The 227564-nt window shown below is 70.3% G+C and carries 208 protein-coding genes, 1 tRNA gene, 8 pseudogenes and 1 riboswitch (1 of these 218 cut by a window edge); of the genes and pseudogenes, 122 read left to right on the top strand and 95 right to left on the bottom strand.

Translation table 11 applies throughout. The annotated features are described in order from the left end of the window. Positions 1-1360, top strand: the 3' portion of a protein-coding gene (locus O7601_RS01610) for an alpha-amylase family protein (protein ID WP_281564536.1). The gene continues 293 nt to the left of window position 1, outside the view; 1360 of the gene's 1653 nt are visible here — the last part of the coding sequence; its start codon lies off the left edge, out of view; it ends in the stop codon at positions 1358-1360. A gap of 127 nt (positions 1361-1487) precedes the next feature. After that, positions 1488-2246, top strand: coding sequence for a 3-oxoacyl-ACP reductase FabG (gene fabG, locus O7601_RS01605; protein ID WP_281564535.1), 759 nt, complete (start codon positions 1488-1490; stop codon positions 2244-2246). 40 nt (positions 2247-2286) lie between these two features. On the opposite strand, the gene O7601_RS01600 is transcribed toward fabG, so the two are convergent. Together O7601_RS01600 and O7601_RS01595 are read right to left on the bottom strand one after the other, a co-directional pair. Further along, positions 2287-2715 carry a hypothetical protein gene (locus tag O7601_RS01600; protein ID WP_281564534.1) on the bottom strand — a complete coding sequence of 143 codons (429 nt, stop codon included), beginning with the start codon at positions 2713-2715 and terminating at the stop codon, positions 2287-2289. Then, positions 2708-3106 carry a hypothetical protein gene (locus O7601_RS01595; RefSeq protein WP_281564533.1) on the bottom strand — a complete coding sequence of 133 codons (399 nt, stop codon included), beginning with the start codon at positions 3104-3106 and terminating at the stop codon, positions 2708-2710. Before O7601_RS01595 ends, O7601_RS01600 begins: the two co-directional genes overlap by 8 nt. Before the next feature lie 262 nt (positions 3107-3368). Here O7601_RS01595 and O7601_RS01590 point away from each other — a divergent pair, with 262 nt between their 5' ends. Beyond that, positions 3369-4271, top strand: coding sequence for a Gfo/Idh/MocA family oxidoreductase (locus tag O7601_RS01590; protein ID WP_281564532.1), 903 nt, complete (start codon positions 3369-3371; stop codon positions 4269-4271). Positions 4272-4599: 328 nt separating this feature from the next. After that, complete coding sequence (gene erm, locus O7601_RS01585) at positions 4600-5397, top strand: ErmE/ErmH/ErmO/ErmR family 23S rRNA (adenine(2058)-N(6))-methyltransferase (protein WP_281564531.1); 798 nt, start codon at positions 4600-4602, stop codon at positions 5395-5397. 5 nt (positions 5398-5402) lie between these two features. On the opposite strand, the gene O7601_RS01580 is transcribed toward erm, so the two are convergent. Next, positions 5403-5594, bottom strand: coding sequence for a DUF2795 domain-containing protein (locus O7601_RS01580; protein ID WP_093405351.1), 192 nt, complete (start codon positions 5592-5594; stop codon positions 5403-5405). A gap of 85 nt (positions 5595-5679) precedes the next feature. Between O7601_RS01580 and O7601_RS01575 the strand changes: the two genes are divergently transcribed. Beyond that, the gene (locus O7601_RS01575) at positions 5680-6936 is read left to right on the top strand and encodes an erythromycin esterase family protein (RefSeq protein ID WP_281564530.1); all 1257 of its coding nucleotides are present in this window, start codon (positions 5680-5682) and stop codon (positions 6934-6936) included. 59 nt (positions 6937-6995) lie between these two features. On the opposite strand, the gene O7601_RS01570 is transcribed toward O7601_RS01575, so the two are convergent. Together O7601_RS01570 and O7601_RS01565 are read right to left on the bottom strand one after the other, a co-directional pair. Then, complete coding sequence (locus tag O7601_RS01570; RefSeq protein WP_281564529.1) at positions 6996-9248, bottom strand: MMPL family transporter; 2253 nt, start codon at positions 9246-9248, stop codon at positions 6996-6998. A gap of 36 nt (positions 9249-9284) precedes the next feature. Continuing rightward, positions 9285-9836 (bottom strand): TetR/AcrR family transcriptional regulator, encoded by a 552-nt coding sequence (locus O7601_RS01565; protein ID WP_281564528.1) that lies wholly within the window; start codon positions 9834-9836, stop codon positions 9285-9287. A gap of 125 nt (positions 9837-9961) precedes the next feature. Here O7601_RS01565 and O7601_RS01560 point away from each other — a divergent pair, with 125 nt between their 5' ends. Together O7601_RS01560 and O7601_RS01555 are read left to right on the top strand one after the other, a co-directional pair. After that, the gene (locus O7601_RS01560; protein ID WP_281564527.1) at positions 9962-10768 is read left to right on the top strand and encodes an isocitrate lyase/phosphoenolpyruvate mutase family protein; all 807 of its coding nucleotides are present in this window, start codon (positions 9962-9964) and stop codon (positions 10766-10768) included. A 91-nt stretch (positions 10769-10859) separates the two neighbouring features. Beyond that, positions 10860-11822, top strand: coding sequence for an ATP-dependent DNA ligase (locus O7601_RS01555; RefSeq protein WP_281564526.1), 963 nt, complete (start codon positions 10860-10862; stop codon positions 11820-11822). A gap of 186 nt (positions 11823-12008) precedes the next feature. On the opposite strand, the gene O7601_RS01550 is transcribed toward O7601_RS01555, so the two are convergent. From O7601_RS01550 to O7601_RS01535, 4 genes are all read right to left on the bottom strand, one after another. Continuing rightward, a tRNA-Arg gene (locus tag O7601_RS01550) sits at positions 12009-12083 on the bottom strand. A 59-nt stretch (positions 12084-12142) separates the two neighbouring features. Next, positions 12143-12835 (bottom strand): winged helix-turn-helix domain-containing protein, encoded by a 693-nt coding sequence (locus O7601_RS01545; protein ID WP_281564525.1) that lies wholly within the window; start codon positions 12833-12835, stop codon positions 12143-12145. Between the two features lie 170 nt (positions 12836-13005). Next, positions 13006-13659, bottom strand: a complete 654-nt coding sequence (locus O7601_RS01540; RefSeq protein WP_281564524.1) for a DUF305 domain-containing protein — start codon at positions 13657-13659, stop codon at positions 13006-13008. A gap of 1 nt (position 13660) precedes the next feature. Beyond that, a complete protein-coding gene (locus O7601_RS01535; RefSeq protein WP_281564523.1) occupies positions 13661-14479 on the bottom strand; it encodes a DUF3105 domain-containing protein in 819 nt (272 codons plus the stop codon). A gap of 99 nt (positions 14480-14578) precedes the next feature. Here O7601_RS01535 and argS point away from each other — a divergent pair, with 99 nt between their 5' ends. From argS to thrC, 4 genes are read left to right on the top strand one after another with little or no spacing between them, the layout of a single operon-like run. Further along, the gene (gene argS, locus O7601_RS01530) at positions 14579-16243 is read left to right on the top strand and encodes an arginine--tRNA ligase (protein ID WP_281564522.1); all 1665 of its coding nucleotides are present in this window, start codon (positions 14579-14581) and stop codon (positions 16241-16243) included. Between the two features lie 58 nt (positions 16244-16301). Continuing rightward, entirely contained in the window at positions 16302-17687 is a 1386-nt protein-coding gene (gene lysA, locus O7601_RS01525; RefSeq protein WP_281564521.1) for a diaminopimelate decarboxylase, read from the top strand. Then, complete coding sequence (locus tag O7601_RS01520) at positions 17684-19006, top strand: homoserine dehydrogenase (RefSeq protein ID WP_281564520.1); 1323 nt, start codon at positions 17684-17686, stop codon at positions 19004-19006. Before lysA ends, O7601_RS01520 begins: the two co-directional genes overlap by 4 nt. A 35-nt stretch (positions 19007-19041) precedes the next feature. Continuing rightward, a complete protein-coding gene (gene thrC / locus O7601_RS01515) occupies positions 19042-20091 on the top strand; it encodes a threonine synthase (RefSeq protein ID WP_281564519.1) in 1050 nt (349 codons plus the stop codon). Positions 20092-20244: 153 nt separating this feature from the next. Here thrC and O7601_RS01510 read toward each other — a convergent pair whose 3' ends face one another. Beyond that, on the bottom strand, positions 20245-20811 hold the full coding sequence (locus O7601_RS01510; RefSeq protein WP_281564518.1) for a TetR/AcrR family transcriptional regulator: 567 nt from the start codon (positions 20809-20811) through the stop codon (positions 20245-20247). A 72-nt stretch (positions 20812-20883) separates the two neighbouring features. On the opposite strand from O7601_RS01510, the gene O7601_RS01505 reads away from it, so the two are divergent. The 7 genes and pseudogenes from O7601_RS01505 to prfA all read left to right on the top strand — a co-directional run bounded on the left by O7601_RS01505 (position 20884) and on the right by prfA (position 32415). Continuing rightward, complete coding sequence (locus O7601_RS01505) at positions 20884-22764, top strand: ABC transporter ATP-binding protein (RefSeq protein WP_281564517.1); 1881 nt, start codon at positions 20884-20886, stop codon at positions 22762-22764. Positions 22765-22772: 8 nt separating this feature from the next. After that, positions 22773-26019 (top strand): annotated as a pseudogene (locus O7601_RS01500) (efflux RND transporter permease subunit). Between the two features lie 88 nt (positions 26020-26107). Beyond that, positions 26108-27346: an MFS transporter gene (locus tag O7601_RS01495; protein WP_281564516.1), complete on the top strand. Its 1239-nt coding sequence runs from the start codon at positions 26108-26110 to the stop codon at positions 27344-27346. A 48-nt stretch (positions 27347-27394) separates the two neighbouring features. Beyond that, positions 27395-28339: a homoserine kinase gene (thrB, locus tag O7601_RS01490; RefSeq protein WP_281564515.1), complete on the top strand. Its 945-nt coding sequence runs from the start codon at positions 27395-27397 to the stop codon at positions 28337-28339. Between the two features lie 297 nt (positions 28340-28636). Further along, positions 28637-30664 (top strand): transcription termination factor Rho, encoded by a 2028-nt coding sequence (gene rho / locus O7601_RS01485; protein WP_281564514.1) that lies wholly within the window; start codon positions 28637-28639, stop codon positions 30662-30664. A 299-nt stretch (positions 30665-30963) separates the two neighbouring features. Continuing rightward, complete coding sequence (gene rpmE, locus O7601_RS01480; protein ID WP_093405395.1) at positions 30964-31188, top strand: 50S ribosomal protein L31; 225 nt, start codon at positions 30964-30966, stop codon at positions 31186-31188. Between the two features lie 138 nt (positions 31189-31326). Further along, on the top strand, positions 31327-32415 hold the full coding sequence (gene prfA / locus O7601_RS01475; RefSeq protein WP_281564513.1) for a peptide chain release factor 1: 1089 nt from the start codon (positions 31327-31329) through the stop codon (positions 32413-32415). 3 nt (positions 32416-32418) lie between these two features. Here the strand turns inward: prfA and O7601_RS01470 are convergent, their stop codons facing one another. After that, positions 32419-33969, bottom strand: a complete 1551-nt coding sequence (locus O7601_RS01470; protein ID WP_281564512.1) for a GGDEF domain-containing protein — start codon at positions 33967-33969, stop codon at positions 32419-32421. A gap of 70 nt (positions 33970-34039) precedes the next feature. Between O7601_RS01470 and prmC the strand changes: the two genes are divergently transcribed. The 4 genes from prmC to O7601_RS01450 all read left to right on the top strand — a co-directional run bounded on the left by prmC (position 34040) and on the right by O7601_RS01450 (position 38471). Beyond that, a complete protein-coding gene (gene prmC / locus O7601_RS01465; protein ID WP_281564511.1) occupies positions 34040-35005 on the top strand; it encodes a peptide chain release factor N(5)-glutamine methyltransferase in 966 nt (321 codons plus the stop codon). Next, positions 35005-35649 carry an L-threonylcarbamoyladenylate synthase gene (locus O7601_RS01460; protein WP_281566755.1) on the top strand — a complete coding sequence of 215 codons (645 nt, stop codon included), beginning with the start codon at positions 35005-35007 and terminating at the stop codon, positions 35647-35649. Before prmC ends, O7601_RS01460 begins: the two co-directional genes overlap by 1 nt. Continuing rightward, entirely contained in the window at positions 35650-36261 is a 612-nt protein-coding gene (locus tag O7601_RS01455; RefSeq protein ID WP_281564510.1) for a phosphotyrosine protein phosphatase, read from the top strand. Between the two features lie 95 nt (positions 36262-36356). After that, a complete protein-coding gene (locus tag O7601_RS01450; RefSeq protein WP_281564509.1) occupies positions 36357-38471 on the top strand; it encodes a transglycosylase domain-containing protein in 2115 nt (704 codons plus the stop codon). A gap of 5 nt (positions 38472-38476) precedes the next feature. On the opposite strand, the gene O7601_RS01445 is transcribed toward O7601_RS01450, so the two are convergent. Further along, on the bottom strand, positions 38477-39970 hold the full coding sequence (locus O7601_RS01445) for an SDR family oxidoreductase (RefSeq protein ID WP_281564508.1): 1494 nt from the start codon (positions 39968-39970) through the stop codon (positions 38477-38479). Between the two features lie 34 nt (positions 39971-40004). Here O7601_RS01445 and glyA point away from each other — a divergent pair, with 34 nt between their 5' ends. The 14 genes from glyA (at position 40005) to O7601_RS01375 (ending at position 52339) form a co-directional block, all read left to right on the top strand. Then, complete coding sequence (gene glyA / locus O7601_RS01440; protein WP_281564507.1) at positions 40005-41291, top strand: serine hydroxymethyltransferase; 1287 nt, start codon at positions 40005-40007, stop codon at positions 41289-41291. Next, entirely contained in the window at positions 41288-41761 is a 474-nt protein-coding gene (locus tag O7601_RS01435) for a hypothetical protein (protein ID WP_281564506.1), read from the top strand. The genes glyA and O7601_RS01435 overlap by 4 nt, the downstream gene beginning before the upstream one ends. 165 nt (positions 41762-41926) lie before the next feature. Further along, positions 41927-42148, top strand: a complete 222-nt coding sequence (locus tag O7601_RS01430; RefSeq protein ID WP_093405421.1) for a hypothetical protein — start codon at positions 41927-41929, stop codon at positions 42146-42148. Continuing rightward, positions 42149-42970 (top strand): F0F1 ATP synthase subunit A, encoded by an 822-nt coding sequence (gene atpB / locus O7601_RS01425; RefSeq protein WP_281564505.1) that lies wholly within the window; start codon positions 42149-42151, stop codon positions 42968-42970. 95 nt (positions 42971-43065) lie between these two features. Further along, entirely contained in the window at positions 43066-43287 is a 222-nt protein-coding gene (atpE, locus tag O7601_RS01420; RefSeq protein ID WP_013735640.1) for an ATP synthase F0 subunit C, read from the top strand. Between the two features lie 29 nt (positions 43288-43316). Further along, on the top strand, positions 43317-43847 hold the full coding sequence (locus tag O7601_RS01415) for a F0F1 ATP synthase subunit B (RefSeq protein WP_099850104.1): 531 nt from the start codon (positions 43317-43319) through the stop codon (positions 43845-43847). Beyond that, positions 43847-44668, top strand: a complete 822-nt coding sequence (locus O7601_RS01410; protein ID WP_281564504.1) for a F0F1 ATP synthase subunit delta — start codon at positions 43847-43849, stop codon at positions 44666-44668. The genes O7601_RS01415 and O7601_RS01410 overlap by 1 nt, the downstream gene beginning before the upstream one ends. A gap of 91 nt (positions 44669-44759) precedes the next feature. Then, positions 44760-46406, top strand: a complete 1647-nt coding sequence (gene atpA, locus O7601_RS01405; protein ID WP_281564503.1) for a F0F1 ATP synthase subunit alpha — start codon at positions 44760-44762, stop codon at positions 46404-46406. 9 nt (positions 46407-46415) lie between these two features. Further along, positions 46416-47345, top strand: coding sequence for a F0F1 ATP synthase subunit gamma (locus O7601_RS01400; RefSeq protein WP_281564502.1), 930 nt, complete (start codon positions 46416-46418; stop codon positions 47343-47345). Next, positions 47342-48799, top strand: a complete 1458-nt coding sequence (atpD, locus tag O7601_RS01395; protein ID WP_269738055.1) for a F0F1 ATP synthase subunit beta — start codon at positions 47342-47344, stop codon at positions 48797-48799. The genes O7601_RS01400 and atpD overlap by 4 nt, the downstream gene beginning before the upstream one ends. A 306-nt stretch (positions 48800-49105) precedes the next feature. Then, positions 49106-50254: an LCP family protein gene (locus tag O7601_RS01390; protein ID WP_281564501.1), complete on the top strand. Its 1149-nt coding sequence runs from the start codon at positions 49106-49108 to the stop codon at positions 50252-50254. Positions 50255-50343: 89 nt separating this feature from the next. Beyond that, a complete protein-coding gene (locus tag O7601_RS01385; RefSeq protein WP_281564500.1) occupies positions 50344-50628 on the top strand; it encodes a F0F1 ATP synthase subunit epsilon in 285 nt (94 codons plus the stop codon). 12 nt (positions 50629-50640) lie between these two features. Next, a complete protein-coding gene (locus O7601_RS01380) occupies positions 50641-51096 on the top strand; it encodes a DUF2550 domain-containing protein (RefSeq protein WP_093405446.1) in 456 nt (151 codons plus the stop codon). A 655-nt stretch (positions 51097-51751) separates the two neighbouring features. After that, positions 51752-52339, top strand: coding sequence for a hypothetical protein (locus O7601_RS01375; RefSeq protein ID WP_281564499.1), 588 nt, complete (start codon positions 51752-51754; stop codon positions 52337-52339). 320 nt (positions 52340-52659) lie between these two features. Here the strand turns inward: O7601_RS01375 and O7601_RS01370 are convergent, their stop codons facing one another. Together O7601_RS01370 and O7601_RS01365 are read right to left on the bottom strand one after the other, a co-directional pair. Then, entirely contained in the window at positions 52660-53055 is a 396-nt protein-coding gene (locus O7601_RS01370) for a VOC family protein (protein WP_281564498.1), read from the bottom strand. Next, complete coding sequence (locus O7601_RS01365; protein ID WP_281564497.1) at positions 53052-53624, bottom strand: cob(I)yrinic acid a,c-diamide adenosyltransferase; 573 nt, start codon at positions 53622-53624, stop codon at positions 53052-53054. The genes O7601_RS01370 and O7601_RS01365 overlap by 4 nt, the downstream gene beginning before the upstream one ends. Here O7601_RS01365 and murA point away from each other — a divergent pair. After that, positions 53623-55065 (top strand): UDP-N-acetylglucosamine 1-carboxyvinyltransferase, encoded by a 1443-nt coding sequence (gene murA / locus O7601_RS01360; RefSeq protein WP_281564496.1) that lies wholly within the window; start codon positions 53623-53625, stop codon positions 55063-55065. The two genes, O7601_RS01365 and murA, sit on opposite strands and share 2 nt — an antisense overlap. A gap of 73 nt (positions 55066-55138) precedes the next feature. Further along, positions 55139-55987 carry a 3-hydroxyacyl-CoA dehydrogenase family protein gene (locus O7601_RS01355; protein WP_281564495.1) on the top strand — a complete coding sequence of 283 codons (849 nt, stop codon included), beginning with the start codon at positions 55139-55141 and terminating at the stop codon, positions 55985-55987. A gap of 41 nt (positions 55988-56028) precedes the next feature. Here O7601_RS01355 and O7601_RS01350 read toward each other — a convergent pair whose 3' ends face one another. Both O7601_RS01350 and O7601_RS01345 read right to left on the bottom strand, forming a co-directional pair. Next, entirely contained in the window at positions 56029-56877 is an 849-nt protein-coding gene (locus O7601_RS01350) for an ABC transporter permease (RefSeq protein WP_281564494.1), read from the bottom strand. Beyond that, positions 56874-57722, bottom strand: coding sequence for an ABC transporter ATP-binding protein (locus tag O7601_RS01345; protein WP_281564493.1), 849 nt, complete (start codon positions 57720-57722; stop codon positions 56874-56876). The genes O7601_RS01350 and O7601_RS01345 overlap by 4 nt, the downstream gene beginning before the upstream one ends. Positions 57723-57829: 107 nt before the next feature. Between O7601_RS01345 and O7601_RS01340 the strand changes: the two genes are divergently transcribed. After that, the gene (locus O7601_RS01340; RefSeq protein ID WP_281564492.1) at positions 57830-59833 is read left to right on the top strand and encodes a protein meaA; all 2004 of its coding nucleotides are present in this window, start codon (positions 57830-57832) and stop codon (positions 59831-59833) included. Positions 59834-59876: 43 nt separating this feature from the next. On the opposite strand, the gene O7601_RS01335 is transcribed toward O7601_RS01340, so the two are convergent. Both O7601_RS01335 and O7601_RS01330 read right to left on the bottom strand, forming a co-directional pair. Further along, positions 59877-60176, bottom strand: coding sequence for a DUF1540 domain-containing protein (locus O7601_RS01335; protein WP_210830096.1), 300 nt, complete (start codon positions 60174-60176; stop codon positions 59877-59879). Positions 60177-60260: 84 nt separating this feature from the next. After that, positions 60261-60881: a DUF4126 domain-containing protein gene (locus tag O7601_RS01330; protein WP_281564491.1), complete on the bottom strand. Its 621-nt coding sequence runs from the start codon at positions 60879-60881 to the stop codon at positions 60261-60263. 71 nt (positions 60882-60952) lie between these two features. Between O7601_RS01330 and nucS the strand changes: the two genes are divergently transcribed. Continuing rightward, on the top strand, positions 60953-61612 hold the full coding sequence (nucS, locus tag O7601_RS01325) for an endonuclease NucS (RefSeq protein WP_281564490.1): 660 nt from the start codon (positions 60953-60955) through the stop codon (positions 61610-61612). A 12-nt stretch (positions 61613-61624) separates the two neighbouring features. On the opposite strand, the gene O7601_RS01320 is transcribed toward nucS, so the two are convergent. Next, complete coding sequence (locus O7601_RS01320) at positions 61625-63121, bottom strand: aldehyde dehydrogenase family protein (RefSeq protein WP_281564489.1); 1497 nt, start codon at positions 63119-63121, stop codon at positions 61625-61627. A gap of 251 nt (positions 63122-63372) precedes the next feature. Between O7601_RS01320 and O7601_RS01315 the strand changes: the two genes are divergently transcribed. From O7601_RS01315 to O7601_RS01295, 5 genes are all read left to right on the top strand, one after another. Continuing rightward, positions 63373-63837 (top strand): FHA domain-containing protein, encoded by a 465-nt coding sequence (locus O7601_RS01315; protein ID WP_281564488.1) that lies wholly within the window; start codon positions 63373-63375, stop codon positions 63835-63837. A 121-nt stretch (positions 63838-63958) separates the two neighbouring features. Further along, entirely contained in the window at positions 63959-65014 is a 1056-nt protein-coding gene (locus tag O7601_RS01310) for an alpha/beta hydrolase (protein ID WP_281564487.1), read from the top strand. Between the two features lie 204 nt (positions 65015-65218). After that, the gene (locus O7601_RS01305; protein WP_281564486.1) at positions 65219-67003 is read left to right on the top strand and encodes a 3-hydroxybutyryl-CoA dehydrogenase; all 1785 of its coding nucleotides are present in this window, start codon (positions 65219-65221) and stop codon (positions 67001-67003) included. A gap of 35 nt (positions 67004-67038) precedes the next feature. Further along, on the top strand, positions 67039-67365 hold the full coding sequence (locus O7601_RS01300) for a hypothetical protein (protein ID WP_281564485.1): 327 nt from the start codon (positions 67039-67041) through the stop codon (positions 67363-67365). A gap of 112 nt (positions 67366-67477) precedes the next feature. Further along, positions 67478-68287, top strand: coding sequence for an alpha/beta hydrolase (locus O7601_RS01295; RefSeq protein WP_281564484.1), 810 nt, complete (start codon positions 67478-67480; stop codon positions 68285-68287). Positions 68288-68416: 129 nt separating this feature from the next. On the opposite strand, the gene O7601_RS01290 is transcribed toward O7601_RS01295, so the two are convergent. The 6 genes from O7601_RS01290 to mce all read right to left on the bottom strand — a co-directional run bounded on the left by O7601_RS01290 (position 68417) and on the right by mce (position 75811). Next, positions 68417-68599 carry a DUF397 domain-containing protein gene (locus O7601_RS01290; protein ID WP_281564483.1) on the bottom strand — a complete coding sequence of 61 codons (183 nt, stop codon included), beginning with the start codon at positions 68597-68599 and terminating at the stop codon, positions 68417-68419. After that, positions 68590-69390, bottom strand: coding sequence for a helix-turn-helix transcriptional regulator (locus tag O7601_RS01285; RefSeq protein WP_281564482.1), 801 nt, complete (start codon positions 69388-69390; stop codon positions 68590-68592). Before O7601_RS01285 ends, O7601_RS01290 begins: the two co-directional genes overlap by 10 nt. Positions 69391-69731: 341 nt before the next feature. Then, positions 69732-71981, bottom strand: a complete 2250-nt coding sequence (locus O7601_RS01280) for a hypothetical protein (RefSeq protein WP_281564481.1) — start codon at positions 71979-71981, stop codon at positions 69732-69734. 186 nt (positions 71982-72167) lie between these two features. Continuing rightward, positions 72168-73436: a DivIVA domain-containing protein gene (locus tag O7601_RS01275; RefSeq protein ID WP_281564480.1), complete on the bottom strand. Its 1269-nt coding sequence runs from the start codon at positions 73434-73436 to the stop codon at positions 72168-72170. 290 nt (positions 73437-73726) lie between these two features. Continuing rightward, positions 73727-75082 carry a crotonyl-CoA carboxylase/reductase gene (gene ccrA / locus O7601_RS01270; RefSeq protein ID WP_281566754.1) on the bottom strand — a complete coding sequence of 452 codons (1356 nt, stop codon included), beginning with the start codon at positions 75080-75082 and terminating at the stop codon, positions 73727-73729. Positions 75083-75337: 255 nt separating this feature from the next. Further along, the gene (mce, locus tag O7601_RS01265; RefSeq protein ID WP_281564479.1) at positions 75338-75811 is read right to left on the bottom strand and encodes a methylmalonyl-CoA epimerase; all 474 of its coding nucleotides are present in this window, start codon (positions 75809-75811) and stop codon (positions 75338-75340) included. Between the two features lie 61 nt (positions 75812-75872). Here mce and O7601_RS01260 point away from each other — a divergent pair, with 61 nt between their 5' ends. The 6 genes from O7601_RS01260 (at position 75873) to O7601_RS01235 (ending at position 82922) form a co-directional block, all read left to right on the top strand. Continuing rightward, positions 75873-77072, top strand: coding sequence for an acetyl-CoA C-acetyltransferase (locus O7601_RS01260; protein ID WP_281564478.1), 1200 nt, complete (start codon positions 75873-75875; stop codon positions 77070-77072). Then, positions 77069-78073, top strand: a complete 1005-nt coding sequence (gene meaB, locus O7601_RS01255) for a methylmalonyl Co-A mutase-associated GTPase MeaB (RefSeq protein ID WP_281564477.1) — start codon at positions 77069-77071, stop codon at positions 78071-78073. Before O7601_RS01260 ends, meaB begins: the two co-directional genes overlap by 4 nt. A 97-nt stretch (positions 78074-78170) precedes the next feature. Beyond that, a complete protein-coding gene (locus O7601_RS01250; RefSeq protein WP_281564476.1) occupies positions 78171-78563 on the top strand; it encodes an Asp23/Gls24 family envelope stress response protein in 393 nt (130 codons plus the stop codon). Between the two features lie 104 nt (positions 78564-78667). Next, positions 78668-80356, top strand: a complete 1689-nt coding sequence (locus tag O7601_RS01245) for a methylmalonyl-CoA mutase family protein (RefSeq protein WP_281564475.1) — start codon at positions 78668-78670, stop codon at positions 80354-80356. A 99-nt stretch (positions 80357-80455) separates the two neighbouring features. After that, positions 80456-81367, top strand: a complete 912-nt coding sequence (locus tag O7601_RS01240; protein ID WP_281564474.1) for a tetratricopeptide repeat protein — start codon at positions 80456-80458, stop codon at positions 81365-81367. Positions 81368-81599: 232 nt separating this feature from the next. After that, the gene (locus O7601_RS01235) at positions 81600-82922 is read left to right on the top strand and encodes an arginase family protein (protein WP_348650225.1); all 1323 of its coding nucleotides are present in this window, start codon (positions 81600-81602) and stop codon (positions 82920-82922) included. Positions 82923-83070: 148 nt separating this feature from the next. Here O7601_RS01235 and O7601_RS01230 read toward each other — a convergent pair whose 3' ends face one another. Further along, entirely contained in the window at positions 83071-85026 is a 1956-nt protein-coding gene (locus O7601_RS01230) for a penicillin-binding transpeptidase domain-containing protein (RefSeq protein WP_281564473.1), read from the bottom strand. Positions 85027-85312: 286 nt separating this feature from the next. On the opposite strand from O7601_RS01230, the gene O7601_RS01225 reads away from it, so the two are divergent. Next, complete coding sequence (locus O7601_RS01225; protein ID WP_281564472.1) at positions 85313-90367, top strand: NAD-glutamate dehydrogenase; 5055 nt, start codon at positions 85313-85315, stop codon at positions 90365-90367. Positions 90368-90491: 124 nt separating this feature from the next. On the opposite strand, the gene O7601_RS01220 is transcribed toward O7601_RS01225, so the two are convergent. Continuing rightward, positions 90492-91190 (bottom strand): class F sortase, encoded by a 699-nt coding sequence (locus O7601_RS01220; protein WP_281564471.1) that lies wholly within the window; start codon positions 91188-91190, stop codon positions 90492-90494. Continuing rightward, positions 91174-92166, bottom strand: a complete 993-nt coding sequence (locus O7601_RS01215) for a hypothetical protein (RefSeq protein ID WP_281564470.1) — start codon at positions 92164-92166, stop codon at positions 91174-91176. The genes O7601_RS01220 and O7601_RS01215 overlap by 17 nt, the downstream gene beginning before the upstream one ends. Before the next feature lie 532 nt (positions 92167-92698). Here O7601_RS01215 and O7601_RS01210 point away from each other — a divergent pair. Further along, the gene (locus O7601_RS01210; RefSeq protein WP_281564469.1) at positions 92699-94504 is read left to right on the top strand and encodes a glycoside hydrolase family 6 protein; all 1806 of its coding nucleotides are present in this window, start codon (positions 92699-92701) and stop codon (positions 94502-94504) included. Positions 94505-94704: 200 nt separating this feature from the next. Here the strand turns inward: O7601_RS01210 and O7601_RS01205 are convergent, their stop codons facing one another. From O7601_RS01205 to O7601_RS01195, 3 genes are all read right to left on the bottom strand, one after another. Then, positions 94705-95085 (bottom strand): hypothetical protein, encoded by a 381-nt coding sequence (locus O7601_RS01205; protein ID WP_281564468.1) that lies wholly within the window; start codon positions 95083-95085, stop codon positions 94705-94707. 154 nt (positions 95086-95239) lie between these two features. Beyond that, a complete protein-coding gene (locus tag O7601_RS01200; protein ID WP_281564467.1) occupies positions 95240-96181 on the bottom strand; it encodes a hypothetical protein in 942 nt (313 codons plus the stop codon). 10 nt (positions 96182-96191) lie between these two features. After that, positions 96192-96788, bottom strand: coding sequence for a hypothetical protein (locus O7601_RS01195; RefSeq protein WP_281564466.1), 597 nt, complete (start codon positions 96786-96788; stop codon positions 96192-96194). 297 nt (positions 96789-97085) lie between these two features. Here O7601_RS01195 and O7601_RS01190 point away from each other — a divergent pair. The 7 genes and pseudogenes from O7601_RS01190 to O7601_RS01160 form a co-directional block, all read left to right on the top strand. Continuing rightward, positions 97086-99659 (top strand): annotated as a pseudogene (locus tag O7601_RS01190) (nitrate- and nitrite sensing domain-containing protein); the annotation flags it as partial. Between the two features lie 263 nt (positions 99660-99922). Then, positions 99923-100342: a roadblock/LC7 domain-containing protein gene (locus tag O7601_RS01185; RefSeq protein ID WP_170863617.1), complete on the top strand. Its 420-nt coding sequence runs from the start codon at positions 99923-99925 to the stop codon at positions 100340-100342. After that, a complete protein-coding gene (locus O7601_RS01180) occupies positions 100332-100721 on the top strand; it encodes a DUF742 domain-containing protein (RefSeq protein WP_281564465.1) in 390 nt (129 codons plus the stop codon). The genes O7601_RS01185 and O7601_RS01180 overlap by 11 nt, the downstream gene beginning before the upstream one ends. Continuing rightward, a complete protein-coding gene (locus tag O7601_RS01175) occupies positions 100702-101304 on the top strand; it encodes an ATP/GTP-binding protein (RefSeq protein WP_281564464.1) in 603 nt (200 codons plus the stop codon). The genes O7601_RS01180 and O7601_RS01175 overlap by 20 nt, the downstream gene beginning before the upstream one ends. Positions 101305-101434: 130 nt before the next feature. Continuing rightward, positions 101435-102469, top strand: coding sequence for a lactonase family protein (locus O7601_RS01170; protein WP_281566753.1), 1035 nt, complete (start codon positions 101435-101437; stop codon positions 102467-102469). Positions 102470-102614: 145 nt separating this feature from the next. Next, the gene (locus O7601_RS01165; RefSeq protein WP_281564463.1) at positions 102615-104378 is read left to right on the top strand and encodes a substrate-binding domain-containing protein; all 1764 of its coding nucleotides are present in this window, start codon (positions 102615-102617) and stop codon (positions 104376-104378) included. A gap of 206 nt (positions 104379-104584) precedes the next feature. Further along, positions 104585-106069: a sugar transferase gene (locus tag O7601_RS01160; RefSeq protein WP_281564462.1), complete on the top strand. Its 1485-nt coding sequence runs from the start codon at positions 104585-104587 to the stop codon at positions 106067-106069. Positions 106070-106087: 18 nt separating this feature from the next. On the opposite strand, the gene O7601_RS01155 is transcribed toward O7601_RS01160, so the two are convergent. Next, entirely contained in the window at positions 106088-107212 is a 1125-nt protein-coding gene (locus tag O7601_RS01155) for a PP2C family protein-serine/threonine phosphatase (protein ID WP_281564461.1), read from the bottom strand. 92 nt (positions 107213-107304) lie between these two features. Between O7601_RS01155 and O7601_RS01150 the strand changes: the two genes are divergently transcribed. Further along, positions 107305-107856 (top strand): MarR family transcriptional regulator, encoded by a 552-nt coding sequence (locus O7601_RS01150; RefSeq protein ID WP_281564460.1) that lies wholly within the window; start codon positions 107305-107307, stop codon positions 107854-107856. A 101-nt stretch (positions 107857-107957) separates the two neighbouring features. On the opposite strand, the gene O7601_RS01145 is transcribed toward O7601_RS01150, so the two are convergent. Beyond that, positions 107958-109637 (bottom strand): PP2C family protein-serine/threonine phosphatase, encoded by a 1680-nt coding sequence (locus O7601_RS01145; RefSeq protein ID WP_281564459.1) that lies wholly within the window; start codon positions 109635-109637, stop codon positions 107958-107960. A gap of 126 nt (positions 109638-109763) precedes the next feature. After that, positions 109764-110996 (bottom strand): ROK family protein, encoded by a 1233-nt coding sequence (locus tag O7601_RS01140; RefSeq protein WP_281564458.1) that lies wholly within the window; start codon positions 110994-110996, stop codon positions 109764-109766. A gap of 76 nt (positions 110997-111072) precedes the next feature. Between O7601_RS01140 and xylA the strand changes: the two genes are divergently transcribed. The 3 genes from xylA to O7601_RS01125 all read left to right on the top strand — a co-directional run bounded on the left by xylA (position 111073) and on the right by O7601_RS01125 (position 115341). Then, complete coding sequence (gene xylA, locus O7601_RS01135) at positions 111073-112260, top strand: xylose isomerase (protein WP_281564457.1); 1188 nt, start codon at positions 111073-111075, stop codon at positions 112258-112260. 10 nt (positions 112261-112270) lie between these two features. Further along, positions 112271-113728: a xylulokinase gene (gene xylB / locus O7601_RS01130; RefSeq protein WP_281564456.1), complete on the top strand. Its 1458-nt coding sequence runs from the start codon at positions 112271-112273 to the stop codon at positions 113726-113728. A gap of 131 nt (positions 113729-113859) precedes the next feature. Next, positions 113860-115341, top strand: coding sequence for an MFS transporter (locus O7601_RS01125; protein ID WP_281564455.1), 1482 nt, complete (start codon positions 113860-113862; stop codon positions 115339-115341). On the opposite strand, the gene O7601_RS01120 is transcribed toward O7601_RS01125, so the two are convergent. From O7601_RS01120 to O7601_RS01075, 10 genes are all read right to left on the bottom strand, one after another. Next, positions 115331-116974 (bottom strand): glycoside hydrolase family 13 protein, encoded by a 1644-nt coding sequence (locus tag O7601_RS01120; RefSeq protein WP_281566752.1) that lies wholly within the window; start codon positions 116972-116974, stop codon positions 115331-115333. The genes O7601_RS01125 and O7601_RS01120 overlap by 11 nt on opposite strands. 61 nt (positions 116975-117035) lie before the next feature. After that, positions 117036-118070, bottom strand: a complete 1035-nt coding sequence (locus O7601_RS01115; protein ID WP_281564454.1) for a LacI family DNA-binding transcriptional regulator — start codon at positions 118068-118070, stop codon at positions 117036-117038. A 60-nt stretch (positions 118071-118130) separates the two neighbouring features. After that, the gene (locus O7601_RS01110) at positions 118131-119096 is read right to left on the bottom strand and encodes a carbohydrate ABC transporter permease (protein WP_281564453.1); all 966 of its coding nucleotides are present in this window, start codon (positions 119094-119096) and stop codon (positions 118131-118133) included. 1 nt (position 119097) lies between these two features. Continuing rightward, entirely contained in the window at positions 119098-120153 is a 1056-nt protein-coding gene (locus O7601_RS01105) for a sugar ABC transporter permease (protein WP_281564452.1), read from the bottom strand. Positions 120154-120222: 69 nt separating this feature from the next. Beyond that, positions 120223-121572 carry an ABC transporter substrate-binding protein gene (locus tag O7601_RS01100; protein ID WP_281564451.1) on the bottom strand — a complete coding sequence of 450 codons (1350 nt, stop codon included), beginning with the start codon at positions 121570-121572 and terminating at the stop codon, positions 120223-120225. Between the two features lie 295 nt (positions 121573-121867). After that, positions 121868-122362 (bottom strand): TspO/MBR family protein, encoded by a 495-nt coding sequence (locus O7601_RS01095; protein WP_281564450.1) that lies wholly within the window; start codon positions 122360-122362, stop codon positions 121868-121870. Between the two features lie 153 nt (positions 122363-122515). Continuing rightward, the gene (locus tag O7601_RS01090; RefSeq protein ID WP_018786997.1) at positions 122516-122659 is read right to left on the bottom strand and encodes a GPGG-motif small membrane protein; all 144 of its coding nucleotides are present in this window, start codon (positions 122657-122659) and stop codon (positions 122516-122518) included. Continuing rightward, on the bottom strand, positions 122650-123426 hold the full coding sequence (locus O7601_RS01085; RefSeq protein WP_210935699.1) for a metallophosphoesterase: 777 nt from the start codon (positions 123424-123426) through the stop codon (positions 122650-122652). The genes O7601_RS01090 and O7601_RS01085 overlap by 10 nt, the downstream gene beginning before the upstream one ends. Positions 123427-123436: 10 nt before the next feature. After that, positions 123437-123712 (bottom strand): hypothetical protein, encoded by a 276-nt coding sequence (locus tag O7601_RS01080; RefSeq protein WP_281564449.1) that lies wholly within the window; start codon positions 123710-123712, stop codon positions 123437-123439. Further along, the gene (locus O7601_RS01075; RefSeq protein ID WP_281564448.1) at positions 123709-124371 is read right to left on the bottom strand and encodes a nucleotidyltransferase; all 663 of its coding nucleotides are present in this window, start codon (positions 124369-124371) and stop codon (positions 123709-123711) included. Before O7601_RS01075 ends, O7601_RS01080 begins: the two co-directional genes overlap by 4 nt. A gap of 97 nt (positions 124372-124468) precedes the next feature. Between O7601_RS01075 and O7601_RS01070 the strand changes: the two genes are divergently transcribed. Next, positions 124469-125173, top strand: coding sequence for a thymidylate kinase (locus tag O7601_RS01070; protein WP_281566751.1), 705 nt, complete (start codon positions 124469-124471; stop codon positions 125171-125173). Here O7601_RS01070 and O7601_RS01065 read toward each other — a convergent pair. Then, the gene (locus O7601_RS01065; protein ID WP_281564447.1) at positions 125158-125853 is read right to left on the bottom strand and encodes an SDR family NAD(P)-dependent oxidoreductase; all 696 of its coding nucleotides are present in this window, start codon (positions 125851-125853) and stop codon (positions 125158-125160) included. The genes O7601_RS01070 and O7601_RS01065 overlap by 16 nt on opposite strands. Before the next feature lie 611 nt (positions 125854-126464). Between O7601_RS01065 and O7601_RS01060 the strand changes: the two genes are divergently transcribed. Beyond that, entirely contained in the window at positions 126465-127454 is a 990-nt protein-coding gene (locus O7601_RS01060) for a sigma-70 family RNA polymerase sigma factor (protein WP_204010848.1), read from the top strand. Between the two features lie 128 nt (positions 127455-127582). Here O7601_RS01060 and O7601_RS01055 read toward each other — a convergent pair whose 3' ends face one another. Then, entirely contained in the window at positions 127583-128554 is a 972-nt protein-coding gene (locus O7601_RS01055) for a C40 family peptidase (protein ID WP_281564446.1), read from the bottom strand. Positions 128555-129048: 494 nt separating this feature from the next. On the opposite strand from O7601_RS01055, the gene O7601_RS01050 reads away from it, so the two are divergent. Continuing rightward, positions 129049-129576, top strand: a complete 528-nt coding sequence (locus tag O7601_RS01050; RefSeq protein WP_281564445.1) for a DUF6232 family protein — start codon at positions 129049-129051, stop codon at positions 129574-129576. A gap of 10 nt (positions 129577-129586) precedes the next feature. Here O7601_RS01050 and O7601_RS01045 read toward each other — a convergent pair whose 3' ends face one another. Together O7601_RS01045 and O7601_RS01040 are read right to left on the bottom strand one after the other, a co-directional pair. After that, entirely contained in the window at positions 129587-129928 is a 342-nt protein-coding gene (locus O7601_RS01045; protein ID WP_281564444.1) for a DUF3817 domain-containing protein, read from the bottom strand. A 26-nt stretch (positions 129929-129954) separates the two neighbouring features. Further along, complete coding sequence (locus O7601_RS01040) at positions 129955-130416, bottom strand: hypothetical protein (RefSeq protein ID WP_281564443.1); 462 nt, start codon at positions 130414-130416, stop codon at positions 129955-129957. Between the two features lie 120 nt (positions 130417-130536). Between O7601_RS01040 and O7601_RS01035 the strand changes: the two genes are divergently transcribed. From O7601_RS01035 to O7601_RS01025, 3 genes are all read left to right on the top strand, one after another. Next, the gene (locus tag O7601_RS01035; protein WP_281564442.1) at positions 130537-130860 is read left to right on the top strand and encodes a DUF6158 family protein; all 324 of its coding nucleotides are present in this window, start codon (positions 130537-130539) and stop codon (positions 130858-130860) included. Beyond that, positions 130860-131183, top strand: coding sequence for a hypothetical protein (locus O7601_RS01030; RefSeq protein ID WP_281564441.1), 324 nt, complete (start codon positions 130860-130862; stop codon positions 131181-131183). Before O7601_RS01035 ends, O7601_RS01030 begins: the two co-directional genes overlap by 1 nt. Before the next feature lie 61 nt (positions 131184-131244). After that, positions 131245-131778: a DUF1360 domain-containing protein gene (locus O7601_RS01025; protein ID WP_281564440.1), complete on the top strand. Its 534-nt coding sequence runs from the start codon at positions 131245-131247 to the stop codon at positions 131776-131778. A gap of 119 nt (positions 131779-131897) precedes the next feature. On the opposite strand, the gene O7601_RS01020 is transcribed toward O7601_RS01025, so the two are convergent. The 3 genes from O7601_RS01020 to O7601_RS01010 all read right to left on the bottom strand — a co-directional run bounded on the left by O7601_RS01020 (position 131898) and on the right by O7601_RS01010 (position 133740). After that, a complete protein-coding gene (locus O7601_RS01020; RefSeq protein ID WP_164447568.1) occupies positions 131898-132095 on the bottom strand; it encodes a hypothetical protein in 198 nt (65 codons plus the stop codon). 34 nt (positions 132096-132129) lie between these two features. Beyond that, the gene (locus O7601_RS01015; RefSeq protein ID WP_093410661.1) at positions 132130-132339 is read right to left on the bottom strand and encodes a hypothetical protein; all 210 of its coding nucleotides are present in this window, start codon (positions 132337-132339) and stop codon (positions 132130-132132) included. A gap of 300 nt (positions 132340-132639) precedes the next feature. Next, entirely contained in the window at positions 132640-133740 is a 1101-nt protein-coding gene (locus O7601_RS01010) for a 3-deoxy-7-phosphoheptulonate synthase (RefSeq protein ID WP_281564439.1), read from the bottom strand. Between the two features lie 303 nt (positions 133741-134043). Between O7601_RS01010 and O7601_RS01005 the strand changes: the two genes are divergently transcribed. Beyond that, positions 134044-135195, top strand: a complete 1152-nt coding sequence (locus O7601_RS01005; RefSeq protein WP_281564438.1) for an alkaline phosphatase PhoX — start codon at positions 134044-134046, stop codon at positions 135193-135195. A 98-nt stretch (positions 135196-135293) separates the two neighbouring features. Continuing rightward, on the top strand, positions 135294-135509 hold the full coding sequence (locus tag O7601_RS01000; RefSeq protein WP_281564437.1) for a hypothetical protein: 216 nt from the start codon (positions 135294-135296) through the stop codon (positions 135507-135509). Here O7601_RS01000 and O7601_RS00995 read toward each other — a convergent pair. Next, positions 135476-136210, bottom strand: coding sequence for a phosphodiesterase (locus O7601_RS00995; protein WP_281564436.1), 735 nt, complete (start codon positions 136208-136210; stop codon positions 135476-135478). The genes O7601_RS01000 and O7601_RS00995 overlap by 34 nt on opposite strands. A gap of 150 nt (positions 136211-136360) precedes the next feature. Between O7601_RS00995 and O7601_RS00990 the strand changes: the two genes are divergently transcribed. The 7 genes from O7601_RS00990 to O7601_RS00960 all read left to right on the top strand — a co-directional run bounded on the left by O7601_RS00990 (position 136361) and on the right by O7601_RS00960 (position 144332). Continuing rightward, positions 136361-137653, top strand: coding sequence for a pitrilysin family protein (locus O7601_RS00990; RefSeq protein ID WP_281564435.1), 1293 nt, complete (start codon positions 136361-136363; stop codon positions 137651-137653). 23 nt (positions 137654-137676) lie between these two features. After that, on the top strand, positions 137677-139029 hold the full coding sequence (locus tag O7601_RS00985) for a pitrilysin family protein (protein ID WP_281566750.1): 1353 nt from the start codon (positions 137677-137679) through the stop codon (positions 139027-139029). A 231-nt stretch (positions 139030-139260) separates the two neighbouring features. Then, on the top strand, positions 139261-140283 hold the full coding sequence (locus O7601_RS00980; RefSeq protein WP_281564434.1) for an aspartate-semialdehyde dehydrogenase: 1023 nt from the start codon (positions 139261-139263) through the stop codon (positions 140281-140283). Between the two features lie 137 nt (positions 140284-140420). Continuing rightward, entirely contained in the window at positions 140421-140837 is a 417-nt protein-coding gene (locus O7601_RS00975; protein WP_093410484.1) for a CBS domain-containing protein, read from the top strand. Between the two features lie 203 nt (positions 140838-141040). Then, entirely contained in the window at positions 141041-141409 is a 369-nt protein-coding gene (locus tag O7601_RS00970; protein ID WP_281564433.1) for an SCP2 sterol-binding domain-containing protein, read from the top strand. Further along, positions 141409-143469, top strand: coding sequence for a glycogen debranching N-terminal domain-containing protein (locus O7601_RS00965; RefSeq protein WP_281564432.1), 2061 nt, complete (start codon positions 141409-141411; stop codon positions 143467-143469). The genes O7601_RS00970 and O7601_RS00965 overlap by 1 nt, the downstream gene beginning before the upstream one ends. 113 nt (positions 143470-143582) lie before the next feature. After that, positions 143583-144332, top strand: coding sequence for a lysophospholipid acyltransferase family protein (locus tag O7601_RS00960; RefSeq protein ID WP_281564431.1), 750 nt, complete (start codon positions 143583-143585; stop codon positions 144330-144332). A gap of 27 nt (positions 144333-144359) precedes the next feature. On the opposite strand, the gene O7601_RS00955 is transcribed toward O7601_RS00960, so the two are convergent. The 5 genes from O7601_RS00955 to O7601_RS00935 form a co-directional block, all read right to left on the bottom strand. After that, positions 144360-145061: a hypothetical protein gene (locus tag O7601_RS00955; protein ID WP_281564430.1), complete on the bottom strand. Its 702-nt coding sequence runs from the start codon at positions 145059-145061 to the stop codon at positions 144360-144362. A 73-nt stretch (positions 145062-145134) separates the two neighbouring features. Then, positions 145135-145848, bottom strand: coding sequence for a response regulator transcription factor (locus O7601_RS00950; RefSeq protein ID WP_281564429.1), 714 nt, complete (start codon positions 145846-145848; stop codon positions 145135-145137). Then, on the bottom strand, positions 145821-146972 hold the full coding sequence (locus O7601_RS00945; protein WP_281564428.1) for a hypothetical protein: 1152 nt from the start codon (positions 146970-146972) through the stop codon (positions 145821-145823). Before O7601_RS00945 ends, O7601_RS00950 begins: the two co-directional genes overlap by 28 nt. A gap of 94 nt (positions 146973-147066) precedes the next feature. Continuing rightward, positions 147067-148245, bottom strand: coding sequence for an ATP-binding protein (locus O7601_RS00940; protein ID WP_281564427.1), 1179 nt, complete (start codon positions 148243-148245; stop codon positions 147067-147069). Positions 148246-148379: 134 nt separating this feature from the next. Beyond that, positions 148380-148931, bottom strand: a complete 552-nt coding sequence (locus O7601_RS00935) for an N-acetyltransferase (RefSeq protein WP_281564426.1) — start codon at positions 148929-148931, stop codon at positions 148380-148382. A gap of 280 nt (positions 148932-149211) precedes the next feature. Between O7601_RS00935 and O7601_RS00930 the strand changes: the two genes are divergently transcribed. From O7601_RS00930 to O7601_RS00910, 5 genes are all read left to right on the top strand, one after another. After that, the gene (locus O7601_RS00930) at positions 149212-150750 is read left to right on the top strand and encodes a PQQ-dependent sugar dehydrogenase (RefSeq protein ID WP_281564425.1); all 1539 of its coding nucleotides are present in this window, start codon (positions 149212-149214) and stop codon (positions 150748-150750) included. 155 nt (positions 150751-150905) lie between these two features. Further along, a complete protein-coding gene (locus O7601_RS00925) occupies positions 150906-151712 on the top strand; it encodes an HAD family hydrolase (protein WP_281564424.1) in 807 nt (268 codons plus the stop codon). Between the two features lie 890 nt (positions 151713-152602). Continuing rightward, a complete protein-coding gene (locus O7601_RS00920; RefSeq protein WP_281564423.1) occupies positions 152603-153895 on the top strand; it encodes a polysaccharide lyase family 7 protein in 1293 nt (430 codons plus the stop codon). A gap of 503 nt (positions 153896-154398) precedes the next feature. Beyond that, positions 154399-155208, top strand: coding sequence for a polysaccharide lyase family 7 protein (locus tag O7601_RS00915; RefSeq protein WP_281564422.1), 810 nt, complete (start codon positions 154399-154401; stop codon positions 155206-155208). A gap of 238 nt (positions 155209-155446) precedes the next feature. Then, entirely contained in the window at positions 155447-156298 is an 852-nt protein-coding gene (locus O7601_RS00910; RefSeq protein ID WP_281564421.1) for a fumarylacetoacetate hydrolase family protein, read from the top strand. A gap of 105 nt (positions 156299-156403) precedes the next feature. On the opposite strand, the gene O7601_RS00905 is transcribed toward O7601_RS00910, so the two are convergent. From O7601_RS00905 to O7601_RS00890, 4 genes are all read right to left on the bottom strand, one after another. Further along, a complete protein-coding gene (locus O7601_RS00905; RefSeq protein WP_281564420.1) occupies positions 156404-158344 on the bottom strand; it encodes a chondroitinase-B domain-containing protein in 1941 nt (646 codons plus the stop codon). A gap of 111 nt (positions 158345-158455) precedes the next feature. Then, a complete protein-coding gene (locus O7601_RS00900; RefSeq protein WP_281564419.1) occupies positions 158456-159622 on the bottom strand; it encodes a polysaccharide lyase family 7 protein in 1167 nt (388 codons plus the stop codon). A 105-nt stretch (positions 159623-159727) separates the two neighbouring features. Continuing rightward, positions 159728-160480, bottom strand: a complete 753-nt coding sequence (locus O7601_RS00895; RefSeq protein ID WP_281564418.1) for a helix-turn-helix domain-containing protein — start codon at positions 160478-160480, stop codon at positions 159728-159730. Between the two features lie 10 nt (positions 160481-160490). After that, positions 160491-161552 (bottom strand): LacI family DNA-binding transcriptional regulator, encoded by a 1062-nt coding sequence (locus O7601_RS00890; protein ID WP_281564417.1) that lies wholly within the window; start codon positions 161550-161552, stop codon positions 160491-160493. A gap of 260 nt (positions 161553-161812) precedes the next feature. Here O7601_RS00890 and O7601_RS00885 point away from each other — a divergent pair, with 260 nt between their 5' ends. Genes O7601_RS00885 through O7601_RS00835 form a run of 11 tightly spaced genes read left to right on the top strand, consistent with a single transcriptional unit; the run spans position 161813 to position 172983 of the window. Then, complete coding sequence (locus tag O7601_RS00885) at positions 161813-163093, top strand: ABC transporter substrate-binding protein (RefSeq protein WP_281564416.1); 1281 nt, start codon at positions 161813-161815, stop codon at positions 163091-163093. A 22-nt stretch (positions 163094-163115) separates the two neighbouring features. Next, on the top strand, positions 163116-164045 hold the full coding sequence (locus O7601_RS00880; protein ID WP_281564415.1) for a sugar ABC transporter permease: 930 nt from the start codon (positions 163116-163118) through the stop codon (positions 164043-164045). Next, positions 164035-164898 (top strand): carbohydrate ABC transporter permease, encoded by an 864-nt coding sequence (locus tag O7601_RS00875; RefSeq protein ID WP_281564414.1) that lies wholly within the window; start codon positions 164035-164037, stop codon positions 164896-164898. Before O7601_RS00880 ends, O7601_RS00875 begins: the two co-directional genes overlap by 11 nt. Before the next feature lie 13 nt (positions 164899-164911). After that, entirely contained in the window at positions 164912-165679 is a 768-nt protein-coding gene (locus tag O7601_RS00870; RefSeq protein WP_281564413.1) for an SDR family oxidoreductase, read from the top strand. Further along, positions 165667-167253, top strand: coding sequence for a heparinase II/III family protein (locus O7601_RS00865; RefSeq protein WP_281564412.1), 1587 nt, complete (start codon positions 165667-165669; stop codon positions 167251-167253). The genes O7601_RS00870 and O7601_RS00865 overlap by 13 nt, the downstream gene beginning before the upstream one ends. Beyond that, positions 167253-169304 (top strand): heparinase II/III family protein, encoded by a 2052-nt coding sequence (locus O7601_RS00860; protein WP_281564411.1) that lies wholly within the window; start codon positions 167253-167255, stop codon positions 169302-169304. Before O7601_RS00865 ends, O7601_RS00860 begins: the two co-directional genes overlap by 1 nt. Continuing rightward, positions 169292-170017 (top strand): hypothetical protein, encoded by a 726-nt coding sequence (locus O7601_RS00855; protein ID WP_281564410.1) that lies wholly within the window; start codon positions 169292-169294, stop codon positions 170015-170017. The genes O7601_RS00860 and O7601_RS00855 overlap by 13 nt, the downstream gene beginning before the upstream one ends. Further along, positions 170014-170151 carry a hypothetical protein gene (locus tag O7601_RS00850; RefSeq protein WP_281564409.1) on the top strand — a complete coding sequence of 46 codons (138 nt, stop codon included), beginning with the start codon at positions 170014-170016 and terminating at the stop codon, positions 170149-170151. The genes O7601_RS00855 and O7601_RS00850 overlap by 4 nt, the downstream gene beginning before the upstream one ends. A gap of 44 nt (positions 170152-170195) precedes the next feature. After that, positions 170196-170603, top strand: a complete 408-nt coding sequence (locus tag O7601_RS00845) for a hypothetical protein (RefSeq protein ID WP_281564408.1) — start codon at positions 170196-170198, stop codon at positions 170601-170603. Beyond that, positions 170600-171700, top strand: a complete 1101-nt coding sequence (locus O7601_RS00840; protein ID WP_281564407.1) for a sugar kinase — start codon at positions 170600-170602, stop codon at positions 171698-171700. The genes O7601_RS00845 and O7601_RS00840 overlap by 4 nt, the downstream gene beginning before the upstream one ends. A gap of 2 nt (positions 171701-171702) precedes the next feature. Beyond that, positions 171703-172983 carry an MFS transporter gene (locus O7601_RS00835; protein WP_281564406.1) on the top strand — a complete coding sequence of 427 codons (1281 nt, stop codon included), beginning with the start codon at positions 171703-171705 and terminating at the stop codon, positions 172981-172983. 99 nt (positions 172984-173082) lie between these two features. Here O7601_RS00835 and O7601_RS00830 read toward each other — a convergent pair whose 3' ends face one another. From O7601_RS00830 to aztB, 7 genes and pseudogenes are all read right to left on the bottom strand, one after another. Then, positions 173083-173571: a GNAT family protein gene (locus O7601_RS00830; protein WP_281564405.1), complete on the bottom strand. Its 489-nt coding sequence runs from the start codon at positions 173569-173571 to the stop codon at positions 173083-173085. A gap of 165 nt (positions 173572-173736) precedes the next feature. Further along, positions 173737-173871: pseudogene (locus O7601_RS29440) on the bottom strand (PIN domain-containing protein); the annotation flags it as partial. 309 nt (positions 173872-174180) lie between these two features. Beyond that, positions 174181-174936, bottom strand: a complete 756-nt coding sequence (locus tag O7601_RS00820) for a class I SAM-dependent methyltransferase (protein WP_281564403.1) — start codon at positions 174934-174936, stop codon at positions 174181-174183. A gap of 49 nt (positions 174937-174985) precedes the next feature. Further along, positions 174986-176167, bottom strand: coding sequence for a zinc metallochaperone AztD (gene aztD, locus O7601_RS00815; RefSeq protein WP_281564402.1), 1182 nt, complete (start codon positions 176165-176167; stop codon positions 174986-174988). Positions 176168-176247: 80 nt separating this feature from the next. Next, the gene (gene aztC, locus O7601_RS00810) at positions 176248-177159 is read right to left on the bottom strand and encodes a zinc ABC transporter substrate-binding protein AztC (RefSeq protein WP_281564401.1); all 912 of its coding nucleotides are present in this window, start codon (positions 177157-177159) and stop codon (positions 176248-176250) included. Next, on the bottom strand, positions 177156-178349 hold the full coding sequence (locus tag O7601_RS00805; protein WP_281564400.1) for a hypothetical protein: 1194 nt from the start codon (positions 178347-178349) through the stop codon (positions 177156-177158). Before O7601_RS00805 ends, aztC begins: the two co-directional genes overlap by 4 nt. Continuing rightward, the gene (gene aztB, locus O7601_RS00800) at positions 178346-179224 is read right to left on the bottom strand and encodes a zinc ABC transporter permease AztB (protein WP_281566749.1); all 879 of its coding nucleotides are present in this window, start codon (positions 179222-179224) and stop codon (positions 178346-178348) included. The genes O7601_RS00805 and aztB overlap by 4 nt, the downstream gene beginning before the upstream one ends. A 47-nt stretch (positions 179225-179271) precedes the next feature. On the opposite strand from aztB, the gene aztA reads away from it, so the two are divergent. Continuing rightward, positions 179272-179925 carry a zinc ABC transporter ATP-binding protein AztA gene (gene aztA, locus O7601_RS00795; RefSeq protein ID WP_281564399.1) on the top strand — a complete coding sequence of 218 codons (654 nt, stop codon included), beginning with the start codon at positions 179272-179274 and terminating at the stop codon, positions 179923-179925. A 140-nt stretch (positions 179926-180065) separates the two neighbouring features. Here the strand turns inward: aztA and O7601_RS00790 are convergent, their stop codons facing one another. Further along, positions 180066-180518 (bottom strand): hypothetical protein, encoded by a 453-nt coding sequence (locus O7601_RS00790; protein ID WP_281564398.1) that lies wholly within the window; start codon positions 180516-180518, stop codon positions 180066-180068. Between the two features lie 170 nt (positions 180519-180688). On the opposite strand from O7601_RS00790, the gene rpmF reads away from it, so the two are divergent. The 5 genes from rpmF to O7601_RS00765 all read left to right on the top strand — a co-directional run bounded on the left by rpmF (position 180689) and on the right by O7601_RS00765 (position 183656). Then, positions 180689-180868 (top strand): 50S ribosomal protein L32, encoded by a 180-nt coding sequence (rpmF, locus tag O7601_RS00785; protein ID WP_281564397.1) that lies wholly within the window; start codon positions 180689-180691, stop codon positions 180866-180868. Beyond that, complete coding sequence (locus tag O7601_RS00780) at positions 180865-182097, top strand: GTP-binding protein (protein WP_281564396.1); 1233 nt, start codon at positions 180865-180867, stop codon at positions 182095-182097. Before rpmF ends, O7601_RS00780 begins: the two co-directional genes overlap by 4 nt. Positions 182098-182112: 15 nt before the next feature. Next, positions 182113-182832 (top strand): class I SAM-dependent methyltransferase, encoded by a 720-nt coding sequence (locus O7601_RS00775; RefSeq protein WP_281564395.1) that lies wholly within the window; start codon positions 182113-182115, stop codon positions 182830-182832. Further along, on the top strand, positions 182829-183140 hold the full coding sequence (locus O7601_RS00770) for a hypothetical protein (RefSeq protein ID WP_281564394.1): 312 nt from the start codon (positions 182829-182831) through the stop codon (positions 183138-183140). Before O7601_RS00775 ends, O7601_RS00770 begins: the two co-directional genes overlap by 4 nt. 108 nt (positions 183141-183248) lie before the next feature. Then, on the top strand, positions 183249-183656 hold the full coding sequence (locus O7601_RS00765; RefSeq protein ID WP_281564393.1) for a Fur family transcriptional regulator: 408 nt from the start codon (positions 183249-183251) through the stop codon (positions 183654-183656). 32 nt (positions 183657-183688) lie between these two features. Here O7601_RS00765 and O7601_RS00760 read toward each other — a convergent pair whose 3' ends face one another. Genes O7601_RS00760 through O7601_RS00745 form a run of 4 tightly spaced genes read right to left on the bottom strand, consistent with a single transcriptional unit; the run spans position 183689 to position 186554 of the window. Beyond that, a complete protein-coding gene (locus O7601_RS00760) occupies positions 183689-184120 on the bottom strand; it encodes a Fur family transcriptional regulator (protein WP_281564392.1) in 432 nt (143 codons plus the stop codon). A gap of 6 nt (positions 184121-184126) precedes the next feature. Continuing rightward, positions 184127-184990 carry a class I SAM-dependent methyltransferase gene (locus O7601_RS00755; protein ID WP_281564391.1) on the bottom strand — a complete coding sequence of 288 codons (864 nt, stop codon included), beginning with the start codon at positions 184988-184990 and terminating at the stop codon, positions 184127-184129. Beyond that, positions 184987-185250 carry a type B 50S ribosomal protein L31 gene (locus O7601_RS00750; RefSeq protein ID WP_281564390.1) on the bottom strand — a complete coding sequence of 88 codons (264 nt, stop codon included), beginning with the start codon at positions 185248-185250 and terminating at the stop codon, positions 184987-184989. Before O7601_RS00750 ends, O7601_RS00755 begins: the two co-directional genes overlap by 4 nt. Beyond that, positions 185247-186554, bottom strand: coding sequence for a GTP-binding protein (locus tag O7601_RS00745; RefSeq protein ID WP_281564389.1), 1308 nt, complete (start codon positions 186552-186554; stop codon positions 185247-185249). Before O7601_RS00745 ends, O7601_RS00750 begins: the two co-directional genes overlap by 4 nt. On the opposite strand from O7601_RS00745, the gene O7601_RS00740 reads away from it, so the two are divergent. The 3 genes and pseudogenes from O7601_RS00740 to rpmG all read left to right on the top strand — a co-directional run. After that, positions 186502-187041, top strand: a complete 540-nt coding sequence (locus tag O7601_RS00740) for a winged helix-turn-helix domain-containing protein (RefSeq protein WP_281564388.1) — start codon at positions 186502-186504, stop codon at positions 187039-187041. The genes O7601_RS00745 and O7601_RS00740 overlap by 53 nt on opposite strands. Before the next feature lie 120 nt (positions 187042-187161). Then, positions 187162-187398 (top strand): 50S ribosomal protein L28, encoded by a 237-nt coding sequence (gene rpmB, locus O7601_RS00735; protein WP_281564387.1) that lies wholly within the window; start codon positions 187162-187164, stop codon positions 187396-187398. Between the two features lie 3 nt (positions 187399-187401). Beyond that, positions 187402-187473: pseudogene (gene rpmG / locus O7601_RS00730) on the top strand (50S ribosomal protein L33); the annotation flags it as partial. Between the two features lie 175 nt (positions 187474-187648). On the opposite strand, the gene O7601_RS00725 reads toward rpmG, so the two are convergent. From O7601_RS00725 to O7601_RS00710, 4 genes are all read right to left on the bottom strand, one after another. Next, a complete protein-coding gene (locus O7601_RS00725) occupies positions 187649-188887 on the bottom strand; it encodes an MFS transporter (RefSeq protein ID WP_281564386.1) in 1239 nt (412 codons plus the stop codon). 28 nt (positions 188888-188915) lie between these two features. Then, positions 188916-189722, bottom strand: a complete 807-nt coding sequence (locus O7601_RS00720) for an ABC transporter ATP-binding protein (RefSeq protein WP_281564385.1) — start codon at positions 189720-189722, stop codon at positions 188916-188918. Next, positions 189722-190705 carry an iron chelate uptake ABC transporter family permease subunit gene (locus tag O7601_RS00715; protein WP_281564384.1) on the bottom strand — a complete coding sequence of 328 codons (984 nt, stop codon included), beginning with the start codon at positions 190703-190705 and terminating at the stop codon, positions 189722-189724. The genes O7601_RS00720 and O7601_RS00715 overlap by 1 nt, the downstream gene beginning before the upstream one ends. A 127-nt stretch (positions 190706-190832) precedes the next feature. Continuing rightward, positions 190833-191720 (bottom strand): ABC transporter substrate-binding protein, encoded by an 888-nt coding sequence (locus tag O7601_RS00710; protein ID WP_281564383.1) that lies wholly within the window; start codon positions 191718-191720, stop codon positions 190833-190835. A 327-nt stretch (positions 191721-192047) separates the two neighbouring features. On the opposite strand from O7601_RS00710, the gene O7601_RS00705 reads away from it, so the two are divergent. The 7 genes from O7601_RS00705 (at position 192048) to O7601_RS00675 (ending at position 201549) form a co-directional block, all read left to right on the top strand. Then, a complete protein-coding gene (locus O7601_RS00705) occupies positions 192048-193412 on the top strand; it encodes an alanine racemase (RefSeq protein WP_281564382.1) in 1365 nt (454 codons plus the stop codon). A 28-nt stretch (positions 193413-193440) separates the two neighbouring features. After that, the gene (locus O7601_RS00700) at positions 193441-194418 is read left to right on the top strand and encodes a hypothetical protein (RefSeq protein WP_281564381.1); all 978 of its coding nucleotides are present in this window, start codon (positions 193441-193443) and stop codon (positions 194416-194418) included. Next, positions 194415-195569, top strand: a complete 1155-nt coding sequence (hisC, locus tag O7601_RS00695; protein WP_281564380.1) for a histidinol-phosphate transaminase — start codon at positions 194415-194417, stop codon at positions 195567-195569. Before O7601_RS00700 ends, hisC begins: the two co-directional genes overlap by 4 nt. Next, positions 195566-196594, top strand: a complete 1029-nt coding sequence (locus O7601_RS00690; RefSeq protein WP_281564379.1) for a cysteine synthase family protein — start codon at positions 195566-195568, stop codon at positions 196592-196594. The genes hisC and O7601_RS00690 overlap by 4 nt, the downstream gene beginning before the upstream one ends. Before the next feature lie 122 nt (positions 196595-196716). Continuing rightward, the gene (locus tag O7601_RS00685) at positions 196717-198453 is read left to right on the top strand and encodes an ABC transporter ATP-binding protein (RefSeq protein ID WP_281564378.1); all 1737 of its coding nucleotides are present in this window, start codon (positions 196717-196719) and stop codon (positions 198451-198453) included. An 89-nt stretch (positions 198454-198542) separates the two neighbouring features. Further along, a complete protein-coding gene (locus O7601_RS00680; protein WP_281564377.1) occupies positions 198543-200246 on the top strand; it encodes an ABC transporter ATP-binding protein in 1704 nt (567 codons plus the stop codon). 82 nt (positions 200247-200328) lie between these two features. Then, positions 200329-201549 (top strand): ATP-grasp domain-containing protein, encoded by a 1221-nt coding sequence (locus O7601_RS00675; protein ID WP_281564376.1) that lies wholly within the window; start codon positions 200329-200331, stop codon positions 201547-201549. Positions 201550-201743: 194 nt separating this feature from the next. On the opposite strand, the gene O7601_RS00670 is transcribed toward O7601_RS00675, so the two are convergent. Then, entirely contained in the window at positions 201744-202319 is a 576-nt protein-coding gene (locus tag O7601_RS00670) for a DUF5134 domain-containing protein (protein WP_281564375.1), read from the bottom strand. A gap of 85 nt (positions 202320-202404) precedes the next feature. On the opposite strand from O7601_RS00670, the gene O7601_RS00665 reads away from it, so the two are divergent. After that, positions 202405-203838 (top strand): PepSY domain-containing protein, encoded by a 1434-nt coding sequence (locus O7601_RS00665; protein ID WP_281564374.1) that lies wholly within the window; start codon positions 202405-202407, stop codon positions 203836-203838. Positions 203839-203979: 141 nt separating this feature from the next. Here the strand turns inward: O7601_RS00665 and O7601_RS00660 are convergent, their stop codons facing one another. Both O7601_RS00660 and O7601_RS00655 read right to left on the bottom strand, forming a co-directional pair. After that, positions 203980-204462, bottom strand: coding sequence for an XRE family transcriptional regulator (locus O7601_RS00660; RefSeq protein ID WP_281564373.1), 483 nt, complete (start codon positions 204460-204462; stop codon positions 203980-203982). A gap of 135 nt (positions 204463-204597) precedes the next feature. Then, a complete protein-coding gene (locus O7601_RS00655) occupies positions 204598-205110 on the bottom strand; it encodes an acyl-CoA thioesterase (RefSeq protein ID WP_281564372.1) in 513 nt (170 codons plus the stop codon). A gap of 116 nt (positions 205111-205226) precedes the next feature. Next, positions 205227-205444: riboswitch (cobalamin riboswitch) on the bottom strand. Positions 205445-205634: 190 nt separating this feature from the next. Between O7601_RS00655 and O7601_RS00650 the strand changes: the two genes are divergently transcribed. Together O7601_RS00650 and O7601_RS00645 are read left to right on the top strand one after the other, a co-directional pair. Then, positions 205635-206210 (top strand): hypothetical protein, encoded by a 576-nt coding sequence (locus O7601_RS00650; RefSeq protein WP_281564371.1) that lies wholly within the window; start codon positions 205635-205637, stop codon positions 206208-206210. Positions 206211-206220: 10 nt separating this feature from the next. Further along, complete coding sequence (locus O7601_RS00645; RefSeq protein WP_281564370.1) at positions 206221-206589, top strand: hypothetical protein; 369 nt, start codon at positions 206221-206223, stop codon at positions 206587-206589. 106 nt (positions 206590-206695) lie between these two features. Here the strand turns inward: O7601_RS00645 and O7601_RS00640 are convergent, their stop codons facing one another. The 4 genes from O7601_RS00640 to O7601_RS00625 all read right to left on the bottom strand — a co-directional run bounded on the left by O7601_RS00640 (position 206696) and on the right by O7601_RS00625 (position 208803). Beyond that, entirely contained in the window at positions 206696-207406 is a 711-nt protein-coding gene (locus O7601_RS00640; protein WP_281564369.1) for a DJ-1/PfpI family protein, read from the bottom strand. Between the two features lie 38 nt (positions 207407-207444). Beyond that, entirely contained in the window at positions 207445-208059 is a 615-nt protein-coding gene (locus O7601_RS00635) for a hypothetical protein (protein ID WP_281564368.1), read from the bottom strand. A 74-nt stretch (positions 208060-208133) separates the two neighbouring features. Continuing rightward, complete coding sequence (locus O7601_RS00630; protein WP_281564367.1) at positions 208134-208430, bottom strand: FAD-dependent monooxygenase; 297 nt, start codon at positions 208428-208430, stop codon at positions 208134-208136. Positions 208431-208572: 142 nt separating this feature from the next. After that, entirely contained in the window at positions 208573-208803 is a 231-nt protein-coding gene (locus tag O7601_RS00625; RefSeq protein WP_281564366.1) for a DUF433 domain-containing protein, read from the bottom strand. Positions 208804-209016: 213 nt separating this feature from the next. Here O7601_RS00625 and O7601_RS00620 point away from each other — a divergent pair. Then, positions 209017-209316, top strand: a pseudogene (locus O7601_RS00620) (transposase); the annotation flags it as partial. Positions 209317-209413: 97 nt separating this feature from the next. Here the strand turns inward: O7601_RS00620 and O7601_RS00615 are convergent. Continuing rightward, positions 209414-211192, bottom strand: coding sequence for a reverse transcriptase/maturase family protein (locus tag O7601_RS00615; RefSeq protein WP_281564365.1), 1779 nt, complete (start codon positions 211190-211192; stop codon positions 209414-209416). A 533-nt stretch (positions 211193-211725) separates the two neighbouring features. On the opposite strand from O7601_RS00615, the pseudogene O7601_RS00610 reads away from it, so the two are divergent. After that, positions 211726-212670, top strand: a pseudogene (locus O7601_RS00610) (IS701 family transposase); the annotation flags it as partial. Between the two features lie 277 nt (positions 212671-212947). Here the strand turns inward: O7601_RS00610 and O7601_RS00605 are convergent. Then, positions 212948-213118 (bottom strand): annotated as a pseudogene (locus O7601_RS00605) (ATP-binding protein); the annotation flags it as partial. A 1394-nt stretch (positions 213119-214512) separates the two neighbouring features. Further along, positions 214513-215352 (bottom strand): IS5 family transposase, encoded by an 840-nt coding sequence (locus O7601_RS00600; RefSeq protein WP_281562259.1) that lies wholly within the window; start codon positions 215350-215352, stop codon positions 214513-214515. 9 nt (positions 215353-215361) lie between these two features. Between O7601_RS00600 and O7601_RS00595 the strand changes: the two genes are divergently transcribed. The 3 genes and pseudogenes from O7601_RS00595 to O7601_RS00585 form a co-directional block, all read left to right on the top strand. After that, positions 215362-215676: a hypothetical protein gene (locus tag O7601_RS00595; protein ID WP_281564364.1), complete on the top strand. Its 315-nt coding sequence runs from the start codon at positions 215362-215364 to the stop codon at positions 215674-215676. Then, the gene (locus O7601_RS00590) at positions 215673-215873 is read left to right on the top strand and encodes a hypothetical protein (protein WP_281564363.1); all 201 of its coding nucleotides are present in this window, start codon (positions 215673-215675) and stop codon (positions 215871-215873) included. Before O7601_RS00595 ends, O7601_RS00590 begins: the two co-directional genes overlap by 4 nt. Positions 215874-215914: 41 nt before the next feature. Beyond that, positions 215915-216010 (top strand): annotated as a pseudogene (locus O7601_RS00585) (IS5/IS1182 family transposase); the annotation flags it as partial. 91 nt (positions 216011-216101) lie between these two features. On the opposite strand, the gene O7601_RS00580 reads toward O7601_RS00585, so the two are convergent. The 7 genes from O7601_RS00580 to O7601_RS00550 form a co-directional block, all read right to left on the bottom strand. Next, the gene (locus O7601_RS00580) at positions 216102-216566 is read right to left on the bottom strand and encodes a DUF5666 domain-containing protein (protein WP_281564362.1); all 465 of its coding nucleotides are present in this window, start codon (positions 216564-216566) and stop codon (positions 216102-216104) included. An 11-nt stretch (positions 216567-216577) separates the two neighbouring features. Then, positions 216578-217813 (bottom strand): ABC transporter permease, encoded by a 1236-nt coding sequence (locus O7601_RS00575; RefSeq protein ID WP_281564361.1) that lies wholly within the window; start codon positions 217811-217813, stop codon positions 216578-216580. After that, positions 217810-218553, bottom strand: coding sequence for an ABC transporter ATP-binding protein (locus O7601_RS00570; protein ID WP_281564360.1), 744 nt, complete (start codon positions 218551-218553; stop codon positions 217810-217812). The genes O7601_RS00575 and O7601_RS00570 overlap by 4 nt, the downstream gene beginning before the upstream one ends. Continuing rightward, positions 218550-219701, bottom strand: coding sequence for an efflux RND transporter periplasmic adaptor subunit (locus O7601_RS00565; protein WP_281564359.1), 1152 nt, complete (start codon positions 219699-219701; stop codon positions 218550-218552). Before O7601_RS00565 ends, O7601_RS00570 begins: the two co-directional genes overlap by 4 nt. 75 nt (positions 219702-219776) lie before the next feature. Further along, a complete protein-coding gene (locus O7601_RS00560; protein WP_281564358.1) occupies positions 219777-221345 on the bottom strand; it encodes a HAMP domain-containing sensor histidine kinase in 1569 nt (522 codons plus the stop codon). Beyond that, positions 221338-222066 (bottom strand): response regulator transcription factor, encoded by a 729-nt coding sequence (locus tag O7601_RS00555; protein WP_281566748.1) that lies wholly within the window; start codon positions 222064-222066, stop codon positions 221338-221340. The genes O7601_RS00560 and O7601_RS00555 overlap by 8 nt, the downstream gene beginning before the upstream one ends. 58 nt (positions 222067-222124) lie before the next feature. Further along, positions 222125-223468, bottom strand: a complete 1344-nt coding sequence (locus O7601_RS00550) for an HlyD family efflux transporter periplasmic adaptor subunit (protein ID WP_281564357.1) — start codon at positions 223466-223468, stop codon at positions 222125-222127. A gap of 209 nt (positions 223469-223677) precedes the next feature. Here O7601_RS00550 and O7601_RS00545 point away from each other — a divergent pair, with 209 nt between their 5' ends. Both O7601_RS00545 and O7601_RS00540 read left to right on the top strand, forming a co-directional pair. Beyond that, the gene (locus tag O7601_RS00545; protein ID WP_348650254.1) at positions 223678-224025 is read left to right on the top strand and encodes a hypothetical protein; all 348 of its coding nucleotides are present in this window, start codon (positions 223678-223680) and stop codon (positions 224023-224025) included. Positions 224026-224175: 150 nt separating this feature from the next. Next, positions 224176-225399, top strand: coding sequence for a carbohydrate-binding protein (locus O7601_RS00540; protein ID WP_281564355.1), 1224 nt, complete (start codon positions 224176-224178; stop codon positions 225397-225399). A 61-nt stretch (positions 225400-225460) separates the two neighbouring features. Here O7601_RS00540 and O7601_RS00535 read toward each other — a convergent pair whose 3' ends face one another. After that, positions 225461-225979, bottom strand: coding sequence for a sigma-70 family RNA polymerase sigma factor (locus O7601_RS00535; protein ID WP_281564354.1), 519 nt, complete (start codon positions 225977-225979; stop codon positions 225461-225463). 180 nt (positions 225980-226159) lie between these two features. On the opposite strand from O7601_RS00535, the gene O7601_RS00530 reads away from it, so the two are divergent. Beyond that, positions 226160-226945, top strand: coding sequence for a GerMN domain-containing protein (locus tag O7601_RS00530; protein WP_281564353.1), 786 nt, complete (start codon positions 226160-226162; stop codon positions 226943-226945). The last annotated feature ends 619 nt before the right edge of the window (positions 226946-227564 follow it).

Here is a 227564-nt window from a genome sequence, read left to right as displayed (position 1 = left end):
CCTGGTGGTGAACCACACCTCCGACCAGCACCCGTGGTTCCAGTCCGCACGCTCGTCGCCGGACTCGCCGTACCGCGACTGGTACGTCTGGTCCGACCAGGAGCCGGCGGACCGGCACCAGGGCATGGTCTTCCCGGGTGAACAGCACGAGACCTGGACCTACGACCGGACCGCGAAGTCCTGGTACTACCACCGGTTCTACAAGTTCCAGCCCGACCTCAACACCACGAACCCGGCGGTACGCGCCGAGATCAAGAAGATCATGTCGTTCTGGATCCAACTCGGTGTCGCCGGCTTCCGGATGGACGCGGTGCCGTTCATCATCGAGCGCACCGAGCCGGGCGACCCGAACCCGGAACTGGACTTCGAGTTCCTCACCGAGCTGCGCCAGCACGTGCAGTGGCGGCGCGGGGACGCGGTCCTGCTGGCCGAGGCGAACGTCGAGCCCGACAACCTGCCCGCCTTCTTCGGCGACAGCGGCGGCTCGGCGAACCGGGTGCACATGCTCTTCGACTTCATGCTCAACGGGCGGTTGATGCTGGCCCTGGCCCGGCAGGACCCGGAACCGGTGATCGAGGCGCTGCGGGACACCCCGGCGCTGCCCCAGGGCGGGCAGTGGGCGACGTTCCTGCGCAACCACGACGAGATCGACCTGTCCCGGCTCACCGCCGAACAGCGCAACGAGGTGTACGCGCAGTTCGGTCCCGAGGAGCACATGCGCATCTACGACCGGGGCATTCGCCGCCGGTTGGCGCCGATGCTGGGCAACGACCGGCGGCGCGTCGAGTTGGCGTACTCCCTGCAGTTCTCCCTGCGCGGCACGCCGGTGCTGCGCTACGGCGAGGAGATCGGCATGGGGGAGGACCTGTCGCTGGACGGGCGGGAGGCGATCCGTACCCCCATGCAGTGGTCGAACCAGCCCAACGCCGGCTTCTCCACGGCGGAGCCGGAGAAGCTCGTCCGACCGGTGATCGACAAGGGTGAGTTCGGGTACGAGAAGGTCAACGTCACCCTCCAGCGTCGGGACCGCACCTCGCTGCTGGCCTGGTTCGAGCGGATGATCCGTACGCTGCGGGAGGCCCCGGAGATCGGCTCCGGCTCCACCACGCACATCGACGTGCCGATGCCGCCGGGGGTGCTGGCACACCGGGCCGACGGGCCGACGGGAACGATGGTCTTTCTGCACAACCTCGGCACCACCGACGCCGAGGTGGACCTCAGTCAGCTTCAGCCCGAGGCGGACCTGCCCATCGACGTGCTCGCCGACCGCAACTACGACGACGTCGGCAAGCTGGACAAGCTGCAACTCTCCGGTCACGGCTACCGCTGGATTCGGCTCTGTCGATCCTGGTCGCACTGAGCGGCCCCGACGCCGCCGGTGACCTCCGGGCCGGCCGGCCCGGTCCGGAGGTCGGGATCGACGGGGTTCATGCCGCCCGGGAGTGGGTTAGGCTCCTGCCGTCGAGCCAAGTTACCGGGAGGTAGGTATGTCGGAGGGGCAGCGGGTCGCCATCGTGACCGGGGCGGCACGGGGAATCGGTGCGGCCACCGCCAGGAGGTTGGCCGCCGACGGACTGGCCGTGGCGGTGGTCGACATCGAGGAGTCGGCGACCAAGGAGACCGTGGAGGCGATCGCGGCGGCCGGTGGCCGGGCACTCGGTGTCGGTGCGGACGTGGCGGACCGGGCCCAGGTGGAGGCCGCCGTGGGACGGGTGGCCGCCGAGTTGGGCGCGCCGACCGTGCTGGTGAACAACGCCGGCGTGCTCCGCGACAACCTGCTGTTCAAGATGACCGACGCCGACTGGGACACCGTCCTGGGCGTACACCTGCGCGGGGCGTTCCTGTTCAGCCAGGCCGCCCAGCAGCACATGGTCGAGGCCCGGTGGGGGCGGATCGTCAACCTGTCCAGCACTTCGGCGCTGGGGAACCGGGGTCAGGCCAACTACTCGGCCGCCAAGGCCGGCCTGCAGGGTTTCACCAAGACCCTCGCCATCGAGCTGGGCCCGTTCGGGGTGACCGTCAACGCGGTCGCGCCCGGATTCATCGTCACCGACATGACCGCGGCCACCGCCGCCCGGATGAAGGTGGACTTCGAGGCGATGCAGAAGCACGCCGAGGCGGAGATCCCGGTCCGCCGGGTGGGCCGGCCCGACGATGTGGCGCACACCATCTCGTTCCTGGCCAGCGAAGGGGCGTCCTTCGTATCCGGCCAGGTCATCTACGTCGCCGGCGGCCCGCGAGACTGACCGGCCTCGTCCACCGGGGCCCCTTCCTGGGACGTCAGGGTCAGGAGGGGGCCTCTGCCGTCCTCCGGCGCGTGTGTCGGAGCCAGGCGAGGCCGAGGATCGGCAGTACCAGCGGGATGTAGCCGTAGCCGCTGCCGAATTCGGACCAGACCGTCTCGTCGGGGAAGAGGTCCGGGCGGGCCAGACTGAAGACGCCGACCCCGACGACGCCTACCAGTTCCAGCGCGCAGCAGGCCAGGGCGACCCGGCGGCCCGCGTGACCGGCCCGCGCCAGACCGGCCGCGGCCACGATGTAGACCACCGCGGCGAGCGCGGAGAGCAGGTACGCCAGCGGCGCCTCGTCGAACCTGGTGGCGATCTGGAGGGCGGCGCGGCTGCTGGCGGCGATGGCGAAGAGCAGGTAGACCGCGATCAGCAACCGTCCCGGACCGGAGTTGGTCCGGGGTCGGGCGGCGCTCAGCTCAGCCACCGAGCACCTGCCAGGTCTGTTGAAGCCGGACCACCACCACCGGCGTCACCAGGCACACCGCACAGACGATCGCCGATCCCCACCGGGTCGGTTCCATCCGCGCCAGCACCGCCGCCAGCGGCGGCAGGCAGACCAGCGTGACCAGGTAGCCGAAGAACGAGCCCGGTTCGCCCGGTCGCTCGCCGCCGGCCACTGCCACGGCGGTCACCAGCACCAGGCCGAGCAGCAGTAGCTCCAGCCCGGCCAGCCCGATCAGCTGCATCCGGTCCGGCGGCCGGTGGCGCAGCGCCGCCACCAGGGCCCAGACGGCGACCAGCAGCGACAGCACGATGGCGGCGACCGCCAGCACCCCGTCGGTCGGAGATCCGGTGGTGGTCGCGGCGGTGGTCACCCGGGTCGCCCGGTGTTCGTTCCGATCACCGGCCCACTCTACTAACCCCCGTAGTAAGAGCGACCGCCGAGAGGGCCGGTGCCGTACCCGCCGTCCTGGTCGGGCGGCCACCCGCCCGCCATCCCGGACCCGGACGGCCGGCCGTGCCGCGTCGCGCCCGTCACGTCACGTTGGGACGCCGGGCACGGGGGGCCGCGGAGGACTAGCGTGATCACTGTCGCGGGGTCAGCCGTGGCCAGACGAGAACAGCGGAGGTACGGGGATGCGGTTCGGGTTGTTCGGCACCGGGCACTGGGCGGCGGAGACGCACGCGGCGGCGCTCGAGGCGCACCCGAGGGCGGAGCTGGTCGGCGTGTGGGGGCGCAACCCCGACAAGGCCGCCGCGCTGGCCACCCGCTTCGGGACGCCCGCGTTCGACGAGATCGACTCGCTGATCGAGGCGTGCGACGCGGTGGCCGTCGCACTGCCGCCCGACGTTCAGGCGGACATCGCCGTCCGGGCCGCCACCGCCGGTCGGCACCTGCTGCTGGACAAGCCGCTGGCGTTGAGCGTCGAAGACGCGGACCGGGTGGTCGAGGCGGCCAACAGGTCGGGTGTGGCTTCGGTGGTCTTCTTCACCGGCCGGTACCAACCCGAGGTCGCCGCCTTCATCGCCGCGACCGCCGCGGCTGGAGGCTGGCATACCGCCAACGTGATCCGGTTCGCCTCGATCTTCCAGCCCGGCAGCCCGTACGGGCAGTCGCCGTGGCGGCGGGAGCACGGCGCGCTGTGGGACGTCGGCCCGCACGCGCTGGCCGTCCTGCTGCCGGTCCTCGGCCGGGTGGCCCGGGTGGCCGCCACCGACGGCCCTGGCGGTCTGGTGCACCTGCTGCTCAGCCACGCCGACGGTGCCACCAGCACGGTCTCGTTGACCCTGGACGCACCGCCCCGCTCGGTCGCCGCGGAGTTCGTCTTCTACGGCGAGAGCGGCATCCAGCGACTGCCGAACGGTGGTGCCAGCCCGGCGACCGCTTTCGCAGTGGCGATCGACCAGTTGCTGGCCGAGATCGACGCCGGCAGCCGCGACCACCGCTGCGACGTGCGGTTCGGCCGCGAGGTGGTGGCGGTGCTCGACGCCGCCGAGACCGCCCGCGCGCAGGGCACCGTGATCGACGTGCCGGCCTGAGCGCGGGCCGTAATCCGGTGGCCGCCGGCCGGCAGGGCCGGTAGGGTCGCCGGCATGTGCGTGCACGCCCTGATCAACGCGGTCGCCACGCCGGCCGCCTTCGGGCCGCTGCTGGTGGCCCGCCCGCGCGTCCGGCGTCCGGCCCTGGCCGGCGCGACCCGCGACTGACGCCTCTCCCGCGTACGTCTCCGGCACCGTCCCACATCGCGGTGCCGTCCCTCCGCGCCATCTCACCAGGGCCGTCCGAGTCCCGATCGCTCGGACAGGCCCCGTCGACGGTCGCCTGTCCGCTCTCGTCGCCAACCCGGCGACAGACAAGGACGACGCCATGGCGCCCCGCCGTACCCGCACGACCGAACGCGACCGGTCCCGTCGCGTGCTCTCCCAGAACTTTCTCGCCGACCCGGCCGCCGTCGCGCGGTTCGTTGACGCCGCCCGCCCCGACCCGCACGGTCTGGTGCTGGAGGTCGGTGCCGGGCGGGGGCAGCTGACCCGCCCGCTTGCCGCGCGCTGCGGCCGCCTGACGGCGTACGAGGTGGATCCGGTCGCCGGAACGGAACTGGCCCGGGTCTGCGCGACCCTGTCGAACGTCACCCATCGCCAGGCGGACTTCCTCGCCACCGCGGCTCCCGCCGAGGAGTTCGCCGTGGTCGGCAACATCCCGTGGTCGCTGACCGCAGCCGTGGTGCGGTGGTGCCTGGCCGCCCCGAAGCTGCGCACGGCCACCCTGCTCACCCAGCTGGAATACGCCCGGCGGCGGGCCGGTGACTACGGCCGGTGGAGCCGGCTGACGGTGCTGAGCTGGCCAGAGTTCGACTGGCGGCTGGCCGGGCGGGTGCCGCGTACCGCGTTCCGCCCGGTGCCCCGGGTCGACGCGGGCATCCTGCGCATCGCGCGTCGGACACAGCCGTTGCTGCCACCTCAGGCGCTGCCGGCGTACCGGCGGATGGTCGAGCTGGGGTTCGGCGGGGTCGGCGGCTCGCTCGCCGCCTCACTGGCCCGCGAGCATCCACGGGCCCGGCTGGCGGCGGCGCTGCGCGCCAGCCGGCTCGACCCGGACCTTCCGGTCGGGCAGGTCTGGCCGGAGCAGTGGCTGGTGCTGTACCGCCTGCTGCACGCCCGCTAGCCGGCTCAGGGCAGGGTGCCCAGCGCCTCGGTCAGCTCGGTGGGCGAGCTGAACTGGTCCACCGGCAGCGCCCGTACGGCCTGCAACTGTTCGGTGCTCGCGCCGTTCTCCTGGCACCAGCGGATCAGGTCCTCGCGGGAGACGGGATAGTCCAGCCCGGCGAGGTATTCGTGCAGGGCGGCACCGCTGTCGGTCATGCTGTCCGATCTACCCGCCCAGGCGGGCCGGCACACCCCGGCGGGTCGCCGCGTTTGCCCGTCGGGGTGCCGGGTAGCCGCAGGCATGCTGGTACAGCGGCTCGGTGCGCCGAGCGACCTCGATCCGTTGCTGGAGCGTGTCCGGGACGCGCGGGTGGTGATGATCGGGGAGGCGACGCACGGCAGCTACGACTACTACCGCATCCGGGAGCAGTTGACCCGGCGGCTGGTCGCCGAGTGCGGTTTCTCCTTCGTGGCGGTGGAAGGCGACTGGCCGGACTGCGACCGGGTGCACCATTCGGTGACCGGGGCACCCGGCGGGGCGGCCGAGCCGCAGACCGCGCTGGAGGGCTTCGAACGGTGGCCGACGTGGATGTGGGCCAACGCCGAGGTGGCCCGCTTCTGCCGTTGGCTGCGGGCCTGGAACATGGAGCGGGCCGAGGCGGCCCGGGTCGGCTTCCACGGTCTGGACGTCTACAGCCTCTGGGAGTCGATGCAGGCGATCTTCGACTACCTCGGCGAGGAGGAGCCGGCGTCGTTGGAGGCCGCCCAGGACGCGTACCGGTGCTTCGAGCCGTACGGCAAGCGGGTCGAGGAGTACGGTGCGGCTAGCCGGTTCGTCTCCGCCCGGTGCGAGCAGGAGGTGATCCGGCTGCTGGCCCGTACCCGCGAACACGCCGCCACCGACGGGCCGGGTGCCTTCTCGGCCTGGCAGAACGCGGAGGTGGTGGCCGGCGCGGAGCGCTACTACCGGGAGATGGTGGCCGGTGGACCCGGTTCGTGGAACGTCCGGGACATCCACATGACCGACACCCTGGACCGGTTGCTCGACCGCTACGGGCCGGGTGCCCGGGGCGTCGTGTGGGCGCACAACACCCACGTCGGTGACGCGCGGGCGACCGACATGGCCGCCGACGGGATGGTGAACATCGGCCAGTTGGCGCGGGAACGTCACGGCGCGGACCAGGTGGTGTTGATCGGCTTTGGCAGTTGGCGGGGCACGGTGATCGCCGCGCCGCGCTGGGGCTCGCCTTCGGAGGCGATGGTGGTGCCGCCGGCCCGACCCGGTTCGCTGGAGCACCGGCTGCACGAGCTGATGCCCGAGCGCGCGGTGTTGGTCTTCGGCGGTCCGGACCAGCCGGGCTGGGTCACCGACATGCTGGACCACCGGGCGATCGGGGTGGTGTACGACCCGTCGTTCGAGTCGTGGGGCAACTACGTGCCGACCCGGCTCGGGGAACGCTACGACGCCTTCATCTGGTGCGACGAGACCACCGCGCTGCATCCGTTGCCCGCGCTGGCCGCTCCGGGCGAGATGGAGACCTACCCGGCCGGTGTCTGAGCCGATGAAGGCCCGGCCCGCCACCGGACGTTCGGTGGCGGGCCGGGTCACCGTGCGGGTCAGGCGCCGGCACCGACCCTGTCGTCGAGCTTGGCGCGCAGCTTCTCGCCCTCGATGTCGACGTTCGGCAGCGCCCGGTCCAGCCAGCGGGGCAGCCACCAGGCGACCTTGCCGAGCAGTGACATCACGGCCGGGACGATTGTCATCCGGACCACGAAGGCGTCGATGGCCACGCCGATGGCGAGCGCGAAGCCCATCGACTTGATCACCGGGTCGTCGAGGAAGATGAAGCCGCCGAAGACCGAGGTCATGATCAGGGCGGCGGCGGTGACCACGCGTGCCCCGTGCCCCATCCCGTTGATGGTGGCCTGCTGGGCGGTGTCACCGTGGACGAAGTCCTCCCGCATGCGGGAGACCAGGAACACCTCGTAGTCCATGGCCAGGCCGAACAGGATGCCGATCAGCAGGATCGGCAGGAAGCTGATCAGTGGGCCGGGAGTGTCCAGGCCGACCAGGTCGGCGAGGTGGCCCTGCTGGAAGACCGCGACCGTGATGCCGAAGGTGGCGGCGACGGTGAGCAGGAACCCCAGCGCCGCCTTGACCGGCACCAGCACCGAGCGGAACACCAGCATCAGCAGCAGGATCGACAGGCCCACCACCAGCGCCAGATAGATCGGCAGCGCGTCGGAGAGTTTCTCCGAGATGTCGATGCCGATTGCGGTCACGCCGGTGAGCAGCACCTCGGCGCCCTGGATGCCGCCGACGGCGGTGCGGATGTCGTGCACCATCGTCTCGGTGGCCGGGTCGGTCGGTCCGGTTTGCGGGATCACCCCGAGCAGCGCGGTCCGGCCGTCCGGGCTGAGCTGCGGCGGGGCCACGGCGAGCACGTTGTCGGTGCGCTGGACCAACGCGGTGACCTGCGGAACGGCCGCAGCGGTGGCGGCGGCGTCGTCGCCGGCGACAACAACTGCGAGACGGCCCGTGAAGCCCGGGCCGAAGCCCTCCGTGATCAGGTCGTTAGAGACCCGGGCGGCGGAGCCGACCGGAGCGGTACCGGCGTCGGGCAGCGCCAGACGCATGTCCGGTGCCGGCAGCGCGAGCAGCCCCAGGCCGAGCAGGCCGACCAGGATCACCGGGATCCGGAGCCGGGTGATCAGTCGGGCCCAACGGAAACCGAACGCCGAGGTGTCCTCGCCGCCGTTGGTGGCGGTCTCCGGTGCCGCGCGGTGGGTGGTCACGTCGCTGCGGCGGGCGGCGTCGTCCGGAATGTCATCGGCGGTCAGGGCCACCGGCACCGACGAGCGCAACCGGCGGGGCAGTACCCGGCGTCCGGCGAAGCCGAGCAGCGCCGGTTGCAGGGTGATCGCCACCAGCACCGCGACGGTGACCGTGCCGGCGGCGGCCAGACCCATCACGGTCAGGAACGGGATGTTCACCACGGCGAGCCCGGCCAGAGCGATGACGACGGTGGCACCGGCGAAGGTCACCGCCGAGCCGGCGGTACCGACCGCGCGGCCGATCGCCTCGTCCGCCGGCATGCCGTCGAGCAGATTCTGTCGATACCGCGAGGTGATGAAGAGCGAGTAGTCGATGCCGACGGCCAGGCCGAGCATCAACGCGAGGATGGGTGCGGTGCTGGTCAGTTCGACCACGCTGCTGAGTGCGAAGAGGCCGGCCATGCCGACGCCGACGCCGATCAGCGCGTTGAGCATGGTCATGCCCGCGGCCACCAGCGAGCCGAAGGTGACCACCAGGACGACGAGGGCCACCGCGACGCCGATCGCCTCGGTGGAGCCGACCTCGGGCTCGGTGTTCAGCACCTCACCGCCGGGCGCCACCTGCCAACCCTCGGCCTCGGCCTGGGTACCGAGTCGCTCGTACGCCTCCCGCTGTTCCTCGGTGATCTGGTCGGCGCCGTCGTTGAACTGCACCTGGACCAGCGCGTACTGGCCGTCGGGTGAGACCGAGCCGACCTGGAACGGGTCGATGGCGGCAAGCACACCCGGGACCGTGGTGGCCTCCTGAACGATCGACTGGATCGCCGCCTGGCCCTCGGGTGTGCCGAGTTGCCCCGGAGCCGGTGCCTTGACCGCGATCGTGCCGGTGGCGCCGGCCGCTGCCGGGAACTGCTCGTTGAGCAGGTCGAGTGCGCGCTGCGACTCCGTCCCGGGCATGGTGAAGTTGCTGGCCGTCGGGCCGCGCAGGGTCGCTGCTGCCAGGCCGAGCCCGACGAGTACGACGAGCCAGATCGCGGCGACGAGTCGCCGCCGACGCATCGATCCCCGGCCTAGCCGGTAGAGCAGGGTCGCCATGAGGTCCTTTCCCTCGGTCGTGGTTGGTGGGACGGGTCAGTGGACGGGCGGTTCGAGCGCCCGCCGCAGCAGGGCCAGCAGCGCGTCGCCCAGTTCCTGGTCGGGCACGTCGGCGAACTGGCCGCAGGTCTCGGCGATGCCGGCGAGCAGCACCAGCGCGGTGATCCGGGCGGAGGCCCGCGCGGGCTGCCCGGCGAGCGCGTCGATGAGCCGTTCGGAGATCTGCTGGATGTGGGCGAAGACGGGCTGTTGCAGCAGTTCCGGGAATTCGCCCCGGAGCAGGGCGATCTCGCCGCGGAACCGAACGGCGAGATCGACGAAGCCCTCGGCGGCGACCCGCTGTGCGGCGGCCGGCCCGGGCTGGGCGGCGATCTGGTCGTCGAGCGACCGCAGCACCTCGATCGCGGGCGCCATCAGCTCGGTGAGAATCGCCTCCTTGTTGGCGAAGTGGTACAGCACCGCCGCCTTGGAACAGCCCACCTCGGTGGCGATGTCCTGCAACGAGGTGCCCCGGTAGCCGGTGGCGGCGAACCGTCTCGCCGCCGCCGCCAGGATCTCGCCGTGGGTCTGCGGGGTGGTGCGGGCCATGGCTCCCAGCATGCCTGACCGATCGGTCAGAGGCTGACCGATCGGTCAGATCAGTGGCGTTCCCCACAACCAGCGTGGCCGAATTGGCTCTCCGGGCGAGCATCGTGCGAGCCGAGAATCGGGTCGTGACCGACTCGACGGCGGCCCGGGCGGTCGCGCTTCGTGCCCTGCACCGCCCCGGCGACCCGCTGGTGCTCCCCAACGCCTGGGACGCCGGTTCGGCCCAGGCGGTGGTCGACGCCGGCTTTCCGGCGGTGGCCACCGGCAGCGCGGCTGTCGCCGAGTCGCTCGGTTACGCCGACGGTGAGCGCATCCCGCCGGCGGAGATGTTCGCGGCCGTGACCCGGATCGCCCGTGCGGTCACCGTGCCGGTCACCGCCGACCTGGAGCGGGGTTACGGTCTGCGCCCCGCCGAACTGGTCGCCCGGCTGCTCGACACCGGGGCGGTCGGGCTCAACCTGGAGGATTCGGATCCGCGTACCGGCGTCATGGTCGATGCCGAGGACCAGGCCGACCTGCTGGCCGGGGTCCGGGCGGCGGCGGACGACGCCGGGGTGACAATTGTGGTCAACGCCCGGGTGGACGTCTTCCTGCGGCCCGGTGGTGAACCGGCCGACCGGCTCGCCGAGGCGGTCCGCCGGGCGCGCCGCTACCTGGCCGCCGGGGCGGACTGCGTCTACCCGATCCTGCTGGCCGACCCGACGCAGCTGCGGAGCTTCGTGCGGGCCGTGGCGGCACCGGTGAACGTACTGGCCCGACCAACTGCGCCGGGGCAGGCCGAACTGGCCGGCCTGGGGGTGGCCCGGATCAGCTACGGCTCCGGCCTGTACGCGGCGACCCGCGCCCACACCGCCCAGCTGCTCGCCACCGTCGCCGCCGGAGATCCCCTCGCCGGAGCGGCGGCTGGCCGTCGGGGGCGGCCCCGCAGGTAGGGCTCCGCTGAGACTGTCGAGCTGACGGCGTGGCCGGATCACCGACGCCGTTCCGGTTGACCGCAAGGCGACCGGCCGGGATGGTGATCGGATGAGCGGGGCTGATGAGACCCGGGACGGGGTCGCGCTAACCAATCTCGACCAGCCGTTGTTCGACGGGTCGGGGGCGAGTAAACGCGACCTGGTCGACTACCTCGACGCGGTGGCCGACCGGATCGTCCCGCACTTGCGCGGCCGTCCGCTGTCGGTGGTCCGGGTGCGCCCGGGACAGCCGCAGTTCATGCAGAAGAACCTGCCGCGTTACACCCCGGACTGGATACGCCGGGTGTCGGTGTGGGCCGAGGCGTCCCGCCGGGAGATCGCGTACGCGCTCTGCGACGACCGCCGTACCCTGCTCTGGTTCGCCAACCAGCGGGCCGTCGAGTACCACCCCACCCTGGCCGTGGCCGACGACCTGAGCCGTCCCACCCACCTGGTGCTGGACCTCGATCCGCCGGAGACCGGTGGGTTCGGGGCCGCGGTGGCGGCCGCGCTGCTGGTCAGGCAGGCTCTCGCCGACGCCGGGCTGGCGGGTGCGGTGAAGACCAGCGGCGCCAAGGGGGTGCACGTCTTCGTCCCGGTCGAACCCGGCCCCGACGCCGAGGAACTGGCCGCTGCCACCCGGGCCCTCGCGGCTCGGGCGGAACGACTGGATCCGGCGCTGGCGACCACGGCGTTCATCCGCGAGGACCGGGGTGGCAAGGTCTTCGTCGATCCCACCCGCACCGGCGGCGCGACAGTCGTGTCGGTGTACAGCCCTCGGCTGCGTCCCGGCGTGCCGGTCTCCTTCCCGGTGCCCTGGCCGGACCTGGCGTCAGTCACCGCGGCGGACTTCACCATCCGGACCGTCCCGGTGCTGCTGACGGAGCGAGACCCGTGGCGCGAGTTGATGCCGGCGCCCCAGCGGATTCCCGGCGAGCTGATCGAGGAGGGGCGGACGATTCCGGTGCCGAGGGTGCAGGCGATGCACGAGGGCCGCCGCCGGGCCCGCGCCCGACGTGCCGCCACCGACTGAGGAGGATCGCCACCGATGTAACCCCGATTCCTGGCGAGCCAGCCATCAGTGTCGCCAGCCTCGCCGAACTCCAGTTCGGTGTCCTGGTCGCGAAAAGCACCGGAGAATCCATCGCGCAGCCGGACGCGCGAGTAGGCCCCTGACCTGGTATTCCCTGGTCAGGGGCCTCTGTATGCTGGTCTTGGATGGTGCCCCCGGCAGGATTCGAACCTGCGCCCCCGCCTCCGGAGGGCGGTGCTCTATCCCCTGAGCTACGGGGGCTCAGCGACTGGAGAAGACTAGCAAACGCCCCACCCGATCGCCGAATCGGTATCGGCGCGTCAGGCGGCCTGGGCGCGTCCGCAGCTGGGTAGCGGGTGCGGCACGATGCGCCGGGGGAGCCGTCGCGGCCATTCGTTGCGGGCCCACGAGCCGTCCACGATCAGATGCACGGTACGTCGTTCGGCGCCACTGAGTCGATGCACGAACTCCCGGGGCAGCGGTGGGTCGACCGACGGGGTGGTGACCATGAACCGGACCCGCCCCCGCGAGGAGACCGCCGAGACGACGTCGGCCGCCGGCATCGTGCCCCGCAGTCGGACCCGACCCACCCAGTACACCTCGGCCAGGTGCTCCTGAGCCGCCCTGGTGATCGCCGGGTACTCGCTGCGTACCCACCGTTCGACCGCCCCGACGCAGAGCCCGCAGGCCCGCTCGCGAGGCTCGCGCGGACCCAACCCCCAGGCCCGCAGGTACGCCCCGACGACTCCCACGTCAAGCGTCAGGCCGAAGTGCTGCTGGATGAGGGCGTGCAGACTCTGGCGGGTCCACAGCTCCTCGTCCAGGCCGAACGCGTCGGGGTGGACGCCCCGGAGGGTGTCGATGAGTTCAAGCTCCTGCTCGCGGCTGAGCGTTCCCGGCTCACCCTGCCGCTGTCCGCGACGGACGGCTGCCACCGCTCCGTCACCGCCGATGGTGTGGCGTCGGCACCAACTGGTCACCGAACGCCGCGCGTCTCTGAGTGCAACCCCCACGTCCGGACAACGAGTGCACTTCGCTCCAAGTAACCCCTAGAGGGAAAATCGGTCGTATGGCCCCAAGGTGGGGCGGAGGTGGCGATCCGATGGCGATCGGCTGCCTACGCGTCGCCGCCCCGCTCGACTGTTCGAGCGGGGCGGCGAGGGTCGGTTCGGCTACGAGCGGATCAACCGTCGGCAGGCTCCATCCGGCGCAGCTCGTTGATCTCCTTCTGCTGCGCCTGCTTCGATGCCTCGGCCAACCGGACCACCTCGGGCCGGTCCGAGACCTTGAGCACTCCATCGGCCATGTGGATGCCGCCAAGGTGGTGATCGATCATCAGCTTGACGAAGAGGCGGTCGACCTCGACACCCTGGGCCTCGTGCAGTTGAGTGATCTCCTCGCGGGTCGCCATGCCGGGCATCAGCCCGTCCTGGCCGACCGGCACGGCGTCGGGCATCCACTCCATCGCCGGTCGAGAGCCGGTGGGCAGCAACTCCCACTCCTGCAACCAGCGCTGCATGTGACCGATCTGAGCCTGCTGGGTCAGGGCCATGTCGTAGCCCATCTGCCGGATCGCCGGATTCTGCGCCTTCGCGTACGCGATCATCGCCATCTCCACCGCCTGGGCGTGGTGACGGGACATGTCCCGGGCAAAGCCGGCCTCGGCCGAGTCCTCACCCGGTGCCCGGTCCGACACCAGGGTCGCGGCCGTCCACCCGATGCCGAGCAGCAGCACCGCCGCCATCACCAGGGTCAGGTAGCGCAGCGTCCGGGACGGCCGGCGGAGTTCGGTGCCGTTGCGTTCCGTCGGCGGGGCCTCCTGGATCGCGCTGGGCATGTCAGCCACCCGTCGGCGGAGCCAACTCGCGCGGCTCGGTGCCGGTGCCGGTGGTGTAGTTGCCGGAGGAGCAGGGCACGCCCGGCTCGATCGAGGCGTTCTGCGCCAGCGTGGTGGCGAATTCCTTGATCCGCGGGTCGTCGGCGCTGTCGACCTTGAGCTGGTAACCCCACGCCTGAAGCGACACGGCGCTGTCCAGCCCCTCGTACGGGCTCATCAGCATGAAGTCGTTGCCCCGGATCACGCTGGCCAGCTTCTCGACGTCGGCCGCGGGCAGGTCCGGGCGGTAGGTGAGCCAGACCGAGCCGTGCTCCATGCTGTGCACCGCGTGCTCGGCCGCGATCGGCGCGTCGTAGACGTCACCGAGGCACCGCTGCCAGGCGTTGTTGTGCGCGCCGCCGACCGGCGGGCTGTACTTGTATTCGATCTTGCCGGACTGGTGCGACTCGTAGGTGAGGCTGTCCGGGTCGGTCTCGCGGTAGTTGATGATGCCTGCGATGTCGGCCGCCTTGTCCTCCCAGGACTGGCTGCCCTTGAAGGTCGCCCAGGCGCCGAACCCGATGATCGACGTGGCGAGCACGCCGACGGCGACGAAGAGCGCGATCGGCCCCCACGACCGCCCCTGGCTGACCTTTACCGGAGTGATCGGCTTACGTGGCCCCTTGCCGCCCCCCGCGCGCTGGGCCGAGCCGGACTTGCCGGGGCCAGCCTTGGCTCCGGTCGCCTTGGCGCCGGCGGCCGGCCGTCCCGCCGCCGGCTTCTTGCCGGTGCTGACCACGGTCGGGCGGCGTTCCGGGCCGCCCGGGGTGCTGATACTCATCGTGCCTCGTCAGGTCGGTCGGTCAGGGGCTCTGGCGGGCCGGGTCGGTTGCTGGGTCGCCGCCGCGGGGGCCGAGTCTACCCCCGATAACATGGATTGGTGACTCCTGCAGACCTCGCCGAGGCCGTCCTCGCCGCCGCTCACGCCGTTTTCGCCGACCGAGAGCTGGACCGCTCCGCGCTGCCGGAGCACACCACGGTCGAGCGGCCGCGCAACCCCGACCACGGCGACTACGCTGCCACCTTGGCGCTTCAGTTGAGCAAGAAGGTCGGGCTGCCGCCCCGGGAACTGGCCGCCGCGCTGGCCGCCGAGTTGGCCAGTACGTCGGGGATCAAATCGGTCGAGATCGCCGGCCCGGGCTTCCTCAACATCCGGCTCGACGCCGCCGCCGCGGGACAGCTCGCCCGCTCGATCGTCGAGGCGGGCGAGGAGTACGGCCGAAGCGACCGGCTCGCCGGCTCGAAGATCAACCTGGAGTTCGTCTCGGCCAACCCGACCGGTCCCGTACACATCGGCGGCGTTCGCTGGGCGGCGGTCGGCGACGCCTTGAGCCGGCTGCTGCGGGCCACCGGCGCCGAGGTCGGCACCGAGTACTACTTCAACGACGCCGGCTCCCAGATCGACCGCTTCGCCCGCTCGCTGCTCGCCGCCGCCCGCAACGAGCCGGCGCCGGAGGACGGCTACGGCGGGGCGTACCTCGCGGAGATCGCCGAGCAGGTCACCGCCCGGCGGCCCGACGTGCTGACCCTGGACGACGCCGCCGCCCAGGAGGTCTTCCGGGTAGAGGGCGTCGCGTTGATGTTCACGGAGATCAAGTCCTCGTTGCGGGACTTCGGGGTCGAGTTCGACACCTACTTCAACGAGAAGGACCTGCACGATCGCGGCGAGCTGGAGCACGCCCTGACCCGGCTGCGCGAGCAGGGCCACCTTTTCGAATCCGACGGCGCCACCTGGTTGCGCACCACCGACTTCGGTGACGACAAGGACCGGGTACTGCGCAAGTCGAACGGTGAGTGGACGTACTTCGCCGCCGACTGCGCCTACTACCTCGACAAGCGGGAACGTGGCTTCGACCGCGTCGTGATCATGCTCGGCGCGGACCACCACGGCTACGTCGGCCGGATGAAGGCGATGGCCGCCTGCTTCGGCGACGACCCCGAGCAGTCGCTGGAGATCCTGATCGGCCAGTTGGTGAACCTGGTTCGCGACGGCGCGCCGGTACGGATGAGCAAGCGGGCCGGCACCGTGGTGACCCTGGAGGACCTGGTCGACGCGATCGGGGTGGACGCCTCCCGCTACGCGTTGGCCCGGTATTCCAGCGACTCGCCGATCGACATCGACATCGAGCTGTGGACCCGGGCCACCCGGGACAACCCCGTCTACTACGTGCAGTACGTGGCCGCCCGTACGGCCAGCGTCGGCCGCAACGCCGCCGAGGTCGGCCTCACCCGGGGCGACGCGGCGTCGTTCCGGCCCGAGCTGCTCGACCACGAGAAGGAGAACGAACTGCTCAAGGCGCTGGCCGAGTTCCCGGCCGTGGTGGCCGCCGCCGCCGAGTTGCGGGAGCCGCACCGGGTGGCCCGCTTCCTGGAGGACCTGGCCGGGGCGTACCACCGGTTCTACGACAACTGCCGGATCCTGCCCCGCGGCGACGAGGCCGTCGCCGACCTGCACCGGGCCCGGCTCTGGCTCAACGACGCGACCCGGGTGGTCATCGCCAACGGGCTGCGCCTGCTCGGCGTCTCGGCGCCGGAGCGGATGTAGCCATGAGCGCGAGGAGTGAGCTGGCGAGCCCCGCGGTCACGAAGCCAGGGAGGCACTGATGAGGGCGCACGAGGCGGGCGCGCTGCACGGCGACATCGGCAACCGGGGGCCGGCCTGGCTACGTACTCCGGACGATGTCAATGCCCTGGTGCCGCACCTGTGGCCGCGCAACGTGGCGCGCGGCGCCGACGGCGCGCTCGCCGTCGCGGGTCTGGGCGTACGCGACATCGCCGCCGAGTTCGGCACCCCGGTGTACGTGCTCGACGAGGACGACCTCCGCTCGCGCTGCCGGGACTTCCAGGCCGCCTTCCCGGACGAGGACATCTACTACGCCGGCAAGGCATTCCTCTGCCGTGCCGTGGTCCGGATGATCGCCGAGGAGGGCATGTTCCTCGACGTGTGCAGCGGCGGGGAGTTGGCCGTGGCGCTGGCCGGCGGGATGCCGCCGGAGCGGATCGGCTTCCACGGCAACAACAAGTCGGTGGCCGAGCTGAGCCGGGCCCTCGACGTCGGGGTGGGCCGGATCATCGTCGACTCGTTCCACGAGATCGAGCGGCTCACCGCGCTGGCTCGGGAACGCGGCCTACGGCCCCGGGTGCTGATCCGGGTCACCGTCGGGGTGGAGGCGCACACCCACGAGTTCATCGCCACCGCCCATGAGGACCAGAAGTTCGGCTTCTCCCTCGCGGGTGGGGCGGCCCTGACCGCGGCGCTGCGCGTGCTCGACGAGGGGGTGCTGGAGCTGCGCGGCCTGCACTCGCACATCGGCTCGCAGATCTTCGACACCAGCGGTTTCGAGGTCTCCGCCCGGCGGGTGCTGGCCCTTCAGGCGCAGATCCGCGACGCCCGCGGCGTCGAACTGCCCGAACTGGACCTCGGTGGTGGGTTCGGTATCGCCTACACCTCGCAGGACGATCCCGCGGCCCCGCACGACCTGGCCAAGCGGCTGCGCAAGATCGTGGACTCGGAGTGCGCGGCGGAGCGGCTGCTCACTCCGCAGCTGTCCATCGAGCCGGGCCGGGCGATCGTCGGGCCGGCCGTGTTCACCCTCTACGAGGTTGGTACGGTCAAGGATGTCGATGGCATCCGGACGTACGTCAGCGTCGACGGCGGGATGAGCGACAACATCCGGACCGCCCTGTACGACGCGTCGTACTCGGCGAGCCTGGCCTCCCGGGCCAGCCCCGCCGGGCCGATGCTCGCCCGCGTGGTGGGAAAGCACTGTGAGTCCGGGGACATCGTGGTGAAGGATGAATTCCTGCCCGCCGACGTGCAGCCCGGAGATCTTGTCGCGGTGCCCGGCACGGGCGCGTACTGCCGCAGCATGGCCAGCAACTACAACCACGTAACCCGCCCCGGCGTGGTCGCGGTTCGCAACGGCCGGGCCCGGCTGATCGTTCGACCGGAGACCGAAGAGGACCTGCTCGCTTTGGATGTGGGATGACGTCACCTGTACGCCTCGCCCTGCTCGGCTGCGGCACCGTCGGTGCCGAGGTGATCCGGCTGTTGCACGAGCAGTCGGCGGACCTCGCCGCCCGCGTCGGTGCTCCGCTGGAGATCGCCGGCATCGCGGTACGCCGGATCGGACGCGACCGTGGCGACCTGCCGGTGGACCCGGCCCTGTTCACCACCGACGCGCTCGGGCTGATCAAGCGGGACGACGTCGACGTGGTGGTCGAGGTGGTCGGCGGCATCGAGCCGGCGCGCGGCTGGCTGGTGGAGGCGTTGCGGGCCGGCAAGAGCGTGGTCACCGCCAACAAGGCGCTGCTCGCGGAGGACGGCGGCACCCTGCACGACGCGGCGGCCGAGGGGGGCGGCGACCTCTACTACGAGGCGTCCGTGGCCGGTGCCATCCCGCTGCTGCGCCCGCTGCGGGAGTCGTTGCACGGCGACCGCATCACCCGGGTCACCGGCATCGTCAACGGCACCACCAACTTCATCCTCTCCGCGATGCACGCCACCGGCGCCGGGTTCGCCGAGGCGCTGGAAGAGGCGACCGAGCTGGGCTACGCCGAGGCCGATCCGACCGCCGACGTGGAGGGCTTCGACGCCGCCGCCAAGGCGGCGATCCTCGCCTCGCTCGCCTTCCACAGCCGGGTTGCCGCCGCCGACGTGCACCGCGAGGGCATCACCGAGGTCACCGCCGCGGATGTGGCCAGCGCCAAGGCGATGGGCTGCACGATCAAGCTGCTCTGTATCGCCGCGCGTGGTGCCGACGGGCAGGGCCGGGAGGCGGTCAGCGTCCGGGTGCACCCGGCGATGATCCCGGTGACCCATCCGCTGGCCAGCGTGGGCGACGCGTTCAACGCGGTCTTCGTGGAGGCGGAGGCGGCCGGGCAGTTGATGTTCTACGGACGGGGTGCCGGTGGGGCACCGACCGCCAGCGCGGTGCTCGGCGACGTGGTGGCGGTGGCCCGCAACCGGCTCGCCGGGGTCCGCGCGGCCAGCGAGTCCGCCTACGCCGACCTGCCGGTACGGCCGATGGGGGAGGCGCTCACCCGCTACCACATCAGCCTCGACGTGGCCGACCGGCCCGGTGTACTGGAGTCGGTGGCCGGGGTCTTCGCCCGGCACGACGTCTCGATCGCCACCGTCCGTCAGGGACCGGCCGCCGGTGCCGCCGGTGCGGCCGGTGACGCCGTCCTGGTCATCGTGACCCATGTCGCGCCGGACGCGGCGCTCGCGGCGACCGTCCGGGAACTGCGGGGCCTGGACATCGTCCGGTCGGTGGCGAGCGTGCTGCGGGTCGAGGGCGGGCTGTGAGCGGCCGGATCAATCGCAGAGGCGAGGAGAGCGAGATGTGGCGCGGCCTGATCGACGCCTACCGGAACCGGCTGCCGGTCACCGACGCGACGCCGGTGGTCACCCTGCACGAGGGGAACACGCCGCTGTTGCCGGCGCCGGTCCTCTCCGCCCGGCTCGGCTGCGACGTGTACCTCAAGGTGGAGGGCGCGAACCCCACCGGCTCCTTCAAGGACCGGGGCATGACGATGGCCGTCTCCAAGGCGGTCGAGGCCGGTAACAAGGCCATCATCTGCGCCTCCACCGGCAACACCAGCGCCTCCGCCGCCGCGTACGCGGCCCGTGCCGGGATGACCTGCGCCGTCCTGGTGCCACAGGGCAAGATCGCGCTGGGCAAGCTGGCTCAGGCGCTCGTGCACGGCGCCAAGCTGCTCCAGGTCAACGGCAACTTCGACGACTGTCTGGCACTGGCGGCCAAGCTCGCCCAGGACTATCCGGTGGCCCTGGTCAACTCGGTCAACATCGACCGGCTGCACGGTCAGAAGACGGCCGCCTTCGAGATCGTCGAGGCGCTCGGCGACGCGCCCGACATCCACTGCCTGCCGGTGGGTAACGCCGGCAACATCTCCGCGTACTGGATGGGTTACACGGAGGACCATGACGCCGGCCACGCCAGTCGGCGACCGAAGATGTACGGCTTCCAGGCGGCCGGTGCGGCGCCGATCGTGACCGGGCAGGTGGTGGCCGAGCCGTCCACCATCGCCACGGCCATCCGGATCGGCAACCCCGCGAGTTGGACGAAGGCCCTGGACGCGCGGGACGCCTCCGGCGGCCTGATCGCGGCGGTCACCGATCGGGAGATTCTGGCGGCGTACCGACTGCTGGCCCGGGAGGTCGGTGTCTTCGTGGAACTGGGCAGCGCGGCCAGCGTCGCCGGTCTGCTCCAGCAGGCCGCCGCCGGCCGGGTGCCAGCCGGGGGCACCGTGGTCTGCACGGTCACCGGGCACGGTCTGAAGGACCCGGAATGGGCCATCTCCACCGCTCCCGCTCCCGTCACCATCGCCAACGACCCACTCGTCGCCGCCCGCTCGCTCGACCTCGCCTGAAGCCCCCACCCACCCCCCACCCCCCCACCCCCCGCCGATCATGCAGTTGTGGCACCCGACAAGGGTGGATAAAGGTGGGCGTTCCGGGAGCCACAACTGCATGATCGCCGCAAGGGGAGGGGGTGGGGGTGGGGGTGGGGTGGGGGTGGGGAGTTAGGGGTGGGGGGTGACGGCGCCGGCGACGGTCCGGGTGACCAGGCCGAGTACCTCGTGGCGGGACACGTCGTGTTCGGCCAGGTAGCTCCAGCCCGCGTAGAGCTGTGCCCAGAGTACGGACTGCAACCAGGTGGCGGGCAGCGCCGGATCGATGCTGCCGTCGGCGTGCCCCCTGGCCACCAGAGCGTGGAAGTCATCGTCGCAGACACCGGTGGCCCAGGTGGGGTCGGTGACCAGTTGCGGCTCGGCGAATACCAGTGAGAGCAGGTCGCCCAGGTCGAAGTACTCGGCGCAGAGCCGGTGCAGGGCCTCCGCGCCGGTGCCCTCTGCCAGCCGGGCGCGGGCGGTCGCCCGGTTGAGCCGGGCGGCACCCTCCTCGACCACGCCGGCCAGCAGGTCCGACCGCTCGGCGAAGTATCGGTGCAGGGTGGTCCGGCCGACCTGCGCGGCGGTGGCGATCTCGCCCAGGCTGGCCGCCGGATTGCGGCTCAGCACCTCGATCGCGGCCTGCAGGATCGCCTGCCGGGTCCGCGCCCGACTGCCGGTCTCCTCGGTGGTCACCACGGACAGAGGGTACCAATGTGCAGTTTCAGAATTTCGCTTGCCCGGAACGGAACATAAGTGTTCCATAACGGAGTGACTGAGATCGCCGTTGCTGAACCGAGTGACCCCCAGCCGGCCGCCCGCCGGGGCCGGACCTACCTGCTGCTCGCCTATTTACGGCCGCACTGGCCGGCCATGCTGCTCGGACTGCTGCTCGGCCTGTTGGCCAACGCCGCCGGGCTGGCCACCCCGCTGGTGACCAAGTGGGTACTGGACACCCTCGGTGCCGGTGGCTCGCTGTCCCGGCCGGTGACCGTGCTGTTCGCCCTCGTCATCGTCGGCGCCGGCATCTCGCTCTGGCAGTGGATGCTGATGGGCGGCGTCGCCGAGCGGGTGGTGCTCGACGCCCGGTCCGGGGTGATCCGCCGCTACTTCGCCGCCCGGATCGATCAACTGACCCGCCGGCCGGGCGGCGAGCTGGTCACCCGGGCGACCTCCGACCCGGGTTTGCTACACCAGGCGTCCGGCAGCCTCGTCGGCCTGATCAACGGTGCGGTGGCGCTGATCGGGACGCTCGTGCTGATGGGCACGCTCGATGTGGTGCTGCTGGCCACCACGATGGTCGCGGTCGTGGTCGTCGCAGTGCTGATGGGTCTGCTGCTGCCGTCGATCGGGCGGGCCCAGGAGGCGGCGCAGGAGGCGGTGGGACGGCTCGGCGGGGCCCTGGAGGGCTCGCTGCGCGCCATTCGTACGGTCAAGGCCAGCCGCGCCGAGCAGCGACAGGCAGGTGTGATCACCAGACACGCCGAGGACTCGGCACGGCACGGCATCCGAGCCGCCCGCCGAGCTGCGACCGTCTGGACCATCTCCTGGACGGGCATTCAGCTCGCCGTGATCGTCATCCTCGGATTCGGGGCGGCGCGGGCCGAGCGTGGCCTGATCGAGGTGTCCACCTTGATCGCTTTTCTGCTCTACGCCTTCCAGTTGATGGGGCCGATCAGCGAGTTGACCCAGAACATGACGGCCATGCAGGCCGGCATGGCAGCCGCCGGCCGCCTGCGGGAGATCGAGGCCATCGCGGTCGAGCCCGGTTCCCGGCCGGCCGGCCAGCCGGTACCGGCGCCCGCCGGGCCGCTCGGACCCGGCGGATCGGAATCCGGCGACGTCGTGCTGACCTTCCAGGGCGTCACCGCACGGTACGCCCCGGGGGCGGTACCCGCCGTACGCGGCATCGACCTGGCCATTCCCCGTCGTGGCCACACCGCGATCGTCGGGCCCTCCGGTGCCGGCAAAACCACCCTGTTCTCCCTGCTGCTGCGCTTCCTCGAACCGGAGCGGGGCCGGTTGCTGCTCTACGGCCGTCCCTACCCGGAGCACACCCCCGCCGAGATCCGTGGCCGGCTGGCCTACGTCGAGCAGGAGGCGCCGGTCGTGCCGGGCACCATCGGTGACAACCTGCGCTTCACCCACCCGGACGCCGTCGACGAGGAGCTCTGGGCCGCGCTACGCGCCGTTGACCTGCACGACAAGGTCGGCTCACTAGACCGCGGGCTGGACACGCCGCTGAGTGCGACCACCGTCTCGGGCGGCGAGCGGCAGCGCATCGCGTTGGCGCGGGCAGTGCTGCGGACCCCGGACGTGCTGCTGCTCGACGAGGCCACCTCCCAGGTCGACGGGTTGACCGAGGCGGCCGTCGCCCGGTGCGTACGACAGCGTGCCGCGAAGGGTGCGGTGGTGACCATCGCCCATCGGCTGTCCACCGTGCTCGACGCCGATCAGATCGTCGTGATGGACCGTGGCCGGATCCGCGCCGTCGGTGACCACGCGAGCCTGCTGGGCACCGATGAGCTGTACCGCGATCTGGTGGCGTCGCTGCGGATCGGTACCGCCGGGACCACGGCCGCCCCGGAGACCCGGGGGCCGACCGGGTCGGGCACACTGCTCGTACCCCTCGACCGTCTTCCTCAGGAGTGAGCCACGCGATGTCGCTGCTCGCCAGATTCAGCCTCGCCAACCGAGGGCTGGTAGCCCTCATCGCGGTGGTGACCACGGCGTTCGGTGCGTACGCCGTGCCATCACTGAAGCAGCAACTCCTACCGTCGCTGGAGTTTCCCGCCGCCTTCATCGTGGCCCAGTACCCGGGCGCCGGACCGGAGGTCGTCGAGTCCGAGGTCGCCGAGCCGATCGAGAACAGTCTGCGCGGCATCTCCGGTCTCGACTCGGTCATCTCGACCTCCCGCGAGGGCCTGACCACCATCCAGGTGCAGTACGAGTTCGGCACCGAGCTCGACGACATGGTCAGCAGGATGCAGACCGCGATCAACCGGACCAGCCTGCCGGAGGGCGTCGACCCGCAGGTGATCGCCGGCAGCACCGACGATCTGCCAGCGGTGGTGCTGGCCGCGTCCGGCGACGACGACGAGCGGATCCTCGCTGGCAAGTTGCGGGACACCGTGGTGCCGGAACTGGCCGCGATCGACGGCGTACGCGGTGTCGAGCTGACCGGTGTCCGGGACGAACTAGTGGTGATCACACCGGATCCGGCGAAGTTGGCGAAGGCGGAGGTGCAGCTGACCGCGATCGGCACCGCGTTGCGGGCCAACGGCGTGGCGGTGCCGGCCGGCGCGGTGCTGGACGGCGATCGCACCCTGCCGGTCCAGGTGGGCGCACCGCTTACCACCCTGGACGAGCTGCGCGACGTGATCGTCGCGCCGCCGGTCAAGAAGGCCGGTCCGGTCCGACTCGGCGACGTCGCCACGGTCGAGGAGCAACTCGCCCCGGCCACCGCCATCACCCGCACCAACGGCCGGGAGAGTCTCGGCATCGCGGTCACCGCCGACCCGGACGGCAACGCCGTGGAGATCTCGCACGCGGTCGCCGACCGGCTCGATGACCTGCGCTCCGCCACCGGCGCCGAGCTGACCGTCGTGCTCGACCAGGCGCCATTCGTGGAGAAGTCCATCAAGACGCTGAGCACCGAGGGCCTGCTGGGTCTGATCATGGCCGTGGTGGTCATCCTGGTGTTCCTGTTGTCGGTGCGCTCCACCGTGGTCACCGCGGTCTCCATCCCACTGTCGGTGGTGGTCGCGCTGATCGCCCTGTGGATCGGTGACTACTCGCTCAACCTGCTCACCCTCGGCGCGTTGACGGTAGCGGTCGGCCGGGTGGTGGACGACTCGATCGTCGTGCTGGAGAACATCAAGCGGCACCTGACGTACGGCGGGTCGAAGCGGCAGGCGATCCTCACGGCCGTACGCGAGGTGGCCGGCGCCGTCACCGCGTCGACGTTGACCACGGTCGCCGTCTTCGCACCCATCGCCCTGGTCGGTGGTTTCGTCGGCCAGCTCTTCGCGCCCTTCGCGATCACGGTCACCGTGGCCCTGCTCGCCTCGCTGCTGGTGTCGCTGACGGTGATCCCGGTGCTCGCGTACTGGTTCCTGAAGCCGGTCAGCGGCGCGGTCGACGGGGCGGCGGTCCGTCGGGCGGCGGAGGAGCGCGAGCTGCGCAGCCCGTTGCAGCGGGCGTACCTGCCGGTCATCCGGTTCGCCACCGGGCGGCGGGCCTATCGTTGGGCGACCCTGGCGGCGGGGCTGCTGGTGCTGTTCGGCACCTTCGGGCTGGCCCGACAGTTGGAGACGAACTTCCTCGACGACTCCGGTCAGGACACGCTGAATGTCCGGCAGGAGCTGCCGGTGGGCACCGGGCTGGCCGGCACCGACGCGGCGGCCCGGCGGGTCGAGGCGGTGCTGGCGGACACCTCGGGCATCGAGTCGTACCAGGTCACCGCCGGTGGCGGCGACACACCGTGGGCCGGCAGCGCCGGGAACAACGTGGCCAACTACGCCCTGCGTCTCGGCGGGGAGACCGATGCCAAGGCGATGCGTGGCGTGCTGCGGGACCGGTTCGCGGCGCTCGGTGCCGAGGCCGGAGAGATCACCTTCCCGGCGGGGCAGGGCGGGGCGTCCGCCAACGAGCTGGCGGTCATCGTCCGGGCCGCCGATCCCGAGGTGTTGGCCACCGCCGCGAAGGAGGCCGAGACGGCCCTGACCGGCATCGGTGGGGTCGAGGACGTCTCGACCACCCTGGCCGAGCGGGTGCCCCGGGTCGACGTGACCGTCGACCGGGTGGCGGCCAGCCGGGCCGGGCTCACCGAGGCCGCCGTCGGTCAGCTGGTGTCGCAGGCTTTCCGGGGTACGCCGCTGGGGCAGGTGACCGTGGACGGCGCCGCCCGGGACGTGGTGCTGCGCCTGTCGGCGGTACCGCCGGCGACCGTGGCGGAGCTGCGGGCCCTGCCGGTGGGCCCGGTCAAGCTGGACGACCTCGCCGATGTCACGGAGACCACCGGCCCGCAGCAGGTACGGCGGATCGACGGTGAGCGCAGCGTCTCGGTGACCGGCACGGTCACCGGCTCCGACCTGGGCGCGATCAGCACCGAGCTGCAGAGCCGCCTCGACGCGATCGACGTGCCGGGGGCGACGTTCTCCCTGGGCGGGGTCAGCGCCGAGCAGCGGGAGACCTTCGCCGATCTCGGTCTGGCCGTGCTGGCCGCGATCGCGATCGTCTTCCTGATCATGATGGCGACGTTCCGTAGCGTGGTGCAGGCGCTGATCCTGCTGGTCTCCATCCCGTTCGCGGCCACCGGCGCGGTCGCCCTGCTGCTGGTCAGCGGCACCGCGCTGAGCGTGCCGGCGCTGATCGGCGTGCTCATGCTGGTCGGCATCGTGGTGACCAACGCCATCGTGCTGCTCGACCTGGTGAACCAGTACCGGGCCCAGGGGATGGATGTGCGGGAGGCGGTGGTCGAGGGCGGCCGGCATCGCCTGCGGCCGATCCTGATGACCGCGATCGCCACCATCTTCGCGTTGACGCCGATGGCCTTCGGGCTCACCGGGGAGGGTGGCTTCATCTCGCGGCCGTTGGCGATCGTGGTGATCGGCGGCCTGCTCACCTCCACCCTGCTCACGCTGATACTGGTGCCGACGCTCTACGCCATGGTGGAGGACACCAAGGTGTCGGTCCGGGCGTGGCGACGTCGCCGGCACGGTGACCCGGTCGGTGAACCGGGTGACGGTGAGGCCGACGGCGCCGAGCCGGACACCGACCGGACGCCGGTTGGTGCGCCGGCCGGTGCCGGCGGCGCCCTCCGGCGCGCTGATCGAGAGCACCGACCAGTTCGAGGTGCTCCGGCTGCCGAAGAGCCGCAACTCACCGTTCCCGCCGAACGAGTGAACAGCCGTCCCGGAGGGTCCTCGGGCCCTCCGGGACGCTGTCCGCGCTGCGACGCAACCATCGACGGTGGCCGGGTATGGTCCGCTCCGTGGCGTCCACCCTCTCGGTCCTCACCCGCAACCGGAATTTTCGCAACCTCTTCCTGGCCGAGTTGGTGGTCTTCGGTGCCGACTGGTTCGTCATGGTGCCGTTGCTGGTGCTGCTGCCGAAGTTGACCGGCAGTGGCGTGTGGGGCGCTCTGGTGCTCGCCGTGGACACCGGCATCGTGGCGCTGCTGCTGCCGTACACCGGCACCATCGCCGACCGGTTCGACCGACGCAAAATAATGATCGTCTCGAACGTCGCCGCGCTGGTCGGTGTCCTGCTGCTGCTCGGGGTACGCGATGCCGGCACGGCCTGGCTGGCGCTGCTCGGCATCGGCGTGGTCGCGGTGGCCAAGGCGTTCTACTCACCGGCGGCCCAGGCGGCGCTGCCGAACGTGCTCGATCCGGATGAACTGGCCGCCGGTAACGCGGTGGCCGGTTCGGCGTGGGGCACGATGACCGTCGTCGGCGCCTCGCTCGGTGGGGTACTGAGCGCGGCAGCTGGACCGTACGCGTGCTTCTGGGTCGGTGCCGTCGGGTTGGTGATCGCCGCGAGCCTGGCCACGCTCATCCGCCGCCCGTTGCAGGCGCCCCGCGAGCGGGGCGCGAGGCCACCGCAGACCTGGGCGGCGATCCGCGAGGCGCTGGTCTACATCGGGCACCGTCCCCGGGTGCTGGCGCTGGTGACGGTCAAGTCGGCGGTGGGTCTCGGCAACGGCGTGCTTACCGTCTTTCCGCTGCTCGCCGGGGTGTACGGGGTCGGTGCGCTCGGGGCCGGCCTGCTGTTCGCCGTCCGGGGCGCCGGCGCGTTGGTCGGCCCGATCATGATGCGTCGGGTGCTGACCAACCGCGCCTGGCTGCTGCCCGGCCTGGCACTGTCCATGTCGGCGTACGGTCTGGCCTACCTCGGCACCTCGGTGGTGGCCTGGTTCCCAGTGGTGCTGGTCCTGGTGTTCGTGGCCCACTTCGCCGGTGGCAGCAACTGGGTGATGTCGAACTTCGCCCTGCAGGGCGAGGTGCCGGACCGGCTACGGGGTCGGGTCTTCGCCACCGACATGATGCTGGCGACCCTGGCGATCTCCGTCAGTCAACTGGTGGTGGCCGTGGTCGTGGACGTCGTCGACGAGCGTGTCGTACTGGCCGGCTGCGGCCTGGTGACCCTGGTCTACGCGGTTGGCTGGCGGATCGCGACCCGGCGTCTGTCGCTCGCCACGTCGCCGCCCGCCGTCGCGGAGAACAGGTAGCAGGTCCGGCCCGGTGAAGTCTCTGGCCACCCCACTAGCATGGGCGGCGTGTCGATCACATTCGTCGCCGAACCGGTCCGGGTCCGGGTCCCCGCCACCAGTGCGAACCTGGGGCCGGGTTTCGACGCGCTGGGGCTGGCCCTCGCGCTTCACGACGACGTGGCCGCCGAGGTGACGGCCGGGGGCGTGACGGTGACGGTGACCGGCGAGGGCGCCGGCGATCTGCCGATCGACGACGGGCACCTGGTGGTACGCGCCATGCGGGTGGCCTTCGACGCCCTTGGCGGGCAACCGCCCGGGCTGGCAGTGGAGTGCGTCAACCGCATCCCGCAGGCGCGCGGGCTCGGCTCGTCGTCGGCGGCGATCGTCGCCGGGGTGCTGCTGGCCCGGGCGCTGGTGACGGAGGGTGAGAGTCGCCTCGACGACGACGCGGTGCTGCGGCTGGCCGCCGAGATCGAGGGGCATCCGGACAATGTCGCGCCCTGCGTGCTCGGTGGCTTCACCCTGGCCTGGACGGAGCCGACCGGCGCGCGGGCGGTGTCGCTGCCGGTGGCCGACGGCGTACGCCCCACGGTGCTGGTGCCGGCCGAGCGCGGGCTGACCGCCTCGGCCCGCGCGGCGCTGCCGGCCACGGTGCCGCACGGCGACGCCGCGTTCAACGCCGGCCGCGCGGCGCTGCTGGTGCACGCGCTGACCGCGCAGCCGGCACTGCTGCTGCCGGCGACCGCCGACCGGTTGCACCAGGACTGGCGGGCGCCATCGATGCCGGGCACGAGTGCGCTGGTCAACGAGTTGCGTGCGGCCGGTGTGGCGGCCGTGGTCAGCGGGGCCGGCCCCACCGTGCTCGCCCTGTCTGAGCTGCCGGTAGGATTCGACGCGGGAACAGATTGGCAGCTGCTGCGGTTGCCGGTAGATGTATGCGGCGCGCAGGTCGAGCGGGGTAGACTCGGACACGCGGAGCGGGACCCTGTTGCCGCAGGTCGCAAGAGTTGATTACGCTCTAGACTTAGCACAGCCGCGAAGCATGCGATCTCCCTGCGGGTCGGCGCACCCCCGAAGCTTTCGGCGGTAGCCCGTCACCCCTGCCTAGGCCCACGCCGCACCGCAGTCTTCACTGGTCGCCGCAGACGGCGAAACCCCGCTCACCGCTCCATCTGGTGGGTCGGGAGACCGACCGGCTGCTGTGTTGCAGACTCCCGCGAAGCGTCATGCGAGGCGGGTGTACCGAGGCCGCCCGGCCACCTGTTGTCGATTCCGGGCAGTCCCGGCCTAATCGAGGGAAGGAATCCATTGAGCGACACCACCGACGTGACGTCGGATGTTTCCAACGTCGCTGGCGATGCCACCACCGCTGCCCCCGCCCGCCGTCGGCGCAGCGGCACGGGCCTGTCGGCGATGCTGCTGCCGGAGCTGCAGAGCCTGGCCGCGTCGCTCGGCATCTCGGGGACGGCTCGCATGCGTAAGGGCGAGCTGATCAGCGCGATCACCGAGCGGCAGGGCGGCGCTGCCGGAGCCCCTCGACCACGGGCCGAGGTCGCGGCGGCCGCCGCACCGGTCCGCGAGGAGGTGCACGCGGAGGTACGGGACACGGGTGAGCGGCCGGAGGCCGAGCGCCGTGGGCCCGAACAGCCTGCCGCCAGCGTCGAGAGCGAAGGACGTGGCCGTACCCGGCGTAGCCGGACCGCCGTGGCGGAGCCGCGTGCCGAGGAGGCTGCCGCCGAGGGCGAGCGGTCCGAGGGCCGGTCCGGCCGTGACCGTGGCGCCGACCGTGCGGAACGTGCCGAGCGCGGTGATCGCGCCGAGCGGGGTGACCGCGCCGAGCGCGGTGAGCGTGCCGAGCGGGGTGATCGTGCCGAGCGCGGTGAGCGTGCCGACCGGGGCGAGCGTGCCGACCGGGCCGAGCGCGGCGAGCGTGCCGACCGGGCCGAGCGCGGCGAGCGTGCCGACCGGGGTGACCGTGCCGACCGGGGTGATCGTGCCGACCGGGGCGAGCGTGCCGACCGGGGTGACCGTGGCGAGCGGGGCGACCGTGGACAGCGCGCCGAGCGGGACAACGACGGTGACGACGACGGCGAGAGCGGCGGTCGGCGCAGCCGGCGCAGCCGCTTCCGGGACCGTCGCCGGGGCCGCGGTGACCGCAACGATTCCGGCGGCGACGGTGGCCGTGAGCCCCAGGTCGGCGAGGACGACGTGCTCGTGCCGGTGGCCGGCATCGTGGATGTGCTCGACAACTACGCCTTCGTCCGGACCACCGGCTACCTGGCCGGCCCCAACGACGTCTACGTGTCGATGTCCCAGATCAAGAAGTACGGCCTGCGACGCGGTGACGCGATCACCGGCGCAGTCCGGGCGGCGCGCGACGGCGAGCAGCGGCGCGACAAGTACAACCCGCTCGTCCGGCTGGACACCATCAACGGGATGGAGCCCGACGAGGCCAAGCGCCGGCCGGAGTTCTACAAGCTCACTCCGCTGTACCCGCAGGAGCGGCTGCGGCTGGAGACCGAGCCGCACATCCTCACCACCCGGGTCATCGACCTGGTCATGCCGATCGGCAAGGGGCAGCGGGCGCTGATCGTCTCGCCGCCGAAGGCCGGTAAGACCATGGTGCTGCAGGCGATCGCCAACGCCATCACGCACAACAACCCGGAGTGCCACCTGATGGTGGTGCTGGTGGACGAGCGGCCCGAAGAGGTCACCGACATGCAGCGGTCGGTCAAGGGCGAGGTCATCGCGGCCACGTTCGACCGCCCGCCGCAGGACCACACCACCGTCGCCGAGCTGGCGATCGAGCGGGCCAAGCGCCTGGTCGAGCTGGGTCACGACGTGGTCGTGCTGCTCGACTCGGTGACCCGGCTCGGCCGGTCGTACAACCTGGCGGCGCCGGCCAGCGGCCGGATCATGTCGGGCGGTATCGACTCCACCGCGTTGTACCCGCCGAAGCGGTTCCTCGGCGCGGCGCGCAACATCGAGAACGGCGGCTCGTTGACCATCCTCGCCACCGCCCTGGTGGAGACCGGCTCGATGGCGGACACGGTCATCTTCGAGGAGTTCAAGGGCACCGGTAACGCGGAGCTGAAGCTGGACCGGAAGATCGCTGACAAGCGGACCTTCCCGGCCATCGACATCCACCCGTCCGGCACGCGTAAGGAGGAGATCCTGCTCGCGCCGGAGGAGCTGGCCATCGTGCACAAGCTTCGCAAGGTGCTGCACTCGCTGGACTCGCAGGCGGCGCTGGACCTCCTGCTGGACCGGCTGAAGCAGTCCCGTACCAACATCGAGTTCCTGATGCAGATCGCCAAGTCGACGCCGGGGGAGTAACGTCCGCCGACGACGATCGACGAAGGGGCGTGGCCGGCCGGCCACGCCCCTTCGCGTACCCGGGATCGGCCGGAGCGCGGCGGCGGGACGGCAGAGGAATGCTTCCCGTGAGCGGTGGGAATGCGTACGGCTGGCCCGATGTTGCTACCGGCGACCGACGGGTGCGGCCCGATTCAAGGGCCCACCGATGCCCATGGCAGACTGGTCAATCGGCCACCGGTTCCGGTTCACGCCCCCATCGGCAGGCAGCGGCAGGCCAGGGGCGACCCGGCGACCACAGACGAGAGGACCGAGGCGACATGAAGCCCAACATCCACCCGGAGTACGTGACCACCGAGGTCAGCTGCTCCTGCGGTAACACCTTCACCACCCGCAGCACCGCCAAGGGCGGCTCGATCCACGTCGAGACGTGCAGCGCCTGCCACCCGTTCTACACGGGCAAGCAGCGCGTGCTGGACACCGCTGGTCGGGTCGCGAAGTTCCAGCAGAAGTACGCCAAGGTCCAGGGCAAGAAGGCCAAGTAGCTCCTCGTCTGACGCCCGCGTCCGGTTCATCGCCGGGCGCGGGCGTCGGTCGTCTGTGTCCCGGTTTCCCGCCGCCGCGAAGCGACCGGCGGGGCACCGCGCGGGGTTTCCGACAGTCTGCAAGGAGCGATCCCCAGCATGAGCAGTGAACGCCTCACCGCCCTCCTCGACGAGTACGCCGAGTTGGAGAAGCGGCTGGCCGACCCCGCGATCCACGCCGACCAGGGCACCGCCCGTCGGGTCGGCCGTCGTTACGCCGAGCTGGTGCCGCTGCACAAGGCCGCCGCCGAGCTGGAGCAGGTCCGCGCGGATCTTGCCGCCGCGCGGGAACTGGCCGCCGAGGACGCCTCCTTCGCGGCCGAGGCCGAGACGATCGCGGCGACGCTGCCGGTGCTGGAGGATCGCCTCGCCGAACTGCTCATCCCGCGCGACCCGCACGACGCCAAGGACGTCATCGTGGAGATCAAGGCGGGCGAGGGCGGCGAGGAGTCCGCGCTGTTCGCCGGTGACCTGCTGCGCATGTACACCCGGTACGCGGAGCGGCGCGGCTGGATCACCGAGGTGATCGACGCGCAGGACTCCGACCTCGGCGGGGTGAAGGACGTCTCGCTGGCGATCAAGACGAAGGGTGTGCCCGAGGGCGGCAACGGAGTCTGGTCCCGGTTGAAGTGGGAGGGCGGTGTGCACCGGGTGCAGCGGGTCCCGGTCACCGAGTCTCAGGGGCGCATCCACACCAGCGCGGCCGGCGTGCTGGTGCTGCCGGAGGCCGAGGAGGTGGACGTCACCATCGACCCGAACGAGTTGCGCATCGACGTGTTCCGCTCGTCCGGTCCCGGCGGTCAGTCGGTGAACACCACCGACTCGGCGGTGCGGATCACCCACCTGCCCACCGGCATCGTGGTCTCCTGCCAGAACGAGAAGTCCCAGTTGCAGAACCGGGAGCAGGCGATGCGGATCCTGCGCGCCCGGCTGCTGGCCGCCGCGCAGGAGCAGGCCGACGCCGCCGCGTCGGACGCCCGCAAGGCCCAGGTGCGTACGGTGGACCGCTCGGAGCGGATCCGGACGTACAACTTCCCGCAGAACCGGATCACCGACCACCGGATCGGCTTCACCGCGTACAACCTCGACCTGGTGCTCGCGGGGGAGCTGGACGGCGTGCTCGACGCGCTCAGCGAGGCGGACCGGGCCGCACGCCTGGCGGGCGACCCGGAACTGACCCGCCGCTGAGCCTCAGGCGCTACGCGGCCGGGCCTTGGCCCGCAGCATCTCCCGGTCGGCAGCCTCGAAGGCCGCGCCGAGCGCGTCCCGCTGCCCGGGGCCGCCCGCGCCCACCTCGGCGAAGCCGATGCTGACGCCGACCGGGGTGCCCGGCACCAGTGACTCCCAGTCCTCGGTGCGCACGGCGGCGTCGATCCGCCGGGCCACCTCGGCCGCCTCGGTCATCCCCGCTTCCGGCAGCACCACCACGAACTCGTCGCCGCCGTAGCGGGCGACGAAGTCGCCCCGACGCATCACCCGGTTGATGACTCCGGCGACACGTTGCAGGACCAGATCCCCCGAGTGGTGCCCGTGCCGCGTGTTGACCGCCTTGAACCCGTCCAGGTCGCAGACGCCGATCACCACCCGTTCGCCCCGGGCCACCACGGCCGCGATGTAGCGTTCCAGCCGGCGACGGTTGGGTAGCCCGGTGAGCGGGTCGGTCAGCGCCTCTCCCTCGAACCGCGCCGCCTCCCGGCGCATCTCCTCATGGTCGATCCGGGCGGCGATGCCGTCGATGTAGACGTCGCGGAGCCGGTCGTGGCGCTGCGCGGCGAGTCGGAAAGCCAGCCGGTCGGCCCGGTGCGCGGCGGCGTGGTCGCCGGCCCGTCCCAGTGCCATGCTGCGCAGTCGGGCCGGCTCGGCTGCGCCGAGCGTCTCGACGGACACCTGGACCGTGTCCAGCCGGGTGACCGCCTCGATCGGCCGCCCGCTGGCGATGGCGAGGCAGACCTGGCCGAGCTGGCGCATGTCGCGGGCCCGGGCACTGTCCGCGCCGTAGCCGAGCAGCCGGGCCGGGTCCAGGCCCGGGGCAAGGTCGAGGTCGTCGCCGAGGGCGCATCGGCGGGCGGCGGCGTAGCCGTAGGCGGCCAGGCTGCTGGGACGCAGCCGGTCGGCACGTCCGGCGGTCACGAACCGACCCAGGTCGCCGCCGACATCCCGCAGTACGCGCAGACAGCCGTCACTGTCACCGGTGTGGTCGAGGGCTACCGCGTTGCGCAGTCGGATGCCCGGCGCGGCGAACGTCTCCTCCGGGATGCCGGCTGCGGTGCCGAGTTGACGGGCGCGTTCGATCGCGCCCAGGGCGTAACCGTGGAAGCTGAGGTACGAGTAGGCCATCGCCAGGTCGTGCCAACCCCAGGCGGTGTCCCGGTCTGGATCCTCCACCGCCCCGAGCGCCCGAGCGGCCTTGACCAGGTGCGTCACGCAGCGGTCCAGGGCGCCCTGATGGTGGGCGGCCAACGCGGCCAGGGCGTTGAGGTGCCCGTGCAGATAGGGCTCGGCGAGATCGCGTACCGCCGCGGACGCCTCCTCGATGGCGCGGGTGTACTCAGCGGTGCGCCCGAGATTGATCAGAGCCGAGAGCCGCTGCACGAGCGCGTCGGCTCGGGCGTTCGGGTCTCGGGTGGCACGCAGCACCCCCTCCAGGAGTCCGTACGCCTCGGTGGAACGGCTCACCTCCTGCAACGCCCGCGCCTTCGTCAGGGCGTCAACCTGGTCTTCGACCCGGCCGAGCCAGCCCACCCGCGACCTCCTGTCGGTGTGCCGCTGCACCCGCTTATGCACGTGCACGGCGACGCTTCATGATTATTGCGTGACCAGCGCACCGCAACACCCGTCCGAAGGGACGAGACGTATCCGTCCGGCGCCCGTACTCGCCGAAGCGGCTCGTACCCTCGCCACCGCCGGCGTGACCTCGGCCCGCGTGGAGGCAGAGCTGTTGGCCGCGTACGTGCTTGAGGTCCCTCGCGGACGGTTGGCCCTGGCGGACGGGTTCACCGACGAGCAACTTGACGGTTACCGCGCGCTGGTGGCCCGCCGGTCGCGACGGGAACCGTTGCAGTATCTCACCGGCACCGCCGGCTTCCGGCACCTGGAGTTGGCCGTCGGGCCGGGCGTCTTCGTGCCGCGCCCGGAGACCGAACTGCTCGCCGGCTGGGGCGTCGACCAGGCCGCAACGGCCGCGCGGGCCGACGGGCGGCCGGAGCCGCTGGTGGTGGATCTGTGCAGTGGGTCCGGCGCGATCGCCCTCTCGGTGGCGTCCGAGGTGCCGCAGGCCCGGGTGGTGGCGGTGGAACGCTCGCCGGAGGCGCTGTCGTGGTTGCGGCGCAACGCGGCGGCCCGGGCCGCCGCCGGTGATCGGCCGATCGAGGTGGTGTCGGCGGACGCCACCGATCCGGCCCTGTTGGACGAGTTGACGGGCCGGGTGGACGTGCTGCTGTGCAACCCGCCGTACGTCCCGCTCGCCGTGGCCGTACCCCCGGAGGTCGCCGACCACGACCCGGCGGAGGCCGTGTTCGGTGGGGCGGACGGGCTGGACGTCATCCGTCGGGTGATCGACCGCGCGGGCTTCCTGCTGCGTCCCGGCGGTGTCCTCGGCATCGAGCACGACGACAGTCACGGCGTGGTGTTGCCGGGTCTGCTCGCCGCCGACGGTCGGTACGCCATGGTCGTCGGCCACCGCGACCTCGCCGACCGGCCGCGCTTCGTCACGGCGTCCCGTCTCGCGGACCGCCCGCCACCCGGCGCGGCCGCGACGTGGCAGACTGGCTCCTCGTGATGCTCTACGACTGCCGATCGCTCGCCGACCGGGACCGCGGCATCGCCGCGGCCATCGAGGCGGTCCGCAACGGCGAGCTGGTCGTCCTGCCGACCGACACGGTCTACGGGATCGGCGCGGACGCGTTCACCCCGTACGCGGTCAAGGCGCTGCTGGACGCCAAGGGTGTCCCGCACACCCCGCCACCGGTGCTGATCGGCTCCCGGCACACCCTCGACGGCCTGGCCTACACCCTGCCGACGGCGGCGCGGGACCTGGTCGAGGCGTTCTGGCCGGGTGCGCTGACCATCCTGGTCAAGCACTCGGCGAGCCTGCGGTGGGATCTCGGCGACGACAGCGGCACGGTGGCGGTGCGCATGCCGCTGCACCCGGTGGCGCTGGAGGTGCTGCGGGAGACGGGGCCGATGGCTGTCGCCTCGGCCAACAAGATCGGCCAACCGGCCGCGCTCACTGCTGACCAGGCCCGCGACCAGCTCGCCTACTCGGTCCGGGCCTACCTGGAGGCGGGGCCGGCAGTGGATCCGGTGCCCAGCACGATCGTGGATCTGACCGGCGACGAGCCGCTGCTCGTCCGGTCGGGCGCGATCGACCTGGCTCGGCTGCGTGAGGTGGTACCGGAACTGCGTGAGAGCCAGGTGGCGTAGGTGCCCCCCTTCACCGTCCTGCACGTCTGCATGGGCAACATCTGCCGTTCGCCGATGGCCGAGCGGCTGCTCACCCTCGCCGTGGCCGACCGGCTGGCCCGGCGCGAGGTCGATCCGGACCGGATCGAGGAGCTGCTGCACAGCCACAGCGCGGGCACCGGTGGTTGGCACGCCGGTGAGGAGATGAACCCGCCGGCCGCCCGGCAGGTCACCAACCGGGGCGGCAACGTCGCCGGGTTCACCGCCCGCAAGCTGCGCTCCGATCACATCGACGCCGCCGACCTGGTCCTGACCGCCACCGCCGACCAGCAGGAGTACGTGACCGCGTTGCGGCCGGACGCCGCCGCCCGCACGTTCGTGCTCGGCGAGTTCGGCCGGCTGCTGGCCGCCCTCGATCCGGCCGCGTTGCCGACGGCCGAGGCCACCGCCGACGCGGTGCACGCCCGTGGCGTGGCGCTGGTCGAGGCGGCGCACGGCGCCCGTGAAGGCGCCGCCGCGTTGCCCACCGACGACCTCGACGACCCGTGGGGGCGCGGTGACCAGTGCTTCACCCGGGTGGCCGACGAGATCGAGGAGACGGTGCAGCCGCTCGCCGCGCTGCTGCTCCCCTGATCGGCGAATTTCATCCGGGTTTGAGGAAAGGCGCGGCAGAAAGGGCGATTAGCGCCATCCTGAGGGAGTCCTGACGGCTCCTGCGGGGAGAGCTGATGACCCGGGCGTTCCTGCCGAAGATGTTCACCGTACTGCTGGCCGGCACGCTGGCCGGCCTGGCGCTGGCGGTGGCGGCGTTGCCGGCCGCGCTGGTGTTCGGCATCGGATTCTCGGCCCTCTCCGCGCCCTACGCGGAGCTGCCGAACACGCTGCGGACGCCGCCGACCGCGCAACGATCCAACCTCTACGCCAACGACGGCACCACCCTGATCACCTCCTTCTACCAGGAGGACCGGGTCGATGTGCCGCTGGACGAGGTGGCGCCGGTGATGCGGCAGGCCATCATCGCCGCCGAGGACGCCCGCTTCCACGAGCACAGCGGCGTGGACCTGCGGGGCATCGTGCGAGCCTTCACCGCCAACCGGCGAGACGGCGCCACCCGGCAGGGCGCCTCCACGCTGACCATGCAGTACGTCCGCAACGTGCTGAGCACCGACCCTCGGCTCAGCGAGGCGCAACGGGCGGCGGCCACCGAGGTGAGCACCGGCCGTAAGGTCCAGGAGATCCGGTACGCCCTGGCGTTGGAGCGGGAGCTGACCAAGGAACAGATCCTGACCCGCTACCTCAACATCGCGTACTTCGGTGCCGGCGCGTACGGCATCGCCGCCGCCAGCAAACGGTACTTCTCCACCTCACCGGCGAAGCTCACGCTGGCCCAGGCGGCGCTGCTGGCCGGGCTGGTCCGCTCCCCGCACACTGACGACCCGATCAACGGGGACGCCGACAGCGCGACCGCCCGGCGCGGTTACGTGCTGGACCGGATGGTCGAGTCGGGCGTGGCCGCGCCGGAGGAGGCGACCCGGATCGCCGCCCAGCCGTTGGCCCTGCGGCCCAGCGAGACCCCGAACGACTGCACCGCGGTGCCCGAGGGACACAACGACTGGGGATTCTTCTGCGACTGGTTCACCCGCTGGTGGAACAGTCAGAAGGCGTTCGGCGCCAGCGTCGACGAGCGGCAGCGCACCCTGCGTCGGGGTGGGTTCAGCATCGTTTCCTCACTCGACCCCGGCGTGCAGCGGGCCACCACCGAACAGGTGCGGCGGGTCTATCCGGCGGAGCACCCACACGCCATGCCGACCGCGGTGGTCCAACCCGGCACCGGGCGGGTGCTCGCCATGTCGGTCAACCGGGTCTTCAGCGTGACCGCGAACCCGGGTGGACAGCAGAACCACCCCAACACCGTCAACCAACTCGTCGCCGGCGGCGGCACCATCGTCGGTTACCAGGCCGGCTCCACGTTCAAGCTCTTCACCATGCTGGCCGCGCTGGAGGCCGGGCTGCCGCTGAACACCGTCTTCGACGCGCCCCGGCGGATCGTGACCGACTTCCGGGTCAGCGGCAGCGAGGCGAACTGCGGCGGGTACTGGTGCCCGGAGAACGCCAGCGCCTCGGTGAGCGGCCGGCACGACATGTGGACCGCCTTCGGTGACTCGGTCAACACGTACTTCGCCTGGCTCACCGAGCGGGTCGGCGCGGACCGGGTGGTGGAGATGGCCGAACGACTCGGCATCGTGTTCCGGGCCGACGACGACGCCCGGCTGGCCCGGCACGGGGCACGTGAGTGGGGGCCGTTCACCCTGGGCGTGTCCGCGACCACCCCGCTCGATCTGGCCGGCGCGTACGCGACGCTGGGCGCGGAGGGCACCTGGTGCGCGCCCACGCCGGTCAGCTCGATCAGCGACGCGGACGGCCGCCGGGTGGCCGCCGGGCAGCCGGACTGCCGGCAGGTGCTCGACGTCGACGTGGCCCGGGCGGCGGCGGACGCGGCCCGCTGCCCGGTCGGCGACCAGTCCATGTACCAGGGCTGTGCCGGTGGCACGGCGACCGGGCTGCGCGGTCAGCTCGGCCGCCCGGTGGTGGGCAAGACGGGCAGTTCCGAGCGGTACGCCACGGAGACCGTCGTGGCGCTCACCCCGCAGCTGGCGGTGGCGGCGATGGCAGCCAACCCCGACGAGCCGCGCGACGGCGTCGGGCGCGCGGTGCAGACCGCCATGGTGGAGGCGGTCGGCGAGATCCTCTCCTACGCCCTGCGCGACGAGCCGGTCCGCGACTTCGTGCCGCCGAGCGAAATGACCGCCTGGCGGGTCACCGGGCAACGCACCGGCAACTGACCGCCTCAGCCGGCGGCCGGTCCGTGGGCCGGGGCGGCTGCCGCCAACCGCTCGGCGCCCTCGGCGATGTTGCGGGCCATCCCGCCGAAGACCACGGCGTGGAACGGGGTCACCGCAGCCCAGTAAGCGTGCCCGGCCAGTCCTCGGGGCAGGAAGACCGCCCGCTGCCGGTAGCTGACCTGACCGGTGTCGTCCTGTTGCACCCGCATCTCCAGCCAGGCCCGGCCGGGCAGCCGCATCTCGGCGCGCAGCCGCAGCAGTTCGCCGGGGATGATCTCCTCCACCCGCCAGAAGTCGAGTGCCTCGCCAATTTGCAGCCGGTGCGGGTTACGGCGGCCCCGCCGCAGCCCCACCCCGCCGACCAGCCGGTCCAACCAGCCGCGCACGGACCAGGCGAGCGGGAACGAGTACCAGCCGTTCTCTCCGCCGACCCCCTCGATCACTCGCCACAACGCCTCCGGCGGCGCCGTCACCGTCTGCTCCCGCAGGTCGGTGTAGGCGGTGCCGCCGCTCCAGTGCGGGTCGCTGGGCAGCGGCTCGGCGGGCGCGTCCGCACCGGCGGCGGTCGACCAGCGGGTCTCCACCTGGGCGCCACGTACCTTGGTCAGCGCCAACTCGACGGCCCGGTCGAAACCGGTGAGTCCGCCCGCCGGGTCCGGCAGGTACGTCGCGATGTCGTGCTCGTGCGCGACCGCCTCGTGTACCAGGCTCTCCACCAGCGGCCGGGCGAGCGCGTTCGGCACCGGGGTGACCAGACCCACCCAGTACGACGACAGGGTGGGCGTCAGCGGCCGGATCGGCAGCAGGAGCCGGCGGGAGAGCCCGGCGACCCGGGCGTAGCGCTGCATCATGTCGCCGAAGGTCAGCACGTCCGGACCGGCGATGTCGAAGGCCCGGTTGACCTCCGGCGGCAGTCCGGCGCTGCCGACCAGGTAGTACAGCACGTCGCGGACCGCGATCGGCTGGATCCGGTTGCTGACCCAGCGCGGGGTGACCATCACCGGCAGCCGCTCGGTCAGGTAGCGCAACATCTCGAACGACGCCGAGCCGGAGCCGAGGATCACCGCCGCCCGCAGCACCACCGTGGGCACGCCACTGTCCAGCAGGATCCGGGCCACCTCGGCGCGGGAACGCAGGTGCGCCGAGGCGACGTCGCCGGGTGCCGGCTCCGGTCCGCCCAGGTAGACGATCCGGCGTACGCCCGCGGCGCGGGCCGCCTCGGCGAAGGTCGTCGCGGCCTGCCGGTCGGCGGCCTCGAAGCCGGCCTGACCGAGCGAGTGCACCAGGTAGTACGCCACGTCGACGCCGTCGAAGACCCCGGCGAGGCTCTCCGGCCGGCTCAGGTCACCCTCGACCACCTCGACCTGCGAGGCCCACGGCACGTCGCGCAGCCGATTGGCCCGCCGCGCCAGGCAGCGCACCGGGTATCCCTCGTCCAGCAGGCGCGGCGCCAGGCGCCCGCCGATGTATCCGGTCGCTCCGGTCACCAGGCATCTCACGCCTCCAGTCTGCGGTCTCATAGACTCTGGCGCTGTGGAGACCGCCGAGGGCACCTTCTGGGGGCCGGACTTCGAGCAGCTCAGCACGGCCGACCCGGAGATCGCGGAGGTGGTGCTGGGCGAGCTGGACCGGCTGCGCGGCGGGCTGCAACTGATCGCCAGCGAGAACCTCACCTCGCCCGCGGTGCTGGCCGCGCTGGGGTCCACGCTCACCAACAAGTACGCCGAGGGCTATCCGGGCCGGCGCTACTACGGCGGCTGCGCGCAGGTGGACCGGGCCGAGGAACTCGGCATCGCCCGGGCGAAGGACCTTTTCGGCGCCGAGCACGCCAACCTCCAGCCGCACTCCGGCGCGAGCGCCAACCTGGCCGCGTACGCCGCCCTGGTGCAGCCGGGTGACACGGTGCTGGCGATGGAGCTGCCGCACGGCGGGCACCTGACCCACGGCAGTCGGGTGAACTTCTCCGGCCGGTGGTTCAAGCCCGTCGGCTACACCGTCGAACGGGACACCGAGCTGATCGACTACGACGAGGTGCGGGATCTCGCCCGTACCCACCAGCCGAAGATGATCATATGTGGGGCGACCGCGTACCCACGGCTTATCGACTTCGCCCGGTTCCGGGAGATCGCCGACGAGGTGGGCGCGTACCTGATGGTGGACGCCGCGCACTTCATCGGGCTGGTAGCCGGGCAGGCGATCCCGTCGCCGGTGCCGTACGCCGACGTGATCTGCGCGACCACCCACAAGGTGCTGCGCGGCCCGCGCGGGGGCATGATCCTCTGCCGGGAGTCGCTGGCCGAGCGGATCGACAAGGCGGTCTTCCCGTTCACCCAGGGCGGTCCGCTGATGCACGCCGTGGCGGCCAAGGCGGTCGCGCTGCACGAGGCGGCGCAGCCGGCGTACCGCAGTTACGCCGCGCAGGTGGTGGCCAACGCTCGGGCGCTCGCCGACGGGCTCGCGGCCGAGGGGATGCGGCCGGTCTCCGGCGGCACCGACACCCACCTGGCCCTGATCGACCTGCGGGGGACCGGGGTGACCGGCGCCGAGGCGGAGGCGCGGTGCGACGCCGCGACCATCACGTTGAACAAGAACGCGATCCCGTACGACCCGCAGAAACCGTTCGTCGCCTCCGGAATCCGGGTGGGCACGCCAGGCGTCACCACACAGGGCATGAGGGAGGCGCAGATGCGTCAGGTCGCCGGGTTGATCGCCCGAGCGGTGCGGACGGATCCGTCCGCCCCGGGTGGCGCCGACGAGCTGACCCGGATCGCCGCCGACGTGGCCGAACTGGCCGCCGAGTTTCCGGCGTACCCCCGATGAGCGCGCACCCTACGGGCGGACCCGGCGTACCCCCGGCGACCGCGCCCCGGGCCGGGGAGCCCGGTGCCATCCGGGCCCGGCTGCCGTACCTGCGCCTGCCGTTGCTGGCCTGTGCCGCGCTGGCTGTGGTCGCGGTACCGGCCGCCGCCGTGCTGCGCGGCCCGACCGGTGCGGCCGGGGTGGCCGCCGGCATCGCCCTGGTGATCGTCAGCTACCTCATCTCGGGTCTCTCGGTGGCCTGGGCGGACGCCGTCCACCCGCGACTGATCATGTCGGTGGGGTTGGTCACCTACGCCACGAAGATCGTCATCCTGGGGGTGGCGATGGCGGCCGTGGCGGCCACCGGCTGGCCGGGCCTGCCGGACATGGGTGCGGCCATCATCGCGGCCGTGCTGGTGTGGACCGGTGCCCACCTGACCTGGGCGTTGCGTTCCCCGCTGCCCAGCGTGGACCGATCGTCGAATCACTGACCGTACGGCTGGAGTTTCCCCGGCGTTTCGTCGGCCTGTCCGGCTGGCCGGACAGGAGTAGGCTAACCCCGGCTTGACGCGCCGCATTCGCCGCCCGCACGCTGCTCGCAGTGTGGGGGGTGCCGCACACTCGCGAAACACCCGGCTGATAGTGTTCGCCTCGTCATGGCCGACAACCCACACCGCAGAAGCCCCGACGAACACTCGTCGGAAGGTGTCGCCGGAGCCGTCCTCGGCTACCTGCTCGCCGGCATCGTGGTGTGGGGATTCCTCGGCTGGTTGGCGGGGGAGTTCCTGGGCCTGCCGACCGGCGTCGGAATCGCCGTCGGCATGATGCTCGGCGCAGCCGGAGCGATCTACCTGATCATGAAGAGGCTCAGTGCCTGAGTGCCGGCACGCGCGGGTCTGTCGAGTGCGGAGGATGACACGGTGAGCGGACAGTTTATCGCCGCAGAGGGCCTGCCCTGGCCCCCCAAGGTCGATGACTTCTACCTGCCGGATCTCGCCGGCCCGTGGGTCACGAAGTTCACGCTGATGATCTGGCTGGCCGTCGGGCTTCTGATCATCTTCTTCATGGCCACCTACCGGAACCCGAAGCTGGTGCCGAGCAAGGGCCAGTGGTACGCGGAGTCGATCTACGGCCTGGTCCGGGACAACATCGCCCGCGAGCAGATGGGCAAGGACGGCATCCGGTTCGCGCCCTACTTCACCGTGCTGTTCTGCTTCATCGCGGTGACGAACCTCTTCGGCGTCACCCCCGGGTTGCAGATCTCCCCGAACTCGCACATCGCCTTCCCGATCGTGCTGGCCGCGATCACCTACGTGATGTACCTCTACATCGGTGTCCGCAAGCAGGGTCTGGGCCGCTACCTCAAGCAGAGCCTGATCATTCCCGGTGTGCCGTGGCCGATGCACTTCCTGCTGATTCCGATCGAGTTCCTGCAGAACTTCATCAACCGGCCGGTCACCCTGGCGGTACGACTCTTCGCCAACATGTTCGCCGGGCACCTGATCCTGCTGGTGTTCACCGTCGGCGGCTTCGTGATGCTCGCCTCGGACAACATCTTCGTCCAGGTGACGTCGGTCTTCTCGTTCCTGATGGCGATCCTGATGGCCTTCTTCGAGGTGCTCGTCGCGCTGTTGCAGGCATACGTCTTCGTCACCCTGACCGCCAACTACATCGGCACGTCGCTCGCCGACGGGCACTGACCCACAGACCTCGGCGGGCCGCCCGGCCCGACCAAGCTTCCGGTACGACCGCGTACGCGTGAGGACTCACGCGTCTACTAGGAGGAATACCCGCAATGGACGTTATTGCCGCCATCGAGGGCAGCGTCAACACCATCGGTTACGGTCTCGCCGCCATCGGCCCCGGCATCGGTGTCGCCCTGGTCTTCGCGGCCTACATCCAGGCCAGCGCCCGCCAGCCGGAGTCCGCCGGCTACAACCGCACCTGGCTGGTCCTGGGCTTCGCGCTGGTCGAGGCGCTCGCCCTGTTCGGCCTGGTGCTCGCGTTCGCAGTCTGACGTAGCCCGACGCGACCCGGAGGTCTGACATGTATGTCGCCGCTGAAGGTGTAGAGCACCACCCGCTCGTGCCGATCTGGCAGGAGCTCGTCGTCGGGACGATCGCCTTCGCCCTGCTCTGCTTCGTGCTGCTCAAGTTCGTGATGCCGCGCATGGAGGCGATGTACCAGGCGCGGGTCGACGCGATCGAGGGCGGCCTCAAGCGTGCCGAGGCCGCTCAGGCCGAGGCCAACCAGCTGCTGGAGCAGTACCGGGCCCAGCTCGCCGAGGTGCGTACCGAGGCGGCCCGGATCCGGGACGACGCCCGCGCCGACGCCGAGTCGATCCGGACGGAGATCCTGGCCAAGGCCCGGGAGGAGTCCGACCGGATCATCGCCGCCGGCCGGGAGTCGCTGGCCGTGGAGCGCCAGACCATCGTGCGCGAGCTGCGCGCGGAGGTCGGCGGCCTCGCGGTCGACCTGGCCAGCCGGATCGTGGGCGAGTCGCTCGCCGACGAGGCCCGCCGTAAGGGCACCGTCGAGCGGTTCCTCACCGATCTCGAGAGCGCGGGGGCCCGCTGATGCAGGCCGCCAGCCGGGAGTCCTACGCCGCCGCGCTCGCGCGGCTGGAGGAGTACGTCGCCGGCGCCGAGCCGACGACCGTGGCCGGCACCGGTGCGGAACTGCTCGCCGTCGCGGACCTGCTGCGGCGGGAGGTCCGGCTGCGCCGGGCGCTCTCCGACCCGGCCCGTGAGGGTGCGGACCGCGCCGGCCTGCTGACCTCGGTGCTCTCCGGCAAGGTCGGTGCGGACACGCTCGACCTGCTCGGCACCCTGGTCGCCGGCCGCTGGTCCGCGCCGTCGGAACTGCTCGACGGCGCGGAGGGTCTCGGCGTGCAGGCGCTGCTGGCCAGTGCGGACCGCGCCGACGAGTTGGGCGAGGTGGAGGACGAGCTGTTCCGCTTCGGCCAGGTGGTCGCGGCGGACCCGCAGCTGTCGAACGCCCTGTCCGACCCGATGGCGCCGGTGGCGCAGCGGGCCGAGCTGGTCGGGATGCTGCTGACGGGCAAGGCCCGGCCGGTGACGGTGCGGCTGGCGGAGGCGGCGCTGGCCGGCTTCGGTGGTCGGTCGTTCACCGCCGCGCTCTCCCGGCTGGTGGAGCTGGCGGCGGAGCGGCGGGACCGGCAGGTCGCGTACGTGACGGTTGCCGCACCGCTCACCGAGGAGGAGGAGCGGCGCCTGGGCGATCGGCTATCCGCCATATACGATCGACAGGTTGCTGTCAAGCTTACGGTTGACCCGACGATCCTCGGTGGAGTGAGCGTACGGGTGGGTTCGGACCTCTACGACGGGACGATCCTGCGCCGCCTCAACGAGACCCGCAACGCGCTCGCGAAGCGCTGACCAGCACCGCGCGAAGCGCCCGGAAAGACAGTCGACCCGAGGACCGGTCGGTACTAGGTATCCCGGGCCCTGATACTTAAGGAAGCAGAGGATGGCCGAGCTGACCATCTCGACGGAGGAGATCCGCGGCGCCCTGGAGCGCTACGTCTCCTCCTACTCGCCCGACGTCTCCCGTGAGGAGGTCGGCACCGTCGCCGACACCGGCGACGGCATCGCCCACGTCGAGGGCCTGCCCTCGACCATGACCAACGAGCTGCTGGAGTTCGAGGACGGCACGCTCGGCGTGGCGCTGAACCTCGACGTCCGGGAGATCGGTGTCGTCGTCCTCGGCGACTACTCCGGGCTGGAGGAGGGGCAGCGCGTCAAGCGCACCGGCCGGGTGCTCTCGGTGCCGGTCGGCGACGCCTTCCTGGGCCGCGTGGTCAACGCGCTCGGCCAGCCGATCGACGGCCTCGGCGAGATCGCCGACGAGGGCTACCGCGAGCTGGAGCTGCAGGCGCCCAACGTGATGGCCCGGCAGTCCGTCTCCGAGCCGATGCAGACCGGCATCAAGGCCATCGACGCGATGACCCCGATCGGTCGGGGCCAGCGGCAGCTGATCATCGGTGACCGGAAGACCGGCAAGACCACCGTCGCGCTGGACACCATCCTCAACCAGCGGGAGAACTGGGCCTCCGGCGACCCGAAGAAGCAGGTCCGCTGCATCTACGTCGCCATCGGCCAGAAGGCCTCCACCATCGCCGGCATCAAGGGCATCCTTGAGGAGGCGGGCGCGATGGAGTACACCACGATCGTCGCCTCCCCGGCGTCGGACCCGGCCGGCTTCAAGTACCTCGCCCCCTACACCGGCTCGTCGATCGGCCAGCACTGGATGTACGGCGGCAAGCACGTGCTCGTGGTCTTCGACGACCTGAGCAAGCAGGCCGAGGCGTACCGGGCCGTGTCGCTGCTGCTGCGTCGCCCGCCGGGCCGCGAGGCGTACCCGGGTGACGTCTTCTACCTGCACTCCCGGCTGCTGGAGCGCTGCGCGAAGCTCTCCGACGAGATGGGTGGCGGCTCGATGACCGGCCTGCCGATCATCGAGACCAAGGCCAACGACATCTCGGCCTTCATCCCGACCAACGTCATCTCGATCACCGACGGTCAGATCTTCCTGGAGACCGACCTTTTCAACCAGGGCGTCCGGCCGGCGATCAACGTCGGTACCTCGGTCTCCCGGGTCGGCGGCGCCGCCCAGGTGAAGCCGATGAAGAAGGTCTCCGGTTCGCTGCGGCTCAACCTCGCCCAGTTCCGTGAGCTGGAGGCGTTCGCCGCCTTCGCCTCCGACCTGGACAAGGCCTCCCGCGCCCAGCTGGACCGCGGTGCCCGGCTGGTGGAGCTGCTCAAGCAGCCGAACTACTCGCCGTACCCGGTGCAGGAGCAGGTGGTGGCCGTCTGGGCCGGCACCGAGGGCAAGCTGGACGACGTCCCGGTCGGTGACGTGCGGCGCTTCGAGACCCAGTTCCTGGAGCACCTGCGGCGCAAGCACAACGCCACGCTCCAGGCGATCGCCGACAACAAGTGGGACGACGACATCATCGCCACCCTCGACTCGGCGGTCGTGGAGTTCAAGCAGGGCTTCCTCGGTCGCGAGGACGAGCGCACGATCAACGAGGCGCCGGCGGCGCCGCTGGAGGGCGAGGCCGAGCACGAGACGGTCACCCGCTACAGCGGCGAGGCTCCGGCCGAGAAGCAGTAGGGCCGGGCCATGGCGGCGCAGGTACGTGTTCTTCGTCAACGGATCCGCTCGGCGAAGGGGATGAAGAAGATCACCAAGGCGATGGAGCTCGTGGCGACGAGCCGGATCGCCAAGGCCCAGGCCCGGGTGGAGGCGTCCCTGCCGTACGCCCAGGCCGTCACCGGCGTGCTCACCGCGCTGGCGTCCAACGCCTCGGTCGACCACCCGCTGCTCACCCCGCGCGAGCGGGTGCGGCGGGCGGGCGTGCTGCTGGTGACCTCCGACCGCGGCCTGGCCGGTGGCTACAGCTCCAACGCCATCCGGACGGCGGAGTCGCTGATCGCCCGGCTCAAGGCCGACGGCAAGGAGCCGGTGCTCTACGTCATCGGACGCAAGGGCGTGTCGTTCTACCGGTTCCGCAACCGGCCGATCGAGGCGAGTTGGACGGGCTTTTCGGAGCAGCCGTCCTTCGCCGACGCCCGCGAGGTCGGTGAGACCCTGATCAAGGCGTTCACCGCCGGTGCGGACGACAGCGACGGCGATCCGGGCCCGGACGGGGTACGCGGAGTGGACGAGTTGCACATCGTCTACACCGAGTTCAAGTCCCTGATGACCCAGAACCCGATCACCCGCATCATCGGGCCGTTGCAGATCGAGGAACGGCCCCGGTCGGAGGGTGCGCTGCCGGCGTACGAGTTCGAGCCGGACGCGGAGGCGCTGCTCGACGCGCTGCTGCCGAAGTACATCAACACGCGGATCTACGCGGCGTTGCTGGAGTCGGCGGCCAGCGAGTCGGCGGCCCGGCGACGGGCGATGAAGAGCGCCACCGACAACGCCGAAGAGATGATCGACAAGTACACGCGTGAGATGAACTCGGCCCGCCAGGCCGGGATCACCCAGGAGATCAGTGAGATCGTCGGCGGCGCGAACGCGCTGGCCGCGTCGGGAAGTGAAGTGTGATGACTGTTTCCACTGCTGCTGGAGGACCAGCCGAGACCAAGACGGCCACGGGTCGTGTGGTCCGGGTCATCGGCCCGGTCGTCGACGCCGAGTTCCCGCGCGACGCCATGCCGGACCTGTTCAACGCGCTGCACGTGGACGTGACCCTGTCCGGCGGTGAGAAGACGCTGACCCTGGAGGTCGCCCAGCACCTGGGTGACAACCTGGTCCGCGCCATCTCGATGCAGCCGACCGACGGCCTGGTGCGCGGTGCCGACGTGCGGGACACCGGCGGTCCGATCAAGGTGCCGGTCGGCGACGCGGTCAAGGGCCACGTCTTCAACGCCATCGGCGAGTGCCTCAACCTCACCGAGGGCGAGACCATCCAGGCCGACGACCACTGGGGTATCCACCGCAAGGCCCCGGCCTTCGCGGACCTGGAGCCGAAGACCGAGATGCTGGAGACCGGCATCAAGGTCATCGACCTGCTCGCGCCGTACGTCAAGGGCGGCAAGATCGGCCTGTTCGGCGGTGCCGGGGTGGGCAAGACGGTGCTCATCCAGGAGATGATCACCCGGGTCGCCCGTAACTTCGGTGGTACCTCGGTCTTCGCCGGCGTGGGTGAGCGCACCCGTGAGGGCAACGACCTCATCCACGAGATGACCGACTCCGGCGTCATCGACAAGACCGCTCTGGTCTACGGCCAGATGGACGAGCCGCCGGGCACCCGGCTGCGGGTCGCGCTTTCCGCGCTGACCATGGCGGAGTACTTCCGTGATGTGAAGAAGCAGGAGGTGCTGCTCTTCATCGACAACATCTTCCGCTTCACCCAGGCCGGTTCCGAGGTCTCCACCCTGCTCGGCCGGATGCCCAGCGCGGTGGGTTACCAGCCGACCCTGGCCGACGAGATGGGTGAGCTCCAGGAGCGGATCACCTCCGTTCGGGGCCAGGCCATCACCTCGATGCAGGCGATCTACGTGCCGGCGGACGACTACACCGACCCCGCGCCGGCCACCACGTTCGCCCACCTGGACGCGACCACCAACCTGGAGCGGTCCATCTCAGACAAGGGCATCTACCCGGCGGTGGACCCGCTGGCCTCCTCGTCGCGGATCCTGGCCCCCGAGTTCGTCGGCCAGGAGCACTTCCAGGTGGCCAGCGAGGTGAAGCGGATCCTCCAGCGCTACAAGGACCTGCAGGACATCATCGCCATCCTCGGTATCGAGGAACTCTCCGAGGAAGACAAGATCACGGTCCAGCGGGCCCGGCGGATCGAGCGCTTCCTGTCGCAGAACACCTACGCGGCGGAGCAGTTCACCGGCGTGCCGGGCTCGACGGTCCCGATCAAGGAGACCATCGAGGCGTTCCGCAAGATCAGCGAGGGTGAGTACGACCACTTCCCCGAGCAGGCGTTCTTCATGTGCGGTGGGCTCGACGACCTGGAGAAGAAGGCCGCCGAGCTGATGAAGGGCTGACCTTCGCGCCTCGCACCTCCGCAAGACACGAAAAAAGAAGGCCGCCCCGGTAACCCCGGGGCGGCCTTCTGTTCATCTTTGCGACGTACCATCGCCGCTGCCCGGTGACCCGTGCTCGGCGATCACGCCGAACGCGAGATACCGTCGGTGCGATGTGCAGGAAGGCAACCCGCGCTGTGTCAAGGCACAGCGCGGTGCAAGCCGTGGGACACCGCACAGCCACGCTCATGCGCCGATGAGCGTTGATTGGTTAAACCATTCGGCCCCGCGCGCCCGTACTTCCCCCGGGGGGCGCGACGAACGGAGATGCTTGTGGGTAAGGCCGGCAGACGCGGCAAGCGCGGTGGGCGCTCGTCGGTGTGGCGGGGCGTGCCCCGCTGGGCGCAGCTCTGCACCATCTTCGGCGTCGTCCTGATGGTGCTCAGCGGGACCAGCCTGGTGGGCGCGGAGGCGCTGATGGCCCGCTACGAGGGCGCGGTCGGCAAGGCGGACCTCTTCGGCGACCAGGCGGCCGGTGCGGCCACCCCCAAGAGCGACATCAAGGGCCCGCTCAACATCCTGCTGGTCGGCATCGACCCTCGCGACAAGGACACTCCGCCGCTGTCCGACGCGATCATGGTGCTGCACGTGCCGGAGGAGATGGACCGCGCGTACCTCTTCTCCCTGCCGCGCGACCTCTACGTGGAGATCCCGCCGTTCGAGAAGGCCGACTTCCCCGGCGACACCACCAAGCTGAACGCGGCTATGTCGTACGGCAGTCGGGTGCCCGGCGGAAAGCCGGACGCGGCGAAGGGCTTCGAGTTGCTCGCCCTCACCGTGCAGCGGGTCACCGGCATCAAGCGGTTCGACGCGGGCGCGATCATCAACTTCTCCGGCTTCCAGAAGATCGTTGATGCCATGGGCGGTGTCACGATGAACATCGAGCGGGAAGTCCGCTCGGAGCACCGGGAGCCGAGCGGCAAGCACCGTCAGGGCAAACCCGGCGGCGGCGGGTACGTCGGGCCGCAGGCGGTCTACCCGAAGGGCAAGCAGCACCTGAGCGGTTGGCAGGCGCTGGACTACGTCCGCCAGCGGTACCCGGAGAACGGTGTCCCCGACGGCGACTACGGCCGGCAGCGACACCAGCAGCAGTTCGTCAAGGCGATGGCGGGTCAGGCACTCAGCGCCGACGTGGTGACCAACCCGGTCAAGCTGGACAAGGTGCTCCGTGCGGCTGGCGAGTCGCTGATTTTCAGCGGCCGGGGGCACAGCGTGGTCGACTTCGCCGTCGCCCTCAAGGACATCCGTCCCGGCAACATCCAGATGATCAAGCTGCCGGGCGGCGGAATCAAGGAAAACGGCAAGTACCTCGGTGAACAGTTCGCGCCCGAGGTGGACGACTTCTTCGTCGCTCTGGAGCGGGAGCTGTTGGACCCGTTCCTACTCGAACATCCGAAGCTGGTGAACCGGAGCTGATCGTGGCGCGGGTCTTGGCACCCGCCTGAAGAACAGGTCCCGGGCGCGACTAGAATTTCCCCAATCCGCCGCCTCAGCAAGGAGACAGCGTGGCAGAGCAGCTTAACGTCCAGCTCGTGGCCGTCGAGGAAAAGGTCTGGTCGGGCATGGCCGAGATGGTCATGGCCCGGACGACCGAAGGTGAGCTGGGTGTGCTGCCGGGGCACGCGCCCCTGCTTGGCCAGCTCGCCGAGCCCGGCCAGGTACGCATCAAGCTTCCCGGGGGTGAGCAGCTCAGCTACGACGTGGCAGGCGGCTTCCTCTCGGTCAGCGAGCAGGGCGTGACGGTACTGGCCGAGACCGCCACTCCGGCCTCCGCAGCCTCCGGCAACTGAGCCGACCCGCCGATGGAGATCGTCGAAGGGGTCGGAATCGGCGTCGCCGTGCTCCTCGGCGCGTTCCTGTTTCTCTTCATCCGGCGGGCTCTGGTCACCCGTAGCGGAGGCATCATCCGGCTCAGTGTCCGGACCTCCACCATGCTCGACGGCCGCGGCTGGTCACCCGGCTTCGGCCGCTTCGTCGGCGACGAACTCCGCTGGTACCGGATGTTCAGTTTCGCCGTACGCCCCAAACGGGTGCTGTCCCGTGAAGGGCTGGCGGTCGAACGACGGCGACTGCCCGAGGGGCAGGAACGAATGTCCATGCCGGCCGACTGGATCATTCTCCGCTGTACCAGTCGACACGCCCCGGTTGAGATCGCCATGGCACGATCCACCGTCACCGGGTTTCTCTCCTGGCTTGAGGCCGCCCCTCCGGGGGCGGTCTCGCCACGTATGGCCTCCCAAGACTGGCCCGCCGCCTGACAGCCCCAGCCCCACACCCCCGCCGCTCCTCGTTGATCATGAGGTTAGCGGCGTTTTTGATCTCCAGATCTGCCGCTAACCTCATGATCAACGCTGTGGGGTGTGGGGTGTGGGGTGTGGGGGGTTTGGGTGTGGGGTGTGGTTCCGGGTGGTTGGGAATGGTCCCTGCCCCGGCGTGGTGGGCCACACCCTTGTCGGCGGAGGTGTCGGCGTTCGGTGTGGATCTTGGGGCGTTTCTGCCCTCTGGTGGGCGGTTTCGGACCAAGATTGCGGGTTGTTGGGGGTTGGGATGGGGTTCCGGGCGTTCGGTTGGGGTGGAGTGGGTGGCGGGGTGGGGGTGTTGGACGGGTCTGAAGGGGTGAGGACGATCGCCGGCCAGGGGCGGGTCGTGCCTCGGGAATGGTGCGGGCCGGCGGGTCGTTGAACACTCCCGAACGGCCGTGAACGACTGCCCGCCGCCGCGGGTGGCCCCCGGGAATGGTGGCGGGTCGGTGGTCGTTACACATGGTCCCGGCGATGCGAAGCGGCCCTATCGGCCCCGCGTCCCGGAGATCTTTTCCCCCTCTTGAAAGCTTGAGCGCCTTTCTGGTGCTTGCGTACGCCTGACTGACCCCCTCGGTGCGGGTGTGCGTCGACCCCCGGATGGAGCTTTGTCATGAACACGATGCTGCGGAAGAGTGTGTTGGGTATTGCGGGTGTGGCGTTCACCGGTGGTCTGTTCGCCGGTCCGGTGGCCGCTCACGCCGACACCACCCCCGTGAAGACCGTTGCGGTCGCGGTGGTGCAGGCTGACAAGCCGGACGCCAGCAAGCTGCTGCCGCACGGCGTCCCGTCCAACCAGTCGACGATCGAGCTGAATGATGAGCAGGTCGGTAATGTGAAGGCGATCATCGCGGCGACGAAGAAGGCCGGTATGGACGAGCGGGCCGCGGTGGTGTCGATCGCGACCGCGCTGCAGGAGTCGAAGCTGGAGAACCTGGGTCACCTGGGTGACCGCAACGACCACGACTCGCAGGGCCTGTTCCAGCAGCGCCCCTCAAGCGGCTGGGGCACGGTGGAGCAGATCACCGACCCCGAATACTCGACCCTGGCCTTCCTCAAGGCCCTCAAGCAGGTCGACGGCTGGCAGGACATGCCCCTGACCGAGGCCGCGCAGACGGTGCAGGTGTCGGCCTACCCCGACCACTACGCCCAGTGGGAGCAGCAGGCCGCCGACCTCGTCGCCCAGCACTGGACCAGCTGACCACCACCAGCCAACAACCGAAGACATTCCTCCACAGGGGGAGCAAGAACCGCTGGCCGGCACCCGATACCCGGGTGCCGGCCAGCGGCATATCCAGCAACAACAGACAGCAGACAGCAGACAGCAGGATCCTGGGCCGGCTGGCCTACCTTCGCGCGCAGGCGGACCAGGTCAGGCTGGGGGCGACCGTGCCCGGCGCAGGGATCAAGCCTGACCACCCCGGAGCCGGGCACGGCAGCCCCCAGCCCTCAACCGCAACCACCCCGGACGCTGGCCCCCCAGCCCCCAACCGCAACCACCCCCGAACGCACAGGGAGAGTTCAGCCCGAAGCCACCAACTCCACCTCGTATCCCTGCCCGTCCGCCAGATACCCGGCGTACGTGTCGGGCCCGCTGGCGTACGGGTGCCGGTCGGCGAAGAGCAGCTCCCAGCCGTACGCCGGCGCCTGCTCGACCAGCCGGTCCACGGCGGCGGCCGAGCCGGCGTGGAAGGCCAGGTGGTTGAGGCCGGGGGCGAGCCGGTCGTGACGTCCGCCGGTGAGCGCGGGTGATGCCTCCAGCACCAGGTAGGTCGGGCCGAGTCGCCAGGAGTGGCCGACCGGCCACTGCTGGAACGACGTCCAGCCCAACTCGCCGAGCAGCCAGCCCCAGCTACGCATCGCGGCGTTCAGGTCGGGTATCCAGACCTCCACGTGGTGCAGTGCACCGAAGGTCATCGGCCTCCGCCCGGCACCCATAGCACGTCTCCGTCCGGATTTGCCGTTCTTGACAGGATAAAGAGCAGATCCGACAGCCGGTTGAGATACTTTGCCGGGAGGTGGCTGGTCCGGTCGGGGTCATGGGTGATGAGCGCCCAGGCCGACCGCTCGGCGCGCCGGGCGATCGTCCGCGCCGCGTGCAGCAGCGCCGCGCCTGCGGTGCCGCCGGGGAGGATGAAGGAGTCGAGCTTGCTCAGGCGCGCGTTGAACTCGTCGCACCAGCCCTCAAGGCGCTCGACGTATCCCTCCGTGACCCGCAGCGGCGGGTACTTCGGATCCGGTTCGACAGGCGTGGACAGGTCGGCGCCCACGTCGAACAGGTCGTTCTGGATCGACCCCAGCACCGTGCGAAGTTCGTCCGGTAGCTGGCCCAGAGCGAGTGCCACGCCGAGCGCGGCGTTGCACTCGTCGACGTCGGCGTACGCGGCGATCCGCGGATTGTTCTTTGGCACCTGCTCGTTGTTGCTCAGCCTGGTCATGCCGGCATCGCCGGCCTTGGTGTAGATGCGCGTGAGGTGGACGGCCATGACGCACAGCCTACGGATACCGGACCTGACGATCCCGGCCCGGCCGGACGCCGGAACGGGTTGGCCTGCGGGCGTCGGCCCGGGTGACGCCGGTGATTCCGCGATCGCCGACGTCGACGTCATCCGGGTACGCGGCGGCGCCCGACTCGCCGGCACCGTGCACGTGGTCGGTGCGAAGAACTCGGCGCTCAAGCTGATGGCCGCCGCGCTGCTCGCTCCCGGCCGCACGGTGATCACCAACGTGCCGCGGATCACCGACATCGCCATCATGGGTGAGGTGCTGCGCCGCCTCGGCTGCGGCGTACGGTTCGACGCCGACGACCCGGTCGACCCGATGGTGGCGGTCGGTGGGGTGGCCCGGTCCCGGTCGGTCGTCATCGACGTGCCGGAGCAGGCGGGCGTCGAGGCCGACTACGACCTGGTACGCCGGCTGCGGGCGTCGATCTGCGTGCTGGGGCCGTTGCTGGCCCGACGCGGGTACGTGCGGGTAGCCCACCCGGGCGGTGACGCGATCGGCTCGCGGGGTCTGGACATGCACATCTCCGGGCTGACCCGGATGGGTGCCGACATCTCCGGCGAGCACGGCTTCGTGATCGCCTCGGCCCCTGACGGGCTGCGGGGCGCGGAGATAGTGCTGGACTTTCCCAGCGTCGGGGCGACCGAGAACCTCATCATGGCGGCGGTGCTGGCCGAGGGCACCACCGTGATCGAGAACGCGGCCCGTGAGCCCGAGATCGTCGACATCTGCACGATGCTCCAGCGGATGGGCGCGCTGATCGACGGGGAGGGCACCTCGACCATCACCATCGTCGGCGTACGCCGGCTGAGTCCGGTCCGGCACGCCACGGTGGGGGACCGGATCGTCGCGGGCACCTGGGCGTTCGGTGCCGCGATGACCCGCGGCGACGTCACCGTGACCGGCCTGGATCCCGCCTTCCTGGAGGTCGCGCTCGACAAGCTGGTGACGGCCGGTGGCGTGGTGGAAACCCATGCGGACAGCTTCCGGGTACGCCTGGACGACCGGCCCCGGGCGGTGGACGTGGTGACGCTTCCCTATCCGGGCTTCGCCACCGATCTGCTGCCGATGGCGATCGGGCTCGCGGCGCTCAGCGAGGGTGCGTCGCTGATCACCGAGAACATCTTCGACGGCCGGTTCATGTTCGCCAACGAGATGATGCGGCTGGGTGCGGACATCAAGACCGACGGGCACCACGCGGTGGTGCGTGGCCGGGATAGGCTCTCCGGCGCTCCGGTACGCGCGACCGATATCCGGGCCGGCGCCGGGCTCATCATCGCCGGGCTCTGCGCCGACGGGGTGACCGAGGTGTCGCACGTGCACCACGTCGACCGGGGCTACCCCGACTTCGTGGCCGACCTGCGGGCGCTGGGCATCGAGGTGGAGCGGGCCACCGCACCGGAGGAACCCGAGCTGACCATCTGAGTGACTTAGCCATCGTTCAGGCTCGCCGACTAGGGTGCAGGCAGACACTCATTCGCAGCGAGGGAGAAGCAGCATGGCGGGTCGACTCGCGGTCGTCGGTGCCGGTCTGATGGGTTCGGGCATCGCCCAGGTGGCGGCGCAGGCCGGCTGGCAGGTGGTGCTGCGGGATCTGGACGAGACGGCGACGAAGCGTGGTCTGGACGGCATCCGGCGGTCGCTGGCGAAGTTCGCGGAGAAGGGCAAGCTCACCGACGACGAGGTCGAGGCGACTCTCGGGCGGATCACCCCCACCACCGAGCTGGAGGCGGCCGGCGACGCGGACATCGTCATCGAGGCGGTCTTCGAGAAGCTGGAGATCAAGCACGAGGTGTTCCGCGCGCTGGACAAGATCTGCAAGTCGGACGCGGTGCTGGCCACCAACACCTCGGCGATCCCGGTGACCCAGATCGCGACTGCCACCGAGCGCCCGGAGGTGGTCGTCGGCACCCACTTCTTCTCGCCGGTGCCGATGATGAAGCTCTGCGAGCTGGTGCGCGGCCACAAGACCAGCGACGCCACGCTGGAGCGGGTGAAGTCCTTCGCCGAGGAGATCGGCAAGACCGTCGTGGTGGTGAACCGTGACATCGCCGGCTTCGTCACCACCCGGTTGATCTGCGCCCTGGCCATGGAGGCGGTCAGGCTGGTCGAGGCGGGCGTGATCTCCGCCGAGGACCTGGACACCGCCTGCCGGCTCGGCTTCGGGCACGCGATGGGTCCGCTGGCCACGGTCGACCTGACCGGTGTCGACGTGCTGCTGAACGCGACCCGCAACATCTACACCGACACGGCCGACGAGAAGTTCTTCCCGCCGGAGCTGTTGCAGCGGATGGCCACCGCGGGCGATCTGGGCCGCAAGACCGGCCAGGGCTTCTACGCGTACTGACGCCGCTGTTGGGGGAGGGTCGGTCGGGCCCTCCCCGTGGCTCAGCCGTCGCGGCGGGTGGTCCAGCGGAAGGTGGTCAGGCAGAGCACCAGACCGATCACGCACCAGACGCCCAGCACCAGGGCGACCCGGGTCAGCTCGAACGAGCCGCCGGGTTCGTCCGCGCCGAAGCTCTCCGGCAGGAAAACCGCCCGGAGGCCCTGGCACATCCACTTGAGCGGGAACAGCGCCGCCACCTGCTGCATCCAGGTCGGCAGGTTGGTGAAGACGAAGAACACCCCGGAGATGAACTGGAGCACGAGCGCGACCGGGGTGACCACCGCCGACCCGCTGCGCGCGGTCCGGGCCAGCGACGAGATGGCGATGCCGCACAGCGTGCAGGCGGTCACCCCCAGGGCGCTGACCCACCCGAAGGTCAGCCAGGCCGTGGTGGTGGCCGGCAGATCCAGGTCGAACAGTGTCACCGAGACCGCGAGCAGCAGCGCGGTCATCACGATGCCGGTCACCAGCACCATGATCACTTTGCCGGCGAACCAGACCCACTTCGGCATCGGCGTGCCCCGATAGCGCTTGAGCACCCCCCGGTCCCGCTCGATCGGGATCCAGATGCCGAGGTTCTGGAAGCTGACAGTCATCAGGCCGGTCGCGATCATGCCGGTGATGAAGTACTGCGTGTAGCTCACCCCGGGCGCGATCTCCTCGTCGAAGATCGACGCGAAGATCAGCACCATGATGAGGGGGAAGCCCAGCGTGAACACGACGGACTCGCGGCTGCGCAGGAACTGCCGGATCTCCAGCCGCCCCTGACGCAGGGCGAGGCCGGCCGGGCCGCTGCGCCGGGCGGAGGCTACGGCGGTGACCGGTTCCGCCGGTCTCGTCGTGGTGGTCATCGGTGTCCGATCATCGTCAGGTAGATGTCCTCAAGAGTGGGCCGGGTGACGGTCAGGCCGGGTACCTCACCGCCGAACCGCGCGGCGAGTTCCGTCACCAGCGCCGTCGGCGTCGCGCTCTGCGCGCTCTCCAGGGTGCCATCGGGGGTACGCCAGGCGACCGTGGCCAGCGCCTCCTGCCGGTTGCCGAGCTGGTTAGGGGCGGCGACCTCGACCAGCCGGCCACCGGCGATCACGCCCACCCGGTCGGCGAGCGCCTCCGCCTCGTCCAGATAGTGCGTGGTCAGCACGATTGTGGTGCCGGCAGCGGCGAGATCGCGGATCAGCTCCCAGAACTCGCGCCGGGCCTCCGGGTCGAAGCCGGTGGTCGGCTCGTCGAGGAAGAGCAGCTCCGGGCGGCCGACGATGCCGAGCGCCACGTCGAGCCGGCGCTTCTGGCCGCCGGAGAGGGTGTGCGTACGGGCGCGGGCCTTGGCGGCCAGCCCGACCCGTTCGATCACCTTGTCGGGGTCGTCGGCGTCGGCGTAGAAGCCGGCGAAGTGGTGCACCACCTCGCCGACGGAGAGTTCGTCGAACTCCCCGGTGCCCTGGAACACGATGCCGACCCGTCCCCGCCAGTCGCGCGTCGGGGCGGCCGGGTCGACGCCGAGGACGCGTACCTCGCCGGCGTCGCGCTGGCGGTAGCCCTCCAGGATCTCCACGGTGGTGGTCTTGCCGGCGCCGTTCGGCCCGAGCAGCGCGAACACCTCGCCCCGGTGGACGTCCAGGTCCAGGCCGGCGACCGCGAGACTGTCGCCGTACGCCTTGCGCAGCCCCCGGACGCGGATCGCGACGTCGTCACTCATGTCGTCAAGTGTGCGGCCCGCCGGCACCCGGCGTCCGCACCGGGGGTGGTGGCGGCTGTGTGGTTTTGCACAACCCGCTCTACTGGACGGTAACTTAAACTCCGGCCATGGATGAGAAGGCACTCCCGGGCCGGCTGCCGGAGCGCGACCGCCCCTGGGTGATGCGCACGTACGCGGGGCACTCCTCGGCCGCCGCGACAAACGCACTCTTCCGTCGCAACCTGGCCAAGGGACAGACCGGGCTGTCGGTCGCCTTCGATCTGCCGACCCAGACCGGGTACGACCCCGACCACGAACTCGCCACCGGCGAGGTCGGCCGGGTCGGCGTGCCGGTGTCGCACCTGGGCGACATGCGGGCGCTCTTCGACGGCATCCCGCTGGCCGAGATGAACACCTCGATGACCATCAACGCGCCGGCGATGTGGCTGCTCGGCCTCTACAACCAGGTCGCCACCGAGCAGGGCGCCGACCTGGCCCGCTGCGCGGGCACCACCCAGAACGACATCATCAAGGAGTACCTCTCCCGAGGAACGCACATCTTCCCGCCGGCCGCCTCGCTGCGCCTGACCGCGGACGTGATCGCGTACACGCTGCGCGCCATGCCCCGCTGGAACCCGGTCAACATCTGCTCGTACCACCTTCAGGAGGCCGGGGCCACGCCCGTGCAGGAAGTGGCGTTCGCGCTGGCCACGGCGGTGGCGGTGCTCGACACGGTGCGTGAGAGCGGGCAGGTGCCGGCGCAGCGGATGGGCGACGTCGTGCAGCGGGTCTCATTCTTCGTCAACGCCGGAGTGCGCTTCGTCGAGGAGATCGCCAAGATGCGCGCGTTCGGCGCGTTGTGGGACGAGATCACCCGCGACCGGTACGGCGTCGAGGACCCGAAGCAGCGCCGCTTCCGGTACGGCGTGCAGGTCAACTCGCTCGGCCTGACCGAGGCCCAGCCGGAGAACAACGTGCAGCGCATCGTGCTGGAGATGCTCGGGGTCACCCTCTCGCGCGGGGCCCGGGCCCGAGCGGTGCAACTGCCGGCCTGGAACGAGGCGCTCGGCCTGCCGCGTCCGTGGGATCAGCAGTGGTCGCTGCGCATGCAGCAGGTGCTCGCGTACGAGTCGGATCTGCTGGCGTACCCGGACCTGTTCGACGGCTCGCACGTGATGACCGCGCTGGTCGAGGGGATCGTCACCGGCGCCCGGGCCGAGCTGGCGACGGTGCTGGAGATGGGTGGCGTGGTCGCCGCCGTGGAGACCGGGTACCTCAAGAGCGCCCTGGTCGCCTCCCTGGCCCACCGGCGGCGACGGATCGAGGCCGGCAGCGACGTCGTGGTCGGCGTCAACCGGTTCACCGAGACCGAACCGTCACCGCTGACCGCCGCCGGTGCCGAGGCGGTCGTGCAGGTCGATCCCGCCGTGGAGGTCGCCGCCTCGGCAGCCGTACGCGCCTGGCGGACCGACCGCGACGCGGCGGCCGTGGACGCGGCCCTGGCCCGACTGCGCGCGGACGCCGCGACCACGACCAACCTGGTGACGGCCACCCTGGAGTGCGTCCGGGCGGGCGTGACCACCGGCGAGTGGGCGGCGGCCCTGCGTCGGGTCTTCGGCGAGTACCGGGCCCCGACCGGGCTGACGGGCGGGTCCGCGAGCGGCGCTGACGAGGGGTTGGCCGAGGTCCGTGCCCGGGTCGCCGCCACCGCCCGCGACCTGGGCAGCGGGCGGCTGCGACTGCTGGTCGGCAAGCCGGGGCTGGACGGGCACTCCAACGGCGCCGAGCAGATCGCGGTACGCGCCCGCGACGCCGGCTTCGAGGTGGTCTACCAGGGCATCCGGCTGACCGCAGGGCAGATCGTGGCCGCCGCGGTGGAGGAGGACGTGGACCTGGTGGGGCTCTCCGTGCTCTCCGGCTCGCACCTGGCGGCGGTGCCGGCGGTGCTCGACGGGCTGCGAGCCGCCGGCCGACCGGATCTGCCGGTGGTGGTCGGCGGCATCATTCCCGCCGGGGACGCCGAGCGCCTGCGCGCGGCCGGGGTGGCGCGGGTGTTCACCCCGAAGGACTTCGCCCTCACCGACATCATCGACGAACTGGTCACGGTCATTCGGCAGGCGAACGAGCTGTGACGCGCGGATCCCGGCAGTTGGCCGGGATCCGCGCCGCCGAGTCTCAGCGGTGGTCGTAGGTCATGCAGTCGGCCATGTCGGCGTCGGGGCCGACCCGGATCGCCGGCGCCTGGCACTCCAACTGCTCGTTGTGTCGGCAGTCGGCGCGCTGACACGCCCCGACCTGGGCGATCTGCCCGTCGAGGCCGGCCCGGACGGCAGGCATCTCGATGAAGGTGTGGCAGTGGGCGTGGTCCATGCTGCCGATGGTGATGGCGAAGGCGTGGCAGTCGCCGGTGTGGTTGTACGCGCAGGCGGCGACCACACATTCCTGGACCCGGGGCATCTCCATTGCTGCGGTCATGACCCAACCTCCTCCGTTGATTGCCCCAATTTTAGGCTTTGGGGCGGATCGTGGAGGCGATTTGGCCGAGCCAGCGGTGCGCGGTCAGACGCGGAAGCCCGCCTCGCGGGCCGCCCGCCGCTCCCGCCGTCGGTCCGCCCGGCGGCGCAGCAGCCACGGGAGGACGAGCACGAGGCCGACCAGGAACACCAGCACCAGCACCGGCAGGATGATCGCGACGAGCGACATGACCACGCTGGTGGCGTCCTCGGCGGTGCTCGCCACTGGCGCGCCCACGCCGGCCGTGGCCGCGTTGATCACCGGACGGGCGGTCGACTTCAGTAGATGTACGCCGAGCGCGATGAGCATCCCGACCAGCACCGGCAACCACTGCCCGCCGCTGGCGAAGAAGCTGTCCGGGTCGCTCACCGTCACGGTCTCGGACGCGGATCCGGCCCCGAACGCCAACCCGCCGGCCGTCGGCCGGACGACCGTCTGCACCATGTCGTTGACGTGGTCGACCACGGGCACCTTGTCCGCGACGACCTCGACGACGAGCAGCACCGCGAGGATGCCCAGCACCCACTCGTTGCCCAGCCACTGCCACCCGCCAGGCAGGTCTATGACGCTGGTGAAGCGGGCCAGCAGACCCATCGCCAGCAACGGAATGTAGGCGTTCAGCCCCGCCGAGGCGGCGAGGCCGGTACCGGTGAGCACTTCGAGCACCAGCCCAGCATGGCACCGGCACGCCAGCGCCGCTCGGTGGCGACGCGCCGCGACTCCGCTACCCTGCTCGGGTGCGGTTGGTGATTGCGAAATGCTCGGTGGACTATGTCGGACGGCTCTCGGCCCACCTGCCGCCGGCCACCCGGCTGCTGATGGTGAAGGCGGACGGGTCGGTGTCCATCCACGCCGACGACCGGGCGTACAAGCCGTTGAACTGGATGAGCCCGCCGTGCCGGCTGGAGGAGGCCCCGGGCGTCTGGCGGGTGGTCAACAAGGCCGGCGAGGAGTTGCGGATCACCCTGGAGGAGATCTTCCAGGACACCTCGTACGAACTCGGTGTCGATCCCGGGCTGCGCAAGGACGGCGTGGAGGCTCACCTCCAGGAGTTGCTGGCGGCCAACCCCGAGACGCTGGGTGACGGGTACACCCTCGTCCGCCGCGAGTACATGACCGCGATCGGCCCGGTCGACCTGCTCTGCCGGGACGCCGACCAGGGCACGGTCGCCGTCGAGGTGAAGCGCCGTGGCGAGATCGACGGCGTGGAGCAGCTCACCCGCTACCTGGAACTGCTCAACCGGGATCCGCTGCTCGCCCCGGTCGCCGGGGTGTTCGCGGCACAGGAGATCAAGCCGCAGGCCCGGGTCCTCGCCACCGACCGGGGGATCCGCTGCGTGGTGGTCGACTACGACCGGTTGCGCGGCATCGAGCGCGACGAGCTGACGCTCTTCTAGGCCACGCTCCGGTCACCGGCCGTAGAGGAGCTTGACCGCCTTCACCAGCCGGGCGACGTCGGCCGGGGTGCGCTCGAACGTGGTCGAGGGCAGCAGTGAACGTCCCCGACGGCGGGTGACGGCCTTGGCCCGGGCGAACTCGCGCAGCCCGTCCTCGCCGTGGATCCGGCCGAAACCGGACTCGCCGACTCCGCCGAACGGCAGGGTGGACATGCCGGCGAAGGTGAGCGTCGAGTTGACCGAGGCCATGCCGGAGCGCAACCGCCGGGCGATCGCGATCGCGCGCCGCTGACCGAAGACCGAACCACCCAGGCCGTACGGCAGGGCGTTGGCCCGGGCGAGCGCCTCGTCGACGGTGTGGACCCGGTTGACGGTCAGGGTCGGTCCGAAGGTCTCCTCGCGTACGGCGGCGGCCTCCTCCGGCACCTCGACCAGCACTGTCGGGTGGGCGTACGGCGGTCGTACCGCGTCCGGCCCGCCGAGCACCGCCCGACCACCACGGTTCACCGCGTCCTCGATGTGCCGTCGGATGACGTCGAGTTGACTCGGCATGGTGATCGGGCCGATGTCGGCGTCGTCGGGGCCGACGGTGAGCCGCTCCGCGCGCTCGACCACCTTGTCGACGAACGCGTCGAAGACCGGCTCGACGACGTAGGCGCGTTCGATGCCGATGCAGGTCTGCCCGGCGTTGGTCATCGCTCCCCAGACGCAGGCGTCTGCGGCGGCGTCCAGATCGGCGTCGGCGTCCACGATCATGGCGTCCTTGCCGCCGGCCTCCAACAGCACCGGGATCAGCGATTCGGCGCAGGCCGCCATCACCTTCTTCGCGGTGGCCGTCGAGCCGGTGAAGGCGAGCTTGTCGACGCCGGCCCGGCACAGGGCCGCGCCGACCTCACCGAGGCCGTGCACCGCGCTGAGCACCGGATGCTCGGGCACCACCTCGGCGAAGCTGTCGACCAGCCACTGACCGACGACCGGGGTGTACTCGCTCGGCTTGAAGACCACCGCGTTGCCGGCCGCCAACGCGTACGCGATGGAACCGATGGGGGTGAAGACGGGATAGTTCCACGGACCGATCACGCCGACCACACCGTGCGGTTGGTACTCCAGGTGAGCCGAGAACTCGGCCAGGACGAGCCGCGAGCGGACCCGCCGGGGGCCCAGCACCCGCCGAGCGTTACGGGCCGCCCAGTCCACGTGCTCCACGGCGGTCACGATCTCGACGAGTGCGTCGGCGACCGGTTTGCCGCCCTCGGCGTGCATCAGCCCGGCCAACTCTTCCATCCGCTGCGCGAGCAGCCGCCGCCAGCGCAGCAGCCGTTCCCGCCGCCCGGTGAAGCCGAGCCCTGCCCACCACTGACCGGCGGCGCGGGCCCGCTCGACGGCACGTTCGACGTCAACGGCGGCGGCGACCGGAACGCGTCCCGCTTCGTCACCGGAGGCCGGGCTGGTCGAGATCAGGTGTTTGCCCTGGACCGCTGGGGTGCCGGGGGGTAGCACAGCCGTCATGGCGGAAGTCTAGACGCGAAAATTACTCGCCGGTAGGGGCGGGAAACGGGCGAATCCTCCCGGCCGTCCGGGCGGTTGAATCCGGTGAACCTCTCGTCCGGCCGAGAGTTCCGTTGCCGGCCGCCGTGGAAGATGTGAACACAAAGCACCCGGATGGTTGCCGGTACGCGTCCGGCCGGATGGTGGAGGTGGACACCCGGTGATGACACGCTGACCCGAGATCGTCGCACGGGTGGAAGGACTGACTGTCCATGGAGGAACATCCGCAACTGATGCCGCTGCTGACGGTGGCTGCCGGGCCGATGCGGGGGCGACGCTTCCGGCTGCCGCGTCGACCGCAGGTGATCGGCCGCGATCCGGCGGTCGACATCGTCGTGCACGATCCGCACCTGAGCCGTCGACACCTGGAGATCTGGCGGGCCGGTGAGGGTGCCTCACTGGTGGATCTCGGGTCCACCAACGGCACCTGGGTGAACGACCGCCGGGCCACCGAGGTCGTCCGGCTCAGCGACGGCGACGTGATCCGGATCGGCGGTACCGAGCTGAGGTTCTTCGACCCGGGCGTGGCCCGGACGGATCCGGTGGGCCTGAGCTTCGAACTGCCTCGTCAGGAGCGACGACCGATCCGACCGCTGCCCACCACGGTCGCGACGCCTGTGGTGCCCGGGCAGGCCGGCGCGCCGGACGCAGCAGCCGTGGCCGGCGTCCGCCGCTGACGACCGCGCGTCGGCCACCACGCTGGCCCGGGACGCGTGGGCGTCGGCCACCCACGGCGGCCCGGCCCGGTGGGCGCCGGCCATATGGACCGGCGGAGCCGATCGTGGCAGCATGCCGCGGATGGAGACCCAGCAGCAGGTCGTGACCGCCAACGGAATCACCCAGGCCGTCCGGGTGGCTGGACCCGTCGACGGCGTGCCGGTGCTGCTCGTGCACGGCAACTGTTCCTCGGCCGCCTTCTGGGAGCCGCTGGTGCGCCGCCTGCCGGATACCTTGCGAGTGGTAGCGCCGGATCTGCGTGGCTACGGCGCCACGCAGACCGCCCCGGTCGACGCCAACCGGGGCCTGACCGACTTCGCCGACGACGTGGCGGCGTTGCTCGACGAGCCGTCGCTCTTCGCCGAGGGCGCCCGGCCCCTGGTGGTCGGCCACTCGCTCGGTGGCGGAGTGGCGATGCGCCTGCTGGTGGACCATCCCGACCGGATCGCCGGGCTGCTGCTCGCGGCGCCGGTGTCCCCGTACGGCTTCGGTGCCACCCGCGACCTGGTCGGTACCCCGGCCACGCCCGACCTCGCCGGCTCCGGCGCGGGCACGGCGAGCGGCGACTTCGTCACGCGGCTGGCTGCCGGTGACCGCAGCGCCGAGGCGCGGACCAGCCCGCGCAGTGTGCTGCGGACCGCGTACGTGGCGGACGCCGCCTGTCTCGGCGACGACGAGGAACTGCTGCTCGACAGCGTTCTTTCCACCGCCACCGGCTTGGACAACTACCCCGGCGACGCGGTGTCCTCGACGAACTGGCCGGGTAGCGCACCGGGCGGCCGTGGCGTGCTCAACGCGCTCGCGCGTTTCCGGGTCGCCGAGGAGCTGGTGGCCGTCACACCGAAGCCTCCGATCACCTGGATCCGCGGTGAGTCCGACGTGATCGTCTCGGACACCTCGTTGTTCGACCTGGCACAGCTGGGGGCGCTGGGCGTGGTGCCCGGCTGGCCCGGGCCGCAGGAGTGCCCACCGCAGCCGATGATCGGGCAGACCCGCTCGGTGCTCGACCGCTACGCCGAGACCGGCGGCAGCTACCGGGAGGTGGCGCTGCCCGGCTGCGGGCACAGCCCACACCTGGAACGTCCGACGGAGTTCGTCGCGGAGTTGCTCGCCCTCGCTGCGGCCCACCCGGCCTGAGCCGGCCTGCGTCGGGTCACCCAGGTCTGCGCCGGGCCGATGACCGGCCCGGTTCCCGCGCCGTACCGCCGGGGTGGGTAAACCGGGCATCGGTGACATGTGCCACGGCGTCTCGACAACGGTGCGTCACGTGGCAGACTCGCGCGCATAACCTTAGCGGCCGTTCATGTCGGGCCGTGCCGTTGTGGACAGGGAGGCCGGATCGTGGCGCGCGAGTTCACCAGCGTGGGTGTGGTGGGTCTGGGCACCATGGGTGCCGGCATCGTCGAGGTCTTCGCCCGCAACGGCATCGACGTGGTGGCCGTGGAGATCTCCGACGCCGCGCTCGACCGGGGGCGGGCGAACCTGACCGGCTCGACGGACCGGGCGGTGGCCAGGGGCAAGCTTGCCGAGGCGGACCGGGACGCCCTGCTGGCCCGGGTCGATTTCGCCGTCGGGCTGGACGCGCTGCACGCGGTGGACCTGGTGATCGAGGCGGTGCCGGAGCACCTCGACCTCAAGCAGCGGCTCTTCGCCGAGCTGGATCGGGTCTGCAAGCCCGAGGCCATCCTCGCCACCAACACCTCGTCGCTGAGCGTAACCGAGATTTCGGTGGCGACCGCGCGCCCCAACCAGGTCGTCGGCATCCACTTCTTCAATCCGGCACCGGTGATGAAGCTGGTCGAGGTGGTACGTACGGTGGTCACCGCCGCCGACGTGGTGGCCGACGTGGAGGCGCTCTGCGGACGGCTCGGCAAGGTTGACGTGACCATCAGTGACCGGGCCGGGTTCATCGCCAATGCGTTGCTCTTCGGCTACCTCAACCACGCCGTCGACATGTTCGAGTCCCGGTACGCCACCCGCGAGGACATCGACGCGGCGATGAAGCTCGGCTGTGGGCTGCCCATGGGGCCGCTCGCGCTGATGGACCTGATCGGCCTGGACACCGCGTACGAGATCCTGGACACCATGTACCGGCGTGGTGGCCGGGACCGCCGGCACGCCCCGGTGCCGTTGCTGAAGCAGATGGTGACCGCCGGGCTGCTCGGGCGGAAGTCCGGCCGGGGGTTCTACACCTACGAGCGGCCCGGTTCGCCGAAGGTCGTACCGGACGAGCAGACGCCGACCACAACGGAGCCGGCACAGCGCGACGCGGCGGTGACCAAGATCGGCATCGTGGGTTCCGGGACGATGGCCACCGGGATCATCGAGGTCTTCGCCAACGCCGGCTACGAGGTCGTGTCGGTGACCCGGGGCGCCGAGCAGTCGGCCAGGGTCTTCGAGGCGGTGCAGACCTCGCTCAACAAGGGCGTGGTCCGGGGCCGGCTCAGCGAGGCGGACCGGGACGCCGCGCTCGGCCGGATCAACTGGTCGGCGACGCTGGACCACCTGGCCGACGTGGATCTGGTGGTCGAGGCGGTAGTCGAGGAACTCAGCGTCAAGAAGGCCCTCTTCGCCAGCCTGGACGAGCTCTGCAAGCCGGGCGTGGTGTTGGCGACCACCACCTCCTCGCTGCCGGTGATCGAGCTGGCGATGGCCACCCAGCGGCCGGCCGACGTGGTCGGTCTGCACTTCTTCAACCCGGCCCCGACGATGCCGCTGGTGGAGATCGTCCGGACGATCCGTACCTCCGCCGAGACCATCGCCACCGCTCAGGCCGTCAGTGCCACGCTGGGCAAGACCGGTGTGGTCTGCGGGGACCGGTCCGGTTTCATCGTCAACGCGCTGCTGTTCCCGTATCTCAATGACGCGGTGCGGATGCTGGAGGCCAGCTACTCCACCACCGACGACATCGACCACGCGATGAAGCTGGGCTGTGGTTACCCGATGGGCCCGTTCGAGCTGCTGGACGTGGTGGGCCTGGACGTGGCGCTGGCCATCCAGCGGGAGTTGTACCTGGAACTGCGCGAGCCCGGTTTCGCCCCGGCGCCGCTGCTGGAGCACCTGGTCACCGCAGGCTACCTGGGCCGCAAGACCGGCCGCGGCTTCCGCGACCACACCCGCCGCTGACCCGGTCACGGCAGCTCGACCGTACGCTTGACGACGTGAGCCCCCGTCGCAACCGTCCCCGCCGCGACGACGCGGCGCACCTCGACACCGAGCGCGCCCGGCACGGCGTCGCCGCGGTCCAACAGTGGCGGGACGGCGAGTGGCAGGTCCGCGGCATCAGCGGTGGCGCGTCCACCAAGACGTACCGTTGCCCCGGGTGCGACCAGGAGATCCGGCCCGGCGTGGCGCACGTGGTCGCCTGGCCGGCGGACGGTCGGGGTGACCTGACCGATCGGCGGCACTGGCACACCGGCTGTTGGCACGCCCGCGACCGCCGGACCCCGGTCACCGAGCGCGGTCGCAACGCGCCCCGCCACGGCTGACGGCGCGGACTGCGGTCAGACCGCCCACCTCGATCGGCGGCCGTTCGGAGTCACCTTCGCGATCTTGGTCACGTCGGAGGCGGAGCGGTGGGCGGCACGGGACAATGGGCGGGTGAGCAACGCTATCCGTGCCTCCTCGATCCTGCCGGGGCACCGGGAGGACATCGAGCTGCACACCGCGGATGACCTGCGGTTGGTCGGCGAGTTGGCCCGCCCGGTCGACCGGGACCCGGCCGCGACCCTGGTCTGCCTGCACCCGCTGCCCACCCACGGCGGGATGATGGACAGCCACGTGTTCCGCAAGGCAGCCTGGCGCCTGCCCGCCCTGGCCGACCTGGCCGTGCTCAGGTTCAACACCCGGGGGACGAGCAGCGTGCGCGGCACCAGCGAGGGCAACTTCGACTCCGCCGTCGGCGAGCGCTTCGACGTCGCCGCCGCGATCGAGTACGCCGAGTTCCACGAGCTGCCGAACGTCTGGCTGCTCGGGTGGTCGTTCGGCACCGACCTGGTGCTGCGCTACGGCTGTGACCCGGCGGTTACCGGCGCGATCCTGCTCTCCCCGCCGCTGCGCTACTCCGGCCGGTCCGACCTCGACCAGTGGGCCGAGTCGGCAAAGCCGCTCACCGCGTTGGTGCCTGAGTTCGACGACTACCTGCGCCCGGAGCAGGCCCGCGAGCAGTTCGCGGCGGTGCCGCAGGCCGAGGTCGTCGGCGTACCCGGTGCCAAGCACCTCTGGGTCGGCGACGCCGAGACGGTGCTGGACGAGGTGGTCCGGCGGGTCAACCCGGCGGTGCCGGTGCCGCTGCCGACCACCTGGGACGGCCCGATGGAGACCGGTGACGCCAGCGCGTACGCCGACCGGACGGTCGCCGCCTTCGCCGACACCCCGGTGTCCGGCCCGCCGCAGCGTCAGGCCGACTGATCCGTGGTCACCGCGCACCCCCGGAGTGCTGCCCGGCCGGCGAGCAGCGCGCACCGACCCGGGGGAGGTGGTACGGGTGCGCTGACGCGCCGAGCGCGGGGGTGGTTCAGCGCCGGCAGGTGCGGCGAATCACGCCTGCTTGACCCGGTCGACGAAGGACCGCCAGGTCGACGGGGTGAACGCGAGCACCGGACCCTGCCGGTCCTTGCTGTCCCGGACGGCCACCACGCCGGGCAGGTTGTCGGCCACCTCCACGCAGTCGGTGCTGCCGCTGCGGGTGGAGGTGCGCCAGGTTGCGCCGATCAGGGCCATGACTTCACCATTTCGTTGAGGAGTTCGACCGACTGCTGGCGGGACAGCGCCTCGTTGCGCACCGTCTCCCAGCGCGCCAACAGGGTAGCCAGGTTCGCCTCGTTGTCGGTCGGTGAGGCGGTCAGTTGGGTTTCCTGGCTGGCCACCCAGCCACCGTCCACGTTCCGGGCCAACGAGAACGAGCCGTAGAGGCCGACGTGTAGCCCGACGCTGAGCGGCACGACGTGGACGCTGATGTTCGGGCGCTCGGCGGCGGCGATCAGGTGCTCGATCTGGTGCGCCATCAGCGCCTGAAGGCGCTGGTCCCGCCGGTGCAGGATCGCCTCGTCGACGACCGCGATGAGCTGCGGTGGGTCGGGCTGGGTGAGGATGGCCTGCCGGTCCAATCGGGTGGCCACCCGCTGCTCCACCTCCTCATCGCTGAGCAGGTCGTCGGAGCGGATAACCGCGCGGGCGTAGCCCTCGGTCTGGAGCAGCGCCGGGACCAGCGTCGGCTGGAAGACCCGGAGCTGCCGGGCCTGGCGTTCGGCGTCCAGCCAGGGCAGGAACCAGGACGGCTGCCCCTCCCGCTCGGCGATCCGCAGCAGCGACGCCAGCAGGCCGCCGGAGGTCAGCACCTCGTCGGCCCGGGCCAGGAGCTGACGATCGTACGGTCGGGTGCCGGTCTCGACGGCGGAGACCATGGACCCCGAGTAGTGCACCAGCTTGCCGAACTCCTCCTGGGTGTGCCCGGCGGCGACCCGCAGCCGGCGTAGCTGTGACCGGATCAGATCCGCCGTCGTCTGTTCCACACTGCCTCCACCACCATCTGCCGAGAACCACTCGGAATCTCTCGGCGGCGGCTCCCGGTGCGCACCAGGGCCACCACCAGCCTCGATACCTTCAGACAGTAGTGGTCCGGTCACCAGACTGTCAGCCATGCCGGATTCGGTCGTGGCCCGGAGGGCGCGGACGAGTTCAGGCGGGAGCCGCTCGCATCCCCTTGCGAGCGGCCCCGACCCCTTCGGATTGCGCGCCGATCATGCAGTTGTGGCCGTGACAAACCACGCGGTAACGGACAAATCAAGGACCATAACTGCATGATCGCCGGTGGCCGGTGGCCGGTGGCCGGTGGCCGGTGGCCGGTGGGAGGTTAGTCGGAGGTGACTTTGCTGGGTTTGGCGCTGCGCTCGTCGGTGGTGGGCTTGGTGGGGCGCTTGCCGTTCTCGCCGGTACTGGTGATCTTCGTCGGGGTGGCGTCCCGGCCGCCTTCGCCGGGAACGGCGGCCACCGTCGGCTCGCCGTCCAGCCCTTCGCTCGCGGTACCGCCGTCGGCGCTGGTCGGCTCGGCCGCCGGGCGGGTCGGCGACGGGCCCTCGACAGTGGTGACCGGTTCCGCCACCGGCTTCGTCGCCGGCTCGGCATCCTGTCCGGTCGGGCGGTCACCGCTCGGGCGGTCGCCGGTCGGGCGGTCGCCGGCCGGGTCGTCGCCGGCCTTGCCGCCTCCCGTCGGGACGACCGCCAGCTTGTCCGGGACAGGTTGGGCGCCGTTCGCGGAGACGCCGGTGGGGTGTGCCCCGTTGGTGGACACTGCGGCGACCGCCGGTGCGGTCGACCCATCGGGCAACGACGTGGACTGTAGCCGCAGGCCGAGCAGCTTGCGCTCCAGATCGTCGGACTCCTGCCGGGACTTCCACGTCTCCTGACGCAGGTCGGCGAGCTGCTGCTGGGCCTTGGCGATCTCCAACATCACCTGGGCGAGTTGCTGTCGGCCGGCTGCGGCCTCCTGCTGGGTGGCGGCGAGGTGCTGCTGGGTGGTGGCCAGGTGCTGCTGGGTGGTGGCCGCGTACTCCTCGAACTGGCGGCGGGACGCCGCGACGTGCTCGTCCGCCTCCCGACGTACGGCGGTCACGTGCTCGTCCGCCTCCCGCCGGGTGGTTTCGGCGTACCGGTCTGCGTCGTGGTGGGTGCTGGCCGCGTACTCGTCGGCCTCGCGCCGGACGGAGGTGACGTATTCGTCGGCCTCGCGCCGCTTCGCGGTCGACTCGGTCTCCGCCTGGCGCAGCAGCTCACCGGCCTGCTCCTCGGCCCGTCGGCGCACCGTGGCGGCCTCCTGCTCGGCGGCCTGGCGGATCTGGTCGGCGCCCTGCTCGATCTCGTTCTTCCGCGCGGAGTACTCCGACTCCAACTGGGACCGACGGGTCTCGAACCCGGACTCCAACTCGGCCGTACGGGTGCGGATCCGCTCGTCCAGCTCGGCGTTGCGGGTCTTGTACTGCTTCTCCAGCTGGTCGCGGCGGGCGGTGAACTCGCGCTCGGCGGTCGCCTTACGCTCGGTCAGCTCCCGGTCGGCCGCCTCGCGTCGGCCGTTGACCTCTTTCTCCACCCCGGCCCGCCAGGCGCCCAACTCCTGCTGCGCCTGCGCCCGGGCGTGCTGCACGTACGCCTCGGTCTCGCTGCGCATGCGCTGGGCGTACGCCTCGGTCTCGGCGCGGGTGCGCTTGGCCGCCTCGGTCGCCTGGGTGCTCAGCCGCTCGGCCTCCTGGCGGGCCTTGTCGCGGGCGGCCCGGCCGGCCTCGGCGGCATCGTCGATGATCTGCTTGGCCTCCTGCTGGGCCTTGGCGTGGGTGGCCCGGCCCGCCTCGGTGGCCTGGTCGACCAACCGTCGCGCCTCCTGTTGGGCCTTGGCGTGCACCTCTTTGGCGGCGTCGCGAAGCTGGGTCGACTCCTGCTGGGCGGTGGCGAGCGCCTCACGGGCCGCGTCGCGCAGCTTGGTCGCCTCCTGCTGCGCCCGGTTGTGGATCTCCTTGGCCGCGTCCCGGAGCTGCGTCGCCTCCTGCTGCGCCCGGGCCAGCGCCTCCTGAGCGGACTTGCGTAGCCGGGCGGCCTCCTCCTTCGCGGACTTCGCGGCGGCCTCCGACTCGGCCCGGCGGGCTGCGGCCTGCCGCTCCTCCTCGGCTCGGCGGGCGGCCAGGGCGATCTCGAAATCCTTGAGCGCGGTGGCCGCCGCGACGCGGGCCTCCTCGATGATGTGCTCGGCGGCGGCCCGGCGGGCTTCGATCTCCTCGTTGGCGGCGGAGAGGATGTCCTCGGCCTGCTCCTCAGCCAGCGTGAGGATCTGCTCCACCCGCGGCCCGAGGTGCCGGAAGGCGGCCCGGTCGACGACCCCTACCTGCTTGCGCACCTGGGCGAGGTCGCGTTGCAGCACCTCGACCTGACCGGCCAGCTTGTGGATCTGGGTGTACGCCTGTTCCCGTTCGGCCGCGAGCGCGGCGATCTCGTGCTCCGCACGAGCGACGTATCGGTCGACCTGTCGTTTCTCGTACCCCCGCAGGGCGGACTCGAAGCTGGGCTCCGTGGTCACGTCCCCGCCGAGCGCGAACAGTTCCTCGCCGTGCGACATGCTCCCATCCTCACACGCATCAGGCCCTCCTGGGGCGATACGGACGCCCCTGTTGGGACCTACTTCACGGCTTGGGGAAGTCGTTGCTGGTAGCCGGTCCGGGCCCCGCGAAACGTAGGGCGGCGCGGGGTGTCACCGGTCACCCGATGTCACCCCGCGCCGTGGATCATGCCCCGGTGAATTCGATCAGCTGGAGGTCTCCGCGGCCACCTTGTCGTCCGCCCCGTCCGCCTTCTTGGCCGCCGGCTTGTCGCCCCCGGCAGCGGCGGCGTTGTTCGGCACGCCCGGAACGATGCCGGCGAGGCCGGAGAGCATCTGCCCGAGCTGCGAGGTGACGGCGTCCTTCTGGCGGGTGAGGTCCTCGACCTCGCGGCGCGCCGCCTGGGTGGTCAGTTCGGCCTCGGTGCGCGCCTCGTTGAGTAGGCGCTGCGACTCGGCGCGCGCCTCGTTCAGCGTCCGCTCGGACAGCGCCTTGGCCTTCTCCACCGTCTCGGTGGCGGTGCGCTCCGACTCGACCCGACGGGCCTCGGCCCGCTGCTCGATCTCCTTGGCCCGGTCCTGCGCGGCGCGGGCGCGCTGCTCCGCCTCGTTGACCAGCTTCTGGGTCTGCGCGACCTGGGCGGCGTGCCGCTCCGACTCCTCGCGCTCGGCCTTCTCCCGCCGCTCCGCGAGCTGCAACTCCAGGGCCTGGAGGTCCTTGTCGCGCTTGTCGCGGGCGTCGGTGAGCAGCTTGGTCGCCTCGGCGCGCTTCTCCTCGGCCTCGCGGGCGGCCTTGGCCCGCTGCTGGGTGATCTCGCGCTCGGCGGTGGCCCGCAGGGTGGCCACCTCGCGTTCCACAGTGGACTTCAGCTCGGCGACCTCGTGGGCGGTCACCGTACGCAGCTGCTTGGTCTCCCGGTCCGCGTCGGCGCGCAGCGTGTCGGCCTCGCGGCGGGCCTGGACGCGTACCTCGGCGGCCTCGCGCTCGGCGGCGGTGCGGACGTTGCCCGCCTCCCGCTCGGCGGTGGCCTTCATGGCCGCGGCCTCGGCGCGCGCCTTGTCGGTGATCTCGCGCGCTTCGAGGCGAGCGGCGGAGAGGATGCCCTCCGACTCGCGCTTGGCCTCGTTGCGGTGGTCGTTGGCCTGCTCCTCGGCGAGCCGGAGGATCTGCTCGACCCGGGTGCCGAGGCCGGACAGCGTGGGCCGGCTGTTCTCCTCCAGCTGCTTGCTGGTGTCGGTGAGCTTCTGCTCAAGAGCAGTGAGCCGCTGCTCGGACTGCCGGAGCCGGCGCTGTGCGTCGTTGAGCGCCTGCTCGGCGTCGGCGCGGTCCTTGTTGGCCTGGCTCAGTGCGGCGTTCAGCCGGCCGATGAAGTCGTCGACCTGACCGGTGTTGTATCCGCGCAGGCCAACCGTGAAATCTGGCTGCGAGTTCGCGTTATCGAAGAACGCGAGAGGGGAGGACTGCTGCTGGGGCATTGGGACATACTGGCAGACTCCCTGGGGTGCTTCGCAAGAGCGTGCCAACCTTTGCCGTCCGCATTACATGGTCAACTCCGTGCGGTGACCGACCACCGGCCCGACATGCGATCTTGCCAGCTCCGGGGCGAGCTGGATGGCACGGAGCGTGACGTGGAAAAGGGCCGTGGCGCGGTGGCGCACGGCCCTTTGTTTCCGACGTCGCCCGCTCGCACGAATGGGGGTCTGGGGATCCGTGTGGAAAGCCAATCGGCGATCACCGAATGGCCATCGGCGCCTCGGCCGTCAGGTCAGCGCCCACGGAACCGGTTGATGGCCGCGACGTGCCGGGCACGCAGCTCGGGGTCGCGTACGCCGAGTCCGTCCTCTGGGGCCAGACAACGGACGCCGACCTTGCCCTGGTGGGCGTTGCGGTGCACCTCGTACGCGGCCTGGCCGGTCTGCTCCAGCGGGTATGTCCGCGACACCGTGGGATGGATCTTCCCCAACGCCACCAGCCGGTTGGCCTCCCACGCCTCCCGGTAGTTGGCGAAGTGGCTGCCCACGATGCGCTTGAGGTGCATCCAGAGGTAGCGGTTGTCGTACTGGTGCAGGAAGCCACTGGTGGAGGCGCAGGTGACAACGGTGCCGCCGCGCTTGGCGACGTAGACGCTGGCACCGAAGGTCTCCCGGCCGGGGTGTTCGAAGACGATGTCCGGGTCGTCCCCGCCGGTCAGCTCCCGGATCCGCTCGCCGAAGCGGCGCCACTCGTCCGGATCCTGGGTCTGCTCGTCCGACCAGAATCGGAAGCCCTCGGCGGAGCGGTCGATCACCAGCTCGGCGCCCATCCGCCGGCACAGCTCCGCCTTCTCGGGCGAGGAGACGACGCAGACCGGGATCGCGCCGCCGTTGAGCGCCATCTGGGTGGCGTAACCGCCCAGGCCACCCGACGCGCCCCAGATCAGCACCACGTCGCCCTGCTTCATGTTGGCCCCGTGGTGCGACACCAGCTGCCGGTACGCGGTCGAGTTGACCAGCCCGGGGCTGGCCGCCTCCTCCCAGCTCAGGTGGGTCGGCTTGGGCATCAGCTGGTTGGCCTTGACCACGGCCAGCTCGGCCAGGCCACCGAAGTTGGTCTCGAATCCCCAGATCCGCTGCTGCGGATCGAGCATCGTGTCGTCGTGACCGGCCGCGTCCTCCAGCTCGACCGACAGACAGTGGGCCACCACCTCGTCGCCCGGGCGCCAGCGACTCACCCCGGCGCCGACCCGGAGCACCACGCCCGCCGCGTCCGAACCGACCACGTGGTACGGCAGGTCGTGCCGGCGGGCCAACGCGGAGGTGCGGCCGTAACGCTGGAGGAACCTGAAGGTGGACAGTGGCTCGAAGATGCTGGTCCAGACGGTGTTGTAGTTGATGGCGCTGGCCATCACCGCGACCAGTGCCTCGCCCGGGCCGAGTTCCGGCGTGGGCACCTCCTGGAGGTGCAGCGCCTTGCGCGGGTCCTTGTCCCGGGTGGCCATGCCGTCGAACATCCGGGTCTCTTCGGCCCGGACCACCACGCCCCGGTAGCTCGCCGGCACCGGCAGTCCGGCGACACCGGCCAACTCGCTCGCCGGGTCGACCGACCCTTCCGCCGCCATGATGGCTTCGAGGATGTCCTGCACGGTGACCTCCGGTTCTCGCCGCGTCAGCGGCGGGCCTGGGGCTGCCATCGTCGGCGCTGGTCGGCGGCGGTCGCCATGTCGGCCGCCACCACATCCCGCGCCTCCGGGCTACCTGTGAGGCCGGAGGTTACTGAACGGTAGCTAGGGTCGGAAGGCTGCTGTGAAAAACTGCACCGGCCGCTGCGCGGAGGTGCATGCCCGCCCCGGCAAGCGCACACCTGCGTGCTCGCGGCGGGCCGGGCACGGCCGTCGGGGTCAGTGGGACGCGGCCGGTTGGACCAACTCGATAAGCACGCCGCCGGCGTCCTTCGGGTGCACGAAATTGATCCGCGAGTCGGCGGTACCACGCTTCGGGGACTCGTAGAGCAGCCGTACGCCACGCTCACGCAGCGCCGCGCAGGCCGCGTCGATGTCGGCCACCGTGTACGCCACCTGCTGAACGCCCGGGCCGTTGCGGTCGAGGAACTTCGCGATCGTCGACTCCGGGGTCAGTGGCGCGAGCAGTTGCACGCAACCCCCCTCGGTGCTCGGCCCGACCGACAGCATCGCCTCCCGGACACCCTGCTCGGTGTTGGTCTCCGTGTGCACGCAGCGCATCCCGAAGGTGCGCTGGTAGAAGTCGATGGCGGCGTCGAGGTCGGGCACCGCGATCCCGACATGGTCGATGCGGCGCAGCCCGATGTCTGTGACATAGTCGGCAGCGGGCTCGACGGGGGAGTTCTTAGGCATGACGTTAGTCTGGCCGAACAATCGTTAAGGCGTACAGGTCGGCACCCCCTCGGAGGCAGGTATGGCTTCGGTGATCGTCAGCGGCGCGCGGACCCCGATGGGGCGCCTGCTGGGCAACCTCAAGGACCTACCGGCGACGAAACTCGGCGGCATCGCGATCTCTGCCGCCCTGGAACGGGCGGGAGTCGCACCCGACCAGGTGCAATACGTGATCATGGGCCAGGTGCTCCAGGCTGGCGCCGGGCAGATTCCCGCCCGGCAGGCCGCCGTCGAGGCGGGCATCCCGATGTCCGTACCGGCCCTGAGTATCAACAAGGTCTGTCTCTCCGGGCTCGACGCGATCGCCCTGGCCGACCAGCTGATCCGGGCCGGCGAGTTCGACATCGTGGTGGCCGGCGGCATGGAGTCGATGACCAATGCTCCGCACCTGCTGCTCGGCCAGCGCGGCGGCTACAAGTACGGTGACGTGACGCTCAAGGACCACATGGCGCTCGACGGGCTGACCGACGCCTGGGACTGCTGCGCGATGGGCGAGTCCACCGAGCGGCACGGCAGCACCCGGAGCATCACCCGTCGGGAGCAGGACGAGTTCGCGGCCAGCAGCCACCAGCGCGCCGCCGCCGCCCAGAAGAACGGCCACTTCGCCGAGGAGATCACCCCGGTGGTCATCCCGCAGCGCAAGGGTGACCCGCTGGTGATCAGCGAGGACGAGGGCATCCGGCCGGACACCACCGCCGAGTCCCTGGCCAAACTCCGCCCGGCGTTCACCCCCGACGGCACCATCACCGCGGGCAGTTCCTCGCCGATCTCCGACGGCGCCGCCGCCGTGGTGGTGATGAGCAAGGCGAAGGCCAAGGAACTGGGCCTGGCCTGGCTGGCCGAGGTGGGGGCGCACGGCAACGTGGCAGGCCCCGACAACTCCCTGCACTCGCAGCCGTCGAACGCCATCCAGCACGCCCTGCGCAAGGGCGGCCTGGCCGTCTCCGACCTGGACCTGATCGAGATCAACGAGGCGTTCGCCCAGGTCGGTATCCAGTCGACCCGTGACCTTGGGATCAGCCCGGACAAGGTCAACGTCAACGGCGGGGCGATCGCGCTCGGCCACCCGATCGGCATGTCCGGCGCCCGGCTGGTACTCACCCTCGCGTTGGAACTCAAGCGGCGCGGTGGCGGCACGGGTGCGGCGGCGCTGTGCGGGGGTGGCGGCCAGGGCGACGCACTGATCATCCACGTTCCCGACCCCACCGAAACCGATCTGTGAGCGAGTCGAACACCCGCGTCCCGGCGGCGGCCACCGGTTCGGTGCGCCGCAGTCGGGACGTACCGATGCTTGTCGAACGGGCCCGCGACGGTGATCCCCGCGCGGTGGCCCGGCTGATCACCCTGGTCGAGTCGGGCGACGAGACCGTGCCGGTCATGGCCGCGGCGCTCGCCCCGTACACCGGACGGGCCCAGGTGGTCGGCCTGACCGGCTCGCCGGGGGTGGGCAAGTCCACCACCACGAACGAACTGGTCCGAGCGCTGCGGGCCCACGGGCACCGGGTCGGCGTGCTGGCCATCGATCCGTCCAGTCCGTTCACCGGCGGTGCGATCCTCGGTGACCGGGTGCGGATGCAGGACCATGCCACCGACCCGGGCGTCTACATCCGCTCCATGTCCAGCCGGGGGCACCTCGGTGGGTTGTCGGCGGCCACCCCGCAGGCGGTGCGGGTGCTGGAGGGCGCCGGCTGCGACGTGGTGCTGGTGGAGACCGTCGGGGTCGGGCAGGCGGAGGTCGAGGTGGCCTCGCTGGCCGACACCACACTGGTGCTGCTCGCGCCGGGCATGGGCGACGCGATCCAGGCAGTGAAGGCCGGCATTCTGGAGATCGCCGACGTCTTCGTGGTGAACAAGGCCGACCGGGACGGTGCCGACGCCACCGTGCGGGACATCCAGGGCATGATCGCCCTCGGCGAGCGCGGGCCGGGTCAGTGGCGTCCGCAGGTGGTGCGGGCGGTCGCCGCCCGTGGTGAGGGCATCGACGACGTCGCCGCCGCCATCGACAAGCATCGCGCCTGGCTGGTGGAGCACGACGAGTTGCGGCGTCGGCGGGAGGCGCGGGCCGCCGCCGAGGTCGAGGCGATCGCGCTCGGCGTGCTCCGCGCCCGGATCGGCTCGCTGCGCGACGGTACGCAGCTGCCGGCGCTCGCCGCCGAGGTGGCGGCCGGTGCCACCGATCCGTACGCCGCGGCCGAGACGTTGCTCGCCCAGATCGCCGGGTAACCACGTCCACTGCGGACCGCCCGGGACGGTTAGGCTCGCACCGCCGCGCGGTTGCGCGGACACCGCGACGGCCGCTGGGGGACGCATGGACCACGAGATGACGCAGGAGTTGGCGATGACGCCGGACGCGGTGGCGGGCGGGCGTACGCACATCTCGGACGAGGTGGTGGAGAAGATCGCGGTGGCCGCGGCGAAGGCCGTGCCCGGCGTGGTCGAGCTGGGTGGCGACATCGCCCGGTTCTTCAACGCGGTACTGGACCGGGTCGGGCTCGACCAGGTCGGCGACGCGCGCCGGGGCTGCTCGGCGCACGTCACCAACGGCGGTGCCGTGATCAACCTGGTCATCGTGACCGACGCCGGCCACCCGGTGCCGGAGGTGACCACGGCGGTGCGGGTCGAGGTGACCCGGGCGGTCGAGGCGTACGGACTGCGGGTCGACGAGATCAACATCCGGGTGGACGACGTGGCCATCGACGGTCCTGGCGCCTGAATTCGGGCAGCTCAGGTTACCGGTCGGTACGAACTGCCTTATCGATCGTTCAGGTAAGGGCTCTACACTCGATCGCAGTCGAGGACTCGAGGAGGAGCCCGGGGATGAACGCCGACGACATCGCGGCCGGGCGGGCCCGCTGGCAGGCCCGCTACGACTCCGCGCGCAAGCGGGACGCCGACTTCACCACGCTCTCCGGGATGCCCGTCGAGCCGGTCTACGGTCCACCGCAAGGTGCCGCGTACCCGGGATTCGAGCGGATCGGCTGGCCCGGGGAGTTCCCGTACACGCGGGGCCTCCACCCGACCGGCTACCGGGGACGGACCTGGACGATCCGCCAGTTCGCCGGGTTCGGCAACGCCCGGCAGACCAACGAGCGCTACAAGATGATCCTGGGCGCCGGTGGCGGCGGGCTCTCCGTCGCCTTCGACATGCCGACCCTGATGGGGCGCGACTCCGACGACCCGCAGTCGCTCGGCGAGGTGGGCCACTGCGGGGTGGCGGTGGACAGCGCCGCCGACATGGAGGCGCTCTTCGACGGCATCGACCTGGCCGGGGTCACCACCAGCATGACCATCTCCGGCCCGGCGGTGCCGGTGTTCTGCATGTACCTGGTCGCCGCCGAGCGCCAGGGCGCCGACCTGTCGAGCCTGGACGGGACGCTGCAGACCGACATCTTCAAGGAGTACATCGCGCAGAAGGAGTGGCTGTTCGACCCGGAGCCGCACCTGCGCCTGATCGGCGACCTGATGGAGTACTGCGCGGCCGAGATCCCGCGCTACAAGCCGCTGTCGGTCTCCGGCTACCACATCCGTGAGGCCGGCTCGACCGCCGCGCAGGAACTGGCGTACACCCTGGCGGACGGCTTCGGTTACGTCGAACTGGGACTGTCGCGCGGGCTCGACGTCAACGTCTTCGCCCCCGGGCTGAGTTTCTTCTTCGACTCGCACGTCGACTTCTTCGAGGAGATCGCCAAGTTCCGGGCCGCCCGCCGGATCTGGGCGCGCTGGCTGCGCGACGTCTACGGCGCTACCAGCGAGAAGGCGCTCTGGCTGCGATTCCACACCCAGACCGCGGGCGTGTCGCTGACCGCGCAGCAGCCGGTCAACAACGTGGTACGCACCGCCGTCGAGGCGCTCGCCGCCGTGCTCGGCGGCACCAACTCACTGCACACCAACGCCCTGGACGAGACCCTCGCCCTGCCCACCGACGAGTCCGCGGAGATCGCCCTGCGTACTCAGCAGGTGCTGATGGAGGAGATCGGGGTGACAAACGTGGCCGACCCGCTGGGCGGCTCCTGGTACGTCGAGGCGCTCACCGACCGGATCGAGGCCGAGGCGGAGGAGATCTTCGCCCGGATCCGCGCGCTCGGCGGCGACGGCCCGCACCAGATCGGGCCGATGACCTCCGGCATCTTGCGCGGCATCGAGGACGGCTGGTTCACCGGGCAGATCGCCGAGGCTGCGTTCGCGTACCAGCAGGCGTTGGAGAAGGGCGACAAGAAGATCGTCGGCGTCAACTGCCACACCGGCACGGTCGCCAAGGAGCTGGAGATCCTCCGCATCTCGCACGAGGTGGAGTTGGAACAGCGCCGGATGCTGGCCGAACGCAAGCACGGTCGGGACGACTCCCGGGTACGTGCCGCGGTCGAGGCCATGGTGGCGGTGAGCCGTACCGGGGAGAACATGATCCCGGCGATGCTCGACGCCGTCCGGGCGGAGGCGACCCTCGGCGAGATCTGTGAGGCGCTGCGGGCCGAATGGGGCGTTTACCGCGAGCCCGCACGGTTCTGACCTTCGCCCCATCAGGGCGGCTGGGCAGGGGTGACAGTGGCAACTGCGCGGGCCGAGGCTGATCCGAGTTCGGCGAACTGCGTGCGAGACTAGATAACCATGAGCGACCCACGGATCACCTCGTCGATCTTTACCCGCGGCGCGGTCGACCTCAGCGCGCTGCGCACCCCTGCCCCCAGTTCCACACCGGCTCCGGTTCAGGCCGGCCCGCCCGCCGGGGCACCCGGCGGTGCCGTCGGCGGCGTCACAGTCGTCGACGTGACCGAGGCGACCTTCCAGTCGGAGGTCCTGGAGCGCTCGTTGACCACACCCGTCGTGGTCGACTTCTGGGCCGAGTGGTGCGAGCCCTGCAAGCAACTCTCTCCGGTGCTGGAACGGCTGGCGGTCGAGGGCGGCGGTGCCTGGGTGCTCGCCAAGGTCGACGTGGACGCCAACCCGAGGCTCGCGCAGATGTTCCGGGTCCAGGGCATCCCGATGGTGTACGCGGTGGTCGGCGGGCAACCCGTCGACGCCTTCTCCGGCGTGGTGCCCGAGGCGCAGCTTCGCCAGTGGCTCCAGGCCGTGCTCAAGGCCGGTGGGGTGAGTGTGGCCGAGCCGGAGGACCCACGGCTCAACGAGGCGGACGACGCGCTGATGAGTGGTGACCTGGACGCCGCCGAGCAGGCGTACCGGAAGATCCTCGCCGAAACCCCGGCGGACGCCGCGGCCGAGGCCGGGCTGGCCCAGGTGGGACTCGCCCGCCGGGTGGCCGGAGCCGATCCGCAGGCGGCGCTCACCGCCGCAGCGGCCGACCCCGACGATGTCGACGCCCAACTGCTCGCCGCCGACATCGAGGTCCTCAGCGGCCTGGCCGATCAGGCGTACCAGCGCCTGGTCGGGCTGGTACGCCGTACCGCTGGCGACGACCGGGAGAAGGTCCGTCAGCACCTGATCGGCCTGTTCACCATCGCCGGGCCAGAGGATCCCGCGGTCGCCTCGGCCCGCCGGTCCCTGGCCAGCGCCCTGTTCTGAGTACCTGCCACGCCAGCGCGGGCCGGCGTGTCGCCGGCCCGCCTTCACACCACGAGGACGGGAGCTTAGGTGAGCGCGAGGAGTGAGCTTGCGAGCCCCGCAGTCGCGATCGAAGGGTGGCTCGGTGAGCGCGAGGAGTGAGCTTGCGAGCCCCGCAGTCGCGAACGAAGGGTGGCTCGGTGAGCGCGAGGAGTGAGCTTGCGAGCCCCGCAGTCGCGAACGTCGGCGGTCCATGATGCGCCGGATCGCCGTCCTCGACGCGCCGAGTAACCTCGGTCTGCGCCCGCCGACGCCCACCTCCGTGCCAGGCTGCGGGAAGGCGCCGGGCGCGCTACGGGACCAGGGGCTGCTGCCCCGGTTGCGCGCCCGGGACGCGGGTTGCCTGACCCCGCCCCGCTACGACGCCGGTGACTGGCGACCCGGAGACGGCGTCTGCCACGCGCGGGAGATCGCCGACTACTCGGCGGCGCTGGCCGACCGGATCGGCGCGATCATCGACCGGGGAGAGTTCCCGGTGGTCCTCGGCGGCGACTGCTCGATCCTGCTCGGCTCGGCGCTGGCCATGCACCGGCTGGGTGAGGCGGTCGGCGGCCGGATCGGTTTGATCTTCGTCGACGGCCATTCCGACTTCCGACATCCTGGCAACGCCTCGTACGTGGGCGCGGCGGCGGGTGAGGATCTCGCCCTGGTGACCGGTCGGGGCCAGGCCGACCTGGCGGCCATCGAGGGCCGGCGACCATACTTCCGGGACGTGGATGTGGTGGTGCTCGGCATCCGTGCCCAGGACGAGTACCGGCTCGACCTGCAGGCCGCCGGGATCATCACCCGACCGGTGCCGGCGCTCCGCGCCGAGGGCGCGGCGCGTACCGCCCAGTGGGCGCACGAGCAGCTGGCCGACTGCGCGGGATACTGGGTGCATGTCGACGTGGACGTGCTCGACCCCGCCGTGATGCCGGCGGTCGACGCGCCCGACCCGGGCGGCATCGCCTTCGCCGAGCTGGAGATTCTGCTCGCCGGTCTGGTCGACACCCCGCACTGCCTCGGTGTCGAGCTGACCGTCTTCGACCCCGACTACGACCCGGACGGCGCGTACGCCGCGGAGATCGTCAACACCGTGGTATCCGGCCTGCGCCCGGTGACCGCTCCCGGTTCGGCGCCACCTCGGTCGCGTCCCGAGGAGAGTCGCCGTCCCACCCCCGGCCCGCGCCGGAGCATCGATCAACCCGGCCCACCGGACGCACCGGCACCTGTCGACCGCGGTCAGACCGACGACCATCGCCACAGCGGCGGTCGCCCGAGTGGCGGTGGCGTGGGCGGTGGCGGCACGGACGGCGGTGGCGCGGGCGGCGGCAGTGGCGGTGTGGGTGGCGGCAGCGCGGGCGGCGGCAGTGGCGGTGTGGGTGGCGGCAGCGCGGGCGGCGGTGACCCGGTCGATGGTGGCCTGGCTGATCATGACCTGGCCGATGGTGGTGTAGCCGATGGTGACCCGGGCGGCATCGCTTTCCCGACGGGGACCACTCGTCCAGCGACCGCCACCGGCGGGCCGGCCGCCTGACATCCCGCCGCCGTCTCGTCCCGCCGCCGTTTCGGACAACTTCAGGGTTGTTGCTGCCTGGAGGCCCCGCTGACCCAGCAACAACCCCGAAGTTGCTTACCGGGGAGCGTTTGCGGGGGGTCAGCGGCGGTTGGGAGGGGTGAGGCGTTCAGTCGGATAGGGCGCGCAGGAAGCTCTCGGCGATCGGTACCGCGGTGCCGCTGCCCGAGCCGCCCTTCTCGACGAAGACGGCGAAGGCCACGTCGCCCTGCCAGGCGACGAACCAGGCGTGGGTGTTGTCCGGGTTGTCGTCGTACTCGGCGGTGCCGGTCTTGCCGTGCACCGGCTCGCCCGGCACATCCCGCAGGGCGGTCCCGGAGCCGCTGGTGACCACCTCGCGCATCATGTCCTGGACTGCCGTGACCGCCTCGGGCTTCAGCTGCGCCCCCGGCCCGGCGGCCGGTGCCGGCGCCGGATCCAGCAGCAGCTTCGGCGGGACGAACTGACCCCTGGCCACGGCTGCGGTCGCCGCCGCCATGGCCAGCGGGCTGACCACCGTGGTGCCCTGTCCGATCGCCGCGGCGGCCTGTTCGGTGGCGCCGCCGTTCGCCGAGACCTTGCCGGTGAACGCGTCCAGGCCCAGGTCACCCCAGTCGCCTTCCAGACCGAGAGCGCGTCCGGCGGCGGCCAGGCCGTCCGCGCCCAGCTGGGGGGCGAGCGCGGCGAAGGCGGTGTTGCACGACTTGGCGAAGTCGGTGCGGAACGGCACCTTGCCGAGGGCGAAGTCATCGGAGTTCTTGAACAAACGTCCGTCCACGTCGAGCCTCTTCGGGCAGTCGACGGTGGTGTCGGGGGTGACCGCCCCGCGTTCGATCAGCCCGAACGCGCTTACCATCTTGAAGGTGGAGCCGGGTGGCACCTGCGCGGTGAAGGCCAGGTTCTCCCCGGCGGCACCGGGGCCGTTGGCCGCGGCGAGCACGGCACCGTCGGTGATCCGTACGGCCACCAGGGCGGAGCGCCGGCGTTCGCCGCGCAGCGCCCGGTCGGCGGCATTCTGAGTGGCCACGTCGAGGGTGGTACGAACCGGCTGGCCGGGCTGGGGCTCACGGCGGAACACCTCGGTGCCTGTCGACTCCACGGTGCCGTCCGGCCCGGCTCGGTTGATCACGACGGCCAGGCCCGGTACGCCACGTAGCCGCTCGTCCCAGCGGCCCTGCAATCCTCCGTGGCCGACGAGGTCGCCGGGGGAGTAGCGGTCGGGGTGGTCGGCGAGGTCCTCGGCGTACGCGGGGTCGACGGTTCCGAGCACTGCCCGGGCGAACTCGCGGGTGGGTGCGAGGTCCAGCTTGTCGGTCGGGAACTTCGTCCCGGACAGGGGGTAGATGCGGGACTTGATCTGTCGGTACGCCTCGTCACGCAGGGTGACCACCTCGACGAATGCGTCCGGTTTCGCCTCCTTCAGCCGCTTCGGCAGGTCCGACAGGTCGACCGGCGGGGTGATCGCCGGCCGGATGGCGCGGAAGGCGGCGTCCAGTTCGCGGATCATGGCCTTGACGTCGGTCACCTCGTTGGGCTGCAACCCCACCCGGACCACGTCGCGGGGCGCCACGATCGGCTCACCGGCACCGTCGAGCACGGTGGCCCGGGTGGCCCGATCCCGTCGCAGCCCCAGCCGATCGCCGCGGGTGAGCTGTTCCTGAACGATCTGCGGCTCCCAGATCACCTGCCATTTGTCGTCGCGGCCCTGGCTGAGTCGCAGCGGACGGTCGTACGCCCAGCTCGTCCCGCCCGGTAGCGTCCACTCGACGCGGATGGTGGCGGTGGCGGTGTCCCGGACCACCTCGGGATCGCCCTGGCGGGTCAGCGCGAGCGGAGCGTCGACGAGCTCGCCGGAGAGCTCCCGGATCTCCCGGACGACGTTGGCCGCGGGAACCTTCGCGCCGGTCGGGTCGACGAAACCCACCGCGTTCAGGTCGCCCTTGCGCCAGCCGTCGAGGAAGGCGTCGACGGTGCGCTGCGGGCCGTCCTCGCCGGAGCAGGCGACCAGACCGGCCGCCACGACCAGGCAGGCGATGACCACGCCAAGTGGTGACCGGCTGCGGCGTTGGCGGAGCGGAACGTACATCTGGTGCTTCCTCCCGGTCGGCTGTTCCGCACGCTAGTACGCCGGGGCGGCGGCCACTGTCCCGGACGGGCCTGGTCAGGAGAAAAGACGGTCTCGTGACGGTGTGATGAACAACATCAGGCGGGGTACTCCGGACCCGGTCGAACCTCGTACCGCAACGGGTGAAAGGACGGCGTCGGAGATCCGGACGTCCGGCCGGTGGTCCGCCGACGGAGGAACTGATCGGTCGGCCTAGGCTTGGCGGCAGAGTGACCCACAGCGTTGTGGGTCGAGGGGAGTGGCACCGATGGACCGGCGTCCGGCGATCAAACCGGAACCCGACCTCCGGCAGGTTGACACCGGCCGGGACGACAGTTTCGACACGGCGACCGACGGGGACGGTTTCGGTCGGCTAGACACAGGTGCGACCGGGATGACCGGTTCGAGCCTCGACACCCTCTACGACCTGGGACTACCGCCGGAGGCGCTGGCCGACGACGCGGAGGACGCCGAGTTCGACGAGCCGGTGCCCAACGCCGAGCGACTGGTGGCCCAGGCGGTGTCGCTGGCCGGCGACGACCATGACGCGGCGACCCTGGTGGGCAGGTTCTGGCGGTTCGCGCCGGACGAGGAACTGATCGGGTTCACCGCCGAGGAGATGCTCGACGCCGCTCGCGCGCACCGGGAACTGGCCCGGCAGCGGGTGCCGGGTGAGTTGAAGCTGCGGATCCACTCGCCCGACGCGGAGCAGCACCACAGCGTCATCGAGATCGTCACCGACGACATGCCGTTCCTGGTCGACTCGGTGACCGCCCTGCTCAACACCCATCACCTGGACGTCCACCTGCTGGTGCACCCGCTGGTCGTGGTGCGCCGGGAGCCGTTGGGTCGGCTGGTCGAGGTCGCCGCCGACGTGGAGCCGGACGATGCGATCTCCGGCGATCTGGTCGAGAGCTGGATGCGGATCGAGATCGACCCGGTCCGTGACCCGGAGGAGCGGGACAAGCTACGTCGGGAACTGCAACGGGTGCTGACCGACGTGCGGGAGGCCGTGGAGGACTGGCCGAAGATGCGCCAGTGCGCCCTCACCCTCGCCGACGAGTTGGCTGCCGCGCGGACCAGCGACAACCGGCCACCGGTGCCGGAGAAGGACATCACCGACTCGGTCGAGCTGTTGCGCTGGCTCGCGCACGATCACTTCACCTTCCTCGGCTACCGGGAGTACCGGCTGGTGCCGAACTCGGCCGAGGGCGGGCCGGCGCTGGAAGCGGTGCTCGGCACCGGGCTGGGCATCCTGCGTCAGGACTCGCCGGAGGCGCGCGCACTGTCCTCGATGACGCCCGAGGCGCACGAGAAGGTCACCGAGAAGCGCCTGCTGATCATCACCAAGGCGAACTCGCGGGCCACCGTGCACCGCTCGGCGTACCTCGACTACATCGGCTTCAAGATCTTCGACGAGGACGGCGAGGTGGTGGGCGAGCGGCGCTTCCTGGGCCTGTTCTCGACCGCCGCGTACCGGACCAGTGTCCAGGAGTTGCCGGTGGTCCGGCGCAAGGTCGCCGAGGTGCTTGACCGCTCCGGGCTGAGCCTGCGCAGCCACTCCGGCAAGGATCTGATGCAGATCCTGGAGACGTACCCGCGCGACGAACTGTTCCAGATCAAGACCGACGACCTGTACCACGCGGTCATCGGGGTGCTGCGGATGGCCGGTCGCCGGCAGCTGCGGGTGTTCCTGCGTCGCGACGCGTACGGGCGGTTCATCTCCTGTCTGATCTACCTGCCCCGGGACCGGTTCACCACCCAGAACCGCCTGCGCATGCAGGACATCCTGCTGCGTGAGCTGAACGGTGTCGGGGTGGACTACACCACCCGGGTGACCGAGTCGATGCTGGCCCGGGTGCACTTCATCGTGCGGACCGACCCGACGAGCCCACCCGGCGACATCGACGCCGACCTGTTGGCCGAGGAGCTGGCCGACGCCACCCGGTTGTGGGACGACGACTACCGGCTGGTGCTGGAACGCAAGCTCGGCGACGAGCAGGCCAAGCACCTGTTCGGCCGGTACGCCGACGCGTTCCCGGAGGGCTACAAGGACGGGCACACGCCGTACGAGGCGATGAAGGACCTGGCCAAGCTGGAGCTGCTGGAGGAGCCCGGCCAGCTGGAGATGCACCTGTTCCGCAAGCAGTTGGCGCCGCGAGCCGCCAGCCGGGGCCCGGACGTCGACGAGTCGATGGACGTGCGGTTCAAGGTGTACCGCTACGGCGAGCCGATGATGCTCTCGGCGGTGCTGCCGGTGCTGCACTCACTCGGCGTCAAGGTCGTCGACGAGCACCCGTACGAGGTGGAGCGGGTCGACGGCCGGATCTGGCTCTACGACTTCGGGCTACGGCTGCCCGAGGGGCACCAGGAACTGGCCGAGGTGCGCCCGCACGTGGAGAACGCCTTCGCGGCGGCGTGGCGGGGCGAAGCCGAGGTGGACCGCTTCAACGAGCTGGTGCTGCTCGCCGGGCTGACCTGGCGTCAGGTGGTGGTGCTGCGGGCGTACGCGAAGTACCTGCGGCAGACCGGCACGGTGTTCTCGCAGGACTACATGGAGTCCACCTTCATCGCGTACCCGCACTTGGCCACGTTGCTGGTGCAGCTCTTCGAGGCGCGGTTCGAGCCGGGTCCGGTCGACGCCGAGCAGCGCCAGCGGCGGGGTGCCGAACTGGTGACCGAGATCCGCGCCGCGCTCGACGACGTGGCCAGCCTCGACCAGGACCGGATCCTGCGGTCGTACCTGAACCTGATCCAGGCCACCCTGCGGACCAGCTTCTACCAGCGGCCGGTGGGCGGGCGGCCCAAGCCGTACGTCGCCTTCAAGCTCGACCCGCAGGCGGTCCCCGAGTTGCCCGCGCCGCGACCGAAGTTCGAGATCTTCGTCTACTCGCCCCGGTTCGAGGGTGTGCACCTGCGGTTCGGGCCGGTGGCCCGGGGCGGCCTGCGCTGGTCCGACCGGCGGGAGGACTTCCGTACCGAGGTGCTCGGTCTGGTCAAGGCGCAGATGGTGAAGAACGCCGTGATCGTGCCGGTGGGCGCGAAGGGCGGTTTCGTGCTCAAGCAGCAGCCGGGTGACCGCGACGAGGCGGTGATCTGCTACCAGGAGTTCGTCTCGGCGCTGCTGGACGTCACCGACAACATCGTGGCCGGTGAGATCGTGCCGCCCGACGACGTGGTCCGGCACGACGGCGACGACCCGTACATGGTGGTGGCGGCGGACAAGGGCACCGCCACCTTCTCCGACACCGCCAACGCGATCTCGACGGCGCACAACTTCTGGCTGGGCGACGCCTTCGCCTCCGGCGGCTCGGCCGGCTACGACCACAAGAAGATGGGCATCACCGCCCGAGGTGCGTGGGAGTCGGTCAAGCGGCACTTCCGCGAGATGGGGCACGACACCCAGAGTCAGGACTTCACCGTGGCCGGGGTCGGCGACATGTCCGGTGACGTGTTCGGCAACGGCATGCTGTTGTCGGAGCACATCCGGCTGGTGGCCGCGTTCGACCACCGGCACATCTTCCTGGACCCGGACCCGGACCCGGCCACCTCGTACGCCGAACGCAAACGGCTGTTCGAGTTGTCCCGGTCCACCTGGGAGGACTACAACGCCGAGTTGATCTCTGCCGGGGGTGGGATCTACCCGCGTACGGCGAAGTCGGTGCCGGTGTCACCGCAGGTTCGTGCCGTGCTCGGGCTCGACGACGACGTCGACCAGCTGAGCCCGCAGGAGTTGATGAAGGCCATCCTCACCGCGCCTGTCGACCTGTTCTGGAACGGCGGCATCGGCACCTACGTCAAGGCGTCCAGCGAGACCAACGCTCAGGTGGGCGACAAGTCCAACGACGCGATTCGGGTGGATGGTCGCAGCCTGCGCTGCCGGGTGGTCGGTGAGGGCGGCAACCTGGGCTTCACCCAGCACGGCCGGATCGAGTACGCCCAGGCGGGCGGCCGGATGTACACCGACTTCATCGACAACGCGGCCGGGGTGGACTGCTCCGACCACGAGGTGAACATCAAGATCCTGCTGAACACCGCGGTAGCCGACGGTGAGCTGAGTGTCCCCGAGCGGGACGAGCTGCTCGCCCGGATGACCGACGAGGTCGCGGAGCTGGTGCTGCGGGACAACTATGACCAGGCCCGGGCGATCAACAACTCTCAGGCCCAGGCGACCTCGCTGCTTCCGGTGCACCGACGGATGATCACCGAGCTGGAGCGTGCCGGCGTCCTGGACCGGTCGCTGGAGGCGCTGCCGCCGGACGAGGAGTTGGCGGTACGCACCGAGTCCGGGTTGACCGCGCCGGAGTTCGCCGTGCTGCTGGCGTACGTGAAGATCGCCCTGGAGAAGGAGATCCTCACCGACGGGCTGCCCGACGAGGAGTGGACCGGCGAGGTGCTGGTCAACTACTTCCCGACGCCGATGCGGAAACGGTTCGCCGACCGGATGAACCGGCACCGGTTGCGCCGCGACATCGTGACCACGGTGTTGGTGAACGAGGCGATCAACCGGGGCGGGATCTCGTTCGTCTTCCGGGTGGTCGAGGAGACCGCCGCGACGGCGGCGGACGTGATCCGGGCGTACGTGGTGGTCCGCGAGGTCTTCGGACTGCGCGAGCTGTGGGACGCGGTCGAGGCACTGGACAACCGGATCGATCCGGAGTTGCAGACCAGCGTCTATCTCGACACCCGGCGGCTGCTCGACCGGGCGGTGCGGTGGCTGGTGACCAACCGCCGCTCGCCGATCGACGTGCCGGCCGAGATCGCCCGACTGCGGGACGGGATCACCCGGCTGCTACCCCAGATGGAGACGCTCTTCTACGGCAGCGAGCGCGAGTCGATCGTGGCCCACATCGACTCCATGACCGGGCGCGGGGTGCCGCGTGAACTGGCCGAGCGCAGTACCCGGCTGATGTACAGCTTCGGCCTGCTGGACGTGGTGGAGACCGCGGCCGGCACCGGACGGGACGTCGCTGAGGTCGCCTCGGTCTACTTCGTGCTCTCCGACCGGTTCCGGGTGGACTCGCTGCTGTCGAAGATCTCCCTGCTGCCGCGCGAGGACCGCTGGCAGACGCTCGCGCGGATGGCGCTGCGGTACGACCTGTACGCCGCGCTCGCCGCGCTCACCGCGGAGGTGCTGGACTCCACGCCGGGCGACCTTTCGCCGCAGGAGCGGGTACAGCAGTGGGAACAGTCGAATGCCACCTCGATCCACCGTGCCGAACGGGCGATGGGCGAGTTCGACGAATCCCGCGCCGACCTGGCCGCCCTCTCGGTCCTGCTCCGCCAGATCCGCACCCTGGTCCGCACCTCCGCCGCCACCTGACCACTCCCACCATCGCGATCATGCAGTTGTGGCACTCGGAACGTGTGGATATCCGGCTTTTGTCCGGTGCCACAACTGCATGATCGGCGGGGCTGGGAGCGGGGGCATCGGCGGGGGTGGGGTGTCAGGGGGTGAGGGAGGCGAAGACGATTACGTTGTCGGGGTAGTCGCCGGTTGCCTCGTCGAACTGGCCGCCGCAAGTGATCACCCGTAGACCCGGGCGGTCGCTGGGGCCGTACACCTGATCGGTGGGGAAGGCGTCCTTCGGATACGAGGCCACCGAGTCCACCCGGAAGGTAGCCGTCCGGCCGTCGGCCCGTGCGACGCTGACGGTGTCACCGGGTTGCAGGGCACCGAGGGAGAAGAAGACGGCGGGACCGATCGCGGCCGAGTCGACGTGACCGACGATGACCGAGTTGCCGGGCTCGCCGGGGCTCGGGCCGGGCTCGTACCAACCGGCGAGCAGCGCCTGGTCCAGCGGGGGCACCTGGACGGTGCCGTCGGGGTTGGTGCCGAGCGTCATGATGTTGGCCTGGACCCCGATGCGGGGGATGCTGATGCTGGTGGGAGTGGCACGGGGCAGCCCGGACGGCACTCGCTGCGCGCCGTTGAGGTCGGCCTCTGCGGACGCGTTCGGGGACGCGGCGCTCGTCCCTGCCACGGGCTGCGGTGGGCGCGGCGAGTCGGTGGTCTTCAGCGCGGCGCCGATGAGGCCGGAGCCCATCATGGCGAGCAGGACGACGACGACGGTGCCGACGGCACGCCACGGTCCACCGTGACGGCCGCCGGCCCGTCTCGTCGTCGCGTCAGGCCGCGAACTCATCGGCCCGACGACGGCGCATCAGCACGAGGCCACCGAGGGCCGCCGCGCCGACCAGGCTCGCCCCGGCGGTGGCCAGGCCACGGTCGGCGCCGGTGGCGATCCCGCCGTCGCCGCCGTCGACCCCACCGTTCGGCAGGACGACCAGCTCGCCCGTGCCGCAGGAGCCCTCCAACTCGTACGTGCCGGGCTTGGCGTCCTCGGCGACGTGGGCCTCGCCGTAGTAGACGAAGTCCTTCTTGTGCTCCCAGCTGTCCTTGCCGCGTTCGTCGGCCTCGTCCGCCGCCCAGTCGCGCTCGCCGGACCAGTCAGCCTCGCCGGAGCGGTCTTCACGCTTGCCGGACCAGTCGCTCTCGCCCGACTCGCTGGACCAGTCGCCCTTGTGCGACTCGCCCGCCCAGTCGCGCTCGCCGGACCATTCGCGCTCGGCGGAGTCCGCGCCGTTCTCGTGCCGACCGGACCAGTCGCCGGTGGACTCCTCGTCGGCCGAGTCGCCCTTCCAGTCCTTCTTGTCGTGGTCCTTGGAGTCGCGGTCGCCCTCGGCGTCCTGGCCGTGCTCGTCGCCCTTCCAGTCGTCGCGCACGTCAGCGCCGCCGCCCCAACCGCCGCTGCGCTCGCCCTCGGCCGGCTGCGAACGCTCGTGGCCGGACCAGCCCTCGCTGTCCATGCCGCCTTCGGCGGTGCCGTTCTCCTCGCGCCAATCCTTGTGGTCGCCACGCGAGTCACCGTTCCGGGCCGGTTCGAGCTTCACCTTGCCGGTGACCTTGGACCAGACGAAGGGGTGCTCCTGCTCCTCGGTGCAGATCTGCATGAGCTTGACCTCTTCGCCCGCCTTGACGGCGTGCGGCTTGGCAAAGACCTTGCCTTCGTCCGTCTGCGGCTGGCTGTCGGCGTACGCGGCTCCCGGCGCGAACACCAACAGAGAGGCGCTGCCGAGGGCAGCACCCGCAACGACCTTCCCCAGCATCTTCTTAGCCATGACCTGTGTCACTCCATCCCTGTTGTCCTGCGGCCGGCAACAACCGAGCCAGAACCGACGTTAGACCGTTTCATGACTTATGCAGGGAAAAATTCGTGTTCTGGCATTCGTTCGGTCTGCTGGGTTTTGTCGGTCGGCCTGCCCCGGACGTGCCGGCCTGTCCGGCGCCTGGTGGGATGGGTGTCGCAGGGCTTGCCAGGGCGCGCCGCTCGCGTTGTAGTGGTGTTGCGGCATTTGCCCGGTAGCGTTTCGAAAATATCGAACCATTGCCATGGAAGCGCTCCCATGCAAGAATCGCAGGACGCGGTGAGCAGAGCCACACCGCGCAGGCAGGTGTCGAGGGCATCCGGTTCGCCGGACGACCACCTGGCCGCCGACCGGTGACGCCGGTCGTCGCACCACCACCAACGCCCGTCCGGGTCGGGCGCTCCCGAAGAATCCCGTTGGTACCGGCGGCCGTCCGCGCAGGACGTCCCTCGGGCCACGTGCCGGGCCGTACGCGGATCCGGTCTCGCCCAAGGAGATCAGTGGCATGAATGTGTGGAGAAGGCTGTCCGGTCGACGCCGGGCCGTGGCGTTGGCCGGCGCAAGCGCGCTGGTCGCGGGCGGTTTGGTGACGCTACCGGTGACCGCGGCGCACGCGGCGACGCAGTGCGACGTGGCCTACACGACCAACGACTGGCAGGGCGGTTTCACCGCCAACATCACCATCAGGAACGTCGGCGACGCGCTCAGCAACTGGACGCTCGGCTTCACGTTCCCCGACGCCAACCAGCGTCTCGTGCAGGGCTGGTCGGCCCGGTGGAGCCAGTCGGGCCGCAACGTGACCGCGCAGAACGAGTCGTGGAACGGAAACCTGGCCACCGGTGCCAGCACGAGCATCGGCTTCAACGGCTCGTGGAGCGGCAGCAACCCCAAGCCCACCTCGTTCACCGTCAACGGGGTGGCCTGCAACGGCGGCACGACCCCGACCACGCCGCCGCCGACCACCCCGCCGCCGACGACGCCGCCCCCCACCACGCCTCCGCCCACCACCCCGCCGCCGACGACCCCGCCGCCCACCACGCCGCCGCCCGGCACCAAGGTGGACAACCCGTACGTGAACGCCCGGGGCTACGTGAACCCGGAGTGGAAGGCCAAGGCCGAATCGGTAAGCGGTGGCAGCCGCATCTCGAACACCCCGACCGGCGTGTGGCTGGACCGGATCGCGGCGATCGAGGGTACCGACAACAGCCAGTCCAACGGTCCGATGGGGCTGCGTGACCACCTGGACGAGGCGCTGCGGCAGAACGCGCAGTTCATCCAGGTCGTCATCTACAACCTGCCTGGCCGGGACTGCGCGGCGCTCGCCTCCAACGGTGAGCTGAAGGCGGACGAGCTGCCGAAGTACAAGGCCGAGTACATCGACCCGATCGCGGCGATCCAGGGTGACGCGAAGTACCGCAACCTGCGGATCATCAACATCATCGAGATCGACTCGCTGCCGAACCTGGTGACCAACACCTCCGGCAACCCGGGTGGCACCGCGATGTGCGACACGGTCAAGGCCAACGGCGCGTACGTGCAGGGTGTCGGCTACGCCCTGGCCAAGCTGGGCGCGATCCCGAACGTCTACAACTACATCGACGCCGGGCACCACGGCTGGATCGGCTGGGACAGCAACTTCACCCCGACCGCCCAGATCCTGCGGGAGGCCGCCGGCGCCTCCGGCGCCACCGTCAACCACGTGCACGGCTTCATCACCAACACGGCCAACTACTCGGCACTGGTCGAGCCGTACGCCAAGGTCACCGACTCGGTGAACGGGCAGACGGTGCGGCAGTCGGACTGGATCGACTGGAACCAGTACAACGACGAGCAGAGCTTCGCTCAGGCCTTCCGTCAGGAACTGGTCCGGCAGGGCTTCCCCAGCAACATCGGCATGCTGATCGACACCTCGCGTAACGGCTGGGGCGGCCCGAACCGGCCCACCGCCGCGGGCCCGACGACCAGCGTGAACGCCTACGTGGACGGTGGCCGCATCGATCGCCGGATCCACAAGGGCAACTGGTGCAACCAGTCCGGCGCGGGTCTGGGCGAGCGCCCGAAGGCCGCACCGGCATCCGGCATCGACGCGTACGTCTGGATCAAGCCCCCGGGTGAGTCGGACGGCTCCAGCCGCGAGATCCCGAACAACGACGGCAAGGGCTTCGACCGGATGTGCGACCCGACCTACCAGGGCAACGAGCGCAACGGCAACAGCATGAGCGGTGCCCTGCCGGACGCACCGATCTCGGGTGCCTGGTTCCCGGCGCAGCTTTCCGAGCTGATGCGCAACGCCTACCCGCCGCTGTCCTGACGGGCACAGGCATACCCGCCGCCGACAGTAGGTGAGGCGCTGCGGCGGCAGGTCACCCGGGCCCCTGGTCCGACCGCACCGGTCGGACCAGGGGCCCCTCGCGCCGCCTGCGCCACGGTTGCCGTCACCCGCTCGACGGCGTTGGCATGCCGCAACCGGCTACCGCCGCCGCGGCGAGGGCGCACCGTAGCGCATGCGGATCAGGGAACCGTCTTCTCGATCGCCGTGCGGCCGGTCTCGTCCAAGTCGCGCCGGGCCCGCTCGATGTTCTCGGCGGTGAGGTCCTGCCCGCGAGCCATCACCAGGTCCTCCGGCTCCCAGGGCTGCTCTGCGCCGGTGCGGATGTTGTCCCCGCCGGCACCGGTGCCGGTGCCCGTCGCGCCGGTACCGGCGGCGTACGGATCGGCGATGATGTCGGCGGTCGGCCCGCTTCCGGTCGGATCATCCGGTTCGGCGAATGCCGGATCGTTCCGGTCGGGACCGCCCCCGGTCATCAGCTGAGGAACGGTGCTGTCGTCGTCGACCGCCGCGGCCGCCTCGGGGCGCTCCTCCAGCGGTCGTTGCCGATCACGATCCGTCATCGCTGCTGCCCTCCTGTCCGCGGCGCTTTCCGGCCCTGTTGGGCGTACCCGCCCCACCGGTGCCCATGCCTGCCGGAGGTACGCCGAAGGCGGGTGCCCCGGATCCGGGGCACCCGCCTTCGGGTGAAACGTCGTGGCGCTGAACTGCCGCCGGTCAGCGGCCGAGTACCCGGTCGAGGAAATCCCGGTACTCGCGTACGGCCACCCGCAGCTGCTCGGTGTCGGACGAGCCGGCCTCCTGCCAGCCGCCGAGCTTGTTGCGGTGTTCGGTCAGCGCGGCCGAGAGCGCCTCCATGGCCTCCTCCACCAGTGACTGTGCCTCGCCGGCAGCCGCCCGGGGGTCGTCCACGAAGCGCAGTTGGACGTCGCGCCAGCGGTCCCGGAAGCCCTGTGCGGTCGCGTCGTCGAACAGGGTCGCCGCCCCGGCCGGAACCGCCGCCCCGGGGCTGGCCGTGCCCTCGCCCGACGGCTGCGTGTCGGGGTCGACCATCGTGGGAGTGGCGCTGCCGTAGCCGGCACCACCCGCCGCCGCCGTGTGGTCGCCCTCCGTCGTCCGCGGGAGTTCGTCGTCTGTCGCCCTGTCCACGTCGACGGGGTCGGTCAGCCGGTCGTCCGCCGTCCGGTCGGCGGCGGCCGACGCCTCGGTGTCGTTGTCGTCGAGGTCGTCGTCGGCCCGGTCGACGTCCTCGCCGATCCGGTCGAACTCGGCCGTCGGGTCCGCCCGCCGCCCCTCCCGCTCCCCGTCGACCGCGCCGTCACCCGGTCGGGCGGTGTCCTCCTCACGCGGGTCGCGCTCGTCCTCGGGGCGCGGACTGGCTAGTGCGGACGCGGCGACCGCGCCACCGACAGTGGTCGCGCCGAAGGTGGTCGGTACCGGACCCGGCTCGTTGAACTCGGTGCGCTCGCCGTCGGAGCCGGGACGGCCGTCCCATGGGCGACCCCGGTCGGCCTCCGACGGGTCGCGCTCCGTCGGCTCGTCGACGGTGTCGGTCCCGCCGCGCGACTCCCGGTCGTCCTCAGTGTTCGGCACCGCCACCGGGGCGGAGCGTACGGTCTCCGGGTGGTCGTTGTTGAGCTGCTGCTCTTCCTGCCGCATGGTGATCTCCTCAGCGGTTGGTGGCGTCGTGGACGGCGTCGGGATGGCGCTGTTCCGGTGCCCCCGCGGTGCCCGGCGGCTCCTCGCCGAGCAGGTCGCTGAAGAGGGCGCGATAGTGGACGACGGCCTGGCGGAGATCCTCGGTGCTGGCCTCGCCCCGGGAGTTGCGCAGGTGGATCTCGTGCGCGTCACGGTAGTGGCCCAGCGTGCGCGCGTGTTCGACGGAGAGATGGGCGATCTGGTCGTCGAACTCACCGGTGGGGTATCCGCGTTCGGCGATGAGCCGGCTGACCAGTTCGTCGGCCTGTCCGACGGTCTCGGCAGGGGAGTCGACGAAACGTACCTGAAGCTCCTCCCACGCCTCGGTGTACCGGACCCGGGACTCGGGGGTGAGCGGGACCAGTTCGAGTTCGGCGTGTCGGCGTTCCCGGTCGCGCAACTCGCGCTCGGCGGCGCTGCGGCTGTCCTGCTCGGCGACGACGTGGTCGTACTCCGGGCCGAAACGCTGCCGGAGCGCCCGGCGGCGGCCGGCCACGACGACGGCGGCGGCGGTGGCGGCGACCACCAGGATGACGAGGACGGTGAGGACTATCTGCGTGGGCGACATGGCTCCTCCTTCGCCTGCAGGTATTCCCGCCACGTACTGATCGCCAATCCCGTTCCGGAGCACTTTCCTGGCTCGACCTGGCTGCCGGCCGGGCGGAACCCGACAGGCGGTTCGTCGTCGGGACGTTCGGCAACGTACCGGTAGTCTCGACGGACGGTAGTGCGACCGGCGCGGATTACGTATCCTGCCCAAGGCGCCCGAGCCGGCGTTCCGGTGGGACGACCGGGGCGCGCCCCGGTGACGGCGCTGCCCGGCTGTGCCGGAGCCCTTCCAGCCACCCTTCCGGGCGAGGTCCGATTGAACACCCGCGACTGGCCGATCCGCTCGAAGCTGACTGCGTTGGTCGTCGTGCCGGTGACCGCGCTGCTGGCACTGTGGATCTTCGCGACCACGCTCACCTTCGGGCCCGCGCTCGACCTGCTCGCCGCCCGTACTCTTCTGTACGACCTCGGCCGGCCGGGCGAGACGGTGGTGGCCGAGCTGCAACGGGAACGACGGCTCTCCGTGGTTCATCTCGCCTCGCCCCGCACCGAGTGTGGACAGCCGCCGGCCAACTGCGTGCTGCCGGCCCTGGTGGAACAACGGGCCCGCACCGACGCGGCAGTCGGCGAGTTGCGTCGGCGGGTCGATGGGGAGCAGCTGCGGGACGCGGCCGGAGAGCTGCTCGAAGCCCGGCTCGATCGCTTCGTCGGTGAGCTGGACGCGTTGCCGGCCGGCCGTGGCTTCATCGATCGCCGGGATCTGGACCGCACCGGTGCCGTCGGCCTCTACAGCGGAATGATCTCGTCGGCCTTCCAGACCTTCACGGCCCTGGCCAACCTGCCGGATCACGATCTCAACCGCGAGGCGTTGGCGCTGACCAGCCTCGGTCGCTCGCGGGAACTGCTGGGCCAGACCGACGCGCTGTTGGCCGGTGTGCTGACGGCCGGTGGGTTCGCCGAGGGCGAGCACACCCTGCTCGTGCAGGGCATCGGCAATCAGCGGTTCCTGGCCGAGGCCGCGGTGGCCGACCTGCCCGAGGCGGACCGGACCGCGTACCAACGGCTGACCGAGCTGGAGGCGTTCGATCGGTTACGGGCGATGCAGGACGACATCGTGACCGCGGATCCGTCGGCCCGGCCCCGGCTCGACCCGCAGGTGTGGCAGACGAGCTACGACACGGTGCAGCAGTCGCTGCGAGACTTCGAGCTGACCCAGGCGGACGGACTGGCCGACCGGTCCGTGCCGATGGCGGTTCGGACCATGGTGCGGCTGGCCGCCGCCGGCCTGCTCGGCCTGATCGCCGTCGTGCTCTCGCTGGTGGTGGCGGTCCGGGTCGGTCGCTCCCTCGCGCAACGGCTGACCCGGGTACGCGGCACCCTCGCCGACGCCGAACGGCGCCTGCCGGAGGTGGTGGACCGGCTGCGCAAGGGCGAGCAGGTCGACCTGGCGCAGGAAGCGTCGGTGGCCGATCGGGGCGCCGACGAGATCGGCCAGGTCGCGCAGGCGTTCTCCGAGGTACACCGGGCCGCCATCCGTTCGGCCATGGTCGAGGTGAGCCTGCGGCACGGCCTCAACGACGTCTTCCTGAACGTCGCGCGGCGCAGCCAGGGGCTCGTGCACCGCCAGTTGGCTCTGCTCGACCGGTTGGAGCGCGACGCGGAGGACCCCGATCACCTGGCCGAGCTGTTCCGTGTCGACCACCTCGCCACCCGGCTGCGGCGGCACGCGGAGGACCTCGTCATCCTTGCTGGTGCCGCACCAGGACGGGGCTGGCGTAGCCCGGTCGCGATGGTGGACCTGATCCGTGGGGCGATCTCCGAGGTCGAGTCGTACGACCGGGTCGACATCACCACCGTGCAGCCCGCCGGCACGGTCGGCCGGGTGGTGGGGGACATCATCCACCTGCTCGCCGAGCTGATCGAGAACGCCACGACGTTCTCGCCGCCCGATTCCCGGGTCGCGGTCTCCGGGGCGCACGTGGCCCATGGCTACGCCCTCTCCGTCACCGACGAGGGCCTCGGCATGAGCGAGGCGGCCATCGACGAGGCGAACCGGAAACTGGCCCGGTCGCCGGAGTTCGATCCCAGCGAGACCGCCCGGCTGGGGCTGTTCGTGGTGGCGCGACTGGCCGCCCGGCACGACGTCCGGGTGCGGTTGCGTCGGTCGGAGGGCGCCGGACTCACCGCTGTGGTGCTCATCCCGACCGAGCTGATCACCGAGGAACCGTCGCCGTTGCCCGGCCCGGAGGTGCTGGCCGGCGACGACCGGGGTGCCACGCCGGAGCAGCGGAGGCTGGTCCGGGCTACCCGGCTGACCACGGTGCCCCGACCGCGAACCCGCATCGCTGAACGCGGCACGGCGGTATCGGCCGGCGGCCCGGCTTCCGCCGCTCCGACGTCCGGCGCGACTGCCCGGGCTGCGGGCGGACGCTCGACGGTCGGGCCTGCGGAGGCCGACGGCCTGCCCCGCCGGATCCGTCGCCGCGACGCCGTCACCGCCAGCGCCGACCCATCGGGCCCGCCGCCCGGGTCGGGCACCGAGGCCGTCGCCGTCCCGTCCGGTTCCGAGGTGGCCCCCGCCGTCCCGCCCGCCGCCCGGACCGGGACGGAACCACAACGAGCAACGACACGGCCATCCGGGGCCGATGGGGCGTCGGCCGGGCCGGTACCCGCCCACCCGGAGGCACACCGTGGGCTGGACGCGCCCACGATCCAGTTGCCGGCGATGACCGCACCGCCCGGACGGACGGCCGCACTCGACGCTCCGACCGTCCGACAACCGGTGGTGGCGGCCCGGCCGCACCGTGATCCGACGCCCCGAAGCCCGGAGGAGGCACGTCGGGTCATGTCGGCGTTGCAGGCGGGCACCGCGCGGGGCCGGCGTGACGCCGTTCGCACCTCGAACCCGAAACCGGGCGGACCGCCAACCGAGAACGCGCCCGACCGGGCCACGCCGTCCCCGGCGGAGCCGAACCACCAGGCCGACGCAGCTGCCGTGGGCCCGACCGAACAGGCCGGGTCATCGGTGGAGGTTCCCGACCGGGCCGGGTCAGGTCCGGGGGACGAGGACCGGACCACCGCACCGCCCGGCTCCCCGGCGGGCACCGCGCCGACGCCTGGGGATTCCCCGACCGCGACTGAGAGGGATGCCTGATGCAATCGACGAGGCAGAACGCAGATCTCGACTGGTTGCTGGACGATCTGCTGGAGCGGGTACCGACCGCGCGGCACGCCGTGGTGCTGTCGGCGGACGGACTCCTGCTGGGCTCCTCTGCCGGCATGGACGCCGCCGATGCCGAACACCTCTGCGCGCTGGCGTCCGGCCTGTCCAGTCTCGCCCGGGGTGCGAGCCGGCACCTCACCGGGGGACCGGTCCGGCAGACCGTGGTGGAGATGGAGTCCGCGTACCTCTTCGTCACCGCGGCGGGGCAGGGGGCGTGCCTGGCGGTCGCCAGCGACGCCGACGCGGACATCGGCCTGGTGGCGTACGAGATGGCGATGCTGGTGACCCGGGTGGGCGAGAACCTGCAAGCGCCAGCCCGAGCGTCGGTGGGTGCCACCGATGCGGACTGACTTACCCGAGCATCGACACGAGTGGCTCGACGACGACGCTGGGCCGGTGGTGCGGCCGTACACCCTCACCGGTGGGCGCGTGCGTCCCAGCGCGGACGGGTTCGACCTGGTCGCGTACGTGTCGGCGAAGCCGGACCCGGACCTCGCGGCCTACCCGGAGCTGTATCCGGAGCACCGGCTGCTGGTGGAGTTGGCCGGCCGGGGCACCCCCGTCGTGGAACTCGCCGCGGACCTGGACCTGGCGGTCGGCGTGGTCCGGGTGCTACTTGGTGATCTGCTGTCCCGGGGACTGGTCGCCGTACACCAGCCACCGCGCGCCACGTACCTGCCCGACAACAACATCCTCAAGGCGGTGGTCGATGGACTCCGTGCGTTATGACGGCGATCGGCGGGGACATCGGGTGCCCATCGCGCTGAAGATCCTCATCGCCGGCGGCTTCGGCGCCGGCAAGACAACGCTGGTGAGCGCGTTGAGTGAGGTTCGGCCGTTGCAGACCGAGGAGATCCTCACGGGCGCTGGCATCGACACCGACGACGTCTCCGGGGTGGAGGCCAAGTCGACGACCACGGTGGCGATGGACTTCGGGCGGATCACCATCAACGACGATCTTCAGCTGTACCTCTTCGGCACGCCGGGGCAGGACCGGTTCTGGTTTCTCTGGGACGAGTTGGCGTTCGGTGCACTCGGTGCGGTGGTGCTCGCCGACACCCGGCGGCTGGCCGACTGCTTTCCCTCGATCGACTATTTCGAGCAGCGGGGCATTCCGTTCGTGGTCGGGGTGAACTGCTTCGACGACTCCCGTCGGTTCAGCCTGGAGGCCGTGCGGAGGGCCCTGGATCTGGACCCGGAGGTGCCGATGGTGCTCTGTGACGCCCGGGACCGGCAGTCCGGCAAGACCGTGTTGATCTCTCTGGTCGAGCACGTCGCCCGGCATCGGGGCGAGCCGGTGCCGACGGCCTGAGTCGACCGGCCGTAGATCGGTCGGCGGGCCACGGACGGCCGGTTCGCAGTGGGGAGGTCTAATCCGCCGGTGCCGGGGGAAGGCTTCTGAGGTGGGTTCCGACGAGAACGAGCGGAGAGGGCGGCAGCCGGTGGCAGGTCGAGGCGAGATCGTTCACATCGGCGGGTACACCGCGCCCAGCGGAGGGCGCGGCACCGGCATCGTCGCCGCCCGGCGCGAGCCGCGCACTGGCGAGCTGACGTCGCTGGGCACCGTCGCGGTCACCGCGTCGCCCTCCTTCCTCGCCCGCCACCCGACGCGGCCCCTGCTGTACGCGGTCAACGAGCTGCCCGACGGCCAGGTCAGCGCGTGGCAGGTCGGGGCCGACGGTGACCTGTCGTCCGTCGGCTCGTGGCCCACCGGTGGTGCGGAGCCGTGCCACCTGGCGGTCGCGCCCGACGGTGGGCACCTGTTCGTGGCCAACTACGGTGGCGGCAGCGTGACGGTCTTCCCGCTCGATGCGGACGGAGTGCCGGGCGAGCGCACCGACGTGGTGGCGCACCAGGGGCACGGGGCCGACCCCGACCGCCAGGAGCGTGCACACGCTCACATGGTCTCGCCGGGCTCCGGTGGGTCGCCGTTGCTGGTGGTCGATCTGGGCACCGACTCGATCTACCGGTACGACCTTGACGCCGCCAGCGGGCGACTGGTGCCACGAGCGCCCCGGGTGCGAACCGCCGCCGGGGTGGGTCCTCGGCATTTGGCCCGGCACCCCGACGGGCGGCGCTGCTACGTCTCCGGTGAGCTTGATGGTTCGGTGCTTGCCTACGAGCTGATCGACGGGGCGCTGCACCAGCGGGGCCGGGTCGACGCCAGCGACCGGGGCGGGCATGTGCAGCCGTCCGAGATCGGAATCGGTCCGGACGGCCGCTATCTCTACGTCGCCAACCGAGGCGTCGGCACGGTGACCGTCTTCGCGCTCGGTGCGGGCCTGCCGGAAATCGTGGCAGAGGTGGAGACCGGCGGCGAGTGGCCCCGGCACTTCGCACTCATCGGGGAACACCTCTACGTCGCCGACGAACGGGCGGACATGGTGCGCACCTTCCGGGTCGACGCGACGACGGGTGTGCCGGTGGCGGTCGGAGAGCCGTTGCCGATTGCGAGCCCAACTTGCGTTCTGCCCTGATCGTGGGCCTGGGACATAGATGCATCCACATTGTGACGCTGACTCATCACTCAAAGTGACGGAACCGGGGTAAACTGTTTCTCCTCTGTAACTTTCGTCCGAACGGCCATGGCAGTAGAACGGTCGGATACGCAAGATGGTCTGCGTGTCAGCAGGCCGCCATCGCATGCGTTCAAGTATCCACGGTGCCGCCGCCGCAGCAGCGGTCGGCGTACTCGTCGTCACCGCTGGTGGGTGGGTCGGCTATCGCCAACTCGCCGGCCAGGACTGCTCGGGCAAGATCGAGCTGTCCGTCGCGGTGGCGAGCGAGCTCGCCCCGGCGGTCGACCAGGCGGCCACCGAATGGGAGGAGAAGGGCGCCGCGGTCGATGGCACGTGCATCGACGTGACGGTCGCCGCCTCCGACCCGGTCGAGGTGGCCGCGGTGGTCGCGGCCAAGCACGGCGCCATCCTGGCCGGAGTGGGCCAGGCCAGTGGCACCGCGGTGAGCCCGGACGTCTGGATCCCGGACTCCTCCACCTGGCTGCTGCGACTCAAGACCGGAGGCGCGGCGGCGTTCGAGCCCGGCAACGGCTCGTCCATCGCCAGTAGCCCGGTGGTGGTCGCCATGCCGGAGCCGATCGCCACCCGCTTGGGCTGGCCGCAGCAGGAGCTCGGCTGGACCGACCTGCTGACGCGCCTCAACAGTGACCGGCCGCTGAAGACCGGCATCGTGGAGCCGACCCGGGACGCCGCCGGGCTGTCCGGCCTGTTGTCGATGATGACGGCCGCGGCGTCGACCGACGGCGAGACCGCCGAGCAGGAGCGCGTCGGCGCGTTGCGTGCGCTGGCCTCGGGTGCCTCGGCGCTGCGCCAGGACCTGCTCGCCAAGTTCCCGACGGCCACCGACGCCACCACTCTGGCCAGCGCCCTCGGTGCGGCGGCGCTGTCCGAGGAGGATGTCATCGAGTACAACGCCCGGAAGCCTCCGGTGCCGTTGGCGGCGCTCTACCTGAAGCCGGCGCCGTTGCCGCTGGACTACCCGTACGCGGTGCTGCCCGGCATCGAGCCGGCCAAGGCGTCCGCGGCGGGGGTGCTGTTCGAGGCGCTGACCACGACGTCGTTCAAGGACAAGCTGGCCGCGCAGTCGTTGCGCGCGCCGGACGGCAACTGGGGCACCGGTTTCAACGCGCCGCAGGGCGCGCCGAGCCCGGCCGGCGGGGACGCCTCCATCGCGCCTCCGGCGCAGGGCGGCGTCGCCGCCGGTGGGCTGGCGCCGGACGCGGTGGAGCGGGCGGTCTCCAGCTGGTCCATCGCCACGCTGTCCGGCCGGATGCTCTGCATCATCGACGTCTCCGGCTCGATGAAGAACGAGGTGCCGACGGCCAATGGGGCGACCCGACAGCAGGTCACCACGGAGGCGGCGCGGCGAGGGCTGAACCTGTTCGACGACTCCTGGTCGATCGGCCTGTGGGTCTTCTCGACCAACCTGGTGGGCTCGCGGGACCACCGGGAGCTGGTGCCGATCGCGCCGCTGTCGCGACAGCGCAGCGAGTTGGAGCGGGGCCTGGACCGGGTCGTCTCGTCGAGCGGTGACACCGGCTTGTACGACACGCTGCTGGCCGCGTACAAGGACGTCCAGGCGAACTGGGAACCGGGCAAGGTCAACTCGATCGTGCTGTTCACCGACGGCAAGAACGAGGACGCCGACGGCATCTCCCAGAAGGCCCTGCTCGCCGAGCTGAAGCAGATCAAGGATCCGGACCAGCCCATCCAGGTGATCATCATCGGTATCGGCACCGAGGTCAGCAAGTCGGAGCTGGACACCATCGCCAAGAGCGCCGGTGGCGGCGCGTTCGTCGCCACCGATCCCACCAAGATCGGTGACATCTTCCTCCGGGCGATCGCGCTGCGGAAGGCGCCCGCCTGACCGGAGAACTCCCGAAAAGGGGCCTGTGGTACCGGTTTCGCCGTTACCACAGGCCCCTTTCTCGTTGTCCTACGCCTTGGAAACTGACGGCAATACGTCGGAAGCAATTGGTAGTCATGGTTGTCAGGGCAGGATGTCGTCGTGCATCGGCAGACCCGGCCCACCCGGCCGGGCCCGTGCCGTCGGCGAGCGAAGTGGGAGGGCTGGTGACCTCGGCGACGCTGTTGACTCCGGTCAGATCGTCATCGCGACCGCACGACCCACCGCCACCGGGGCGACCGGTGCGCACCGACCAGCGGGCGTACGTCCGCACCCTGGTCGTGCTGGACGCCGCCGTGCTGGCGGTGGCGGTGCTCGTGGGATACGCGGTCCGGTTCGGTGAGGCTGCCCCCCGTGGCCCGGTGCCGTACGTCCTGGTCGCTCCGGCGCTCGTGCTGGCCTGGCTGGTCTCGCTCAAGGCGCTGCGCTGCTACGACGACCGGGTGGTGGGCTACGGCGCGGACGAGTACCGACGGGTGAGCATGGCGAGTCTGCGGCTGGCCGGCGCCACCGCGATCGCGGGCTACGTCGCCGACGTCGGTGTCTCCCGAGGTTTCCTGGCCATCGCCTTCGCGGTGGGCACGATCGGTCTGGAGGTGGCCCGGTTCGCCGCCCGTAAGCGCCTGCACCGCGCCCGGTCGCAGGGGTCAGGCTGGTCACGACGGGTGCTGGTGGTCGGTGACACCGCCCACGTGCTGGAGTTGGTGCACACCCTGCGTCGTGAGCCGTACGCCGGCTACCAGGTCGTCGGTGCCTGCATTCCGGACGCCCTGCTCGCCCCGGTCGCCCAGCGGCTTGGCGACGTGCCGGTGGTCGGCTCGTTCCGGGCCATCCCGGAGGCCGCCGCCGCGATCGGTGCGGACACGGTCGCCGTCACCGCCTGCGGGGAACTGACCGCCACCCGGCTGCGTCGGCTCGGCTGGCAGCTGGAGGGCACCGGCATCGACCTGGTGCTGGCCCCGGCGCTGACCGACGTGGCTGGCCCGCGCATCCACACCCGGCCCGTCGCCGGCCTGCCGCTGATCCACGTGGAGGCCCCCGAGTTCAGTGGCGTCCGCAAGCTGGTCAAGGCGTTCGTCGACCGGTCGCTGTCGCTGATCGCGCTGGCCCTGCTGCTGCCGCTGCTGGCAGTCATCGCGTTGGCCGTGAAACTGGACAGCCGGGGGCCGGTGCTGTTCCGGCAGACCCGGGTCGGGCAGGGTGGCGAGGAGTTCGGGGTCTTCAAGTTCCGCACCATGGTGGTCAACGCGGACGTGCTGCTGGCGGAGTTGGCCGCCCGCAACGAGACCGACGGCCTGCTGTTCAAGATGCGCGACGATCCCCGGGTGACCCGGGTCGGCCGGCTGTTGCGCAAATGGTCGCTGGACGAGCTGCCGCAGCTGGTAAACGTTCTGCTGGGGCAGATGAGCCTGGTCGGTCCCCGGCCGCCGCTGCCCTCCGAGGTCGCCCGCTACGACGGAGACGTCGCCCGCCGGTTGCTGGTCAAACCGGGAATGACCGGGCTCTGGCAGGTCAGCGGACGGTCCGACCTGAGTTGGGAGGACGGCATCCGGCTCGATCTCTACTACGTGGAGAACTGGTCACTCGCCGCCGACCTGACGATCCTGTGGAAGACGGTCGGCGCGGTGGTCAACAGCCGCGGCGCGTACTGACCCGGCGGGAAAGGGACCTCACGGCTGCGGGCCGAGCCAGTCCAGGCAGACCACGACGGCGTCGTCGGTGAGATCACCGGCGACGAACGCCCGTAGGTCGCCGAGCAGGGACCGCACCGCGTCCAGCGCCGTCATCGGTCCCGTCCGGCGCAACATCCGGTCCAGCGCCGTCTGGCCGTACTGCTCGGTGCTCCCGGCCGCCTCGATCACCCCGTCACTGATCATGAACAGTCGGTCCCCGCGCTGGAGCTGGACGAACTGCTCCCGGTAGTTGGTCCCCTCGAACATGCCGAGCGGGAACTGCTCCTCCAGTGGCTGAATGCTGACCTCGCCGTCACGCAGCAGGACAAGCCGGGGCGAGCCGGCGTCGACGGCGGTGAGCAGCCCGGTGTGCAGGTCGAGTTCGAGCAACAGGGTCGCCAGGTACTGCTCGCCCCGGTGCAGGTCGTAGACGGCCTGGTCGGCCAGGGCGGCCTGGTCGGCCAGGGAGATGCCGGCCCGCCGGGCGTTGCGCAGCGCGCAGGTGGCGAGGGTGGTGAGCATCGACGCGGCGACCCCCTCACCCATCCCGTTGATCGTGGCGAGCCAGACCCGTTCACCATCGTCGGACCAGTCGAAGCTATCGCCGCGCACCGCGTACGCCGGCTCCAGCTGACCGGCCAGGCTGAAGGAGGGACGGAGCCGGCTGCGCCCCGGCAGCAGCTCCCACTGCACCTCGGCGGCGAGGGTGAGGCGGCGGCTGCGCCGGGCCACGCGGTAGACGTCCGTGCCGGCGTCGACGGCGGCCAGCTCGTGCGCCAGCGCGGTGGCGACCTCCGCCAGCTCGGCCAGTCGGACCTCGGTGACCGGCGTCACCCGGAGTACGCCCCGCCGCTCGCCCCGCATGCTCACCGGCAGGTACCCGACGCCGTCGGCGTGAGTCGGGCTCTGGTGGTCGAAGCAGCGCCACGCCGGGTGCCCGGGCGTCGTCACCGCCTCCCCACCGCCCAGCGGCAGCAGCGCCGCGAGTCGGTAGTCGACCTGGAGGAGTTCCGTTTCGGTGATGCCGTACTCCTGCTCGAACAGCTCCCCGACGCGCGCCACGAGGAGGTCCACCGGGGCGGCGGTGATGGCCGCGCGGCCCTTGTTGACCGGCTCGCTCATGGTCTCTCCTTGATCACAAGCCCATCCACCGACGGAATCGGGGTACGCTCAGGCGCACCATGGCGGAACTGCATGGTCCACCGGGACCCGAGATGAGTATGGCTGCCGAGCTGGATACCGCGGCGGGTGCCCTGCTGACGGTCTGGGACGGTGCGCGGGAGCGGGCAGCCAACCGCATCTCCACCGCCCAGCTGCGCGCCGTCATGCTCGTCGAGCGGCACGACGGGATCAACCTGCGTCGCCTCGCCACCGGCCTGGACATGCTGCTCTCCTCGGCCAGCCGACTCTGCGACCGGCTGGTGGCCGCCGGGATGCTGGAGCGGGAGCCGGGTCGTGCCGACCGTCGGGAGATCTCGCTGCATCTGACCGCCGAGGCCCGCCGGTTGCTGGCCGAACTGCGCGACGACCGTCGTCAGCACCTGGCGGCGATCCTGGCTGACATGACTCCCGGGGCCCGGGAGGCGCTGCTGCGCGGGCTGCGCGCCTTCGACGAGGCCGCCCGCGCGCGGGTCGTCCGACCGGTGTCGTCGCTGGTGCCCCAGGCCGAGGAGCCACGCTTGGAGCAGACGGAAGGCCGGGATGCCGTCGAGGCGGCGTCGCGCGGCTGGGCGGCGGGGGACGCCTCCGTCTTCCGGACGGCCTGACCGGGGCCGCACCGCATCGGGCGCCGGTGGCGTACTCCGTCGGTGGCGCCGCCCGGCCGGATGGCCCGTCGGTGGCGCCGGTCAGCCGGATGGCCGTCTGATCAGTCCCCGGTCGGCCCGATGGCCAGCATCGCGACGTCGTCGTGACGGTGCCCGGCACACCACGTGTCGACCTCGTGCAGCACGCGGTCGACAAGCGTCGCCGGGGGCAGCCCGGCGCCGGCCGCCAGTGTCCGGCGTAGCCGACGTTCACCGAAGGTCTCGGTACCGCGCGGCCCGCCCCGGGCCTCGGCGACCCCGTCGGTACGAACGAACAGCAACTCGCCGGGACGCAGCCGAACGTCGGCGCTGGCGAATCGGGCGCCGGGCAGGGCGCCGACCGGCATTCCGCCCACCCGAATCGCGCTCACGGTGCCGGTGGCGCGGATCACGAGGGGCGCCGGATGCCCGCCACCGGCGATCCGCACCCGCAGCCCGCCCTGAGGACCGGCGCGTACGGCGCCCAGCAGCAGGGTGGTGAACTGGCCGCGCCGGGCCGCGTCCGGCGTGTCGAGCAGCGCCTGGTCGAGCAGCCGGAGCAGTTCCCGCGGTTGCTGCTCGACCAGCCGCAAGGTCTGCAACGACTGGCGTACCCGGCCGGTGAGCACGGCCGCGCCGACGCCCTTGCCGCTCACGTCCCCGACGGCGAACAGCGCACCGTCGCCGGCCGGCAGCACATCGTAGAAGTCGCCACCGATGCGCAGGCTGTCCCCGGCCGCGCGGTAGCCGCCGGACATGCTCACCCCGGCCACCGTGGGCAGCCTCGGCGGCAGCAGGCTGTCCTGGAGCACCCGGGCGAGGTGGCTCTGCTCGTCGTGCAGCTGGGCGGTGGCCAGTGCCGCACCGGCCCGGGCGACGAGTTCCCGGACCAGCTCGACGTCGCGCCGGTCGAAGCTGGCCCGCTCAGGGGGGCGGAGCAGCACCAGGGCGCCGGCCGTCCGGCCGGCGCCGGGCATCGGGCTGACCAGCAGGGTCGTGGACGCATCGAGGCCCGCCGGGAGCAACGGGTCGAGTCTGCCCGACCCGAGAGCCGGCCAGGGGCGCGGATCGGTTGTCTCGCCATCGAGGGCCTCGACGAGACCGGGTACGGCAGCGACCACGTCCCAGTCGACCGTGCCGGTGATCGGCGCGGTGTCGCCAGCGGCGTACCGGATCCAGTGCGGCCGGTACTCGGTAGGCGTCGGTGGCAGGTGCACCACCAGGGCCAGCTCGGCCAGATAGGGCACGGGCAGGGTGGCAACGGCGTGCAGCGCCTGGTCACGCTCCAGTGCCAGGCCCAGCCGACGGCCGGCACCGGCGAGGAACTGGGTACGCCGACGCTCGGCGAGCAGTTCCGCCACTCGGTTGTGCTCGTCGGTGACGTCCCGCACGTACCAGGCGGATCGGTGGCCGCCCAGAGCGCGGCGGACCCCCCGCAGCCGCCGACCGTGGTGCTCACCCTCGAAGTCGTCGGCGCCGCTGGCGCTCGCGGCCGCCAGTGCCGGCAGCGGACAACCGGCCAGGTCGGTGCCGACGACGATGTCCGGCAGCAACTGCCCGGCCATCGCGTTGACCAGCGCCACCAGCCCGGCGTCGTCGGTGGTCAGCACCCCCTCGTCGAGCCCATCGAGCAACTCACGGGCGAGATCGGCGTCCACGGGAGATGTGCGGTGCGGTACCTCGGTGGCGGCGTGGTGCGACCGCCCGTCGTCGGCCCGCTCGCCGGCCGCACCGGCGAAGGTGCCCGGTCGGGTGCTGGTCACCGGCGGACACCGGGCGCCGGGCAGTGTCGACCAGTACACATTCCGGTAGCGCACTCCTCGGGCTGACGGTTGGTTACCAGGGGGCAAGCGTACCGAGCTGCTCCCGGGAGGCTCCTGCCGAGAGCCTCAGAGCCGGGCCAGCCATCCGCCGGGACGGGCGATGATCCGGCGTACCACCGATCCGGCCGCTCCCACCGCGGCGGCCGTGGCACCGAGGGTGGCCGGTCGGACGGTGACCGGCGACCAGGCCGCGGTGAGCACCCGGCGCTCGATCTCGGCGAGTACGGGCGGCCGGAGCCAGCCGGTGAGCGGGGCGTAGCCGCCGCCGAGCACCACCGTGTCGAGGTCCAGCAGGTTGACCACGCTCGCCACGGTGACCCCGATCGCGGTGCCGGCCTCGGCCAGGGCGCGCAGCACGTCGGGGTGCTCGGCGGTGGCGAGCTGGGTCAGCCGGGTCGACGCCCGGTCGGCCGGCAGGTCCGCTCCGGCCAGGCCGGCGGCGGACAGGATCGCCTCCTGCCCGGCGTACAGCTCCAGACAGCCACGGCCGCCGCAGCGGCAGGGTGGCCCGTCCGGGCGGACCGGGATGTGCCCGATCTCGCCGCTCCAACCACGGGCACCTCGGAACAGCGCGCCGTCCAGGACGATGCCCGCGCCGATGCCGACCTCGCCGGAGATGTGCAGGAAGCTGCCGGGTGCGGCACCGGCGTGCAGTTCGCCCAACGCGGCGAGGTTCGCCTCGTTGTCCACCACCAGGGGCGGCACCCCGTCGACTGTCTCGGTGAGTGGGGGATGGTCGGCCAGCAGCTCCGGCACCGGCACGTCCCGCCAGCCCAGGTTGGGTGCGAGGCGGACCCGACCAGCGTCGTCGACCAGACCGGGCACGCCCAGGGCCGCGCCGGCCAGGGTCAGGCCCTGGGCGTCGGCGTCGGCGCGGGCCCGGCCGGCCAGTTCGGCGAGCCGGCCGAGCGCGTCGGCCGGGGAGACGGGTCGCAGATCGGCCCGGTGCACCGTGTGGTGCCGGACCTGACCGCCGAGGTCGACGACGCACGCGGCCAGATAGTCGACGTTGATCTCCAGCCCCAGACCGGCCGGACCGTCGCCGGCCAACATCAGACCGCGTGCCGGACGCCCGGCGCCGGCCCGGGGCGTCGGGTCCGCCTCGGTGACGAGGCGGCCGGCGACCAGATCCTCCACCACCGCCGAGACGGTAGCCCGGGTGAGGCCGGTGTCAGCGGCCAGCGCGGCCCGCGACGGGGGGCGACGGGCGGCGGCGATGCGGCCGAGCACCAGGGCGAGATTCAGCTCACGCAGGCTGCCCTGCCGCACCGCGCCGGCCGGGGCTGTGGGTGGCTTCACCCCTTGACACTGCCACATCACAGTCATTTAATTCAACCACTGAACAAATAGCGGATGACATCACCGGAGGTCTGCCATGGCACCCCGTCCCACCCCTGCCGACAAGTTCTCCTTCGGGCTCTGGACGGTCGGCTGGCAGGGCCGAGACCCGTTCGGCCACGCCACCCGTGACGCGCTGGATCCGGTGGAGTCGGTGCACCGTCTCGCCGAGCTGGGCGCGTACGGTGTCACCTTCCACGACGACGACCTGGTGCCGTTCGGCGCGGACGCCGCCACCCGGGACGCCCAGATCGCGCGGTTCCGCAAGGCGCTCGACGAGACCGGCCTGGTGGTGCCGATGGTCACCACCGACCTGTTCCAGCAGCCGGTCTTCAAGGACGGCGGCTTCACCAGCAACGACCGCGACGTCCGGCGGTACGCGTTGCGCAAGGTGCTGCGCAACGTCGATCTCGCCGCTGAGCTGGGCGCGAAGACCTTCGTCATGTGGGGAGGCCGGGAGGGCGGCGAGTACGACGTCGCCAAGGACGTCCAGGCCGCGCTGGAGCGCTACCGCGAGGCGGTGGACCTGCTCTGCCAGTACGTCATCGACCGCGGTTACGACCTGCGCTTCGCGCTGGAGCCGAAGCCCAACGAGCCGCGTGGCGACATCCTCCTGCCCACCGTCGGGCACGCCCTGGCGTTCATCTCGACCCTCGCCCACCCGGAGCGGGTCGGGTTGAACCCGGAGGTCGGGCACGAGCAGATGGCCGGGCTGAACTTCGTCCACGGCATCGCCCAGGCGCTCTGGCAGGGCAAGCTGTTCCACATCGACCTCAACGGTCAGCGGGGCGTCAAGTACGACCAGGACCTGGTCTTCGGCCACGGCGACCTGCTCAACGCGTTCGCGCTGGTCGACCTGCTGGAGCACGGCGGCACGGCCGGCGGCCCCGGCTACGACGGCCCCCGCCACTTCGACTACAAGCCCTCCCGCACCGAGGACATCGACGGGGTCTGGGCCTCGGCGGCCGCGAACATGAGCACCTACCTGCTGCTCAAGGAGCGGGCCGCGGCGTTCCGGGCCGACCCGGAGGTGGCCGAGGCGCTGTCCGCGAGCAAGGTCGCAGAACTGGGCGTGCCGACCCTCGGCGACGGCGAGGGCTATGCCGAACTGCTCGCCGACACCAGCGCGTTCGAGGAGTTCGACGTCGACGCGGTGGCCGCCAAGGGCTTCGGCTTCGTCCGGTTGAACCAGCTCGCCGTCGAGCACCTGCTCGGCGCACGCTGAGGCGGCCGGCATGCCGCTCGTCGCCGGGGTGGACTCCTCCACCCAGTCGTGCAAGGTGGTCGTCCGGGACGCGGAGACCGGTGCCCTGGTCCGGCAGGGCCGGGCACCGCACCCGGACGGCACCGAGGTCGACCCCTCGGCCTGGTGGTCGGCCCTCCGGACGGCGATCGACGCCGCCGGTGGGCTCACCGACGTCGCCGCGGTCTCCGTGGCGGGTCAGCAGCACGGCATGGTCTGCCTCGACGAGTCCGGCGAGGTGGTCCGGCCGGCGCTGCTGTGGAACGACACCCGGTCCGCCGGTGCCGCGGCGGAGCTGGTCCAGGAGGCGGGCGAGGGGCAGGCCGGTCGCCGGTTCTGGGCCGACGCGGTGGGCAGTGTGCCGGTGGCCAGCTTCACCGTCACCAAGCTGCGCTGGCTGGCCCGTAACGAGCCGGCCAACGCCGACCGGGTGGCGGCGGTCTGCCTGCCGCACGACTGGCTGACCTGGCGGCTGGCCGGTGCTCCCGGGCTGGACGCGCTGCGTACCGACCGCAGCGACGCCAGCGGCACCGGCTACTGGTCCCCGGCCAGCGGTGAGTACCGGCCGGACCTGCTGGAACGGGCGCTCGGCCGGGCGGTGCGGGTGCCGACGGTGCTCGGCCCCGCCGAGGCCGCCGGCCGGCTGGCTCCGGCGGCGCTGTCCGGTGCCGTGGCCGCCACCGGCCCGGGCGAGACGCTGCTCGGGCCGGGCGCGGGTGACAATGCCGCCGCCGGCTTCGGCGTCGGCGCGCGCCCCGGCGACGTGGTGGTGTCGATCGGTACCTCCGGCACGGTCTTCAGCGTCGCGGACACTGCGGCGGCCGACCCGAGCGGTATCGTCGCCGGCTTCGCCGACGTGACCGGCCGGTTCCTGCCGCTGGTCTGCACGCTGAACGCGGCCCGGGTGCTGGACGCCGCCGCGGCGATGCTGCGGGTCAGCCTGGACGAGCTGGCCGACCTGGCGCTGTCCGCACCGCCTGGCGCGGACGGGCTGGTCATGGTGCCGTACCTGGAGGGTGAGCGCACTCCGAACCTGCCGGACGCCACCGGGGCGGTGCACGGGCTGACCCTGCGCACCTCGACTCCGGCGCACCTGGCCCGGGCCGCCGTGGAGGGGATGCTCTGCGCCCTCGCCGACGGGCTCGACGCGCTCGCCGCCCAGGGCGCGACCGTACGCCGGGTGATCCTGGTCGGCGGCGGCGCCCGCTCGGCGGCGGTGCGTCGCATCGCGGCGCAGGTCTTCGGCTGCCCGGTGGTGGTCCCACCGCCCGGCGAGTACGTGGCCGACGGTGCCGCCCGGCAGGCCGCGTGGTTGGCTCTGGGCACGGGGGAACCGCCGTCCTGGACCCCGTCCGGCACCGAGGAGCACGCCGCCGAACCGGTGCCCGGCATCCGGGAGCGCTACGCGCAGGCCCGGGAACGCCATCTGGACCGGTTGTCCCAGGGTTGACCACGCCGTTCCCGGGTCGGGTGGTGTCCGCGTGACGAGGAGCTACCCGATCCGGGACCGAGCACGATCTCGGCCGCGCCGAAGGGTGGCCCGGTGATCGGCTCGTTATCCCGTCCTGGTTGGCTGCCCGCATGACCTCGACCACAGGCGGACCCGCGCGGGTGTGGGGCAGCAGCGCGCCGCGTCGGCTCTACAGCGTCGTGGTCTTCGTGTTGCTCGCCTCGCTGGACAACGTGGCGATCGGTCTGGTGCCCCCGCTGTACGGCGCGATCGCCGACTCCTTCGAGGTGCCGCAACGGCTGCTCGGCCTGGTCACCGCGATCAGCTTCCTGGTCAGCGCGGTGGCGGCGGTCGGTTGGGCGTACTTCGGCGACCGTACCAACCGCAAGCCGTTGCTGATGATCGGCACACTGCTGTGGGCGGCCGGTACGGGCGGCAGCGCACTGGCCGGGAACTACCCCACCTTCCTGACCGCGCAACTGCTCGCCGCAGTGGGTCTGGGCGCGGTCGGGTCGGTCGGTTACTCGGTCGTCACCGATCTGATCACGCCTCGTCGTCGGGGCCTGGTGATGAGCTTCTGGGGGCTCTCCCAGGGGGTCGGCACGGTGGCCGGCGGCCTCGTCGGCGGGCTGCTCGGCGCGACCGACTGGCGTCGGCCGTTCCTGATGCTCACCGTGGTCGGGCTGGTCGCCACGGCGGCCTACCTGTTCACGTACGACATCCGGCGCGGTCAGAGCGAGCCGGTACTGGCCGCCGCGCTCGCCGCCGGTGAGGACTACGACTACCGGATCAGCCGGGCCGACCTGCCCGTCATCCTGGGCCGGCGGACCAACCGGTGGCTCATCCTCCAGGGACTCTCCGCGCAGGCCGCCTTCGGCTCGCTGGTCTGGCTGCCGGTGCTCTTCCGCGAGCGGGCCGAGGAGCAGGGGTACACCACGGCGACCGCCATCGTGGTGGGCGCCGTCTTCGCCGCGCTGTTCCAACTCGGTGGGGTGTTCTCCATCGTGGGCGGGCTGATCGGCGACGCGCTGCAACGGCGTACGCCCTCGGGCCGGGCGTTGGTCGCCTCCGTCGGCATCTTCGCGGCGCTCCCGTTCTACCTGGTGCTGTTCTTCGTGCCGATGCGCATCGACGTGCCCGACGGCGCCGGCGCCGGCGCGGTGGTGCGGGCGGTGCTGGGCAGCGTGGTCAGCGAACCGACGGTCGGGTTGAGCCTGCTCGCCGCGTTGCTGGCGCTGGCGCTGACCTCGGCGAACTCGCCGAACTGGTTCGCGTTGATCGCCGACGTCAACCCGCCGGAGAACCGGGGCACCGTCTACAGCCTCGGCAACCTGGTCAACGGGGTGGGGCGGTCGGCCGGCAACGGCCTGGTCGGGGTGGCGTTCCACGGGCTGCGGGTGGCCTTCCCGCCGCCGCTGAACTACGCCGTCGGGCTGGCCGCCTTCCAGCTCTTCTTCATCCCCACAGGTGTCATGTACTGGCTCGCCGCCCGCACCTCACCGAAGGACATCGCCGACGTCCGGCAGCTGCTGCACACCCGCGCCCGGCAGGATCCGGGTGCGGAACCCCCGCCCAGCGGCGATTCCGCACCCGACTCGCTGGCTAAACCTTGACCCAGACGGTCACGTCGGTGGGCACCGAACCGTCCTCGTTCAGCGGTGCGCTGCTGTGCACCACCTCGCCGTCGGGCTTCGCGACCGGGTCCGCGCCGAAGTTGGTGAACACCACCAGGTTGCCGTTGCGGAACGACAGCACCTCGTCGCCGGAGGCGAGCCACTCCAGGGTGCCCCGACCGAGTCCGTACGCGCGGCGCAGCTGCAACGCCTCCCGGTACAGCTCGTACGTCGAGCCGGGCACCCCGCGCTGACGGTCCAGCGCGTACTCGGCCCAGACCGGCGGCTGCGGCAGCCAACTCGCGTCGGTCGGCCCGAAACCGTACGAGGGCGCGTCGGCCTCCCACGGGATCGGCACCCGGCACCCGTCGCGGCCCCGCTGGGTGTGCCCGCTGCGCTCCCAGGTCGGGTCCTGCCGCGCCGCGTCGGGCAGGGTGGTGTGCTCCGGCAAGCCGAGTTCCTCGCCCTGGTAGAGGTAGGCCGAACCGGGCAGGGCCAGCATCAGCAGGGTGGCCGCCCGGGCCCGCCGCAGCCCGGTGGCGGCGTCCGGCTGCTCGTCGCCCACACCGATGCCGTTGGGTCGGGGCGTACCTACCGGCAGGCCGAGCCGGGACGCGTGGCGTACCACGTCGTGGTTGGAGAGCACCCAGGTGGTGGGCGCGCCGACCGCGTCGGTGGCCTCCAGCGACCGCGTGATCACCGCGTACTGGGCGGGGGCGGTCCAGGAGGCGAGCAGGTACTCGAAGTTGAACGCCTGGTGCATCTCGTCGGGGCGTACGTAGCGGGCCAACCGCTCCGCCGGCTCCACCCACGCCTCGGCCACCAGGATCCGCTCGCCGGGGTAGCCGTCCAGCAGCCGCCGCCACTCACGGTAGACCTCGTGCACACCGTCCTGGTCCCACATCGGCGGGCGGGGCTTGTCCGCCTCCTGCCCGGAGAGGATCTCCTGCGGGTCCTGCCAGTCGGCCAGATCGGCCTGCTTGACCAGACCGTGCGCCACGTCGACCCGGAAGCCGTTCACGCCCCGGTCCAACCAGAACCGCAGCACGTCCAGGAACTCGGCGCGGACCTCGGGATTGTCCCAGTTCAGGTCGGGCTGGGCGGTGTCGAACAGGTGCAGGTACCACTGGCCGTCCGGCACCCGGGTCCAGGCCGGGCCGCCGAAGACGCTCTGCCAGTCGTTGGGTGGCTCGGCGCCGCCGGGCCCGCGACCCGCGCGGAAGATGTACCGCTCCCGCTCGGTGCTGCCCGGACCGGCGGCCAGGGCGGCCTGGAACCAGGCGTGCGCCGAGGAGGTGTGATTGGGCACCAGGTCGACGATCACCCGCAACCCGTTGGCATGAGCCTTCGCGATCAGGTCGTCGGCGTCGGCGAGGGTGCCGAACAGCGGCTCGACGCCCCGGTAGTCGGCCACGTCGTAGCCGGCGTCGGCCTGCGGGGACGGATAGAACGGGGAGAGCCAGACGGCGTCGACGCCCAACTGGGCCAGATGGTCGAGGCGAGCGGTGATCCCGGGGAGGTCGCCGATGCCGTCGCCACCCGAGTCGGCGAACGAGCGGGGATAGATCTGGTAGATCACCGCCTCCGTCCACCAACCGGTCGCCGGGGTCTGCTGCGTCGCGTCGTGGTTCAGGGCGTACTCCCGTGGTCGAGCCGTCCGGCCCGGTTGGCCCCGACGGCGTGCTGGCTGTCGTTCAGTTTGCCCGGACGGGCGCGGTCGAATCACGCACGACCAGCCGAGTGTTCAGGATCACCGACGAATCCTGTTTGATCACGTTGGTGTCGCCCGCCCGTCCGCAGAGCGGGTCGAGCAGCAACTGCGCGGCCAGCCGGCCCTGTTCGACGGCCGGCTGGGCGATGGTGCTCAGCCCCACCACCCCGGAGAGGGCATGGTCGTCGATGCCGATCACGCTGACGTCCTGAGGAACCCGCAGGCCGGCGTCGCGCAGCGCGGTCAGTGCGCCCATCGCCATCTCGTCGCAGGCGGCGAAGATGGCCGTTGGTGGGTCGCCTCGGCGGAGGAGTTCCTCGGTGGCCCGGGTGCCGCCGGCGATGTCGAAGCTGGACTCCACGTCGAGGCTCGGGTCAGGCGGCAATCCGGCCGCGCGCAACGCCTCCCGATGCCCCCGTCGCCGATCCAGGTGGGCGCTGAAGGCGAGTTCGTCGTCGGGATCACCGGAGATGTGCGCGATCCGCCGGTGTCCCAGATCCAGCAGATGCCGGGTGGCGGTCCGCGCCGCCGCCACGTCATCGATGCGTACGCAGGGCCAGCCGGGCACGGTGGTGCCGGAGCTGATCGTGACGCCGGGCAGGTCCAGCGCCGCCAATGCGGTCACGTCGCTGGCCCGCAGCGGGGTGGCGACCAGCATGATCGCATCCACTCGCTTGTGCAGGTGGGTGGCGTGCAGGACGCGTTGCCGGTTCTGCTCCCGCCCACCCAGGTTGTGCAGCAGCAGGTCGTATCCGGCCCGGTGGAAGAAGTCCTCGGCCGCCTCGACGACCACGCCGAAGAACCACCGGGTGATCCGGGGCACCACCACCGCCACGGTGCCGGTCCGGCCGCCGGCCAGCCGTGAGGCGCTGGGCGACACGGCGTACTGCAACTGCTCGGCGGCGGCGAGCACCCGGCTGCGGGTCGCCGCCGACACCGTGGGCAGCCCGCGCAGCGCCCGGGAGACGGTGGCCGTGGAGACGCCGGCCAGCCGGGCGACATCGTCGATCTTCGTCACGTGACACCCCGCTCACGTCCCGCGTGGTGCCGCCGCCGTGGGCGGCGGCACCACGGCGGATCAACCCTTGACGCTGCCGGCGAGCAGCCCACGGACGAAGTAGCGCTGCAACGACAGGAACACGATCAGCGGTACGACGATCGACACGAAGGCTCCGGCGGTCAACCGTTGCCACTCGTTGCCCCGGGTGCCGGCCAGTTCGGCGAGGCGGACCGTGAGTGGCGCGGTGACGTCGCTGCCACCGGCGAAGATGAGCCCGACCAGCAGGTCGTTCCAGACCCAGAGGAACTGGAAGATGCCGAACGCGGCCAACGCCGGGGCAACCAGGGGCAGCACGATGGTGCGGAAGATCTTCGGGTGGGTGGCCCCGTCGACCCGGGCCGCCTCCATCAGATCCTTCGGTAGTTGCGAGATGAAGTTGTGCAGCAGGTACACGGCGAACGGCAGCGCGAAGCAGGTGTGCGCGAACCACACCTGAGCGAAGTTCTGCGCGCCGTCAAGGTTCCAGGCGGGCATCAGGGTGATGCCGCCCAGGCTGACTCCGCGCGAGAAGAAGCTCAGCAGCGGCACCAGGGCCATCTGCAGCGGCACGATCTGAAGCGCGAAGATGCCGATGTACACCCAGTCCCGGCCCCGGAAGTTGATCCAGGCCAGCGCGTACGCGGCCAGGGCCGCGAAGGCGAGCGGGAACAGCACCGCCGGCAGAGTGATCACCAACGAGTTGATGAAGTAGCTGGCGAGCTGTCCGGACGAGGCGGACTGCCCGAACAGCACCTCCTGGTAGTTCTGAAGGGTGAACTCCGGATCGCGGAAGAATGTCCACCAACCGGTGGTCTTGATCTGGTTCTCCGGCCGGAACGAGGAGACCAGCAGACCGAAGGTCGGGATGGTCCAGACGACCGCGATGACGATGGCGATCATCGTTGCGGTGTGGGTGTTCAGCCGCTTGCGCACCCGCCCAGCACGGGTCGGCCGGCCGCTGGTCTCCTGTGCTCCGGCGGCGACCGGGGGAGTGGTGGTGGTCATCTCAGCCCTCCCGTCGCTGCTGACGCAGGTTGCGGATCTGGAAGATCACGATGGGGATCACCAGGACGAAGAGGAAGACCGCGAGCGCCGAGCCCTGCCCGTTCTGGCCGTACCGGAACGCCTGGTTGTACATCTCGTTGGCGATCACGCTGGTGTCGTAGTTGCCGTTGGTCGAGGTGCGGACGATGTCGAAGACCTTCAGCGTGGCGATCGAGATGGTGACCACCACCACGATCAGCGCCGGCCGGATGCTCGGCAGGGTGATCTGCCAGAACATCTGCCACGGGCTCACCCCGTCGAGGCGGGCGGCCTCGACGATGTCGGCCGGGATCGCCTTGATCGCCGCGGACAGCACCACCATCGCGAAACCGGCCTGGATCCAGACCATGATCACGATGAGCAGCAGCGTGTTCAGCGGCGAGTCGAGCAGCCACTGTCGGGGTGCGCCGCCGAGGCTTACCACGATCTGGTTGAGCAGACCGATCTGTTCCTGCTCCTCGCTGCGGAAGGCGTACACGAACTTCCAGATGATGCTGGCGCCGACGAACGAGATCGCCATCGGCATGAAGATCAGCGACTTGGCCACCGCCTCCAGCCGGGCCTTGTCGACAAGCACCGCGTAGATCAGACCGATGGAGGTCGCGACCAGCGGAACCAGGGTCACCCAGATCAGGGTGTTGAGCAGCACCCGCACGATCGAGTCGTCGGCGAACATCCAGCGGTAGTTGTCCAGGCCCACGAAGTTCTGGCTGCCGCCGTCCATGAAGGACAGCAGGGTGGTCCGCAGCGCCGGTACGACCAGGCCGATCAGCAGCAGCACCACCGTCGGCAACAGGAAGAACGTGGCGAACAGCCCCTCACGGGATCTGGGCCGCCCCCCGGGCAGCGGTGCTCCGCTGGCGGAAGCGGCCACGTACCGCGCCTCGCGTCGTCGCGCGAAGAAGGCCGGCACCGCGTCGAGCAGTACGAGCAGGCCGCCCACCACCACCGCGAAGGCGACCAACCCCCACAGCAGCATCATCAGCTTGGGCGTCTGCTCGGCAAAGTCGAAGTCCATCAACCCTCCCCGGGTCCTCGGTAGAGCCGGTGGGCCGGTCCGCCCAGGCGGACCGGCCCACCACCGGAACTACTTCCAGCTGCTCTCGATGCCCTGCAGGACGCTGGCGGTGTTCCCGCCGTTGATCCACTCGACCATGCCCTTCCAGAAGGTCCCGGCGCCGACGGCGGCGGGCATCAGGTCGGAACCGTCGAACCGGAAGACCGTGCTGTCGTCCTGGAGGATCTCCACCGACAGCTTGTCGATCGGGTTGGCGACGTTGGCCAGGTCGACCTTGTTGTTCGCGGACACCCAGTCGCCGATCTTCGCGCGGCTGTTGGCGTACTCGCCGGAGGCGAGGTAGGTCTGCACCGCCTGCACCTCGGGACGGTCGGCGAAGGCCGTCACGAACTCGCCGCCACCCAGCACCGGCTTGCCCTTGGCCGGGTCGATGGCCGGGAAGTAGAAGGCGAAGACGTCGCCGTCCTCGGCCACCCGGGTGCCCTCAGGCCACTGGTTGGCGTAGAACGAGGCCTGCCGGTGCAGCGCGCACTTGCCCTGCGTGATCGGCACGCCTGCCTCCTGGAAGGAGGTGGTGGCGATGCTGCGCACCCCACCGAAGCCACCGTTGACGTACTTGTCGTTCTTCAGGATCGTGCCGGCCCGGTCCAGCGCCTCCGCGACCCGCGGGTCGTTGAACGGGATCTCGTGCGTGGTCCACTGGTCGTAGACCTCGGGGGTCTGCGTCCGCAACATCACGTCTTCGATCCAGTCGGTCGCCGGCCAGCCGGTGGCGTCGCCGGACTCGATGCCGGCGCACCACGGCTTGACGTCGCTCTGGGCGATCTTGTCGCTGAGCTGGATCAGCTGGTCCCAGGTGGTCGGGACGGCCCAACCGTTCTCCTGGAACATCTTCGGCGAGTACCAGACGAACGACTTCACGTTCGACCCGAGCGGTGCGCCGTAGAAGGTGCCGTTGACGGTGCTGTACTTCAGCCAGTCCGGCGAGTAGTTCTGATCGGCCATCGCCTTGGTCTCGGCGCTGGCCGGCTTCAGCTGGTTGCGCTCGGCGAACCGGGCGAGCAGACCGGGCTGGGGGATGAAGGCCAGGTCGGGGGCGTTGCCGCCGTCGACCCGTACGGGGAGCTGAGCCTCGAACTCGCCGCTTCCCTCGTGGTTGATCGTGATGCCGGTGCAGTCCTCGAACTGCTTCCAGGACTCCGCCAGGCGGTCGGCCTCGATGTCTCGGATCGACGAGTAGATGTTGACCGTCTTGCCTTCGTGGCCCTGGTAGTCCTCGTACGGAGCGCACTCCGCGGAATCGGCGTTGCTGCTGCCGCCGTTGCTGCTGCTTCCGGTGCCGCAAGCGGTGGCGCTGAGTGCCAGTCCGATCGCGCCAACGATCGCGAGGGCCTGGCGTGGCCTGGCAGAGACCGCCATGCCGTCCTCCTTCCTGTCCGACGCCGGCCGGGATCGCATCCGGTTGACCTGGCGTCGGTCCGATGGGCGTTTTCACATGTAAGCGCTTGCATCTCCCCGGGGTCCACCCCTGGAGGGACACGAGCGAGTAACAATCCGGAAACCTGGCGGGCAGCCATGGATCCGCGCCCATCTACTGGAAAGAGCACCGTCTATCAGCGGATACGTCCACTGACCGAGACGGGGCGGCAACACTGGCGGACCGGTCGGCGCCGCCGGCACGGTCAGCCGGGCCGCCCGGGGGCGGCCCGGTCGGTCAGCTGTTCAGCTGCCAGATCGAGTAGTTGAGGGCCGCGGCGAAGGTCACCCATGCCCAGTACGGCAGCAACAGCACCGCCGCCACTCGATTCGCCCGGGCGAACAGCAGAACGGTCACACCGATCGCCAGCCACAACAGGACGATTTCGGCGAGCGCCAGCCCATAACGGTCGCCGGCGAAGAAAAGCGGCGTCCAGGCGGCGTTGAGCACGAGCTGGACCGCCCACGCGCCGAGGGCGGCACCGAAGCCCACCCGGCGCCAGACCAGCCAGGCGGCGACCGCCATCGTCACGTAGAGGACGGACCAGACCGGGCCGAAGAGCCAGGACGGCGGCGACCACGCGGGCCGGTCGAGGTTCGCGTACTGGTCGGCGGCGCCCGACGCGGCCAGGTTGCCGATCACGGCGGCGGCCAGCACGGCCACCGCGAAACCGGCAAGCGCCCACCACTTGCCGGCACCGTTCCGTCGGGTCTGTTCCACACTCGTCCGCATGGTCGGTGGTTCTCCGCTGAGCGGTGGCGGCAAACCTTCCGGCCGACGACACGAACGCCGGGGTCGCCGCGTCCGGTAGCTCCTGTCGGGAGGACGGAGCACCGGGCGCGACGACCCCGGCGGGTCAGGTGAGCGACGCCCTGCGTCGCCAGGTCAACTGAAGATGCTGACCCCACCCGGGCCGACGAGCAGCCCGACAACGATGAGGACGATGCCCCAGAGGATCTGCCGGCGGAACAGCGCGAGAATGCCGGCAACCACCAGTACGACTGCGAGAATCCAGAGAATCAGCTCCATGGTTGCTGAATACCCCCGGCGGCGACTCCGGAAACCTCGCCCTGATCAAGGTGATCGCCCAGGTGGAAGACGCTGTACGCCTGCTTGATGACCGGGTGGGCCACGTTGCGTACGCGTACCCCGCCCGGGGTGGTGCCCCGCTCGGAGCCGTGGTGGGCGTGACCGTGCAGGGCGAGTGCGGTCGGCGCGGCGTCGACGGCCTGCCCCAACTGGTAGCAGCCGAGGAACGGGTAGATCTCCAACGGTTCCCCGGCCAGGGTGTCCGGCACCGGGGCGTAGTGGGTGAGTGCCACCAGCACGTCGCAGTCAAGCGAGCGCAACGCCTCGCTCAACCGGTCGGCGCTCTCGGTCGTGGTGCGTACGAACGCCTTCATCTCCGGCTCGCCGAAGTCGCTGGCGCACCGGCCGGCGAAACCGCCACCGAAGCCCTTCACCCCGGCGACGCCGAGGCGACCACCCGGGCAGTCCAGCACCACCCCGTCGCCCTCCAGCACGGTGATGCCCGCCTCCTCCAGCGTCCCCACCACCTGGGGCACCTGGTCGCACTGATGATCGTGGTTGCCCAGCACCGCGATCACCGGTACGCCAAGGCCACCGAACTCCCGGGCCACGCATCGGGCCTCGGCCTCGGTGCCGTGTCGGGTCAGGTCGCCGGCCAGCAGCAGCGCGTCGACGCTGCCCGGTAGTTGTTCCAGGGCCGGCCGGAATCGGCCGACCACGTCCTCGTCCAGATGCACGTCGCCCACGGCGGCGATCCGGATAACCATCGAACCTCCCTCAGGGCAGTTGCTCGATCTCCGTGGGCGCCTGCGCGCGGATCACCCCGATGTCACTGGTGATCGGGACGTCCGGGAAGCGATCGGCCACCCGACGCAGGATCTCGTCCCGCCGGTGTGCGCTCTCGACCTCGCCGTGCAGCACGAGAGCGCGTTCGGTACGGACCACGGTGATTCCCTGTTCGGCCACGGCCGGATCTTCGGTCAGCAGCCGGTGGATCTCCGCCTCGACGTACTCGTCGGGCGGACCGGCGCCGGAGTCGAGGTGCGCGGTCACGTTCCCCCCTTCCCGTCGGTCGTGCCGGAGTGCGGCACGACGTCCAGCCTGTCCAGCAGCACCAGGAACGACTCCGCGTACGGCGAGTGCTGCGTCTCCTTGCGTACCCGTTCCCAGTCGATCTGCTCACGCAGTGAACGGGCCAGCGGCAGCCCTCGGGCGAAATCGCAGTAGTGCTGGGAGAAGCTGAGCAGTTTGTGCACCATCAGTTGGGTGGCCGACAGCACCGGCATGTGGATGGCGTCCACCGGCCGCACGACCGTGTCGGTGAAGGTCTCCTCGGTCACCGGCGTCTCGACCGGTCGGTGGATCAGGTCCACCATCCGGCCGCCGTCGTAGACCTTGACCAGCCAGTCCTCTGGTGGCCGCTCGGCGGTGAAGCCGGCCTGTCCCAGCGCCTCCAGCGCGGCCTCAACGTCGGACTCGCGGATGAGGAAGTCGACGTCGTGCTCGCTGGAGTGCCCGCCGTGTGCGTAGACGGCGAAGCTGCCGCCGAGAGCGAACGGGATCTCGGACTGTTTGAGCACGGCGGCGACCTTCTTGAGGGTGTGTAGGAGAGTCTCGTCGTCGCGCTCGGCCATCTCGCCTCTCCCGTCGACTCGTCGGGGGTGCCACCGGTGGGATCTCCGATCGGTACCCGGCAATCCGGTCGTCCACACCTGCCCCGCGCGCGCAAGGGGATGAAAGGGTATCAAACCGGATCAATGGTGCACCACCGTGCGCCTGTCGGATAACCTTTCCAGGGTGGCCAGATCGATGGGAGTGACCGCTTCGACGGGAATCGGCCGTGCCCGGGGCCGGCTCCGCACCGTAGCCCTGATCGGCATCGACGGCTCAGGCAAGACCACCCAGGCATACCGGCTCGCCGAGTCGCTGACCGCGGCCGGCTTGCCGGCCACCTACCACCGCAACGCGGGCGGACGGCGCTGGCTCGGCCGGGCGGCGCACCGACTGGGTCGGCCGGATGCCCAGAGCCTCCTCGGACGGGACGGAATGCTCCTGGTGGAGTCCGTGCTGCGCTGGCTGGCCATCGCGATGACACTTGTCGGTGGCCTGTTCACCGGTCGGGTGGCGGTGATGGACCGCTACGCCGCCTGCCAGTACGCCAGCCTGCGGGCACATGGCGGGCACCGCTGGGAGCGGCTGGTCCGGGCCGCTTACCGGCTCTTCCCCCGGCCGCAGGTGACGTTCCTGCTGACCGTCGAGCCGACCGAGGCGTACCGGCGGATCAAGCTCAGGGGCACCGACCACGAGAGCCTCGGCTTCCTGACCGCCGCTGACCTGGCCTACCGCACGCTGCCGGAGTACCCGACGTTCGTGCCGGTCGACGCGGATCTCCCGGCCGAGGAGATCGCCCGGAAGATTCGTGGGCACCTGAACGCCTGGCTGGCAGCCGGCGGCGACCCTAACGACATCGCGGTGCCGGTGACGGAACTGGTGCCGCTTCAGGCCCGTCCGTAGACGGGTACGGCGGCGCCGCTGGTGGGCGCCGACTCGTCCGACGCGAGGAAGCGGATCACCGAGGCGATCTCGGCAGGGTCCACCCAGCGGGTGTGATCGGCATCCGGCATCGCGTCGCGGTTGGTCGGGGTGTCGATGACGCTCGGCAGCACCGTGTTGCAGCGGACGCCGGCCACCTTGTACTCCACCGCCACCGCGGCGGCGAAGCCGAGCACGGCGGCCTTCGCGGTCACGTAGCCACCGACCCCGGAGAAGGGCGCGACCGCCGCCCGGGCAGCCACGCAGACCACCGCGCCGCCACCGGCGGAAATCAGGTGGGGCAGCGCGGCCCGGGTGACCAGGTGGGTCGGGCGGAGGTTCAGGGTGAGCATCCGTTCGAAGTCCTCGACCGGCGTCTCGTGCACCAGACCACCGCTGGCGTACCCGCCGACGAGGTTGACCACGGCGCGTAGTGGCGACTCGGGATCTCCGGCCGCCACCTCGGCCACCCGGGCGACGTCCGTTGGGTCGGTCAGGTCCGCGACCATTCGCACGGGAGCGTTGGGCTCCGGCCCGCCCAGCGGGTCCGGTTGCCGGCGCTGGGGCGCAACCACTCGCCACCCGGCCGCCACGAACGCGGCGCTGACCGCCGTGCCCAGTCCGCCCGTGGCCCCGGTGACCAACACAGTGCGATTCGCCATGAACCGAGGTTAGTGCGGTGCCCGATCGGGGAGCCGTGCGCCCCACCCGGGGGCACTCGGGCCGGAAGAGGGGCGTGACGGCCGAAGCCCGCGCAGACGTGGTGGCCCATCCGACGGGGACGAAGGGCGCACCGGCCGGACGATCGTCCTGGGCAGGCACGCGGCACCTGCGGACGGGTTCGCGTCAGGAACGCGACAGCCGGCCGGAGCGCTGGCCGTGGCGGGCATAGGACCGGGGCGCGGATTGTTCATCAGGGCGTGGGGTATTACTACCGGCGTGGATGAACCGAGCAGTCCACGTACGCGTATCAGGCAGTGACCGGGATCGCAGCACGGTGGTGACCCGGGTCGCTGTGCCTATCGGCCGGGCAGTGCTGCCATGGACCGGGACGGGCGGCGATCTGTCGATCCGTCGACCTCACGGGGTGCCTGCCGACGACAGCCAGGCAGGGCGCTGACAGCAAACGTGGACGCTGCTCTCAGCTGATTATCAGGCATTCGTGACACTTTCGACCCACGACATGGAATCCCCGACACGTCTCATCTGTTGTGTAGATGTCAGCACCGATGGGCACAGCGGAGGTTACGGGGGAGGGCTGATGGGCGTGGGGATGGCAAGGAACCGGGCAACCGGCGCGAGCGAGGGGACCGTGGGCACCGTGGACAAGAACATCGGAATGCGAACTGACGAGGTCGCCGAGGAGCGCGATCTGGTCGGAGTCTACCTGCACGAGATCTCCCGGACGCCGCTGCTTGACGCCGCCAAGGAGGTCGACCTCTCCAAGGCCATCGAGGCCGGCCTGTACGCCGAGCACCTGCTGGGCGAGGACCGCGTCCCCGACGGGGCCACCCGGGAGGAGTTGGAGCGGCTGATCGCCGACGGAGAGCGGGCCAAGGACCTGTTCATCCGGGCCAACCTGCGACTGGTCGTGTCGATCGCCCGACGTTACGTCCGCTCCGGCATGCCCATGTTGGACCTCATTCAGGAGGGCAACACCGGTCTGGTCCGGGCGGTCGAGAAGTTCGACTACGAACGTGGATACAAGTTCTCCACCTATGCGACGTGGTGGATCCGTCAGGCCATCAGCCGGGCGATCGCCCAGCAGGAGCGCACCGTGCGGCTGCCGGTGCACCTGGTGGAGGACGTCAACCGGATGCGTAACGTGGCTCGGCAGCTCACCCGTGAGTTGGGCGGCGACCCGGAGCCGGAGCAGATCGCGGCGGCGCTCGGGGTGACCGTCGAGCGGGTCAACGAACTGGTCCGCTGGTCGCAGGACACCGTGTCGCTGGACACGCCGGTCGGTGACGACGGCGACACCAACCTCGGTGACCTGGTCGCCGACAGCGACGCTCCCTCCCCCGAGGAGATCGTGCTCACCGGGTTGGAGCGGCAGCGCATCGAAGGGCTGCTCAACCACCTGGACGACCGCTCGGCCGGCATCATGCGGGCCCGGTACGGGCTGGAGGACGGCCGGGAGCACTCGCTGACCGAGGTGGCGTCGCGGTTCTCCCTGTCCCGGGAGCGGATCCGGCAGTTGGAGATCCAGGCGCTCGGCCGGCTCCGCGAGCTGGCCCGCGCCGAGGGCCTGCAAGCGGCCTGAGCAGGCGACGACAACGGCGAACGGCCGGCGTCCGACAGGGCCGCCGGCCGTTCGCCGTTCTTCGTTGTCGGCGGTTCTCGGATGTCGAGTTCGGAGGCCCGCCGGCACGGCACGTCACGTCCGGCAGCTCAACGCACCCGACCGTAACCGTACGGCGACATCAGGTCCACGGATCGCTTCTCCACGTTGCGGCCGAAGGTCGGTGCGTGGATGACCTGCCCGTCGCCCACGTAGATGGCCACATGGCCGAGGCTGCGGTAGAAGACGAGATCGCCGGGGCGCAACTCGCCGCGACTGATGTGGGCCACCACGCCCCACTGCATCCGGGTGTTGTGCGGCAGGGACCGGCCGGCGGCCCGCCAGGCGGCCGAGGTCAGCCCGGAGCAGTCGTAGCTGCCCGGCCCGTCCTGGCCCCAGGCGTACGGCTTGCCCAGCGCGCCGTAGGCGTACCGGACAGCGACGCCAGCCTTGCCGGAGACGGCCGGTGCGTCCTGGGCGTTGCTGGCTCGGTTCGTCGGTCGTTCGGTCGCCCGGCCGTACGCCTCCCGGCGCATCTCGTAGAGCTTGGCGAGATCGCGCTCGATCCGCTTCTTGGCCGAGGACAGTTCGCGCGACTGCGCCGCCTGACGGCTGAGCGTGACGTCCAGCCGGGTCTTCTCGTCGAGGAGCTGCCGCTGGTCGGCGGTGTAGCTGGCGATGGTCGCCTGCCGCTGCCGGGTGAGGTGGTCCAGCGTGCCGAGCCGGTCCAGCACGGAGGTCGAGTCACCGCCGTGCAGCAACGCGTCGACGGTGCCGAGGTTGCCGGTCTTGTACGCGGTCACCGCCAACTCGCCGACGTCCGCCCGGCTCTGTTCGGCCTGCTGCTCCAGCGGGCCGATCCGGTCCTGCAACCGCTCCACCGCGGAACGGTTCTCCTTGATTTTCTCCCGCAGCTCGTTGTGGGCCTCCACCACGCGTTCCAACTCGACGGAGGCCTTCTCGATGCGCCGGGTCAGTTCGGCGGGGGAAGGTTCGGCCCGGGCCACCGTCGCCGGCACGAGCAGCGCCAGCGAAAAGGCGGCGACCGTCAGGGCACGCAGCGTGTGCGTCAGGGACGACAAGAGCCCGAATGCTCCTCTCCCGAAGCCGGCGCGGGGCGGCTGAGGCTCCGCGACGGCGACGGCCCGGTGCCATCCGGGTGGACAGCGGCCGGCCGGGCCGACCTGCCCAACCTAGTACGGGACGGGAGTCATCCGCAGAGAAAGCCGGGACCACTGGGAGTGCTGTGGCGGAACACGCAGCGACATCCGGCCTCAAGCAGGTCATCGGCGACATGTCGGACTGGTCGCTCCCGGCATATGACGTCGGATGCCGGGACGTTTTGACCGACAAGCCGGACTCGGTGGGCTCTTTCCGGCGGCATCAGGCCACCCCCAAGCCCCTGACCATCGGAAACGTCGCCGCCGGAGTAGCGCGGCCGGCCCACAATGAATCGCGCGACCGGGAATCCCGTCAACCGGCGTCGATGCGCAGGGGCGATCACCTCGTGCTGGCGTCCTTCGAGTCGCTGCCGACGGAGGCCGACCCGGTGCTACCAGCCGTGGGAGGAGGGGGCGTGAATCCTGATCGCGCGACCACGCGGACGCCACGAACACCCCGAGGCGCCGGCACCGGGCCGACGTTGCTCTACGCCCGTCCCGGGATCATCGTCACAGTCGACCGATTCACCGTCGGCCGCAGCAGCTGGCGCGTCGCCGAGCTGACCCATCTGCACAGCACCCGGGGGCCGCACGATCGGGCGGCGACCCGGGCCGTGCTGGCCTCGACGGTGGTGATCGGCGGGGTGGGACTGGTGCTGGGGTTCACCGGAGGACTGCAACGGCTCACCGCCGGGGCGTACCTGCTGCTCGGTGCCGTGTTTCTGGTGCCGGTGCTGCTCGCGGCGGCGGGCGACCGCTGGCGGCCACCGGCGTACGAGCTGTGGGGCCGCCGGGCGGGGACCGACGAGCTGCTGTTCAGCAGCGACGACGAGCAGCAGTTCGGCCAGGTGAGCCGGGCACTGCGTCGAGCCCGCGAGATGAACAGCTACGGCGGGTGGGAGGATCCGCTGGCCGGTGCGGACCCGTGGCGACCGCGACGGTGAGGGCGGGCCGCTAACCGACGATCGGCTCGGGCGCCTGCGCCTGTTCCCGCTCCTGCTGCTCGGCGGCGACCAGTGCGCTCACCCGCCGTTCCGCCCAGAAGGAGACGAACGGTACGGTGCCGGCCAGCATCACCAGGATCATGCGCTTGAGCGGCCAGTCGGCCCGCCGGGACAGGTCGAACGCGGCGACCAGATACAGCATGTAGAGGAAGCCGTGTGCCTGGCCCACGGTCTCCACCACGACCGGGTTGTCGAAGCCGTATTTGAGCGGCATGCCGATCACGACCAGCAGGATCAGCACCACGCCGACGACCCAGGCGATCACGCGGTAGCGGGTGAGGGCAGCGCGCACTTCTCGTCAGTCCTTCCGGGTCCGGCTCAGCCGGGATAGTCACCGGGCTTCGCGCCCGGATTGGCGTTCAACCATGACAGGTAACGGTTGTAGGCAACCAGGTCGGCATCATCCTCGCCGGGACCGGCGGAGACCCGGGCAAACCGCACCGGACGTCGGATCCTCGCCCGTGGCTGCCCGGCGTCGATCGCGCCGGAAGCGCTGACACCGTCGGGCCGGGCGGTGCCGTCCGGATGACCGGCGGACGTCGTGGCCACCGCGTCCCCGGACGGCGGAGCGACCGTGCGCAGCGCATGGCGTACCTCGCGCCACCAGACGAAGACCACGAAGCCCGCGAAGATAGGCCACTCCACGGCGTAACCCCAGCTGATCGCGTTGCCTGCGGCGGCCCGGCTGACCTGCCACCACCCGAGACCGAGAAAGGTGGCCACCAGCACGACCATGGCCACGTGGCGAGCGATCCACGCCGGGGTCCAGAGCCGCTTCATGCCACGAGGGTACCGAAACCGACCGCATTCTCCGACGCGGTGTCGTAGTGCGGCGGGGTTTGGCCACACCCGGTCTGGGCAACCGTACAGACGCCAGCCCAGGACGGACGAGGGGGCGAGATGACGGCATCGGGACGACAGGACGGATTTCCCGCCGGCGGCACGGAGGTGAGCCCCGAGCAGCGGATTCCCGAGTGGGGCGACGACCGGACGCCGGCCCCCACACCCGAGGCCGACCTGCTCGGCATCGATCCCGCCGAGCTGGGCGAGGAGGATCTCATTCGGGAGATGCAGAGCCTGCACCGCACCCGCCTGGACACGCTGCGCCACGCCACCGACTCGGCGCTCGCCAATCACCTACGGCGTACCGCCGAGCTGGAGACCGAGTACCTCGCTCGCCACCCGGGGCGCGAGGTCGATCCGAGCCGGCTGCGGGACGCGTGATGGCGTACGCGGAGCGGGGGGTGTCCGCGCCCCCGGAGGTCGTCTTCAACACGGCCACCGATCCCGACCGAATCTCCTCGTGGCTGCCGGAACCCTTGCTGGCCAATGAACCGGCTCGGGAGGGCGACGCCGGACAGCTGCTGGCCCGCTGGACGGCCCGTAGCGCCGACTGGTCGGCCGAGCTGCGGGTGGAGCCGGTCGACGCAGGGGGTTCCCGACTCCGGCTGGAACTGGGCGGGGGCGGCGAGGACGTCAGCCGGCTCGCCGACGAGGCGCTGGACAGCCTTGCCCGCGAGGTGGCCGACAACCTGCAGGCCGGCTGACTCGATCGGACCCGCCGCCGGGACTGCGGCGAATCGTAGCGTGACCCGAAACGGAGGCCGGGTGAGCGAATTGAAGCAGAAGGTGGCGCGGTTGCGCCAGGCGTACGCGCCCCACGAGCACCGCCCGCTCGGCGGCTACCTGGCGGCGATGGGCACCTACGCCGGAGTGACCGGCGCGATCGCCGGTCTGGTGAAGGTGACCGGGCGGAGCGTGCCCGAGCGACCCGCCACGTCGGACGTGGTGCTGCTCGCCATCGCCACCCACAAGCTCAGCCGACTGCTGTCCAAGGATGCGGTGACCAGCCCGTTGCGGGCCCCCTTCACCCGTTACGACCGGCCGATCGGCAGCGGCGAGGTGATGGAACAGGTACGCGATTCGGGCAGCTCCACCCGCCATGCCATCGGTGAGCTGCTCAGCTGCCCGTTCTGCCTGGCCGTCTGGGTGGCCACCGGACTCACCGGCGGGCTGGTGCTCGCGCCGCGACTGACCCGGCTCGTCGCCACGGCGCTGACCGCGGTGGCCGCGTCCGACTTCCTCCAGATGGGCTACGCGGTGGCCCAGCAGGCGGCCGAGGGCGGTCACCCCGAGGATTGACGGTACGAACGACGAGGCCGGCCCGCGATTCGGGCCGGCCTCGTCGTACACAGTTGTCCGGGCGCGTCGCCGACGGCACGGTCAGCTGAGTGTCCTGGGCCTCACGAGCTCAGCCGGGTTCAGCGCTGCATCCCCGACCAGCCACGCGGCGACTCCGGCTCCCGCTCGTCCTCGTCGGCACCGGTGACGATGTCCCGGTCGACGGCGGTGCGGTCGTGCTCGTTGGCGAAGTCGGGCTCCGGCAGGGTGTCCGTGCCCTCCGGCGGCTGGCCGAGCGCGGGCGGATGGGGGTGCTGATCTTCCTCGCGCTGCGTCATGTGTTCCTCCTCGGTGCCGGTTCGGGCCGGCTGATCATCCCGCCGAGCCACCCAGCAGGTCGGTCACCTCGTCGACCGCGTACTCACCCTGTGGCAGCGCGTTGAGCCGGGACAGCAGCTGTGCCGGCAACTCCGCGGCGACCGCGCGGCGGTAGATGTCCACCTGACTGATCCGCTCCTGACCGTGGTAGAGATCGTCGAGCAGTTCGTCGAGCGGACGGGTGTCCACCTCCTCGGTCTCCACCTCGTCCCCGACTGCGGCAGCCGTGCCGGGCAGGTCGGTGGTGGGCGGATCGAGGGCTGCGGTGTCGACCACGGGCACGTCGGCCAGGATGGCGTCGGGTAGCCGAGCCTGCGTCGTAGGTGCCGTGGCCTCGGTCACGGGAACGTCGTCACTCACCCCCGTGACCTACCCACCCCCACCCCACCAAAACACCCACCCCCTACCCGCCTACCCCGCGTTGATCATGAAGTTGACGGCACCGTGGAGATCGAAAACTGCCGCTAACCTCATGATCAACGCGGCTCCGGGTGGGGGTGGGGGTTAGGCGGGGGTGGGGAGGGTGTTGGTGGCTCGGCGGGCGCGGACGGCGGCGGCCAGTTCGGCGAGCACCTCGTCGGTGGTGTCCCAGCCGATGCAGGCGTCGGTGACCGACTGGCCGTAGGTGAGTTCGCGAGTGGGGTCGAGGTCCTGTCGACCCGGTACCAGGAAGCTCTCCAGCATGATCCCCACGATGCCCCGCTGACCGGCGGAGATCTGCGCGGCCACGTCGGCGGCCACCACGGGCTGGTTGCGGTGGTCCTTGCCGCTGTTGGCGTGGCTGGCGTCCACCACCAGCCGTTCCGGCAGCCCGGCGGCGCGCAGCAGGTCCAGCGCGCCGGCCACCGATGCGGCGTCGTAGTTCGGCCGGCCGCCGCCGCCCCGCAGTACCAGATGTCCGTCCGCGTTGCCCCGGGTGTGCATGATCGCCGGGGTGCCGGACACGTCGATGCCGGGAAAGACGTGCGGCACGCCGGCGGCCCGGATCGCGTCGACCGCGGTGCCGATGCTGCCGTCCGGACGGTTCTTCATGCCGATCGGCATGGACAGTCCGGAGGCGAGCTGGCGGTGCACCTGGCTCTCCACGGTGCGCGCCCCGATGGCTCCCCACGCGACGGTGTCCGCGATGTACTGCGGGGTGATCGGGTCGAGGAACTCGCAACCCACCGGCAGGCCGAGACGCAGCACGTCGAGCAGCAACGCCCGGGCCCGGCGCAGGCCGGTGTTGACGTCCCCGGAACCGTCCAGGCCCGGATCGTTGATCAGGCCCTTCCAGCCGACCGTGGAACGCGGCTTCTCGAAGTAGACCCGCATCACGACCAGCAGGTCCTCGTCGACCCGCTCGGCCGCCGCCCGAAGCCGGTGCGCGTAGTCGAGAGCGGCGGCGGGGTCGTGGACCGAGCACGGCCCGACCACCACCAGCAGTCGGTCGTCGGTACGGTCGAGCACCTGGCCGACCGCCCGGCGGCCGGCCAGTACCGCCGCCGTGAGCCCGTCGTCCAGGGGCAGCTCGTGCAGCAGCAGGGCCGGGGTGGTCAGCGGTACGACACGGTCGATCCGCTGGTCGATGACCCGGTGGTTCTCCGGGGTCGTCACGGTGGGCATCCTTTCGCCGACCGCACCCGGGGCCGGTGCCCGGGTCGAGCCGGCTGCTCGTACGCGAAAGGGCAGGAACGAAAGCTCCTGCCCGGCCGGCTCGACAACGGTGACGTCAGATCATGGTGAGGTCACCGGCCTGCGAGCCGGCTGGCTAAACCATCGATACGAGCGCGTCACGGCGGTAAGCGTACCCGACCGCGCCCGAGCGCTCATCCCCTCGTCGACAAAGCCTCGCCTTGCGTTCATCGGCACCCATGAAACTCCCGGTAACTCCAGCGCCACCAGACGCGGATCATCCGGAGGTCATCCATGGATCGTCGTACCGTCCTGCGCGCCACCGTCGCCGGTGGCGCCGCCGCCTTCTCCGGCAGCCTGTGGGCGGGCGCCGCGGTAGCCGCACCCGCTCAACCCGGCGCCAGCCCCTACGGCTCGCTCCGAAGCGCCGACAGCAACGGCATCCAGCTGCCCACCGGATTCACCAGCCGGGTCATCGCCCGGTCCCGCCAGACCGTCTCCGGGACGTCGTACGCCTGGCACGACGCCCCCGACGGCGGTGCCTGCTTCGTCGCCGGCTCCGGCTGGATCTACGTCTCGAACTCGGAGATCACCCCGGGTGGTGGCGCCTCGGCGGTGCGCTTCAACGCCGACGGCAGCATCGCCTCGGCGTACCGGATCCTCTCCAACACCAACCAGAACTGTGCTGGCGGCGCCACCCCGTGGGGCACCTGGCTCTCCTGTGAGGAGGTCAGTCGCGGGTACATCTACGAGACGTACCCGCAGGGCGGCACCGCCGCGGTGCAGCGGGCGGCGATGGGGCGGTTCAAGCACGAGGCCGCCGCCTGCGACCCGGATCGTCGGGTGATCTACCTGACCGAGGACGAGAGCAACGGCTGCTTCTACCGCTTCCGGCCGAACAGTTGGGGCAACCTCTCCGCCGGCACCCTGGAGGTGCTGGTCGCCGGGACCGCCACCAGCGGCCCGGTGACCTGGGCGCGGGTGCCGGACCCGGACGGGTCGCCGACGGTGACCCGCAGCCAGGTCTCCGGTGCCAAGCGGTTCAACGGGGGCGAGGGCTGCTGGTACGACGACGGCACCTGTTGGTTCACCACCAAGGGCGACAACCGGGTCTGGGCGTACGACGCGGTCAACCAGCGCATCGACCTGGCGTACGACGACTCCCTGGTCTCCGGCACCGCACCGCTGACCGGGGTGGACAACATCACTGGTGCCGGCTCGGGCGACCTCTACGTGGCCGAGGACGGCGGCAACATGGAGATCAACATCATCACTCCCGCCGGGGTGGTCGCACCATTCCTGCGGATCACCGGGCAGTCGTCCTCGGAGATCTGTGGGCCGGCCTTCTCGCCGGACGGCACTCGGCTCTACTTCTCGTCGCAGCGCGGCACCTCCGGCTCCTCGTCCGGCGGCATCACCTACGAGGTGCGTGGCCCGTTCCGCTGAGCCGAGCTGCACGGTGATCGGCAGGGCCCCCCGGCCGTGGAGAAGGGGGCCCTGCCCGACCCGAGTGCGGGCGACGGCGGCGGGGTATGAGGAGCGGCATGAGTGACGAGCGAAGCGACCAGGAGCGGGTGGAATCCCGCGCCCACCTGCTACCGGAGGAGGCAGCGGCCGGCAGCGACGACGCGCATGCCCAGGCCGACGCGATCCTGGCCGAGTCCGACGCCCGAGAGGCCGACCAGAACGCCGCTCCCGACACGGTGCTGGAACGGCGTACGTCGGATCAGACCGTCAACCCCGTCGAGCCGCCGGACTGAGCGCTGACGCCACGCCCTCGGCGGGATCCCCGGTAGGTGTGCTGGCGCAGCCAGGCCAGGGGCCCCGCCAACCGCAGTTCCTCCGGGACGTTGCCCACCGGGTCGAAGGCCAGCGCGGCGTCCTCCCGCGCACCGAGTTGGTCGCCGATGGTGACCTGCCCGAACGGCCGCCACGGTCCGGCGGCGGAGGCGACGGCGAGGACCATCCCGGGCCGGTTGGCCGCCACCGCGGCGGACAGGCCGGGCAGGTCGCTGCCCAGGTCGGGTGATTCCGGGTCGGCCAGCGCGGCCAGCCAGAGCCGCCGCCGGCCGGTCCGGTACGACATCACCGAGCTGTACGTGCCGGTGAACCGGCGCCGGGGCAGTGGCAGGTGCCGCAGCACCGGCGCGGCGGCGCTGGAGCTGACCAGCAGATCGAACGGCCGTCCGGCCTGGCGGTGTATCCGCACCGCCAGGCCGAGCACGTCGGGCCAGGCGTCCGGGGTGGGCGTTCCCTTGGATAGGCGGACGGTGGCCGAATAGTTCCCGGGCCGGTCGAGGAGCCGGACACCGGTCGGCGGACCGGACGTACCCCAGACCAGCACCTCACCGGCGAAGGACCGGCCGGCCGGGTGCAGGATCCGGCCCCGGCGCAGCCTGGCCAGGGCCCGTGCCGCGCGTTCGGTGATGACGGCGGGCTGCGGCCAGGGAATCGTCGGCATGCCCTCCGCATACCCAGGGCCGTTCCGTCGATGCCGTCTCCGGCACTGCCGTGGGCGTCGGTCGTCGCCCCACCGGCGACCCGTCGGCGCGGCTCGCCGGTGGGGCGTCCCGGGGCCTGCCGGGGCGAAAGATCGGATAGCGTCGGTGCCATGCCCGACAGCGGTTACCCCTGGCCGATTTCGACGACCCGACTGGACAATGGCCTGCGCGTGGTGGTCAGCGAGGATCGCACCGCCCCGGCGGTCGCGGTCAACCTCTGGTACGACGTGGGTTCCCGGCACGAGCCGGCCGGTCAGACCGGCTTCGCCCATCTCTTCGAGCACCTGATGTTCGAGGGCTCGACGCACGTCGCGAAGACCGAGCACATGAAGCTGGTCCAGGGGGCCGGCGGCTCGCTCAACGCCACCACCAACCCGGACCGCACCAACTACTTCGAGACGGTCCCGGCGGAGCATCTGGAGTTGGCGCTCTGGCTGGAGGCCGACCGGATGGGCGGGCTGGTGCCGGCGCTGACCCAGGAGACGCTGGACAACCAGCGGGACGTGGTCAAGAACGAGCGGCGGCAGCGCTACGAGAACGTGCCGTACGGCGACGCCTGGCTGCGGCTGCTTCCACTGCTCTATCCGCCGGGTCACCCGTATCACCACGCCACCATCGGCTCGATGGCCGATCTGAACGCCGCCGACCTGGCCACCTTTCAGGCGTTCCACCGGGCCTTCTACGCCCCGAACAACGCCGTGCTCACCGTGGTCGGTGACACCACCGTCGACGAGGTCGTCACCCTGGCCGAGAAGTACTTCGGCGGCATCCCGCCCCGGCCGGAGATCCCTCCGGCACCCGACGGCCGCGTCGTGCCGGCCACCGGAGTGCCCGCCGAGGAGACGGTGGTCACCGAGGTGCCGGCACCCCGGGTGTACGTCGCGCACCGCACCCACCCGTTCGGCAGCCCCGGGTACGACGTGGTGACCGTGCTGGCCACCGTGCTCGGCAGCGGTCGGGGCAGTCGGCTCTACCAGCGGCTCGCCGATGGTGAACGGATCGCCCAGCCCGACCTGGTCGGGGCGTACGGGGTGGATCTGGCGCATGCCCCGGCCCCGCTGATCGCCACCGCCACCGCTCGTCCGGGCGTGAGTGGTGAGCGGTTGGCCGCCGGGCTGGCCGAGGTGGTCGACGAGCTGGCCACGGTGCCGGTCACCGCCGCGGAACTGGACCGGGCGAAGGCGCTGCTCACCACCGCCTGGTGGCGACAGATGTCCACCGTGGACGGCCGGGCGGACGCGCTGAGCCGGTACGCCACCCAGTTCGGCGACCCGGCCACGGTGGCCGAGCGGCTACCGGCCTGGCTGGCGGTGACCGCCGAGGAGATCGCCGAGGTGGCGGCCGACACGCTCGCCGCCGACAACCGGGCAACCCTGACCTACGTTCCCGAGGAGAAGCTGTGAGCGCGAGCAGTGCGTGGCCCTCAGTGACCCTGATCGCTGACCGGCCGGGCTCGGGTGCGGCCCGCCCATACCGTTTTCCCCAGGTGATCCGCCGCTCTGTCGCCGGTGGCGACGTCGTCGCCGCGCACCTGCCGGGCCAGAACCTGGCCGTGGCGATGCTGCTGCTGGACGCGGGCGCCGGCCGGGAACCGGTGGGCCGCGAGGGACTCGGCGGGGTGCTGTCCAAGGCCCTGGAGGAGGGCACCACCCAACGCGACGCCACCGCGTACGCGCTGGCCATCGAGGCGCTCGGCACCGAACTGGTTACCGGGCTGGACTGGGACACCTTCCAGGCGAGCGTGCAGGTGCCGGTGGGTCGGCTGGGCGCGGCCGTGGAACTGCTCGCCGAGGCGGTGCGTACCCCGAGGCTGGACCCGGACGACGTCCGGCGGGTCCGCGACGACGAGGTGACGGCACTGCGGATGGAATGGGCGAATCCGGGACCGCGGGCCGACGCGGCGTTGCGGGCCGACCTGTACGGCGCCGGTAACCGCTGGGGCCGCCCGATGTACGGCGACCCCGACTCGGTGGCCGGCCTGGACGTGGAGGACGTCACCGTCTTCCACTCGGAATGGCTCATCCGTCCGGGCACCCTCGTCGTCGCCGGCGACCTGGACCGGCTCGACCTGGACGCCCTCGCCGCCACGGCGTTCACCGGCACCGGCGGCGGGCCGGTGGACCGGGGCACACCGATCGACGTGCCGGTGCGCGCCGAGCGGCGGATCATCCTCGTCGACCGGCCCGGATCGGTGCAGTCCACGCTGCGGCTCGGTCATCCCGGACCGCACCGGGCGCACCCGGACCATGTGCCGATCGCGCTCGCCGGCACCGTGCTCGGCGGGGCGTTCACCTCCCGGCTGAACCACCTCATCCGGGAGGTCCGCGGTTACACGTACGGCATCCGGGGCGACTTCGCCTCGTCCCGCCGGTTCGGCCGGTTCGCGGTCAGCTCCGGGGTGCAGACCGCCGTCACCGCACCGGCGCTGGTCGAGGCGGTCGGGGAGATCGCGCGTACCCAGGCCGGTGGGGTGACCGAGGACGAGCTGGCGGTGGCCCGGTCCTGGCGGGCGGGCCAGCTCTCGGTCGAGTTGCAGAGCCCACGGGCCATCGCCGGGGCGCTGAGCACGCTTGTGGTGCACGACCTGCCGGACGACTATCACGCTCGGCTGCGAGAGGAGTTGCTCGGTGCCCAGGTGGCCCAGGTCTCGGCGGCTGCCGCCACGCACCTGCGCCCGGAGTCGCTGACCCTGGTGGTGGAGGGCGACGCCGCGGTGATCAGGGACGAGCTGGTGGCCACCGGTCTTGGTGAGCTGATCGACCATCCGTCGGCGAGTTGACCGTCGGTGGTCTGACCGGCCCGCGTGTCGGGAGTGTGACGTCGGTCGCGGCGGGGGCGGGCCGGGCTGAGATGCTGCGGTCGCCGACGGTGGTGCGGCGGTGTTCTTCCGGTGGAACCGGCCGGCGGGGAGGGACTGTCCCGGACCGGACCGGCTCGACCCCGCCGGCGGGATCCCCGGCGGTGGGAAAGCGTTCCCGGTCCGGGCACCGGGCTGGGTAGCCTCGCGGGCATGAGGATCGGCATTGTGGGAGCCACCGGCCAGGTCGGTGGCGTGATGCGGCAGGTGCTGGCGGAGCGCGACTTCCCGGCGGAGCAGGTACGGCTGTTCGCCTCGGCGCGATCGGCCGGGCGTACGCTGCCGTGGCGCGGCGAGGAGATCACGGTCGAGGACGCCGCCACCGCGGACTACTCCGGGCTGGACATCGTGCTCTTCTCGGCCGGCAAGGGCTCCGCCAAGGAGTTGGCGCCCCGGGTGGCCGCCGCGGGCGCGGTCGTCATCGACAACTCCTCGGCATTCCGGATGGACCCGCAGGTGCCACTGGTCGTCGCCGAGGTCAACCCGCATGCCGCCGCCGACCGGCCCAAGGGCATCATCGCCAACCCGAACTGCACCACCATGGCCGCCATGCCGGTGCTGCGTCCGCTGCACGCCGAAGCGAACCTGGTCGCCCTGGTCGTCTCCACCTACCAGGCGGTCTCCGGAGCCGGCCTGGCCGGCGTCGCCGAGCTGGACGAGCAGGTCCGCAAGGTCGCCGAGACCGCCACCGGGCTCACCTTCGACGGCGGCGCGGCGGATTTCCCCGCCCCCCGTTCGTTCGCCCAGCCGATCGCCTTCAACGTGCTGCCGCTGGCCGGATCCATCGTCGACGACGGGTCGGCGGAGACCGACGAGGAGCAGAAGCTCCGCAACGAGAGCCGCAAGATTCTGGAGATCCCCGACCTGAAGGTCTCCGGCACCTGCGTACGAGTGCCGGTCTTCACCGGCCACTCGCTCCAGATCAACGCCCGGTTCGCCCGGCCGCTCAGCCCGCAGCGGGCGTACGAGCTGCTCACCGACGCGCCCGGTGTCGCACTTTCCGATGTGCCGACGCCGTTGCAGGCGGCCGGGCAGGACCCGACGTTCGTCGGCCGGATCCGCGCCGACGAGACCGTCGAGCACGGCCTGGCGCTGTTCTGCTCCAACGACAACCTGCGCAAGGGCGCCGCCCTCAATGCCGTGCAGCTTGCCGAACTGGTCGCCGCCGAGGGCTGAACCACACCCGGCACCGGGCCGTCCAACGCCGGGTGGTGGTGGCCGACCGGGGTTGCGCCCGCGCGGCGACCGGCCACGTTACTGGCTGCGGCCGTCGGGTAGACCCCTGGTTGCCCGACACCCCAGAGGGAGGCGCCATGACAACGGTCGGAGAGTTCATGACGACTCGGTTGGTGACCATGGACGGCAACGCCACGCTCGTCGCGGCGGCCCAGGAGATGCGCGACTCCGCAATCGGTGACGTGGTGGTGACCGACGGAGACAACGTCGTCGGCATTGTCACGGACCGGGACATCACGGTCCGAGGCGTGGCCGAGAGCATGGACCCGGACACCACCCGGCTGAACCAGATCACCACCAAGGACGTGGTGACGGTGAGTCAGTACGACGACGCCGTCGCCGCCGCCGACCTGATGCGGACGTACGCCGTGCGGCGGTTGCCCGTGGTGGAGGACGGCCGGCTGATCGGCCTGGTGTCCATGGGCGACCTGGCGGTCGAGCGGGAGCCCCAGTCGGTGCTGGCCGACATCAGCGCGGACGATCCCAACAACTGATCGCCTCCACCAGCCGAAGCCGGTTCCCGAGACATCGGGAGCCGGCTTCGCGTGGTTCGTGCCAGGCCCGTCCGGTCCCGCACCCGGCAGCTCGCCGTGGCCGGTGACCGGGCCGCACGGTCTCACCCCAAGCGGGTGAGGTTGAGCCACCAGGCGTCGGGGACCCCTGCTGCGGGACATGAGCGACCGGGAGGAGGGGCCCGATGGCGGACGCGACCACGCGGTTTTTCGAGGACCTCGACCAGCAGGGGTACGAACCTCTGCTGGCGAAGACCTCCGGAGCCCTGCGCTTCGATCTGCACGAGGGGCCGCAGACCACGCACTGGCTGATGCGAATCGACCGAGGCGACATCCGGGTCAGCCGGCAGGACATGGAGGCTGACACCGTGGTCGGTGTCAGCCCCGAGCTCTTCGAGGAGCTGGTCACCGGCCGGGAGAACGGGCTGGCGGCGCTGCTCCGGGGGGACATGACGGTCACCGGTGACGCCCGCCTGGTGGTGCAGGTCGAGCGGATCTTTCCCGGGTCGCCGTACGCCCGGGGACCACAGCGCTACCGGAAGGGGGTGCAGTGATGGCGCCCAGCCACACCGTACGGATCCTCGACGGCAACAACTTCGTCGTCAGCGAGGCCACCGGGGACATCGAGGCGACACCTACGGAACCCACGGGACTGTTCTCCATCGACACCCGTTTCCTCTCCAAATGGGTGCTCACGGTCAACGGTGAGCGGCTGAACGCCCTTTCCTACGACGACCTCCAGTACTACGAGTCGCGCTTCTTCCTGGTGCCCGGGCTGGCCACGCACTACGTGGACGCGAAACTGTCGATCATCCGGGAGCGGGCGGTCGGTGGGAGCTTCCGGGAGAACATCACCATCCTCAACCACGACGAGAAGGCGGTCGACCTGGAGATCCGGATGGACGCCGGGTGCGACTTCGCCGACCTGTTCGAGGTCAAGGACGAGATCCTGAACAAGAAGGGTGAGATCTACGCCGAGGCCGAGCCGGACCGGCTGCGCCTGGGCTACCGGCGCGGCAACTTCAAGCGCGAGACCATCATCTCGTCCTCCGCACCGGCCCGGTACGACCGCAACGGTTTCGCGTACTCCATCCATCTGGAACCGAACGAGCAGTGGGACACCCGCATCGACGTGCAGACCCTGGCGGTCGGCCCGGGCGGTCGGGATCTCCGTTTCGGATTGCAGGTGCACGGCACCGAGCGGCTCGCACTGCAACACGACCTGGAGGAGTGGATCGCCAAGGCGCCGACGGTGAACAGTGAGCACGACAAGGTGGCCGCCACGTACCGCAAGTGCATCGTCGACCTGGCGGCGTTGCGCTTCTCACCGCTGTCGCTGGCCGGTCAGACCCTGCCCGCCGCCGGTCTGCCGTGGTTCATGACCATGTTCGGTCGGGACAGCATCCTGACCTGTCTTCAGACGCTGCCGTTCACGCCGGAGCTGAGCACGACGACGCTGCGGATCCTCGCGGCCCTGCAGGGCACCCGGCTCGACGACTTCCGGGAAGAGGACCCCGGGCGGATCCTGCACGAGATGCGGTACGGCGAGAGCGCAGCGTTCGAGGAGCAGCCACACTCGCCGTACTACGGAGCGGTCGACTCCACCCCGCTGTTCGTGGTGCTGCTCGACGAGTACGAGCAGTGGAGTGGCGACGGCGCGCTGGTCAAGGAGTTGGAGCAGGAGTGCCGCCGGGCCTTCAAGTGGATCGACGAATACGCCGACCTGGTCGGCAACGGCTACATCTGGTACGAGCGGCGCAACACCGACACCGGCCTGGAGAACCAGTGCTGGAAGGACTCCTGGGACTCCATCTCCTACCGCGACGGCACCCTGCCGCCGTTTCCCCGGGCCACCTGCGAGGTGCAGGGGTACGCGTACGACGCGAAGATGCGCGGCGCGCGGCTGGCGCGCGAGTTCTGGGACGACCCGGCGTACGCCGACCAGTTGGAGCGGGAGGCCGCGGCCCTGAAGGAGCGGTTCAACCGCGACTGGTGGGTCGAGGATGGCGGCTACTACGCGCTCGCGCTCGACCCGGACGGGCGTCAGTGCGACGTGCTCAGCTCCAACATCGGCCACCTGCTCTGGAGCGGGATCGTGGACGACGACCGGGCCGAGCAGATCGCCAACCACCTGGTCGGGTCGCGGCTGTGGACCGGCTGGGGAGTGCGGACCCTGGCCGAGGGCGAGGTGCGCTACAACCCCATCGGCTACCACAACGGCACGGTCTGGCCCTTCGACACCTCGTTCTGTGCCTGGGGTCTGCGTCGGTACGGCTTCGCCGAGGAGGCCGCCATGATCGCCAACGGCATCCTGGACGCCGCCCGGTACTTCGACGGACGGTTGCCCGAGGCGTTCGGCGGTTACCCGCGTGAGCAGACCAAGTTCCCGGTGGAGTACCCGACGGCGTGCAGTCCGCAGGCGTGGTCGACGGGGGCCCCGCTGCTGTTGCTGCGTACGATGCTCGGCCTGGAGCCGCACGAGGGGCACCTGGCGGTCGAGCCGCGACTGCCCGTCGGCATGGGCCGGATCGAGGTGTTGGACATCCCGGGCCGCTGGGGCAGGGTGGACGCCTTCGCGCGTGGCCGGGTCGACCTGCACTCGCTCGCCGGGTGACCGGCGCGGTCGGGTCGCCCAACCGGGCGACGGGCGACCCGACCGCGCCACCGGCGGTCAGTGGCGACCACCGTCCCTACCGGTGCGTAACCTACTCGGGGTAAAGTTCCCAGATGCCGGAATTCGTGTACCCGCCCGTCATCGCCGCAGCCAAGACGATGTTCCGGGTCCTCGACCTGAAGCTCACCGTCGAGGGCGATCATCACGTCCCCCGTACCGGGGGCGCGGTGCTGGCCAGCAACCACGTGAGCTATCTCGACTTCATCTTCTGCGGGCTGGGCGCCCTCGATTCCCGACGTCTCGTCCGCTTCATGGCCAAGGACTCGGTGTTCCGGCACCGGGTGTCCGGGCCCCTGATGCGCGGCATGCGACACATCCCGGTGGACCGCCGTGCCGGCGCCGACTCGTACGCCGCCGCCGTGGCGGCGCTGCGCTCGGGTGAGGTGGTCGGCGTGTTCCCCGAGGCGACGATCAGCCGCTCCTTCACCGTCAAGGAACTCAAGAGCGGGGCGACCCGGATGGCCCGCGAGGCGCAGGTACCGGTGCTGCCGGTCGCGCTCTGGGGCACTCAACGGCTGTGGACGAAGGGACGCCCGCGTACGCTCACCCGCCGGCACACCCCGATCACCATCCTGGTCGGCGAACCGATGGATCCGACCACGTACCCGGACCCGGCCGCGATGACCGAGGATCTGCGTACCCGGCTGACCGCGCTTGTCGACCGGGCTCAGCGGGAGTACCCGGACCAGCCCGCCACGCCGACGGACCGGTGGTGGCTGCCGGCGCATCTCGGTGGCAGCGCGCCTACCCCGCAGGAGGCCGCGGTGCTCGACGCCGACGACCGGCGCTCCGCGACTCCCTGACCACCTCGGCCCGACCGTCGCGGGGGACTATCGCTGGCCGGACGCCGCGTCGTACGGCGGTGCGTCGGCGTGCCTCGGCCGGTAGTAGTCGTCCCGGGAGTGGAACTCCACCGGCAGAGCGCCGGGCAGCAGCACCCGCCCCGCGCCGCTGAGCGATGCCGTCCGGGTCAGGCGGGCCAGCGCGTCCCGCTCCGGCGGGGACAGGTCCACCAGCTCCGGCCGGACCAGTCGGAATGTGGCGATTTCGTGGCGTAGCTGCCGGGCGAGCGCGCCGATCCGGTCGTCGGAACCGACCAGGGCGAGTGCCGGCTGCCGGATCGTACGCAGCGCGTCGCAGACCACCAGCAACGTCGCGGGGTTGCCGTCGGCAGCGGGCAACAACTCCAGCCGGGACGGCCACTGCCAGCGGATCTGCCCGCTGACCAGCCCGGGCAGCCGGGCCGCCCCGCGCTGTCCCGGGCCGACCAGGGCGAGCTGAGTGCCGGCGCCCACGTACGTCAACCGGTGATCGGTGACCGTGAGGACCACCGGGGCGGGCAGCGCCCAGGCACGGTGGGCGTCGGTGGGACCGAGCAGGTAGCCGGCCACGTCCACCCGGTGACGGTCGAGCACCCGCTCGCCGAAATCCGGCATCAGCTCGTGCCGTCGGTCGAGTACCGGACCCGTGCCGTCGTTCACCGCGTCGAACCGGTGCGGTGCGATGAAGAACGGGGAGACGTCATCGTGCATCGTCGGGACCTCCGGTGCGGACGGCATCTACCCATGAGCCTCGCCCAGACGTCCGCCGCTGTCATGACGCCCGTTAGGGGGTCGGCTGATCGGTCGACGCGCGCGACCGGTAGATGCCAATTTCCTCCGGTCGGACGAGTCCGTCCTCAATCGCCCGGGCGAGCAGTGCCGCCTTCGTGGCGGCCGGTCGGCCCGCCCGCGTGTACTTGATCCTCGCGCGGTCGACGTACTGCTTCACGGTGTGCTCGCTGATCCGCATCCGCCGGGCCACCGACGCCTTCGACATCGACTGGAACCACAGCAACAGCGCCTCACGTTCCTTGTCGGACAGCACCGGCCGGTCCGGCCGCGGATCGCCGACCATCGCGCCGGCCAGCGCCGGCGCGACGTACGGTCGGTCGCTCGCCGCGTCGAGCACCGTCGCCACGCAGTGTTCCCGTCCCTCGTGCTTGGCCAGGAAAGCCACCGCCCCGGCGTCCAACGCGGCCAGCATGGTGGCCGGGTCGGAGTGTTCGGAGTAGACCACCACGCGTCGCCCGGCGGAGCTGAGCTGGGCCAACTTGTCCAGCACCAGCCGGCCGTGCAACCGCAGGTCGAGTAGGACCACGTCGGCCTGTGGCGCCGCTCGCAACACCTCGTCCGGATCGTCGCCGGTGGCCAGCACCGTCAACCTGGGCTCGGTGGCCAGCCAGGCGCGTACCCCGTCGATGACAACCGGGTGGTCGTCCACGATAGCCACACCGACAGGCCGCCCCGGCGTCACCGGTGCCAGCGCGTCTGCGTCCATCTGATCTTCCCGTCCCGTTCATAGAGGTGCTCCACCTGCCCGTCGTCGTCCTCCGGCGGATGCCCGGTGGTGTCCGGGCCATCCCGGTCGGGTGTGACGAGACTGATCACCACCTCGTCGGGACCGGAGACCACGGTCAGGCGGGCCCAGTCCGGTGTCTCCGCGAGGCCGGCGGTGAGCGGATCCGCCAGGCTGCGGCGAACCCGCACCGGCAACGATGGCGGCGTACCAATTGTGACCAGGTCGATCGACAGGCCGTTGCGCTCGGCCAGATCGGCTGCGGCCCGCAACTCGTGCAGCAGGGGGTGGGGCACGTCGTCGGACTCGGCGATCAGGCGACGCAACTGGGCGGCGGCCCGTACGCAGCGGCGCTGCACCTCGGGGTCGGCTGGGTCGGCCCGCCCCCGAGCCAACTCGGTCAGCACCTCGCTGGCGGCGCGACCAACCAGATTCAGCCGCTCGCCCCGCTCGTGCCGGGCACGTTCGGCGGCCTCCCGCTCGGCCACCACCGCGTTCGTGGCCGCCGCCGTGGCGGCCCGCTGCCGGGACAGCGCCGCAAGCGCCGTCGCACCAGCGAAAACCGCCACCGGCAGCGACGACGTGCCGTATAGGGCCATCGTGGCGCGGGCCAGGTCGGCGGCGCCCGTCGCGCCGTGCAGTACGACGGCGGCCAGCGCGGTGGCCGCGTGTGCGGCCAGCAGCACCAGCAGCTGGCGCACCGGCCGCCCCCAGAGCACCACCAGGAAGAACCAGGCGAGGGTGCCCCACGCCCAGTTCGCCGGGCTGAACAGATGTGCCCGGCCCACCGTGGCGAAGACCGCCACGTCGACTGCGAGCAGTAGGCCGGCCAGCGGCATCGCCGGCAGCGGGGTGTCGCGGAGCAGCCGGATCCCGGCGACCACGCCGAGCGCCGCGACGAATAACCAGCCACCCAGCACCACCTCGGACACGGCCAGCGTCGACCGGGCGGCGAGCACCGCGGGCAATCCGATGGCCAGGTGCCAGACCAGCGCGATGGTGACCGCGACGATCCGGGCACCCCGATCGGAGGTGCGGGCCACCGCGGCGGCGGCCAAGACCGCACCGACCTCGTCGGACGCCGGCCCGGCCCTCGGGCTCGGCACTGGACCTGGCCGGGGCCGACGCAGCAGGAACGTGGGCGTGCCGGCTCGCCGCCGGAACCCCGTCTCGCTCGTCCCTCGGCTCCCCGACAGCCGCTCAGCCGACATCGGACCACTCCAGCCGGATCCGGGTGCCCCGACCGGGTGCGGAGTCGACGTCGGCACGCCCGCCGACCGTCGCCATCCGGCCGTGTACCGACTCGCGCAGACCGTACCGGTGCGCCGGCACGGTGGCCGGGTCGAACCCGGGACCGTCGTCGATCACCTCGACCGTGACGGTGCCGGCGTACCGGCGCAGTCGCAGTGCCGCCCGGGCACCGGGGGCATGATTCACCACATTGGCCAGCGCGGCGTGTGCGCTCTCCGCGATGGCCTCCGCGACGGGTGCGGCCACCGTGCACGGTGGCAGGTCGGTGGCGATCCGTAGGCCGGGCAGCCGGGCGAGCACGGCCCGGAGACGCTCGTCCAGCCGGGCGGTCGCGTCGTGCGGCACGGCGCGCGCCTCCGCCAGCGCGGCGAGGGTACGCAGGTCGCCGGCGCACCGCTCGCGCAGCGCGTTGGAGGACCTGTCCACCGCGCCCTGCCCGACCATGGTGAGCGTCGCCAGCACGGTGTCGTGCAGGTCGCGGTTCTGCCGTCGTTCCGCCTCGCGCGCGATTCGGGCGACCATGGCGTCACGGGCCGCCCGCTGAGCGGCCACGAAGGCGGTGTCCGCCCGGATGATGCGGCGGCGCATCACTGCGGTCATCATCGCCGTACAGGCGGTCTGGGCCAGTAGAGTGGCCGCGTGGGCCCTGGCCTCGGTCGAGTTCCCGGCCGTGTGGGCACCCGTCGCGTACGCGACGGTGACCAGCAGCCCCGCCGGAATCGACAGGTGGGCCGGTGCGGTCGCCTGAGCGTTGATCACAGTGGTGCTGGCCAGCACGGCGATCCAACTGGCCTCACCGGGCAGCACCTCGGGTGCGACCAGAACCGGGATCGCCAGGCACGCGGCGCTGGTCAGCGCCACGTCAACAGCGACGAGTGATGCGTCGACACCGTCCCGCCAGGCGCGCAGCGCGTACCAGAGCGACCAGCCGGTCAACACCGCCACAGCCGGTAGCAGCAGCTCCGTACGTACCGGCGGGGTACGCACGGCGAGCGCCACCACCAGGCAGAACAGGCCGCAGGAGAGCCGCAGCAGCGCCGGCAGCCGGGTGAAGATGAACGCGAACGCGCTGGTGGCCGGACGGTCCACCATTGCGGGTGACATGATCAGGCTGGGCAGGGCCGGCATCGGGAAAGGCGTCCTTTGCGACAAAACGACCCGATCCGGGTGCGCGCTGCGGAGATCGACGCCGGAGAATAACACACGGCAGCGGATCCGATGACCGTAGGTGACGTCGAGGTCGACTCTCGGTCGCCTATTCGTCACGCTGAGCCGCTGACGCCCTCGCGTAGTCCGACGCAGTCCTGCTGCCAGAACGTGGCCGAGTAGACGAAGGTCCCGGTCATCCACGGCTCGTAGCCGGTGAGCCTGGCCACCTGAAAGGCGGGTGCCGGAATGCGCAGCGACGGTCGGCGGAAGCCCAGCTCGCCGGCGGCGGCGAAGCCGAAGCGGGCGTAGTACCCGGGATCGCCCTCCAGGAAGACCGCCGGCACGCCCCGCTCGTCGAGCAGGCGCAGCCCGTGCCGGGTCAGAGCACCACCGATACCGCGCCGCTGCCGGCTCGGTGTGACCGCGATCGGGCTGAGCACCTGCACCGGTACGAGTCGACGCGGAGCGTCGAGCAGGCTGCGGGTGAACATGACGTGTCCCACGACCTCGTGGTCCTCCTCCGCGACCAGGCTGAGGGCGTTCGGATCGTCGTCGCGCAGCGCCCGGACCAGCCCTGCCACCACCTCGCCGTGGTCACCGAAGGCCAGCCGGTGCAGTTCGTGCACCGCATCCCGATCGGCTACCAGCTCGTCGCGCAACCGCATGGCGGCGACCATAAGGTCGGGGGCGCGGTGCGGACCACCGATATCCGGTGGTGCGGTGGCAGTCAACGCGGCGGCTCGGCCTGCTCGGCCTACTCGGCCTGCTCGGGCGGATCGAGCCGGATCGTCGGGTGGTCGGCCGGGTCGGGCAGGTCCTCCAGCAGACGTCGAACCTGGCCCCTGTCCCAACGGCTCTGCCGACGACGGGGTCCGGCGGACGCGGGTACGCGCGTGTTCGGTGTGACATGATAAATTCACCGACATCGATACATGAGGGGGTGGCATGAAGATCCGACTCGCAGTCGGGACCGTACTCACCGCCGGTCTGGTCGTCGGCAGCGTCGGCCTCGCCGGCTTGGCCGGCGCGGTCCCGAGCGCCGAACGTCCGTCCGGTGCCCGCAACGACGCGCCACCAGCGCTGCTCGCCGTCGGCGACTTCGACTTCTCCCGGCCCGAGACGGCCGCCACCGGTCTCCAGGTGCCGTGGGGCATGGACTTCCTGCCCGACGGCAGCGCCCTGGTCGCCCAGCGACCCACCGGGCAGGTGGTGCGGGTCCGGCCGGGCCAGTCGCCGGAGCCCGTGGTCACCATCTCCGGTGTGACTCCGGTCAGCGAGGGTGGCCTGCTCGGCCTCGCCGTGTCGCCAACCTACGCCCAGGACGGCTGGATCTACGTCTACTTCACCACCGCGACCGACAACCGGATCGCCCGGTTCCGGCTCACCGCACCGCAGACCCAGCAGCCGATCCTCACCGGGCTGAACCGCGCGGTCATCCACAACGGCGGCCGGATCGCGTTCGGACCGGACGGGATGCTCTACGTCGGCGTCGGTGACGCCGGACAGACCGCCTCGGCGCAGGACCCGCAGAGCCGCAACGGAAAAATCCTGCGGATCCGGCCCGACGGCACCGTTCCGTCAGACAACCCGATCGTCGGGTCGCCGGTCTACAGCCTCGGCCACCGCCACGTGCAGGGACTGGCCTGGGACGCCCAGGGCCGGTTGTACGCCACCGAGTTCGGTCAGAACACCTGGGACGAGATCAACCTGATCGTCGCCGGCGGCAACTACGGTTGGCCCACCGTGGAGGGAAGGGCCAACGATCCCCGCTTCCGGGACCCGCTGCTCACCTGGACCCCGGCTGAGGCGTCACCGAGCGGCGCGACCATCGCCGGGAACCGGCTCTTCGTGGCCAGCCTGCGCGGCAACCGCCTGTGGAACGTGCCGTTGAACGGGTCCGGCGGCGTCGGCACCCCCACCGCCGAATTGGCGGGCAGCTACGGGCGGCTGCGCACCGTCGAGTACGGCCCGGACGGGTGGCTCTGGGTCACCACCAGCAACCGGGACGGCCGAGGCACCCCGGCCGCCACCGACGACCGCATCCTCCGCTTCCCGCCCCGCGACGCCACCACGCCCCCTCCCACGACACCCCCACCGACCACACCCCCTCCGACGACGCCGCCGCCGACCACGCCCCCTCCCACCACGCCGCCACCGACCACCGGGCCGGCTTCCTGCACGGTGAGCTGGACGGCCAACCAGTGGAACACCGGCTTCACCGCGGACGTACGGGTCACCAATCGCGGTGCCGGTCTGACCGGCTGGACCGTGACCTGGTCGTTCAGCGGCAACCAGCAGGTCACCAACGCGTGGAACGCGCAGGTCACACAGTCCGGAAGGAACGTGACCGCACGCAACGCCGCCTGGAACGGCAGCTTGCCAACCAACGGCACGGTGAGCTTCGGCTTCCAGGCCACCTATACCGGCACCAACGACCGCCCCACCGACTTCCAGCTCAACGGCACCCCCTGCCAACCCACCTGACCACCGGCATTCCCCGGCCGCACCTGGTGTCAGACCGAGCCAATCTTGGACAGTTTCCGTTCTTCGCTAACGGAAACTGTCCAAGATTGACGGTGACGCAACCTGGTGGGGCTGGTCGGTTCGCGGTGGGGGTGCGGAGAGGGGAGGATGGCGGCGTGCTGCGATCACCTCGTGCGCTCCTGTTGGACTTCGGCGGTGTCCTGGCCGACGCTCCACGACAGCCATCGGCACCACCGGAACTGGTGCACCGGCTGCTCGACCTGATCGGCGGCACCGTGTCGGCCGAGCAGATCGCCGCCGACCTGACCGAGGGCGGCCGGACCTACGCGCGGTGGCGCGACGACGTCGGCCGCTCGGATGATCCGGTCGAGCTGCCACACGCGCAGGTGTGGGCAAACTTCGTCACCGGTACCTGGCCCGAAGCGGCCCGCACGGCGGTCGAGGAAATGGCGACACCGCTGGCGTACGCGTGGGCGTGGCGACCGGAGTGGCAGGTCCGTCCGGGGATTCCGGAGGCGTTGCGGGCCGCGACCGATGCGGGTCTGCCGATGGCTGTGGTCAGCAACGCGCTCTGTGGGGCGGCGCATCGGGACTTCCTCGCCGCAGCCGGGCTGTCCGACCTGTTCGTGGCCGAGTTCTACAGCGACGAGGCCGGGCTCCGCAAGCCCAATCCCCGCCTGGCCTGGTTGGCGGCGGACGCCGTCGGTGTACCGATCGGCGACTGCTGGTTCGTCGGCGACAGCGCGCACCGCGACGTGGCCTGCGCTCGTCGGGCCGGTGCCGGTGCCGCGATCCTGATGCGCTCACCTCGCACCGACCGGGAGCCGTCCCACCCCGACCTGCGGCCGGACGCCCACACCGAGGACGGCCACGGCCTGCTCGATCTTCTGCACCAACGCAACTCCTCAACCGAGGATTGCCTGCGCGCCCGGCAGGATTCGAACCTGCGGCCTTGGGATTAGAAGCTGGATCCGACTCGTGATCTCGGGTGCGTAGCAGTCCGCAGGGGAATCTGTCTGTCCAGCTAGATACCCCTGGGGATGCCAGTCCATAGTGTTCGAGAGCGCCGGCTGCTAGGCCGTCCGGGCTCACACCGGGCTCACTGGTGGCTCTAGTGGAAGGCCCGTAACTTGGTGGGGGCGATGAGGGTGCCGAGCCGGCTCAGCTTCTCCAGCTCTGCCTTCTAACCCAAGTTGCCACCCCTGGTAGGGGCGATGAGGACCTCGTGGTCGGCCCCCTGTCGAGCGGCCGTTACTGTCCGTGCTGCTGCTCGAGCATTTCGTCGGTGGTGAAGTCCGGGCTGGCGTCGCGTCGGGTCGGTGAGCCGTTGCTGCCCAAGTTTGTGCGCAACCCCGCGGCACCCAGGGCGAAAGGCCGAGTAGAAACTCCTCGTGTTAAGGCAAGCTTGCATCGATTCACTATCCAAATCAGCGGCCTGAGCATGCCCGCTCGCCTCTGAGTAGCCGGGCTCGTCGACCTGTCGTAGAGCCCAAGGTAGGCCAGTCCCACTGCCACCCATTGCAAAGCATCCATGATCGCTGATAACGTGAAACCTCGGCGACGGTAAATCGATACACTGCGGAGCCGTACGACATGAAGTGTTGTCCGCTGCACGTCCGCGCACGGGAGCTGGCTCCGGGGGCCCTTCGTCACCGGCCCCGCTGCACTCCGCCGCCTCGCCGGAGCGAGATGCATCGCCGATCGCGATCCGGGTCCAGGGCCTGGGTCAGCGGTGGCCCGGACTCCCGACGTCGCCGAACTTCCACCACACCACGCCACAGCAGAAGGGAACCACCCCGTGAGAGCACCGCGAAGGCGAGCGCTATCCGTAGCGCGCGCAACTGTCATCGGCATGATCGCTACGGCCGCATTCGGTGCCATCGCCACCTCGGCAAGCGCCGACACCGTCACTCTGGACAACCCCGGCTTCGAGCAGGGCTACTTCGACGGCTGGGAGATTGTCCGGGCAGACGACGTCGCGCTTTCCGACATCGGGAACTCCGGTGACCACTCCGCGAAAATCGAAGGTAGAAGAGGGCAGGTTCGGCAGGAAGTCGCCGTGCGGCCCGGCACTGACTACACCCTGACGGCCTACATCCGTGGCAGGGGAGTCATCGGTGTCACCGTCGATGGCGACGACACCACCACCACCGGCGGTGGCCGTGACTTCGAACAGGTCAGCGTCGAGTTCAACTCCGGGACCGCCGAATTCGTCGAGATCTTCGCCGCCTACGGCGGCAAAACCAGCCGGTTCGACGATTTCACCCTGAAGATCGGCGGTTCGGTGCCTACCCCGACGCCCACGCCGACTCAGTCGCCGAGCGTCGGCTTCGATCCCGCTGTCTGGGATGACTCGGAAGCGGGCGACTACATCCGGTCCCGCGACCCTTACGTCTTGCGCTTCGACGGTCTGGAACAGTTCACTGTGACCGGCAGCGGTGGGGGACCGCGTGACGAGCTGAAGACACCGCAAGCTGCCAGGGCGGCATCGGACGAGATCTACGAGTCCTTCTCGGCCGACATCACCTTCGACCTCGACGACGGCGTCAAGCTGATCGCGCACCAGATTCACGCCGGCAGCGGCGCAGGCTTCGCCACCCAGGTCAAACTCTACGTTCAGGACTCCAGCCCGCTCGGAATCTTCAAGGGCGAGGGCGAGGAGAACTTCACGATCGACGATTACCCGCTGCTTGAGGGCGTACCCAGCAACGGTGTGTTCGACGTGTACGTTCGTGTCCAGATCCCGGGCTTCGTAAGTGGTGATGGCGAGATCAACGAAAAGATCTTTGACCTCGGCACCATCAGGAGCGGAAAGTCGATCAGGTACGAGCTCATCAACGACCACGGTGTGATCACGGTCAACTCGACCGTCGGTCGCAACTCCGTGAGCTTCACGTACGACATGCAGGACTCTGCTGCGTCGTACATGAAGTTCGGCAGCTATGTGCAAGCCCAGGACGCCGAGAGTGGCTGCAACGTCACCAACGCTCTGAACTGCGAGTATCCGGGATGGGAGCCGTACGGCGAGGCCAGCACCCCGGAGGAGGCAGAGGTGCTCTGGCGGGAGTACTTCGCCGATTCCAACATCGACCGGGCCCGGGTCACCTTCCGTAACGTGGTGCACGAGGGCGGCCCGCTCCAGTAGCGCACCTGCGCGAGTCTTGAGCATGTCATCGTGCATGCACAGCGGCTGGTCGCAGAACTCGACTCGCGAGTAGCCACGCAAATGAAGGCAGTCGGTGGGGACGGGATTGCTATCCCGTCCCCACCGACGTGAGGCGGCCCGTGTGAGCGGGACACGCCGGTCAACGGCTCGTCCTGGTCTGCCCGGGTGACCGAACGAAGCAGCGTTGGGCAGGTCGAACACGGGCAACAGGTCCGGGTTACGCACAGGCGAGTCGCCGGACAGGGCGGGGCAACCGAGGGCGCCTACTACGGTTCGACGGCGGTGCCGGACCGCTCTTGGGACTCGGACCGGGCCTAGTCGTCTGGATGCCGGGTTCGGAGCAATCGAGCATTGACGTGACTAATAATGTCTTCTATTCTCGCTCGGCACCGGTGCCGCGCAGTTCACAACTATGAACAATCCGTCGAAGGGCCGCTACGCAATAGCGCGACGGACTTGGTCGTCGATTCAATGCGCGATGAGTGCCGACCATCACCATTCACGAGAGGCATTACCCTGTCATGAAACTCTTCGGTGAACGCAGACTCGCAATCCCGCTGTTGGCAACCATGGCGATCCTGGCCACCCCCGTCGTTGGGCAGGGCGTCGCCGCGGCCGCTGCTCCGTGCGACTATCCTGCTCAGCAACTCAATCTGAAGAACTGGAAGGTGACCCTGCCGACAGGATCTGCGGGGTCGCCGACCGAAATAAAACAGCCCGCCCTGGCGACCTACTCGTCCAACCCGTGGTTCATGGTCAACGCCGCCTGTACCGGCGTGCGGTTCCGGTCGCCGGTCAACGGTGTGACCACGCCCAACTCCAGCTACGCCCGCTCCGAGCTGCGGGAGATGGCCAACAACGGCACCACCAACGCGTCGTGGTCGGCAACCTCGGGCACGCACACCATGACCTTCAGGCTGGCGTTCAACAAACTCCCGAACGACAAGGCCCACGTCGTCGGGGCCCAGATCCACGACGGCGATGACGACGTCACCGTCTTCCGTCTGGAAGGGAGCAGTCTCTACATCACCAAGGGCAACACCACCCACCACAAGCTGGTGACCAGTGGCTACAAGTTGAACACGGTCTTCGAGGGCAAGTTCGTCGTCAGCGGTGGCCAGATCAAGGTTTACTACAACGGCGTGCTTCAGACGACCATCTCACACAGCGCGTCGGGCAACTACTTCAAAGCCGGTGCCTATACCCAGGCCAACTGCGGCAACTCATCTCCGTGTAGCAGTTCCAACTACGGTCAGGTGAGCATGTACAAGTTGCTCGTCACGCATTCCTGACAAGACAGGGGTCGGGGTCTCCGGTGGTGGGGGCCCCGACCTTTCCTGTCTGGCGCGGTTCGGCATGGACGCAGGTTGTAAACGCGGCCAATTGACAGACTGCCGACCCGGTTGTATCTTCGATCAAGATCGCGAGTGCATCGATTTACTAGGTTCGGGCTCTGACAAGGCGGGGCCGGAGCAGGCGGGTACGTGAGGGTCTCTGCCTGCGGATCAGACGCCGAGAGGACGTTGAGACATGAGGTTCATGCGAGTCGGTCCACGGGGCGGTGAGCAGCCTGTCCTGTTCGCCGACGGCCGTCATTTCGACCTGACGGGCATCGCAACGGACATCGATGGCGCTTTCCTCGCCGGCGGGGGCTTCGAGCAGGCGCGGGATGCCTGGTCGGCAGGGGAGCTGCCGGAGATCGATGTCACCGGCATGCGGGTGGGTGCACCGATCGCCAGGCCCGGCACGGTCGCGTGCATCGGGCTGAACTACGCCCGGCACGCTGCGGAGTCCGGCGTCGCACCGCCGGCCGAGCCCGTCGTCTTCCTCAAGGCGTCCAACACGGTCGTCGGCCCGTACGACGACATCGTCATCCCGAAGGGCGCGACCAAGACGGACTGGGAGGCGGAGCTTGCGGTGATCATCGGTCGCCCGGCCCGATACCTGGCATCACCCGCCGAGGCCGATCAGGTCATCGCCGGATATGCGGTCTCCAACGATCTGTCCGAGCGTGAGTTCCAGATGAGTGACTCCGGCGGCCAGTGGGTCAAGGGCAAGAGCTGCGAGGCGTTCAACCCGCTGGGCCCATGGCTGGTCACTGCCGACGAGGTGGGTGATCCCCAGCGGTTGGGCGTGACGAGCTTCGTCAACGATCAACCCCGGCAGGCGTCCACCACCCAGGACATGATCTTCGACGTGCGGCACCTGGTGTGGTATCTGAGCCAGTACCTGGTGTTGGAGCCGGGCGATGTGGTCAACACCGGTACGCCGGAGGGGGTCGCACTGTCCGGCCGGTTTCCGTTTCTGCGGGAGGGCGACGTGGTGCGGGTCGGTATCGAGGGGCTGGGAGAGCAGCGGCAGGTCTGCCGCGCTGCCGCCTGAGCGCCAGCCTGATCGATGGTGGTCGGGCGGGCGGACCCGGCGATGCGTTGACATCGCGAGTCGGGCCGCCGCACCTGCCGTGCGGCGGCCCGAGCTCTCTGCGGGTCAGGGCGCGTTTGTTCCCACGCTCGCGGCGTCGAGCGGGCTTCGATCAACCGCAGCGCTGGACAACTCGTCGGCCCCGACGTCGGCGGTTCCGCTGCGCGGCTGCCCGTCCATGTCATGCGTCAGGTACGGGTAGTTGCCCGTGGCGGTGTTGACGGCGGGGCTGCCGGAGGCGATCCGGTACACCTCACCCTGTTTGGTCAGGAGCGGATTGACGGTCCGAACTCCGACGGCCGTACCGACGCTGGCCGAGCCGGTCGGCCAGGCGATGTTGCCGGCGTACGTCATGTTTCTGGGGGTCTTCAGCTCGTTGATCAGGGTGCCCTGAGAACCGACGACAATGTTGTCGGCCACGACACTGTCGACCGGCGCGAGGGTGTAGTTGGCGCCGATCTCGATGTTCGACACGTTGTTGACGAAGGTGTTGTGCACCGCTGTGGCCCGATACACCCGCCAGTGCGCGGAGAGTGCCCCCGAGGTGTCGACGTCGCCGCCGTCGAGTTGCAGGGCGGCGTCGTAGCCGGTGCCGGTCAGCCCTTCGAAGTGGTTGTTGTAAATCTTGTGGTCCTGACCGTAGACCCGGACTCCGCCGGTGCCGGCCTTGCCGCCGCCGAGGAAGAAGTTGCCGTGCACCTGGCTGCGGTTGCCGTGGCGCAGCGACAGCGTGCCCTGCGAGGTGCGGAAGGTGTTGTACCGCACCGTGTTGTCGTTGCTCTTCACCGAGATGATCTCTGGGTCGCCGTCGCAGTTCTCGAACAGGTTGTTCTCGATCGTGGTGTGCCCGCTCGACTGGGAGATCGCGCTCCAACCGACCCGGATGGCCTCCATCTCGTTGGTGGCGCGGGGGCCGCTGTTGCGGAAGTGGTTGTGGTCGATCAGGTCGTACTGGGACTGCTGGGTGGACGATCCGTCGATGGTGATGAAGTTGCCGAGCTGGTGCTTCTCTTCGAACAGGTTGTGATCGATGCGGTTGTGGTGACTGTCCGCGCCTTGGATGATGACCCACTTCAGCGAACTCGACTCGGCGAGCCGGAAGTGGTTGCGGGTCAGTCTGACGTGGTGCGAGCCGGTGAGCTTCAAGGTGTTGCTGTTGCGCCAGGTCAACCCACTGACAGTGACGTACGACGAGTCGAGCACTTCGAGCTGACCGCCGGTGATGACCGCCTTGCCCTGATGAGCCGCCATGATCGTGATTGGTGCGTTGGCGGTGCCGTGCCTGGCGTTGAGCTTGCCGATCGAGTAGTTGCCGTCGGCGAGCAGGATCGTCTGGCCGGCTGCGGCGTTGGCCATCGCGTTGCTGAGCTGCGTCGACGAGGACACGTTGACGATCGCGCCGCCCGGCGGCGGCGTGCTCGGCGTTGGCGTCGGACTGACTGTGGCCGTGGGTGATGGAGTTGCGCCCGGGCCGGACCCGAGAATGCGCACTTCGGTGATCGAGGTCCACCCGTTCTGGGTGTTGCCGTAGCCGAGGATGCGCAGGTGTCGAGCGGCGACGGCGGGAAAGTCGTAGGTCTCGGGTAGCGATGTCGACCCCGAGCTGGTCCGGGTCGGCACGACGGTGGTCCAGCTCGTGCCGTTGGTCGAGGTCTGTACGGTGAAGGTCGTCTGGCGCTGGTCGCCTTTGTACCACGCCACCGTCACCGCGCCCGTGGTGACAACCGAGCAGAGGTCGTAGCGGATCCAGACGCCGTCGCCGTCGGCGGACCAGCGGGTTCCGAGGTCACCATCGCGGGTGTTCGTCGGCAAGTTTCCGTCGTTGCCGCTCGCGCTCACCGCGCAGACGGCCAGCGGCTCGGTGGCGTTCACCGCGAACCGGCTCGGCTCGGCCGGGGGGTCGGCTGCGGGGTGTGCTCCGGCAAGAGCGGGCAGTGCCGCGAGAATGCCTGCTGCGAGTGCCGCGGCGGCGAGGGCGCCGCGTGCGCTCAACTTCGCGCGATTCATCGGACTCTCCTGTTCGTGCACAAGGGATCATCGCTGTGCGGTCCCGCGACTGGGCAGGATCGTGGACACAGTGCGGCCGCCCGGGAGCCGCAGCTCCCGGGCGGCGCGCGGTCAGGAGTGGGTCACGGTGAGGCCGAAGATACGGGTCTGTCCGTAGTTGCTGCTGCTGCACGGCGAGGAGTTGGAGCAGTTCGCCTGGGTGTAGGCGCCGGCCTTGAAGTAGGCGCCGGAGAAGCTCTTGGTGATGGTCGTCTGCAGAACGTTGTTGTAGTACGCCTTCACCTGGCCGCCGCTGACCACGAACTTGGCCTGGAAACGGGTGCCGAGCTGGTAGTTGCTGGTGACCAGGTGATAGTGCGTGTCGTTATCGTTGGTGACGTAGAGGCTGGTGCCTTCGAGCCGGAACACGGTGACGTCGTCGTCGGAGTCGTGGATCTGGGCCACCACCACGTGTGGCTTGGTCGAGGGCAGCGTGTCGAACACGGCGTCCACCACCAGGGTGTGCGTGCCGGAGGTCGACGACCAACTCGCGTTGCTCGATCCGTTGTTCGCCATCTCGCGCAGCTCCGAACGGGCGTAGCTGGAGCCGCTCGTGGTCACCCCGTTGACCGGGGACCGGAACTGGACCGACTGGCACGAGTTGGCGGTGACGAAGTAGGGAGAGACCTGGAAGCTGTCCAGGGCGGGTTGTTTGATCTCGGTCGGGCTGCCGGAGGATCCGGTCGGCAGGGTGATCTTCCAATTGGTCAGGTTGAGCACGTCGGCGGGGACGGCGCAGTCGCCTCCGCCTCCACCGTTGCCGTCGGTGCCGTAGACCGTCGCCTCGGTGATGCTGTTCCAGTCGTTGGCCGTGTTCCCGTAGCCGACGATGCGGACGTAGCGGGCCGACCGGTCGGTGAAGTCGTAGTTCTCCAGCTGGGTGGTGCTGCCACTGCTCTGTCGCTGGGACACGACTGTCGTCCAGGAGCTGGCGTCGGTGGACGTCTGCACGGTGAAGGTGGCCTGCCGCTGGTTGCCGTTGTACCAGGCGATGCCGACCGAGCCGACCTGCTTGCTGGCACCGAGGTCGAGGCGGATCCACGAGCCGTCGCCCAGGGCCGACCAGCGGGTGGAGAGGCTGCCGTCGATGACGTTGGCCGGCACGTTGCCGTCGTGGGAGCTGGCCGTCGCGGCGGTGACGGGCAGGGCGGTAGCGGCCTGCGCCGGTGCGGCGACAAGCGCCGCACCGGCGGCAAGGGCAAGGGCAGCGGGTAGCGCGATGGTGGTGGTTCGTCTCATTAGGGATCCTTCAGATAGGAGTTCCTATATGTGAACTATGTCGCACTAGTGCCGAGTGACCATAGAAGAAGATGACTGCCGGGTCAACGCGAGATTTCAAGATTGTTAGAGCCGGCCGGCCAGTCCGGCCGTGACCGCCCCCCGGATCGCCGCGGCGATCTCATGAGCCTGCGGCTCGGTCAGTGCGTCGGCGGGCGTGCAGACGCCGATCGCGTCGTACGGGCCGAGTGTGAGTGGGGCGGCCACCGCCACGCCGGTGCCGTGGTCCAGATCGGTCAGTCTCGTGTCGACGGCATGACCTCGCTCGACCGTCCGGGCGAGGTCATGCCGCAGCGCGTCGAGGGCCGCCGGTGGCAGCGCGGCCGAGGCGGGAAGCATCCGTGCCAACGGCACGTCATCGCCCGTGGCGCGGGCCAGCACGACTCGGCCCATCGCAGTGGTGTAAGCCGGTGAGGACCAACCTGTGCGGAGCATGGGTCGCACGTCGGCCTTCTCCCGGGTCAGCAGACAGACCATGTGCCCGCCGACCAGCCGACCCAGCTGCACTGTCGTGTCGAGTTCCCGGTGCAGCCAGTCGACGACCGAGGTGAGACGCCGGACCGCGCGATCGGTGCGCAGGTATGCGGCTCCGGTGCGCAGCGCCTGAACGCCCAGACCGTAGCGGGACCCGCCGGTGTCGGTCTCCACCCATCCGCGCTGCACCAGGGTGTGTAGCAGGCCATGCATGCTGCTCTTCGGGATTCCGAGGTCCCGGGCGAGTTCCACGAGGGTGCGCCGGTCCGGCATGGTGGCGAGCAGTTCCAGCAGCTCGACGGTGCGGTCCGCCGACTTGACCCGGGGGGTGCCGCCTGTCGTCATCGTCGTGTTCCTACTCCCTGGGTTCGGGTGCCGGTCCGGTCGAGGCGCGCACCACCAGTTCCGGTCGGAGCAGCAGGGACTGACTGGGGCTGGCCTCGGCCTCGTCGATTCGGGAGAGCAGGTGCCGGAAGGCGGCTGCGGCCATGTCGCCGATCGGCTGGCGGACCGTGGTCAGGGGTGGTGCCGCCAGATCGGCGAGCACGATGTCGTCGAAGCCGACCACGGACACGTCCTCGCCCACCCGGAGTCCGGCATCCCGGATACCGGCACTGATGCCGAGGGCGCACATGTCGTTGATGGCGACGATGGCGGTGGGACGATCCTTGGACTGCAGCAACTCGTGTGCGGCGGTGCGACCGAGCCCGGCGGCATCGAGATCGCCGTACGGCTCCTGCTCCGCGCCGCCGGACCAGACGATCGCCTCGGCGGGGTCCAGCCCGGCCTGCTCCAACGCGTCGGTGAAGCCACGAAACCGCTCCCGGCGGTTGACGCTGCGCAGCGATCCGGAGACGAATGCGATGCGACGATGGCCGAGCTCCAGCAGGTGGGCGGTGGCGAGGTGGGAACCCACCACGTTGTCGACGCTGATGTTCACCAGGGTGCCCGGGTCGCCGGCCTGTGCGGTGCGGTCGAAGGCGACCAGGCTGAGCCCTGCCTCGACCAGGGGCAGCACGTGGTTCAGGGAGGGCAGTGAGGAGCAGAGGACGACCCCGCGGATGCCGTCGGCCCAGAGTTCCTCGAGGTAGCGTCGCTCCCGGTCCGGCTCCCGCTCGCTGTTGCACAGCAGGACGTGGTACCCGTCAGCCAGCGCGGCGCGTTCCAGGTAGCGAGCGAAGTTGCCCCAGAACGGGTTGGCGACCGAGGGCACGACCAACCCGACCACCTGAATCCGGCCGGTACGCAACTGCCGGGCGGCGCGATTCGGGCGGTAGCCGAGCCGGTCTATCGCGTCGGCCACCCGGGTTCGGGTCTGCGGGAGCATCCGGCCGGGCCGGCCGTTGAGGAAGTTCGACACGGTGCTGGGCGAGACGCCAGCCTCTCGGGCCACCTGGTAGATCGTCACACCACTCACGTCGAGCTTCTCCCGGTTGGTTCAGACGGATCGGAACGATCCGAGTGTAGGGGTTTACCGCGGGATGACCACTCCTAGCCACCTCAGTTAAGCCGGTGTTTCGCCGTCATGTCTAGGCATTGACAGCACTGCACACCGCTCCTAACCTTGCTGCAACGTTGTACCAGTAAATCGATGCATGACTTGGCGATGACAATCCGAACCGCGATGTGGGCGGTTACCCAGGGCGGCGGAGTTCCGCTGCGGGAGGGAAGGCCAGGATGACCAGAACCCGGGGGAGTCGAACGCGTGCGATGGCGGTGGCGCTCGTCGCGACGCTGTTCGCCACCGCCTGTGGCGGTTCGGCACCCAGTAACGATGACGAGGCCAGCGGCACGATTCGGCTGCTGACCCCGATCTTCGAGGGTGCGGACGGCAAGACCGTGCTGGAGAAGCAGCTCGGCGACTTCAAGGAGAAGTACCCGGACATTACCGTCGAGGTGGACTACACCTCGTACGGCAAGCTCAACGAGAAGCTCACCACCTCGATCGCCGGTGGTCGGCCGTACGACGTGATGCTGATGGGGGTCGGTTGGATTCCGCCGTTCGCGGAGAAGGGCGCCCTGGCGGAACTCGACGAGAGTAAGCAGGAGCTGACCCAGCGGTACAACGAGCGGGTGGTGGAGCCCGGCATCTACCAGGACAAGGTCTACGGCCTGCCGATCATGCTGGACACCCGGTTCGGCCTGTACCGCAAGGACATCTTCGCCGAGGCGGGCATCCCGGCCCCGCCGAGCAACTTCGCCGAGCTACGCGAGATCGGCCGCAAGCTGACCGTGCGGGACGGCAGCGGCAAGCTCACCCGCGCCGGCGTCGACATCCTCTCCAACGACCTACGTCAGACGTTCCTCCCACTGATGTGGGCCAACGGCGGCGAGCTGTGGACTCCCGACGGAAAGCCTGCCTTCAACAGTCCCGAGGCGGTCGGTGCGCTGCAACTGATGACCGACATCATCCGCACCGACAAGTCCGAGGACTTCGGCTTCACTCAGCCCGGTGCCACCGGTCTCCCGCTGGCCCAGGGGCGCGCGGCGATGATGGTGGGTCACAACAACCACCTGCTGGCGATCGAGGAGCAGGCACCGGAACTGATCAAAGAAGACAAGATCGGCTTCTTTATGATCAACAATGAGCGGCCCGCGATGTTCCAGGGCGGCACCCTGGCAACCGTCTCGGCGAAGTCCCAGCGTCCGGCCGCTGCCAAGGCGCTGGTCAGCTTCCTCACCGACGAGCAGGCATCGCTCGCCGCGAACGAGCAGCGGGGTAACGTACCGGCCCTCAACAGCCTGGCCGACTCCGAGTACGTGGAGAGCAACAAGGCCGCGCAATTCGCCATGGCGAACCTCGACGCCGCCTACTCCGAAGGTGGGGTCCCGGCCTGGTTGGAAATCCGGGGTGACTTCAAGGCGGCCATCGAGTCCGCGCTGCTGGGCCAGAAGACCCCGCAGCAGGCCCTCGACGAGCTGGTGGTCAAGGCCCAGGCAGCGATCGCCAAGGGATGACATGACCAGCACCCTCGAATCCGTGAGCGTGGCGTCCGCGAGTCGGGCGCCACGCCCGCCCCGCCGTCGCCGAAGGCTCGGTGCCGAACGTCGCCGTGCGGCGTACCTGATGCTGGCCCCATCGGTCATCCACCTGATCTGGTGGATCGGCATTCCGGTGGTGGCCACGTTCGGCCTGGCCTTCACCAACTACGACGTCATCGCCGGCACCGTCGAGTGGGCCGGCCTGGACAACTTCCGCGAGATCTTCGCCGACGACATCTGGAACCTGTCGATCTGGCACACCGTTGTCTTCACCTTCTTCACCGTGCCGGTGGCGATGGCGATCGCAGTGATCATCGCGGTGCTGCTCAACCAACGGATCAAGGCGCTGGCCTGGTACCGTGCGGCGTTCTTCATGCCACACATCACCGCCACCGTCGCGATCGCGCTGGTCTGGATGTGGATGTTCGAGCCCAACCTCGGGCTGTTCAACCTTCTTCTGGACTGGGTGGGAGTGAACGGGCCGGCCTGGCTGTCGGACCCCGACTGGGCGATGCCGGCGGTGATCCTGGTCAGCATCTGGAAAGGCATCGGTCTGAAGATGCTGATCTACCTGGCCGCTCTACAGAACATTCCGCACGACCTGTACGAGGCAGCGGACATCGACGGCGCCTCTAGCGTTCGCAAGTTCTTCGCGATCACCCTGCCGCTGCTGAAACCCGCCACGTTCTTCGTCTTCATCGTCTCGATGATCGACGCGTTCCAGGTCTTCGACCAGGTGTACGTGCTGACTCCCGACGGCGGCCCGGCGAACTCGACGACCGTGATGACGTACGAGATCTACCGGACCGCGTTCGGTGAGTTCGACATCTCGGCGGCCTGCGCGCAGAGCGTGGTGCTCTTCGCCTTCCTGCTCGTCCTGACGGTGATCGGCCGTCGACTGACCGGGAAGGACGGCGATGAAGCGTAAGTTCGACGCCCGTTGGGTGCTGCATCTGCTGCTCGGCCTCGGCGGGCTCATCATGATCGTGCCGTTCGTCTGGATGATTCTGACGTCGCTCAAGAGCCGCGCCGACATCGCCACCTACCCACCGCAGCTGCTACCCACCGAATGGGTGTGGAGCAACTACCAGGCCGCGCTGGACTACGCCCCGTTCGGGACGTACTTCCGCAACAGCCTGTTGATCGCCATCGGCCACACGGTGATCAATCTGATGTTGGCGACGATGGCCGGCTACGCGCTGGCCCGGGTTCCGTTCCGGGGCCGGACCGTGGTGTTCATGGCCGTCCTGGCGATGATGATGATCCCCACCTACACGAAGATCGTCCCGCAGTACCTGATCGCCAAGGGAATGCCGTTCTTCGGCGGCAATGACTACCTCGGGCGGGGCGGCTACGGCTGGCTCGACTCGTGGTGGGTCCTGATCATCCCAGGGGCGCTGACCCCGTTCGCGATCTTCCTGTTCCGGCAGTTCTACCTGTCGCTGCCACGGGAGTTGGAGGAAGCGGCCCGCATCGACGGGATGGGCGAGTTCGGGATCTTCGCCCGGGTGATGACCCCGCTGGTGAAACCCGCGATCGCCACCGTCGCCCTGGTCACCTTCGAGAACAGCTGGAACAACTTCCTCTGGCCGCTGCTGGTCACCACCCGCGACGACCTGCGGGTCATCCAGGTCGGTCTGGCCGCCTTTCAGCAGGCCGAGCGGACCGAATGGTCCTACCTGATGGCCGGCTCGACACTGGCCACCGTGCCGATGATCGTGCTGTTCCTGTTCGCCCAGCGCTACTTCGTGCAGGGCTTCGCCACTGCCGGAATCAAGTAAAAAGGAGCACCTGATGACTCTCGACCTGACCGGACGCCGCGCGCTCGTCACCGGCGCCGGCCACGGTATCGGTGCCGCCATCGCCGTGGCGCTGGCCCGGGCCGGGGCGGACGTCGCCGTCCACCACGGACACTCTGCCGGGCCTGCCGCCGAGGTGGCGGCGGCCATCGAGGCACTGGGCCGTAAGAGTGTCGTCCGGCAGGCCGACCTCACGCGCACCGAGGAGGTGACCGACCTACTCGACGAGGTCACCGGCTTCCTCGGCGGCCTGGAAATCTTGGTGTGCAACGCCGGGGGCATGGTCGGCCGCAGCCCGGTGGCGGAGATGACCGACGAGCACTACGCCCAGGTGGTCGACCTGAACCTGGGCAGCACCTTCCGTACCGTCCGGGCGGCGATCCCGCACCTGCGTGCCGCCGGGACCGCCGGCCGCGTCATCACCATGTCGTCGCTGGCCGCGCAGAACGGCGGTGGCGCCGGATCGGCGGTCTACGCGGCGGCGAAGGCTGGCGTACGTGGCCTGACTAAGGGACTCGCCAAGGAAATGGCCAGCACCGGTACGACCGTGAACGCGGTCGCACCGGGCTTCATTGGCGGCACCGCCTTTCACGACACCTTCACCCCGGCGAAGACGCAGGAGGCGATCATCGCCGGGGTGCCGCTGGGGCGAGGTGGTCGGCCGGAGGACGTCGCCGCCGCGGTCGTGTGGCTGGCTTCCGATGCCGCCGGCTACGTCACCGGTGCCACCATCGACATCGACGGTGGCGCATGGTTCCGGTGACCGGCGCACCGGCGGCACCGCCACGCGCGCCGGTACTCCCCGCCGAGCGCGGTGGCTGGTGGCACGCCTACGTCTGCCCCGCGCACGGCGTGGAACTCGAACACGACGGCCTGCTCGACGGTGTCTTCCCAGCGGGCGGCGCCCGTTGCCGGCACGGCTGCCGAATCGACGAGCCAGCGGTTCGAGGGGCCTGGACGGTCCTCGCCCACCAGGCGAGCGCCCGACGGATCCGGGCGCTCGCCCGGTCCCCGCAGGCCGCGGACCGTCACCTGGCGGTCGACCTGCTGACCGCCTACGCCCGGCAGTACGCGGCGCTCGGAGCGGCGCCGCACGACGGTGCCGCCGAGTGGATGCTGCGTGGTCGGCTGTTCCACCAGGCGCTGACCGAGGCCATCTGGGCGGTGAGCATCGGCCAGGCCGCTCGGGCGCTGAGGGCGATCGGGCAGCCCCTGCCCACCGAGGTGACCCAACTGCTGCGGGCGCTCGGCACGGCGGCCGGGCAGGCCCGCGACGCGCTCGTCGCCGACGGCCGGTTCGACTCCAACTACACCGCCTGGCTGATCGCCGCCGGGACGGCCTGCTCCGGCCGTCCGGAATGGATCAGCGGTCGGCACGGCATGGGTGACCACGTGCTCGCGGCGGTCCGACCGGACGGCTGGGAATGGGAGGGTTCCACCTACTACCACGGCTTCGTGCTGCGGGCGTACCTGCTCACCCTGGAAGCGTTGCCGCACGTCCCGGTGCCGGGTGAGGTGCGGTCGCGGCTGACCGCGATGGCCGGGGTGCTGGACACCCTCACTACCTCTGGTGGCCTGCTGCCCGCCCTGCACGACGGCCCCTACGACCGGCCGCCGGCCCAGTACGAGCTGGACGAACTTCGGGAACTGCTGCCGCTGCTCGGTGCCGGTGCAGATCAACCGGGACCGGTGACGGTCTATCCGGCGACCGGCTACGCGGTGCTACGCGGATCGGGGCTGCACGCCGTGGTCGACTTCGGTCCGCACGGCGGTTCACACGGCCACCGGGACAAGTTGGCGCTCTATCTGTACGGCGCCGACACCCCCTGGCAGCCCGACCCCGGTCAGGTGCCGTACGCACATCGGGGCTGGCGGCAGCACTACGCCTCCACCGCCGCCCATCCCACGTTCTCCGTCGACGGGCTCGACCAGGCGGAGTGCGCGGGTCACCTGCTCGGGCACGACAACCGTTCCGTGAGTGTCGGCTGCGACACCGCGTACCCCGGGGTGTCGGCCCGTCGTCGGTTGACCCTCCGCGACGGCGCGCTGGTCGACGAGTTGACTGTGGAGACCGACCGGCCCCGCCGGATCGCCGTCCATCTGAGACCTGACGTCGACCTGACCGTTCGCGCCGGCGCCGGCGGGTCGATGGAGACGGTGTGGCCGGGCCGGCAGACCCTACGGGGCCAGCACACCTCCTCGACCGCCGCGGTGGCGATGTGCCGGCCCGGCCCGGGGCCGGCGGACGACCCGCAACGGGTCCGCACCTGGGTTGACTGGACCGCCGTCGACGCCACCACGGTGACCTTCCGTTCGATCTACCGGATGGAGAACTGATGCAACCCCTGCTCATCGGCGGCCGCCTCGACGGATTGCGGGCCGCGCTCACCACCACCCACGCCGCTCAGTGGCGACGGCTGTACGAGCAGTGTGACTGGTACCGCGGGCAAAGCCCGCCGACAGAACACCCGACCGCCAGCATCACCTACTTCGGCCCTGCCGCGATGAACCTCGCCCTCGCGTACCGTCTCACCGGGCAACCGGGCTACCTGTTGGAGGCGCGTCGGTGGATCAGGATCGCGGTGTCGTACCCGCACTGGGGCAAGGCGAAGCTGCCCGACCATGACCTCGACGCGGGCTGGCTGCTGCACGGGCTGTCGCTGGCGTACTCGTGGCTGCGGGACGAGCTGCCCGCCGACGAGGCGGAGGCGTTGCGCGCGAAGCTGACGCTCCAGGGCGAACGGCTGTACAGCTTCGCGGTCGAGACCGAGGGCTCCTGGTGGTCGTCGAGTTACTGGCAGAACCACAACTGGATCTGCTATGCGGGCCTCGCCGCCGCGGGCTACGTACTCGACAAGCCGGAGTGGAGCGGCCGGGCCCGGGACAATCTCGGCACCGTGCTGGACCTGATGCCCGACGACGGCTCCGACTCCGAGGGCGTCGTCTACTGGCGCTACGGCGTGCCATGGCTGGCCATCCACCTCGACCTGTTACAGGACGCCGAGGGAATCGACTGGTGGCGGCGGGGCGGTTTCCTGCAGCGGACCTTCGGCTGGCGGCTGCACCAGTGTGCGCCCGGCTTCGAGGAGAACATCGACCACGGCGACTGTCATGACCGCCGCTCCGGGCACAGCGTCGCGCTCTACCACAAGTTCGCCGCCGTCTACCGGGACGGTAGGGCCCGCTGGCTTGCCGACCGGGTCGCTGAGCGTTACTTCTGGCGGGAGGCGTACGCCTCCGGCGTGAAGCCGGGTGTGATGCCGGAGGCCGGCTACGAACTGCTCTGGTACGACCCGAGCGTGCTGGCTGAGGACCCGACCCGCACAGTGGCGACGACCGCCCACTTTCCCGACCTCGGCCAGGTGACCGCCCGGACCGGCTGGCATGACGCCGCCGCCTTCGTCAGCTTCAAGGCAGCACCCGGCGGCGGGCACCAGGCCTGGGACAGCGCCGAGCGGTTCCGTCGTGACAAGGGCTGGGAAACCCTCAATGCCGGGCACCACCATCCCGACGCGGGAGCCTTCGTCTTCGGTGCGCACGGCGCGTTCCTCGCCGTGGACGACGGCTATTGCAACCGGAAACGGGCCGCATACCACAACCTGGTGTTGGTCGACGGGCAGGGCTGGGCGGGGGAGGACCGCTACCACGTCTACAAGGACCTGCCGTACGAGCGCCAGGCCCGGCTGCGGGACGTGCTCGCCACCGACGGCGTCGTGCATGCGACGGCCGAGTCGGCAGCCATGTTCGACCCGGCGCTGGGCGTACGGCAGGTGGACCGGACACTGGTCTTCACACCGGCCGGTCGGTTGGTCATCCTCGACGAACTCGCCGCCGAACAGCCCCGCGGGTGGACCTTCCTGCTGCACTCGGACTGGCCGGCCGAGCTCGACGGAGATGACGTCGTGCTGCGCTCCGGGCCCGCCCAGGCGCATGTACGCAGGTTCGCCCCGGACACCGCCGCGGTCAGCCGGACGACGACGGAGATCGAGGCCAACCCCACCGCCAGCACCCCGAGCCTGCGCATCGTGCGTACCCTGCACACGGTCCGGGTCGAGGTGCCGCCGATCTCCCGTACCCGGATGCTGACCAGCATCGAACCGACTTCGGCGCTGGCACCCACCCCTGCCGTCGCCGAGCCGGTGGACTGCGCCGACGGGGTCGGGGTGCGGTTCGGTGCCGACGGGGAAACCGTACTGCTGGCACCGAGCGGTCGGCGGATCGACGGCGCGGCGGTGCGGGCCGCCGCCGCCGCCGTGATCCTTCTGCCGGCCGTCGCCGGCGGCCGGGCACGGGTTGGTGTGGTCGGCGCGACCCGGGTCGAGGTGGCGGGCGTTACCGTGGTCGACAGCGTCAAGCCGGTGACCGGGGTGCTGCCGTGGCCAGCCTGACCACCGTCGCGGCCCGGCCCGCTCGTGAGCCGGCCGGCCATCGGGGCGGGTCGGGGGCTTCCACCCGTGGGGGTTGGGAGGGCATTGCCCTGCGGGTGCTGGAGTTCGTCGCCTACCCGGCGCTGGCCGGTTGCGCCCTGCTCCTGCTGTGCCTGGGCGTCGTTACCTGGCTTCCCGCGATGGCCGCCGCCGCACATGCGCTGCAGCAGTGGCGCACGCACGGACGGGCGCGGCCGTTCCTCGGCACCCTCGACACCTTCGGAAGCTACTGGCGGCGGCTGTGGCGCCACGCGCTGGTGTCCACGGCAGCCGGTGCCGTGCTCGTGGCCAACATCGTCTTCCTCGCTGCTCGTCCCGGCTACCCAGCCATGGCCCTGCTGGCTCTCCAGGCCGGCTTGATTCTGGTGCTGGTGCCCTATCACCTTGCGCTGGCGGTCACCGCCGCCCGGGATCCCGGCGGCGACGCCGGGCGCTGGGGTCGGGACGCGCTGCTGTTCGCTTTCGCATCGCCCGGTCGTGGGCTGTTGTTGCTGGCTGCGACGGTCGTGGTGCCGGTGGTCACCGCACCGCTGGCCCTCGGTCCGCTGCTTCTCGGTGCCACGCTACCGCTGCTGCTCGGTCTCCGGCTCGCGGACGCCGGGCAACTTCCAGCCGGTCGCCGGTCGGCCACTGCACCGGCCGCGCATATCACGTACGTGAAGAGGACGCCATGACGACCGACGTGTCCCACAACGACATCGGCACCGCGCCGGAGCAGCAGGGCGACCTCAACGGCGCTTCGGACGAGCGCCTCGACGTCAGCCCGGACAACTTCGACCCGGCCTCCCCGAGCGGGGTCGACCGGTGACGGGACCGCTGGCCACAGCCGAAATCGGAAACACCGTCCTCGACATGCTCGCAGCTGACCGCATCCTGCCGGTGGTGGCCCTCGACAACGCCGATTGGGCGACACCGCTGGGTGCGGCGTTGGCTGCCGGAGGCGTGCACACGATCGAGGTGACCCTACGCACCCGCGCGGCCCTGGCCGCTATCCGTACCCTGACCGACCGCACCGACCTGACTGTCGGCGCAGGCACGGTCACCAGTGCCGAACAGGTCGACCACGTCGTCGACGCCGGAGCCCGGTTCGTCGTCTGCCCCGGCTTCTCCACCGGCGTCATACGCCGCTGCCAGCGGCGCGAGGTGCCAGTGATCCCGGGCTGGATGGCCCCCGCCGCGCTGCTGGCCGCCGGTCGATGGGACGACGTGACCTCGTTGACCACCGCGGCCGTGACTGAATCCCGAGAGAGTGACCGATGACCCTGACCATCCGCCCCGCCGCAGAGTGCCGCTTCGACCTGATCTCCCTCGGTGAGGTGATGCTGCGACTCGACCCCGGTGAAGGCCGGGTTCGCACCGCCCGTACCTTCCGGGTCTGGGAGGGCGGTGGCGAATACAACGTTGCGCGTGGGCTGCGCCGCTGCTTCGGCCTGCGCACCGCTGTCGTCACCGCCCTGGCCGACAACGAGGTCGGCCGGCTCGTCGAGGATCTGATGCTCCAGGGCGGGGTGGACACCTCTCTGATCCACTGGGTGCCGTACGACGGAATCGGCCGCACCGTCCGTAACGGACTCAACTTCACCGAACGTGGCCACGGCGTGCGCGGCGCGGTCGGAACTTCCGACCGAGGACATACCGCGGCCAGCCAGCTACAACCGGATCAAATCGACTGGGATCACCTCTTCGGTACCCTCGGCGTACGCTGGCTGCACACTGGTGGTATCTATGCCGGCCTATCCGAGATCGCGGCCGAGACCGCGGCTGTGGCCATGGCTGCCGCCCGTAGGCACGGCACGATCATCTCCTACGACCTGAACTACCGGCCGAGCCTTTGGCGGGATGTCGGTGGTCAGGACCGCGCTCGGCACGTCAACCAGCGGCTCGCCCGGATGGTCGACGTAATGATTGGAAACGAGGAGGACTTCACAGCCGCGCTCGGCTTCGACGTGCCGGACACCGACGCGGACCTGTCCCACCTGGAGGTGGACAACTTCCAGAAGATGATCGACCAGGTCACCCGGTCGTACCCCAACTTCGCGGTGGTGGCGACCACGCTGCGTACCGTGCGGACCGCCACGGTCAACGACTGGGGAGCCATCGGCTGGTCCGCTGGCACGGGCTTCGTCACCGCTCGGCATCGGCCGAATCTGGAGATTCTGGACCGCGTCGGCGGTGGGGACAGCTTCGCCTCCGGCCTCATCTACGGGCTGATGGAGCGTGGTGAGCTTCGTGTCGGCGTCGAACTCGGCGCCGCACACGGTGCGCTGGCGATGACCACGCCTGGGGACACCTCGATGGCCGGCCTCTCGGAGGTCGAGGCACTGGCGGCGGGCTCCGGCGCTCGGGTGAACCGCTGAGCGTGAAGGGACGTACCGGCACTGAGCCCCGGCGCGCGGAGTCGGCTTCCGCGCCGGGGCATGCGCCGTCGGCCGACCAGCGCTCCTGGTGGTCACCCGGCCTGCGGATCATGGTGGCCGACACCTTCCTCATGGGCCTCGGCTTCTACGCCCTGGTGCCGCTGCTGGCCTACCACCTCCTGCACGACCTGGGACTCAGCATCGCACTCACCGGTTTGCTCGCCGGAGTACGATCGGCCAGCCAGCAGGGCATGATGCTCTGGTCTGGCATGCTCGCCGACCGGTTTGGCCACCGCCGTGCGATCTGCCTGGGCGTGCTGCTACGCGCCGCCGGCTTCGCCGCGTTCGGTGTCGTCGACGCCGTGCCCGGGCTCGTGGTGGCCTCGGTCCTGGCCGGTCTCGGCGGATCGCTGTTCCACCCCGCCAGCTACGCCCTGTACGCCGAACTGACACCTGCGCCGCACCGCACCCGGGCCTACGCTGTGCGGGAGATGGCCAGCAACGCCGCGTTCGTTGCCGGACCAGCCCTCGGCGGCATCCTGGCCGCCTCCAACTTTCCCGCCCTGTGCTTCGTCGCGGCCGGCCTGTTTCTGCTCGCCGGAGCGATCACCTGGTTCGGGCTGCGCCCGGACCGCGACAATGCCGGCACGCCGGACCGGATGTCGTCCCTGCACCGGCTGCGTACGGTCGCCCGGGACCGCCAGTTCCGGCGGTTTGTCCTGGTCAGTGCCGCGGCGTGGGCCCTGTTCAGTCAGCTCTACCTCGCGGTGCCGGTCCGCGTGGGGCAGGTCCTATCGGGAACGACGTCACTGGGCCTCGTCTACAGCGTCGCGGCCATCGTCATGGTCGTGGCGACCGTTCCGCTGACCCGGCTCGCCGAGCGGTACCTTCGTACCGGCCAGACGCTCGCCCTGGGCACGACTGCGCTCGCGGCCGGCCTGTGGCTACTGGGCACATTGCCAGGACCCGCGGGGGTGCTCACCGGTGTCATCGTGTTCACCCTGGGACAGGTGCTGTTGCTACCGACTCTTCACGGCACCGTCTCGCGACTCGCTCCACCGGGCGCAGTCGCGTCGTATTTCGGCGCCAACGGGTTGGTACTGTCGCTCGGCGGGCTGATCGGCAACCTCGGTGGCGGGTGGCTGCTCGACCTGGATGCGGGCCTCGCGCAGTGGGTGCCGTGGACCGTCTTCGCCGCGTGGGGCCTGGCAACGGCAGCCGTGTATCTGCTTGTGCTGCGCGACCGATCCCATCGGGACACAACCGTCGCCGCGTCCGGATGAACTGCTGACGCGGCTCGGGGTCGACGCCATGACAGTCTGGTCCCCTGTCTCGTCGGGGCCCGAGCCCGCAGCGCTCCCCTCACCGCGTGAGGCTGTGGATCAATCGGAAGCAAGAACCGCGTACAGGTCAGAGTCACGCCAACCGTCACGAACGTACGCGGTGCCGCGCATCCGCCCTTCGTACCGCATGCCGATCTTGCGAAGCACGGCGGCCGAGGCAAGGTTGCGTGGATCGCAGGTAGCAAAGATGCGGTGGCGTCGGTGCTGCTCGAAGCCCATCCGCACGAGCTTGCGTGCCGCGTCGGTGGCTATGCCCTGTCCCCAGCGTCGTGGATGCACCACGTACGCGATCTCCCCGGTGCTGCGGCCGTGCAGCCTCAACTCGGCGCTACCCACAACCTCCTCATTGAGGAGAACCGCGAAAACGAGGCGGTCTGGCCCTGCCGCCACCGCGGCCTGTACGTGTGCCTGAGTCTGCTCGTACGTATTGGGCCCCCACATCTGGTAGCGGCACGACTCCGGCAGGCGGGCCCAGTCGTGGACGGCGGCGGTGTCGTCGAGCGCGAGGGGGCGGAGCTTGAGCGCCATGGCGTCAGACTAGCTTTGGGCTTTGATCTCGGCCTGCGCTATCGAACGCACGGTCGCCGCCGGAGCCCACCTGGTCACCAAGCCCAACACGCCTTCGGCCAACGGACCGGTCACCTGGCCCCGGCGTGGGGGGCTCGTGGTGGGTCTGCGGTTTGCGGGTGCGGCTCAGCCGGTCAGGGTTTCGATCGGCTGGCCGGTGAGCGTGGCGATGAGGTCGAAGTCCTTGTCGACGGCCAGGACGGTCAGTCCGGTCTTTTCGGCGGTGGCGGCGATCAGTAGGTCGGGGATTGAGGGGGCGCGACCGGCTGTGTCCTCGGATCGGCGCCGGCCGGCGCGGGCCGCGGAACCGCTCAACTGGACGCCGGTCTTCGGCTGGATCTGCCTACTGACACCGCTCCCGGCACCTACGCCGCCACCCTCACCCTCACCGCGATCTGACCCGGCCCGGAGTCGGGTCACGACGAGTCGCTGGCGGATGTCGCAGTAGCCTGCGGCATCCGCCACACCGGGGGAGCGAGGTGATCTCGTCCAGACCGACATCCGTGTTCGGTTTACAAGATCACCGCCCTGCTGCCACTGATGGCAGCAGGGCGGCCAGAAAGCCCCGGATCAGCGCGCTACCGCGCGTACCACGTCCATTGGGCCGGTGACCGCGTCGAGACCGGCTGCGGACAGTTCGGCGATGATCGCCTCCGGTGACACGACATGCCATCTGTAGGCGGCAGTGACCTCACGTACCGGTTGGCCGTCATGGTCGAGCACCTGGTAGCGCATCCGCCACCGCAGAGTGTCCGGTCCGTCCGGCTGTGCCGCTCCGCTGCCCAGGTAGGTGTGGTCGCCCACCCGCACCCTCACGAACTCCGCCTCCGGAATCTCCGTCGGCTCTGCCGGCGGTTGTGCGTTGACCACGAGGGGCGCATTGTCGGCGAGTCGGTCGCGCAGTCGCCCCCACAACTCGCGTCGGGCGGGCGGTGCCAGATGCCCGATCATGTTCATCGCGACCGCGCCGCCGATCCGGTCCGGCAGGGGGGCGTCCTGCGCTGCGGCGGCCATCACCGTGACCCGCTCCCGCAGCTCGGGGATGGGGCCGAGTCGGCAGAGCAGGGCCGCGCGCTGGACGGCCGACGGCTCGACCGCCAGGATCCGCGCGGCCGGCAACACCTCGGCGATCAGCAGGGTGCCGAGCCCGCTGCCCGCTCCGAGGTCCACAATGGGGCCCGCCTGCGGTGCGGCGCCGGCCAACGCGGACCGTACCGGATCCCGCAGTGCCTGCCACGCGTCGAGACTGAGCAGGTCGAGGAACTCGCCCGAGTCGTGGTATTCGTCGCCGTTCATCCGTGCCCTCTCGTAGTGGTTCTCGCTCATGCGACCGGCGGTGGAGACGAGGTCGCCTCCACCGCCGGTCACCGGGACGTCAGTGCGCCGACAGGGTTCCGCTGATCTCGTTCGGGACGGCGTCGAGCGTCACCGATCCGACGACCTTGCCGGTGCTGAGGTCGAGCCGGTGCACCTGCTTGGTGGCGGGCTCGGTGATGTAGGCGTCGTCGCCGCGGACGAACAGGGCCGGGCGCGGCTCCTGCCACTGCATCGGCTCCTTCCAGGCGCCGACCACCGGCCACGAGTTGGTCAGCTTGCCGGAGGCGGGGTCGACCACGTGCAGCTTGCCGTCGGTGCCGAGGATCAGGCCCTCACCCTGCGGACCACGGGCCAACGAGCGGAAGCTGTAGCTGACGCCCTCGGGCATCGGCACGACCTGGAGCTTCTGGGCCGCCGTGTCGATGAGCGCGAACTGCTCGGGGAACTCGCGCTCCGCGTCCGGCTCGACCTTGTAGTCGCCGAGCAGGACGGGAGACTTCTCGCTGCCCACCTGGGTGGCGACGGCGCCGTACGCACCCGCGCTCTTGACCTTCACGAAGGCGCCGTTCTTGAACAGCAGTACGCCGTCCGTGCAGCCGAGGCCCACGACCTCGCCCTGGGCGACGGCTTCGCCGTGCACGCCGGGGCACTCCTCGCTGCGGGCGATCTCCTTGCCGTCCTTGTCCAGCGCGATCGCTCCCGGACGCGACTCCTCTGTGCCGAGGGTCACCACGAGGGTGCCGTCGGCGAGTTCCACGGCCACGCCGTGGTGCGGCTGCGCGGTCTTGTACTGGCGCCCCTCGGGCTTGCCGTCGGCGAGGGTCTTCGGGTCGAAGCTGTTCACCTCGCCGGTGCCGTCGGTGAACAGAACGGTACGGTCACCGTGCAGCACCACGTGGCCGGGCTTGGGGCCTGCGTAGTTGATGTCGGTCATCCTGCCGGCGGCCGCGTCGAGGACCTGGAACCCGGACTCGGTGGAGACGAAGACGTTGCTGTCGTTGCCGGCCGGGTTGACCCGGTTGAAGCCGGGCAGGGCGACGTCGTGCGCCACCTTCAGCGCCTCGCCGTCGAGCACGTAGATGCCGCCGTCGTAGGTGATCGCCACCGGCTCCTGCACCGAGGCCGCGGCGGACGAGCTGGCCGACGGTGCGTTGCCCTCGTCCGCATCGGACGCGCACGCGGTGAGCGCCAGCGTGGCCGCCACCAGGGCGGCCGCGCCGCGGATTCTGCGATGCCTCACGAACTCCTCCCTCAATTGCAACTGACAATCATTTCTATTAACCCTACACGGGGTGCTTCCCGGCCCGACGCCGGGGTGTGTCAACCGGAGAGGCCGCCGATCATCGCCTCGGTGTTGAAGCGCATCATCGCCAGGTAGCTCGGGGCGCCACCGTCGGCATCACTGAGCGACTCCGAGTACAGGGCGATCACCTTGACGTTGATGTCTGCCTCCGAGGCGAGCACCTCGGCGAGCCGGGCCGGCTGTGAGGTGTCGACGAAGATCGCCGGGACCTGGTGGGTCCGGATGGCGGTGACCAGCGAGGCGAGATCCGACGAACTCGGCGACGCGAGCGTCGTGCCGCTCGGGATGATCGCGCCGATGATCGTGAAGTCGTAGCGATCGGCGAGATAGCCGAACACGTGGTGGTTGGTGACCAGGACCCGACGCTCCGGCGGGATGGCGGCGAACCGCCGCGCGAGGTCCGCATCCAGCTCGCCGACCCTCTTCGCGTACGCCTCCGCGCGCTCCCGCACCGTGCGGGCGTCCACCCCGTCGACGTGCTCGACGATCTCGTCGGCGAGCAGCCGCACCGCCGTGACCACCCGCGTCGGATCCGTCCAGAAGTGCGGATCCGGCAGACCGGCGGCGTCGCCGTCCTGGTACTCCATCGAGTCGATGCCGGCCCCCACCTCGACGGTGTGGACGCCCTCGGCCTTGGCCGCCTCGACGTGGCGCAGGACGCCCTCTTCGAGTCCCAGGCCGTTGTAGACGACCAGGTCGGCCGTCTGCATGGTGTGCGCCTCTCGGGCTGAGATGGCGAAGGAGTGCGGGTCGGCGTTCGGTTTCATCAGCACGCTGACCTCGGCCTCGTCGCCGACGATCTCGCTGACGACGTCGCCGAGGATGTTCGTGGTCACCACGATGCGTGAGTCGTCCCGTGAGGTGCAGGCCGTGGCGCCGGTCAGCAGGGCACCGACGACGAGCGTCGCGAGGAGCTGTCGTGCTCTCATCGGCCGACCTCCACGGCGAGATCCGGTCGTTCGGCGACCTTCAACGTGCGGGCGGTGCGCAGTCCGTCGCGGTAGTCGATCTCGTGGATGACCTGGGCTCCCGGATCGGCCAGGTAGGCGCGGTCGATGTCCAGCGTCAGGCTGGCGGCGCGCAGCGGCTTCTCGGTGAGGATCTTGCCGGTCTCGAGGTCGTAGCTGATCAGCTTCTCGGACGCGTCGAGGGCGAGCACCGTGCTGCCGTCGGCTGGCGATGCGGCGGCCACCAGTTCGCGGCCGGTGGCCGGCACGTAGCGCAGGGTGGCCTTGGCGGCGTTCACCGACCAGATGCCGGCCTGGTCGGCCACCGCGGCCTCGTTGCTGCGTGGGCGGAAGCCGAACCTGTCCGACGCCACCGGTGTCCGCGGGGAGGCCAGCGTCTTGGCGGTGAGCTTGTCGCCCTCCAGCTTGACCCGTACGAAACTGTCCTCGCAGGCGATGACCGCGCCGCCACGCAGGACGGCCCACCCACGGGGCGCCGCGCAGGGCACCTCGAAGGCACCGGTGGGCTGGCCCTTCGCGTCCATGGCGACGATCCGGTCGGCCGGCCGCCGGGGATCGTCGCCCAGGGCGACGAGGAGTTGCTCGGCGTACGGTACGGCCAGCGGCGTGGCACTGTTCGAGTCGATCGTGGCCAGTTCGGTGACCTTGCCGGCCTCGAGTTCGCGTCGGTCCAGGACCGTCACCTTCCCGTCGGTGGTGCTGACCGTCGTGTGGGCCTCGAAACCGGCGATCGTCCGGACCGGGGCGTCGAGCGACAGCGTGCCCACCGACCGGGACGGTGCCCGGTAGTAGTGGACGTGGTCGACATGGTCGACCGTCCACACTCCGGCGTCGACGATCTCGAGGGTGCGGTCGCCGCCGTCGACGTAGACGAAGCGGCCGTCCTCGGTGAGCTGTTCGGCACCGACCGACAGCCCGATCTCGTCCTCCGCACTGGTGCGCAGGTCGAGCAGGCGCAACCGCTGGGCGCCGCGGGTCGCGTACGCGATGGTCGACTGCGCTTCGGCCAGTTCCTCGGCGCCCTCGATGTAGCCGTGCGGCGTCTCCTCGACGTCCTGTGGTTGTTGGCTTGGCGAGCCGCACGCGGAGATCGTGAGCGTGAGGCCCAGGGCGGCCACGCCGAGGAGCCTTCCGGTGGTGCTGGTTATCACGAAGATCCTTCCGGTGCGGGGATGGAGGTGAGCGTGGGGGCCGGCGACCGATGGCGTCGCGCTGCGGTCGTGACCCGGCGCACGCCGAGAAGCCCGAAGAACATCGCTACCGCGACGGCGGCGATGGTGGCGCCGGCCGCGGTCGCCGCGTACCAGGAGATCCACAGACCGATCACGGTCGCGGCCGAACCGATGCCGAAGCTGGTGAGCATCACCGCCGGCAGCCGGCGCGCCACGAGCATTGCCGCCGCCGAGGGCGCGATAAGCATCCCGAAGGCGAGCAGTGTGCCGACGACGCTGAAGGCGACCGCCATCGTGATGGTGAGCAGGGCCAGCATGAAGGCGTTGGCGACCTCGGGGCGCAGGCCGAGGGTCCGGGCCTTGCGCGGGTCGAAGGTGAGCGCCAGGAACGGTCGGTAGCAGACGGCGGAGGCCACCGCGACCACGGCGACCGCGGCGGCGAGCAGCAGCAGGTCGGGCCACCGGATGGCCAGCACGTCACCGAAGAGGAAGGCGGTCAGGTCGGTGGCGAACGACCGCGAGTGCGAGACGACGATCACCCCGACCGAGAGCATCCCCACGAACAGCAGCCCGATGCTGGTGTCGCGCCCGAACTCGCGGCTGTGCCGCAGCGCGTTGACACCGACCGCCATGGCGAACGCGCTGGCGGCGGCCCCGACGACGAGGTTGCCTCCGAAGATAGACGCGATGGCGACACCGGGCAGCATGCCGTGGCTCATCGCCTCGCCGAGAAAGGTCATGCCGCGGGCGATCACCCACACGCCGACCAGGGCGCACACCGCGGCCAGCAGGACGCCGCCGATCAGTGAGCGGACGACGAAGGACACGGTGAACGGTTCGAGGAGTGACGCCATCACCGGGTCGACTATAATGCAATTGATAACCGATATCATTTGGGGGAGTGTTGGGCGCCGAGGTTCTGATCGTCGAGCACGTGGCCTTCCGGTACGCCGGCGTCCCGGTGCTGCGAGACGTGAACCTGCGCGTGGAAGCTGCCTCCACGGTCGCCGTGACCGGCGCGAACGGTTCCGGCAAGAGCACTCTGCTGCACCTGCTGGCCGGCGTCGAGGAGCCGGCCGAGGGCAACATCCGGCGCCGGGCCGACTGCCGACTGGCGCTGCTCCCGCAGCGCACCAGCGGCATCGACGCGCTCCCACTGACCGTCGCGGAGTGCGTGCAGATCGGCCGGTTCCGGCCACGTCGACGCCTGAATCACGACGACCGAGCCGCCGTGAGCACGATCATGGAGCGGCTCGACCTCGTCCACCTTGCCCGGCGGCGGCTGCGTGAGCTGTCCGGCGGGCAACGCCAGCGCACCCTCATCGCCCAGGCGCTCGTCCAGGTCGCCGACATCTACGTGCTGGACGAGCCCACGGTCGCCCTCGACGCGACGAGCCGGCAACGCGTCCACGACCTGCTCGCCGAACGGGTCCGCGCTGGCGCGGCGGTGGTCTACGCCAGTCACGACGCCGCCGACGCAGCCCTCGCCGATCGCACGGTGCGACTCGCGGGTGCGGTGGAGTACACCATCACCGACACCCCTGCGCAGCACTGATCATGAGTGCTCCGCCGCCCGGGCGGGCGGTCCACCGCCCATCCCTGGCGTCATGGCGATGGAGCAGCCGCAGCCCGGACTGGCGCCTGAGTCACCCCGGCTCCCGACCGGGACGAGACCGAGCCCTGTCGGAATCGGGGTCAGTGCTCGTCGTAATGGCCGCCGTGTGCGGCGTGCCGGTGGCCGTGGTGCACGTAGTCCAGGTGGTCGCCGTGCAGCACAGGGGCGTGGCCGCACCCGTCTCCGTGGACGTGGTCGTGCTCCTCGGCCACCACGTGCTCGCTTGACGCGCACTCGTCGTAGTGCCCGTCGTGGGCGTGGTGCACATGCCCGTCGTGCAGGTAGTCGGTGTGGCCGTCATGGGCGAACGACACGTGCCCGCAGCCTTCGGCGTGCCGGTGCTCGTGCGTCTCGGCGGGGCTGTGCCCCTCGACGCTGCACTCGTCGTAGTGCCCGTCGTGGGCGTGGTGCAGGTGCCCGTCGTGCAGGAAGTCCACGTGCCCGAGATGTCGCACGCCCACGTGCCCGCACTCGGGGCCGTGCGTGTGCTGGTGTCCGGTGGGATGGGTGGGGTGGATGGTGTCCGTGTTCATGTCGGCCTCCTCGGTGCGCCTCGCTTTCGGGACCAAGGATACATGCTCATTTGCGCATCTGTTTACGTGTTTCAGCGACAGCTCCTGGGCTGGCGGGCGGTCAAGGCAATTGTGAAAACGATAACCGATACCGGTAGTCTGTGCCGTGACCCCGAGCTGAAGGAGTTCCTGTGGCCGTTCCGAAGCGGAAGATGTCGCGGTCGAACACTCGTCACCGGCGGGCGCAGTGGAAGGCGAGCGTGCCGCAGTTGACCCCCTGCCCCTGTCCGCGCAAGGAGATGGTCGTGCCGCACCGGGCCTGTGCCCACTGCGGCCTGTACAAGGGGCGTCAGGTGGTGGAACAGCCGTGACCGGCCGACTGCCGGTGACGGTCCTGTCGGGGTTTCTCGGTGCCGGCAAGACCAGCCTGCTCAACCACGTCCTGGCCAACCGGGACGGGCTGCGGGTGGCGGTGATCGTCAACGACATGAGCGAGATCAACATTGACGCCGCGCTGGTTCGGGACGGTGGGGCATTGTCGCGGACCGAGGAACGCCTGGTCGAGCTGACCAACGGCTGCATCTGCTGCACGCTGCGCGACGACCTGCTCGACGAGGTGGCCCGCCTCGCGCGGTTGGGCCGGTTCGACTATCTGCTGATCGAATCCAGCGGGATCTCCGAGCCGATGCCGGTGGCCGCCACGTTCGCCTTCGGGGTGGAGGGCGGGCAGATCCTGGATGATCTGGCTCGGCTCGACACCACGGTCACCGTGGTCGACGCGGCGGGTCTGCTGGCGCGAATCGACGCGGGGGAGACGCTGGAAACGCGCGGCCTGGCCGCGTACGAGGGCGACGACCGGAGTATCGCCGACCTGTTGGTTGACCAGATCGAGTTCGCCGACGTGCTGGTGGTGAACAAGACCGATCTGGTGTCCCCGGCGGACCTGACGGTGGTGGAGGCGCTGCTGACCCGGCTCAACCCGGCGGCCCGGCAGGTCCGTGCCGTGCACGGTCGGGTGTCACCGGCGGTGATCATGAACACCGGCCGGTTCGACCTGGATCGAGCGGAGACCGCGCCCGGTTGGGTGGCTGAGCTCAACGGCGAGCATGTGCCGGAGACCGAGGAGTACGGCATCTCCAGCATCGTGTTTCGCGACCACCGGCCGTTCCATCCGCAGCGCCTGTGGGAGTTGCTCGCCGGCGGCCTGGACGCCTTCGGTGTCGTGCGCTCGAAGGGGTTCCTCTGGCTGGCCAGCCGGCCGGACGCGGTGGCTCTCTGGTCACAGGCAGGTCCGTCCGGGCGGTGCGACCCGGCCGGTGTCCCGGTTGCGGTGTCGGGACAGTGGCCGGAGGATCCCGTCGAGCGGACCGAGTTGGAGTCCCGCTGGCATCCGACGTTCGGTGACCGCCAGCAGGAGCTGGTCTTCATCGGCGTCGGTCTGGACGCTGCCGGGCTGCGGGACGCCCTGACCGCCTGCCTGCTCACCGACCCGGAGGCCGCCGCCGGGGAGCCGACGTGGCGGGCCCTGCCCGATCCGTTCCCCGAGTGGGACATGGGCGACCTGCACGAGCACGACCACGTCGAGCCGGTGCGGGTCTGATCGATCATGGCGACGATGCTCGCTCACGCTGACGTGGCCCGGTGGCGGCGGGACTGGGAGTCGGTGATGCGGCACTACCAGCCGGGTCGGGACGAGCTTCTCGCCGCCGGCCTCGCCGCGGCCGAGGAGGTTCACGGGCGGCGACCGGAGCGGGTGCTCGATGTCGGCGGCGGGCCGGGCACCACCGCGGAATCGGTGCTGCGGCGGTGGCCCGGCGCGCACGTCACCGTGCTGGACGTCGACCCGGTCCTGCTGGCGTTGACCGCCACCGCGTTGCCGCACGTGCGCACCGTCCGGGCTGACCTCGGCACCGCGCAGTGGCTCGCGCCGGCCGGTGGCCCGTACGACGTGGTGCTGGCGCTGATGACCGTGCACTATCTGTCCGAAGACCGGGTCCGCGACTGGTACGCCGAGGCCCGGCAACTGCTGCGGCCAGGCGGGCTGCTACTCGTCGGTGACGCGATGCGGGACGCTCCGTCCGTGGTGCAGCCGGCAGGCATGGGAGTGGACCCCTGGACCGCGTGGTGGACGACGCTGGCCGGCGAACCGGCGATGGCGCCGCTGCTGCGTGAGCGGGCAACCGCCCTGGCCGGTCTCGGCTGCGCGGAGTTCGCCGCGCCGGCTGACTGGCACCGGGAGACCGCCTGGCGGGCCGGCTTGTCCGACGCGACGGTACTGCACCGGAGGGCGGACCACGCCCTGATGGCTTTCCGCCGCCCGCCGGATGGCCGATGAGCGCCAACGCGCACGCCGGGGTCACCGTCATCTACTGCGACGGCCATCGCTGCCACGCACTGCGCCGAGCGGGCGGTTCGGAGGCCCCGGCGGATTACGTCGGTGCTGTCCGCGAAGCGGTGCGGTCCAGCCGGAACGCGGTCCTGATCCGGGCGGGCTGCCTCGGCGCCTGCCATCGGGCGCCCGCGCTGCTCCTGCTCAGCAGCGCGGCGGGCGGACGGCCAGCGCTGATCGGGCCGATCGAGACACCACGCCACCGGCAGGCTGTCGTCGACCTCATCCGAGAGGCCGACCTGCCGCTCCGCTGACCTGCGTCAGTGTGATCCTCGACCGGCACGGTGACCTTGTCGGCTAGCATCACCGTCGCGGTCCTCGGAACTCCCGGACCGGGCGGAGCTAGGAGGAGGTGACTGTCGATGACAATGAATCCGGTCCCCGGCGCCGTCCGCAACACCCGACAGCGGGCGGAGGTGGTCGAGCTGCTCGCTCGCTCGGACGAGTTCCGCAGCGCGCAACGCCTGCACGCGGAGCTCCGCGAGGGGGGAGCCGCAGTGGGCCTCACCACCGTCTACCGCACTCTGCAGGCCCTGGCCGACGCGGGTGAGGTGGACATCTTGCGCCTGCCCACCGGTGAGCAACTGTTCCGGCGGTGCAGCCGCACCCACCACCACCATCTGGTGTGCCGGCACTGTGGCCGCACCGTCGAGATCACCGGCCCCGCCGTGGAGACGTGGGCCCGCCGCATGGCCAGCCAGCACGGGTTCACCGACGTCAACCACACCCTGGAGATCATGGGCACCTGCGCCGCCTGCGCCACCGGGTAGCTGCCTGCTCGGGGCAGGCCGTGGTACGGGATCTACGGTGCCGCTGCGGCGCAGTCGGCGCAGTGTCCGTGCAGGTCGATCCGGTCGGGGTGCGGGGTGAAGCCCGTTGTCGCCCGTAGTTCGGTGAGCCAGGCCTCCACCAGGTGCGGCGGGCACTCCGTGATCAGGCCGCACCTGTCGCAGAGCAGGTGTTGGTGCGGGGCGTCCGGGCAGCGCCGGTAGGCGCGTTCCCCGTCCACTTCGAAGGAGTGCAGCAGCCCGACCTCGGCGAGCCGGTGCAGCGCGCGGTACACGGTGCTGAGGCCGATCCGGTGACCGGCACCGGTCAGCGCGGTGTGTACCGCTTGGGCGGTCATCGCGTGGGTCCGGCCGGTCAGCGCGGTGAGAATGGCCTGCCGTTGCCGGGTGGTGCGTACGCCGGTTGCCCGCAGCGGCGCGTCGGCGGGGGGAGCGGTCTCGGTCATGGCCGGTCAACCGCGCCGGCCGACGTGGACACTGCGCGCCTCCAGGAGGAACACATCGCGGCGGTCGCCGAGCCAGGCGGGATCGGCGGGATCGAGCAGCCGGTCCCAGGTTTGCAGATCGGCGGCGGTGAGCAGGCCGGTGTGGCGGAGCCGGCTGATGCGATTGGCGAGGCGGTTCACGACGGCACGCCGTGCGGGCGGCGCAAGCGGCGAGGGTAACTCGGAGAGGGTGGTCACGGTGGTGGCCGGATCCAGACCGGCACGGCGCAGCGCCTCGTCCCAGCCGTACGGCATCGGTCGTCCGCCGGGCAGCGCGGCGCGCATGCGGACGAACCAGCGGTCCTCGGCGGTGTGCAGCCGTAACTCCAGACCGGGGTCGCCGACCCCGAGGTCCCAGGGCAGATGACGGGCGGGAAGGCCACCCTCGGCGAGCGCCAGCCGCCCGTCCCGGGCCAGCAGAGCTGCCAGGGTATCGATACCGCGTTGCTGGTCACCGAGATGGTGCACGACGGCCGAGGCCCACACGAGGTCGGCGTGTCCGCCGACCGTCTCCTGGATGCGGTCAACGTCATCGATGTCGACGAGTGCTACGTCGATGCGGATGCGCGGATCCGCCCACTCGGTGTGGACTCGCGCGCGGGCCGCCTCGACGATCGCCGGTTCGGCGTCAATGGCGACGATCCGGCCGCAGGTCATGTGCCTGGCCAGGGCGAGGGTCATGCCAGCGCCGCCGCAGCCGACGTCGACCGCGAGCCGGTCGCCGGGGGCGACCAACTCGCGGGCGACGGTCCGGTACCAGGCCCGGTCGGCGGTGGCGGCGTCGACGAGGCGGGACGTGTCGGCTGCCCAGTCGATGCGCGCCTCGGTCATCGGGGTTGCTGGGGTCCGCGGCGGGCGTACTTGGCGCGGAACTTCTCGACGCGGCCTTCGGTGTCGAGCAGGCGCTGCTTGCCCGTCCAGAAGGGGTGGCTGGCCGAGGAGATCTGGACGTCGATGACGGGGTAGGTGTTGCCGTCGGTCCATTCGATGGTCTGGTCGCTGGTGGCGGTGGAGCGGGTGAGGAAGGCGAAGTCGGCGTCCTTGTCGCGGTAGACGACGGGTCGGTACTCAGGGTGGATACCAGGCTTCATGCGGGTCGCGCTCCTTCGGTGTTGGTATCGGTGTCGGTGTCGGCCAACTCCTCCGCCCCGAGGGGGAAGCAGCCGGCGAACGGGTCGGGGTAGGTACGCCACATCTGTTCACCGTCGGCGAGTTCGGCGTCGGTGAGCAGGCAGTCGGCGAGGGTGCGATGCAGTTCGACGGGGTCGACGTCGAGGCCGATGAAGACCAGGTGCTGGTGGCGGTCGCCGTAGTAGGGGTCCCAGTCGAGGGCGGCGGCGAGGCGACGCTGGTCCTCGACGTATTCCCACTGCTGCTCCGGCAGGCTCACCAGCCAGTGCCCGAGCGACCCCATGGCCAGGCCGCCGCCGGCGAACTCCCAGGCGACGACGGTGTCGGGTTGGCTGGCCAGCCAGAAGTGCCCGCGCGAGCGGATCATCTCGGCGTTGACGTCTTCGAGGACGTTGTGCAGGCGCTGCGGGTGGAACGGGCGGCGGGCCCGGAAGACGGCGGAGACGACCCCGCAGTCGGATTCCGGCTCGTGCACGCCGAGGGTGTAGCCCTGTAGACCACGGGAGAAAATCCCCGGGGTCTCGGGCCGGTGCCGGTGGGTGTGGCGAAGCTGCCTGGTCAACGTGTCGGCGTCGACTATGTCTCCGTGGACGCGGACCTGCGTCGCCCACGGCGCCATCCGTTGTAGCAGCACCGTGAGGCGGCTGGTGTCGTACGTGCCCTCGCGGGACTCGCCCCACAGGACGAGGGTGTCGGCGTACTCGATCTGCCGGACCACGACATCGGCCAACGCCCGGTCGTCGTTGTCGGCGGCCGCGATGCCGAGGGTCTTCAGGTCGTCGGTGCTGGCCAGGCCGTCGAGCAGGTGCTCGGCGTCGAGGACGGTGACGTAGGAGTCGACCCGGATCAGGTCGGTGATGGGTGCGCCGTCGACGAGGCAGTGCGCGCAGACGGCGGCGACCGACTCGGGCTCGACCACCTCGGGCAGCATCAACAGCAGGTCGCGGTGCGGCTGGGCGCGGGCCAGCCGGGCGAGGGTGGGCAGCACGTCCTCCCGCAGCGTGCAGGAGACGCAGCCGTGGGCCAAGGTGATTCGCTCGTCCTCGAGCACGCCGGCACCGTCGCGCACGATCCGGTGCACTGTGCCGGCGGCCAGGTCGGCGAGATCGTGCCGGATCAGCAGCAGCGCCGGGTTCGCCGCCAGCAGCGTGCGGGCGACGGCGTACGTCGCGGACGGCCAGAAGCCGCTGAGCACGGTCAATGACGGCCGGGTGTCGGCCGCCGTAGAGCTGGGCTCGGCGGGTGCGAGCGGTGACGTCGACATCGCAATCCTCTCGACACAAACTGAAAACGGTTGTCATTATATGCACGTGATGCGCGACGAGCGGGTGGGGGTGTCGGTGGAAAATGACGGTGGCGTGGTGGTCACCATCCGGTTGCCGGGTGTGGCGGGGCCGCTCGACGCCGATGCGATCCGCCTGCTGCGGCTGGTGCGTCGCATCGCCGCCCGCCAGGTCGGTGGCGGCGTCGAGCCTCCTGTCGCGCGGGACACGCCCCTGCTGCGAGTCGTGCCGCACGCGCGCAGGGTCTACTGCGACGGTCGCGAGATTCCTCTCACCCGACGCGAGTTCGACCTGCTGCGACACCTCGCCGACCATCCGCGGCGGGTGTTCACCCGGGCCCAGCTGCTCGATCGAGTGTGGGGGAATCCCTTCACCGGGGCACGAAGTGTCGATGTCCACGTGCGGCGCTTGCGGGCGAAGCTCGGCGCCGACCTGCCGGTGATCTCCACGGTGCGTGGGGTCGGGTAGGGCTCGGCTCCGCCGTGTCGGTCGAGGTGGTGGGCGACCCCGGGTAAAGGCTCGTGCGAACGGCTGATGTAAAAACGAAAACTATTACCGTTATCGTCAACACTGAACTGAAGGAGAGTCGTGTCCCGACGCTGTGACGTCACCGGCGCGAAGCCGAGTTTCGGCAACGCCGTGTCCCACTCCCATCGGCGCACCCGTCGCCGGTGGAACCCGAACCTGCAGAACCACCGTTACTGGCTGCCGTCGCAGCGGCGGTGGGTCAGCCTCACCCTGACGGCGAAGGTGTTGAAGACCGTGGACCGCAAGGGCATCGAGAAGGTCGTCGCCGAGCTGCGTAGCTGGGGGGTGAAGCTCTGATGGCCCGACCGCTTGACCCTGCGCAAGTACGACCCGATCGTGCGCCGCCACGTCGAGTTTCGCGAGGCACGCTGATGGCCAAGAAGAGCCTGGTCAACCGGCAGGCCCGCCGAGAGGAACTGGTCGCCCGGTACGCCTTCGCCCTGCGGCGGCTGGTACGGCAGACTTGGCCGAGATCTTGGGATGACGAGCCGGTAGCCGGCACCGGGCCTCGTCCACTCTTGCCCGGCGAGGCCATTGATTACTGCAGTCATGCGTTCGATCTGCCGTGGCTCGCCGAGAAGCCTCGGGACGAGGGAACCACCGCCGCCGCCGCTGGAGCGGCGACGCACACCACCGCGCAGACGGTCAGAACCACGGTCGCGCCAAACTGGTCGATTGCGGGTGCGATGAGCGCAAGACCGACCGGTGCGAGGCCGTAGGAGAGCAGGAAATCGAGTGAGGACACCCGGGCGAGTTTGGCGGGCTCGACCTCGCGCTGGGTGGCGGTGAACCAGGGAACGTTGAACAGCTCGATGCCGATGCCGGCGAGCACATACGCGGCGAAGATCACTACGGGGTGCACCGGCAGCAGCAGGCTCAGCGGCACGAGTCCGTAGAGCGCAAGCCCGGCCAGCGCGGACCAACCCTGGGCCCGGGGCCGCCATCTTGCAATGATCATGGCACCGACGAGGGCGCCGATCGTGTAGGTGGTCATCGCGGCCGCCAGCACGGCCTCGCTGCCGAAGCGGTCCCGGCTGACCAGTGGCAACACCACGAAGGTGGCCGAGTACCCGGTGGCGATCACCGCGGTCAACGCGGCCAGGCCGGCGACGAACCAGGGATGCCTACGGGCTTCACGCAATCCGTCGGCGAAGTCGGCCAGAATGTTCGGCCTGGTGGTCGAAGGTGGAGGCGAATCGTTCCCCGGGGGAGGAACCAACGCGGCCACCAACCACAGGGCACCGACGCCCCACAGCAGCACCGGCGTGGAGACGGCTACGGCCAGCAGCGCGGTGAGCGTCGGCGCCACCAGGGTGGTGACCCGGACCGCGAGAGTGATCGCGGCGTTCGCCTGTTGCCGCTGTGGCTCGGCGACCACCTCGGCGGTCAGTGCCTGGAAAGCTGGGCGGCACGCGCCCTGCCCGGCGCCCATCACGAACGCCGCGGCTGCGGGCACCAACAGCGATCGGTCCAAACTCATCGCCATGACGGGCGTGGCGAGGGCGGCCATCAGCCCGGACCAGAGCACCGTCTGCCTCCGGGAGTACCGGTCGGCCAGCACACCGGCGACCGGCATGGCGGCGAGGAAACCCACTGTGCGCGTGGCCAGGAGAACTCCGAGCCCGACGCCGGTCAGCGACCGGTCGAGGACTGCCAGACCGAGGATGAACGGCAGTGCCCACGTCGCCACGCCGGAGGCCATCGTGCCGGTCCAGAGCCGGACGAAGGACTTGCTTCGCAGCAGGGGGGTCGGCGCGGGAGGGGCCGCCACGGCGTTGTCAAGCATGGGTATCGTTCTCCAGTCACGGATGACGTCAACCCGCGATGGCCGTCGCGTCAGCCGTTCGCGGGGCGGTGGCAGCCAGGTAGGTGATGCGGAGAGTGCCCGCGGTGGGCTCCCGGTCGACCAGTACCTCCACGCCGTAGACCGATCTGATCAGTTCGGCGGTGAGCACTGCCTCGGGCGCGCCGGCGGCGAACACCTGCCCGTGGTCGAGGACGACGACGTGGTGGCAGTAGCGTGCAGCGAGATTGAGGTCGTGCAGGGCGACGACACAGGTGACCCTCAGCGATCCCAGCAGTTCGAGCAGTTCGAGCTGGTAGCGGATGTCGAGATGGTTGGTGGGTTCGTCGAGCAGGATCTCCCGCGGTTCCTGAGCGAGTGCACGGGCGAGTTGGGCGCGTTGTTTCTCGCCTCCCGACAGGGTGTGCCAGCTCTGGCGCTGCTTGTCGGTGATACCGACCCGTTCCAGTGCCGCATCGATGACCCGCTGATCGTGCTCGGTCAGTGCGTCGAAGCGGCCCCGGAACGGTGTGCGACCGAGCTCGACGACCTGCCGGACGCTGACGTGGTTGTGGGCGGTCACGTCCTGCTCGACGACGGCGAGCCGCCGGGCGAGCACCCGGCGGCTCAGGTCGCGCAGGCTGGTGTCGTCGTACTCGACGGTGCCGGTGTCGGGGCGGCGCAGTCCGGCGAGCAGGCGTAGCAGGGTCGACTTGCCCGAGCCGTTGGGCCCGAGCAGGCCGACGATTTTTCCGTCCTGGGCCGCCACCTCGATGTTGTCCAGCAGCCGGTGTCCCTTGACCGACCAGGAGAGCTCGCTGGCGTTGATGCGGCCCATCAGGACTCCAGACGCTTGAGGACCAGCGCGAAGGCCGGCGCACCGAGGAGCGCGGTGATGACGCCGGCGGGCAGTTCGTGCGGCGTGAACGCCGTCCGGGCGAACGTGTCCACCCAGATGAGCAGGATGGCGCCGACGACCGCCGACAGCGGAAGCAACGTGCGGTGCATCGGGCTGACCAGGATGCGGACAGCGTGCGGGACGAGCAGGCCGACGAAGCCGATCGCGCCGGAGGCGGCCACGGCGGCCGCCGTGATGAGAGAGGTCAGCACCATCAGCCAGATGCGGACCGCTGTGACGTTGACGCCCAGGGCTGTCGCAGAGTCCCAGCCGAAAGTGAAGGCGTCCAGGGAAGACGCGAAGAAAAGGATGGCCACTACCCCGGCCAGGATGATGACGGCGGTGAAATTCACTCCGTCCCACCTGGCGCCCGCAAGGGTACCGAGCAGCCAGTAGGTGAAGCCGCGGGTGGAGTTCGCATCCCCGCTGATCATGAGGATGAGCGAGGTGACAGCGGCGAAGAACTGGGCGACGAGCACACCGGTGAGCACCACGCGGGTGGGGCTGGCGACGCGTCCTCCACCGAGCAGGAGCAGCAGCAGGCCGAAGGCGAGCAGACCGCCGATGAAAGCTCCGGTTGACAGCGAGATGCCGCCACCGATCCCCAGGAGGATGACGGCAACTGCCCCGGTCGAGGCGCCGGAGGAGACCCCCAGCAGGTACGGGTCGGCTAGCGGGTTCCTGGTGATCGCCTGCAGGACCGCTCCCGAGACGGCCAGTGCTGCGCCGACGAGCGCGGACAGCAGCACGCGCGGGAAGCGTGACTCCCAGATCAGCGCGTCCAGCAATCTCGGCAGCGGCGGGTTCGGAGCGATCTCGCCCAGGCCGATGTGCCGCAGGATTGTGGAGACGACATCAAGAGCGCTGATGTTCGCACTGCCGAACAGGGACGCCGCGATGATCGACGCCAGCAGCCCGACCATGGCTAGGAGGATGATGGCCGCCACCGAGACGCGCCGCAGACGCGATGGCGCCGGCTTGGAGCCGGTGATCGGGTTCGAGGCGCGCCTGGCGGCTTTGTGCAGGTTCGTCGTCATGGTCGTCGGCCGCTCACCGGAACTTGTTCAGACCTTCGACCAGGGCGGGAACCATCTCCACACTGCCGTAGGAGGGGTCCATCTGGGCGCCGGGGATGGTGATGAAACGGTCGCCTGTCACCGCGCCGAGCTTGCTGGTGAGCGGGTCCTTCTTGAGCAGGGCGATCTTCTCCGCCGCGGTGTCGTTGGGCTCGCCCCTGGTCAGGTCGGCCAGGATGATGACGTCGGGGTTCCGGGCGGCGACCTCGTCCCAGCTCACCTCGGCCCACTTGGTCTTCGCGTCGTCGAAGATGTTCTGCACCCCGACGAGTTCGGAGACGTGCTGCGGCAGACCGCCGGGACCCGCAGCCCACGGCGTCCCGTCGTAGGTGGAGTAGAACCACAGCACCGTCAGCGGCTTGTCCTTGTTCTTCATAGCGCCCACCGCCTGGTCCACCAAGGCCTTCTGTTCGGCCGCCAGCTTCTCTCCGGCGTCCGGAACACTCATGATCTTGGCCAGGGCGTGGTACTCGTCGTACAACATGTCGAAGTCCGCGTCCGGCACGCTGACGTGGTAGCTGCAGTCGAACTCGGTGACGTAGGTTGCCACGCCCAGGTCGTGCAACTGCTTGCGATCGCCGGCCTGCTCTGCGGTGAGGAAGCTCCCGAAACCGCTGTAGACGAAGTCCGGCTGCGCTTCCAGCAGCTTCTCGTGCTTGACCGGCTCGCCGCGTGGACCCAGTTGCGGGATCTTCCCGTAGGGTTCGGCCATCTCGGCCGGTGGCTTGTAGATCTCGTAACCCGATCCGACGACCCGGTCGCCCACCCCGAGTTTGATGAGGATCTCGGCTGCCGTCTGGTTCAGCGTGACGACCCGTTGTGGCGCCGCTTCGAAGGTCACGTCGGTGCCGCAGTTCTTCATGGTCAGCGGGTAGGTCGTTCCACCCGGCGCCGTTGACACCGCCGGAGCGGTCGCGCCGGGGGGCTCGCCGCTCGAACACCCCGCGAGGACCAGCATCGTCGCAGCGGTCATGACTCTGATACCCGTTGTCGTTTTCATCGCTGGCAGGCTAGCAGCCCGCGCGGCGGCAGCGAAGGGGCGCGGGGGGCGATTCCATTCAGGATGATCACGGTGCCGCCCCGTGGGGTCGTCATGCGGAAAGCGACTAGCATCGATCGCCTATTGCACATGGTTATCAAGTCTAGTAGACATGGCGAGGTGACAACGTCGCAATCAGTAACTGAGCCGATGCTGACCGGAGTCCAACCCTTCACGCTCACCGCCCTTCGGCATCCCACGGTCTCCACGCTTCTGGACGGCCACCGAGCCCTGCTTGCCGAACTCCTGGACGGCCTGGGTTCACCGCTGCACGTCGTGCTGCCGGAGGTCTTCGAAGAGAACATCGCGGCGCTTCGGCAGGCGTTCGCCGAGACGGGCGCCGACATCGACATCCTGTTCGCCAAGAAGGCGAACAAGGCCGACTGCTTCGCCCGGTCGGCCGCCGCCGCCGGCATCGGAGTCGACGTCGCCAGCGCCGCCGAACTGGTCAAAGCCCTGGCCGGCGGAGTGCCCGGACACCGGATCGGCATCTCCGGCCCCGAGAAGGACGACACTCTGCACTCTCTCGGTGTCCAGCACGACTGTCTGGTCGCCGTCGACTCGGTCAGCGAACTCCGCCGGCTGGCCGCCACCGCGAGACTCGCGCATCGACAGGTCAGGGTGCTACTGCGGGCTCGGACCGGGAGCCAGCCGGGAAGTCGCTTCGGCATGGCCGCGGCCGAGCGTGACGCGGCGGTCGATCAGTGTCTGGAGCTCGTCGAGCACGTGAGCCTCTGTGGATTCTCGTTCCACCTCAACGGCTACTCGCCTGAGGAACGGGCGACAGCAGCGAACGAGATGATCGAATACTGCCTCGACGCCAAGCGACGCGGCGCACAGGCCGCCGACCTGGTCAACATCGGCGGCGGTCTACCCATGCGGTACGTCGATCCGCAGCTCTGGGACGAATTCCTCCAGCACAACGAGCCGGCCCACTACCACGGGACCAAGACCTCCAGGGGCCTGCACTTCTATCCGTACGGAGGACTGCCCACCACCCAGGCCGCACACATGATCATGAACCATCCCGTCGACGGCGACGAGAGCCTGTCGGCGAAGGCAGTCCGCACCGGCATCCGCTTCATCGTCGAGCCGGGCAGGTCGCTGCTGGATCAGGCCGGCTTCACCGTGTTCTGCGTGCAACAGGTCGAAGACCGGCGCGACACCGACGGGTACGCCATCGCCACCGTCGCGGGCAACAGCCTGAGCCTCTGCGAACAGTGGTTCAACACCGACTATCTGCCGGACCCCATCCTGCTCTCCGCCCAGTCCGTCGCCGAGGAGGAGTTCCCGGCCTGCGTCGCGGGCTCGACCTGTCTGGAGAACGACATGGTCACCTGGCGCAAGATCGGGTTCCCCCGACCGGTACGCCCCGGTGACCACCTCGTCTACCTCAACACCGCCGGCTACCACTCAGACTTCCTCGAATCCCGGTTCCACGACACCGCGCTGCCGTTGAAAGCGGTCCTCCGGCTCGGTGACGGATCACCGCGCTGGCGACTGGACGGGATCTGAGCAGTCTCGACACGAAGGAGAAACTCCCATGTCACAGAGCTACGCCGCCCCCGGACAGCTGTGGTTGTTGCCGCAGTCGGAGCAGGAAGGGTTGAACTTCGACTATCGGCAGGTGCTTGAGGTCGTCGAGGGCGCCTACCGCGCTCTGCGGGAGAGCGGGTCGAACAACCCGGTCAAGACGGTGATCGAGGACCCGGACGACCACTCGCTCAGCTACTCGATGGTGGCCCGGGACGGCGGCAGCGACACCGTGTGTTTCAAGGCCGTCTACGAGTTCGACCCGAGCCGCCGCCGCGATGACTACCGATTCCACTCGTTCATCTTCATCGCCGACGACACCACTGGGATGCCCATCGCACTGATGGACGTGGTGAAACTGGGGCCGTTGCGGTCGTCGGCCAGCAGCGCGTTGTTCGCCCGTGCGGCCTGCCCGGACGCCCGCACCGCCCTGGTCATCGGCACCGGCGTGCAGGGGCAGATGGCCCTGCCGATGCTGGTCGCGGCGCTTCCGAATCTGGAGCGGTTGCAGGTGAGCGGCACCTATGCCGACGGTCTACGGGCCGTTCAGAACAGTGTCGACGGTCGCGAGGTGGAGATCGTGGACGACCTCCAGAAAGCCGCTGGCGAAGCGGACATCCTGATCGGCGCCTCCGGTCTGTCCGTGACGAAGGTGGTCCAGCGCGACTGGGTCAAGCCCGGATCGATCTCCGTCCTGCTCGGCTACGGCGTCCACGACGTGTTCCACGGCGCCGACTACCGGATCGCCACCGACATCACGCAGATGCAGGTCACCTGCGGCAAACTGCGAGGCCCGGACGGGAGCCTGCCCCCGATCGACGGCGAACTGCCCGACATCCTGCTCGGCCGGACACCGGCCCGACGTGATCCCGGCGATGTGGTCTTCGCCTACAACAGCGGGATGGCGGTCACCGACGCCGCGCTGGGCCGGTACATCGCCGACCTCGCGCTGGCGGCCGGGCGTGGCCAGCGGGTCGATTTCTGGTGAGCGCGGTCGAGGCCGGTGCCGTCGCGGCGACGACCTCGGCATCCGTGGTGCGCCGGGTGGTGGCGGGCCTGCCCGCCTACGACCCCGGCGCCGACCCGGATGCGGTGGCCGCCCTCAGCGGCGCCGCCCGCGTGATCAAGCTGTCCAACAACGAAAGCCCGTTCGGCTCCTCCCCGGCGGTGGCCGAAGCGGTACGCGGACGTTTGGCCAGCGGCGTCTCCCGCTATCCCGACCCCACGGGAAGACGGTTGGCGGAGGCTGTCGGGGAGCGCCTGGCGGTACCTGCCGAGCGCGTCGTCCTCGGCAACGGTTCGGAGAACATCCTGGAGTTGCTGTGCCAGGCGGTACTCGATCCGGGCGACCTCGTGACCACTCAGGCACCGGGCTTCAGCCTGCACGAGATCTTTCCCCGCATGGTGGGCGCCCGGGTCGAGAAAGTCCCGGTCACCGAGGAGTTCGGGTTCGACCCGTCCGCCTGGCGTGACGCGCTGGCCGCGGGCCCGAAACTGGTCTTCCTCGCCAATCCCTGCAATCCGACCGGCGCGATGCTCAACGTCGGCGAGTTGGCGCACCTCGTGGCCGAGACCCCGGAGTCGGCTCTGCTGGTGCTCGACGAGGCGTACTGCGAGTTCGCCCGGCCCGACCCGGGCTATCCCGACGGGCTGGCGCTGCTGCGCGAGCAGCACCGGCCGTGGATCGTCCTGCGCACCTTCTCCAAGGCGTACGGCCTGGCGGGTGTCCGGGTGGGATACGGCGTCGCTTCCGACACCGCCCTGGTCCAGGCACTGGACCGGGTTCGCGCACCCTACAACGTCAACCAGCTGGCTCAGGACGCGGCCATCGCCGCGCTGGGTGACCACGCGCACCTGGCGGAGACCGTCCGCCGGACCGGCCTCGAGATCGCTCGGGTCACGGACGGGTTGCGCGAGGCGGGCTTCCGCGTAGCACCGTCGTCGGCCAACTTCGTGTTCATCGACACGGGCTGCCGCTCGGACTGGGTGGCACAGGAGTTGCACCGCGTCGGGATCGTCGTCAAGGCCTGGCGTGAGCCGGGGTACGAGAACTTTATCCGAGCCTCATTGTCGCTTCCCGAGGACAACGACGTCTTTGTGCGTTGTCTGATGCGAATCTGTGCGAAGGGTGAGCAATGATCAGGGACAAGGTATCCGATCTGATCGGGCGGACGCCGCTGCTCAGACTGTCGGTGCCGGGTGGGGCGGGAACCGTCCTGCTCAAGATGGAGCAGTACAACCCCACCGGTACCGCCAAGATCCGGATGGCCAGAAATATGGTGGACGAGGCCGAGGAGCAGGGGCTGCTCGGCCCCGGCGGGTGGCTGGTCGAGGCCACCTCCGGCAACACCGGGATCGGCCTCGCGCTCATCGCCGCTGAACGCGGCTACAAGTTCACCGCCGTGGTGGACAACCATTCCAGTGTCGACAAGCTGCGCGGGATGCTCGCCTACGGCGCCGAGCTGCTGAACGTCGGTGGAGACGACAACGGACTGGCCACCGCCGAGCGGTACGCCACGGCTCGGCGGCTCGCGGCCGAGCAAGGCGCGTATTGCACCTCGCAGGACAGTAATCCGGGAAACCCGAACGGATACCGGCCGCTCGCCCGCGAACTGTACGACGATCTGGGCGAGGACATTCACTACCTGTATGGGGCTGTCGGCACCGGGGGGTCGCTCTGCGGCACCGGTCGTGTCCTGCGGGAACGCATCCCGGAACTGCGGATCGTCGGTGTCGAGCCGGTGGGCTCCGTGAATTTCGGCGGGGAGGAGGCTCCGTACCACCAGTCAGGCACCGGGACGCCGGTGGTGTCGGAGATCTGTGACACCCTCGACTACCGCATGATCGACGAGGGGATCAAGGTCAGCGACTCGGAGGCCTTCGAGACCTGCCGTTACCTGGCCCGGAATTTCGGCATCCTCGTGGGCGGCTCGGCGGGAGGCGTGGTCTACAAGGCGCTGGAGCGTGCGCAGAGCGTAGGACCGGAGACCACCATCGTCGCACTGGTTTGCGACGGTGGTGAGAAGTACCTCGACACTGTCTTCAACGACGAGTGGATGGCGGCCAACGGCTTGTTTGACGCGCGGGTCGTCGACCGGCTCGCATCGATGCTGCGTCGCGCCCCGGCCGAACGAGCCGGACAGACACCCGAGCAGGTGCACTAACCAAAAGGGTGGCTTGTCGTCCGAAGAGATAACGGTTCCCGTTATCGTAAGCGACGGTAGGGGCTGGCTCACGATGGCCGGTTTCCTGCGGTCGGTGATCTCGTCAGTGTGGAGGTGTCGGCGTGTGGTCGACCGTGAAGTTGTTCCTTGGCCTGCGTCCGCGGTCATGGGTGGAGATCGCCGGCCTGGTCGGGCTGATGTTGCTGGTGACGGCGACCTATGTCGGCCAAGGCCTGATGATCGCGGACCTACTGTCCACGGTCTTCTCGTCGGCCGACATCGCCGGCCTGGCGACGCCGCTGGTGGTGATCGGCGTGCTGCAGGTGCTGCGGATCGCGCTGATCGTGGTGCGGGACTCGTGGGCGCCGCGGGTGTCGGCCCGGGTCAAGGAGGCGGTGCGTGAAGGACTGACCCTGAAGTTGATGGAGATCGGTCCCGGGCAGGCGCAGCGGATGCGTACCGGTGACCTGCAGTCGACGCTCGTGGACTCCGTGGAGTTGCTCGATCCGCTGCTGAGTCGGTTCGTCCCGACGGTGCTGGCGTCGGTGCTGGGCTCCTGTCTCGCTGCGACGTACGTGATAGCGGTGGACCCGGTAGTGGGTCTGGTCGTGCTGGCGTGTGCGCTGCTTGCCCCGTTGTCCAAGCTGGCCGGAGAGAAGTCGATCAGGGAACGTGGCAGCCGCTGGACGGTCTCCTACCGAAGCATGTACTCGGAGAGTCTGGACGCTGTTCAGGGGATGGCGACACTGAAGGCATTCAATGCCAGCGGCCGGCGTGGTCGAGAGTTGATCGAACGCGGGGAGGCGTTCTGCCGTGACTCCATCGGGCTGATGGTGGCCTGGTGCGGCACGTCCAGTATCGGCGCGTTGATGGTCCCGATCGGCACCACGGCCGCGGTGGGCCTGGGCGCCTGGCACGCTGCCACCGGCTCGGTGAGCGTCGCGGGCTTGTTCACGATTCTGATGCTCACCCGCGAGACGTTCCGGCCCATGACCGAACTGGAGGCGGCCTACCACTCGGCCTACTACGCCATCCCAGCCGGCCGCGCGGTCGCCGACGTGCTGAATCTGGAACCGGTGGTGAAAGACACGGCAACCACGGCACCGGAACTGCCCTGCGATCCTCCGGGCCTGGAGTTCCGCGATCTCCGATTCTGTTACCCGACCCGGCGGGCGCCGGCACTGGACGGGTTCAACCTGGTCATAACGCCGGGCGAACGGGTGGCCATCGTGGGACGCTCGGGAGCGGGTAAGAGCACCATCATCGGGTTGCTCATGCGCTACTTCGACACCGACGCAGGATCCATCCGCATCAATGATCGCGACATCCGTGAGCTACCCCTGCGTAACCTGCGATCGATGATCGGCGTGGTCTCACAGGACACCTACCTGTTCCACGGCACCGTTCGCGACAACCTGCTCCTGGCCAGACCCGACGCCACCGACGAGGAGATCCGACGTGCGGTGACCGCTGCCCAGGCCGCCGACTTCATCACCCGCCTGCCCCGGGGCCTCGACACCGTCGTCGGCGAACGCGGCCTGAAACTGTCCGGCGGCGAGCGGCAGCGCATCGCGATCGCGCGTGCGCTTCTCAAGGACGCTCCCGTGCTCGTGCTCGACGAGCCGACATCGAGTATCGACGCCGCCAATGAAGCGGAGATCACCCAGGCTCTCGGTGACCTGACCCTCGGTCGGACGACGATCATCATCGCGCACCGGCTGTCCACCGTGCGCGGCGCCGACCGGATCGTGGTGATGGAGTCCGGCAGGGTGGTCGAATTCGGCAGCCACCCCGACCTGGTGGCACGCAAGGGCCTTTACGCCGAACTCGTCGCTACCCAGGCTGGTGCGCTCGCATGACCTTGACAGTCCACACTCATTCCCACGACCACGACCACGACACGGGAGACGGGCACGGCCGGTCGCTGGTCACCAGGCTGAGGAGCCTGATGCCCCTCCTGGGCGAGCACCGCCGGCTCATCGTGGTGGCCTATCTGGCCGGCGCGCTGCACCAACTGCTCCTGCTCGCCTCATCCGGCATCGGCGCCTACGTGGTGGCACGAGCCGCCACGGGAGCCCCGCTGGACCAGCTCACCGGCTGGCTGATCGCACTCGGCGCCCTCATCGTGCCGCTGGTCGTCCTGAGCATCGCCGACAGCACCTACGCACACATCGCTGCCTTCCGCGCGCTGGCCGACACCCGGGCGAAGGTGTACACCGCCTTCGAACGGCTCTCGCCCGGCTACATGCTCGAACGGCGTTCCGGCGACCTCGGCTCCGCCGCGGTCGCAGACGTCGAACAGATCGAGCTGTTCTTCGCCCACACTCTCAGTCCGCTCGCGGTAGCGTCGACCGTGCCCGTGGCGACCACCGTCGCACTCGGCTGGTTCCACTGGTCGCTGGCCTGCGTCCTGGTTCCGGTGCTGGTACTTCTCGCCTCAGTACCGGCATGGTTGCGGCGTCAGGCCGAACGACACGGACACGAGCTACGCGACTCGCTCAGCCAGATCAGTGCCGACAACACCGACACCTTTCAGGGACTCCGTGAACTGGTGAACTTCGGCGCACACTCCCAGCGACTCGGGCTGCTGCGCAAACAGAGCGTCCGGCTGGCCGAAGCGAAGTCCGCGCACGGACGCCGCAGCGGCATCGAGTACGCCGCCACAGACACCATCGCACTGCTGGGAATACTCGTGGTGCTGACCCTCGGCGCGTGGCTCGTCGTCGCGGGCGAACTCGACCGCGCTCTCTTCCCGGTCGCCGTCGTGCTCGCGGCGATGGCGATGCTGCCCGTGCTGAAGGTGACCGAGGTCGCGCGTGAGCTGTCCGTGGTGGCCTCGTCAGCGGACCGCATCAACACGTTGCTCGACGCACCCGCCCCTGTCTCGGACCTGGTCAACCAACCGCCCGAGGGCCCGATCGTGCCGCATGTGCGCTTCGACGCTGTCACCTTCGCCTACCGCAGCGACCTGACCCCCGCAGTACGAGATGTCAGTTTCGAGATCCGCCCCGGCGATACGGTCGCCCTGGTGGGGCACTCCGGCGCAGGGAAGTCGACCTGCGCCAACCTGCTGCTGAGGTTCTGGGACGTCACCGCTGGATCTATCTCGGTGGGCGGACACGACGTTCGCGACTTCCCGCAGGAGGACCTTCGCCGCCTCATGACGCTGGTTCCGCAGGACACGTTCCTGTTCAACACCAGTCTGCGAGAGAACATCCGTCTCGGCCGCGCTGACGCCTCCGACGAGGAGGTCGAGGCCGCCGCGCGGGCCGCCCAGGCCCACGAGTTCATCACGACACTGCCAGACGGCTACGACACCATCGCGGGCGAACTCGGCGCGCTCATGTCCGGCGGTCAACGGCAACGGATCGCGATCGCCCGGGCCCTGCTCAAGAACGCCCCGATCCTGGTCATGGACGAGGCGGTGTCAAACCTTGACGCCGCGAGCGAACAGGCGGTCAACCAGGCGATGAACGAAGCCCGGCACGGCAGGACCACATTGATCATCGCGCATCGGCTCTCCACCATCAGGACGGCCGACCGGATCGTCATGCTGTCCGGCGGACGAATGATCGAGACCGGAACCCATGAGGAACTCGTGGCCGCCGGTGGCGCGTACGTCGACCTGCTCGCCTCGCAACTCGAAGGGTGAGCCCTCTTCGACGTGACCGGGGCCCGCCGATTCGGCGCAGACCGATTCATCGCCCGAAGCTCTCGCGACGTAAGGATCCATCATGCCCAAGATCCTGATCCTCGGTAGCGGACGTGACCTGGACCGCGAGCACATGCTCGCATCAGTGGCCGCCGAGCACGACGTGGTGCTCGCCCAGGAGTCTCCGGCGACGTGGGAGATCCGCTACGCCGACTCGGTACACCGGATCGCCGCCGACGACCTGACGTCCGTGCTGCTACTGGCTCGGAAAGAGTCCGTGGAGGCGGTGCTGACCTGGGAGGAGGACTGGATCGAGACCGCCGCGGCCACCACCAGCGCGCTGCGGCTACCCGGTCATCCCGTGCCGTCGGCCCGCGCCTGCCGGGACAAGCACCGGCTGCGCCAGGCATGGGCCGCCGCGGGGGTGCCGTCGGCTCAGTCGGTCCTGGTCACCGACGAGGTTCAGGCCCTCCGCGCCGCCGCCGAGCTGGGGTACCCGGTCGTGGTCAAGCCGCGTTCGGGGACCGGCGGCACCGGGGTGCGGCTGGTTCGCAGCCCGGCGGATCTGGCCCGCGCCTATGCCGGGGCGGCCGGCGCCGACGGCGCTCTGGTGCAGGAGTACCTGGACGGGCCGCAGATCAGCGTCGAGTCAGTGGTGGTACGCAGCGGCCGGTTGTACGTGGTCGCGGCCGGAAGCCGGCACGCCGGACCAGGGCCGGGACTCGCGACAGCCAGCCGGCTGATCTCAGTTCCTCAGCAGGCCGAGCACCTGGCCTCGGTACGCCGTGCCGTCGATGCCGCCCACGCCGCGCTCGGGCTGTGCGAGGGCGTCACCCACACCGAGGTACGGTTGACCGCCGACGGACCCCGGTTGATCGGGCTCAACGCCCGGCTCGGTGGTGACCTGATCTCCCGGCTGGTGCCCTTGGCCACCGGCGTCGACCTGGTCGCGGCGGCGGTCGACACGGCGCTCGGGAGACAACCGCGGCTGCGGCACACCCGGCGGCATACCGCCGGAATCATCTTCCGTCACGGTGACACCGTCGAAGACACCGTACCCACGAGCCGACCCGCGCAGCTTCCCGACGGTGTCGAGTCGCTGTGGACGGCACCGGAGGCTCCGGCGGCCCGATTCGGCGGCCGAATCGGGCATGCCATTGTGGTGGCCGAGGACTACACCACCTGCCAGGTCCAGTTGGAAAAGGCGTACGCGGCGCTGCTTCCGGACTTCGGGTCGGCGATTGCGGTCCTTCCCGGCAGCGAGCCGTCGGCCAGCATCTCGGACGGAACCCTGGTCACCTGAGCGAAGGCGGGGTGCTGCGGCCCTCCAGCCGTAGGTGAAGGTCCACCGGGATCACCGGCGGAGGCAGGGCGTACCTTCGTGTTTCTGCTCCGGCCGCGAGTGGCCGACGCGAGTCCTGCGTTCGGCGGCACTGAGTGGTTCGCCGGTGACGGAGCCCGGTGCGGCGTCGTCGCGGGCCGAGTCCAGGCGACACCTCACACGTTCATGAGTAGCAGCATGGTTCCCATGCCGGCGGCCATGACGGAGTAGCTGAGCGAGTGCAGCCGGTGGCGGGACGCCGTCATGGTGCGGTACAGCCACCACAGGGCGGTGGCGGCGGTGAGTGCCACGAAGGCGATGTTGATGGTGTCGGCCCAGGTCGGTGTCGGCATGGGTAGCCCGCTGGAGGCGCTGCCGCCGTGGGAGTGTCCGGAGCCTGCGCCGCCGGTGCCGATCTCGGACATGAGTGTGGGCATGGCCGCGAGCATCCAGATCATCGCCGCGTCCATCGCGGCGTGGCTGAGCAGATCGGCGCGGTCCGATGTGTGTCGGGTTCGTCGGTAGGCGGGCAGTAGCGCGAGGGCGAGGATCGCGAAGACCGCGATCTGTGCCCAGGCGACCGCGCCCTCCACCATCACCCAGACCATGAGGATCATCGCCGCGCTCATCACGGTGTGGTTGATGTCGATCAGTTCCGCGTCGGAGAAGGGCTGGTCACGGGAGACCGCCCGGCGGCGTGCGACGAGGTCGGCGACGCAGACGATACCGGTGAGTAGAAATACGATCGTCAATACGGGAACCCATGGGGCCTCAAGCACGACTACAACTTAGACCATGTGACCCGGGTGACCGGCGACAGTTGAAAGGCCCACTTGGATGACCGTCTCAGAGACCGAAGCGCCGCCTCCCGCGGAGACGCCGGCGCCCGCCGCGCGAGTCCGTCGGACGAACTGGTTCGCCGCGTTCTGGCGTTGGCACTTCTACGGGTCGCTCATCGTCATTCCGGTGCTTTTCGCGCTTTCCGTCACCGGCATGATCTACATGTTCCGCGACGACGTGGACTCCCTCACGCATCCTGGGGTGCTGAAGGTTTCCGTGGTCGAGGGCGCCCAGCGGGTCGCGTTGTCCGCCCAGGAGGCGGCCGTGCGCGCCGAGTTCCCGGATCGTGCGGTCCTGTCCGTGCAGGACGGCATCGGCGACCGGGCCACCCTGTTCGTCGCCGCCCAGGCGGACGGCAGCACCTCGAACGTCTACGTGAACCCCTACACCGCCGAGGTCACCGGCGTGCTCAGCCAGGACCAGCTCGTCTCCACCTGGGCGGAGCGTATCCACGGTGACCTGCTCATCGGCGATGGTGGCGTCGGGGACCGGATCGTCGAGCTCGGGGCCTCCTGGGGGATCGTGTTGACGATCACCGGGTTCATCATCTTCTTCCTCGGCCGGAAGGCCCGCAGCGGCGCCCAGGCCAAGGGCAGACGCGGTGCCCGGGTCCGTGGTTGGCATGCCATCGTCGGGCTCCCCGTGGGCCTCGGCGTCCTGCTGCTCGTCGTCTCCGGCCTGCCGTGGACCGGTTTCTGGGGCGCCAAGGCGTCGGAGCTGGCCGCGCACGGCAACATGTCGTTGTGGGGTGAGGATCCCGGTGCCGAGTCCACCATCCGGCAGCAGATCGAGAACAGCGACGGTCAGTCGGCGCCTGCCGGTTGGGCCTCGGGTAATGCCCCGCAGGGCACCAGCACCGGCGCCGGCACACCGATCTCGATCGACAGGGCCGTCGCCACGGCGCAGGCACAGGGCGCTCCCGGGCCGTACCTGATCATGTATCCCGAGGGCGAAAAAGGCGTGTTCAGCGTGATGAGCAGCCAGTGGTACAACGTCGGCAACCCCGCCGAGTCCGACGTCACCCAGGAGACGACGGTCCACGTCGACCAGTACAGCGGCGAGAAGGTCGGCCAGTACAGCTACGCCGACTACAGCGCCATGGCCAAGGTCGTGTCCCACGGGATCGCCCTGCACGAGGGGCGGCGTCTCGGCGTGGCCAACGAGATCCTGTCCACGCTGTTCTGCCTCGCCGTGATCTTCATGTGCGTCACCGGGCCGATGATGTGGTGGACCCGCCGCGGCACCGCCTCCGGGCTGGCCGCACCCCGCGCGAAACTTCCGATCTGGGGCAACTGGCTCCTACTCGCCGCGATGGCCGTCCTCGGCGTGTTCCTGCCCCTGTTCGGCCTGTCGCTGCTGGTGATCCTCGCCCTGGACCAACTCCTGATCCGCCGGATGCCGGCCCTCAGGAGCTTCTTCGGCACGGCGTAAACCTCGGCGACGGTCCAGGCGTGAACCGTCGCACCGACCGAGGAGGGATTTCGGTCGTGCGGCGGCCCAGGAGATCGCCGCCCTGGCGATGCCGCGTGATCGGTGCGGACCTGCCGGTGTCCATTCCTGCCGGTTCCACGCTCACTGGTGCAGGTGTGCGCGCTGCCCCTCGCGGTCGAAGATCATGATCAGCTCGGCCGGCCGGTCGAGCGCCGTCATCGAGTGTGGCGTCATCGTGGAGAATTCGGCTGCTTCACCCTTTGCCACCTCGATCTGCCGCTCGCCGAGCCACAGCAGCACCCTGCCTTCGAGCACCAAAAGCCAGTCATAGCCCGGATGGACCCGCTGGGCCGGCATCGTCGCCTCGGGCTCCAACCGAACCTTCATCGCCATGGTGCGCCCATCGACGCGGCTCAGCGGCCACGTCGTGCGCGAACCCGAGCGGTGCTGCACGGGACGGATCACCACGTCCTCGTCGCTGGTCGCCTCGAAGAGCACGTCGAGGCTGACCTGTAGCGCGGCGGCCAGGGGGACGAGCACGTCGAGGCTCAGCGTCCGTTTTCCCGTCTCGACCCGGCTGATCGTCGGCGGGTTGACGCGCCGTGACCAGCGGCCGTCAGCCATCCGTCGGGCGAGGCGTCCGGCGCCCGTGCAGAGGGTGATGTCGACAGTGACCTGCATTTGTATGAAGACGGCGCCGAGCAGAGCCAGTTGTGCGGTGGCGGTGACGCGAGGGCTGCCGTGGAGAGTCCGAGCATCTCAGGACTCCTCGGTGCCGTCGAGCAGGGCACGGCGCAGGGTCAGTCGGTGTTCGCGGCGGATCTGCGCCTCGCGGTAGCGGCGCCGGTCGCCGTCGGTCTGAGGTAGCAGTGGCGGCACCGGCCGGGGTTGGCCGTTGTCGTCGACGGCGACCATGACGAGGTGGGCGGTGGCCACGTCGGTCGGTGGTACGGCTCGGTCCCATCGGTCGGCGGTGACCTTGACGGTGACCTCCATGGAACTGCGTCCGGCCCAGGTGATGCGGGCGTCGACGTGCACGACGTCGCCGACGCGGACCGCGCGAAGGAAGGCGGTCTCGTCGATGGCAGCGGTGACGGCCGGGCCGTCGGAGTGCCGGGCGGCGACCACTCCGGCGACCGAGTCGATGAGGTTGAGGATTCGGCCGCCGTGGACCGTACCCATCAGGTTGGTGTGGTGCTGGTCCATGATCTGCGACAGGGTCAGGTGGGAGGCCGACGGTGGTCGGCCGGCGAGTGAGGTCGTGTTGTGCACGGGTTTCCGTCCTCGGGCGGCATGCCGGCAACCGGTGGGGCGCGCACGTCGAGGAACACGCCGTCGTGGCGCGTCACCCGCCCGACCCGCCCTCGAGGTCGACGGCAGCGCACACACCTTGTGTACGCAGCGCGGGCAGGTCTTCGGACTCGTGGGCGGGACCGAAATCGGCCGGTCTTCTACTGGCCGTCGCTTCCCAGGCCGGGTGGCCCAGTGCGTGGTGACGGCGGTCGTTCCCACTCACCGCTGCGGGGCAGTCCCGGACTTTCACCGGGTTCCCTCTTTCGACGCCCCACCAGGAACGGTCGGGCGAACCAGCGCCGTCGGCCACCCTATCCTGACCCAGGCCGACGACAGTCCAGCCGGGTACCTGCGGCGAGCTGCCCCATCACTCCGACGCCGAGCGTCGGCCCGTGGCCGCGATCGCCACGAACCTCGCCGCCACGACCCACCGTGTGCGATCGGTAGCGGATTGACAGTGGCTTTGGGAGCAGACGAGACTGGCGCGACAGCTGAACAACCGCGTGTGTGCGGTCCGCCTGAGCCGGCACCGCCTGCTCGCCCTGTTTTGCGGTGTGCTCGCCGCCCTCACTCTGACCACACCCGCGATCGCCGCGCCCCCGCAGTTCGGCGTCGTCCGATCCGATGCGGCTGCGGGCTGGTTGGCCCGACAGCTTGTCGACGGGGAACGCTTCGAGGCCGTCTTCGACGGGGTCGCGTACCCGGACCAGGGGTTGACCCTGGACGCGGTCTTCGCGTTCGCCGCCGGCGGTGTCGCCGACGACTTCGGCGCGCAAGCCCTGGCCTGGGCCACCCGGCCGGACGTGCGTGACGGGTACATCGGTGACGGCACCACCGAGGCGTACGCGGGCGCGACCGCCAAGCTCGCTCTCGCCGTCGCGGTCCATGGCGGTGACCCGACCGACGTCGGCGGTGTCGGCCTCATCGCCCGGCTGGATTTGCTCCAGGCGCCCCCGGCGGCCGGTTTACCGACCGGTCGGCGTGGGGTGATTTCAGCAACGCGTTCAGTCAGTCCTCCGCGATTCCCGCGCTGGACCGTACCGCGCAAGGTGTGCCGGCGGCCGCTGCCGGATGGCTAGCGGGTACCCGGTGCCCCGACGGCGGCTGGTCGGTGTCGCCGGCATCGTGAGGTGCCGGCGACACCTGCCAGAACGCGACGGCCGGCGGCCCGGCGACTGCCACGCCGCGCACGGCGCCCAGGCCGGCGACATCGTTACCGTTCGCTACCTGCCCCTGGAACAGGCCCGCGCCGAGGGTGCCTCGGCCCGGTTCGGCGAGACCTACGACGCGACCGTGCGGGTCGTCGAGATCGGCGGCGAGTGGTCCCGCGAGCTGTGCGGCGGTACCCACGTCGACCACTCCGCGCAGATCGGCTCCCTCGCACTCACCGGCGAGTCGTCGGTCGGTGGCGGACAACGCCGTATCGAGGCCGTCACCGGAATCGAGGCATTCCGGTAACTTGCCTGCGAACGCGACCTCACCGCTGCCGGATGACGCCCGTCCGGCGATTCCTGTTGCCGTCCCGTCGCCGAGGAACTGACAGAGCGAATCGCCTCGCGTGGGGTCAGGCGCGCCAGACGGTGCCGCGTCGTTCGTACTCCAGCACCTGTTCGACCTGGACCGCGAGCGCCGCGCCGAGTTGGCGCTCGACCAGCCAGAGCGCGAGGTCCAGACCGGAGGTGACGCCACCGGCGGTGACCAGATCGCCATCGTCGACCACGCGGGCGTCGGTGACGATGCCGCCCTGGGCCCGCAGATCGTCGGCCGCCCGGTGGTGCGTGATGCAGGGTCGCCCGGCGGTGAGTCCGGCCGCCGACAGGAGCATGGTGCCGGTGCAGATGCCGGCGATGGTCAGGCCGCGACGACGCGCGGCGCGGATGGCTGCGGGCAGGACGCCACGCTGGATCTCGTACGCCACGCCTGGGGTGTCCGCCCGCCGGTAGCCGCCGCCGGGCACCACGAGGAGGTTTGCCTCCCGGGGTGACCAGCGGCCGGTCGCCTCGACCCGGGTGCCGTGGGTGGCGGTCACCGGGCTGGTGGCGTCCACGGTGACGAGGGTGGTGGTGATGTCACCGCCGAGCCCGCGGGCCATGCCGAATACTTCGACCGGCCCGGCGAAGTCCATTTCCTCCACCCCGGGGTACATCAGGATGTGCACCCGCACGGGCCGCTTCGGTGGACTGGCGGTGGCCGCCGAGGCGCCTGCGACCGCGCCGACGGCGGTGGCTGTGGCTCCGGTCGCGATCGTGGCGCGCAGGACGCTTCGACGGTCCATGACGGTGCCCCTCTGCTTGGTGGATGACCTCTACTCAATCAGTCGGCTACCCCTGTCATTCGGTTCCGTCGATGTGTTTGGTTGTTTGACGCCGGCCGGACAAGGTCCGCGATGAGGTTGCGCGGTGGCACGTCAACGTCACCCTGTCGCCAGGCCACGTGCCCGTCAGGTCGGACGAGGAGGCCACCCGGGGGGACGCCGCAGATGTCGAGGTACTGCCGCAGGCGTTCCCGGGACAGCAGTCTGGTCAGCGGACGGGTCGCCACCGGGATGTGATGCTGCCGGGCCTTCTCCACCATCGGCTGGAACGCGGCGGCCGTCTCGTCGGCGACGAGCAGGGTGAATCCGTCGTCGGCCAGGAGGTCGAGCGTGGAGCGGGACGGGTCGTCGTCCAGCCAGGCGTGCGGAAGGCGGTGTCCGGGCCGACCGGTCGGCTGGTGGTCGGTGACCGGATCACCGGGCGGTACCGGAGTGCCGTCGGGGACCACAGCGGCGGAGGCGTAGTGGTAGCCGAGGACGAGTCCGTCGCTGGGACGGGCACGTGGCGGTGCCCCCGCCCGGTGGGCGGCGAGGGCGTCGGTCAGCCGCAGATGACTCTCGTGGGCGGTGGCCAGCGCCACCGGTCGCCGTTCGTCGTGGTAGGTGTCGAGCAACGCGGAGGAGGCCCAGCCGTGGTGTACGGCGGCGAGTTTCCAGGCGAGGTTGTCGGTGTCACCAATGCCGCAGTTCAGGCCGAACCCACCGTACGGGTGGTGAGGTGGGCGGCGTCGCCGGCCAGTAACACCACGCCGAGGCGGAACCGGTCCGCTACCTGGGCGGCGGCGTGCCACACCTGCCGCGCGACGAGCCTGACCGGCAGCCCGGGCAGCTCGGAAGCACTGCGGATCATCGCCACGCACCTGCTGTCGTCGATCTGGTCCAGGCCTGGGCCGTCTCGATCGGCGACCATGTTGAACAGCCAGCGCCGTTCGTTGTCGACGGCGAGGAACGTCCCGTGTAGGTCGGGACGGCTGATCGTGTACACGGCACTGAGCCGGTCGGCGACGTGGGCGCCGAGGTCGGCGTCGAAGAGAATGTTCAGGTTGTGGGAGACCTCGGGGCATCATGCCCCTGAGCGCGCAGACCTGCGGCAACCGCTGGCGACAGGTTGTTGTCGATCAGGAATTTCATGCCGCGTGGTGTAGCGGCAGCTCCCGCTCCCGGACAGCCTCGGCGGCGAAGCGCAGCGCTTCCCAGACGTCTTCAACGGTCAGGTCTGGCAGATCTGACACGATCTCGTCTGCGCTCATGCCGTCCGCGATCATTGCCACGACCGTAGCGACCGGGATGCGTAACCCACGGATGCACGGTGCACCGCCCATCTGGGCCGGGTCGACGGTGATCCGTTCGAAGTTCATGACGGCATGGTAACCCGTCGTGACCCAGCCCGACCCCGGGCTAATACTCCAGCCGGGGATGTTGACCTCGGCTGAGCTGCGGGCCAGTACCGATGCGGAGACGAAGGCAGCCACCGTCGATCATGGACGGTTGTGTGGACTGACCATGACGCAGCGGTGGCTGCCGGATACAGGGTAGACGCCCAACGGTGGCGGGTGTTGTTCGACGACCTGATGTTGACGGTCGGGCAGCGTTTCCGCAGGCCGGAGCCGCGTCGGCGAGTGCGGGACTTCGTGCGGGGTCTGTTGGCGCCGCTGCCGCGGAAGAACTGCTGGACGATCGCCGAGCATGCCGGAGACGCGAACCCGGACGGGATGCAGGACCTGCTGACCCGGGTGACGTGGGACGACGGCGCGGTTCGTGCCGATGTCCGCGCGTTCGTCGGCGAGCATCTCGGTGACGACGAGGCGGTGCTGGTCATCGACGAGACGGGTGATCTGAAGAAAGGTCGGCGCACCGTCGGCGTGGTGAGGTGGGGCGTTGACGAGGTGCCTGCCGGGGCAGGTCCTTTTCCAACGCCCTCCTCCCGAACCGGACGGGCCCGTTTCCGAGCATCCGGCTCTCCGGTGACTACTGCGTGAGTGCGGCGCTGTTCCCGGAGTGGATCTGGTGGTGGCAGTCGGCGCAGACGATGAGCGTCTTGCGTCGGCGCTTGACCATGATCTTCGTCCAGGTGTTCTTGCGTGACTGCCCGGCCTGGTTGAGGTCGGCGAGTTTGCGGACGTGGTGGACCTGGACGTCCACCGTGCCGTCGCAGACCTCGCACCTGCCTGCGAGGAGCCGGTTGATCAACTCCTTGCGGGTGACGGCCGGGACAGGACTGCGGTCGATGGGGACCGCGGTCTTCTGCCGTTTGAGTGGTATGCCGCCGAACCGGGCGACCAGTGGTGCCCTGCCCTCACGCTCGACGCGGGCCTCGAAACACCGCCGTTTGCCGTGCTGGGTGTCGATGGACGCCCGGTATTTCCGGGTCATCTTCGACACCGCTGAGCGGTGCTTGAGGGCCAGCGTCTTGAGCATGGAGGTCTCCATGACCCAGCGCAGCCGGCTCAGTCGCCAGACATCTCCGGCGGGCAGGTAGTACTGGACGATGCCTCGGTACTCGGCTCCGTAGGTCGCGATGATGGTGTGGTCATCGTGGTTGACCAGCAGGGTCCGATGCGCGGGTTCGCCGCGCTGCAAGTACCTGGCGCACTTGGCCTTGATCACCGTCTTCGGCACGCGTAACCCGATCGTGCCGTTGACCGTCCGGTTTCCACGATGGTGCATGTGGTCGCCGTGCTGGACGGTGATCTCGTAGCCGAGGAATCTCGCCGCGCCTGTGCGGGCGTGCGTGATCAGCGTTTTGTCCTCGGACAGTTCCAGCTTGAGATCGTCGCGCAGGAACTGAGCGAGACGCCGTTTGATGTCCTCGGCTTCGGCTCGTGGTCCGACGAACCCGAGCAGGGTGTCATCGGCGTAGCGCACGTAGCGCAGCCGCCGGTAGCCGGGATCGTTCGGGTCCCGGCTGGGCAGACTGTGCAACTGCTGGCGCAGTTTCCGGGCCGTGGTGCGGTCACCACGGACACGGGCACGTGCGGCCGCGTCTTGCACCCGGCAGTACGCACGGTTCTTCGCCCTGCGTTCGCCTCGGGTGTACTCGGGGATGAGAACATTCTCGACGAACGTGTCCAACCGGTGCAGGTAGATGTTCGACAGGATCGGGGAAACGACCCCACCCTGCGGAGCCCCGCTGAGCGTGGCGTTCCAGACCCAGTCCTCCAGGTATCCGGCTGTGAGCATGTTGCGCACCAGCCGCAGAAACCGGTTGTCGTGGATGCACTCCGCCAGCGTCGACAGCATGACCTCGTGGTCCAGCGTGCCGAAGCAGTCGGAGATGTCACCCTCGATGAACCAGGCCGTCGCCGTCCAGGTGGTCGCCACCTCGCGTAGCGCGGTGTGGCAGCCCCGGCCGGGACGGAACCCGTGGGACCGGGTGGAAAACCGTGGCTCGTAGTACGCCTCCAACAGCAGGCGCATCACCTCGCCGACGAGTTTGTCCGACCAGGTGGGCAGGCCAAGCGGTCGCCGTTTCCCGTTCTTCTTCGGGATCCACGCCCGCTTCACCGGACTGAACCGGTAGCGCTCCTGACGCATCGCGTCGATGATGCGACCGATCTTGCCCAGCGACATGCCGTCCACGGTCTCCGCGCTGGCCCCCGGTGTCATCGCGCCCTGGTTGGCGTAGATGCGTCCGTAGGCCAGCAGATACAACTGCGGATTGAACAACTGCCGATACAACTCATCCAACGGCAGGCCACGCCTACCGCGTTCACGCAGGACACCCAGCACCGTTTCGGCGCTCTGCATTTCGCATACCTCCCGATTCCTGTGGTGTCCGATCACCTGCGCTCCTTCGCCCTGCAGACGGCTTTCCCGTCCTCCTCGGCCGGACGCGACCCCGGCGACTACTACGAGCGCTCCGTCGCCGTAGGGCTCGCGCCCCGTAGGCGATCCCGCGTTCGTCTCTGTTGCACGTGACAGCACGACGTAGGCGACCCACTCATCTCCTTGAATGCCCTCGCTGGGCATCGCCCTGCGCCCCGGAGGTTGCCCCGACCACGCTGTAAAGCCGGAGCAGGACGCGGCGCCGGTTCCAGGCGTCATTTCCGGCGGATGGTACTTTTCATCGTCTGGAGATTGGGTTTCAAGCAATCCAGCCTTCGCCATATCGCGCGGGTCCCACGACGCATCACGTCAGACGCCTGACCATGACCGCCGGTTTCCTGGCATGCTCTTGTCCCCATCGCCTTTCAGCTCCGGGTAAGCCATCAGACCCAAGAACCTCCCTCCAAGTTCCTCCCAGCTGAGCTGGGAATACAACAGAGCGCCTCGCGGCGCACCAGCGGCAGTACTCGGGCACGGCCGGGAAAATCGAGAATTGTCAGCTCGCCGTGCACCTCGTCTACGCCACCGAGGGTGGTCACGCGATGCTCGACGCGGCCCTCTACCTGCCCAAGTCGTGGTGCGACGACCCCGAACGCCGGGCTGAGGCCGGCGTTCCCGAACGGGTGCGGTTCGCCACGAAGCCGCAGCTGGCGTCCCGGATGATCGACGAGGCGGTCGCCGCCGAGCTGCCGTGTCGGTGGGTGGCCGGCGACGAGGCCTACGGCAACGACCCTCGCCTGGCCGCCCGACTGCGTCACCTCAGACTCGGTTACGTCCTGGCCGTGGCCTGCTCGCATCAGGTCACCACCGGCTCGGGCGTCTACCGCGTCGACGCGCTCGCCGCCGGTCTTCCCGCCACCGCCTGGCAGCGAAGGTCCGCCGGTCGAGGCGCAAAAGGCTATCGCTATTACGACTGGTCCTTCACCGCCCTGCCGCAGTCCATCGACGCCCACGGCGGGCACCACTGGCTACTGATCCGCCGCAACCGCCGCACCGGTGAACTGGCCTTCTACCGCTGCTGGTCACCCGAGGTCGTCCCGCTACGCACCCTCGTCCTGGTGGCCGGGCGCCGCTGGAAGATCGAAGAGTCGTTCCAAGCCGCGAAGACCGGCCTCGGCCTGGACCAGCACCAACACCGCCTCTGGACCTCCTGGCACCGCTGGACCACCCTGACGATCCTCGCCCACGCGTTCCTGGCCACCGCGACCGCCGGCCACCGCCACCAGCCGACCGGGCTGATCCCGATGACCGTCAACGAGCTACGCCACCTGTTCAACATCCTGATCATCGAACCCACCCGACGCCACACCGACCCGCTGCTCTGGTCGATCCGCCGACGGCGCCACCAAGCGCGAGCCATGACCAGCCACTACGCCCGACAAGCCCTCATCGAGCCGTGATCACAATCCCCGGCTGGAGTACTAACCTGAGACCTGGCTCCCCATCGGTATCTGGAGGATGCCGCAACAGGCATGAGGAATGCGTGGTTGGCCGCAGCCCGGGGCGGGGTGATCGCGGTGGGACGGCGCGGGAGCGCACGGGCTAGCCTCCGGCCTCCCACAATTTCTGTGGTCACATGCTCACAGCCAGAATCAAATAGCCATCATTGCGCGACATGCGGCGCCAGGGGACTGACCCCCTGGCGACGGATTGGGATTGACCCCCCTGGGGGGCGTTCTACTTGTCGCGGTCCTTTGCGAGGAGTTCTCGGCGGGCTCTGGTGCTGTAGGACTCGCCTGCGAGGGTGAGGATCTCGGCGTGGTGCACGGGGCGGTCGATCATCGCGGCGGCGACGACTTCGTCGCCGAAGACCTCGCCCCACCGCCCGAAGGGCAGGTGCGAGGTGAGGAAGTCTCTACAAGATCCGGGGCGGGTTCACTGTCCGAGAGTTGGCGTTCGCAGTCACCACTCGTCTGGTGCTTCGTCGTGCGAGGGCTGCACATCCGGGCTCACCTAAGGTGTGCCTAAATCAAAGAATACCATTAATGAAGATCGCGAAAACCGCTTGAAACCGCAGGTCAGAGCCATGCAGTGCAGCGCGCCCGGCAGGATTCGAACCTGCGGCCTTGGGATTAGAAGAAGATCACGGACGGCTGTTCGGGAGATCCCGTCAGTGGCCGGAGTGTCGGCGCTTGTCGGCTCCCGTCGGCCTTGGGTGGCTGGCTTGGCTGTACGGATGGCTGTACAGCCAACCTTCGCTGCCTCTCATACTCGTCAACTGCCCTCCCCGCAGTCTGCTGTTGCCTCGCGCCCGGCACCTCGGTCGCGTGTAGCTCAACCCTTCGAGTGGTATACCTGCCAGTACCGCAAGGTCATCCATAAAACGCAATTGGGACTGTCTTGGGGGTGTACTCGATGGGTGCCCGCCACTCCCAGTGGCCTTGCTCGCTTCCGTCGATCATTGGACGGTCGCAGGGACATCCCCATCCGCCAACCTTGTCTACCTCTTCTACCGGAACCCAGAACCGGAACAAGATGAACTCCGCCTGTGGCCTCGTTCGACCGGGCGGCCACGTCTCGATGGCAAACCGGTAGGACCGGCCAGCATGTAGGAGCAGCGGTAAGCTGATGGGGCTGCGTGATCCGCCCTCGATCACTGCCTCTGCTCGGACGCGGTAATCTCGCGGTACAGAGATCTCGCCGAACAAAGTTCGCGGCAGGGTCTCGCCCCGTGGGTTGGATTCCAGTTCCGCACGTATTTGTGGCACGGGGCCGGGACATAGCCGATCATGCTCGCGCTTACGCTCTACCTGAACAACCTGAGCAGCCTGCCGAGCTGACTCTTGGGCCGCATCTGCTGATCGCTCACCAGCCAGAGTTGCCTGCTCTGCCGCCAAAGCAGCTCGCTCACCCGCATCGGCCGATCGTCGTGCTTCCTCCTTAGCTTCCTTGGAGACCTGCACTGACCCACGCGCCACCCGTAGCGACTTGACGCCTAGCACCCACGTCACGAGAACACCTGTGAGGCCGACAACGCCTCCCACTGCCCCGATTACATCAGGAGCACTCCATCCCTTCACAACGTGCAGGGTAGGCGACAGCGGAAAGCTCATACGGCACCGGTCAAACGATTCCGGAGATTCCCGACCTTGCGGGCGGTGCGCTGTCTCTTGCCTTACGAAGATCAAGATTACGGATGGCTGTACAGCCAGCTTCCGATGCTGCGTTTCGAGCAACCCGGCCTCACACGCCGTCGCCCGCGCCGTCATCGACAGGTCTCCTTAGAGCGTGTTTGAGAAGGGTCAGGCTTTGAGGTTGTCGAGGGTCCAGGCTCGTTGACGGCGTGCGGGTCGGCCGCGGGTGAGGCGGCGGAGCATGCCGTTGATGGCGGCCCAGCGGATCATGGCTTCGGAGGTGGCGGGGTGGCGTTCGTAGTCGCGGGCCAGTCTGCGGTGGCCGGTCAGCCAGGCAAGGCTGCGCTCGACGACCCATCGGCGGGCGATTACGGCGAATCCTTTCTGGCCTGGGGCCTTGCGTACGATTTCCAGGGTGGTGCGCAGGATGCGTTGGCACCAGTCGACCAGGGTTCCGGCGAAGCCGGCGTCGGCGTAGACGAACCGGACCGGGGTGAACAGGTACGCCGACAGCAGAGTCGTCTTCGCTCCGTCGCGGTCCTGCACGCTCGCGGCCATCACGCACACGACTAGGAGCAGACCCAGGGTGTCGGTGACGATGAACCGTTTGCGGCCGTTGACCTTCTTGCCCGCGTCGTAGCCACGGGTGTCCCGGCCGACGGTGTCGGCGCCTTTGACGCTCTGGGAGTCGATGATGCCTGCCGTGGGTTCGGCGGCGCGGCCTTGGGCGGCGCGGACCCTTCGGCGCAGCGCGACGAGGATCCGCTCGGTGACATCGTCTTCCTCCCAGCGGGTGAAGTACCAGTACACCGTCTGCCACGGCGGGAAGTCGACCGGCAGTTGCCGCCACGAGCAGCCGGTCCGCACCACGTACAGGATCGCGTTCACCACGTCGCGGCGTGGATGTTTCTCCGGCCGGCCACCGGTTCTCGGTGGTGGCAGCAGCGGCTCGACCAGCGCCCATTGGGCGTCGGTCAGGTCCGAGGGGTAGCGACGCTGACGCGACATCGAGCCACTATGGACCAACGGCCGCTAACCGACGGCGCGACACGCCACCCATCACGAGAACTTCTCAAACACCCTCTAAAAGAGTTCGCCGCCGCGCTAGAGGACCAGACCGACTACGAGCACCGGTGGCTGATCAACCCGAAGACCGGCGAGGTCGTGTTCTGGACGACCGACGGCGGCATCGACGGACACACGTCCGTCGACCTCGACGACCTCGACCTGGTCGTGGTTGATCCGTTGCCGTCCTACGCTGGTATCAGGACATGGCTGACTTCGCCGAACGGATCAGTGACGCGGCGGCTGGCCGCAGGCTCGCCCGAGTGATCCAGGGCAGGGGCGCCTTCCGCCGGTTCAAGAACGAGTTGCATGAGGAGTATCAGCGCCTCCTGCCGGTGTGTCGCACGTTTCGCGACATGCGCGCCAAGCGGCGGGCGGTGGAATGGCTGGTCGACAATGCGCTGGTCGACGACGAGGCGGGCGAGCGGCTCGTGGCCGAGCACTCAGAACCTGACCTCCCCTGAGCCAGCACCCGCGCCACGCAGCCTCCTGACCCAGATCAGTGTTGCAGGCGCAGGGCGACGCCCGGGGACGGATCGACTGGACGGTCAGCGTGGACTCGATGACCAGTCGCGCTCACCAGCACGCCGCAGGTGCCCGCACCGACGGGCATCTGCAGAAGGGATCACCCGGCATGGTCGACTCGGTCATGATGACGAGGTCTGTCGGGTCTGTGAATCCGCGATGAGCCGTCAATTTTGGCGGGTGACGGTGGCGGCTGTGATTTCGTCACTCTGCGTGTTCCCGGTTACCACGACGGTGTCGCCGGTGCGGAGGTCCTCGAGCGCGCCGGGCAGCCGGATCTGCGTACGGTCGTCCGTCTGCACGGTGATCACCTCACCGGATTCGCGCCGGATCGTCATCGTGTCTGTGTCGATGTCAGTCACGGTGCCGGTGGTGGCCGGGGTGGCGGTGGCGGCCGGGGGAGCGGCGCCACCGCCACGGGCACCGCCACCGCGGGCCCCACCGGCCGATCCGTCGACCGCCGTCCCGCGTCCCGCCGGTGCAGGGCCGGAGTCCGGTCCGTACGCCTGCTGCGCCTGGGCGCCGCCAGCAAAGCCGCCGACGAGCAGCAGCGCCGCAGCGAGCCACGGTGTGGCGCGGTTCCGCCACGGGCGGGGTCCGACGGCGAGCGCGGTATCGAGGTCGGTCGTCATGGGGTCACCTGTCATTCGTAGCGGAGTGCGTCGATGGGGCGCAGGCCGGCTGCGCGGCTGGCGGGGACGCTGCCGAAGAACAGCCCGATCGCGACGGAGACGCCCAGTGCCAAGGCGACGGAGCTGGGCACGATCACCGGTTGCACGCCGACGATGGTGAATCGGCTGCCGATGAGTGCCGCGGCCACGCCGAGGCCGCCGCCGAGGACGCTGAGCATTGTCGCTTCGGCGAGGAACTGGGTGAGGATGGTGCGTCGGGGTGCGCCGAGGGCCTTGCGGATGCCGATTTCCCGGGTTCGCTCGGTGACGGTCACCAGCATGATGTTGGTGATGCCGATGCCGCCGACGAGCAGGCTGATGCCGGCGACGGCGCCGAGCAGGACGGTGAAGGTCTGTGCGGTCTCGGTGCGGGTGGCGAGCAGTTGAGCGGCGTTCTGGATCCGGTACGGGGTGGCTCCCGCACCACCACCTCCACCACGGCCGGTGGCGGCGGTGCCGGCCGGCAGCTTGAGGCGCTGGTTGAGGATCTGGGTGACCTGCTGCTGGGCGGCGTCAACGCGGTCCGGCCCGGTGGCCTCGACGAGAATGGAGTTCACCGGCCCGTACCCGGTGAGGGTCTGTTGCACGGCGGTGAGCGGGGCGACGGCGAGGTCGTTGGGGTCGGAGAAGCCGGACGCCGAACTCTTCTCGGCGAGGACGCCGACGACGGTGAACAGGGCGCCGCCGACGGTGACCTGCTGGCCGACCGGGTGGGTGTCGGCGAACAGTTCGGTGGCGACGGTCTGTCCGAGCACGATCACCCGCCGCCCCTGGGTCACGTCCTGGTCGGTGAAGGCGGTGCCGGCGGCGAGTGGGCTGTTGGACGAGCCGAAGTAGGTCGGGTGGGTGCCGAGGAGCTGTGCCACCGGGTGCTCGGTCCCGGCGTGGGTCATCGTCGGCGCGGTGTTGACCACCGGTGAGACCGCCCGGACGTCGGGGGCGAGTGCCGGGTCGTGCAGGGACTGTGCGATGTCGATTGTGAGCGCCGATGGCGTCGTCCCGCCTCGGGCGGTGCTGGACACGGTGATGGTGTTGGTGCCCAGCGCCTCGATGCTGCGGTTGACGGCTTGGGCGGAGCCGTTGCCGACGGCGACCAGCAGGATGACCGCGGCGACGCCGATGAGGATGCCGAGCATGGTCAGCGCCGAGCGTAGCTTGTTGGCGGCGACGCCACGGCCGGCGAAGCGGAGGATCTCCAGCAGGCTCACCGGGTGCCGTCCTGTCGTATGTCGGTGGTGATTCGTCCGTCGAAGAGGGTGACCAGCCGGCGGGCTCGGGCGGCAACCTCCGTCTCGTGGGTGATCATGATGATGGTGCGGCCGGCGGTGTGCAGCTGGTCGAGGATGGCCAGCACCTCCTCAGTGGAGTGGCTGTCGAGGTTTCCGGTGGGTTCGTCGGCGAGGATCAGCGCGGGCTCGGTGACCAGGGCGCGGGCGAGGGCGACGCGTTGCTGTTGTCCGCCGGAGAGCTGGTTCGGCTCGTGGCCAGCCCGACCGGCGAGACCTACCATGTCCAGGGCCGCGAGGGCCCGTCGACGTCGCTCGGCCGGCTTGACACCGGCGTACGCCAGGGGCATTTCGACGTTGGCCACGGCGGAGGTGCGGGGGATGAGATTGAACGACTGGAAGACGAACCCGATGCGCCGGTTGCGGACGAGGGCCAGTCGGGCGTCGTCGAGCCGGCTGACGTCGACTCCGTCCAGGCGGTAGGTGCCGGCGCTGGGCACGTCGAGGCAGCCGAGGATGTTCATCAACGTCGACTTTCCGGATCCGGAGGATCCCATGATCGCCACGTAGTCGCCGGCCGCAGCGGTCAGCGACACCCCGCGCAGCGCGTACACCGTCGCCTCGCCCTGCCCGTACACCTTGGTCAGGTCACGGACATCGAGCACCGGACGGCGCACGCCCTCGGTCGTGCGGCGAGTTCCGCCGACCAGGTAGAGGGTCACCGGTTGCCGCGCCCGCCGCCACCGGTCAGCCCGCCGCCCGCCGGTCCACCACGACTACCGCCGCCGGTGTTCGGGTCGGTGCCGCCGGTGCTGGGCAGCACGACCAGGTCGCCCTCGGTCAGGCCGGAGGTGATCTCGACAAGTTGGTCCCCCCGCAGGCCCACCTCGACTGAGCGGACGACCGGGGCGCCGTCGTGCAGGACGGTCACGGTATTCCGGCTGCCGGCGCTGGTAACCGCCAGGGCAGACACCGCGACGACGTTCTCGGCCGTGTCGAGGGTGACGGTGACCTGCACGCTCTGACCGGGCCGGGCGGCGTCGGGACGGTCCTTCAGGCTCAGGGTGACCTCGTAGGTCACCACGTCGTTGGCGGTGGTGGCGTTCGGGTCGATCGCGGCGAGCGTCGCCTCGGCGGTGGTGCCGGGCAGCGCGTTCCAACTGACCGTGGCGGGCATGCCCGTCTTGAGCCGGGTCGCGTCGGCCTCGGGTACCGCGGCGGTGACCTCCAGCCGGGTCAGGTCGGCGATCTGCACGAGGCCCCCCGAACCGGATGTGGTGCTACCGGTGGTCCCGGAGGTGCCGCCTCCGGTCGCGCCGCCTGCCGAGGTGCCGAGGTCCCCGACGCTGCCGTTGACGGCCACCACGGTGCCCGCGATCGGCGCGGTCAGGGTGGTGCCGTCAACCTTCTCCCGCGCGGCGGCCACCTTCAGCTCCGCCTGGGTCAGCGCCGCATCCGCCTGGGTGGTGGGACCGTCAATCTCCACCGCCCGGTCCACCGCATCCTGCGCTGCGTTGAGGTCGGCCTCGGCTCCCGCGAGTTCCCGCTTCGCGGCAGAGGCGTCGACTCGGGCCAGCACCTGGCCCTTCTTCACCGAGTCGCCGACGGCGACGGTGATCTCCGTGATCGGTCCGGCGGTGGCGAAGGTCGCGTTCGCGGTCGTCGCGCTGCGCACGGATCCGGGTACGAACACTGCGGAGGTCACCGTCGCCCGGCTGACCGGCACCGTCCGGGACGCGCCGGCAGCTGCGGTCTTCGGTGCGGTGAACGTGGTGTACGCCCAACCGCCTGCCAGCAGTACCGCCGCGGCGAGGCCGGCGTTGACGAACAGGGACGGGCCCCGGGCAGGGATGAGTCGTCGCACACGCATGCCCGACAGCCTGGCGGGGGCGGCTCGGAGCGGACCCGGCGCCACCTCGGAGCCGGCTGGGAGTCGGGCGGCGGGTCAGCTGTGCATGGTGCGCAGCAGGTCGACCAGCTCGTCGCGGCCGGCACCGGGCACCGAGGGCAGCAAAACCCGGAAGGTGGCCCCCCGGCCGGGGGCGGTGAGCAGTTCGACCCGGCCCCCGTGTCCCCGCACGAGGGCCGCCACGATGGACAGGCCGAGGCCGGACCCGCCGCTGCCGCGGGACCGGCTCGGATCGGCGCGGTAGAGCCGCTCGAAGACCCGTACGGCCTGGTCGGCCGCGAGGCCGGGCCCGGCATCGATCACCTCCAGCACCGCGGTCGGTGTTGCGGCGGGCAGCGGATCTCCCACGGCCGTGACGGGCGGCGGTCCGGCCGGTGCACGGCGCAGTAGCCCTGTGCGGACCGTCACGCGGGCCTGTGGTGGCGTGTGCTGAAGGGCGTTGTTGAGCAGGTTGGCGACCACCTGACGCAGCCGGTGCTCGTCGCCGGCGACCATCACCGCTTCGAACCCGTTGTCGTCGAGCGCGGCCAGGCGGATCCGGCGCCGGGGCGCGCGGGCGTGCGCGTCGCGAACGCTGTCGGCGGCGACGGCCAGCAGGTCGACCGGCTGGTCTCGCAGGGGGCGTTCGTGGTCGAGCTGTGCGAGCAGCAGTAGGTCCTCGACGAGCAGGCCCATCCGGGCGGCCTCGGCCTCGATCCGGGCCATCGTTCCGTCCAGCTCCGGGCCCGGTGGTGTTCCGCCCCGGCGGTAGAGCTCGGCGAACCCGCGGATGGAGGTCAGCGGCGTCCGCAGTTCGTGCGAGGCGTCAGCGATGAACTGCCGGAGCCGCCGCTCCGACTCACGGCGGGCGGCGACCTCGGTGGAGATCCGGTCCAGCATCAGATTGAGCGCCCCACCGAGCCGGCCCGGCTCGGTGTGCGGATCGGCGTCGGGCACCCGGCGGGACAGGTTGCCCCCGGTGATCTGCGCCGTAGTCTGCTCCATCCGAGTCAGCGGCCGAAGGCCGAGCCGGACCACCACCGCGGCGAGCGACGCCAGCAGCATCAGGACGACCACGATCACGACCGCGTCGATCAGCAGCAGCAGTTCGGTGGTCTCCTCGACCTCGCGCAGTGACACCGCCAACACCGCGACGCCCCGGTCGTCGCCGCGCTCGACCACCAGCACCCGCCAGGCGGGTGTGCCATCGGTGGCCTCGACGGTATACGGGTGGGTGTCGGTGGCACGGGCGACGAGCCGGTCGTACGAGTCGACCACGGGCACCCTTGTCGACTCGTCGGAGCGCCGGACGTCCTCCAGGTTGCCGTCCGGGCCGTACAGCAGCACCACCTGCTCCGGAGCGAGCCGGGCGCGCGGCAGAACGCGGTTGCGCTCGGGCGGGTCGTAGGACGGAGCGGTGGCCCGAGTGAACGGCCGGCTGACCGTCGTGAGCTGGTCGTCGATGCGGTCGGTGAGAGTGCGGCGTAGCAGCACCAGCCCGGCCGCGTTCGCGACGACCAGGGCCAGCGCGGTCAGCGCTGCCACGACCACGACCAGCCGGGACCGCAGGGTCCAGCGTCCCCAGCGGCGCAGCCGCCGCCCTCGGGCGGTATGGCGGCTACCCACCGTCACCTGACCCGGCACGCGGCAACCGCAGCGTGTAGCCGACGCCCCGCACAGTGTGGACCAGCGGTGACGCCCGCACGTCGATCTTCTTGCGCAGGTAGTAGATGTACGACTCGACGATCCGTCCGTCGCCGCCGAAGTCGTAGTTCCAGACCCGGTCGAGGATCTGGGCCTTGCTGACCACCCGCCCGGCGTTGACCATCAGATACCGCAGCAGGTTGAACTCGGTCGGCGACAATTCGACGACCCGCCCGCCGCGGCGGACCTCGTGGGCGTCCTCGTCCAGTTCGAGGTCGGCGTAGCGGAGCACGCCGTCCTGGGCCGGTGCGTCGTCGGCGCGGGTGCGGCGCAGGATCGCCCGGATCCGCAGCACCACCTCCTCCAGGCTGAACGGCTTGGTCACGTAGTCGTCCGCACCGACGGTCAGCCCCGAGATGCGGTCTTCCACCGTGCCTCGCGCGGTGAGGAACAGTACAGGCACTCCCGCCCCCGTGCCGCGCAACTGCCGCGCGACGTGGAAGCCGTCGAGATCGGGCAGCATCACGTCGAGCACCACCAGATCCGGATCGAACTCCTCGGCCAAGGCCAACGCCTCACGGCCGCCGCCGGCCACCCGGACGTCGAACTCGATCAGCCGCAGCGTCGCCGACAGTAGGGCACGGATGTTCTCCTCGTCGTCGACGACGAGCACACGGGTACGACGGTCAGACACGGTTGCCAGGTCTATCCGGGAAACCTCGGAGCGAGCTAGGAGCGACCTGTTCCCGAGCTATGCGAGATCATGCGGCGGCGAGGAGCAGATCACCCTCGGCAAGGCCGGACCTGATCTGCACGAACTGGTCCCCCCGGACACCGATCACGACGGCGCGCGGCTCGGCCGCCCCGGCGAGCAGTACGGTGCCCGACCCGTCGGGCCGAACCTCGACCGCATCCGCCGGGACCCGCAGCACGTCCGCGACGGTGGCGATCCGGATCCGCACGGCGGCGCTCTGCCCGATCAGCAGATCGTCCGGAGCGCCGTCCAGCGCGAGCCGGACCCCGAAACGGACCACCTGACCGTCGCTGGCGCCCATCGGGTCCAACTGGACCACCTCGGCGGCCAGTTCGGTGTCCGGCCGTCCGGCCGGGGTCACCGTGGCCGATTGCCCCGCCGCGATCAGCCCCGCGTCGGCTTCCGGGAAGGTCGCCGTGACCTGCATCCCGTCGACGACCGCCAGCTCGATGAAGCGCGCAGCCGCGGACACCCGGCTTCCCACCGGCCCGGCCACCGACAGCACCCGGCCGGCGACCGGCGCGGCGATGGTCGTACCGGCCAGCCGGTCCTCCGCCTCGGCCAGGGCCAACTGCGCGGCGGTCACCTGCTGGTGCGCCCGCAACAGCGGATCGGCGCCGGCGGAATTCCCGCCCGCCTCCGAACCAGCCGGCTCCTTCGGGCAACCTCGCGGGTCTGACGGCGCCGGGGCCGTCGCGGACGTCGCCGGCCCCTTCCCGATTCCGCTCGGTGAGGGCTCGACGGGGGCGGTTGACGATCCCGGGGGAGTCGGGGTGGCCGACGGCGAGGGCTGGTCGGGGTCGCGTCCAGATGTCGGTGATCCTGGGTCGCCCGATGGCGTCGTCCGGGTAGTGTCGCCCGCCGCGGCGGCGGTAGCCGCACCTCCCGCGCCGTCGCCGCCCGTGGCCGGAACCGGTGACATGGCGCACGTAAGGATGTCCGGCTCCTGCTCGTCTTCGAGCTCGTCAAGCTCGGCGCGCGCATCGGTCAGTGCCTGCTCCGCGCGCGTCACCTCGGCGTAGGCCTCGCCGTCATCGAGCACCGCCAGCACCTGCCCGACCGCGACGTCGGAGCCCGGGCGGACCCAGACCTCGGTCACGGTGCCGGCCACTGCGAACGCCAGCCCACGGCTCGTCGCAGGCCGTACCGTGCCGGTCGCGGCGACCGCCGAGGACACCTCACCCCGGTCCACCCGTACGGTTGCCGCCGGCGTTGCGGTCCGGTCGGTACCGCCGGGGAACGCGGCCGCGCCTACCAGGACGGTGACCGCGACCAGTGTGGCGGTGGCGGCGACGGCGGGTACCGGCCGGCGCCGGACCGTCCGCCACACGTGCAGGTGGATGATGCCCATGGCCGCGATCGTCGACCCACTTTCTGACAGTGGGCTCGGCCGTACCTCGGAGTTACCTCACAGCCCGGTATTCCGAGGTGACTCCCAGGCCCGCCGGAGCGATGCCGGAGGTTTGTCGTCTCTGCTGACCCCGTCACGCGGGCGTGGGCCCGCACCCGAGTCCCGAGGAGAGCCACATGCCCCGCATCCATCGACGACCGGCCCTGACCGTGGCGGTCGGCGCCGCCCTGCTTGCGCTCGCGGCCGGCTGCGGCGGCGAGCCGGCGGCCGAGCAGTCCCAGCCGGCGTCCGGTGGGCTGGCGTCGTACGCGGCGTGCCTGCGCGAGCAGGGCATCGACGTACCCGAGGACCTGCCCTCGGCGCGACCCGGTCGCAGCGGGCGGGCGGACCGGATCGCCCGACCGACCACCCGGCCCACCGGGCAGCCGGGCGAGGGGAACCGCCAGAGCGGGCAGGCGGCGTTACGGCCGGCCGATGTCGACGACGCCACCTGGGCGCGGGCCGAGCAGGCGTGCGAGGGCTCGCGTCCGCAGGGCGGCCGGCGCGGCGACAGCTGACCTCGAGGCGGGAAGCCGGGCAGATGATCCGTGCTGACGGTGAAACCTCCCACCGCGGGGCGGGGTGTCTGTCTTCGAGCCGACCGGCCGGGCCGACAGCACCCGGTGCCGGCCGGTCGGCGACCAACCCCTCGTACCGGAAGGACTTCCATGTCACGGATCACCCGTCCCGGGCTCACCGCTGCGGCGTGCGCCCTCGCGCTCGGCGTCACGGTCGCGCTGACCGGGCAGCCCGCGCAGGCCGCTCCGCCCGCCCTCGACTTCGGCTGTGAGCGGATTGCGTGGAGTTCAGACGGCAACTACCACGACCGCGACGACATCGGCGCCTCGTCGATGGCGCTGGCGCTGCTCGCTGAGAAGGGTCAGCAGTCGCGGCTGGTGCACTGGGACTACAACTCTCACCTCGGTAGCTCCAACGCGAGCTGGGAGCGAGACATGAAGACCGCGACCGAAGGGACTGGTGGCCAGTTCGGGTACAACGTGAGCGGAATCTTCCGGGATAGCCAGGCCAATCTGAACGGCGCGGTGACCAGTCTGCGGTCAGCGGTCAACGCCTCGACGGCTGGCAGCCGGCTGTGTCTGGTGGGAGCAGGCCCGATGGGGGTGATTTACCGGGCGTTGCAGGGTTCGAACACGGCGGTGCACCAGCACGTCACGCTGATTTCGCACTCGGCTTGGAACAACAACCACGACGACGACGACAACAGGTGGAACCTGGCCGATATTCGCCGCGACTTCCCGCAGGTCAAGTACAAGAGGATCCCGGATCAGAACGCCGGGCTGGGCACCGGTGGTGGTGAGGAGAAGTGGGCCTGGATGGCCAACAACTCCGACCAGCGGTTGCGCTACGTGCACAACGTGGTCAACAACATCATGAACAAGAAGGGAGACGTCTCTGACTCGGGGATGATGTACTACATCATCACCGGCGACGACGCCGGCAACGCCAACAAGCTGCGCACCTTCCTCACCGACTCCGGGGGTGGCGGGAGTTCCCCGCAGACAGTGCAGGGCGAGTCGTACACCTCGCATTCCGGCGTCCAGGTGGCGTTCCACAGCGCCGCGCAGGGCGGTGCCACGGCGGGCTACCTGCACGACGGTGACTGGGCCGGCTACACCCAGGTGTCCACGACCGGCCGGACCGGATTCTCGGCAAGGGTGGCCTCCGGCACTTCCGGCGGCACGATCCAGGTGCGCTCGGGCTCAGCCAGCGGCCCGCTGCTTGGTTCGGTCGACGTGCCGACGACCGGTGGCTGGACGACCTACCGGACGGTCTCGACGTCGTTGTCGGGCACCGGGACTGGTCCTCTGCATCTGGTCTTCACCGGCGGTTCCGGCTTTCTCTTCGACGTGGACAGCTTCACCGTGAGTTGAGCATGGCCGGCCTTCTCAGGGGTGGGGTACGGCGGTGGCGCCGTACCCCACCCGGCTCAGCTCAGGGGCGGAGGTCGGCGAGGAGGTCGCTGGTACCGGTCGCCTCGTCTGCTCGCAGCGCCGCGTGCAGCTGCTGACGGCCCCGTCGTAGCCACGTCTTGACGGTGTTCTCCGGAACGCCCAGTTCGGTGGCCACGTCCCGCACGGGAAGGTCGACGACGTAGTGCAGCACCAACGCCTGCCGGTGTCGTACCGGTACCGCCCGCAGCGCCTCGGCGACGGCGACCTCATCAGTGTGGTCGCCGTTGTGGACCCGGTCGAATCCGAGCCGCAGCAGGGCGCCGGCGCCGCGCAGCGCCTTGCGGCGCCGGGAGAATGCGAGGTTGAACGCGACCCGCCGCACCCACGCCTCTGGGGCCTCGTAGCCGCTGATCTTTGCCCACCGGGGCAGCGCACGGGAGAACGCTTCCTGGGCAAGCTCCTCGGCGTCGTGACGGTTACCGGTCAGCACGAACAGCTGGCCCACCAGCCGACGGTACGTCGCCAGGTAGAACTCAGTGAACTCGCGCTCTGTCGACATCGGACCTCTCGACACCTGCCGCGACGCGTGCTTATCCCGATTCGGGCACCTAGCGCGCGGCGACCATCCGACCTGGACGCTGTCGTACTCATCCGGTTAAATAATGATTGCACCGTATGTGATTAATGCGGCAACGTCAAACGGTTAGAGTGGCGACGACCACGCCCAAGGGAGTTGACGGTGACTGACGGAATTCCGGACGGGGAAGCGACGCGCGATGCGCTGCGCCGGATGGCCGGGATCGCCGCCGACACCGCCCGTCCACCGGATCTAGGCAACCTGCGCCACCGCGTACGCCGCCGCCGCGCCCGGTCCGTCGCCGCAGCCGGCCTGGTCGCCGCGGTGATGGTGACCGCTCCCGTCGGTGCGGCAATGATGTCCGCACCGACCGGCGAGCCGCAGGTCGCCGCTCCCGCGCCGACGGCTCGCACATCGCCTACGCCAGCACCCTCAGCGACCCCGCCCGACTCGTCGGATGCCTCGTCCGCTGCGACGGCGAGTGCCCACGCGACGGAGACCGGCGGTCCGGACCAACCGGCGACCGAGCCAACCATCGGCACCCGGCAGGTGAAGCTGTTCCTGCTGCGCGAGCGAGCCGACAGGCGCTGCCCGCAGGTCGTCGCGGTAACCCGGAATGTCCCGGCCCGCAGCGTCGCCAAGGAAGCCCTGCGAGCTCTGCTCGACGGCCCCACGCCGGCCGATCGCGCGGCCGGCCTGACCAGCGCCTTCGACGGTGACGCCCACCGGTTCCGCTACCTCAAGCTGGACGGGGCGAACGCGCGGGCGGACTTCACCGACCTCGACGGCATCCTGGCTCCGAGCGACAGTTGCGAAAAGACCAAGCTGTTGGAGCCGATGCGTCGCACCCTGGAACAGTTCGGCTGGATCGAGCAGGCACGGTTCTCCATTCGCGGCGACCAGCGAGCCTTCTACATCGACGTCCTCCACGACCGGGTGCCCAACTGACCGCCGCCCGGGCTGCCTACCGCGTTCGACTGACTGATCAAGCTGTGTAACGTTGCACCGGCGCATGGAGTGTCGACGGGTGTGAGACTCCAACGCTACAAACAGAATCGGCCACCCGGTCCCCTCAACATCGCACAGTTCAACGCCGCATGTGCACCACGCCGACGGTGTCATCGGCGATGGTCGCAGGTTGCCGCGCTGATGGTGATCGCTGGACTCGCCGCGGCCGGGCGCCGGGTGCGAGCCGGGCGACACGAGGGTCGCGTCGGCTCTGTCGAGAACGTCCCCACTTGCCGATGCGGTCCCGACGACGCCAGCCCCGGCCCCGGCCACGAGTGCCTTGGCGGCGCAGCGCACCAGCAACGCCTGGGCCTCCGATGAGTTGAGCAGACTCGACTCCGTCGCGACGACCAGGGCAGCCACCACCCCACCGGTGGCGATCACCAGCAAGAACACCTCGTAAGGACGGCTTACATGGTCTCCGGACTGTCACAGTTCGCGGTTAACCATGCGTATCGGTACATCGCGACCGTCACCGGCACGGAGCCAGGCGTCAACGGCCTCCCGTTCCTCAGCGCCGCGCAGCAGGGCACCCTCCGCACCCACCTCAGCTCTGTCG

The sequence above is a fragment of the Verrucosispora sp. WMMD573 genome (assembly GCF_027497175.1).
Lineage (GTDB): Bacteria > Actinomycetota > Actinomycetes > Mycobacteriales > Micromonosporaceae > Micromonospora.
The sequence above is the reverse complement of the archived record's forward strand: the minus strand, read 5'-3'. Positions and strand labels throughout refer to the sequence as shown.

Excerpts from the sequence above, each read along its gene's own strand:
- fabG (WP_281564535.1), top strand. The coding sequence starts at position 1,488 with ATGTCGGAGGGGCAGCGGGTCGCCATCGTGACCGGGGCGGCACGGGGA.
- O7601_RS01590 (WP_281564532.1), top strand. The coding sequence starts at position 3,369 with ATGCGGTTCGGGTTGTTCGGCACCGGGCACTGGGCGGCGGAGACGCAC.
- erm (WP_281564531.1), top strand. The coding sequence starts at position 4,600 with ATGGCGCCCCGCCGTACCCGCACGACCGAACGCGACCGGTCCCGTCGC.
- O7601_RS01580 (WP_093405351.1), bottom strand. The coding sequence starts at position 5,594 with ATGACCGACAGCGGTGCCGCCCTGCACGAATACCTCGCCGGGCTGGAC.
- O7601_RS01575 (WP_281564530.1), top strand. The coding sequence starts at position 5,680 with ATGCTGGTACAGCGGCTCGGTGCGCCGAGCGACCTCGATCCGTTGCTG.
- O7601_RS01570 (WP_281564529.1), bottom strand. The coding sequence starts at position 9,248 with ATGGCGACCCTGCTCTACCGGCTAGGCCGGGGATCGATGCGTCGGCGG.
- O7601_RS01565 (WP_281564528.1), bottom strand. The coding sequence starts at position 9,836 with ATGGCCCGCACCACCCCGCAGACCCACGGCGAGATCCTGGCGGCGGCG.
- O7601_RS01555 (WP_281564526.1), top strand. The coding sequence starts at position 10,860 with ATGAGCGGGGCTGATGAGACCCGGGACGGGGTCGCGCTAACCAATCTC.
- O7601_RS01540 (WP_281564524.1), bottom strand. The coding sequence starts at position 13,659 with ATGCCCAGCGCGATCCAGGAGGCCCCGCCGACGGAACGCAACGGCACC.
- O7601_RS01535 (WP_281564523.1), bottom strand. The coding sequence starts at position 14,479 with ATGAGTATCAGCACCCCGGGCGGCCCGGAACGCCGCCCGACCGTGGTC.
- lysA (WP_281564521.1), top strand. The coding sequence starts at position 16,302 with ATGAGGGCGCACGAGGCGGGCGCGCTGCACGGCGACATCGGCAACCGG.
- O7601_RS01520 (WP_281564520.1), top strand. The coding sequence starts at position 17,684 with ATGACGTCACCTGTACGCCTCGCCCTGCTCGGCTGCGGCACCGTCGGT.
- thrC (WP_281564519.1), top strand. The coding sequence starts at position 19,042 with ATGTGGCGCGGCCTGATCGACGCCTACCGGAACCGGCTGCCGGTCACC.
- rpmE (WP_093405395.1), top strand. The coding sequence starts at position 30,964 with ATGAAGCCCAACATCCACCCGGAGTACGTGACCACCGAGGTCAGCTGC.
- prfA (WP_281564513.1), top strand. The coding sequence starts at position 31,327 with ATGAGCAGTGAACGCCTCACCGCCCTCCTCGACGAGTACGCCGAGTTG.
- O7601_RS01460 (WP_281566755.1), top strand. The coding sequence starts at position 35,005 with ATGCTCTACGACTGCCGATCGCTCGCCGACCGGGACCGCGGCATCGCC.
- O7601_RS01450 (WP_281564509.1), top strand. The coding sequence starts at position 36,357 with ATGACCCGGGCGTTCCTGCCGAAGATGTTCACCGTACTGCTGGCCGGC.
- O7601_RS01435 (WP_281564506.1), top strand. The coding sequence starts at position 41,288 with ATGAGCGCGCACCCTACGGGCGGACCCGGCGTACCCCCGGCGACCGCG.
- O7601_RS01430 (WP_093405421.1), top strand. The coding sequence starts at position 41,927 with ATGGCCGACAACCCACACCGCAGAAGCCCCGACGAACACTCGTCGGAA.
- atpE (WP_013735640.1), top strand. The coding sequence starts at position 43,066 with ATGGACGTTATTGCCGCCATCGAGGGCAGCGTCAACACCATCGGTTAC.
- O7601_RS01415 (WP_099850104.1), top strand. The coding sequence starts at position 43,317 with ATGTATGTCGCCGCTGAAGGTGTAGAGCACCACCCGCTCGTGCCGATC.
- O7601_RS01410 (WP_281564504.1), top strand. The coding sequence starts at position 43,847 with ATGCAGGCCGCCAGCCGGGAGTCCTACGCCGCCGCGCTCGCGCGGCTG.
- atpA (WP_281564503.1), top strand. The coding sequence starts at position 44,760 with ATGGCCGAGCTGACCATCTCGACGGAGGAGATCCGCGGCGCCCTGGAG.
- O7601_RS01400 (WP_281564502.1), top strand. The coding sequence starts at position 46,416 with ATGGCGGCGCAGGTACGTGTTCTTCGTCAACGGATCCGCTCGGCGAAG.
- O7601_RS01390 (WP_281564501.1), top strand. The coding sequence starts at position 49,106 with ATGCTTGTGGGTAAGGCCGGCAGACGCGGCAAGCGCGGTGGGCGCTCG.
- O7601_RS01380 (WP_093405446.1), top strand. The coding sequence starts at position 50,641 with ATGGAGATCGTCGAAGGGGTCGGAATCGGCGTCGCCGTGCTCCTCGGC.
- O7601_RS01375 (WP_281564499.1), top strand. The coding sequence starts at position 51,752 with ATGAACACGATGCTGCGGAAGAGTGTGTTGGGTATTGCGGGTGTGGCG.
- O7601_RS01370 (WP_281564498.1), bottom strand. The coding sequence starts at position 53,055 with ATGACCTTCGGTGCACTGCACCACGTGGAGGTCTGGATACCCGACCTG.
- murA (WP_281564496.1), top strand. The coding sequence starts at position 53,623 with ATGACGCACAGCCTACGGATACCGGACCTGACGATCCCGGCCCGGCCG.
- O7601_RS01365 (WP_281564497.1), bottom strand. The coding sequence starts at position 53,624 with ATGGCCGTCCACCTCACGCGCATCTACACCAAGGCCGGCGATGCCGGC.
- O7601_RS01355 (WP_281564495.1), top strand. The coding sequence starts at position 55,139 with ATGGCGGGTCGACTCGCGGTCGTCGGTGCCGGTCTGATGGGTTCGGGC.
- O7601_RS01350 (WP_281564494.1), bottom strand. The coding sequence starts at position 56,877 with ATGACCACCACGACGAGACCGGCGGAACCGGTCACCGCCGTAGCCTCC.
- O7601_RS01345 (WP_281564493.1), bottom strand. The coding sequence starts at position 57,722 with ATGAGTGACGACGTCGCGATCCGCGTCCGGGGGCTGCGCAAGGCGTAC.
- O7601_RS01340 (WP_281564492.1), top strand. The coding sequence starts at position 57,830 with ATGGATGAGAAGGCACTCCCGGGCCGGCTGCCGGAGCGCGACCGCCCC.
- O7601_RS01335 (WP_210830096.1), bottom strand. The coding sequence starts at position 60,176 with ATGACCGCAGCAATGGAGATGCCCCGGGTCCAGGAATGTGTGGTCGCC.
- O7601_RS01320 (WP_281564489.1), bottom strand. The coding sequence starts at position 63,121 with ATGACGGCTGTGCTACCCCCCGGCACCCCAGCGGTCCAGGGCAAACAC.
- O7601_RS01315 (WP_281564488.1), top strand. The coding sequence starts at position 63,373 with ATGGAGGAACATCCGCAACTGATGCCGCTGCTGACGGTGGCTGCCGGG.
- O7601_RS01310 (WP_281564487.1), top strand. The coding sequence starts at position 63,959 with ATGGAGACCCAGCAGCAGGTCGTGACCGCCAACGGAATCACCCAGGCC.
- O7601_RS01290 (WP_281564483.1), bottom strand. The coding sequence starts at position 68,599 with ATGGCCCTGATCGGCGCAACCTGGCGCACCTCCACCCGCAGCGGCAGC.
- O7601_RS01280 (WP_281564481.1), bottom strand. The coding sequence starts at position 71,981 with ATGTCGCACGGCGAGGAACTGTTCGCGCTCGGCGGGGACGTGACCACG.
- O7601_RS01275 (WP_281564480.1), bottom strand. The coding sequence starts at position 73,436 with ATGCCCCAGCAGCAGTCCTCCCCTCTCGCGTTCTTCGATAACGCGAAC.
- mce (WP_281564479.1), bottom strand. The coding sequence starts at position 75,811 with ATGCCTAAGAACTCCCCCGTCGAGCCCGCTGCCGACTATGTCACAGAC.
- O7601_RS01260 (WP_281564478.1), top strand. The coding sequence starts at position 75,873 with ATGGCTTCGGTGATCGTCAGCGGCGCGCGGACCCCGATGGGGCGCCTG.
- O7601_RS01250 (WP_281564476.1), top strand. The coding sequence starts at position 78,171 with ATGACGCAGGAGTTGGCGATGACGCCGGACGCGGTGGCGGGCGGGCGT.
- O7601_RS01245 (WP_281564475.1), top strand. The coding sequence starts at position 78,668 with ATGAACGCCGACGACATCGCGGCCGGGCGGGCCCGCTGGCAGGCCCGC.
- O7601_RS01240 (WP_281564474.1), top strand. The coding sequence starts at position 80,456 with ATGAGCGACCCACGGATCACCTCGTCGATCTTTACCCGCGGCGCGGTC.
- O7601_RS01235 (WP_348650225.1), top strand. The coding sequence starts at position 81,600 with ATGATGCGCCGGATCGCCGTCCTCGACGCGCCGAGTAACCTCGGTCTG.
- O7601_RS01230 (WP_281564473.1), bottom strand. The coding sequence starts at position 85,026 with ATGTACGTTCCGCTCCGCCAACGCCGCAGCCGGTCACCACTTGGCGTG.
- O7601_RS01225 (WP_281564472.1), top strand. The coding sequence starts at position 85,313 with ATGGACCGGCGTCCGGCGATCAAACCGGAACCCGACCTCCGGCAGGTT.
- O7601_RS01220 (WP_281564471.1), bottom strand. The coding sequence starts at position 91,190 with ATGAGTTCGCGGCCTGACGCGACGACGAGACGGGCCGGCGGCCGTCAC.
- O7601_RS01215 (WP_281564470.1), bottom strand. The coding sequence starts at position 92,166 with ATGGCTAAGAAGATGCTGGGGAAGGTCGTTGCGGGTGCTGCCCTCGGC.
- O7601_RS01210 (WP_281564469.1), top strand. The coding sequence starts at position 92,699 with ATGAATGTGTGGAGAAGGCTGTCCGGTCGACGCCGGGCCGTGGCGTTG.
- O7601_RS01205 (WP_281564468.1), bottom strand. The coding sequence starts at position 95,085 with ATGACGGATCGTGATCGGCAACGACCGCTGGAGGAGCGCCCCGAGGCG.
- O7601_RS01200 (WP_281564467.1), bottom strand. The coding sequence starts at position 96,181 with ATGCGGCAGGAAGAGCAGCAGCTCAACAACGACCACCCGGAGACCGTA.
- O7601_RS01195 (WP_281564466.1), bottom strand. The coding sequence starts at position 96,788 with ATGTCGCCCACGCAGATAGTCCTCACCGTCCTCGTCATCCTGGTGGTC.
- O7601_RS01185 (WP_170863617.1), top strand. The coding sequence starts at position 99,923 with ATGCAATCGACGAGGCAGAACGCAGATCTCGACTGGTTGCTGGACGAT.
- O7601_RS01180 (WP_281564465.1), top strand. The coding sequence starts at position 100,332 with ATGCGGACTGACTTACCCGAGCATCGACACGAGTGGCTCGACGACGAC.
- O7601_RS01175 (WP_281564464.1), top strand. The coding sequence starts at position 100,702 with ATGGACTCCGTGCGTTATGACGGCGATCGGCGGGGACATCGGGTGCCC.
- O7601_RS01155 (WP_281564461.1), bottom strand. The coding sequence starts at position 107,212 with ATGAGCGAGCCGGTCAACAAGGGCCGCGCGGCCATCACCGCCGCCCCG.
- O7601_RS01150 (WP_281564460.1), top strand. The coding sequence starts at position 107,305 with ATGAGTATGGCTGCCGAGCTGGATACCGCGGCGGGTGCCCTGCTGACG.
- xylA (WP_281564457.1), top strand. The coding sequence starts at position 111,073 with ATGGCACCCCGTCCCACCCCTGCCGACAAGTTCTCCTTCGGGCTCTGG.
- xylB (WP_281564456.1), top strand. The coding sequence starts at position 112,271 with ATGCCGCTCGTCGCCGGGGTGGACTCCTCCACCCAGTCGTGCAAGGTG.
- O7601_RS01125 (WP_281564455.1), top strand. The coding sequence starts at position 113,860 with ATGACCTCGACCACAGGCGGACCCGCGCGGGTGTGGGGCAGCAGCGCG.
- O7601_RS01110 (WP_281564453.1), bottom strand. The coding sequence starts at position 119,096 with ATGACCACCACCACTCCCCCGGTCGCCGCCGGAGCACAGGAGACCAGC.
- O7601_RS01105 (WP_281564452.1), bottom strand. The coding sequence starts at position 120,153 with ATGGACTTCGACTTTGCCGAGCAGACGCCCAAGCTGATGATGCTGCTG.
- O7601_RS01100 (WP_281564451.1), bottom strand. The coding sequence starts at position 121,572 with ATGGCGGTCTCTGCCAGGCCACGCCAGGCCCTCGCGATCGTTGGCGCG.
- O7601_RS01095 (WP_281564450.1), bottom strand. The coding sequence starts at position 122,362 with ATGCGGACGAGTGTGGAACAGACCCGACGGAACGGTGCCGGCAAGTGG.
- O7601_RS01090 (WP_018786997.1), bottom strand. The coding sequence starts at position 122,659 with ATGGAGCTGATTCTCTGGATTCTCGCAGTCGTACTGGTGGTTGCCGGC.
- O7601_RS01085 (WP_210935699.1), bottom strand. The coding sequence starts at position 123,426 with ATGGTTATCCGGATCGCCGCCGTGGGCGACGTGCATCTGGACGAGGAC.
- O7601_RS01070 (WP_281566751.1), top strand. The coding sequence starts at position 124,469 with ATGGGAGTGACCGCTTCGACGGGAATCGGCCGTGCCCGGGGCCGGCTC.
- O7601_RS01065 (WP_281564447.1), bottom strand. The coding sequence starts at position 125,853 with ATGGCGAATCGCACTGTGTTGGTCACCGGGGCCACGGGCGGACTGGGC.
- O7601_RS01060 (WP_204010848.1), top strand. The coding sequence starts at position 126,465 with ATGGCAAGGAACCGGGCAACCGGCGCGAGCGAGGGGACCGTGGGCACC.
- O7601_RS01040 (WP_281564443.1), bottom strand. The coding sequence starts at position 130,416 with ATGAAGCGGCTCTGGACCCCGGCGTGGATCGCTCGCCACGTGGCCATG.
- O7601_RS01035 (WP_281564442.1), top strand. The coding sequence starts at position 130,537 with ATGACGGCATCGGGACGACAGGACGGATTTCCCGCCGGCGGCACGGAG.
- O7601_RS01030 (WP_281564441.1), top strand. The coding sequence starts at position 130,860 with ATGGCGTACGCGGAGCGGGGGGTGTCCGCGCCCCCGGAGGTCGTCTTC.
- O7601_RS01020 (WP_164447568.1), bottom strand. The coding sequence starts at position 132,095 with ATGACGCAGCGCGAGGAAGATCAGCACCCCCATCCGCCCGCGCTCGGC.
- O7601_RS01010 (WP_281564439.1), bottom strand. The coding sequence starts at position 133,740 with ATGCCCACCGTGACGACCCCGGAGAACCACCGGGTCATCGACCAGCGG.
- O7601_RS01005 (WP_281564438.1), top strand. The coding sequence starts at position 134,044 with ATGGATCGTCGTACCGTCCTGCGCGCCACCGTCGCCGGTGGCGCCGCC.
- O7601_RS01000 (WP_281564437.1), top strand. The coding sequence starts at position 135,294 with ATGAGTGACGAGCGAAGCGACCAGGAGCGGGTGGAATCCCGCGCCCAC.
- O7601_RS00995 (WP_281564436.1), bottom strand. The coding sequence starts at position 136,210 with ATGCCGACGATTCCCTGGCCGCAGCCCGCCGTCATCACCGAACGCGCG.
- O7601_RS00990 (WP_281564435.1), top strand. The coding sequence starts at position 136,361 with ATGCCCGACAGCGGTTACCCCTGGCCGATTTCGACGACCCGACTGGAC.
- O7601_RS00980 (WP_281564434.1), top strand. The coding sequence starts at position 139,261 with ATGAGGATCGGCATTGTGGGAGCCACCGGCCAGGTCGGTGGCGTGATG.
- O7601_RS00975 (WP_093410484.1), top strand. The coding sequence starts at position 140,421 with ATGACAACGGTCGGAGAGTTCATGACGACTCGGTTGGTGACCATGGAC.
- O7601_RS00970 (WP_281564433.1), top strand. The coding sequence starts at position 141,041 with ATGGCGGACGCGACCACGCGGTTTTTCGAGGACCTCGACCAGCAGGGG.
- O7601_RS00965 (WP_281564432.1), top strand. The coding sequence starts at position 141,409 with ATGGCGCCCAGCCACACCGTACGGATCCTCGACGGCAACAACTTCGTC.
- O7601_RS00960 (WP_281564431.1), top strand. The coding sequence starts at position 143,583 with ATGCCGGAATTCGTGTACCCGCCCGTCATCGCCGCAGCCAAGACGATG.
- O7601_RS00955 (WP_281564430.1), bottom strand. The coding sequence starts at position 145,061 with ATGCACGATGACGTCTCCCCGTTCTTCATCGCACCGCACCGGTTCGAC.
- O7601_RS00950 (WP_281564429.1), bottom strand. The coding sequence starts at position 145,848 with ATGGACGCAGACGCGCTGGCACCGGTGACGCCGGGGCGGCCTGTCGGT.
- O7601_RS00940 (WP_281564427.1), bottom strand. The coding sequence starts at position 148,245 with ATGCCGGCCCTGCCCAGCCTGATCATGTCACCCGCAATGGTGGACCGT.
- O7601_RS00935 (WP_281564426.1), bottom strand. The coding sequence starts at position 148,931 with ATGCGGTTGCGCGACGAGCTGGTAGCCGATCGGGATGCGGTGCACGAA.
- O7601_RS00930 (WP_281564425.1), top strand. The coding sequence starts at position 149,212 with ATGAAGATCCGACTCGCAGTCGGGACCGTACTCACCGCCGGTCTGGTC.
- O7601_RS00920 (WP_281564423.1), top strand. The coding sequence starts at position 152,603 with ATGATCGCTACGGCCGCATTCGGTGCCATCGCCACCTCGGCAAGCGCC.
- O7601_RS00910 (WP_281564421.1), top strand. The coding sequence starts at position 155,447 with ATGAGGTTCATGCGAGTCGGTCCACGGGGCGGTGAGCAGCCTGTCCTG.
- O7601_RS00905 (WP_281564420.1), bottom strand. The coding sequence starts at position 158,344 with ATGAATCGCGCGAAGTTGAGCGCACGCGGCGCCCTCGCCGCCGCGGCA.
- O7601_RS00900 (WP_281564419.1), bottom strand. The coding sequence starts at position 159,622 with ATGAGACGAACCACCACCATCGCGCTACCCGCTGCCCTTGCCCTTGCC.
- O7601_RS00895 (WP_281564418.1), bottom strand. The coding sequence starts at position 160,480 with ATGACGACAGGCGGCACCCCCCGGGTCAAGTCGGCGGACCGCACCGTC.
- O7601_RS00885 (WP_281564416.1), top strand. The coding sequence starts at position 161,813 with ATGACCAGAACCCGGGGGAGTCGAACGCGTGCGATGGCGGTGGCGCTC.
- O7601_RS00875 (WP_281564414.1), top strand. The coding sequence starts at position 164,035 with ATGAAGCGTAAGTTCGACGCCCGTTGGGTGCTGCATCTGCTGCTCGGC.
- O7601_RS00870 (WP_281564413.1), top strand. The coding sequence starts at position 164,912 with ATGACTCTCGACCTGACCGGACGCCGCGCGCTCGTCACCGGCGCCGGC.
- O7601_RS00865 (WP_281564412.1), top strand. The coding sequence starts at position 165,667 with ATGGTTCCGGTGACCGGCGCACCGGCGGCACCGCCACGCGCGCCGGTA.
- O7601_RS00860 (WP_281564411.1), top strand. The coding sequence starts at position 167,253 with ATGCAACCCCTGCTCATCGGCGGCCGCCTCGACGGATTGCGGGCCGCG.
- O7601_RS00850 (WP_281564409.1), top strand. The coding sequence starts at position 170,014 with ATGACGACCGACGTGTCCCACAACGACATCGGCACCGCGCCGGAGCAG.
- O7601_RS00845 (WP_281564408.1), top strand. The coding sequence starts at position 170,196 with ATGCTCGCAGCTGACCGCATCCTGCCGGTGGTGGCCCTCGACAACGCC.
- O7601_RS00840 (WP_281564407.1), top strand. The coding sequence starts at position 170,600 with ATGACCCTGACCATCCGCCCCGCCGCAGAGTGCCGCTTCGACCTGATC.
- O7601_RS00830 (WP_281564405.1), bottom strand. The coding sequence starts at position 173,571 with ATGGCGCTCAAGCTCCGCCCCCTCGCGCTCGACGACACCGCCGCCGTC.
- O7601_RS00820 (WP_281564403.1), bottom strand. The coding sequence starts at position 174,936 with ATGAGCGAGAACCACTACGAGAGGGCACGGATGAACGGCGACGAATAC.
- aztC (WP_281564401.1), bottom strand. The coding sequence starts at position 177,159 with ATGAGAGCACGACAGCTCCTCGCGACGCTCGTCGTCGGTGCCCTGCTG.
- aztB (WP_281566749.1), bottom strand. The coding sequence starts at position 179,224 with ATGGCGTCACTCCTCGAACCGTTCACCGTGTCCTTCGTCGTCCGCTCA.
- O7601_RS00790 (WP_281564398.1), bottom strand. The coding sequence starts at position 180,518 with ATGAACACGGACACCATCCACCCCACCCATCCCACCGGACACCAGCAC.
- O7601_RS00775 (WP_281564395.1), top strand. The coding sequence starts at position 182,113 with ATGCTCGCTCACGCTGACGTGGCCCGGTGGCGGCGGGACTGGGAGTCG.
- O7601_RS00770 (WP_281564394.1), top strand. The coding sequence starts at position 182,829 with ATGAGCGCCAACGCGCACGCCGGGGTCACCGTCATCTACTGCGACGGC.
- O7601_RS00765 (WP_281564393.1), top strand. The coding sequence starts at position 183,249 with ATGACAATGAATCCGGTCCCCGGCGCCGTCCGCAACACCCGACAGCGG.
- O7601_RS00760 (WP_281564392.1), bottom strand. The coding sequence starts at position 184,120 with ATGACCGAGACCGCTCCCCCCGCCGACGCGCCGCTGCGGGCAACCGGC.
- O7601_RS00755 (WP_281564391.1), bottom strand. The coding sequence starts at position 184,990 with ATGACCGAGGCGCGCATCGACTGGGCAGCCGACACGTCCCGCCTCGTC.
- O7601_RS00750 (WP_281564390.1), bottom strand. The coding sequence starts at position 185,250 with ATGAAGCCTGGTATCCACCCTGAGTACCGACCCGTCGTCTACCGCGAC.
- O7601_RS00745 (WP_281564389.1), bottom strand. The coding sequence starts at position 186,554 with ATGTCGACGTCACCGCTCGCACCCGCCGAGCCCAGCTCTACGGCGGCC.
- O7601_RS00725 (WP_281564386.1), bottom strand. The coding sequence starts at position 188,887 with ATGCTTGACAACGCCGTGGCGGCCCCTCCCGCGCCGACCCCCCTGCTG.
- O7601_RS00720 (WP_281564385.1), bottom strand. The coding sequence starts at position 189,722 with ATGGGCCGCATCAACGCCAGCGAGCTCTCCTGGTCGGTCAAGGGACAC.
- O7601_RS00715 (WP_281564384.1), bottom strand. The coding sequence starts at position 190,705 with ATGGTCGGGCTGCTGGCGTCGATCATCGCGGCGTCCCTGTTCGGCAGT.
- O7601_RS00710 (WP_281564383.1), bottom strand. The coding sequence starts at position 191,720 with ATGAAGAACTGCGGCACCGACGTGACCTTCGAAGCGGCGCCACAACGG.
- O7601_RS00705 (WP_281564382.1), top strand. The coding sequence starts at position 192,048 with ATGCTGACCGGAGTCCAACCCTTCACGCTCACCGCCCTTCGGCATCCC.
- O7601_RS00700 (WP_281564381.1), top strand. The coding sequence starts at position 193,441 with ATGTCACAGAGCTACGCCGCCCCCGGACAGCTGTGGTTGTTGCCGCAG.
- O7601_RS00690 (WP_281564379.1), top strand. The coding sequence starts at position 195,566 with ATGATCAGGGACAAGGTATCCGATCTGATCGGGCGGACGCCGCTGCTC.
- O7601_RS00680 (WP_281564377.1), top strand. The coding sequence starts at position 198,543 with ATGCCCCTCCTGGGCGAGCACCGCCGGCTCATCGTGGTGGCCTATCTG.
- O7601_RS00675 (WP_281564376.1), top strand. The coding sequence starts at position 200,329 with ATGCCCAAGATCCTGATCCTCGGTAGCGGACGTGACCTGGACCGCGAG.
- O7601_RS00665 (WP_281564374.1), top strand. The coding sequence starts at position 202,405 with ATGACCGTCTCAGAGACCGAAGCGCCGCCTCCCGCGGAGACGCCGGCG.
- O7601_RS00660 (WP_281564373.1), bottom strand. The coding sequence starts at position 204,462 with ATGGCTGACGGCCGCTGGTCACGGCGCGTCAACCCGCCGACGATCAGC.
- O7601_RS00640 (WP_281564369.1), bottom strand. The coding sequence starts at position 207,406 with ATGGACCGTCGAAGCGTCCTGCGCGCCACGATCGCGACCGGAGCCACA.
- O7601_RS00625 (WP_281564366.1), bottom strand. The coding sequence starts at position 208,803 with ATGAACTTCGAACGGATCACCGTCGACCCGGCCCAGATGGGCGGTGCA.
- O7601_RS00615 (WP_281564365.1), bottom strand. The coding sequence starts at position 211,192 with ATGCAGAGCGCCGAAACGGTGCTGGGTGTCCTGCGTGAACGCGGTAGG.
- O7601_RS00600 (WP_281562259.1), bottom strand. The coding sequence starts at position 215,352 with ATGTCGCGTCAGCGTCGCTACCCCTCGGACCTGACCGACGCCCAATGG.
- O7601_RS00595 (WP_281564364.1), top strand. The coding sequence starts at position 215,362 with ATGGACCAACGGCCGCTAACCGACGGCGCGACACGCCACCCATCACGA.
- O7601_RS00580 (WP_281564362.1), bottom strand. The coding sequence starts at position 216,566 with ATGACGACCGACCTCGATACCGCGCTCGCCGTCGGACCCCGCCCGTGG.
- O7601_RS00565 (WP_281564359.1), bottom strand. The coding sequence starts at position 219,701 with ATGCGTGTGCGACGACTCATCCCTGCCCGGGGCCCGTCCCTGTTCGTC.
- O7601_RS00550 (WP_281564357.1), bottom strand. The coding sequence starts at position 223,468 with ATGGGCATCATCCACCTGCACGTGTGGCGGACGGTCCGGCGCCGGCCG.
- O7601_RS00540 (WP_281564355.1), top strand. The coding sequence starts at position 224,176 with ATGTCACGGATCACCCGTCCCGGGCTCACCGCTGCGGCGTGCGCCCTC.
- O7601_RS00535 (WP_281564354.1), bottom strand. The coding sequence starts at position 225,979 with ATGTCGACAGAGCGCGAGTTCACTGAGTTCTACCTGGCGACGTACCGT.